Genomic DNA, 225,730 nt, shown 5'->3' with positions numbered 1-225,730 from the left:
CCCAACCAAGCACTCCTCATAGCCAGCGGCGACGCCCGACTCGTGGCAAACCAAGTCGGCTGGGAAGCGCAGAACGCCATGGAACAAAAGGTGATCCAGGCATTCTCACAACAGGGAATCGAGGTCCTCCGCGCCCACCCCTATCGAGAAGACCAAGGGCACGGCTTCATCGACAGCCAGCGCCGAGGCATGGACATCTTCGCCACCATCGACCCCGAGGCCAAACTCATCGTCGCCGAAGCCGTCTGGCAGTTCAGCCACCACGTCCTAGCCGGACTCCGCTCCCACCGAGGTCCCATCCTCACCGTCGCAAACTGGTCCGGCCAGTGGCCCGGGCTCGTCGGACTCCTCAACCTAAACGGCAGCCTCACCAAGATGGGCGTCTGCTACTCCTCCCTCTGGAGCGAGAACTTCGACGACCCCTTCTTCCTCAACGGAATCCGAGAATGGATCACAACGGGCACCATCCAACAAGACCAATCCCACGTCCAGCCCTTCCAACTCACGAACTCAGATGAGCACAACTTAGGCACTGCCCTCGCCCAACATCTCAAGCAACAAAAAGCGATCTTCGGAGTGTTCGATGAAGGTTGCATGGGCATGTACAACGCCATCGTCGACGACGAACTGCTCAACCCAACCGGCATCTACAAAGAGCGCCTCAGCCAATCTGCCCTCCTCGCCGAGATGCAACGCGTGACCGACATCGAAGCCACCGCCTGCTACAAATGGCTCCTCGGCAAAGGCATGAAGTTCGCCCTCGGCCAAGACCCCACCACACAGCTCACCGAAGAACACGTCCTAGAGCAGTGCCGCATGTACATCGCCGCCCTCCGCATCGCGCACAAATTCAACTGCGACGCCATCGGCATCCAATACCAACTCGGCCTAGCCGACATGTGCGCCGCCTCCGACCTCGCCGAAGGCCTCCTCAACAACCCCGACCGTCCCCCCGTCTTCGACGTCGAAACAGGCGAAGAACTCTACAAAGCCCAAGCCTTGCCCCACTTCAACGAAGTCGACGAGTGCGCAGGCATCGACGCATTCGTCACAAACCGTGTCTGGACCGCAATGGGCCTCGACCCCAGCACCACCCTTCACGACCTCCGGTACGGCGAGGACTACCAAGGCCAGTTCGTTTGGGTGTTCCTCATCTCAGGTGCCGCCCCTGCCTCCCACTTCATCGATGGCTACGCAGGAACCATCAGTGAACGACAGCCCTCAATGTACTTCCAACGTGGCGGAGGCGGAATGAAAGGCATCAGCAAACCCGGAAACATCGTATGGAGCCGCGTCTACACAGCAGAAGGAGCGCTCCACGTCGATATCGGACTCGGTGAAGCAGTCCAACTCCCACCCGAAGAAACGGAGCGAAGATGGCAGCTAACCACCCCACAATGGCCCATCATGCACGCCGTCTTGCAGGGAGTCAATCGCGACCAAATGATGTCGCGACACAAAGCAAACCACATCAATGTCGTCTACGCCCCCGACGAAACAACCGCCAGAAAAGGACTCGAAGCAAAAGCCGCCATGCTTCAAAACATGGGAATCCAAGTGCATCTCTGTGGACTCTAATGCAATTTCTTAACAGTTAAATCCGTAACGCCATCGACCTCCGCCCGTCAATGGCTCGATGATCGCATCAATTGCAATAATATTGATAAAGCAATCGGGGTCGTACGACGAAGGTCGCCTCGGCTCCCTTGCCCGCGCATCGGTTGTTGCGGAGGTCTCGCATCAAAAACCTCCCAGCATCCCAATAAAATCCCGCGTCCAACCCGTGTTCGTCACCATCGAAGTCAATGGTGTCATCCGCGGCTGCCGCGGCTCACTCGTCACCCGAACCAAATCTCTCGAAGAAGAGATCACGCGAGCGGCCCGAGCCGCTGCCGGGCACGACCCTCGGTATAGGCCCTTGCAAGCCGCCGAACTGAACTCCTTTAAAGTTACCGTGACCATCGTGGAGTCGAAATCACCGATCCACGATGTCTCGTCACTCACCGCCGCCGATGGGTTAGCACTGGAATGTGGAACCCAGTGGGGCATTGTTCTCCCCTGGGAGGGCAAAGACCCCAAAACAAGACTCGACTGGGCCTACAAAAAGGCCGGAGTCTCGCGCGGCAGCTCCGTAAATCTGTATCGCCTCACGGCAACAAGGTTTCGCAAATGAAGATCTCTGTATTTCTCAGTTTCCTCTTATGGCTCTGCTTAGCTACTTTCGCTCAAGCCCAATCGGAAACTTCCATCAGTGTTTGGGTATCCAAAAACGTAGCTCCAAGCTCAAAAATCCGAGTGGCCATCAACACCCGCAACCTTCCAGTAGTGCGTGTAGCCGCCTATCCAATCGACGGTGAAGCCTGGCTTAGCCACCTCGGAACAGCTATTCCCGATCGCCCCATCGCCAAAGGAAAGGCGGTTGTTCAATGGCACACATCCGTAGCCACCAAAGATCAAAAGCCCAACCCAAACCAAGCTGATACGTTCTACAGCAGGCAAATCAACCTCCCACTTCTCAAACCGGGTGTCTACCTCTTGACGGTCACAAACGGCACAAAGGAGGCATGGGCCGTGGTCAACGTGACCCACCTAGCCGTAGTCGTCAAGCGATCCCCCACCAATCTACTCGTTTGGGTCACGGATAGCATCAAAGGGAACGACGTCCCGTCCGCCCAAGTCAACCTCTACACATCAAAAGGCAAGCTCAAAAAGACCTTGCACACACAAGCCGATGGTGCCGTCCTATGTCCCCTCCCACCCGGCGAAGAAACGCTCGTCGTCAAAAGTGGCTCCGACATGGCAGGTCTCGAAACGAGCGCAACCGACCCCAACGGCAAACTCGTCGCCCACTTCCAAACCGACCGCCCCATCTACCGTCCAGGCCAAACCGTCTACTTCAAATCCATCCTCCGACGCACACTAGGTCAGTCTTACAGCGTCTCCAAAAACGCGGAATGCAAGGTGCAACTACGCGATTCCAAAGACAATCCCATCGACGAACTGAATCTCAAAACCAACGACATGGGCACAGTCAATGGTCGATTTGACATCCCTTCCGAAGGAGTCACAGGCGCCTACTCGCTTGTCCTCACCACCGGCAATGACAGCGCCTACCAGACGGTGACCGTGGCCGCCTTCCGCAAACCAGAATTCAAAGTCGATGTAACCACGCTAGCCAAGCGCTATCTCTCCGGCAACAAGATTCAATTCAAAGTCAATGCAGCCTTCTTCTTCGGCTCCCCAGTTCAGCAAGCCGAAATCCGTTACCAAGTCCGAAGATCAAGCAAGCCATTCTACGACTACGATCCCAATGAGGGCTGGTTCTACGGGGGTGACGGAAACCTCTACGCGCGCGACACCTACAACGAGAACCCCTTTGTCGCCGAAGACAAAGCCTTCACAGACGCCGATGGCAATGCCGTCATCACAGTCCCATCCGACCCCAACGCGCCGGATTCCGACTACTCGATCACCTGCACAGTCACCGATGCGTCAAGGCGGCAAGCAGAAGCTTCCTGCTCTGTTCCCGTATACACCTCATCCATCCGATTAGGCATTCGCACCGACATGTCCTACGCCACTCTGGGCACTCTCATACCCTTCAAAATCCGACTAGTCGATCTAGACGGAAACAGCGTCGCAGGCAAAGTCAATCTCGTCCTCACGCACCGCGAATGGGTCGACAAAGAGAAAAACTGGGTTGAACGAACTCTGTTGAAGACCGTCGTCGTAGTCCCCGCCTCCGGCCGTCTCACTTATAAAATTCCAGCCAAAGTTGAAGGCACACTCACGCTCAAGGCATATGCAAAGGATGCGGAAGGACGTCCCACCCACTCCAGCACCAACATCTGGGTCGCAGGAAACTACATCGAACCGACTGTCGTAAAGCCGCAACCCAAAGTTGAAGTAAGACTCGACCAACGAGTCTATCGACCCGGCGACATCGCCAAAGCCTTTGTGTCAACCAACAATCCCGGCAGACCCATCTTGGTAGTCGTGGAAGGCGGGGATGTCTGGGAGTACCAGGTCCTCACAACATCCAAAGCAGGTCAGGTCTGCAATATCAAAACCGGAACGCGCCTCTCACCCAACGCCTACGTATCAGCCGAACAATGGATCGAGGGTCGTCTCATCTCCGCCAACACCATCCTTCCCATCCCAGACCCAGCCAAAGCGCTCACCATCAAAGTGACGCCCGACAAGAAGGAGTACAGACCCGGTGACAAAGCCCACTATGCAATCTCAACTTACGACCGAAACGGCAAGCCAGTATCGGCAGAAGTAGCCATCTCCGTCGTAGACGAAGCCATCTACGCTCTCAGCCCAGACGTCACCGCCGACATCTATGGCTTCTATTGGGGCGAGAGGCATAACCAAGTGACGATGTTCTCAAGCGCACCCGAAGAGATGTCCGGCGGAGCGTACCAACGCGTCAGTACCGTCGCACCCCTTCGAAAACGCTTCGAGGACACAGCCTACTGGAAAGCAGAGGTCCTCACCGACGCCTCAGGAACTGGGCATGTAGACTTCGAAGTCCCAGGCAACCTCACCTCCTGGCGCACCACCGCCAGAGGCGTCACCGAAGACACATGTGTCGGCATGGCCGTCTCCAACGTGCTCGCAAACCGACCAGTAATGCTCCGCCTCGCCACCCCTCGGCAAATGGTACAAGGGGACAAACTCACGCTCATCGGAACGCTGGACAACCGCTCCGGACTCCATCACGAGTTCGACGTCACCCTCAAAGGGGAAGGGTTCCGAATCACCGGAGACCTTCACCGCCACGTAAAAATGGACGCCAAGAAGCAACTCAAAATCGAGTGGCAAATCGAAGCGACCAATCTCCTCGAAAGCGGCGCAGGCGTTCTGACAGCCGAAGCCGTAGCCACAGACATGTCTGCCGACCTCAAGGCCGACTACTCCGACGCGCTCCAAGTCAGAGTCCCCATCGTCCCAGCAGGCGTCGCCGAGAACATCGTCGTAGGCCAAGTGATCTCGCAAAAAGGCTCCGTCAACCTCGACCTTCCCGGCGATCGTATCGAGCCAGCCACCAAAACAGACCTCCAAATCGCGGGAGGCATAGGTGCCCTAGCTCGAACCGCTGGTGAGGATGTTCTCAAACAATCGCTTTGGGGAACGGTCCACGCCGCCAGCCAGCTTGAGGCCGCAGCCTATCTGGGACGTTCCCGCCACTCCAAAGAGGTGCGAGAATCGCTAGCTCTTCTGGCCAAGAACCAACAGTCAAACGGCTGGGGCTGGTGGGAACAAGGTGCCACGGATGCCGTGATAACCTCCCAAGTCCTCTGGTCGCTAGCGACCGCAGAACGTGCAAAACTGGGGGTCTACGATAACCTAATTAGTCGTGCAAAAAGCGCCGCAACGGAGAAATACAACCAGACCAACCTCTGGGAACACCGTGCACTCCTCGCAGCAGCGCTACTCGCCAGCGGTGACGACAAAGGCAAGGACCTCATCGACGAAGTGCGCAGAAGAGGAGAGAACATCTCCCCCTACGCAAAACTAAGAATGGCCGAAGCCATGGCCATCCAAAACGTTAGCGGAAGCGATGAATTCGTAGAAGACGCCCTCAAAGACGTCTCCAACGGTCCCGCCTCATCATTTCTCCCCGTAGGATATGGCACCGGCTGGACGGCATCAAGCATCGAAACAACCGCCCAGGCAGTGGCAACACTCAGCAGGCTCAATCAGAACCTCCTCCTCCAAAGGAAGTTCGCCCACTGGCTCGCATTCGCCGATAACTCCGGATGGCGCTCGACTCTCGAAAACACGGCCGTCGCTCACGGTCTGTCCCTCTACGCGTCCAAACATCCCGAAGCAACCGAGATCGGCGACGTCGAACTCACTGTAAACGGCTCCGTAGTCCCAACCACCAAAGGCCGCATCGGGGATGTAGTCAAAGCCTCCATCCCGCAATCACTCCTCAAGTCCGGCAACAACCGAATCCTCGTCACCCGCAAAAACGGCGGAGAGCTATTCCTCACCGTTCAAAGCGCGGTCTACCGCCCCAACCTCGTCGAAAGCGTCCGAGGCGTCCGAGTCCTCAGACGATTCGAAGTCCAAAACGACGCCAAGATCTGGGTAGAACTCAAGCGCCAAGTCCACCCAGGCGAACCAGTCCGCTGCACCGTCGTAGCCTGGGGCGATGACGTTCCCGACGGCATGAGAGTTGTAGAACCAATCGCAGCAGGCTTCGAGTTCGTCGAAGGCGAGTACACCTACGACCGCCAAGAAGACGTCCGAGACGGCGCCATCATCCACTCCATGGTCAATCAAGGCCAGCCGCAAACCTACCGCTACTACCTGCGAGCAGAAGCGGAAGGCAAACTCCTCATGCTCCCCGCAACCGCGGAATATGTCCGAAGACCAGCCGACCGGGGCCAAAGCAACGGCGACAAAGTCCAAGTGAAAGTCCAATCAAAGGTGCGCAATTGAGCCTGATCACGAGCCTCCTCCTAGGCTGCGTCATCCACTCCGCACCAGTCATAGGCGACCAACTAAAACCCTTCGACATCGAAACCTCAAAGGGGGTGCCATTCTCCTGGCACCCCAAGCGGGTCACTGTCATCTCCTGCTGCGCATTCTGGTGCGATACCTGGAAAGACCAACTTCCAAGAGTAAAAGAAGCCTCTCAACAACTGAGGGGCCTCCCAGTCGACTTCCTCACCGTCTCAGTAGATGGCAGATGGAGCGAACGAGGAAAAACCGCGGCCGTCGGAAGAAACCTCTCAGACCGAGGCAGCCAATGGACCAGGTCCGTAGGCATCGACCGCGTCCCATACACACTCCTAGTCGATCCCTCCGGAACCATCCGATGGGCATCCTACGGAGTTGTCCGAAGCCAAGACCTCGTAGCAGCCACAAGAGCTGCCCTCCAACCGAACCAAGGCGCAGGCAACGTCTACCTCACCTTCGACGACTTCCCAGCCGAGCACGGCAACGATGAACTCCTCGACGTGCTCCGAGCTGCCCATGTCAAAGCCGCCTTCTTCTGCGTCTGCTCCAGAGCCTCAAAGTTTCCCGCCATCATGAAACGAGCCGTTGCCGAGGGCCACCGCCTAGAAATCCACGCCTGGGACCACGATGAACGCCAAGTAAATCTCAACCGTTGCAGCCAAGCCCTAACACGATTTGGCCCTGCACCAGACCTCTTCCGACCCGCCGGATCAGAAACGATCTTCACCCTAGATCACCGACCCCTGCGCTTCCACGTTGCCGACCCATACGACTTCAAACGCCCTGGCCCAGACGAACTCATCCGAAGAGTCTCACACCTCATCGAAGGAGGCGGAGTGATTCAACTACACGCCGGAGTCAGCGATTCCATCGCAGCCCTCCCATCCATCATCGACAAACTGACGCGAAGGGGGATGCGCTTCCAGTTGTTAAGTCACGAATCAATAAACTAGTAATCCTTAACTGATAACTCGTGTTATTCGTCTGATAATTCGTGTTATCATGAGGTCTGTAGAAACCTCATGAGTGCAACACAACGCGATGTAGCAGAGTTAGCAGGAGTGACACGCGCGGTCGTATCGGCCGTGCTGCACGGGGGCGCAAGCACCATTCGGGTCAGCGAGGAAACAGCAGAGCGCATAAGGAAGTGCGCGGCAGAACTCGGCTACCACCCCAATGCCAACGCTCGCAACCTAAGAAGATCTCAAACAAAACAGATCGGGATCCTTCACGGAGACGGCTTCCCAAGACTCCGGTTCAACGAAGGCTCCCGATACTTCTCAGCCCTCATGGATGGCATCGTTGAAGGCGCCTTCCGACACGGCTACACAGTCGGTCTATGTCCTGAACTCTTCAGCGACACCCCGGAAGACGCAATGGCAGACGGCCGCTTCGATGGCCTCATTTGGTACAGCACCTTCCCAAGCGAATCCAACCTAGCACGCCTCAAAAAGTGCTCCATCCCCATCGTCCTGATCCACTCAAAAGCATCAGACTTCGATGACCGCTACCCAACGGCAATCTGCGACAACGAAGATGGAATCCGCCAAGGACTCACCCATCTCGCAACCCTCGGACACCGAAAAATCGGCTTCGCCTACGACGGCGATTTCCTATTCGGTGAAGCAGGCATACGCCGCGAAGCATTCCTCCAACTCGGAGACGCCATGGGGCTTCAAACCTCACTGATCGATGTCAAATTCGATCGCTCAGGGATCCAAGAGTACATCAGCAACGGACCCAAACAATCCGCAATCCTCGCGCAAAACGACGGGCTAGCCAGCGATCTCATGATCGCCCTACAAGCCGCCGGTCACCGAGTACCAGAAGACATATCCATCGTCGGATTTGACTCCACGTCCTTCTGCGAACTTCAAAAACCGCCCCTGACTTCAATTTCGCAACCGACAACTGCTCTCGGCGAGAAGGCAATCGATCTCCTTATCCAGGTGATCAATGGAAACATGCCCGACCCGCTTGAAATCGTCCTGCCTTGTGGTCTCGATGTTCGAGGCTCAACGGCCATTTTCAATGATGAATTATATGAAACACAAAGCATTCACCTTAATTGAACTCCTCGTCGTGATCGCTATCATTGCGATCCTTGCAGCCATCCTCTTCCCAGTCTTCGCACAAGCCAAAGCGGCCGCAAAAAGCACCGCAGACCTGTCCAACCTCAAACAGACCTCGCTCGCTTTCATCATGTACTCAGGCGACGTGGATGACTACTTCCCACAAGCCTTCGATACGAACTGGAACAACCCCTGGCCACAAACCACCCAGCCGTACACCAAATCCTATGCGGTCTACCGCAGCCCACTCGATGGCGTATCCACACTGAAAGACACTGGCAACGGCGAACCACAATGGGCAGGCGTAGGCATCTCCTACGGTGTCAACTCCTACCTAGATAGCACCACCACCTGGCCCCCAATCCCGTCGGGCCCCATCACCCCAATGCACCTCGGCTGGACAGGTGTCAAATCCACCCTCAGCCAAACCCAAATGACCAACGTCTCAAACACGGTCTTGATGACGGACCGCTTCAACTCCGACCAACAAAAGCTGGGCCGAGCAGGCAACACCTCTGCCTTCACCGGCAGCTTCTTCTGCTGGAGAGACTACGACGCTCCAGAAGCAGGCAGAATCCCCGACGGCAAAAACACCTCAACCACCTATCCCAACGGTGGCAACGGTGGCGTCAGCGTCGCCAACGCCGGTAAAGCGAACTTCGCCTTCACCGACGGCCACGCCAAGTCCATGACCCCAGCACAAACCAACCCAGACGCCATCAACCAGAAGGACAAGAACCTCTGGAACGGGCTGCGCTAAAGGTTGCAAAACAACATGAAGAAACTCAGCATCCTATTCGCCCTCACCGCCCTGATCACCATGATCGGCTGCGGCTCAAGCGAGTCATCCATGTCGAAAAAGGAAGAGCAGGACTTCAAAGGAAAGCCAGTTCCGCCCGATGTCCTAGCAAAGATGAAAGCCGACTCCCAGAAGAACGCCGGCAAGTAGCCTAACTCAAAACAAAGACGCCTCAGAACCAACAGGTCCTGAGGCGTCTTAGTTTCAAGCCAACTTGGCAGCGACAGGGAAGTCGATATCCGTCTGCGCAACGGAATTGAAAAAGTTGGTGTACACGTTCAAAGCAACGTGACCCACGACCTCGGCAATCTCGCCATCACTCAACCCAGCCCCACGAGCCGCAGCCAACTCCGCATCCGAAACGTGACCCTTAGTGGCCAGAACAGCCTTGGCAAACGTAAGCGCTGCCTGAACCTTCGCATCCGAAGAAACACCACGACGAGCCTCCAAAATCGCCTCAGGCGTTAGCTTGACCATCCCGCCAATCGCAGTGTGAGCCGACAGACAGTAAAGACAGTCGTTCTCCTCGGCCACCACAAGCGCCAACTGCTCGCGAACAGGCCCGCTCAACTCGCCAGTTGCAAGCGCCCCAGAAAGCCCGAGATATCCGCTTAAAACAGCCGGCGAGTTAGCCATCGCTCGCGTCAGGTTAGGAACCAGTCCCATCTTTGCCTTAACTGCTGCAAGCAGCTCCTGTGCCTTTCCGGTTGCCGATATAGGGTCGATTTGATTGAAACGTGCCATTTTTATAATCCTTGTGTTCAATGATTGAATAACCATCAAAAAACTTATTGACGGTTATTCCATTTAACGGCATACTTTGTCAACGTTTATGCGAAAATAAATCCAAAGAGCCCGAAAAATCAATTAAGAGATATAACTGTCAAAAGATGGTAAGATGGTTAAAGGAAACACAATGGACTTCTTGCTTCTAGGCAATCACCCATTCTTAGACTTCATCAACACACAGCCAGTTGTGCAGGGAGAACCCATCGAGCAAATCGGTGACGGCGCCTCCTTCCTAAACCTCCTAGGCCGTCTAGAGCTCGAAGAGCTGCCAAGCCTACGGGGCGTCCAAGCCTCACAAATGGATCCCATCGCAGCCCGTGCACGCGAGATGCGAGAAGACTTCCGATCCCTCCTCATTGCGTCACGCCAAAGCCACGGATCGCCCCCCGACCTTGCCGCAGTCAATCAATGGATCGAGCGCCTAGGCGATCCCAGCCTCCGCCTCACCGAAACAGGTTTCTCCCTCAGCCACGTACGCCAACGCAACGACCCCGAGATGCTCTGGCTGGCCCCACTCCTTCTCTCCGGCACGGACCTCCTCACCTCAGATCAATTCAAACGCGTCCGAAAGTGCGCCAACGACCAATGCGTTCTCTGGTTCGTCGACACCACCAAAAGCGGCACCCGTCGCTGGTGCAGCATGTCCATCTGCGGCAATGTCGACAAAGCAAGAACATTCCGAAAACGACACCAGGAACCCTAAACCATGGACACACCCCAGCGCCCTCCACTCCCACCGTTCACCCAAGAAACAGCCATCCAAAAAGTGCGCCTCGCCGAAGACGGCTGGAACTCACGCGATCCAGAAAAAGTCGCCCTCGCCTACACCCCCGACAGCAAATGGCGCAACCGCGCCGAATTCCCCTCAGGCCGCGAAGAGATAGTCAGCTTCCTCACACAAAAGTGGCAGCGAGAAAACGAATACCGCCTCATCAAAGAACTCTGGGCATTCCACAACAACCGCATCGCCGTCCGCTTCGCCTACGAATGGCAAGACGCAGAAGGCAACTGGTTCCGCTCCTACGGCAACGAAAACTGGGAATTCGATGAAAACGGCCTCATGTCCGCAAGGCACGCCAGCATCAACGACCTACCCATCCAAGAATCAGACCGACTCTTCCATTGGCCCCAGGGACGTCGGCCAGACAATCACCCGGGGCTCTCAGAACTAGGGTTGTAAACCTACCAAAGGTACAAGTTATCCATCCCCACATAACCGGGGATGGTGCCATTCCCATAGATCTCAACGCGGTCGTACCCGCCCAACCCGCTCAGATCCCAACCACCCCAAACATATCCAGCAGTCGAAATCGGCAACACAGCCGAACCCAAGAACGTTGCCCCGTTGTAAAAGGCAAACTTAGCCATCGTCGTCCCGGGGCTACCAAACGGAACTCGGTAATACCCACCAAACATCTTGTGAACGGTAGGCAGCTTAATCCGAACATCCACCCCACGCCCAAACATCGAGTTCGGCGCGCTCAAAGGCGGCAAAAGAGCAGCGGCGTTCGTCACCAACATCGCGCCTCCAGCCCCGATGGAAGAGAACGTCCCGGCCCCCGCGAACCCCACAAATCCACCATACGCACCCACCGCCATCGTGTCAAACTTCTCCGAGGTAGGCGTAACAAATGGTCCCACCGGAACCTGGGCATAAGCAGCACCCATCACGCATACAGAAGCGGCAATTGCAGACATACGAAGCAACATCATCGTTTTTCTCCTAGTGCAGAGCGAGTAAAATCACCTGCTGTACCATTATAAAGTACTTTTATAAAAGAAAGGACTTTTATATAGAATATGTTCCAGCCGAACAGCACAGCAACAGGCTCACAGGGTGATAAGATAGGCCAATGATAGTCGCCGCCGCTCTCATGCTCCTCACCACCTCGGTGCAGCAAGACGACATATTTCTGAGCCACTTCGACGCCACTCTGGACTACCTCAAAGACCGTCCCGAAATGGTCGCAAATATCCGCGACACACTCGCAAAACGGTTCGGCCCCAAACTCGCAAAGGGCGAAGCTGTCGCCACCTTCCAAACCGACGTCCTATGGGTAATCGAGTCCGAAACACAGCCCTACGTGGTCTCCGAAGACGGCACACTCCACATGAAACTCACCCAGGTCGAAGCCACCAACCTATGGGGAGGAATGAGCCACCTCAAAAGCGGAGACGGATTCCCATGGCACTACGAAGTAGCCGGCAACCGCCTAGGCGGCGGACTCCTTGAGGTCTACACCAACGACCCTGACAACCTCCGCCAAAATGCCCCCAAAGGAACCCTCGAAGCCAAGGGCGTCCACACCAGCAAGGTCTATTCAGGCGTCACAAGGCACTGGTGGGTCTACACCCCCGCAGGCACCAAACCCGATCAAGAACTCCCCGTCATGGTCTTCCAAGATGGCCAATGGATGAAGGACTACATCGCCACAACCTTCGACAACCTCATCGCCAAAAAACAGATCCCACCCATGGTCGGCATCTTTCTAGAACCTGGAACCAAACCCGACGGCGCCTCCAACCGCTCCATCGAGTACGACACAATGAGCGATCAGTATTCGAAACTACTGCTGAAAGAGATCCTCCCAGAAGTAGAAAAAACGCAAAAACTAACCCAAGATCCCGAGCTCCGTGGAATCTGCGGCATGTCCAGCGGCGGCATCTGTGCGTTCACCGTCGCCTGGCAAAGACCCGATGCCTTCCGAAAAGTCCTCAGCTGGATCGGTAGCTACGTCAACCTCCAAGGCGGACGAACAGGCTTCGAAGGTGGCCATAACTACCCCTCCATGATCCGCAAGTTGGACAAAAAGCCAATCCGAGTATTCCTCCAAGACGGAGCCTACGACCTAGACAACCCCTACGGAAACTGGCCCCTGGCAAACCAAAGCATGGCAAAGGCCCTCGCCTGGAAAGCCTACGACTACAAATTCGTCTTCGGAAAGGGAAGTCACAACGATCGCCATGGTCGAGCAATCCTCCCCGACTCCCTCAGATGGCTGTGGCGCACGACGCCCTAACGGCATAAGCAACAAGGCACGGATGAGGCACCTGCTCGCTAAGAGCAACGACGTGGCTGGATTGAACGCGAAATCCAGCCACCTTTAACTCCTCCAAAACCGCATGCTCTTCAGCATAGAAAGTCATTGGCACTCCCCCCATGTGACTGATCTGAGATGCCGGGTCATATCCCAATCTCTCCCACAACTCCTCAGCAGGATGACCCACCAACGTCCGAACCACAAACACGCCACTCGGACCCAGCAGCGAATGCGCATTCCGCAAATAGATAGATCGCTGCTCGCCAATCATGTAGTGCAAACAGTCGGCGTCAATCACCAAATCTGCCTGACCCAGTAACTCTGTCTCAAGAGAACGACCCAGATCCGCAACATGAAAGGAGGCACCCACGCCAGAGGCATGGGCCTTCTCGCGAGCCCATGAAACCGCCTGGGAAGAAACCTCAAATCCAGTCATCTCCCATCCCTTGGCTGCCAAATAGAGCGACAGATCGCCAGCCCCGCAACCAAGCTCAACGCCAATCCCCGGAGGCGAAAGGATCGAGCCTAAGATCTCATCCCACCAGGAAAGACTCCACGAGAAAGAACTCTCCGGATACCAACCCGGAGAACCAGAACTTCGCAAGTGCCCGTAGCGGCCATCAATGAGATCAAACCGATCCATGACTACCAGAGCGCTACACAAACCCTAAAGGTTCGGAGAAAACTATTTCGGAGCAGCCTGTGGAGGTGCGCCAGCACCAGAGCCACCGTGCTTTTTATTGAACTCAGCTTGGAAATCAGCCAGACCCTTCTTGGCAGCATCAGAGCGAACACCGCCCTTCTCACCACCCTTGAAGGCAGCCTGTTCCTGGTTTGATAGATCGGTGGAAGAACCGCTTCCACAGCCAACGAGCGCAACTGTCACCGCAGCTGCAAGCAAGCAAAACTTGTTTGAGATGATTGTTTTCTGCATGGCTAATCTAAAGGGAGGGTCGGCTCCGAAGAGAAGCCGACCCTGCAACGTAACAAATTATCGAGTGGAGTCCCACATGTTCAGATCAGGCTTGTTCACCGGATCTGGGTTGGTGCTCGCAGGCTTCAGAGTCTTCGCGTGACCGTCGGCCATAACAAAGTTGCTCATGTCACCCTTCGAGAGGCTGACCGCGCCGCTTGGACCCAGGGGATATGCAGCACCAACGGTACCGTTTGGATAACCAAGCGAACTCATCGCATTTGGGTTACCCGTTGGGATCTCGCTAGGTGCACCCCAATCCCACCAGCTCACGCCCGCAAACACGGAACCATAGAAAGCGCTGTACACGCCCATGCTGCCGTACTTCACAGCATCGCCGTTAAACTTGTCCGCAAGCAAAACGGTCTCAGCTGGCTTGGTCACAGCCGTCGCATTTCGAGACTCATTGGCAATCCAGCCCTGAGCCATTGGCGTCATCATGCCGTAAAGCTTAGTGCCCGTCCCATCGTCGCGAATAAAGCCGTTCGCTCCGTAAGACATCGTCACACCTAACGCCCAATCATAAGGGAATACAGTGGCTGGCCATCCAAAATTTGGATCGAGTGGGCTGCGGAACAAGCCGAAACCATTCTTCGGAGCAGTTTGGCTACCGAGGCCCTTGCCGCTCATATCACCCGTCTTTACGTAAGGCTCAATAAGCGCTGGCCAAGCATGCTGCCATGCAGCATCCAATCCGTAAGGCACGACATCGTCATAGTCGCCCTCATACATGGTCACGGCCAGACCAAGTTGCTTCACATTCGAAAGGTCAGACACGTTCTTAGCGGCGGCTTTCGCTTGTGCAAATACAGGGAAAAGAATGGCGGCTAAGATCGCGATAATGGCGATTACTACAAGTAACTCAATAAGAGTGAAACCTCTATGTTTCATACAATAACTACCTACTTTGGTGCGGTCGTGGTGGAACCTCGAATGTCGAGGCGACACGGGAAGATGACTTCGGAAGGAACCAGGCTTTCTCCGGCGATGCTCTGCACAAGCATCTCCACAGCTTGTTCCCCCATGCTGACGAGAGGTTGATAAATCGAAGTAAGGGTAGGTCTCAACTCATTGCAGTAAGAAGTCGAGTCAAAACCAATCACGGATAGCTGGTCAGGTATCGAGATCCCATGCGTGTGAGCCTTTTTAAGAAAGTCGGCGGCAAGCCCGTCATGCTCGCAAATAATCGCTGTATGACGTAAATCAGAGGTCAAATACCGGTCGATTCCTGAGCGATCCCAGTGAGTATCAATCAAGTCGTCCGCGCTCGTCTCCAGCCCCAAGCTCTTCGTGTGTTGCAAAAACGACTTGCCACGGATCGTAGCTTCTTCAAACAAAACCTCTGCTTCCCAGGCAAAACCGATCTTCCGATGCCCAAGAGAAGCAAGATGCTCCACCGCCAATCCGATCCCTTGAGAGTTGTCGCACATCACCGAAGGAAACCGGTGATTGAGCTGCTTGGCAGGGGTGTGAATCACCACCAACGGGACCGAACACTGACTCAGGGCCTCGTAGTTTTCAGTCGAAGGGAAGGTGCTATACCAAACCAAACCATCAAATCGACCGTCACTCATCGAGTCTTCGGAGCTGGCTCCCAACAGCTTGGGGCATAAGGTCACGGAATACCCGTGCTTAAAGGCTCCATCCACAATGCCGTCCATCAGCGAAGCGAAATAGCGCGAGCCCGAGTCGAACTTCATGCGGGCAAATCCAACCCCGTGAAGCACACCGATCATCATCGTCTGCCGCTCGCGGAAGTTGCGAGCCATCACGTTGACTCGGTAACCCAAATCCTTGGCAGCCTGTCTCACTCGCTCCGACGTGGACTCACTCACACGGATCGAAGTCGCACGGTTATGCAAAACCCGCGATACAACCGTTGGGGTGACTCCTGCCAGTTGGGCTACGTCTCGAAGTGTTACTGCCATAGTAAACAATCCTAGCTTTAATTCACGCTAAAGAAACTTGATATATCGTTATACCAAGAGACAATATAGCAAAGGCATTTTGAAAATGCCAACGAATTTCACGAATATTCATGTAATTATCAGGTTAGGAAAACCCGCTCAGGTTCAAATGAAAAGTGAACTCAAGGCGCGATTGGTATAACGATGTATCATCAACTTCTCAAAACTCACCCAGCGAGCTACCATGCTCAGTTCTCCTGTCGGACTTCCTCAATGCTTAACCAACCAAGTTCGGAGGCTACAAGACCGTGAAATTTACCGACGGTAACTGGATGATGCGTCCCGGCGTAAAGGCGAGCTACCCGGCCGAAGCCTACGAGGCACGCATCGAGGGTAACGAGATCGTCGTCGTCGCACCCTGCAACAACATCCGACACCGAGGCGACACCCTCCAAGGGCCGGTCATCACTGTCCGCCTCTCCTCCCCCGCCCCAGATGTCATCCGGGTACGACACGCCCACTTCATCGGTGCCGCCCAAAAGGGACCCCATTTCGCACTGTTTGAGCAAAGCACCAACGTCAGAACACTCGTAACTGAAGACGAGATCAAGCTGACTTCTGGAGAACTAAGCGTCGCCATCGACCGCAAGAAGCAGTGGCATCTCGCCTTCCAAGCGGGCGGAAAAACCATCACCCAAAGCCCACCCAAAGGCACCGGATATGTACAAGTAGAAGGATCCGGCACCTTCATGCACGAGCAGCTCACCCTCAGCGTCGGCGAACTCGTCTACGGTCTCGGAGAGCGGTTCACCGCCTTTGTGAAGAACGGGCAAGTGGTAGACCTCTGGAACAAAGACGGCGGAACCAACAGCGAGCAAGCCTACAAAAACGTTCCGTTCTACATGACCAACCGTGGCTATGGTGTCTTCGTCAACCAACCCGAAGAAGTCTCCTACGAAATCGCCACCGAGAAAGTCTCCAACGTCCAATTCAGCGTCCCAGGTGAGTCCCTCGACTACTTCGTCATCTACGGCCCAACCCCCAAGGAAGTCCTGGAGAAATACACTGCACATACCGGCAAGCCAGCACTCCCACCCGCTTGGTCCTTCGGTCTCTGGCTCTCCACATCGTTCACCACCAGCTACGACGAAGAAACCGTCACCGGCTTCATCCAGGGAATGGCGGATCGTGACATCCCCCTCAGCGTGTTCCACTACGACTGCTTCTGGATGCGTGGCTTCCACTGGTGCGACTTTGAATGGGACCCAGCCGTCTTCCCCGACCCTAAAGCCATGCTCAGCAGGTTGCATGATCGAGGTCTCAAAGTCTGCATCTGGATCAACCCCTACATCGCCCAAGCCTCCAAGCTCTTCGCGGAAGCAGCCGCAAACGGCTACCTCCTCAAGCGAACCAACGGAGATGTCTGGCAGTGGGACATGTGGCAGCCCGGAATGGGAGTCATCGATTTCACCAACCCAGCAGCCAAAGCCTGGTTCCAAGACCAACTCCGAGCACAAATCGACCTAGGCGTAGACGCCATCAAGACCGACTTCGGCGAGCGCATCCCCACAGACGTCGTCTACTTCGACGGCTCCGATCCCATGCGGATGCACAACTACTACACACAGATCTACAACCAAGCCGTGTTCGACGTACTTGAAGAGAAGAAGGGCAAAGGCGAGGCGGTCCTGTTTGCTAGATCCGCAACAGCAGGGGGTCAACAATGCCCCGTCCACTGGGGTGGAGACTGCTGGTCTACCTTCGAAGCCATGGCCGACAGCCTCCGAGGAGGACTCTCCCTCGGCATGTCCGGCTTCGGCTTTTGGAGCCACGATATCGGAGGCTTCGAAGGTCTCCCAGCCCCCGAACTCTACAAGCGCTGGGTTGCTTTCGGACTGCTTTCCAGCCACAGTCGCCTGCACGGAAGCGGCTCCTACCGGGTGCCCTGGGTCTACGACGAAGAGGCGGTTGACGTCCTCCGGTTCTTCACCAAACTGAAGCACCGCCTGATGCCCTACCTCTGGTCCAAAGCCTGCGAGGCGAACGAAAAAGGCATCCCCATGATGCGAGCCATGCACCTGGAGTTCCCCAATGACCCCGCCTGCGATACCCTCGACAGGCAGTACATGCTGGGCGAATCCCTCCTAGTGGCCCCGGTCTTCTCCCCCGACGGCTGGGTGGACTTCTATGTCCCAGAAGGACGCTGGACACACCTCCTCACCAAGGAAGAAATCACCGGCCCCCGCTGGGTCCGGAAACAGTTCGACTACCTCAGCCTCCCCCTCTACGTCCGCCCAGGAACCCTCCTTCCCACCGGCAACCGAGACGACCGCCCGGACTACGCCTATGAGGTCGAAACCCAACTCGAACTCTTCGGTGCAGACTCAGGAGAAGTAGAACTCAGAACCCTCCAAGGTGAAAAAGCAACCGCCAAAGTCACCCAAGGCAAACTAGTCGCCTCAGAGAACCTAACAGCACCTGTGCTGAAAAGCTAGTCCCAGGAAAGTTGGCCGACATCAATCGTCGGCCAACTCCTGTCTGCAAAGACCTGAGGCCAGGATAGAGTTCGTACACAATTGGGTCTCATTTCCCGTTGTTTGAGTTCAAGAAAGCCATAATGTTAAGTGAAGGAGAAATCCCATGGCGATTCCCGAAGAGCTAAAAAACACGATCATAGTCGATGACGAGATTTTAGGAGGGACACCGTGCTTTAAGGGAACAAGGGTGCCCCTGGCTACATTTCTTGATCACATTGAAACGGGATATTCGTTGGATCGCTTCCTGAAAGGCTACTCAAGCGTTCATCGAGAGCAAGCCACTGTCGTCCTTGAATGGCTAGGCAGCCAAGGTCGTCATGCATTTGGCCTTGATCTTGTCTCATGAAAATCCTCATAGATGAGAACATCGATGAGGCATTCCACGAATTTATGCCTAAGCATGATGTCGAACATGTTGTCGGAATGGGGTGGCAAGGTACGCAGAATGGCAAGCTTCTAGCCAAAGCTGAGGAAGCTGGGTTCGAGGTTTTTATTACCGCCGATAAAAACATGCCCTATCAGCAGAGCATGAAAGGCAAGCCTTTCCCACTGATCGTGCTGGACATTCACCCCAACATCTTAGTGAACCAGGTCGCATGTGTCTCGATGATAGAAGAGCAAATCAAGACATCCATGCCTGGACAGGTGTACGTGATAGCGGGACCTCATCCAAAGCGAATTCGACCCTGAATCTCGAGGGCAGGTACTCCTCGTTTGCCACGAGTCTGAGATGGCTGGATGGCAAGAAACAAATCAGTCAACTCCTCAGCTCGAAGTCGAATGTTTGCCAGTAAACAGATCGGTAAACGTCAGTCGATCCATGTTGGACCTCTTCTCCAAGCGGAACACCGAGCCGTCCATGTTGAGGCGGATGATGGGGCCTTTGTCTCCGTACCAGGGGGAGGCGAGGAGGCCGTGTTGGTGGTTGGTTTGGGCGTCTTGCCAGGCTGTGGCGGGTGCCTTGCCAGCTCGGATCCAGTTCACTAGGTAGGAGAAGCTGATTCGGATAGGAGACTTCTCGCGATACTCGGGAAGGGCGGGGTCGATGGGGAAGCTTGTGCCAGACCGGTTGGGATCGTTCTCGGCGAGAAACTCGGCATCATCGCCAAGGTCGCGTCGTACTGCGAGAAGGTCTAGGGGAGGTAGGCCGTCGTTGGTGGACTGGTACATGGAGATCGCCACATAGATGTGTCGCATCTTCCGAATATCGTTCTTCTCCACCCCGCCGTCCAGCGCTACTCGGCCGACTCCGTAGAGGATCCCGGCGAACACAATAAGCACGGCGACGCACACCAGTAGTCCCTGTATGGTGAGTCCCCGCTCGCGCATGGCGAAACCACTTTACCCATGTGGAGTAGACATACTCTGCTAAAAGATGGTGCAGATGTTAGAAAGCAACGGCTTCGTCATGGTGGAGTCAGTTTTGGATGCTCCTGAAGTTGCCAGGCTGATCGACCATATGGGCAGTTCGGCTCTTCCTGGAAGGAGAAACATCCTCACCGATCCTGTCATTAAAGCCCTTGCTTTTTCTGAATCCGTAAGGAACCTAGTTGAGCCGATTTTAGGTTCAGAGGCCTTCCCTGTACGGGGGATCTTCTTCGACAAGACACCCGAAGCCAACTGGATTGTGCCTTGGCACCAGGACCTCAGCATTGCGGTGGAACAGAGGCATGAGATGGACGGATATGGTCCTTGGAGCGTGAAGGAAGGGGTGGTGCATGTACAACCTCCTGCCTCGATTCTTGAGCAAATGGTGACGGTGCGGCTGCACCTGGATGATTGCGGCGAAGACAATGGTCCCGTTCTCGTCATCCCCGGCTCCCATCGCTTCGGCAAGATGCGTGAAGCGGAGATATCGGAGCGTCTGAGCGCGGAAGTGGCTTGCACCGGACCTGCAGGCGGGGCTCTCATCATGCGACCCCTCATCCTCCACGCATCGCGAAAATCAAAACACGTTGCCCATCGTAGAGTGATTCACTTGGAGTTTTCGGCGAAACCTTTACCGTTACCGCTGGCTTTTTGTGGTTTCGTGCCCTGAGTGATACGGATAGAGAAACCGGCTACGGGGATGACGCGGTAGACTCCATGCACCCAATGGGCAACGTTGCTTGTCCATCAAGGTCAAACAAGAAGAACATGGCAGCAGTCGCGACCGAGCAGACCGTAAATATTACAGTCAACGACATCCCAGTAGCCGTCCCCAAAGGCGAGCTTATTGTTGAGGCTGTAAAGCGCGTAGGCCTAGAAATCCCTATTTTCTGTTACCACCCTCGCATGAAGCCGGTGGGCATGTGCCGCATGTGCTTAGTAGAGGTGGGAACGAAGGGACCAGATGGCAGCGTCCGCATGATGCCCAAGCCGCAGGCAGCCTGTTCCTTGCCAGCCAGTGAAGGCCTGGTGATCTACACCGATACCGAGCGACTCCACACAGATCGACGTGGTGTTCTTGAGTTCCTGCTGATCAACCACCCTCTGGACTGCCCGATCTGTGACCGTGGCGGCGAATGCCCCCTCCAGAACAACACCCTCTTCTACGGCCCTACCACCAGCCGCTACGTGGAGATCAAGCGCCATGCACCGAAGGCGTTCCCACTGAGCAAGTACGTCACTCTTGACCTTGAGCGATGTATTCAATGTGGTCGATGTGTGCGATTCACTGAAGAGATTTCCGGCGACAAGCAGCTTGGTTTCCGCTTCCGAGGCGCTCATATGCAGCCGAGCACCTTCGACATGTCGTTGTTCACCAGCAAGTTCTCTGGCAACGTCATTGAGATCTGCCCTGTCGGCGCGCTGACGAACTCGAAGTACCGGTTCCGCGCCAGACCATGGGACCTCCAGACTCGACCAGCCGTCTGTACGGGTTGCGGCAACGGCTGCAACATCCACTTCGACTACCGAGGCGACCAGATGGTGCGCATCAACGGTCGAACCAATGAGGCTGTGAACGAGGAGTGGACTTGCGATAAGGGCAAGTTCGGCCACGATTTCTATAACGCAGAAGATAGGCTCAAATCGGTTCTGATTCGCCGCGACAACAAACTGGTTACCGCAGAGTGGGGCGAGGCTTACAGACAGATTATCGAAGCCTTCAAAGCTGGAAACGGCAGTGATGTCGCCCTGATCGGCGGCCACAAGAACTCGAACGAGGATGTGTACCTCGGCCAGAAACTGTTCCGACAGACCTTCAAGAGCGAGAACATCGACCACCGGTTCACCAGCACCTTGGTGAAGCCAAGCGAGAGTTTTGAGACTCGTCTCGGCGTGGATCGAGTTCAGAGCACCATTGCTAGCTTCGAATTCGCGAAGTCGATTCTGGTATTCGGCACTGACCTGTCCGATGAAGAGCCGATCGTCTACCTCCGAGTCCGTAAGGGCTGGTTCCAGAACGGCACCAAGGTGATCGTCGCCCACCACGCTGAGACCGACGCAGATTCGTTTGCCCACACGGTGCTCCGATATGCACCTGGCACGGCCGATACTTTGGCCAAGGGTCTTCTTGCACTGCTCGCATCGCAGGGCAAAGTACAGGGTTCAGATGAACTCAACGCCTTCACACCGGAGCATGTTGCTTCCGTGACCGGTGTTTCTGTTGAGCGACTTCAGGAAGCTGCAGCGCTTCTCGGCGAAACCACACCGACCATCACAACCCGTGCGCTTCTGAACGAGGTCGGTGGAAAGAATGCACTGGATGCTTTGGCAACCATGTCGAAAGCGACTGGGGCAGCCTTCAACCACTTCGGCCTCTATGCCAACGACGAGGGAGCGACCTTGCTCGGCATGGTCCCTGGGGAAGGTGGCAAGGACACCCACGAGATCCTGCGAGGCTGCATCAACGGCGAGATCCGCGCCCTTTGGATTGTGGGTTGCGACATCTTTGAGAGCCACCCAGACAAGGCGTTTGTTGCCAATGCGCTTGAGAATGTTGACTTCTTGGTAGTCCAAGACTGCAACCACTCGGAAGCTGTGAACTACGCCAGCGTCGTGCTGCCCATGGCTGCTCCTGCGGAGGCTGATGGAAGCTACACCAACGTGGAGCGACGGGTGCAGCGCATGAAGCAGGTACTCCCCACCAAGGGAGACGCGAAGTCGGCTTGGAAGAGCTTTGCTGAACTCGCGATGCGCATTCAGCAGGATCGCCCCTTCTTCAACCCCGGCGAAGTGATGGACAAGATCGCCGCTGAGGTCCCTGCCTTCGCTGGTTGCACTTACAGCGAACTGGAAGGCGAAGGCTTCCTCCTCCGTAGAGGCTAGACGATCACGACCGAGACCCGCGTGATACCCTTATCCGCGCAGATACCGGAGACCCTCGTTGAGATTTCAGCGAGGGTTTGTTCTTTTGCTTGACCCGCTTGGAAGCAGACGAGGTTAGGAACTTGCAGGACGTGTGACACTTGCTCTGGGTGCGGGCCGTTGAGTTCTTTGTAGGCGACGTCGATCGTGATCTGAATCGCCCCTTCCGTTCGGGCAGAGAGTTCTTCGACCATGCTCACCAGATGAGGTTGAAGTTCCTCAAGCGTTGTCGCCGTCGATTCCCCGACATAAAGATTCCCAAACTGGTCCGTAGCTCCCCACTGCATCCCACCATTTTGCGTGAAATCTGATTTTGAAATTTTACGGATATTCGGTTTTCAAAGGTCGTTGAGGTTTTGGCCTTGTGCGTGATGATACGGAACAGCGTTGGGAGGGGTAGGGAATTGGTCTTGTTTTGAACCTGCGTAAGGTGGGTGTTGGGGCCGGTTTGGTGGGTTGAAGGCAGGGATTTTTGGGGAAGGGCGGAGGGCTTTGGGGAGAAAATAAGTACTAAAATTTACCCATTTTTGGGCTTTTTTCAGGTTTTTTGGTGTGTTTTCGGGTGTTTTGATTTCGAGACTTTGAGGTCGCCGAGAAAGGTGTCAAGTGGTTTACTTAGCCGTGTCGACCCACCGGAATGTGCGTTGGGTGCGTCATAGCGGTCTCAGTGAAGTTGATATTTTTGACTGTATCGCACTGTTTGCTGACATGGTAACCTGGGTCCCGATCTGTCCAGAGGATCTCCGGGCTAACCACTATCAGGTTGCCGAATCTGCACCGTCTGACCGGCAAGTTGTTCCAGAGGACAAACAATTTCCTTTGCCCAGCGTATCCACAGAAACTTAGTCCTTCGCATTGGTGCAGGAAATTCTGAATAGTGCTACCGCGCCGATCCCGATCACCCCGGGGATGAGATAGACGACTGAGTAAAACTGCATATTGCGTTGAAGTTGCAACACCACATACGCCCCAACCGTTGTGGTCGCTGCAAAAACAAATCCTTCTTTGTATGCGCTCTGACCAAGGCCTACGGTTTTGGCAAACCCTAAGTAGAAGAGCAGGGTTCCTGCAAAGATCAGAAAAGTTCCAACCTGAATTATTTGATTTAACTTAGCAGCCTCCACATCCATTAGTGCAAAAACCATAAGGCATTCTATACCGTGGTTAAGGGTTCTACCAATGGGCAGGGGCATTCGCAAGACGGGTTGTACTCTCTTGTAGTTCCTTGAACCCACGAAAAGTCTCACTAAGGTCGGTTGATCCACCTTATGGCCTCTTCAACTAGGTTGGACTCAGAATTCAGCACGAAGAGTTGCGCATAAGGCCACCGATCACCACAAACCCGACGCATGTAAGAACACCAACGATCGTCTGGCACACATCTCGCACTCTGCGCCTGAGTAGATCAACTCACCGGAGGCAATACGCCGACGGAGCGTGTCACTTCCGCCTCATAGAGCGTAGGCGATTCGAAAGCCGGCATAAGACAAACCTAAGAAGATGAATACTGCGCACACTTGCATGTCTTTCATTAATCGTATCTAATGACTCCGTTCGCATTCCTCCCAATAATTAGCCCTGCGTTTCGTTTCAGGCTAGGCTGGTTGGCGTGTTCGGACGTTGATTGTGCGGCGCTTTGAATGTGTGTGGGTTGCGTTTGGATTGGAGGTCGGTTGGTGATTGGTCGGTTTTGCCCCCTCACTCCGGCTCTCTCCCCCAAGTTCTGGAGAACTTGGGGGAGAGAGGGTTCCGGAATGGCTTTTGATCCTAGGGCTTGCGCCGTTGGGTTGTTGGTATGCAGGTCCGTTGGGCCTCTCAGAGGGGTTGGGTGTCGTCGAGGGCTGGTGGCTTCTGGCACCCTTTCGGGGTGTGGTTCTTGTGGTGGCTTTCGGTGGGTCTTCGACGCCACCGCTATTTTCTGGCATCCCGTTTGGGATGCTTCGGAGGGGATGGGAGCGTGCTGACAGCACTTGGGGCTGGTGGTGGTTGGATTCCAGGACTTCGTCCTTCGCTCGGACGGAGCGCCCCATTCGGGGCTAGGGTTGTGTTCTGATTTGTGAGTGGGGCATTCTGCGACTCCTCTGGAGTCGGGGGAGTCGGGGGAGTTGGGGGCGGCTATCCAGGGGTCTGCGACGCCCTGGCTATTCTCTGGCATCCCGTATGGGATGCTTCGGAGGGGAAACGGAGCGTGCTGACAGCACTTGGGGTTGGTGGTGGTTTGAGTACCAGGACTGCGTCCTTCGCTCGGACGGAGCGCCCCATCGGGGCTGGGGAGCGTGCGTTGCTGACTTCTTGTTGGATTGGAAATCGGGTGGTGTTTGGTAGGTTTAGCCCCCTCACTCCGGCTCTCTCCCCCAAATTCCGGAGAATTCGGGGGAGAGAGAGGTCCCGGAATGGCTTTTGACATCAGGGTTTGCGCCGTTGGGCTGTTGGTATGCCGGTCCGTTGGACCTCTCGGAGGGGCTGAGTGGAGGTTGACGGTTTTTGGCACCTGTTCCTCGGGCGCATTTTTGTTTTACGGTGAGCTCTTTTGGTGCGCCACTTCAGGGCTACGGGATGTGGCGATCGTTAGTTGAGCTTTATTGTGTTGGCGTCTTCTCGGTCGGTGAGGTTTGTTGTTGCACCTGATATCAGGGCTCTCAGGATCAGTAGGGGGGCGCTGATTTGTAGCGAGATGTGGTCGTGGGGGATGGATCGTGTCAGGCATTCTCCTAGCATGTTGCTGATGGCTTCGCGTTGGTTGCGGTTGAAGCTGGTTGCTTGTGATGCTACTTTGCGCCTTGATTCTGGCGTGGAGAGGCGATGGCGGTAGTTTGTTAGGTTTTGGAAGAGGGCGTTATCGTAGCCGGTGGAGAGTGCGGCGTTGAGGAGGATGGGCAGGATCCATATGACTTGTTCGGTGGACATTGCTGGTAGGGTTTCGCTCCAGGTTTGGGCTGTTTCGAGGTTTATCTCTCCGAATGTGGTTGCTTCTGTTAGCTGGCCGGGGATGTGGGTCGATGTCATTCTTGAAAAGTTGGTGGCGAATTCTGGGTGCATTTTGGTGTGGATTAGATCAGGTAGCGGGTGTTCTCGATGTGCTTGGGTGTGGCGGAGCGCTTGTCTAGGGCGGTCATGCGATTGATCATGAGGAGTGGGCCTGTTGAGGAGCTTTCATAGAGAATTTCATCGGTAACGAACTCAATGATGAGCCGGCTCAGGGCGGCTAGCTGATCTACATTGAGTCTGTGTAGTTGTTTGAATGCCTCTTGGGTGTCGTTGGGGCAACTGAGGTGGAGTGAGTAGAACGAGAGATGGCATGAAGTGTTCTCGCTCTCTGGGAGCCTTAGTGCGGCTGACAGGAGTAGTGGCAGGACGATGATGGCTTGAGTGGGCGACATTTCTTCTACCGACACCGCAATGGTGCTGAGGGTGCGCCAAGGGTAGTCACCTAGCGTGGCGTAGTGGAGGTCGCGGGCAAGGCATGGTTGGCCACAAACCTCGAAGAAGTTGGAGCCGGTTTTGACTTTTGCAAAGTGGGTTTGGAATTCGGGGTGGTGTTGGAAGTTCACTTTCTGGGGCCTTCTGGTCTACATCGTAACTCTATGGTTGGTGGTTAATGTGAAATATGCTGGCCAAAGGTCCCATGTTGGGATTGTTGAGGTGGAGAATGGTCGGTATGGTTACTGCCTTTCTCGCTTACTCTGCTCTGGCTTGCCAAGTGAATCCTGCTAAGCAGGCTCTTCTTGATTCGATTGCGGCTTATCAGAAGATGAAGTCTTTCTCTATGACGATTGAGCATTCGGACTCTTCTGGGTTGTTTCCTGGGCATTTTGTTCAGGAGTTGGTTTGGGCCAAGGGTGGGGTTTTTGAGCTTAAGGTTACGAAGAAGTCGGACTTTAAGGAGAGTGAGGGTGCCCATGGCATGTTGGCGCCGGATTACTTTTCTGATGGGAAGACGGTGACGGTGGTTGGGGGCGGAAGGGAGACGCGCACGGAGAGTGTAGTGCCGCGCGAGAACACGTCACCGGGTTGGGAAGTGAGTGGTGGTTTGCCTATGTCGTTCCTGCAAGACACTGCTCTGGTGAAACTGTTGACGAATCCTCCTAAGGAGTTTACGGGGACTTTCTCCTTTGGTTCGACCACCAAGTGGAAAGGTGAGAGCGTGAAGGATGTGCAGCTTGAGATGGCGGTAGGGGCGGCCAAGCAAGTGGCGCACATCTATTTGTCTGATGACAAGGAAGTGGTGGGTATGGAGACTGATTTTGGAGGGAAGCAGCATGTTGCGCAATACACCAAGCGGAAGAAGGATTTTGTGGTGCCTGCGAAGTTAGGGACGGTAAGTGGCGGTTGATCCTCAGCGCAAGGCGTTGATGGCCATGCCGAATGTGGGGCCAGCCTTTGCGGCTGACCTCATTTTGCTTGGGATCACGGAGGCTTCGATGTTGAAGGGGCAGGACCCTGTTTTGCTTTATGAGAAGCTTTGTACCGTGACTGGGGTTCGGCATGATCCGTGTGTGTTGGACACGTTTCGTGCGGTGGTTCACTTTGTGGAGACGGGTGAGAGTCGGAAGTGGTGGGAGTTTACTTCCTTAAGAAAAGCACGATGATGATCGTGTTGGTTTGATTGACTCCTGTCACTTGCGTGTCTCCGCACGCAAGTGCAACTAAAAGATTAGTGCCCCCTGGAAAATCCAAGGGGTCTTAGTGGAAGCCAATCAAACAATGGACCATAGGCCCGCAACTAGCTTTACTCTCCAGTTGCTCTGACTGGATGGTGTTCCGAAATGTTCCAAAAAGGTTCGAACTTTTTTGGAAATCTTTTTTTGAGTCTAATTTGAGCGTGTTAGGGACGCTTGACACAAAAAAGGGGGCCATTGGCCCCCGGTAATTTGAACAGTGACTGATCAGCTTTTTTCGACTAGTTTCGCTTTGACCGCCTTCATTGCGGCTTCTGTTCGCGAGTTGACTTGGAGCGCTTTCAGAATATTACTTACGTGATTCTTAACGGTCTTTTCTGCGATCGAAAGTCGTGTTGCGATTTCCTTGTTTCTTAGGCCTTGGGCAACTAGGTCGAGGATTTCTTGTTCACGATCGCTGAGGACGTACATCTCTGAGTCGTCGATTTCGTCTTCTTCTTTTACGCGGCGGAAGTCTTCCAAGACCTTGGTGGCGATTCTTGGGGTGATTTTGGCTTCGCCTTTTTCTGCGAGTCGGATCGCTTCGATGACGTCTTGTGGGGTGCTGGTTTTGAGGAGGTAGCCGAGAGCGCCTGCTCGGAAGGCTTCGTAGACGGTGTCGTCATCTTCCTTTACGGTGAGGATAACTACTGCTACGCCTTTCTCTTGTTTGAGGAGTTTGCGGGTGAGTTCGATACCGCTGAGGCGTGGCATGTTGATGTCTGTGAGGAGGACATCGGGTGGATCTGCCAGGCACGCATCGAGGGCCTCTTGTCCGTCTTTGCAAACTGCAATGAGGTCACATTCGGTCATGAGGGTGAGAGTCTTCTCTAGGGCCTTTCTGTAGGAAGGTTCATCGTCTGCGACAACCACGCGAATCTGCTGAGACATGCGCCGATTATACAGTGGTTCGGTTTTTTGGTGCGGTCGAAAGGCCCGAGTTGTTGGGCCTTCGGATTGTATCTGCTAGAATTCCCGTACTCACATGGTTCAAAAGTCTGTTGCGGTTCGACGCTTAGGTCTGTGCTTGGTGTCTTTTGGTGTGGTCTTTGCGATGGCTGGGTGCCGGCACCAAGCGTCGCTTCCGGAATCTCCCTTGATGTTGGCGATTCGGTCAAGGAATGCATCGGAGGTGCAGCGGCTTCTGAAGGAAGGCGCGGATCCCAATGGAGTGGTGACTATCTCCAGTCCGCTAGATATTGCCGCTGACTGCAAGTCGGTCGAAATGACCAAGATTCTTTTGGCCGCTGGCGCTGATCCGAATGGAACACGGAAAGGTGAGGAGGACACTCCGATTGCCAGAGCGGCTGGTAGTGGGAGCATTGAGGTGATGCAGACATTGCTTGATGCGCACGCAGATATTAATCGCCCGTCGCGCGACAATCTGCCGATTATCGCTTTTGCCATCAATCGACCAGTGGCTGAGTTTTTGGTTTCGAAGGGGGCAGTACTCAATCCTCCACCCATCAAAGGTTGGAGTTTGTTGGAACGGCATTTGATGGGTGGTCACGATGACGTTGTGACCTATCTTGTTGAGAAGGGCGTGCGGCCTGGACCCAAAGAACATGTGGTTGCTTTTTCGGTTGGAAGAGTTCCTTTGATGGATATGTTTGTCAAATTGGGGTGTTCCGTTAATCAGAAATATCCTGCAGTTCGTCTAACTGACGGTTACATGTATCCACTTCACGCTGCGGCGATTCACAATGATCCTCCTTCGATTTCGTTCCTATTGAGTCATGGAGCTGACCCTCGCCAGAGGGATTCTAACGGTTTGACTCCACTCATGCAGGCTAGTCGGTACCACCTCGATTTGGCATTGAAGGCGCTTCTTGAGAAAGATCATGATGTCGATGCTCAGGATGAGAAGGGACGCACTGCCCTTCATTTTGCTGTTGAGCGCCAGAAGATTGAGGGGCTTGCTCTTGGGAAAAACAAACGTTATGAGCGTCGGGAATGGCCTGCTAAGGACACATTGAGTTTGCTTTTGGCGGCGAAGGCCAATGTGAACGTTCAGGATAAAAATGGTTGGAGTCCACTTTTCCGTGCCGCTACTCTTGGAGAGTCGGATCTTGTGCAGGTGCTGCTGGCTGCGGGAAGCGATTCGAAGTTGAAGGATAAGGAAGGGAAGACTGCTTTGGATCGTAGTCGAGAGTTTTCGGATACGGAGCAGGTTCAGAAACTGCTTCAAGGTGTGAAATGAAGAGGTTGTTTGTTTGGGGCGTTTGTCTGGTGGTCGCTTGTGTTGGTTGTAAGCGGTCGGAAAATGAGGCTCGCGTTCCTTCTCCTCTGTTTGTTGCCGTTGCGGATCATGACCTTTCAAAGACCATGGAGTTATTGAAGGCGCATCCGAATCTTGAAGAGAGTTTCAGGGGGCAAACTTTGCTGTCACGTGCTGTGCAGGATCAACAGTACGACATCGCGGAGGCACTCTTGAAAGCTGGGGCAAAAACAAAACCTACTCGTGACGGTGAGGGGCCGATGGAGGAGGCTGCACGTAAGGGAGATCTTAGAACTTGTAAGTTGATCTTCCAATACAGTAAGACGTTTGATCGGGTTGGGTGCGGGCCGTTGGCGCTGCAAAATGCGTGTCGGAGTGGCAACACCGAGTTGGTTGGCTACATGTTAGACCATGGGGCGCAGATCAACGCTCGTGAGCCAGAGTGGCACGGGTTAACTCCGTTGGATGTTGCGATTTATTTTGTTAGGCCGGAGGTTGCGCGGTATCTATTGAAGCGTGGGGCGGAACCTGTTCTTACGATCCAGATGCCTGACGAGCGCAATGACGCCACGCCTGCAGAAAAGGCTGAGCTTAAGCGAATTTGTCGCACTGTTGTGGCTAAGAAGTCGGAGGTGTACTTTGATCTTGAGGAGTTCTGCAAGACGCATCCTCAATACAAGTCATTAGGTGCCGGATAGGCTGCATAATCGAATCTTATGGCCGTTCTTGAAGTTCGCGATCTTGAGGTTTGTTTTGGGCCTACTAAGATTTTGCGTGGGGTGAGCTTTGATCTTGAGGCTGGGCAGACCCTGGGTGTGGTGGGTGAGTCTGGGTGTGGTAAGTCTCAGACTGGCTTTGCGATCATGGGGATGTTGCAGTTTCCTGGGAAGATCACGGCTGGCTCTATCAAGTTGGACGGGAAGGAGCTGGTTGGGCTTCCGGAGCGGGAGTTGCAGAAGATTCGGGGCGAGCAGATTGCTCTGGTCATGCAGGATCCTTTTACGAGCTTGAACCCGATGATGCGGGTGGGGCACCAGATTGCTGAGGTGCTTCGGTTGCATCGGGGGATGGGGAAGCGGCAGGCTTGGACCGAGGCTATTAACATGCTGGACAAGGTGGGTGTGCCGACTCCGGAGGCGAGTGCGCTGAAGTATCCGCATCAGATGTCGGGTGGTCAGCGGCAGCGTGTGGTGATTGCAATTGCCTTTGCTTGCGAGCCGAAGGTTTTGATTGCAGATGAGCCGACGACGGCTTTGGACGTGACACTTCAGGCCCAGATTTTACGGTTGCTGAACGATCTTCAGAATACGGTGGGGACGGCGGTTATGTTGGTGTCCCATGACATTGGGGCGATTGCTTCGATTTCTCAGCGGATCGCGGTGTTTTATGCCGGAAAGATTGTGGAGATGGGGCCGGCTGCTAAGGTTTTGAAGACTGCGGCGATGCCTTATACGAGGGCGCTTCTGAACGCTTTGCCTCAGGCTGGGAAGAGTCAGTTGGAGGCGATTAGCGGGTATCCGCCTGACTTTGCGCGGATGCCTCAGGGGTGTGCTTTTGGGCCTCGGTGTCCCCTGTTCTTTGATAAGTGTTCGGAGCAGCCACCTTATGTGACGGTGGAGGAAGATCATATTTCTGCCTGCTGGAAGGCTGAGGAAGTCTCAGCTATTCCAGCGGGCGCGCCGATTGGCGTTGAGGGTTAGTCGGTTAGGCCGGGGAGGGTGTTCTTGCTGAAGTCGCTGCTTTGGAGCGGGCGGGGCATGAACTCTACTGGCTCGACCACTTCGACCACGGCTTTGTTCGATTGAACGCCGTGGTCTTTGAATTTACGGGCTGCGGGGAGGACGCGGGACTCTAGGGAGCCGCCGAATTCGTTGTACTTCTTGGTGGCTGCGGTGAGGGCTTTGCCGAGGTTGGTGTAGTGCTCCATCATTGAGCAGACGGAGTCGTAGAGTCTTGCTGCGTCGTCTTGGACTTTCTTGGCGTTTTGGGCGAGTTTTTCTTGTCGCCAGCCGAAGGCTACTGCTCGGAGAAGAGCTAGGAGGGTGGACGGTGTGGCGATTACCACGTTGTTTTGCATCGCTTCTTCGAGTAGGGCAGGGCGGGCTTCGAGGGCTACTCGGAAGGCCGACTCGCTTGGGATGAACATGACGGTGAAGTCTGGGGCTTCTTCGTGTTTGGAGTAGTCCCTTCTTTTGAGTTCTTTGGAGTGCTCGTAGAGCTTGGCGGCGTGTGTGGCGAACATCACCTGCTTGGTGCGCTCGTCTGGCTCTTCTAGTCCTTCTAAGTAGTGTTTTGCGGGGGACTTGGAGTCGATGATGAGGATTCGATCTCCGGGGAGGCGGACGACTGCGTCTGGTCGTTGGCGTGCTTCGGACTCTCCGGTGGTGACTTGTTGTTCGTAGTCTACGTGTTCGTTGAGGCCTGCCATTTCGATGACGCGCTGGAGCACCATTTCGCCCCAGCTGCCTGCGCTTCCCGGGTCTTGGAGGGCTTTGACTAGGCGTGTGGTTTCTTTGGTTAGGCCGATCTGTTGTTGGCCGAGGTTTTTAATTTGTTCGGCGATTTCATGATAGGCGCCCTTGCGGGAGAGTTCCATGTGGTGGGTTTGTTCGTTGAGCTCTTTGAGGCGGTCCTGCATGGGTTTGAGCAGGGTCTCGATGGCTTTTTGGCGTTGGCTGAGGTCGCCTTCTGCGTTCTCTTTGTAGCGTTTGAGGATCTCTTCGGCGGCTTGGGCGAGTTGTTCGGTGCTGTTTTTGAGCGCGTCTGAGGAGAGGGCTTTGAAGGTGTCGGTGAGGCCTTGCTTGGAGTCTTCGAACTGTTTGCGGAGTTCTAGAAGGGCGTTTTCTTTCTCGGCGACTTTGGATTCTAGTTCGGCTTTTTTCTCGCGGAAGCCTGCGATTTCCTCGCGGAGTTCTTGGAGGAGGTTGGCTTGTTCGGCGAGTTCTGATTTGAGGGTGTCTACTTGGGTGGCGCGCTCTTCGAGTCGGGCTTGTTCCGCTTGGGAGGATGCTAGGTTCGCTGAGGCTTGTTTGAGTTCTGCTTCGGCGTCTGTGGCGCGTTTTTCTAGGGGTTCGAGCTTTGCTTTCGATAGCTGTGATGCGCCGTACCAGCCCGCGGCCAGTCCGATACCGACTCCCAAAAGAGGCCACACAAGTTCCATTACCTATTAGGATACAGGTTCTGGCCTGGTTTCCATTCATCGTGGTAGCCTGCAAGTATGCTGAAACCTCCGCCGAAGGCGCCTGGAGCTCGTTTGCGCGAACTGATGTCGAACGGGACGGTGTTGATGCCTGGTGTATTTAATGCGATCAGCGCTGTGTCGGCTACGAAAGCGGGAGCTTCTGCTCTGTATTTGAGTGGGGCGGGCGTTACGAATGCGAATCTTGGGGTGCCGGATATTGCTTTGGCGACTTTGACTGAGTTTGCGCAGCAGGCTGCTTATGTGACGGGCGTGAGTCCTGTGCCGGTGATTAGTGATGCGGACACGGGGTTTGGATCGGTCCACAACGTGGTTCGGACGGTGATTGAGATGGAGCGAGCGGGGTTGGCGGGGATCCATTTGGAGGATCAGGCCAGTCCGAAGCGGTGCGGGCATTTGGATGGGAAGTCATTGGTGGAGCCGAGTGAGATGGCTTCTAAGATCCGCGCGGCGGTTGAGAGTAAATCCGACTCTAGTTTTATGATCGTGGCTCGGACGGATGCGCGTGGGGTGGAGGGGATTGAGGCTGCTATTGAGCGGGCGAAACTGTACGTAGAAAACGGTGCGGACGCCGTTTTTCCGGAAGGGCTTGCTAGCGAAGCGGAGTTTGAGCAGTTTCGGAAAGCTTTGAAAGTGCCTTTGATGGCGAACATGACGGAGTTTGGGAAGACCCCCATTATTTCGACCGGCCGTTTTGCGGAGTTGGGATATGAGATGGTGATTTTTCCGATGACGGCGTTTCGTTTGATGCTGAAAACGCTTGATGATGGTTATGAGGAGCTACTTTCTAAGGGCACTCAAGCCGATATGTTAGTACGTATGCGAACTCGTGCGGAGTTGTACGAGCGTATCGATTACAGTGAATACGATGCCCAGGACCGTAAATGGGCTCAAAAGGATTAAGTCATTGACCGGATTGTTTAATGTTGAACGATCTTTAAGGATTGCTTCTCGTGTAGGTAGAATCCCTTCACGTTAGGACTCGAAGAGGAACCGAATGAGCGCTACCGCGACCCAGTATCCAAATTACAGCCCCGGCCTCGAAGGTGTGCCAGCTGGCATCACCCATATTAGTGAAATTGATAGCGACCGAAGTAGTTTGCAATATCGTGGATATGATGTCCACGAGTTAGCAGAGCACGGATGCTACGAAGAGACCTCGTTCCTGTTGATCCACGGGCACCTGCCGACCCAGGCAGAGTTAGATGCCTATAAAGGACGATTAGCAGCGGAGCGAGAAGTTCCTGAAGCAGTTAATGACGCTTTGAGGGCGCTTCCCAAGACCGCGCATCCGATGGATTACATCCGCACGGCGTTTAGTGTGATCGCAGCGTTCGATCCCGACTATTCTGCTCCTTCCACCGATAATGCTGCGAACATCCGCAAGGCTGAGCGCATTATTGCGAAGGCTAGCACTTTGGTTGCCAACGGGCACCGAATCCGCAATGGTCAGCCGACTCTGAAGCCTAAGCCGGAGCATGGCATTGCGCAGAGCTTCCTGTATCTTCTCAGCGGAGAGGAGCCAGACGAATACACTCGCAAGATCTTTGACGCATCGCTGACGCTTTATGCGGAGCATTCGTTCAACGCTTCTACCTTTGCTTGCCGTGTGTGTGTGAGTACTCTGAGCGATCTGTACAGTGGCATCGTGACGGGTATTTCTACTCTGCGCGGTCCTTTGCACGGTGGTGCGAACGAAGAGGCGATGCACATGATTCTCGACATCGGCACCCCTGAGAATGCTCAGGCTTGGATTGACGATGCGCTTGAGAACAAGAAGAAAGTGATGGGCTTTGGGCACCGTGAGTACAAGAAGGGCGATTCTCGCGCTATGTACCTCACCAAGTTGGCCAAGGAGATCGGCGTTCACAAGGGGAACACTTCCTATGGACAGATTGCTGACATCCTTGAGAAGACGATGTTGGAGAAGAAAGGGCTGCACCCTAACGTTGACTTCCCAGCTGCGTACTCTTACTACCTGCTTGGTATTCCCATTGAGCTTTACACGCCGATCTTTGTGGTTGCACGTGTTTCGGGCTACACCGCTCATGCGATTGAGCAGCTGGCCAACAACCGGTTGATTCGGCCGAAGTCGATCTACGAAGGGAATTCGAATCTTCCTTACGTTGAGATCGCGAACCGCTAAGATCTGTTCCTGAATTAAGAGCCCGTTTCGAAAGTCCACGACTTTTGGATCGGGCTCTTTTTTTCGTTTGTGCCTTCGAAGGTCACCGTGTATTTGGTGTGGCTTTTGAGGGGTTTGGTTGGGAGGATGAATGCGGCGAAGGTGAGTTCGTCGTCCATGCCTGGGGAGTTGAGCAGGCAGTCCACTTTGTTTCCTGCGGCGTCGGTTAGGGTGAATTGGGTGACGTTGAGGGCTGCGTTGTCTTTGCCAAAGATGGCGAGCATGATGGGGAAGCCGACTGGGGCTTCGATGCCTGGATGGAGTCGGAGGGGGTTGGGGCGCTCTCGGCAGTCCCAGGTTGTGGGTACTCCGGATTCTCCGTCTGCTGGGGAGGCGACGACTGCGGTTTGTGTGGAGCCTTGGAAGAGGGCAGAGGCGCGTGCGGGAGCTGCACCGAAGCCGATTTGGAGTGTGCCTGGCTGGAGAAATGGCAGGCGGTGGTAGGGGGCTGTGTAGAGGTTGGCGACGATGCCTTTGGGTCCTTCGAGCGTGTAGGTGAGTCCTTCCCAGGAGCTGCCGCCCCAGCCGTAGGCTTCGAGGCGGTCGGAGGGGGATCCTCCTGTGAAGCCGGGGTCTGTGGGGCGCTCGCCGTGGCCGGTGACGTGGTTGTTGGCCATGTATTCGGCGTGGCTTTGCGCGGCGGCGTTCATCCTTTTGTCCATGACGAAACTTTCGAGACCTAGCTTTTGGCGTTGGTTGTTGGCTTCGGCTAGGAGTTCGAGTTGTGTGGCGGAGGGCTCGGGGAGTTCGACCATGGCTTTTTCGGCGACGGTGGTTTGCCAGTGTCTTTTGAACTTGAAGAGACCTTTGAAGGTGACTTCGCACTCGACTTGGTGTTTGCCGGTGGTGAGGGGCGTGGGTGGGGTGTAGTGGAGGGAACGGGAGGTGGGGTCGTAGGAGGTTGCGACTGTTTTGCCGTCGACGACCATGGTTGCGGCGCTGACGTCACCTTGTTCGGACCAGACTTCCCAGCGAATGGTGGGTTTTGCGTAGCGAAGCTCGACCTTTGGGCCGTAGAATCCTGTACGGGCCTCGAACGTGGAACCGTTCTGAGTCATGCACATTGCAACGAGTAAAAAAGCACCTAAGATAGCCGGGCGTCTGTAACCCACGTTTTCTCTCCTGCCAAAAAAATATATCGGAATAAAATGATCGGAACTTCTTGAGCAAAAGCCGATGATTTCCATTATAGGCCTTATGGGTAAATGAGAGAAAATTATCCGTATCGTCGCACGTCTTGAGTTTCGCAGTCGTCTCTCTCTAGTAAGTATCAGGACTTCACCCGTCGAATGAGTTCGCTTCCCGCAGCCCTAGGCCAATACCAAATCATTCGCGAGATCGCGCGCTCGAACGACATCGTTTATGAAGCGTACGATCCGCTGATGAACCGTCGTGTTGCCATTAAAGAGCTGGCGATGCCCAATGGCGCGACTCCTCAGCAGAAGGAAGAGCGGATTTCTCGGTTTAAGCGTGAGGCTCAGGCTGCGGGGACTTTGAACCATCCGAACATCATGACGGTGTTCAGTTTCGCTGAGGATGGCGACCGCATCTTCATGGCGATGGAGTATCTCGATGGCAACACGTTGCGTAACGAGATCGATACGAAGGGGCCTTTGTCGCAGGATCGCGCGATTGAGATTACGAAGGCGATTCTTGCTGGCTTAGACCATGCGCACAGCAAGGGTGTTATTCACCGGGACATCAAGCCGGACAACATTCAGATTTTGAGTAATGGTCAGATCAAGATTACTGACTTTGGCATTGCTCGTCTCATTTTTCAGCCGAACCTGACGATGGATGGTCAGGTGTTTGGAACGCCTAGTTATATGTCGCCTGAGCAGGTGGTTGGTCGGGATATTGACCAGCGGAGCGACATTTTTAGCGTGGGCGTGGTGCTGTACGAACTGCTGGCGGGTCGGAAGCCGTTTGGTGGGGATAGCGTGGTGACGATCACCTACGCGATTATGAATAAGGAGCCGGACCACCTTCCGAACGTGGGTTACGCTCTTTGGCAGGTTGTTACGAAGGCGCTGGAGAAGAGCACACCGATGCGGTTTGCTTCGGCGAAAGACATGATCCAGGCGTTGGATGATGCGACGATGGCGGAGCCCGGGATTATGCCGAACGCTCTGCCGAGCGTGTTTAACAATCTTCCCCCGTCTCCTTATCAGCAACCTTATCCCCAGCAACCTAATGCTCAGCAGGGGCCGATCAATACGCCTTATGGGTATGGGCCACCTCCGGGGGCGAATCCTTACGGGAACCAGTACAACCAGCCTCCTACTCCACCTCCTCAGGTGATGCCCGCGTACTCTTATAACCCGTATCAGACGGGTGGTGGCGCAATGCCGCCGCATACGCCTCAGATGGGTATGCCGCTGCCTGGCATGCCGCCTCCTGGGCAGATCCCGGTTTACTATCCGCCTCCGCCACGGCAGCCTCTTTTGAAGCCGGAGACTACTGCTTTTCTGAAGAAGCTAGCGGTGACTTTCTTAGTGTTAGGGACGCTGTTCTTGCTGTTGCTGGTGGGGACGCAGGCGTTGGTTCAGGCTTTCAACCGCATGAGTGCGGAGCAGGAGGCTCAGAAGGCTCGCAACGCTTTGGTAGCGGATAGCACGAGTTCTCCGGAGGAGCAGCTTGAGAAGTGGTTGAAGCTGAAAGAGAAGTCACCGAATGGTCAGGACAGTGCTCAGACGGATGCGGCGATTGCGGCGCTCTACGAGAAGATAGGTAAGAACCGGCGGGAGGAGGGCAAGTTTGAAGAAGCTGAGTCTAACTTCCGGAAAGCTGCGGATGTGGACTCTCACAACCCGGCGCCTTACACGGACCTTGGCGACCTTTACTCCCGACGTGCTTCTGGTGAGAATGACCTATCGGCGCGGGCGGAGTTGTATGGACAGAGCTCTCGGGAGTGGTTGAAGGCTTATACCCAGGAGACGAACACTCAGCAGAAGCAGATGGATTTGGATGCTGCTGCGGAGAGTGCTTTCTTGTACGGCACCAATGCCCGCAACACGGGGAATGCGCAGTTGATGCAGGATTCCCGGACTTTGCTCGAAGAGATTGAGCCTCGATTGTCGCCGGGCGACCGCAAGATTAGGATCGCCCAGTTGATCGAAACGCTACGCTAGGCCTTTGGTTAGGCCGCCGTCTACTAGCATGTTGGTTCCCGTGATGTAGCTGGCTTGTTTGGAGCAGAGGAATACTGCTGCTGCAGCGATCTCTTCCGGTGTGGCCAGGCGTTTCATTGGGACTTCTTCGCCTTGCTTGACCAGGGCTTCCTCCGGGGTGATTCCGTCTCTTTCTGCACGTATGTCTGCTAAGTGGCGTTGGCGGTCCGTGAGGGTGTGGCCGGGTAGGACTCCGTTGACCGTGATGCCTGCTGGAGCGAGCTCGGTGGCTTGTAGTCTGGTGAGGGCCATGATGCCTGCTCGCAGGGTGGAGGAGATGGGGAGCATGCGGGAGGGTTCTTTGGCCACGAGGGATGTGATGTGGACGATTCGGCCCCATCCGCTTTGGGTCATGTCGTCCTCGACCAGGCGTACTAGGCGGACGATGTTCATGAGGGTGCTGTCGAAGCCGAGTTGCCATTGGGCGTCTTCGAGGGTGTTGAGCGCGCCTGCGGGAGGTCCGCCGGTGTTGGTTACGAGGATATCGACTGGGCCGAGGTCTTGTTTGGTTTGGTCGTACCACCAGGCGATGTCTTCTGCGCTGGTGATGTCGACGACGTAGGAGCGTGTTTCGCCGCCGATTTCGGATGCGGCTGCTTCGAGTATCTCTTCGTTTCGGGCGCAGATGGAGACGTTGCAGCCTTCTTCTGTGAGCATTTTGGCGATGGCCAAGCCGATGCCTTTGCTGGCTGCGGCGACCATGGCGACCTTCCCTTGTAGACCCAATTCCATTGTTCGAGTTTACACGTTGGGTCTGTGTGAAGGATAAAGGAATCAATTCGTACGTGATCCCTAGGCATCCTTGGGGCTAAATCGGATATGATTTTAGAGACCTTGGCTGGAGAGATGGCAGAGTGGTCTATTGCACCTGTCTTGAAAACAGGAGTGGCGCAAGTCACCAGGAGTTCGAATCTCCTTCTCTCCTCCAGTTTTACTCCCCTTCTTTGGCTAGTTTGAGGCGTGTTGCCTTGGGCAGCTTCTTTAGCACTTGTTCGTAGGAGTGCTGAATCATTTCCTGTAGATCTTCTGGTGGGACGGTTCCGTCTAGGGCTATTGAGTTCCAGTGTTTCTTGTTGAGGTGCCATCCGGGTGTGACGGCGGGGAACTGTTGCCTTAGGATGATGGCGAGCCTCGGTTCGCATTTGAGGCTGATGAATGGTTTTTCTGCGTCGGCCTTTAGGAGTGCGAAGATCAGGCCTTCTATGCGATAGACATCGGTTTCGATCCCGAACGGGTGATCTTCGGTGGCCTCTGGGAGGCTGAGGGCGAAGGACCTGACCTGTTGGGGTGTCATGGCCTATTTTACGTTGACTTGCACTTTCTAGTCTTCGAGTTTTCCTCTGCTTGTCGGGGTCGTAGATTCGTGTTTATTTTGCTGGGTACCAATGGAATTGTATTAGGTGGGTGTGAATTACACGTGATAGTGCAAGTTTATCGTTTAACGTTATATGAAATTAATCTAATAAGTGACTGTTGTAATAGTTCTTGCGGTGATAAGATGATGGAATTCTGATCAGGTTCCAACGAAGGGACTTGAGGGAGCACAATATGGTGGAAAGAAAGACCGTTCAGACTCACTTGCACTTTGACCTTGGCTTTGTAGCTGAAGGCGTGCCGGTTACCTTACAAGTTGGAAAAGACAGGTTGGTGCTTAATCGGCACACCCCAGAGTCTCGGGCTACGCATCGTTCACTGAATTGCGCTCTCCAGCACATTCCGGATCAGCATCTTACGCACTACGTTGAGAATGTTCATGTTTCCGAGTCGTACGCTCAGCTGTTGTTGGTGACGGCACCTTCTAAGGTCCCGGGGGCGAAGTTGAATACTTTGCTGCTCACTGCGATTCACGTTCCGAAGAAGGCGCGTATTGCTTTACACGAGCGGCATCGGCAGACTGGGGATCCTCGGGCTAATTTTGCTCATCCTAAGTTTGCGAAGCACGGGGTGAAGTTGAGTGCGGCTGATGATCCGAGTCCGATCATTGATGTTCACGACTACAAGACGGCTTTTGATGCTGCGGTTGCGATCTGTTTCCACCATGCGGAGATGGTGAACATTGGCGGGAATACCAGCGCGACGGTCACCAACATCATTGAGTATTCCAATGGCATTAGCGACCTGGCGGAGCAGATCTATTTCCAGGCTTTGCAGCATCAAAAAGATCCGACTAATCAGAACTGGACTTACGAGACGCCTTATTTGGATCCGAACTTTAAGCCGACGGATTCGAACTACTACAACTGGTCGGACATTACGAAGCAGTGGACTGTTGGGCCGATGTCGGACAGTTTGAAGAAGGTGAAGAATGAGCCTTCGTTGGAGTCTACGCAGACCAATGCCGGGACTTACACCGTGCAGGATGGAACCACGCAGGTTACTGCGCCTCAATCGACTTCTTATCATCCGATGACGCGGCGGTTGGCGGAGGATTCGAGCAGTAGTTATTGGACTGTCAACAGTCTTACTCCTCTTCACGGGTTCTCACAGAGCGGCGATATGTCGTTCACCAACAACACGTTTAGCATTGATTACACGAACTCTTGGCTGCGTTGGTTGTCTGGGTATGTGGAGTTCTTGGGGCCGGATGGGTCGCCTGTTGTGCCGGATGGTTGGGTTTCTCAGGTGCCTGCATCTTTGGGTGAGTTTTATGACTCGCCTACCAAGAAATTTGTGCAGATCTTCTCCTCGGTGAATACGATTCTTGCGATTCCTGTGGGGGCGAATCCGGCGACGATTAGCTTCCCTTGGCCTTCGAATGCTAGCTCCGTGATGATTTACGCGGGTGGTATTGGGCGCACGGGTGGTATTCAGGGAGCAGACGGCAAGTATTACGGCAGTTGGGATGCTCAGGTTTGTACTCCTGGCGCGGTGATGACGGGCATCTTTAACTTTGGAATCCCGACGGCTTGTTTGATGTTTGCGGCTGCGGTTGAGATGTCATCTCTGAACGAGATTGCGAAGACGATTTTCTCGACGGTGCTGGACATTGCGGTTGCGATCGTTTCGGGCCCTGTGGTGACGGCGATTGCGGGTGGCGATACCTTGACGCTGATGTCTGCGTTTGCGGATTTGATCCCTCGGCTGTTGTTGGATGCCACGGAGCTGGCGGTTTGGATGTCGGCTGAGATTGCTGAGGGTGCGGCTGAGGAGGCGACTCCGATCTTTGGTTGGATCGCCATGGCGGTTTCGATCATCACGGATGTTGCGCTGTTGGCTCAGACGAGTGTGGAAGTGGCGCTCTCGCCGGCGACTTTCGAGATCCTTGCTACGCGATCTATTGATGCGACTTGGACATTGCTGCCGGATGCTAATCACCAGAACACTTGGCCTTTGGAGGCGAGTTATTACGAGGTGTCGGCGGTTTATACGGACGGTACGACACGCAAGACCACGGGGCAGATGACGAGTTCGCCTCAGACTGGGCCGATCACGGTTTATTTCAACCAAGAGAATGCGAACCGATTGCCTGCGGGTGGGACCGTTCAGTTCCAGGCGAACTTCTATTCCAGCACGGGCTGGCTGTGTGGATCGGCTAAGACGGCGCAGTTGAATGCGGATGTTTCGGGCAATTTGTTGACGGTTCCTCAGATGAACATTACGGAGAACCTGGTGCCGCTTACGTCTACGACGGTGTACCAGTTTGATCAGAAGCTGACGGTTGATCCGACAACCGGCGCACGTGTATGGACGAATGTGGGTGGTGCTCCTACGGCTACAGTGGCTGATTTGAGTAGCAGCAATATTGGGAACAACCTTGCTCAGTTGGTGAACATGACGATTAGCCAGCAGACGAGTGAGATCGGCTATACGTGGGAGGCTTCGGGGCAGAACATTCCGTTGCTGGATCAAGGCTCGGGTAACTACAGCGGGCAGATGTATACATTCCAGGCGATTGATGACCGCACGACGCCGGATGCTGCGCTTAAGTTTGTGCCTGCTGGTTTGACGGCTAAGCCGCTTCTGTTGTTTGATCTGGACGGGCCGAGCTCTGGGATTGGGAACAACTTCTGGGTGGATCCTCGGCAGGGGCTTTATCACATTCGCCAGGTGACCGTTGCTGGAACTGGGGAGTTTAACCTTGCGACGGGCCAGAGTTGGGGTCGGTTTAATGAGCAGATTGACTCTGCGATTGTTCACCCAACTGGTTATGTTGTGGGTGTTAGCACGGCGAACAGCAAGTTGGAAGTGCTTCGGATTGGTGCTGCGGCTGTGGCGGATGCGGATGCTCCTCTGGCCAATATGTACTCGGGGTACGGCACTCGGCCGGGTCTGATTCACATCCCGATTGGTGTGGCTGCGTTGCCTTCTGCCGGTGTGGTGGTGTTGGAGGCGGCTGATTCGAATTTGCCGAACGCGGGTGCTCGGTTGCAGGCGTTTGATCTGTTTGGCAATCCGGCTCCGATCTTTGCCGGTTCGTCTTCTGTGGCTTCGTTGAAGTTGGAGCAGTCTCCGGTGACGCTGTTGGATATTGCGGTGGAGGCGAAGGGCTACATCTATGTTCTGAAGTACATCAACGATGGCTCGCTGCCTACGGAGTACTTCCTCGATATTTATAACCCCGATGGATCTTGGTTGACTCAGACGGCTGGGTTGACGGCTGCGAAGATGAATGTCGATCTGTGGAGGACGATGTATACGCTCAATTTTGAGACGATTGTGAAGCCCGATGGTGGGCGAACGGAGCCTTCTGTGAGCATATGGTTGCCGTCGACTCCGACGATGGGAGCGGATTCGGTGTTCTCGGAGACTTTTGTATCTGTGCACATGTCGCGCAAGTCTGTTTTGTAATTGTCCCAACACGCAAAAAAGAAAAAGGAATCACTATGTCATTACAAGGAATCACCGTTGCAATGTCGCCAAGCGGGCTTCAGTATTTCACGCAGTCTATGTTAGCCAGCACGATTGCTCAAGCGTTGGGCAGTCTTATTCCGCCGGACAATACGATCTCGGTCCCGGATATTTGCATTTCGAGTGGCAAGGGGGGCTCTAGTTGGGATGCCAATATTTCCATCGCACTCTCTGGTGGTGCGATGCATGGATTTGCTCCACAGTTTACGAGTTTGAGTCAGGGGCCGAATGGGCAATTTACGTTGGTCATGACGGCCAGCAATTTCTCAGTTTCGTATAACTGGAACGAGCAGTATGATGCCCAGTTCTGTAGCATTATTGGGTGCCATACAATGTCGCACTACAACAATAACTACGCCTACTCGATTGGCGTGGGGTCGATGGTGATCACCATCGTGTATCAGGTGCAGACTTCGGGGACCAACGTGCAGCTCAACTTTGTGAGTTCCACGCCGGTGATGTCGGGGCTTTCGCCGAACATTCCTTCCAACAGTGTTGTGAATGATGAGGAGTATTCGGGGTGTTTCAGCACTCAGGTGAGTTCATCGACTGCGAATGCGGTGAGTCAGATTCAGTTTGGGCCTGCACTGGCTAACTTGTTGACGCCTCTGTTCAAGACGATCCCTAACTCGGGTGTGATCAATCCCAATATTCAGTTTGGGTTTGCGCTTGGGCCTAGCAGTGTGACATTCTCTAACAACGTGGGAATGGCTGTGGGCGTGACGGGTGTGGCTACGTACAAGGGGACTCAGTATCCGGGGGCGAATCCTCCTCAGCTTGCGCTTCCGTCGGTGCCAACGAATAACCATCTCCACTATTACGCCTCGGACTATACGTTCAACTCGTTGTTCTGGGCTTTCTTCTCGGATGGTGATTTGGTTGCGACGGCGACCCCAGGGAACGTGCCCATTCCCGCGGATATGAACACCTCGTATTACAACAACACCCCTTTGCAGGCGTTGTTTACAGCGTATCCGTACTGTCCGATGACGGCGGATATTACGGCGTTGGTTGCGCCTACGGTTACGTTCCAGCAGGTGTACGATCTCACGGCGACGAACATGGCGCCGTTGCAAAACCAGTTGCCCGCGTCGGCTTGGACGGCACTGCAACTTCTCAAGGGATCGGTGTTCTTGCAGGAGGCTGAGTTTTATTCGGCGCTTCAGAACGTGCTTACGGCTTCTGTGGCGGCTCAGTATAAGACGATCATTGAAGCTGCCGCGCTGATTACGGGTGCGGTGGTGACTCATAGCGAGAACATTGTTTTGAACGTTATCCAGAACGGAAACACGATTCCCGTGATCACCTTCAAGATTCAGGAGACGGATGTTCTTCAGAACTTTGGATTAGGAATAGCAGGGACTACTCAGACGCTTCAGTTTGCGTTCCAGGTGGTGCCGAACCTTACCACGAGCACCTTTATCAGCTCGACGATTCCGGGCATTGATAGTGGTGATTTTGGATATATCTGGAATGGTGTGCTGCAACCTGTTTTCGCCAATCAGTTGTCGAAGATGGGGCAAACGGGTGTGCCGCTTCCTCGTGTTCAGGGATTCAACTTCTTGTTCAGTGGGGCTACGGTTACGCTTAGCCCAGGTTATGCCGAGGTGTTTACGGACGTGGTGAACGTGAATGACACCGGCCAAGTGTTGTATCACATGTCTCAGAACAGGATCGAGCTTGGGGAGCCTATTTCGAGCCATCGAAGGAATGTGAAGAGTCCGAGTTTCCCACTGATCAAGTCGGGACACGAGCTTCTTTAATCTGTTGGTTGCCCCTTCCACGTGACAAGGAGTGGAGGGGGCTTTTCATCTTGTTCTCCTTGAATTGGATTGCTCATGGTTTTTTACGGCAAGTACACGTTCCAGTCCACCAACACGGACGGGCCCAATCTCTACATCACGTCGTCTTCTAACAACGCTGGGCAGACTTATCCGTTTGTTTCTGCTGCTGCGGTTACGGAAATCGAGAAGTTCATTGTCTATCAGAACTCGGATCAGACGTTTACGATTCAGATGGGTAGCTTGTACTACTTATATCCAATTACCGTTGTGGGTTGGCTTGCGGGGACAACGGACATTACGCAGGCGGGGCGGATGGGGATTGTTTCTGAGGGTTCGGGGCTGGTTAAGTTCCAGGTGTATTTGACTGGGCAGAGCAGTCCTTCGGATGTCCGTTATTCGGTGAACGTTCTGCTGCCTTATCTGATTTTTCCGATCCCTGGAGGAGGAGTTGAAGTGGAAGACACGTCAACTTACAACAACTTCACGCAGGTGACGCTTACGCCTTCTTTGGCGACGATTCAGAGTTCTAAGTCGGCTGCTGGGTACGACTTCATCAATGTCGATCTGACGGGTGCGGATCTCACGGGAGTGAACTGCACGGGTGCGAACTTTACGAATGCGACTTTGGACAATGTGGTTTTTAACGGAGCCAATCTGACCGGTGCGACGTTTGTGGGGGCATCGTTTAATGGGACGGACTTTACAGGGGCGACGCTGGATGGGGCTGTGTTTACGGGGACTAATCTCTCTACGGTTAAGTGGGGGCAGGCGATTTCTGCTCAGCGGACGACTTTTGATGAGGTGACGGGAATTGGTTGCACCATTGGATCCTCATCTCTCAAGAAGAGGGCCAATTTTACGGGTGCATCTTTTGTGGGGGCTGATTTTTCTAATTCGGACTTTTCGAATTCGATCATGGTCGGTGCCAATTTGATGCGGTCGGTGTTTGTGGACACGTCGCTGGGAGGCGTGGACTTTACTGCGGCTCAGTTGGGTGGCGTGGATGGGAGTGCGGCGGCTAATTTTTCGTATGCGTACATGCCCAATGTGAAGTTTGATAAGGCGAATCTTTACGGGGTCAGTTTTGTTTCGAGTTCGATTTATGGGGCGCTGACTTCGATGGCGAATGCGGCGACGATGGAGCAGGCGGACTTTTCCAATGCTTATATGGCTGGGATTAACTTGACCAGTGCGACTTTGAAGGGGGCCAAGTTTAGCAACGCTTGCATGATCAATGTGAATCTGACTCAGGCGGATCTTTCGCCGACTCAGTCGGGAAGTATTCGGTCGTCGCTTGTGGGGGCGTGTGTTCAGGGGACGGTGTTTACTGCGGCGAAGCTGCAGAGTGCGGATCTGTCTGGGGCGACGGTGAGCTTTGCGAATTCGACGGTGAATGTTCGGTTTTGCAATCCGGCGTTTGGTGGTCCGTTTCCTCCTCCGCCGCAGTTTGAGCCTTTGAACTGTGTGGCAACGGCGAGTTTGGACTTTACGACTTTGACCGACAGCACGATCTGCCCGAATGGGTTGACGTTGGCGGCCAATCGCTCACAGGGGAATTCGTTGACTCAGATGCTGACGATTCAGTCTCCGGCGACGCAGTGGGTTCCGTTGAGATGTTCGCCCACTGCGGAAGAGTTGGAGTTGATGCAACGGGCTGTGAAGCCTGTTCGTTGGAGTCCGGATGATGTGGTGATTCAGACGGCGCATGCGGTGTTGCCGAAGATGAGTCACCGGCATCTTTACAACCTGAGAGTGCTGGCGGAGGACCCGCTGGTTAGGAAGTACGCCTTTGCCAACCTGGAACTCAGTGCGGAGCGGATGATGGCGATTTTGAAATACAACCGCGTGGTGATGCGGGACCATGGGTGGTCCTTGTGGCCTGTGTATCGGGCGGTGGATCGCAAGTTTATGGGGATTTGTGGGTTCTCCTGGAGCCAGTTGTTTGGTGCGCTGGAGATTCAGACTTCGGTGCTGCCTGAGTTTCGGGGTGATCCGATTGTGAAAGAGGTTCATACGGCGGTGTTGCGGTATGGGTTTGACGTTTTGAAGCTGCCGGTGATCTATGCGACGATTGAAGTGGAGAATGTGGCGGCTCAGCGGTTTGCGGAGCGGGAAGGCTTGAGTGTTTTGCGGAAGGAGTTGCTGGAGGGGATTGTGGAGTGCCTGATCTACTCGATTACTGCGGCGGAGTTTGCGCGCAGGCAGGAAACTGTAGAGTCTGTGTCGGGTGAGAGCATGCGATAGCTGCTAGAATCCTCTGTTGAAGATTGTAAATGACCTGCGGGGTGTGTTGATCACCTGCGATGCGGAATCGGACGGATTGGCCCTTGAGGAGCTGAAGCGTATTCGTGCCGCCAAACTCCCTGGCACCTGGCTGGATACGGGTGATGCCGTGCAGGGGAGCATTCTGCATGTGGACTCTGATGTTGACTTTGAGCAGTTTGCTGCTGAGTTGAATGAGTTTGGGTCTGTGTTTATTCGTCACATTTCGCCTGTTGAGTATCAGATTGAGCTAGCGGGTGCTGAGGTAGATATATCAACTATATGCGGCGTGGTTCCTGAGCTTGCTGCTCGCCTGGATCGCAACAAGAGCTTTTCGGTTCAGTCTCGGATTTTGGGTCAAGGGAAGTTGCCTTACCGGAAGGTGGTTTTGAATGAGACGCTTTCTCAGGCATTAGAGGAAGCAACGGGTGCGCCGATGGACTGTCGGTGGCCGGAGCAGGTTGTTTCGATTTTGTGTACGCCTACTCTGGCTTATGTGGGACTGTCGTTGACGGATCTTAACCGGAGTGGATGGCCTGGTGGGAAGCACCGGTTTAAGCGAGATGATGACCAGGTGAGTCGCGCCGAGTTTAAGTTGCTTGAGGCGTTTAGTGTGTTTGATCTGGAGCTTCCGAGTACGGGGAGGGCGCTGGATATTGGTGCTTCGCCGGGCGGTTGGAGTCGGGTTTTGGCGGAGCGTGGGTTGCAGGTGGATGCGGTGGATCCGGGTGATTTGGACAATCGGCTGCGCGGAAATAAGCGGATTACTCACGTGCGGCGTCGGATTCAGGATTATCCGGTGGGGTCCAAGGTGTTCAGCGTGATTGTGAACGACATGAAGATGGACGCTCGGGATTCGATTGAGATCATGTTGAACTTCTCTAAGAAGCTGACGCCTGATGGGGTTGGGATTATGACTCTGAAGCTGCCTAAGACGGATGGGTCGCCGAGTGCTTCTAAGCGGCTGATCGACATGGTGCGGGACGATTTGAACCGGTTATCGAGTGGGTATGAGGTGATTGGCGCGCGGCAGCTTTATCACAACCGGAGCGAAGTCACAGTTGCGATGCGGTCACTGGGGTCTAGCCTTTGATCGGGTCCAGAATGATTGAGTCTAATCCTGCGTTGTAACCGGATGACGCCGAGGACTTGCCAATGACTTTTAAGGTGAGTTTGTGGGTGCCCTTCTTAAGATGGAGTTTGCCGAGGAGGATGGGAGAGGTGCGTAGGACTCCTGGGCCGACACCATCGATGGGTGCAAACGGGTGGCCATCGAGGCTTGGTTGGAAGGTGCCGTAATCGGCTGCCCTGGTGATGTTGAGCATCACGGCGTACTCGTTGTCTGAGGGAACTGCAAAGGAGAACTTGGCCCAATCCCCGGGCTTATGGGCTTGGAAAAAGGATTGTTTATTTCCGGTCCAACCGCTGCCAAAGGGCTTCATGTCTTGAATCGTCACCCCGCCGATTGAAGCGGTTGTGAGGCGTGTTGCGGGTAGGAGAATGGATTTTTCGGAGACTGGCTGAGCGGCTGGGACGTGTCGGATTGCTACTAGGTCGTTGGCGAATTTCTTGAAATACGCGTAGGGCATCCAGGCGTATCCGTGGTCTGCCCAGTTTGCTCCCCATGAGTTGCGGAAGAGAAATGCGCCTCCGCCGGGCAGGTTGTTGTCGTCTTGGAAGCCGATGAGGGCTACGCAGTGGCCGTCGAAGACCTCGGTGTCTGCGGGCACGTTCATGACAAAGCTGTTGGGGGCGAAGGTTAGTTTGTTTGGCCAGCGCATGCCGATGGCTACGGGGTGTCCGGCGGCGATGTGGTCTTTGACTGATTGAAACTCGGTGCGTGTGACTTGCTTGGATGTATCCCAGAAGCGGATCCAATCGACATCGAAGCACCGGTTTTGGAGGGCTGCCTTTTGTACATCGGGCTTGGCTTCTGCACCAACGCCTGCTGGGCTGGGATCGCCGCCTAGGGCTAATGGGGCTGCTCCGTATCGGTTGAGTGCTCGGTAAGCCCGACCAAAATTGGATCCTTCGGAACCTTCTTTATCGGTCATTCGGGAGGACCATTCGAGGTAGCCGACGGAGAATCGGGTGGTTGGGTTTTGAGCTTGGGCGGCTTCAAATTCGACGATGGAGTTGATGGTGTAGGCCCAGCAGAGTGGGCCGTTTTGGCTGTAGATAGGGAGGCCAGCCGCTTCGTACTTGGCTTTCAGGCTGACTGAATGCTCGCCCAGGGTTGGGCGAGCGAGCAGCATTGCTACGGTGACAAAGAGGCTGACCATGGTGAATCACTTATCGGTTCGGAATGGGAAGGCTGGCAGGCCATCGCTGTTTTGGAGGTTGAGGTCGGTGAACGATGCCCACGCGTATCGGACGGCGGTTGGGTTCGGGACCTTGCTGCTGGAGACGATGATCGAGTTGCCATCGATCTTTGCCTCTGCCCACTGCCACTTGCGGTCTGCGCCGCAGATGGAGAAGCCCCTGGGGGCTTGGCCGTCGAAGGTTTTGAGGCCTTTTGCGTGGGTGAAAGTCAGGCGGGCTGTTGATCCTTCGACTTTCATGCTCTTGAAGGTAGGGCCAGCGAACTCGATCTTCTTGCCGTAGACCTTGGCTTCGGCGACGAGTGCGAGTCTCTTGCCTACGTCTTGCTTGTTCTTGGGGTGGATGTCGGCTTGTTCCCCGATATCGATGGCGGTGGCGATGCCTGCGTTGCGGCTGGTGATGCTTGCGATTTCCTGGGCTTCTCGGAGCTCTGCCCAGCCGTCTTCGCCTGGTTCTTGCTTAGGCTGCATGAAGCCTGCGAGCTGGACGATGAAGAAGGGGAAATCTCCGTGTCCGAAGGTATCTCTCCATGATTGGATCATCGTGGGGAGAAGCGTGGCGTACTGTTTGGCTCTGCCGACGTTGGATTCGCCTTGGTACCAGATGGCACCTTTGACTCCGAAGGGAGCCAATGGGTAGATCATGCCGTTGTAGAGGACTGTGACCTGGTTTGGATTGCTGCGGTAGTCGTAGGGGAGGTAGTTGCTGGCGTCGATCTTGGTTCCGAGTTTGACTTTCCAGTCTCCGGCCAGAGAGATTTTACCGCTGGGAAGTTCCAGTGAGACGGTGTCGTCGCCGCCAGAGAATCCGCCTGGCTGTCCGGTGTCGGTTACTCGGACTGCAATTAGGTTTTTGCCCGGCTTTAGGACGCCAGCTGGCAGCTTGTAGGATCGGAGATCCATTGGGCTATTGGTTGCTCCTACGAGAGTTCCGTTGATCCATGTTGCGTCGTTGTCATCCACGATGAAGTGGAGGACGGCGTTGGAGAGATCGGCGTCAGCTGGGAGTTCGATCGCTTTGCGATACCACACCACGCTGGCGTTGTTGACTAGCTCTGGGAATCCGGATTTTTGGAAGTAGCCTGGGACGTGGGTTGTGTGCCAGTCGGAGTCTGAAGCGGTTGGATCGGACCACTTGGGGCTGGAGTTGGAACCTGGGTCGTTTTTGGCATACCAGGCATCGAGCTGTTGACTGTAGGTGCCGGTGCTGCTTGAAGCGTCTTTCAGTTGTTTGAGCTGAGGGATGAATTCTGGCTGTCGCTGTTCGAGGAACTTTTCTGATGCCCAGGCTTCGGCGATGGTGCCGCCCCATGAGGTGTGGATGAGTCCGATGGGGACGTTGAGGTCTTGGTGGAGTTGTCGACCGAAGAAGTAGCCTACTGCGCTAAACCCACCCCAATCGCCGTCGGTGGCGATGCTTTCTGGGGTGCAGACCTGCCAGCTGGATTCGATGTGTGGAACTGGGGTTGCAGAGATGAGTTTGGGCACTCGGTAGAGGCGGATGTTGGGGTATTTGGCTGCCGCAATTTCTTGCGTGGCATTGGCAATACCAGCGATGCCCATCTCCATGTTGGATTGTCCTGAGCAGATCCATACGTCGCCGAAAGTGACGTTTGAGAACGTTGCGGAGGAGGGGCCAGCTACTGAGAGTGTGTAGGAGCCGCCTGCTGAGAACTTTGGAAGTTTGGTAATCCACTTGCCGGTGGAGTCTGCGGTGGCCTCCACGGTTTTTCCATCGATGGATACTTTGATTTTGGAACCTGGGGTGGTCCAGCCCCAGATGGGGTCGGACATGTCCCTTTGCAAAATCATGTTGTCGCTAAATAGCGGATCGACGAAAGGGTGCGTGCTCGATTGCAGGGTGAGGGCGAATGCCACGACAGCGATAGGCATAGCGCCATGTTACACCTGTTCCCCGCAATATTGAAGGGTCAACTTGCGATCTGGAAGCCGTAGCCTAGTCCTCTTCTGGTTTCCAGTAGGGAGGCGGCGTGTGGAGGCAGTTTGGAGCGGAGTCTGCAGATGTGAATATCGACGGTGCGATCTCCGCCTGCGAACTCGATTCCCCACACGAGGGAAAGGAGTCGGTCGCGATCGAAGAACTTTCCGCGATGGGTGCATAGGAAGCGGAGCAGTTCGAATTCACGCCGAGTGAGGATCATTTCGGCACCGTTGACATCGAAGGCTTTTCCACCTGCCAGATCCAGTGTCAGGTCTGCGAAGGTCAGCATGTCGTTGTCGCGCGATTGGCGAATTTTGAAGAGTTGAAGCGAGACTCGGACGGCGATTTCGGTTGTGTCGTAGGGTGGAAGTAGGAAGTCTTCGAGGTAGGCAGGGAGCTCGGGGAGGGTGAGGTGGTGGGTTGTGATGAGTCCGAGGCACGGGAGTCTGGTTTTTTCTCCCCAGATTTCTTTGAGAATCCACTGGGTGTGTCGGAGAGGAAGGAAGTCGTTTGCTTGGGTGAGATCCGCGATGATCACATCGGGTGGGCGACCTTCGAAGGAGACCCGGATGGCGTCGACTAAGTCGTAGCTGTCTTCATCATAAGAGATGGCAGCGAGATTGTGCCCGGCTAGTCGAAGCGCTTCGCGCAGGGGTGTTTCGGATGACTCAAGAAGAAGGACTCTGGGCATGGCGTGGCGCTCGTAATAAACATTCAAGAAAGCGCCGCGTCTCTGCGGGGAATGGTGTTTGCTCCTTTGCCACACCGGGCCTATGGAAGACTGTTTCGGGAGGTCTTTAACAAAGAGCCTCTTCGATTCCCCCTCATTGTCCAACACTTCGTTAAAAAAGTCGATACCTATTTGCAACTATTTTTCTATGGTTGACAGGGCGGGAGGAGTAGTGGTTGGTACACGAACTTTACAGGTCTTCTGGGTACTCGATGATGCCTGCATCGACCACGATGCTGCCGGTGAGTGCACGTGGTGCCGCGAACTCTATTGCGAGGACGGTGCCGGCAGGGTGTGATTCTGTAATCACGAGTGGGATGTGGAAATCGCTTTTGGGCCCGACGGGGAAGTATCGGATGGGCTTTCCGTTTGCGGATACCGTGAGGTAGAGCAGGTCATCGGATTGATTGCCACAGCGGAAATAGACCAGTTCGGCGCGGTGTTTTTGCGGCACTTCGTAGGAGAGGCTCTCGTTGAGGGGGTGTGTTGAGAAGAACCCTCGACCGGCGAAGGGAAACGCTCCTTGGAGGAAGATCGGTTTGGCTGTTCCGGTTCTTATGAGGCGTTGTAGGCTGGACTCGGCTGGATGGGTGACGGTGTTGGGTTCAAGGTCGTTGGGCGGCATTGTGGGACTCTCGCTCGAAAGAAATCGACTGTGGCAACCATGCCGCGACATCGTCCACAACGACGATCCGTACTGGGACGCAGTTTAGAGGTTTATTGTTTCGAAACGGTTTCGTCTTTAACGATTCTCAAGAACTGTAACGAGCTATTGGGTGATGTGGAACTGGTCTTTTAACTCAGCTGGGGTGGGACCCTTGTATTGAGCTGCCGCTGATCCTTTGGCTTCGATGAAGGCGTGTCCGTGTGTATCGAGCTTCACGAGTTCGAGTTTTGGCTTGTCTGTTCCTTGCTGCCATAGGAACCAGCGGGCTTCCATCCATCCGACTTTCGCGATGGGGCCGGTGAGGGGCTGAGTGTCGGTTTTGAGTTCCGTGGCGCGACGTGACTGGTACTCGGTGAGTGTCATGTAGGGCGGTTTGTTGACGATGTATTGGAGAGTGAGGAGGCCGACGACGACCGCGAGTCCTCCAGCGAGGATGTACGGCATTCGGACGCGCTTTTCGGTGGTGACTTGCTGGACGGTTGGGAGGAAGATTTGGAGTACGCCGAGCGAGATGAGGTAGAGGCTTCCCGCCATGATGAAGGGCAGGGTGTAGGAACTGGTGAGTTGGACCGAGCGGCCTACGACGAACTGCATGGCGGTTGGGCCGAGCATCCCGACGCCGTTGATTGCGCCGACGGCCATGGCGACCGAGCCGCTTGGGACCGTATCGGAGATCATGGTGAAGAGGTTGCTGCTCCAGCCTTGGTGTGCTCCTGCGGCGATGGCTACGATGGCGACTGCCCAGAAGACGCAGGGGATTCCTAGGAGAGCGGGTTGATCGACGAGGAGTCCGACGGTCATGACGGGCAGCACCATGAGGGCGCAGGCGAGCATGGTGAGTTTGCGGGCGGTGCCTACGGACTTGCCACGTTTGATGAAGTTGGATGAGAGCCAGCCACCCCACACGGAACCGACATCGGCAACGATGTAGACCACGGGGATTGCGAGTGCCATGAACTGCTTGCTCACGTGGAACTGGTCTGATAGGAACTTGGGCATCCAGGTGAGATAGAACCACCAGGGGGCGTCGGAGAGGGCCTTGGCGATCATCAGGCCGTAGATCGGTTTTAGGGCGAACAGTTGGCTGAAGCTGATGGGCTTTTCGCTGGGTTCGTTATCGCTACGGATGTGGGCGAGTTCTTCTTTGGAGACCTTGGGATGAACTTCGGGGTTTTTGTAGAGGGGCAACCAGAAGAAGATCCAGATGAGTCCTACTAGGCCGGTGAACATGAAGCATGCTCGCCAGCCGTAGGCGGTGGCGATGGCTACTCCGAGGACGGGTGCGAGGATGGCTCCGAGGTTCGCGCCTGCGTTGAAGAATCCTGTGGCGAGGGCGCGTTCTTTTCGGGGGAACCAGTCGGTGATGGTTTTGACGCCTGCGGGGAACATGCCGGACTCTCCGAGTCCGAGGAGGAAGCGGATGCCAATGAAGCCGCTGAGACTTGTTACTAGCGCGTGACCGATTGAGGCGATGTTCCAGAGGAGAAAGCCGGTGCCGAGTCCGCGTTTGATGCCTACTTGGTCGATGAGGCGACCGATGAAGATCATGGCGAAGCCGTAGGGGAGGACAAAGCCGACGTTGATGAGGGCTAGGTCGGTTGGGCCTAGTTTGAGGTCGTTTTCAAAGAATGGAACCAGCAGCGAGAAGAGCTGGCGATCCATGTAGTTGATGGTGGTGGCGAAGAAAACCAACGCGCATATGGTCCACCGGAAGCCGCTCGTGGCTTTCACTGCTTTCAGGTCTTTGATGTTCATCTTTAGCCACTTCGCTCTAGACGAACACGATCCTACCCTCATCGTTGCAGTTGTTTGATGACGGTTTGAGTCAGTTAATAGTTAAAGAGATTTATCCTGCCATTGGAAAACAAAAAATATTACAATTACTTTCAATGCCTAGTGTCATATTAGATTGCGGTCCGTTTTAGCGGAATCGGAAGTTTGTTGTTTTTACTAAAGGTTCGAGGGAGTGTTCTTACGAAATTTGAATCTCGCACTCAACGAACGATTGCGTTCTTAGGTCTGTTTGCATCTTGTGTTGCCGTTGTTTCGGTGCTCGGTTGGCTATTGGATAAGCAACTGATGAGGTCCGTTGTTCCCGGCTTCGCACCTATGAAGATTAATACGGCGATCAGCTTGATCTTCTTAGCTATTTCCAGTGTGTGTCTGTCTCCACGTGTTCCGAGTCGGTTGTCGATTCAGGTTGGGCGAATTGTAGCTGGGTTGGTAGTGATCTTGGTAGGTATTACCTTGATTGAGTATTGTGTTGGGCGCGACGTTGGGATTGATAATTTCTTAGTGTATGATCGGTCGCCTGCCATGCCATTTCGGTATCCAGGCCGGATGTCGATCATGACTGCCTCGTGTCTGATGTTCCTGTCTGTTGGGCTTCTTCTGCTGGACTACCGCATTACTTGGAAGAGCTATTTTTCTCAGATTTTGTTTGGGCTGGCTTTTATTGGGTCGATTTTGGGAGCGATTGGCTACACATACAATGTGGACGCGCTTTACCAGGTTCGGGGCTACGCTTCGATGGCGCTGCATACGGCCCTGCTGATGATGAGCTTCTCGGTTGCGTTTATGTTTCTGCGGCCCCAGCAGAATTTGATCGCTCGGCTTTTGATTGACCGGAACTCGGCGGGCATTGTTACGCGGCGGATGTTTCCTGTTGCGATCTTCCTTCCGCTGGTTTTTGGTGCGCTTATTTTGGCTGGGCAGAAGACCAAGCAGTTTGGGTTTAGTGTGGGGCTGTCGCTTTACACGTTGATGATGATCCTTGTTTTCTCGGCGGTCATTGCGTGGATAGGTGTGTCGGTCCAGCGGTCTGAGTCTTCGATTGTTCGGCTGACTCGGTTGTATAGGGTGTTGAGCGAGATTAACCACAGTGTGGTGCGGGAGAGGAGTTCGCAAACCTTATTTGAACGTGCGGTGGCGGTTGCGACGACGCTGGGTGGTTTTGAGCGCGCATGCATTGTTACGTTGGTGAACGTTGGCACTGTGTCTCCTGTTGTTCGGTCTTATGAGCCCCGTGAGGAGTCGGAGGATCTGTTGGAGATTTTTCGGTCCCAGGTTTTGGAGACGCAGCAGCATTGCCTTTGGAACCATGTCGAGTCGCACGACTCTTTCAGGGCGATCAAGTCTCAGTTTGAGGCGTTTGGTTGGCACTCTTTTGGGGCTTTCCCAATTTTTAAGAATGCGGAACTGGTTGCGATCTTCTGCCTTTTTTCTTGTGAGCGGAATTTCTTTACTGCGGAGGAGACGGAACTGCTTGACGAGGTGGTGACGGACCTTGGTTTTGCGCTGGAGAAGTTTGAGACGGAGATACAGCGGGTAGCTGCGGAGGCGAGGATTCAGTCGCTTAACTTGGAGCTGGAGGAGCGGGTTGATGAGCGCACTCATGAGCTTCAGTTGCTGAACGAGGATTTGGCTTCCTTTAGTTACACGGTGTCTCACGATCTTCGAGCGCCTCTGCGCAGTATTGATGGATTTACAGCACTGATTCTTGAGGAGAAGGGGGCTTTATTGGATGAGGAGGGCAGAGGTTTTCTCACGCGAATCCTCTCGACCACGCAGAAAATGGCTTCGCTGATCGACTCGATGTTGCGATTGGCGGGCGTCTCGCAGACACCTCTTGAGCGTGGCGAGGTTGACTTGAGCGAGATGGCGCGAGCGATCGCTACCGAGATTGAGGATCGTGAGCCTGCGAGGCGGGTTAAGTTCCAGATTGAGCCAGATTTGAAAGCGTACGCGGACCACGGACTGGTGTGTGTTGCGTTGGAGAACCTAATGAGCAACGCGTACAAGTTCAGCTCGAAGAGAGAGGGTGCCGTGATTTCGATTGGGCGGGATTTGTCTGATCCGCGAGAGCCTTTCTTTGTGAGGGATAACGGGGTGGGGTTTGATCCGGAGCTTTCGGAGAGGTTGTTCTCTCCTTTCCAGCGGCTTCATTCTAGTGACGAGTTTCCGGGGACTGGGGTGGGGCTTGCTACGGTGAGCCGGATTGTGAAGCGGCATGGTGGCTCCATTTGGAGCCAGAGCAAGCCGGGTGAAGGAGCGACGTTCTTCTTCACCCTGGCATGAGATGCGCTTAGTGGGCGTCCACTGCGGGGGCAGCACCTCGGGGCTTTGGTTTTCTTAGCAGGAGGATCGCCGGAGAAGAGATCACGAAGGCTAGAAGAATGAGGAGCCATGAGTCGTTGTAGGCGAGCATGGCTGCTTGGCGTTGGACAGTGCTGTTGAGGATCGCCTGGGCCGTTTTCGTGGCGGCGTCGGTACTCAGGCCGTGAACTTCCATTCCCTTTGAGAGCATTCCCAGTCTTTCGTTGACGAGAACGCTGCCGTTTGCAACGTGCTCCATGACTGCGACTCGGTGGAGTTGAGTTCGGTTTGTGAGGAAGGTGCCGAGGAAGGCGATTCCGAAGGAGCCTCCCAGCTGCCGGGCGAGGTTGATCAGGCCGGATGCCTGTTGCGCTTCTTTGGGGTTGATATTGCCGTAGGCGACGCTGTTGATGGGTGCGAACAGGAAGCCGAGCGAGAGGCCTCGCAGGATCAGCGGGTTCTTGACGTCTTCAAAACCGGCCGTTACGGAGAGGTGAGAGAGATCCCACATGGCGAAGCCGAACAGTCCTACTCCGATGAAGATGAGAACTCTTGGGTCGAGTTTTCCGAGGGCTAGGAAGCGACCGCAGATGATGGATGACACCGCTGTGGCGATTCCGCCGGGGAGGAGAGCCAGACCTGTGGTGGTGGGGTTGAAACCTAGGATGCCTTGGCTGAAGAGCGGGAAGAGGTAGACGCCTCCGTAGAGTCCAAATCCGAGCGCGACGAACAGGAAGATGGCGCAGGCTAGGTCTCGGTTTTTCAGAACTCGGAAGTCGACGACTGGTTGTTTGTTGCGTGGTGAAAGCTCCCACCAGAGCATGGCTGCGATGGCGATGGCGGAAGTGATGGCTAGGCGCAGGATCATGGGGTCTTGGAACCAGTCGTCTTGGTTTCCTTCTTCCAACACGTATTGGAGTGAGCCTAGACCGACCGCGAGGAGGCCAATTCCGAGCCAGTCTGCCTTTCGGGTGGTGTCGCGCGATCCCTCGGGATCCTTGAGGAAGTTGGCTACGAGGAACCAGGAGAGGAGGCCGAATGGAACGTTGATGAAGAAGCACCAGTTCCACGTGTAGTTGTCCGTGATCCATCCGCCCAGGGTTGGGCCGAGGGTGGGGGCAACGATGATGCCGAGCAGGAAGACCGTTTGGACGAGAGCCTGTTGGTTTCTGGGGAAGATTTGGCGAATGGTGGCTTGGGCTGTTGAGAGAAGCGCCGCGCCGCCTGCGCCTTGGATGATTCGCCAGATGACTAACTCGATGAGTGAGTGGCTGATGCCGCACAAGAATGAGGCGACGATGAAGATTACAATGGAGGCCGAGAGGTAGTTTCGCCTTCCGAAGAGGCCTGTGAGGTAGGCGGTCATCGGCAAGACGATGACGTTGGAAAGGATGTAGCCTGTGGAGACCCAGGCAACCTCGGTGATGGTGGCGCCCAGGTTTCCGGCCATGGTCGGGAGGGCGACGTTGATGATGGTGGTGTCGAGCACCTCCATGATGGCCGCGGCCATCAGGCCAAAGAGGATCAGCCACCTGTATTTGTGGTTGATATCCAGAGGTTCGGTTTGAAATGGTTTCGAATCAGCCAAGAGTTTCTCGCTTTGCGTTTTGTGATCGAGGGTCTGGGAGACCGGCTTCGAGTTGCCTCAGCGCTTCTTTGAGCAATGGCAGGTACGGCGTGGGTGGGTCGATTTGGAGCCAGTGCTCCATGACGACCTGGGTGGCGGTGGTGAGTGTGGCGGCCAGGAGGCGTGGGTAGAGGTCTTTGGTTACGTCTAGTCCCAGGCGGTCTGCTATGGCGGCTGCAAATTCGTTGTCTTCTGCTGCGGCGGCAATGAGTGCCTCACTGCGGAGGGCAGGGACGCTGATGATGAGCCTTAGCTCGGCAAGGATTTCTGGAGGTGGAACGCGTCTGGCTTTGCCTGATGACTCCCATTGAGCCGTGATGGCGTGGGTGATGGATTCCCAAACGGGTTCATCGAGAGGGCGCTCGCGCAGTGCTCGGGCGGCGAAGTTCATTCGCGCGAGGAATCGAGCGGTGAGTGCCTCTTGCTTGCTGGAGAAGTAGTTATTGAAGGTGCGCGGAGAGATGCCGACTTCCGCTGCGATGTCTTCTACTCGCACGTTTTCCCAGCCGTGTTTGATGGCTAGGTTCATCGTGGCGGAGGCTAGGGCCTCGCGGGTTGCACGCTTCTTTCTTTCTCGCAGTCCCGGTTCAAGTTGTTCGGGAGCCATGTGGGAAGGTTACCCAATTATTGCGTGACACGCAAAATTTCTTAACAAGTAATTTCGCAATCAGTGTAAATTGACAGGGGCGGAGTGACCTTTGACTGAACCTCTAGGCTGTTTCTGGCATCTCCGCGTATGCTAGGAGTGCGGTTCACAAAGTTGCGATGAGACCATCTAGGCAGACCGGGATATCGTTGAGCATTGCCGTTGTTGGCGTTGCGCTGGGGAGTTCGGCCCGACAGGCTCCTCCTACTACGCAGGTGAGCCCGGAACAAGCGGCTTTCTTTGAGACGAAGATTCGGCCGGTGCTTGTAGAGAACTGTGTCTCATGCCATGGGAAGGACACTCAGTTGGCCCATCTGCGTTTGGACACGATGGCTGGATTTAAGAAGGGTGGCGATTCCGGGGCTTTAGTGGTTCCTGGCGATCCTGATAAGAGCCTGTTGGTGAAGGCGATTCGGCAGACTGGGTCGCTGAAGATGCCTCAGGGGAAGAAGCTCTCCGCCAGTGAGATCGCGAATATTGAGGCTTGGGTCAAGATGGGCGCGCCTTGGTCCGCTACCGAGAGCAAGACTGTTACTGCCACGTTGTGGTCTTTGAAGCCTGTTGTGAAGCCGGTGCTTCCGGTGGTGAAGAACAAGGCTTGGGTGAAGAACCCCATTGATGCTTTTGTTCTGGCGAAGCTGGAATCTTTGAAGCAGTCTCCTGCTGCGCCTGCTGACCGGCGGACGCTTTTGCGGCGGGTGACTTATGATTTGATTGGTCTGCCCCCGACGGCTGATGAGGTGGATGCGTTCCTTGCGGATAAGTCGCCGGGTGCCTATGAGAAGGTGGTGGATCGGCTTTTGAGTTCGCCTCACTATGGCGAGCGGTGGGCGCGGAACTGGCTGGATGTGGCGCGGTATGCGGACACGAAGGGGTACGTTTTCAATGAGGATCGGAACTACTACAACGCTTATACGTATCGCGATTGGGTCATCAAGGCGTTCAATCAGGATCTCCCTTACGACCAGTTTGTGACGCAGCAGCTTGCGGCTGACCGCCTGCCTGAGGTTCAGAATAGTGATGACAAGCGGTCATTGGCGGCGCTGGGGTTTTTGACGATTGGGCGGCGGTTTTTGAACTCGCAGCCGGACATTATTGATGACCGGATCGATGTGACGATGCGGGGGCTGCAAGGGTTTACGGTGGCTTGTGCGCGGTGCCACGATCACAAGTTTGATCCGATTCCGACGCAGGACTACTATTCGCTTTACTCAGTGTTCGCGTCTTCGGAGGAGGTCACGGCGCCTATCTCCGACAAGGCGATTCGTGACCCTTGGACGGAGCATAACCAGCACGTGGAAACTGTTCAGAACGGGATTCGCGATTTGGTTGTTTCGCAGATGAAGATTCTGCGGAAGGTTAACCGCAGTTCGCTTAGCAATGAGGTGATCCAGCTGTTGCAGTCGATTGGAGAGGGGGCGGTTCCTGAGGGGGATCAGCTGACGAAGCTGATGAAGGCTTTTGAGCCGGAAGCTCGGGAGCGGCTGACTCGGTTCGGCGCTTATTTGGATGAGCTGAAGAAGAAGGCTCCGCCAACTCCTGAGTTTGCGATGGCGATGAAGGATGGTCCGCATCCGAGTGATGGGGTGGTGTTTAAGCGGGGGAATCCGGGGAACCCGGGTCCGCAGGCTCCGCGGCGTTTCTTGTTGGCGCTTTCTAAACCTGGCGCTGAGCGGGAGCATTGGGACAAGGGGAGTGGGCGGCTGGAGCTTGCGAAGGCGATTGCTTCGAAGTCGAACCCTTTGACTGCGCGAGTTTTTGTGAACCGTGTTTGGCAGGGCCACTTTGGGGCGGGGATTGTGCGGACTCCTTCGGACTTTGGGCGCCAGGGGGATAAGCCGACTCATCCGGAGCTGTTGGACTATTTGGCTTCCAGCTTTATGGACAGCGGTTGGTCGATTAAGAAGCTTCACCGGATGATTGTCACTTCGGCCACTTATCGGCAGTCTTCGAGTGTGTCGGTGGCGACGTATAACGCGGACCCCGACAACCGTTACCTGAGCCGGATGAATCGGCGTCGGTTGGATTTGGAAGAGATGCGGGATGCGGTGATGGCGGCGACTGGGCGGCTGGATCTGAAAGGGATTGGCGGGAAGTCGGTCGATATTTGGGGGCAGCCGTTTAGTGCTCGGCGCGCGGTTTATGGGACGATTGAGCGTCAGAATCTGCCTGGGATCTTCCGGACGTTTGATTTTGCGAGTCCGGATAGCACCAGCGCGCGGCGGTTTACAACGACCGTGCCGCAGCAGGCTTTGTTCTTCTTGAACTCGCCGTTTGTGGTGGAAGAGGCACGGCTACTGGCGAACCGGGCGGAGATTCAGAACGCGAAGGATGATGGGCAGCGGGTGCGGCGGTTGTATCGCACGTTGTTTGGGAGGTTGCCGAATGCTACCGAGACAGCCATTGCGCTGGACTATCTGAAGGATGACAGCCTGAAGCCAGTGGAGGCACCTGCGGGGAACTGGCAGTATGGGTTTGGTTTGCTGGATGCGGCTTCTCAACGGGTGACTCAGTTTGAACAGATGAGGAACTACACCGAGCAGGGGTACCACCCTGCCGCGCAATTTCCTGATCCTAAATGGAGCTACTTGCTGTTGAATAAGGTTGGCGGTCATCCGGGGCGGGATGGTGCTCACTGTGCGATTCGGCGCTGGATTGCTCCGGCGGATATGGTGGTGCAGGTTCGGGGTGAGCTGCATCATGGCAGTCCTGAGGGGGACGGCGTTCGGGCTTCGATTGTGGCCAGTGGGTCTGGGATTAAGGCCCAGAAGGTGGCTCACAACTCGCATGTTGGGCTGAACGTGCCTTCTTTCAGCGTGAAGAAGGGCGAGACGATCGACTTTGTGGTTGACCCGATGAGCAGTGATGGGTTTGATAGTTTCCAGTGGGTGCCGATTGTGCGGACCCCGAACGGGAAGACGGTTTGGGATGCTTCTATTGAGTTTTCCCCGCCTGCGGCGCAGGCTTTGCAACGGTTGGCGTTGTACGCGCAGGCGTTGATGATGTCGAACGAGTTTATGTTTGTTGACTGAAGAGGAACACCGCATGTCGGAATTTGATCACCACGATTCACTTACAGATCTGTTTCTTAGCCGCCGTGAGCTGTTGGGGCGGATGGGGAATGGGTTTGCTGCCATGGGGCTTTTGGGGCTGCTGAGCGAGTCCTCTTTTGCGGACCAGACCTCCAGCTCTTACAACCCACTTGCGCCTAAGAAGCCGCCTTTGCCTGCGAAAGCGAAGCGGGTGATCTTCCTGTTTATGAACGGCGGGCCTTCGCAGGTGGACACGTTTGATCCGAAGCCGGCTTTGCAGAAATACGCGGGTCAGGCGATTCCGCTGCATCTGCCTACGGAGCGCAAGACGGGGGCGGCGATGCCCTCACCGTATACGTTTAAGAAGTACGGGCAGTCGGGGATTGAGGTGAGCGAGATCTTCCCTCATGTGGCGCAGCATGTGGACGACATGGTGGTGATCCGGTCGATGCATGCGGATGTGCCCAACCATGAGCCTTCGCTGTTGTTGATGAACTGCGGCGATGCGCGGATGGTGCGGCCTTCCATGGGGTCTTGGGCGTTGTATGGGCTGGGGACGGAGAACCAGAATCTGCCTGGTTACATTGCGATGTGTCCGGGTGGGTTCCCCATTCAGGAGACTCAAAACTGGCAGTCGGGGTTCTTGCCGGGGGTGCTGGCGGGGACTTACATTGACCCTGCGCAGATGGAGATCGACAAGATTGTTGAGAACATCAAGAACCACTATGTGTTGCCGCATGAGCAGCGGGAGCAGCTGAACCTGGTGCAGCGCTTGAACAAGGAGCACTTGGCGAAGCGGGATAAGGACCCGGCTTTGGAGGCTCGGATTCAGTCGTTTGAGCTGGCGTACCGGATGCAGACGGAGGCGACCGATGCGTTTGACGTGATGCAGGAGTCTCAGGCGACGCGGGACATGTATGGGCCTGGCAACTTTGCTCGGCAGTGCCTCATGGCGCGGCGGTTGGCGGAGCGGGGCGTGCGGTTTATTCAGCTGTACCATGGCGCGGGTCAGCCTTGGGACAGTCACGACGACATCGGCGTGCAGCACCGGAACTTGGCGCGCGAGTCGGACCAGGCGATTGGGGCCTTGCTGACTGACTTGAAGCAGCGGGGCATGTTAGACGAGACCCTCGTGATCTGGGGCGGCGAGTTCGGCCGGACGCCTACCGTAGAGCTCCCAACGCCTGGTTCGAACGCCGGAAAGATGAACGGCCGCGACCACAACCACTACGGCTTTACCTACTGGATGGCAGGCGGCGGCGTGAAGCGGGGAACAGTGTATGGCGCGACCGACGAGTTCGGCTTCAAAGCCGAGCAGAACCCGGTCCACGTCCACGACCTACACGCGACGATCTTGCACCTGCTGGGGTTTGACCATACGAAGCTGACTTATCGTCACGCGGGCCGGGACTTCCGGTTGACGGATGTTTATGGTCAGGTGATTCACGAGATTGTGGCGTAGGAGGGGGTGGACAGGTTTGCTCGTATATATATGAAGCGGAGCCCATCTATCGGCGAGGAACTTGTTAAACAAGAAATTGTATGTTAGAGTCTCATGAGCAGGGTTGTCAGAATGTCAACGTGTCTGACCCAGATATCTCATGTGCCATGCGAACTTCACGATGTATAAGTATCAATTTCATCCTGAAGTTCGCATGTCAACTGGTTGAGTCAGTAGCAATAGCAACGTGAAAGCATCTAATATCATCTTGTGGTAGCCGTCATGTGCTATTGTAGGTCTTCAGGTAATGAGTATTTTTGATGCTAGCGAGTCTGCTCTGGGGTTTGCGTATCAAGAGCGCCAAGCGCTTCTCATTGCCATACGCAGAGCAGACGAATCGCCGTCGCATGAACTAACAATCGAAACGCTTGATGATGTCGGAATCACCTCTGTTGAAGGTGCAACAGTCTGGCAAATCAAAAATACTCAAGCTCCGATAACTAATGCGGCACCAGATCTATGGAAAACAATCAGAGTTTGGTGCACAAATGTGCAATCTGGACATTTAGCTGCGGAAGACACCACGTTTTTCTTGCTTGCTGCAAGTTCAGTCTCGAATAATTCGGCAGCTTGGTTTCTCCGCGATGACAAAAATCGTGATATCGCCAAGGCACTAGAACTACTTAGTGAAACTGCGAACATATCTAAGAATCTTGAATTGAAAGCTTCGTTTGACTCTTTTAAGGCTCTTACAGATGCCAAAAAAACACAACTATTCTCAAACGTTTACATCCTAGATGGCAGCCCAGATATTGTTGAAGTGAGGCAGGAAATTGAACACGAAGTGCGGTGGGCGACACTTCCGGAGCGCAGAAAGGCTTTCGTTGACCGCCTCGAAGGCTGGTGGCACGACGCAGTCATAAAGCTACAGTCGAAGAGCGGTACAAAGTCAATGTCTCTCGGACTAGTCGGTTCACAGTTACAAACACTGAGACGGGAGATGGACGAGTCGAACCTTCCAATTGATTTTGGGGATGCGTCGCCGAACGATGAGCAGACTGCCAGTTTTCAAAATAAGACGTTTGTTTTTCAAATGCGACTTATAGGCCTGAATCGAGGTGTCATTCATGCTATACGCGACTATTACCGTGCTGGCCTTCAACGCAATAAGTGGATAGGCGATTCTCTTTTATATACAGAGCAACTTGACGCCTACGCACTGCGTTTGGAAGAGGAATGGCAACGCCACTACGATTCTGTCCTTGACGAAATGGGAGAGGAAGCTGGGGAGGAAGAGATGCGACGTTTAGGGCGTGAGCTATTTAATTGGATGCAGGATAAGGCTGATCTACGCATCGTGCCAGAGTGTGATGCTCCATTTATACGTAGAGGGTCCTATCACATTCTTGCAGACAGCTTGAAAGTAGGGTGGCATCCAATGTTTGAACAACGACTTAAATCAGTTGTCACTGGAGCAGTAGCTTGAGAGCTTGGAACGAACGCAGCACAGAGATAGCTGCTATGTTAAATCCGTGGTTTTGCGCGTTAATTATCGATGCCGCTGCACGTGGCTACGAGGAGAAGTTAAAGCGCCCCATGCCACTTTCACTGGTTTTTCTAATTCTTCCAATTATCTTGCACGGCGAAACAGCCCAAGTTATGCCTGCCACTTCCAGTGCGAAATTTGCAAATTGGATAAACGATAACCGAAGACCTTTAGCTGCTTTCCCATCTCGTGCCAAAGAGATGGTGATTTTTACACGTGAGGCTCTAGTTCTAGGTGCATCTGCGGGAACAATCAGAGTCCAGGGATCAGAGATTTCTTCAATAAAGAATCTAAAGTCTGCCGCCATTAAGACTAACAATTCGGTTGGTAAGGTTGTAACCTTGGCTCGAAGACTTGGTGCAATGCTTGCTCAGGCTGGTCCGCCTGCTACGATCTATGCACTACTTGGGGTAGCTCCATAGTGCAAATTAAGCGCATTGTAATTTATGGTAGGAAGGGCGGTGTCCGAACTGTAGAATTTCGCCTTGGTTGTCTAAACGTAATCACCGGCGATTCGAAAACAGGAAAGTCTGCGATCTTGGAGATAGTTGACTATTGCCTAGGAGCTAAAAAATGCAAAATTCCAGATGGAGTTGTTCGAAATGGTTGCTCTCATTATGCCATTGTTCTCACTGATGACCACGGCGATTTATTTATTTGTAGACAAGATCCACCAGGAAATCAACAGTACTCTGATAGTATCTGGGTGATTGTCGGTGAAGACATTGAAGTTCCTGAAATTAAGGATTTCGAATCTAATTTCAATCGTGAAGCATTAAGAGATTTTCTAACCTTGCGTATCGGCATAGGCGAAAATGTCAGTGAGCCTTCAGAAGGTCAGACACGACCGCCGATAGCAGCAACTTTTCGCCACGCGCTGGTGTTTTGTTTACAGGACCAAAACGAAGTAGAGCAGAAAAGCTTCCTCTTTCATGACTCATCAAATAACTTTGAAGCGCAAGCATTACAGGACACTCTTCCTTACTTCCTTGGCGCCGTCGATGCGGAGCGACCGAAAATGCGTGCATTGTTGCGAGAAGCATTCCGACAGCAAAGAATTGCTGAGAGAAGACTTGAAGAACAGGTGGCAATAGGTGGCCTAGGATTAAGTAAGGCTCAGGCGCTGGTGGCAGAGGCTGTCCAGGCGGGTTTGCTTGTTAGGGGAACTCATTCCAATGATGCTGAAGAACTAGGGAAATTATTATCTGATGCTGTAGCACGTTACAAATCAGGAGATTTACCTGATGTGCCCTCTGAAGTCCTTGGTGATCTAGATCAGCGTCAAGATGCAGCTTATGCACGTCTTGAAGAACTTGATCGCCAACTACGGGCGGTTGAAGAAACTGATAAGGCTGGTGACGATTACGCTGTTGAAGTGAGAGAGCAGAGGGCCCGACTTCAATCAATGGGCTTGTTTTCTTCGCCAGCGGGCGAACCGATTTGCCCGACATGCGGCACAGTGATCGATGCTTCGATGAATTATGGGGCAGCTCAGAGTTTGTTGCGACAAATCGAACTTGAATTGGCAGGAGCAGAAGGCTCCAGGCCCAGATTAGAAGCTGTTCGGGACGCACTTAGAAAAGAGAAGAATGAAATCACCATTTTACTAAGGCGAATTAGGGATGAGAGGACTGCTCTAATGGCACAGCAGGAAGAACTTCGCCGCCTAATGGATTTACGTCAGGTACAAGCGCATTTTACTGGCCGAGCCACCTTATATCTGGAAAGTGGTGCCTTAAATCTATCCGATGACAGGACTCCACTGGAGCACGCCGTAAACGCCGCCAAGGCAAAAGTCGAGGCGTTACGCAGTCAGCTTGCATCGCTTGGAGGAGACCGCTTTGATTCGGCAGTAAGCATCGTTAGTCGTGACATGACGGCTATGGCCAGCCAACTTGAATTAGAGTATAGAGACTTCCTCCGATTCGACCCTCAGTCACTTACTGTAGTTGCGGATACTCGCAATGGACCGGTTCCCATGGACCGAATGGGTAGCGGTGAGAACTGGATGGGTTGTCACCTCCTCGCTCACCTTGCCCTACACAGGTGGTTTGTCTTTGAGGATCGTCCTGTCCCTCGATTCATGATATTTGATCAACTCTCGCAGGTTTATTTCCCGACTCAAGGTGACCAGACGGGAGGCGACTGGGATGCAGTCTCAAGGGTGTATCAGCTAATCGCTGAACAGATCTCCCAGCTTGACGGCAAGCTCCAATTTATTGCCCTAGAGCATGTCGGATTAGAAAACAACTTATTCAAAGATGCAACGGTCGAGAATTGGCATGGAGGTCTAAAGTTTGTTCCAGATAACTGGGAATAGACACGAGCGCGAAATCTATCGAGAGAAGACGGAGCCCCTTAGGGAGTTGTATACGACTCGGATGCCAAGTGAGATGAGGCATGCAACTCCCTGTTTCCCAAACCTCCTGGCAATCGGGTTTGAAATGAAATGCTTTTCTCTTGTAGCCCATGATAGGTGTGACCTTGCCTAGTTATATCCTCGGAGTTCAACCGTCTTTTTGGGGCAATAGGCATCAGAATTGGTCTGGGCTAGGCCTGAAGGGCCAGGGTACGTTCGGTTTACAATAGTTTGATGCCTCAGAGTCTTTCGAACGTACTGGTCCATGTTGCGTTTAGCACGAAGGATCGTGCTCCGGTGTTGAGCAAGGGGGTTCGTGAGGAGTTGTTTCCTTACGTGGGGGCGGTGCTTGGGCAAGAAGGGGCGCCTTGTGTTTTGGCTGGTGGGCACGACGATCATTTGCACCTGCTGTTTCAGCTTTCCCGGTCGAAGAGCCTTGCGGCGACGGTTGGGTCTGTGAAGGCGAACTCTTCTCGTTGGCTTAAGACGAAAGGCGGATTGTTGGAGGGTTTCAGTTGGCAGGGCGGGTATTCGGCGTTCTCGGTGAATGCGGCGGATTCTCGGGGAGTTGAGAGTTATATCCGGAATCAGGAAGAGCACCATCGTTCTCGGACGTTTCAGGAAGAGATGCGTGAGTTGTATCGGGAGTTTAAGATCGACTTTGACGAGAGGTACGTGTGGGATTAGGAGAGTTGGGTTCGAGTTGTTAATTTGTCTATGCCGTCCTTTCAGGACTCGGATCTGTTGGGAGCTTTCCCAGGTCTTGCGACCTGGGCTAAGCTATGCCGGCCCTAGTGGGCCTCTCGGAGGGTTGGGGGCGGTAGTGTCTCTTTGAACTCAGGTCTTGGGGCATGGGCTTGGTTTCGCCAGCGCTAGCAGGACTATCGGATGATCTTCAGGGTGCCGGGTTTTGTGACGATTGTTGCTTTGTTTATGCCGTCCTTTCAGGACTCGGACATGTTGGGAGCTTTCCCAGGTCTTGCGACCTGGGCTAGGTTATGCCGGCCCTAGTGGGCCTCTCGGAGTATCTTCGGGGTGTGTTGTAGGTGCCGGGTTTTGCGGCGATTGTTATTTTGTCTATGCCGTCCTTTCAGGACTCGGACCTGTTGGGAGCTTTCCCAGGTCTTGCGACCTGGGCTAGGCTATGCCGGCCCTAGTGGGCCTCTCGGAGGTGAGTGGGCTCGGGTTTGTGGGTGCCGGGCGGTTGGGGCTAGTATGGGGCCGCGATGGGTTTGAACTTCATGTTGTTGAAGTCGTAAAGTTCTTTGACTTCTCCGAGGTCAACTTTGGTTGGGGTTGTGGCGAAGAGTTTGCCTTGGGTTGCCCACAGTAGGCGTTTGCCGTCGGTGTCGGCCCATTCCCAGTGTTTGCCACAAATCGTCTTTCCAGAGGTGCGATGAACTAGTTCGTGTTCATCGTCGTGCGCTGCTTTACCTTCAGGGTGATTGGCGGCGGAGATTACAAATTTACGGAGCATCCAACCTTCCTGGACAGGTTTCTCGAATGTGTATTTGCGCGGGTCGTTGGAAACGAGTGACCAGCCGCTGCGCTTCAGCCGGTTGTAGTAAAGACCTTCGACGTTGGTCAAGGGTAGAAGCTGAGGGATGCAAAGCTTTGTCCAACGAACGACGGTGCTTTCGCGTGTTGGCGGATGGCCCGAGTGGCCGTGAATCCAAAATTTCTTATTGCTTAGCCACAACCCTCCTCCTCCATTGGTTGACCCTTGCGGATAGAGGCTGATGGCTTTTAGGTAAGGCGCATACGAGACTGCTGTCCAGCATCCCTGCGTCTCGTCCTGCCACCTTCCGTTCATCGCGAAATACAGGAACATCTTGCCGTCTGGCGAAAGATCGCACTGCCGTTCGTAAATCCGCCCCTTGAACCACTGACCCAGCCGAAACGTATCATCCCGGAGATCCCACAGAAGGGTAGCAACCTGCTTGGCTGGACCACGTCGAATCACTAGCCCGACAGGTGCGTCGCGGGCTAGGAGAACGTGGATGCGGGCGGGGATTGGGTTCATAAGTTTGTTGCTCATAGCCTGACCTAGTAGGGGGCAATGAGGGGTTCGAATATCATGTTGTTGAAGTCGTGGAGCTCTTTGATCTCTCCGAGTCCTTTGGTGGTTGGGGTTGTGGCGAAGAGTTTGCCCTCGGTTGCCCAGAGTAGGCGTTTGCTGTCGTAGTCGGCCCATTCCCAGGATTTGGCGTCTAGGGTTGTGTTTGATCCTGGGTGGATGAGTTCGTGTTGTTCGGCAACGGGTGGGACTTTGCGGGGCTGGACGTATTTACGGAGGATCCAGCCGTACTTTACTGCCTTGTCGAACGTGTATTTGTTGTTCTCGGTGTTCACAAGGGACCATCCGGCGCGCAGAAGGCGGCTGAAGTGGATGACGTCGTAATGAGTTCCGGGAGTGGACGCGGGGGTGTGCTGCACTACACGTTGGACCTGTTTGCTTTCGCGGAGTGGCTCGTGACCGATGTGACCGTGTATCCAGAATTGGCTGTTGTCGAGCCAGAGTCCGCCACCTCCGTAGGTTGCACCTTGTGGGTAGAGGCTGATGGCCTTTAGGTAGGGCGCTTGAGATACGGCCGTCCAGCAGCCTGTGGCCTCGTTGTTCCATTCTCCCTTTAACGCGAAGTACAGGAAGAGCTTGCCATTCGGAGATAAGTCGCAGCGCCGTTCGTAGATTCTGCCCTTGAGCCATTGGCCGAGGGTGAATGTGTCTTTGTTTCGATCCCACAGGATGGTTGCGACTTGCCGCGCTGGGCCTCTACGGATGACTAGCCCGACGTTTGCGTCGCGGGCTAGCAGAACGTAGAGGCGGGCGGGGATTGAGTTCATGGGGAGATTTCCTGGGGGCGAAGGTTACCGTGATTGGACCCACGTCCCCCTACCGTTTGACCTACAGCTCAGGCCAGGAAGCTGGCGCGATGTTGGGTCCAGTTTTCTTTGGTGAGGCGCCAGCGGATGCTGTTGAAATCTCCACCTATAAAGGAAATCTGCTCTGTACCGATGATCTCTGCTCCCGCGCGCAGCTTGAGCAGGTGTGAGGCGGTGTTTGGCTCGGCGTTGTTGAGCAGCAAGTAGCTCATTTGAAGCTGGTCGAAGGCGAAGTCGTTGACTGCACCTACTGCTTCCTTCATGAGGCCTTGGCCCCAATAGGGTTCGCCTAGCCAGAAGCCTCGGTGGTCGTGCTCGGATGTCGGGGTTAGCCCGATAACACCGACAAGCCCGAGTTCCGGCGAGTCCTTTAGCGTAATTGCCCAGTTGTACTCCAGTTGCTCTTCCTGTCTAGGCAAGACTCTGGCCAGGTGCTCTTCGGCACCATTGGATGGGTAGGGCCATGGGATGGCGCTGAATAGGTACTTCAGCACGTTGAAGTTGTCGAACAGTTCTTGGATTCGGGGTGCGTGCTCTTGGGAAAGCGGACGTAGGATAAGTCGCTTGGTTTCGAGGGGCGTGTGGGGGGCTTTGGTGTACTCGGCCATTGCTTAGTGTACTGAGGGTTGGATGGGGCGGTAGTTCAAACGTCCGCCACGCGGAAGGGGTAGATGTCGTATCGCTCCCAAACTCGCTGCTGGATGTAGGGTTCGCGGTCGATCCACTCTTGGAGTTGTTGGTCGGTTTCGAACTGGACAATCATAGTGCTGCCAATCATGTGGCCTTCGTCGTTTAGCATGGCGCCGCCTAGGACAAAGTTGCCGTTTGCCTTCAGTTCTTGCGCGCCTTTCAGGTGGTAGGGACGGACCTCGAGTCTGCGGTTTCGTGCCGCTTCATCCGAGCCATCCCATGCGTGAATCACCCACTGTTTCATCAACGGAGTTTACTATGCGGTGCTGGCTGCTGCGTGTAGGTGGGGCCGTTGACGGTTGGGCCGCCGGGTGTCCAGGTTAGGCGGTCTATTCGGAGGGTTCGGCCGGTGTGGTTGTCGGAGTAGAGCGGTTCGGCGGAGGCGTCCCAGGCGTGGTAGGTGATCCACCACTCTCCGGACGGGAGTTGGAAGATGGATTGGTGGCCTGGAGAGTAGACGTGGTCTTGCACCGTGGTGAGTAGCGGCTTTTCGGGCTTGGGGTAGGGGCCATTTAGGCTGCTGGAGTGGGCTGCCCAGACTTGGTAGCAGGCGTCTCGTTTGTAGGATTGGAACCAGCCGCTGGAGTAGAAGAGCCAGTATTGGCCGTCGTGCTTTACGAGAGTGGGGGCCTCGGTGACGCCTTTTTCGAGGGGGCGATCGGGGTGGATGAGAGTGGTGACTTCGCCGACGGTTTTGGAGAGGTCGGGGCTGAGTTCGACGATGTCGATGCTGCGCGGCTCTTCTTGGGTGTACAGGAGGTAGGGGGTATTTCCTTCGAAGTAGAGGGTCGCGTCGATGGCTCCTTCGGGGTTCTTGTTTGGGTTTTTGGTGACGCCTCGTATGAGCTTGCCGAGGTCTTTGAAAGGGCCTTTCGGGGAGGGGCCGACGGCGATGGCGACGTCGCGCTTCTTGGTGGTTCGGTCTTGGGCGGAGTACACGAAATACCATTTCTGGTTGAAGTGGTGGACTTCGGGTGCCCAGTATTGGGTGTCTGCCCAGGTGGGTTTGAAGACGGCTTGTTCTTGTTTCCAATGGACCAGATCGTTAGATGTGAGGAGCTGGAAGCCGGTGTTGTCTTTGTGGGTGGCGTAGGCGTAGAAGGTGCCGTTATCGAAGGTGATGAACGGATCTGGGAAGTCGTGGTTCCACACAGGGTTTGTGAATTTCGTGGCTTGTTCGTCCATCTTTTTCGGTGCTGATGTTGGGGCAGGTGGTGCGCAGGCGATCAGCGCGAGGGTGAGTGAGAGGAGTGAGAGTGTTTTCATTTCATCCCGGTGAGGGCGATGCCCTGGGTGATGTGTTTTTGGAAGATGGCGAACACAATGATCATGGGGATGGTGGCGACTGCGGCAGAGGCCATGGAGAGACCGTACTCGTTGGTGTAGCGGCCTTGGAAAATGGAGAGACCGACCGGCAGGGTTCGGTAGGCAAGCGAGTTGGTGGCGATGAGGGGCCAGCCGAAGTCGTTCCAGGAGCCGATGAACGTGAAGATGGCGAGCGTAGCTAGGGCCGGTCTGGAGAGAGGGATGATCACCCGGCTATAGACGGTCCAGGTGCTGGCTCCTTCTAGGTAGGCGCACTCTTCTAGCTCTAGGGGGATCTGGAGCATGAACTGTCGGAGGAGGAACACACCGAAGGCTCCGCTGAGTGCCGGCAGGATGAGGGCGGCGTAGGTGTCGAACAGATGCAGCCGAACGATGACTAGGAACACCGGCACCAGCAGGACTGGCGCTGGCACGAACATGGTGCTGATGATGGTGAGGGCGACTCGGTCTCGACCTGCGAATTTGAGACGTGCTAAAGCGAAAGCGGCCATGCTGCTGATGAGTAGCACGAGGGCTGTGGTGGCTCCGCTGACGAAGATGGAGTTGAAGAACCAGCGTGCGACGGGGAAGTCGGATGCTTGGTTGAACAGCTTGAAGAAGTGCTCAAGGGTTGGATGGTATGGGAGCCATTCGGGAGGAAGTTTGAGTACGTCCTCCTCGTGTTTTAGGCTTGTGGTGAGCATCCAAAAGATCGGCAGCAGGAGGATCACGACGGCCGAGATCATGCATCCGTGATAGGCCAGCGGTTTCACTCTTTGCGCCATGGTTGGTTGCTACTTGTTGGGAGGAGCCGATGGTGGGGTGCCACCTTTGCTGAGTTGGCCCATCTCGTCCGCCTGTTTCTTGCGGATGGACTGCATCTTTTCGGGCGTGACGGGGTTGTCTTCGGTGCTGCATCCGATGAGGCTGGCGCTGCAGCACGCGACGAGAGAGATTAACACGAGGATCTGTTTAGGCTTCATGAGAGTGAGGTTTTGGGGCGACGCGGTCGCCCCAGTTTGTTGGTTTAGTTGGTGACCTGGGCTGGGTCGCAGTTACCCCAGTTGCCCCAGTTGTTGATGTTCTTGGTAGGGTCGGAGGTCATGGTCGGCTTGTTGTCTGGGTTGATCCAGGTGCCGTTGATGTTGACCCACTCCCAGAAGCCGTACTCTTTGAAGGTCACGCCGTTTCGTTTTTTGAACTTGGCGTGGCCGTCGGCGTAGGCATAGTTGTCTCCTAAGTCGTGGGTGAAGCCGATCCAGGAGTCATCGATGTCGTTCGCTTTGGTGGTGCCATCGGAGAACGCGTTCATGCGTGGGTTGACGATGGCCTCTCGTACGGTGGTAGCACGGCCGGAGTACAGCACAAGGTTTGCTGGCTGGCTTGGGGCGGTCATGGACTTGTTGCTTTGGCAGCCGTTCATGACGAAGCTGGTTTTGCCGGAGCCTGCGTTTTTGGTGGGCACGAGGGCTTGATCGACGTCGTTGGAGGCCGAGATACAGACGTACATGTCCATGCTCTTAACGTAGGGGAAGACGCTACGGCCCCAGTTTTGGGATGCGCCTGGATCCATGAATCCGAGAGGGGCGTTGGCTCCACCACCGAAGCCGAAGTCGGCGCCTGCCACGGTTCCGTTGAGTCCGGTCCAAGGCTCCATGGGGACCCATATCCCGGAAACGGGTTGGACCACGAGACCTTCGCCGTTTGCGGGTGCGACATCGTCGGAATCGCCTGAGTACATGAGGGTTGCTGTCATCAGCTGCTTCACGTTTGAAAGGCAGCTTGTTTTCTTAGCGGCTTTCTTGGCCTGTGCGAAGACTGGGAAGAGGATGGCAGCTAGGATAGCGATGATCGCGATAACAACGAGAAGTTCAATGAGCGTGAAAGCTCGAGATTTATTTTGCATATGGATAACCTTCATTGGTTTTCAAAAATGGTTTTCGACATCGACGTCGGGGCGACCAAGCACTGTGTTGGGCACCGCCTCAGGAGTTTCGAGTTAGGATGTGGGCAAGGGTGAGATTCATGAAGTCATTCGTGAACCTCCCTTTTGTCGGTTGCGCCTAGAGTTCGTCGCGAGGGGCTACGTGAGGTGTAGTGCAGTCGCATGACGAGGTCTTGGGGATAGTTGCCAAATCCTGAGCCGAACAAGTTGAATCCGCCTTGGTTGACGGCATCGGGTTTGACCCCAATTCGAACTGTTACGGGCTGTTGCGGGACCAGCATGAGCTTGCTGAGGTCCACGTTGGAGACGAGGTTTCCGTCTACATAGGAGCCAGTGGAGTCCACGGACCAGATCTTGAGGAGTCCGTGCTGGGTCATGTGGTCCACCCACCAGTCGGGGTTGAGTGCGCCACGGGTTCCACCGTAGTCTCCGGGGGATGTCCAGGTTCCTACCTCGACTCCGTTGATCCAGACGGTGATGTCGGAGGGCCAATCGGGGTTGTAGTTGGGAGCTTCGGAGCAGACTTCGAGCGAGAGTTCGATTCTGTCGACGTCTACGGTGGTGGGCAAATCGTTGGGGAAGGTGTATTCCACGAAACCGGAGGCCATCCATAGGAGTTGGGCGGTGGCGCGTTCGGGGTCGAAGAAGGATTGTGGTTTGTCGAGGAAGCCGATGAACTTGGTTCGGCTGGCGAGGCCGCAGGTGCCGGTTGGGTAGGCGAGGGTGTAAAGGCCGATTGGCATCGAGATGGTTTCGACAGGGCGGGTTGAGGATCGGCCATCGACAAGGTCAAATTCAAGTAGGGATGTGACGAGAGCGCAGCGCTTTTGAAGTCCTTGTTGGCCGGATGCGTACTCGCTGATGACCAGGCCGACGGATTCTAGGGCTTGGATGTGGCGGGTTACGGTGGGCTGCGACATATCCAGAGCCGTTCCGATCTCGCTTACATTGCTGTCACCTTCGGAAAGGAGTCGAAGGATCGCGATCCGGGCGTCGGATGCCAGGACTTTGAAGAGTTCGACGGAGTCCTTCGAGGACAGATCGAGGCGACGGATACTGTTCTTCATCTTGAATGTGAACCTGCATCTCGTATCATACATGAAACAACATGAGGATGCAAGAAACTGTATGTTATTTTAGATAGCTACATACGCATGCTTTTGTGCGTTGAACCTAACTGGTTCGAGGGTGGCTCTGAAAATCCCAAAGAAAGTCATGGGAATCTGAGGATTCGATTGCATAATGTCGGTTGTGACATACGCATTAGAAGAAACGCATACATTCAAGATCTCCGACCAACGGCGTGTGACGGAGGAGTTATTCCCCGACCCGTTCGTGTGGCGAGCTGGAGATGCGTGGTATGCGATTGCGACTGGACCTTCTTCTGATGGGCGGATATTCCCGCTGATGATGTCGCGCGACTTCTCGAATTGGGTGTCATTGCCGGGTGCTGTTGAGCCTTTGATTGGGCTTGGCGATGACTATTGGGCACCGGAAGTGATCGAGTTTGAGGGTGAGTGGCTGCTGTTCTTTAGCGTGGGGAGCGGGGATCATGGGCACCAGTTACGCTTGGCGCGGGCAGAGAAACCTGAGGGGCCTTACGTTCACGTTGAGAGTCCTGTACTGGATCCTTCTTTGTGTAGTTTTGCTATTGATGCCCACCCTTATTTGGATGCAGAGGGTCGGTTGTGGCTGTTTTATGCTCGCGATTTGTTGGATGGAGATCGTCCGGGTACGAGCTTGGTGGTTGCGCCTCTAGGTGCTGATTTCAAGCTGGGTGCGGACTTTACAGTGGTGGCGCGAGCAAATTCGGATTGGCAGATCTATATGCGAGACCGTGAGATTTATGGCGGCCGGTACGACTGGCACACGCTGGAGGGGCCTTCGGTGGTGGAGCATGGCGGGAAGCTGGTTTTGTTCTACTCGGGCGGCAACTGGACCAACTCGACTTATGGGGTGGATTGGCTTAGCTCTACCAGCGTTGAGGGGCCGTGGGTTTCGGATATGCCTGAGGCGCCACGATTCTTGAGGACTTCGCAGGGGCTGGTGGGGCCAGGGCATAACTCGTTTGTGGTTGGTCCGGATTCGAAGTTGTGGACCGCCTTTCATGCGTGGGATCCGACCCACACCAAGCGGCAAATGTGGTTGGCGAGGGTGGATTGGGACTGAAGTGGGTTGGACTCGCGGCGATCGTGTTGCTGATCGGCGGCTGCGGCCGAAGCGAGTCTGTAAGTCGATCGGACAAGATCACCCTGCAGTTTTGGAACGGATTCTCCGGCCCTGATGGGGCGACGATGGAGAAGATCGTTAAGAGTTTTAATGCATCTCAGGACGGGATTCAGGTGGAGATGCAGATCATCCCTTGGGCGACCTATTACGACAAGGTGACGCTCGGATTGGCCTTTGGTGGTGCGCCGGATGTGTTCATTTTGCATGCTCACCGGATTCCCGAGTACGCATCTCACCATGCTTTGCTTCAGTTGGATTCCTTTGTGCGGGCCGGGCAGTTTGAGGCCAAAGACTACGCGGAGCGGCCCTGGCATGCGGCCCAATACCAAGGACAACAGATGGGGATTCCGCTGGACTGCCATCCCTTGGGGATGTATTACAACTTGGATCGTTTTGCTGAGGCGGGGATCACGGAGGTCCCGACGAACTACGACGAGTTTGTGGAGGTTTGCAGGAAGCTCGAGGTGAGCTCTAAGAAGCTTGGGAGAACTCGGGATTGGCCTTTTGCGTTTACGTGGCTGCACTCGAACGGGCTAACTTTTCTTAATCAGTTCGGCACTTCGTTCTTGTCTGCGGATCTTTCGCATGGGGGAATGAGCGGAGCTGAAGGGCAACAGGCTCTTGGCCGGATGGTCCAGTTGTGGAAGGACGACAAGATTGCTCCGCAGCCAGCGGGTCAGGATGCGTGGCTGGGTTTCTTGAACGGCACGGTAGCGATTGCGTTTGAAGGGGTTTACATGAAGTCGGGTTTGGACAACCAGAAAGGGCTTCGGTATGCGGCGGCTCCTGTTCCCCAGTTCGGACCGGTTAAGGCCGTGTGGGCCGGGTCGCATGTGCTGTGTGTTCCTGCTTCGATTGATGTTGCCAAGCGGGATGCAGCGTTGAAGTTTATGAGCTACGTGTCGGATCACTCGCTGGATTGGGCTGCTGGGGGACAGATTCCGGTTCGGAAGAGTCTGCTGGATACGGAGCGTTTTCGGGCGATGCGTGTGCAGTACAACTTGTCCCAAGAGTTGGACTATGTGGTGTACGAGCCTTGCTCGCCTCGGATCAATCAGGTGGGGACGTTTGGCGATGCGGCCATTGAGTCGGCGCTGAACGAGAACTCTACGATTGCTGAGGCGACTGCCCAGGCGGACCGCCGTTCGAATGCCGTTTTGTCACGTGGGGCCAGGCAGAGATGAAGCCGAATGGACGAGTTGCGGCGCTCTTCTTGGCTCCTTATGTGATCTGCTTTTGCTTGTTTCTCGTAGTGCCGATTGTTTATGGTTTGTGGCTGAGCTTGCACGATTGGCATATGTTGTCTAAGCAGTCGGAGTTCGTGGGCATCGGGAATTATCGGAGCATTTTGGGTGACGATCTCTTCCGGATTGCGCTGAATCGTACGGCGTTGTTTGTGCTCATTGTCGTTCCCTTTGGCAACCTTGTGTCGTTTCTGTTGGCGATGGGGTTGAGTCAGAACGTTCGTGGGAATGCGATTTACCGGGTTGCCTTGTACCTGCCGACGCTATTGAGTGTGACGGTAGTTGCGCTGGTTTGGCGTTGGGTGTTGGCTCCGGAGTTTGGACTGAGCAACTATCTCCTCAGCTCGGCGGCGGGTAAGAGAGTGAATCTGCCTTGGCTGGGTTCGCCTACGTGGGTGATGCCCTCGATTGCTATGCTCTCGATCTGGTGGGGTTACGGCGGAAACATGCTGGTGTATCTGGCTGGGCTTAAGTCTGTGCCGAGTGAAATAGTTGAGGCGGCCTCGTTGGATGGGGCGACTGGGTACCGGAAGTACCGCCTGATTGTGTTGCCTATTCTCAAGCCGATTGTGGTGTTTTGTTTGGTGACCAGCCTGATTGCTTCTTCGCAGGTGTTTGGTCAATCGCTCTTGCTGACTCAGGGCGGTCCGTCTTACGGGAGCTTGAGTGTGGTGCTCTATATGTATCAAACCGGCTTCAGTCAATATCAGCTTGGGTATGCGTCGGCGGTGGGTTACATCCTGTTCGTGATCTTAATGGTGGTTTCCGCGCCCCTGACTCGGAACTTGTGGAAGAGCGCTGCCTAGGGCTTAAAGTAAGAATAAGTGGGCATATGGATATGTCGTGATATAAACTATTGGTTGCGGCTCTCTTTTTTGACGTAATCACCCCATGAAATTCTTACTTCATCCCAAAGTTTCCCTTGCGGCGCTTCTTGTCGCTTCCACTTCATGCCTCGCCATCGCCGAGGATCACTATCTGAACATTGGTGACGCGGCACCTGCGTTGAAGCCTGCAAAGTGGCTTAAGGGTACGCCCGTTAAGCAGTTTGAGAAGGGCAAGATCTATGTGGTTGAGTTCTGGGCGACCTGGTGCGGACCTTGCAAGGCGAACATCCCTCACTTGACCGAACTCGCAAAGAAGTACAAGGGGCAGGTCTCCATTACAGGCGTAAGCGTGTGGGAAACTCAAGACCACACCAGCACGGCCTACATTGCGAAGGTCGCTGACTTCGTAAAGAAGCAGGGAAGCGCCATGGATTACAACGTCGCCGTGGATGGCATGAACGACGAGGTTGCCAACAAGTGGATGAAGGCTGCTGGAGAGGGCGGGATTCCTGCTTCTTTCATCATCGGGCGAGATGGGAAGGTTGCTTGGATCGGCTACCCGCTGGAACTTGGCAAGGTTCTTGACCAGGTCATTGCGAACAAGTTTGATATTGTAGCCGCTCGAAATGCTCGCGCGCTGAGCGTGGAGGGTATTCGACCCGTTACGGAAGCGCTTGAGAAGAAGGAGTATAAGAAGGCACTTGAGCAGATTGAGATCGCTGTCAAGAAGCGTCCTAATTTGGAGCGGTACCACATGTACAGCAAGCTGGTCGCCCAGCTTCATGTCGAGCCTCAGGTAGGTATCGATTCCTGCAAGAAGATCATCTCGGAGTCTGCGGGAGATATTGGCGCGTATCGCATGGTTTGCTCGATCTTTGCCACCTACTCAGACCTCTCCCCTGAGGCGTACAAGTACGGAAAGGTGGCTCTCAGCGAAGCCGTTGAGAAGAACGAGATGAAGTACATGTTCATGGCGATGTCTTCTGAGGTGTACAACTTCACGGGCGACAAGGCAGAGGCCATCAAGTTCCAAGAGCAGTCCATTGCATTGGCGGAGAAGGATTCTCATGCTCCTGCTGAGTTCGTTGAGATGCTTCGAAAGAAGCTTGCTAAGCTGAAAGCGAGCAAGTAGGCTTCGTTTCGTCCCCTCATCCTAGTTGTACATGGGTGAGGGGCTTCCCGAACTTCTTCTGCTCACTCTTCTGTGGGGCGTGTAAAGCGCTGGGAAGACGTGTCGCTTATCCTGCGAGGTAAGGTGCTGGAATATGGACGGCCAGTTCTTGCCTTCGGAATGGAGTTTTGAGGGGATTTCTGTCCGCGATGTACGATTCGATGAAGTGTCGATTGTAGCGGAACTGCATGGGTCTCGGGCCGCGGTTGGGGACTTGGATTCTGCGTTCAATCCGGTAGAGCTAGAGGAATACGCGGGACTGGTTCAGGCATCAAATGAAGGTGTTTTAGAAGGAAAAGCGTTTCGGTTGCAGTTGATCCTTTATGGCGGTGAGCCGTGCGGGTATTTCCATGCGACCAGCGGAATTCCTCATGCGGGAAGTCTGTTTATCGGGATCTTCTTTGTCACTCCTGATCTCGCGGGACAAGGAGTTGGGAAGCGGGTCGTTTCCGGGTTGGCTGAGGTGGCGTCGGGGCTCGGGTTCTCCCGGATGCTGTGCAACGTGTACCTGAAGAACCTGCGGGCGCTGAGGTTCTGGGTTGGGCAGGGTTTTGATCACATTGACAAGGTCGTGATCATGGAGGATTCGGGTGAGCCGGATCGAATGGTGCTTGAGCGGAGGTTGTGAACGGCTACACTCTGCAAGCGCAATGGTTGACCTACTGATTTTCTACGGTGCAATGCTCTTGGTGGCGGTGATATGGCCGCTTTCCATGATCCAGCGGGGCCTGCCTAAGTTTGCTCCCGACGGTGGGTTTCTCGAGTTTGATGTTCTTCAGGCTAAGTACGAACTTGCCTATCGCAAACGGATTGTTTTGACGATTTGTTGTCCGTTGCTGTTGGCTTACTTTTTGTATCGATCATTTCAACCGGTGGATGTATTGGCCGCGAGAATGGTGCCCGGTACGGGGCCAATGTTGATCATGTTTGGGACGACGTTCTTGGTATCGGTGACGGCAGCCGTGGTGCTGCGTTATCAAAGCGAGAAGGTGATTATCGCTCGATTCCCTGTTTTTTCTGATTCACTTCAGCCGTTGAGCACTCGTCTGTTCAATCTTTTGGGAGTTGGAATCCCACTTGCTCTGTTCGCTGCATCCTATGCTTACAATTCGGACGAGATTGTGTCTCTTGCGTTAGTGGCAGGAGCTTTGATCGTGCTGATTGTACGGATTAAGCTGGCACCTCGACTTATGAAGCGAGGGCAAATCCACGTCCCTATGGACTCTTCATTGGGACAGGCAACTTCCCAAACGATGAGTCGGTTCGGGTTCACGCCAAATGAGCTTGTGTTTGTGCCGCAAATGACGACGAATGCTTTTGCAATGCCGAACGGAACTGTTTTGGTCTTTACGGGTTTAAAGAACATCCTCACTGAGAACGAACTGCAAGCGGTGATTGCCCATGAGCTTTCCCATGCTCGCGATGGGGATGGACGAAAAATTCAGATGCGGATGTTCGTTTGCAGGTTCGGAGCTCTTATGCTATGTGCTCTGGCTGGTTACCTTCTGGCCCAAACTGAAGCAGGTAGGGCATACGTGTTGCCCGTTGTTGTTTTTGCTGCTGCGTCTCTTTTAAACGTTTCTTCCATGATCGTAGGGCGGTTTACAAGATCGCTGGAATTCAAATGCGATCGCGATGCGGCTAGTTTCGGCTTCGGACCGGATTTGTCATCTGCCCTCATCAAGTTGCACCGATGCATGGGGCAGCCGATTCGGTATATCGGATTGGATCGAGTGCGGCTTACGCACCCTTCCTTAGAGGATCGTCTTGTTGCACTTAAAGCCTTGACTCCGCCCTAGTTAGGCTTACCAGGCGCTCTTGAGTTCCCAGACGTCGAGCCTGCCGGTCCAGGTTCCGGTTTTCTCCACCAGGACTCCGGCGAAGGAGTTGGGCTTGGGGAGCATGAATAGCGGCATCGAAACCAGACCGTTTTGTGCGTAGATTTCTAGGGTCGTTTTGTCGGCTAAGACACGGAGCTGGAGCGTGCCACTGCTGGTGTCAATCGAGGTCGTTTTATCGAGTGCGGAGAGCGTGTGCTTTTCGGCATCGAAGGTGACGACGACGCCATTGAGGGTTAGTTTGAGGATGCCGGTGGTTGGGACTTTCCAGGTGCCAGAGAGATCGAAGAGTCCGGTTGAGACTTGGAATTGGTTGTCTTTGAGGGCGACCTTGTGAGCTCTCAGTGATCGGACTTCATTGATCGGATTGATGGTAAGCCGGGGACCGTCGGAAGTGGATTTTAGGGCGAGTGTGGTGGGGAAGCCCATTTGCTGATTCCACGTGCAGCCTGGGAACTCGGAGTTCTGAAACCACGCGATCTGTACTCGACGGCCCTTGGGATCGTTATAGTAGGTTTGGGCGGCGTAGCTGGTGTTGCCGAAGTTGGATCGGATGGGAGCGGTGGTGGGCGTGAACTTTATGCCGTCGAATGTGCCTAGACGGTAGTTGCCGTTAGCGCCCCAGAAGACCCACTGTTTCTTTTGGGTGTCGCCGTCCACGGGGAGTTCGAAGAAGTCAGGGCACTCGGAGGTGCCGGGCATGGAGACGTCGCAGATTTTGGTCCAGGCTTTGAGATCGCTGGAGTTGAAGATCGCGTAGCGGTCCCCGTCGAGATAAAGAGCGAGCACCCATTTCTTGCTTGGTGCGTGCCAGATGACTTTCGGGTCTCGGTTGCCGTTGGCCAGGTTGGGGAGGATTGGATTGCCGGTGAATTTGGTGAAGTTTCGACCATCCAGTGACCATGCGAGGCACTGGGTGTAGGGCTTGCCTTTCGACTGCTCGTTTTCTCCGCCTGCTGCGGTGTAGATGCAAACGAGAGCGTTTTTGCCAAAGCCGGCGGTGTTGTTTTTGTCGATGACTGCCGAGCCGGAGTACATCGTCCCAAGTTCGTCGGGCGTGATGGCGTTCTCTAGCTGCTTCCAGTGGATCAGGTCCTTGCTGACAGCATGTCCCCAAGTCATATTGCCCCACTGGGTTCCAAAGGGGTTGTGTTGGAAGAACAGGTGATACTCTCCGCCTGAGTACACGAGGCCGTTCGGGTCGTTCAGCCAGCCGGTTTGGGCGGTGAAGTGAAACTGAGGGCGGAGCGGCTCCATATACACCTGCGTAATGGGTATCAACACGACATAACTATAGCCTGATTGATTGGTGGGAATCCTCTAGAACTGATGCGAACCATCATGCTTGCATGCGCTTGGGTAGCCCCGTATCTCAGTATCCGGAATCCGTGTAGAGCACTCGCGGAAAGATTGGCTTAAACGTACATGTTGATGTTACACTTGTAATGGTAATTAGTCGCGTTCCATCAGACGGTCGGCGACGGAAGTATTTCGGTCAGTATCGCGTCTGGTCCACACCGTTTTTCTGTAGCAAATTAAGCCAGAGCGTGAGCTGACTCCCCATTCATTTCCTATGAAACTACTCGCTCAACTCGCCATTATTGGACTCAGCGTCTATCTAGGTGCGGTAGCGCTTGCTACCGCACAGTGGATGTTTTTGCGTTCGAGTGGAGCTTGGGGTGGATTTGTGGAGCCATCTAGGGCGTTCCTTCTTTACACCTTCGGCGATTCCGCGGGGAAGGTTTGGGGGACATGCGCGACGTGGGCTGGGATTTGTGCAACACCACTTATCGCTTACTCCTTTGGCGCGAAGTATAGGGTCGCAAAGGTCGCGGCATGCCTCCTTCCGATGGTGGTCTTGACCTTTGTCTGGTACGCGGTCTGCAGCGGCGGGCGGCCTCAATTTTCCTTCGGATTTTTCAAATCATTCCTGGTGATCCCTGTTGCCCTGGTGTGTCTGATGGGGTTTGGTGTGTCCTATTTGATTCGTCTGGCTGATACATCTTTGAGTCAGATCAAGCCAAAGGACGCAGCCCCACCGAGTCGTCGGCCTCATGGCCCATACAATCTGGGGGGATTTACCTTGATTGAGATACTCGTGGTGGTTGCGATCATCGCGATACTAGCCGCCCTCTTGTTCCCTGTATTTGCCAAGTCGACGCAAGGGGCTCGTCAGACATCGGATGTGAGCAAGCTTCGGCAGGTCTTTTTGGCCATTAATCTCTACGAGTCGGATCATGATCAGGCCACGCCTCGGTATCTCGAAACTCTGGTTCCGACGTATGCTCCCAAGGAGATCATGGCCTCCGACCTCGACGAGCGAATGCATAGCTCGCAAACCAGTTTTCCAAGTGCGGTCTGGATGATACGGAACGTGGACGATCCCGCCGATGTCGACCCCAAGGTGTCGTATCCCATAAGCTGGGCATTTCTTCCGACCTTCTCGGCGCGTTTTCAGAAGGGTGTTACCTTGGAGTCTTTGCGGGCTAAACCAGAAGTAGGACTTATTGCGGACGTCACCACGGGACCCTGCTCTGGGAGATGCGTCAGTGAGATGAATCCCAGCGATGTGGCGTGTCCCCGACCCGGGTGTTTTACGGTGAGGAATGATGGGTCTCTTGTGAAGCGGATCAATTCCAAACCCGAAGTTTTGGGATGCTTCAACTATGAACAGATGTTTCTGTTCTTTCCCATGTGACAGGCGCAGCCACTTTAAGACTGCGCCCGCCCCATGTTTAGTAGAGGATACGGCCGGACTGGATGAGTCGCTGGCGGTTGGTGTCGCAGGGGACTGCGATGTGAGTTGCGGGGTCGAACTCCTTGCCGATGCACTTGCTACCTGGCTCCACATAGATCTCTAGGTGGGTGTTGGAGTAGCCGCTAGGCATGTATCGGACATAGTAGCCATCTGGGTGCAGGGACCATCGACCGCGAGGAGCTTCTCGGCTGCCTTTGCCTTTCTCAATGTCGCCGGTGAGCACGGCAATCTTCTCGAGATCCTCGAATTTTGCGGTGGGGAGGGTGAGCTGTTGTCGCAGTTGGTTTTCCGCTTGCATCACCTGCTGAACAAAAGGAGGCTCCTTGACGAGGCCTCTCTGCATCAGTTCATCGGAGATGAATCCCATCGCGCCACCGTTCATGTCGAGAATCTGTTGAGGGGTTAGCAGTTGAGTGGAGATTTCCCGAAGGTCTGGCTGTAGGTCCGAGAACTTCGTTCGGGCGATCATTGCCCAAAGAAGCAGCTGGATCTTTCGCTGTGGGATGTCCGTGTGCTTCACGGAGTTCTGACAAACCGCGATGACCGCCTTCTCATAGGGGCCTTTGGGTGGAGCGTAGAGGTAGCAGTCGCCTCCTCCAGGGCCGTGAGTGCCCGCATGGAGACAATAGGATTCAAGGTTGGCGCCATACGCGCCTTCCTTCAGGATGAACCCGCCGTTTGGACCGCGTTCAAGGTCCTTGAGGCTCTTCTCCTCTGGGTTGAAATCGTCTTTGTTGGGTGCTTCCCACTTCGCATCTTTGAGAGAAGTAGTGATAGCCGGTCCTTTCTTAAATAAGTTTTCGACTCCAGGGATGCCCGGGAGCTTATTTCCGCCTAAACCAGGAATCTGGGCTATGGCAATCCCACAGCCTAGAAGCAACGTTATGATCACACTTGATTGTTTCATTGCACGGACAAGCATACATGGATTGCCAATTGAAAATTGATTGACACGAGGTGTGCAACTTTTGGCAAACCTGTTACCATGGCGAAACTATGCTATTGCTTGCCGCTCTCCGCATGGCCTCGCTTGCGTTCACACCGTCCGTGACGCCCATCCCAATTGGGTGGCAGGGTCACGGAGGGAACGGACAGCACATCGCTCAATCCGTGATCGGGGCTCAACATCTGTCCCGTATTGTGTGGTCCACACCCGTCGATTTGAACCCACGATACTCAGGGAATGACCTTTTGAGTCACTACGGGACCCCGTGCGTTACGATGCGCAACAACGTTGTGGTGCCTTTGAAGCTCAATGTCGATTCTGGCTTCCAAGTGAAGACGCTGAGCGGTGCCTCCGGGGCGCCGCTGTGGACGGCCGCAAGTGACTATGTGATGCCGCCTCACGGCTGGACGCCTTCCTTTGGACCCTGTCTTGTTTCTGCTCCAGCGACGACGGGAAGTCCAAGTGTTCAGCTCGCTGCGTGGCCCATGGCTGGTGGGCGCGTGGCATTTCGATCTGCGGATGCCGCGAGTGCGAGCGTCAGCGTGGTCACGTTCTATGGGGATGTTACTTATCAGGCAAACGCCAGCGCCTATAACGATGCAGTGAGGATTTGCACGCCGCTCACGCCGGGGGCGGATGGCTCGGTCTACTTTGGCTTTAAGGTGCTTTCGGATACGCCTGCTCATCTCAAATCCGGAGTCGCGAAGATTTCTGCGGCCGGGGTTTGTAGTTGGGTCGCTGCTACGGATGCAGCCAACGATGCAGGGATCACTCAGGTTAAGATGAACGGGGCACCTGCCATCACCCGCACAGGCGATGCGATCTATGTGCCTCTTTCAAACGGTGATTTCGGAAGAGGGGTGTTGGCAAAGATCGATGCCGCCACCATGACACCTATCACAAGAGTTGCCTTGAAGGATCCCAAGTCAGGACTCGACGCGTTGATAGACGATTCTGGAACAGCCTGCCCACTGGTCGCACCAGACGGAGACGTTTACTACGGTGTCCTTGAGAACTCTTTTGGATCGAATCACCTTCGAGGTTGGATGCTCCATTTCTCAGGTGACCTGAAGACCACCAAGATCCCGGGTGCGTTTGGGTGGGACGATACGGCATCCGTCGTGCCTTCCAAACTTGTTGCATCCTATCACGGGACATCCGCCTATTTGTTGGTCACTAAGTATAACAACTACGTAGAAGGTGGAGGTTCGGGGGCCAACAAGATTGGCCTACTTGATCCTTTTGCCTCTTCGGTTGAAAGCGTTTCGGGCATTTCAACTATGGCCGAAGTTGCGACGATTACCGGGCCAACTCCGGACGCAGAGTTTGTCGCCGACCATCCATCTGCTGTTCGCGAGTGGTGCGTGAACTCCGCCGCGGTGGACATCCCGAACAAATGCGTGATCCTGAACTGTGAGGACGGCGTGCTGTATCGTTGGAGCCTTACGAGCTTGACACTCACGGAGAGCATTCGGCTCACGGACGGGATTGGGGAGGCTTATACCCCTACGCTCATAGGAACGGATGGCAAGGCATATGGGATCAGCAATGCTCGACTTTACGCTGTAGGTAACTCCGTTACACCGTGATCACCGCGCTGATTGCTGCATGTTTGGTAGGCCGCTCGTCGGCCTACATTCCCCGTCTCGACCTAACTGCTTGGCGACAGGCCGACAAGAACGGGCGATCGTGTGCCTCATGCCACTCTCCAGATGGAATCGAACTGGCCGTGTTCGGATATGGTCGTCAAGATTTGCTTCGGCGTGCGGGAAATCATCTCCCGATGTCTGGTCAAGAAGCTGTCTTGAAGATGATTCTCAACCGTCGAAAGACGTTGTCGGTGGCAAATCTCAACCCGCTGGCAAGCCGCCCACTTCAACCAGGGGCGGTGACTCTTCCTGGAAAGACCGCCGAGGCTCGCGATGCTGAGTTTGTAAGTTCGTTGAGGAAGCTTGCTCCTAAGCTGATGGGACCGAAGGTTTCCTCGCTCAAAGATGCACAAGCAGTTCGTGAGGAGATCTTGGGGATCGATCTCTCAAGGTTACCGGTGGGGATCACAATGAACCGGCTGAGTGAAGACGGGTTCCACGGATCTGAGCATGCTTCGCTTGCGCACTGGATCCCAGACGTACCCATCCCGACATCGCCTAAGTTCTGGGAGGCCGAAGACAAGTACTTGGCCTCGCCGTCCTATGCCACGTTGCAAGAGCTGGATAATGTCGTCCGAGAGCAGTTCAAACCGAAGACTCCCATCGAAGAGTTGGCTCTAGCTAAGTATCGATCTCTTTTACAGCTACAACATCAGTTACGCATTGAACAGAAGCAGGCACTGGCGGAGCCTCTCCCGAGACCTCTTTTTGGTGATAACCCTATGTGGCAGATTGCTGAAATCGGGAGGGTGTATGCCATGTCCGATGGAACCGTTCTCGGACTTCCCGCAGACGTGGCAGCAGCCAAAACAAAAGGAGTAAGCCTGGAACAGCAGATGCGGGAACTGCGACTTCCTTGGTATTGGCTAGGCTGGATTGCTGACCCATCGTTAACGCATAGTGGTCCTCAGCGAGAAACACTACGCGCTGACTACTTTTCACAAACTCTTTTGCACGAGGGGCCTTATCCTGCTCACGCAACGTTTATGTTGCTGAGAAAACTCTGCGAGCAATCGAGAAATGAAAATACTCGAACCCGACCGTGGGAAATCCAGTTCTCGTTCCTGCTTCTCGATCGACAGTTCGTCGAGTGGGAGCCTAAGAACCCATCTGATAAGGCGAACTTTAGGCGTATGTGTATGAACGCTTTCTTAAGCTGTTTGTACTTATTGCAAGCGGACCTTGCTGAGAAACATGCCGCGGTATTCCCAGAATCTCAGCAGCTGCAAGTTAAGCGAATCTCAGAGTATCTTGCTGCAATTCAGCAATCCGAACCTGCGTTAGTAAGCAATGTCCTCCAATCGCTCAAAGCAGCACGTCGCTATAGGTAGGTGAAGCCGCCCAAGTTGTGAGTGTTACAATTGCTGGAAAAGTAGTCGCGGTCCCCTCCTATTCTAAGAGTAATCCTATACTGAAATGGCATGCTAGGATTTTTCCTAGCATAGGAGGAGACAATGAAGTTGAATTTTAGATGGGTTGCCATGAGTGCTTGTGCCGCAACCCTATGCGTTCCCGCAATGGCCAGTTACGATATTTACGTAGGTTATGCCGATGGCATTCGCGGTGGTGGGTTCTTCCCTAATCCGTGGGATGGATCGAGCGGAGTAACGTTCCTAGGTGGTTCCGGAAGCGGAGTATATGACGCTGGCGCCATTATGTTTGTCAATACGGGTGCTACAAACATGACGCTGGATCCAGGTGTCTTAGTTGATAACTTCAACTCGGGTGGCACCTCGTTCCAACTATGGGATGGCATGATCGGTACCGGTATTGTTGTTGCCCCTGGAGATAAGGTGATTCTCACTCAAACTTCGGACTACGACTTCGACACCAGTGACTACTCGAACGCCTCTCAGGCCACGCCTTCCACTTATACACCCAAGGTGCATTTCAGCATTGATGGAAACTCATCGGTGGCAGTCGATACCGCTCAGGTTCTCAACACGCTTGGATACGATCTGGCGAGCGTGAGAAACGAGTCTTTTAGTTGGAGACTGATTGGTACCCACGGTCAGCCTGCGCCGGAGCCTGGCACGATGGCTGCGCTGGGTCTCGGCTGTGCGGCTATGCTCCGACGAAGACGCAAGAAGGCCTAGAGGCTCATCATCTCGAAAGCCCCGGACCGTCGGTTCGGGGCTTACTTACTAACGAGGTCTTCGTAACCGGCGATGTCGTAGATGCGAATCATCGGTGGCTCGGCAAGCATGTCGGGAATGGTCTGGCTGTACTCGACGAAATGAGGTTGCTGGAAATGCGCCTCAAGAGCCTCTCTGCTTGCCCACTCCTCCACGAAAACGAAGAAGTTGTGGTCGGTCGGGCTCTCGTAAAAGTCGTACTGATTGCATCCCTCTTCCTGCTGAGAAGGAGTCCGAATCTTTGCAAACGCAGCTAAGGCATCTTCACGCCGGGAATCTTTGATGCGAGCGTATGCTACCAGAGTGACCATGGGCCGAATTATACAGTAGGCATCCTGGTAAACATGCTCAGGTACGGCTATTGCCTCGAAATCAACATGGTTACATCGAAGGTCTGTAGGTCATCTCTAGATGCAGACTTTGCTGACCTACCACCACAAAACCAAGTTTCGTGTAGAGCCGAAGGGCAGGGTTGTTCGGATCTACGCTCAGGTGGATGGGTTTGCCATATGAGATCAAGTCACGGAGAACCCTCGTGCCGACACCCTTGTTCTGATACTCCGGCAGAATCACTATGTTGACCAACTGGATCTCCTCGTCTCCATGGGTGAGAACGGTTCCAACGGGGGTTCCTTCTACTAAGATGAGGCGAGAGTTTGCATGAGGGTAAGTCGCTGCATACTGCTGAGTCTGTGCCCGGTACTGCATATCGAGCAGTGATTCCAGCTGTTCCGGGGCGAGTGGCAGCGCTGAGAATTGGAGCGCCTTCTCTCTCATAAATAGACCTCGGAGGAACGGTTCGTCCTCCGAAGTTGCCGGCTGATAACTGAGGTGAGTCAACTCGTTCATGATATTGTTCGGACTTTGATCATCATGTACGAATCGCACATCGACTTGCCCGCATGGACGTGACACCGGTGATGAAGTGAACTGTCTTGCTTGGTTGGCTGTTTTCCGGTAAGTCTATGCGGCGGCGTTGTTTTCGGGTACCCAGTCACAGATCATTCTAAAGAGCAGCTCTTGCTTCAGCGGCTTCGTCAGATAGTCGCTCATTCCTGCTTCAATACAGACCTCTCGGTCGCCTTGCATCGCGCTCGCTGTGAGGGCAATGATGGGTGTTTGGACGCCCAGTTTGCGTATGGCGCGTGTTGCTTCATAGCCGTCCATTACGGGCATTTGGCAGTCCATAAGTATCAAATCAAAAGGTTGTTGCGAGACGAATTGGAGCGCTTCCTCTCCATTATTTGCGATGGTGATGTGGCAGCCCTGCTGACTGAGGAATCGAGTGACGACTTTTTGGTTGACCAGGTTGTCCTCAGTGAGAAGCACTCGGATTCCGCTGGGTAAGGAAGGTCCAGAGACTAACGTTGGGGGAGGGGAACTCTCGCGATCTGTTTCTTGACTACAGACCTGAAGCCGTAACCGCGTGTGGAAAGTAGAGCCCTTCCCAACTTCACTTTCAAACCAAATGTCGCCATTCAGCATCTCTGCAAGCTGTTTGCAAATGGCAAGCCCAAGGCCCGTCCCTCCGAAACGTCGCGTGGTAGAGGAATCTGCTTGGGTGAAGCTTGAGAACAATGTGGCACGTGATTCGAGGGGAATGCCGATGCCTGTATCTGCAACGTTGATCTGAACTTCCACTGCTTCGGCATCCGAGTTGAGGATCTCCAGACTCATATTCACCTCTCCAGATTCCGTGAATTTGATCGCATTGGACAGTAAGTTCAATACGATCTGCTTCAATCGTGTGGGATCGGACAATACAGTCGGGACAGATGCTGGGAACGTGCAGTGGATTGGCAGTCCTTTCTCCTGTGCTTTCGTCGTGACCAGATTTACCGCTTCGGTCATGAGCGTCGCCAGGTTTACGGGCATGCGCTCCAGCTCCATCTTATTGGCTACGATCTTGGAGTAGTCCAACACCTCATTGACAATGCTCAACAGGTGCTCCGCGCAGAGGCGAATGGATGACACGCAGTCTTCTTGATCGTCTGTGAGCCTAGTCTTGAGCAGGACCTCCGACATGCCCATGACGCCATTGATAGGCGTTCGGACTTCGTGACTGATGTTCGCCAGGAATTCGGACTTGGCCTTGTTGGCGGCCTCGGCTGCTGCGGCAAGTTTTTCAGCTGCAATGAGGGACTCTTGAAGCTGCTGATTCACGGCGCTGAGCTCTTGTTCTGATTTTTGAGAAAGCTCCTCACGTGCTAAGGCAACATCCCTCATTGCCAGATGGTGTCTTGATCGCTCAAGGAGCCCGATCATGGCGAGGAACCCAATGGTCAGGCCGATCACAATCCCACTCCAGAGAGTGCGCTCCTTCTGGGCTGCCTCCACTTCGGGACTTCCGTAGAACTCTTGATTATCTCGGCTTGCCCAGTAGAACCAGGGGGCAGAAGCATCATGGGTGGTGACTGGGATGGCTTCGGAGTAGAGAAGTGCTGGATTAGGAATACCCTGTCGCGCTGCTGCTAGGTCGTCCGCTCTGAGCTTGCTGTCTTTCTGTGTGACCACGTAGTTGTTCTTAGGACAACTGAGCGCCGCCCGATGGTGTCCTAGCGCTTCTGCCAACTCTAAGGAAAGGATGACGGCCGAGACTCCTCCCTTGAAACTGCCATCGAGAGCGTAAAACGGAACCGTGATTACGACGCCCCACCGATCCTTTTCGTTAGGTTGTGATGGTGAGTAGTGTGTGTTATCGCAGGTCCGTAACTCGGGGCTGACAACACTGGGGTACTCGAGGCCGTGGATGTAGGCCTCAGTGGGAGCGATCTTGGCGAACCACTTCATGTGGTCACTCATCGCCCGAAACTCGTAGATCTCTGTCTCAGGTTCTTGGATGGCACCTTCGACCGCACTGTCTTTGGTTCTGCCCGTGATCAGTTCGTCAAATGTTGTGATCGGCTCTTGAAGCTTTCCTGTAACAGGGTCTATCTTGTCGGGTTCGAGCGATTTGGGGACGATGTAGACCTCAGACACATTGACCGTTGTTCTGAGGTTGTTGAACACTTCTTGGGTGGTCAGGCGAGCATTGGCGTCGAACCTTTTTCCGTAACGATCAATCGCCCGAACGGCTGGTAGCCGGGCCATGATTCGCAGGTTACGATAGATGCGGCCTGTTATGCCTTCAACATCTCTGACCTGCGCAGTCGAATCGATATGCGCTGCTAATCTGAAATTCTTGAGGGCCACTTTCATGGTGGCAGCGTGGCGCTTCTGGATTGCCACGAGCCCGATAATGCCCACGCTGAAAATGAGAGCACAAATGAGCACAATAACGGGGCGTACCGTTTTTCTATACACACTCATCTGATCCCCTCACTAATAAATCCTTGGCAGATCAGTCTCTAAACGTAGGGTTAGGTAGCAACTGGGGCGAGGTAAATGAATGGTCCCTCAAATATATCACTCCTCATTTACGCGATTTAGTGAAACGTTCTCTTAAAAGCTTGCGAAGAGATTAACGAAAAATCATTGTCAGATCTTCATTTCTGTTGTAACATTTGACCCAAGATTTGATTTATGGGTAAATCAAATCGTCTGTGCAACGATGCCAGTTACCATACGCGATGTAGCCGAAGCGGCAGGGGTGTCCGCAATGTCTGTCTCAAAAGTCCTTCATGGAAAAGGGCAGAATGTTCGCGTGAGCGAAGCCAAGGCGCAACTGATTCACAAGGTTGCGGCCGAGTTGGATTACCGCCCGAATACAGTCGCACGGCATCTAAGAGCACGACGCACTCATACGATTGGTTTGCTGTTCGAGGCTCATCCTTCTATCACCCGATATCAGTACTACGGGTATCTGATTGACGGGGTCGTGGGTTCCGCATTTGACCAGGGGTACACCGTCGCACTCTGTCCCACGCTTGTCGCAAGCGAAAAATCCGATCCCCTATCGGATGGGAGATTCGATGGTTTCATTTGGTTCCAACTAGCGGAGAACGCAGAGCGTCAAGAGTCGGTCCGCCGAACTCATGTTCCTGTGATCGTAATTCACGGAGGGAAAGCCTCTCACATGTCGCACATATCCTGCGACAATGTCCAAGGTGTGGAGATCGCATTAAAGCATCTTTGGCAGCTGGGACATAGACGAATCGCTTTTGTAGTTGACGACGACTGCGAAACCAATATGGAACTGATCGCTCGCAAGCGCGCTTTTCTCAATTGGATGCACATCAATGAAGTGCCGCTCACTGAGAGCAGCATATTACATTGGACGACCGATGCCGTTGAAGCCGCTTCTTGGTGGGCCACGCGGCCCCAGGAGACGGCGCTTCTGTTCTGGAGCGACGCACTCGCGGGAAAGTTTCTGAGAATGGCACCCGAATTGGGGATCTCGGTTCCCAATCGCCTCTCCGTTGTCGGCTTCGACTCCACCATCGAATGCGAGGTAACTCGACCACGGCTCACATCCGTGCGACAGCCGCTCGCCGAGATGGCGTCACAAGCGACACAACTTCTTATTCAGTCAATCGAAGCACCGGATTCTCCGGTGCGACATATCATTCATCGCTGTACTCTCGACGTCCGGGAATCTACAGCGCGAGCACTCAAAGTCGAGGAATATCATGAGACGAGCATTTACACTTATTGAATTACTTGTTGTTATAGCGATCATCGCTATACTAGCCGCGATCCTCTTTCCTGTTTTCGCACAAGCTAAACTAGCTGCAAAGAAAACGGCTGACCTATCGAATACTAAGAACCATTCCACGGGAGTCACTATGTATGCAGGTGACTTCGATGATACGTTCCCAAGAATGGTGTACAAAACCGTGGGAGCTGCCGTCTATGGATGGAATACCCCAACCACTTGGCGAGAGGCGATCATGCCTTACGTTAAGAACGGTCAAAAGGTGTACACCGACGGCACCAACAGCGTAAAACTCGCAGATGGTGGCATCTTCGACTCACCTGCTAAGCCAGGTGTGCGAGGCTCCTACGCAGGCAACGCAAACCTCATGCCAGGCAACTGCATGTGGGACAACGCTGCCAGCGTCACCAAGTGTGATCAAAACGATGATGGAACACCGATCCCAGGGAACTCCCCCTTCCCGTCCGTCAGCATGACGGCAGTCGACGCCCCTGCCAATGTCTCCATGACATGGACCATCGGTATCAACCCGAGCTGGGGTGCTTCTGGAGACGCTCCAGATGCGTCGTGGTGGTGGTGGGGCGGAGCCCAGTGGCCACCCGTGTTCGATGGTGCGAAATCGGGTGCCAAATTCGATGCGGATACGACCGATTGGCCAACGTGGGCGATGCCTCGCTATCGCTACACAGAGGGTCTCAACAGCGCCTTCGCAGACTCACACGCTCGCTATGTGAAGAAGGGTGCGTTCAACTGGTGTAAGTACGTTTACATCAAGGGCCACACCACCAACTTCAACGACAACTGGGACTGGCTGTTCGATCCAGGTCAGTTCTGCGCAGCCTACGCACGATGAAACACACATACTTGTTAGCCGGCTTGATGCTTCTTCCCCTTTGCGGATGCTCTGGGGATGATGCAGGCAATGTGGACGCCGCAAAGGCTGCTGTAAAAGCAGCCCCCAAGACGTCCGCAGATCTTCCCAAAGACATGCCTCCAGAGGCTCGTGCCGCTGCAGAATCCGCTATGAATCGCGGAAAAGCGCAGCAGGAATACATGGATAAGCAGGCAGAGGCCATGAAAAAGGCGAGGGCCGCCGGCGGCAGCTAGATTGCATGAGAGACAGGGATCTCGCTCGCGAGGTCCCTGTTTTGTGTTGTTAATACATGATGAAAAATCGAAACTTATTTCTCGTTTCTAGTTTGCTGTTTGCAGTAACGTTCGGGTGCAAGAACTCGACCGAAGAAGTGATCGACACCTCGTCGAAGCCATCCGTTGCCTTCGACGGTAAGCCCGATGAGAAGCTTGCTGCGAAATGGAAAACTCAGGACGGTGCCACTACCTACACACTTAATGCTGATGGCAACTACCAGCTGGAAGGCACAGTCTCTACTCCCGGTGGCAAGATGGTGAACAAGTCCTCCGGCCAATGGAGCGTTAAAGACGACCAGGTCCTAATCAAAGGTCCGGCCGGCACGGTCGTGCCGTACAAGTACGAGTTGGAAGGGAAGAAGCTGACCTTAACCTCAACCGGCAAACTCCAGAGCAAGACCGTTCTGCTTAAGCAGTAAGTCCTGCGTGCTAGGAATATGCAAGCCAAGTTGGTAACTTTGTTGGGCTATGCCATTCCGCAGAGAACCCCGCAATGCAGGAGGTTACGTCCTAAGCAAAGGACGATTTAAAGCTCGCATCCAACTTGGTCTAAACTCTACATTCCCGGTCACCATCGCCTACTACAAATACTTGGGCGAAAAACCGTCTTTCAGGATTACGCCCATAGACCATATGCTTGTTCAATATAGCGGCCGAACAAGTGCTCCGAACCTGGCAGAAGGGAAACTCGTTGCAAGAGCAGTCCTGGAAGAGCTAGATAGCCGCACACTTGAACCCGATTTAGTGCCGATTGAACCTCAAGTCAAACCAATCGTTATAAAAGACATTGAGCACCCCGACAAAATGCTCCAGGCTAGGATCGTGCAATGGCCAGATCGATACGAGATTTTTCTACTGGCCTATGTGCCCAATGGTTACCTGATCCCAGTATCGACCCCGTCGTTTTCAACTGACTTAAACTACGAGTGGGGTCGTTTCTTTTTTGATGAACAGCTTATCGCCGACACATTGGAAGAAGCGGAACAGGCCGCGCTTGCTGAGATGGATGAACTCAGTAGCACGGATTCAAACATCCAGAGCCGATCCAAATGATAAGCGAATGTTAAGGAATGGCGTTTCCCATTCTCACTTGAATTGTTAAGAAGTGGGGCATGGGATACTTTTCCTTACACCCTTATGATTCTCCTTTCCGCGCTTGCCCTGGTCGCTGGGCCGACCTTTCGCTCCCTCAACCCTAAGACTCTCCCACCATCCACCACGAAGTTCGATTTCGTAGTGGTAGGTGACAACCGACCCGTCGGTGCTGGCATGCCAGCCACCGCCGTGTTCAAGGGGCTTCTTAAAGATATCGCCTGGGTAAATCCCGCATTTGTGATCTCCTCAGGAGACTTGGTGTATGGGAACGAAGAGTCGTTGGCCCAGTACAAAGACGAGTGTAAAGAGATCAAGGGGCTCCTGAACCAGCTCCCATGCCCCTTCTTCAACGCCCCTGGCAACCACGAAATCAACGGCCGTCCTGAGTTCTACAACGAATACGTCAAGCAGTTCGGCGCGACCTACGGCGAGTTCAAGTTCGGAGGCTGGCAGTTCCTGGGAGTGAGCACCGAGGAGATCGGTTACACACCTGGCTTCAGCCCTCAGGAGATGACTTGGCTCAAATCCGAACTCGCCAAGCCAGGCAATAAAATCACCTTCCAGCACCACCCTGTGTACGGTCGAAAAGACAATGCCGAGGAAGGCGCCATCGTCAAAGGTGCAGAGGCTGTTGCGGCCATGTATAAAGAGGGCGGAGTTAAGTTCGCGTTCGAAGGACACGACCACGTCTACAACCACCAGAGTCACGATGGCGTGGAGTACTACATCTCGGGTGGCGGCGGCGCTCCTATGGATGCATCACCCGAGGAGGGCGGCTTCTTCCACTTCGTGATCGTGCACGTAGACGGCGACAAAGTGACCACCGACACGATCGTAGCAGGTGCGCTGCAGGTCGAACAGACTCCCGACCAGGTCACTTTCGGAAACTACGCAGGCTCCGACATCCACATTCGAAACCTCCAGGTGGTGCTGAAGGCGAAGCCCACCTCGGTCAGCGCCAGCTCCTTCAGAAAGAAGAAGACCAAAGAGGTCGAGATCAAGATGGTCGGATTGAAGAAGGTCGCGGGTGGCTACTCCGTGCAGCTCGACTTTGAGGCTGCAAAACACCGCGCGACGGTCATCAAGTTCAAGTACTGAGCATCAGGACAGGGGCAGAATTCTGGCCCCTGTCTCTATTTCAAACCAGTGGTTGAAATCCCCTCAATAAACAGCCGCTGAGCAAAGAAGAACACGAGGATGATGGGAAGGATGACGACCACTGAGGCGGCCATCAGCAGGTTCCACGGCGTCCCCGTATGCTGGCTCTGGAACGCCTGCAAGCCGAGCGACAGGGTGAAAGTCTTCTGATCCACCAGATAGATCAGCGGCCCCATAAAGTCGTTCCAAGATCCCATAAACGTGAACAGCGCAACCACGGCCAAGACCGGCTTAGAAAGTGGAAGCACCACGTCCGTGAAGATGCGCACTTCGCTGCAACCGTCAATGCGAGCCGCTTCACTGAGCTCGTTGGGAATGGTGCGGAAGAACTGGCGGCATAGGAAGATGGAGAACGCGCTTCCAAAGAAAGCCGGCACCCACAGAGGCCGGAACGTGCCCACCCACCCGAGGTTCTTGAACAGCGTGAACAAGGGCACCATCAGAACAGGGAACGGAATCATCATGGTCGCCAGCGTGAGGCTGAAAAAAAGGTCCCTTCCGGGCCACTTCAACTTAGAGAATGAGTAGCCAACGACCGAGTTGGAGAACACAGACCCGATCACGCAAAGCACTGTGACTGACAACGTGTTCCGCGCATAGACCAAGAACGGGATATACCCTAGCTCCTTGCTGTTGTGCGAAATCGCATCCCAAAAGTTGTTCCACTGGGGAGATTTCGGAATCCACTGAGGCGGGTTCACCGAGGTCTCTTGGATCGGCTTGATCGCTGTGGAGAGCATCCACAAGAACGGAAGCACAAACACGATCGAAAGGGTCACCAAGACGATATGGGTAAAAGCGGTTCGAAGCACCTTGTTGTCTTTCATGGCTAGCCTCCTTCGTAGTGGACATGTCTGTCCGAGAGTTTCAGAGCAAGGCCGGTAAGAGCCAAGGTGATGACGAACATAATCCAGCTCATTGCGCTGGCATATCCCATGCGTTGGTATAGGAAGGCGTTGTCGTACAGGTACATCGCCACCAGATAAGTGGACCGTGCCGGCTGCCCACCTGGGAACATCACGTAGGGAAGTCCGAAGGTCTGAAGCGAGCCAATCATGCCCATGATCACGTTGAACAGAATCACCGGCGAGATCATGGGGATCGTCACGTGGCGTAACTTGCCAAGGTTCTTCGCACCATCCAACTCGGCGGCTTCATACAAAGAAACAGGAACATCCTGCAGCCCCGCCAGATAGATGACCACCGCGTTCCCGCAGCCCCACATGGCGATCACCACCATTGTCCACTTGGCCCAAAGCGGATCGCCTAGCCAGTTGGGTGGAGACGCAATACCCATACTCCTCAACCCGGAGTTGAGAAGCCCGTACTCACTGTTGAACACCCACAGCCAAAGCACGCCGAGGGCCACCATCGGCACCAGCGACGGTAGGTAGAACAGCGTCCGATACAGAGCCATCCCTTTGACCTTGGTGTTCAAAAGAAACGCCAAACTGATGGCCATGACTGTACTGAGTGGCACGGAACCGACGAGGAAAACCAGCGAGTTCCCGAGAGCTTTCCGGAAAACCTGATCGTGATACAGCTCGATATAGTTGTCAAACCCCACCATCCGGGGGCTTCTCAGCACCGAGAAATCCGTGAAGCTGTAGTAGAACGAGGCAAACACGGGATAGGCCAGGAAGCACAAGAATCCAAGGATCCAGGGCAGCGCAAACAGCACGCCAAACTTAAGATTGCGTTGCTTCATGGTTGAGCCAAGACCTGCTTCTGATATTTGGCCCAAGTAGAGAGCATCCGAGACTGAGCCTCGTCGAGCGCTTCCTGAGGAGTCTTCTGACCCAGATTGACCACCTGCGTGGCGTTGTCCATCTCTTTCGAGATCTGAGCGGCAATGCCTAGCTTCAACGAGCTTACGGCATTGGGTGATCGGGCCACTTTGTCGAAAAGCCAAACATACTTGTTCGGGTGAGTCGTGAAGAAGTCTGGGCTGTGACGCGAAAGCGGGGTGTTGCAGCGTTGAAGCCTGCACAACTTCTCCATCTGCTCCTGCTTCTGCACAAACCGAATGAACTCGAAAGCCTCTTTCGGATGCTTCGCCCCCTTGGGAATCATGAGAGCGTTCAAAGCAAGCACAGTAGTTCCGGCCTTGTTTGGGAGGTCAGCTGGAGGAGGCATAGGCGCCGCGTACCAATCGATCTTGGGGTTGTAAAGCCGGATGAAGTTGCTCATCCAAGGTCCCTCCGAGTATATGGCGACCTTGCTGCTCATAAAGGGGTGCAGTGGGGAAGCGATGTCTCCAAATCCGCTCTGAAACGCCTGCATCTCGCGGTTTCCAAACTTCTTTCCGTAGCTCGCCACCCAGGTGTAGGCGCGTACATTCTCAGGTGAGTTCAGCGCTAGCTGACCGTCCTTAAGATATCCGCCGCCAAACAAGAAGATCCAACTGCTCCCTCCGAAGCCTTGCGAGGGGAGAAACCCAGCGAGTGCAACACGCCCATCCGCAGTCTTCTTCGAGATCTTGTCGACCAAGGCATCCATCTCTTCCAGCGTCTTAGGGAAGTTCTTCTCGTCCTTGTATTCCGGCGGCATCAGGTCGCGGTTGATGTGAAGCACACTCGAACCAGGAGTGCTAGGAAGGGCATACAGGCGATCTTTGTAAGTCAGCATGTCCCAGTAGCCAGGAATGTAATCCGACTGCCGAACGCCGTTCTCTTTTGCCAACTCGGTAAGGTCCGTCAGCGCATTCGCATCGGCGAACTGCACCACCTGTCCCGCCCACATTCCCGACACATCGGGAGGGGTTCCTCCAGATGTCGCGAGCAGGGTCTTATCTGCGATGTTGGAGATGCTCAGGTACTTTACGCGAATGCGATCTTGGGATGCGTTGAAGGCATTGACAATGGATTGCATGGCAGCTCCCTCGTCGCCATTCCACTTCTCCCAATAGGTGACCGTGATGCGTTTGTCACCCTCGTCTCTCGATACGGACCGCTCGCTACTCACGAAAGCCAGCCCCGCAGCACCGAGCACTCCGCCCGTAATCAAGGCTTTGCGCCAGCTCAACATCTTTGTTCTCTTTGCATGTGCTTGCTCATTCTAAGGCCCAAGTGAGCAAATTGGGATGGGAGATTTGTGTTCTCTTACCGGAGATGGATCAAATGAATTGTCCCTGGTAAATATCCGAAGAACGGACATCAAGAATGGGAGAGGGAGGCAATGTTGCCTCCCTTCAGGTTGTTACTTCGGAGCTCCTGGAGGCTTGCTGCTGCTGCCTGGTCCGGGAGGAGTCGCCGACACTCCTGATGGAGGTGCGGGAGGGGCTGGCTCTTTGGGGATGTTGTAGCCGGCCGGCGCAAAAATCTTGGTGCCCGGAGGTGCCTTCGGGTCGTAGTCTGGAGGCAGCGGACTGCCGCCGCCGCTCTTCATAAAGATCACAACTGCAATAGCAATCGCGACACATGCCGATGCGATGATGGCCCAAAGGGGGACTTTGTTCTTCATTCCTGAGTTACTCATGGTAGTGCTCCATCCTCAAGCCGAGGCAAAAGGATGGAGCAGGTAGGGCCAATTACTGGCGCTTGTCCCACATGCCGTATGGCCAGCAGTAGGAGGTCTTCGAGTCTGTGTTCTGAGCATCGGCCAAGGTGGTTGGCTGGTTGCCCTGTGGCTTTCGAGTCGCGTCCACATTGTTCTGAGGATTGTTCGCATCCCAAGTGGCTGTCTTCATCGCCTTAGCGTGTCCGTCGCAGAACACATAGTTCGGGACGTTGTTGATGTAAGGCAGAGTCTGGAAGCGGAACTCATCGTTCAAGAACGAATTCTCCTTGCCCCAGCCATTCTTGTTTCCGGAATAGTCGTTAAACCGTGGCGAAAGAAGGATGGTGGTCGCAGGCTGAGAAACCGATGTGGTCGGTGAGTTTGTAGGAAGCATCGACATCATGTGATCCCAGTCCCAGCTCACGCATCCGCCTGGCCAGCCCCACCAGAAGAGTGTCATTGCATAGCTGACCGGCTTCTCAGTTGGGATCCAAGTTGGGTCCTTTCGGAATGGGAATGGGTTGAGTGGATCCTTATAGATGTCCGTATTCTTTACATATGGGTCCAAAACGGAGACCCAAGAGATACCCACGCCGTAGTCGGTGGAGTTGACTCTCTCGGTAGTATCGCCCAGCCACAAGTAAGGGTAGGTGTCTTCGGAGTCTCCTGCGTACATGATCTGGCTGAGGCCAAGCTGCTTCACGTTGCTAAGAGAAGCGGTCTTCTTCGCTGCTGTTTTAGCCTGTGCAAACACGGGGAACAAGATAGCGGCAAGAATCGCAATGATGGCAATTACAACGAGCAGTTCAATAAGGGTGAATGCTCGATCAGTTCGAGTGCTTTTGTTTGAATACTTCATCGTTTTCTCCGGAAGTTCATTCTTCTGGTGCGGGACCAAGCGTGGTCCCTGGGTCGAATGTCACGGGAAGAACCAATTGCTTGGTTTCCTCTTCGTGACCATTAATGTAAGAGTTCAATAGGGCCACTGCCTGGTCGGCAAGAGCCTGTAGATTGATGTGGACCGAAGCAGCGACATGACTCGTTGCTGCGGGCCAATGTAGACCGTCATAGCCGACGATCGACAATTCTTGAGGCACGCTTACGCCTAACTCATGGCAGGCTTCAAGCATGCGATAAGCCAACCAGTCACGCCAGCAAAAGATCGCTGTCGGTGGCTTGTCTTGGCTCAAAATCTTTCGGAGTGTTTCCACTCGCGTGCTGTCCGTCACAAAGACCTGATCCGTCGGAAGATCAACTCCAAGCTCGGAAAGTGCGGTGCGAAGATAGAGAGTTCTCTCTTCCGCATCGCGAACGTCGTCGCCGCGCTCTTGGATGACCGCAATGCGCTTATGTCCTTGGCTCACAAGTGCCTGAGCTACCTGTTGCATGCCCGATCGAACATCGTCCTTCACAGAAGAAAGCTGTCCAACAGAGTCTGTAGCGCCGACTAGCACCACAGGCAGTCGCGACTTTCGCAACCAGGGAAGAAGCGGATCACTCTCGCGTGGAGCAAAGAGCAAAAGCCCATCTGCCCGGCCACCGTTGAGGAATCGATACATCTCCTCAGCCGACTTCGAGAAGTCGCAGTGGACCAAAACGTCGTAACTAATCGCCCCGCAAGAGTTCTCGATGGCCGTGGAAAGACGGTCCATGTAGATGTCATCCAGCAAGCGATGGCGGAACGCGTTGTAGAAAGAGATGACCTGCGTCTTGCCATCCTGGATGGATTTGACGAGCAGGTTAGGGGAGTAATCAAACTCCTTGGCGACTTCACGAACTCTTCGATCCGTCTCCTCAGAAATGCGAAGTTGACGAGTCATCCCACGAAGCACCAGTGATGCCGTGCTCGGAGAAACTCCTGCTTTCTTAGCAACCTCCGCGAGTGTTACGCGGCCTCGTTTTTTTGTCGTGGATGCTTGCATGCGTCGTTGCCCAAGCTATAAAGCTGTTCGCTCAAATACTTTAGCAAATTATATGCCAAGTTTGCAGAAATATTTATTCAATTTGAAAACCTGTCTGTATAACTGAGACTGAATGATTATTTTAGTATCTAAAATAACCGATTTTTGGGGTGAAAGCTAGGTGAAGGCTCAGATTTCAGCGAGTCAACGTACCGATTACTGTGCTCAATCGTTGGTATCACAGAGGGCGCAGCGACTGGATCTTGCTCTGACTGAACAATTTTGAGATAGGGAGATAGGGGCTGCACGTCGGTCGCGGACAGTCAGCATGAGCTGTATGCGGACCATTTGGGTTTGCTGATGTCAACGGCTCGGGCGTAAAAACGTCCGACTGGACATGCATTAACGGCTGGCCAGAACTTATCTCGATGAGAAGGACTTCTAAACCAACTCCATTTTTAGCTGAATAATAAGGAGGCGGCTGTAATCGAAAATCTAGTTGTCAAGAGCAGGGTGAGGGATTCAAAATCCCTCACCGATTCCACTAGCTCTTCGTAAACTTCAATGGCCCAATGTTGCCGACACTGTTCGTCTCACCATTGGTGTCCATCCTGATCTTCAAGACATGCTTGCCGACTGGCAACTGAATCCTCTTCTTCTGGATAGGCTTCCAGTTGGACCAGCCACCGGTGTTCGGCATGTGGATCGGTCCAGTCACGTCCTTGCCATCCAGTTCAAAGTGAAGTGTCCCGCCGTTACCCTCGCTTGCTTCCATCAATTCAAGATCATAAGATCCCGCTTCCGTAACATCCACGGCGTACGCAAGCCACTCGCCCGCCTTGGTCCAGCCCACCGAATACTTGAAGCCCGAAGTATTGGATGCTCCGATATCGACTCCCTCGGTCGGACGGTAAGCCCCACCTTGGTTCTGCGGGTCAACATCGTGATACCCAACGCCCTCTCCGCCTTCCATAAAGTCGACCGACTGAACAGTCCCTGGCAGCGAAACGGTCTTCGCTCCCTTAAACTCGCGGTTCTTGACCATCCGTTCAGCGGTGTTCTTCTTGATGAGCGCCTCATCAATCTTCAGATTCTCATCCCGATAAACCCGAACATAGGCGATCTCAAACTTCTGTGGGAAGGTTGTCGTGTCATCCGGGTAGCCAGGCCAGCCACCACCCACGGCGAGGTTCAAAATGACATAGAAAGGATGATTAAACACCCATTCAGACACGCCGATCTCATTTGGTGTGACCGTGTGGTAGAGCTTCCCATCCACAAACCACTGGATCCGCTCCGGCTCCCAGTCGACGGAATAGACGTGGAACCCATCCCTGCTAGCAGGCAGGGACTTCAAGTCAAGTGTCGAAGACTTCCCGTTAGAAGCGGAATACCCCGGCCCGTGAAGCGTGCCATGCACCAGCGTCGGCTCATGCCCCAACTGCTCCATGATGTCGATCTCACCACAAGCGGGCCATCCTCTCGGCCCATCGCCCAGCATCCAAATTGCAGGCCAAATCCCTTTCCCAAAAGGCAGCTTCGCCTTGACCTCAAACCGACCATAAGCCTGTGAGAACTTCCCCTTAGTAAGCAGCCGGGCAGAGGTGTAAGAGGCCTTCCCACCCTCCATGCTCTTTTTTGCCTCAATGATGAGATTGCCTTTCCCGTCCAGATAGGCGTTCGAGGTCCCGTCCGTATACTCCTCAAGCTCGTTATTGCCCCATCCGCTCTTGCCCAGGTCCCGCCCCCACTTGGAGGTATCGGGCGCCTGACCCTTCGGTCCGCTAAACTCGTCGCTGAACGTGAGCACCCACTTGTGGGGTTCCTCGGTTTTCATGGACGCAGAGCAACTAAGGCTCAACAGGATAAGAACGGGTGTAAGCATGATCTTCTTAGGAAAGCGGTTTGCGTGGTGGCGCGGTAGAGCCGCGAACAACAAGTTCGCAGCGGAAGGTCTCATTCGTAATGGCGCAGTCGCCTTGAATTAAATCGTACAACTTTTGCGAAGCAGCTGCTGAAATTGCTTCAATCGGATGTCTCACCGTGGTCAGCCCAGGGCGAAGGAATCGTCCCGGCGGTGCATCGTCAAACCCGACAATGCTGATGTCTCCTGGCACCGACAACCCCCGCTCCGCTGCGGCGCGCATGGCACCAATCGCCATCTCGTCATTTGCGCAGAACACTGCCGTCGGAAGAGGTGCTTCCGCTAGGATTCGATGCATCGCCTCCGCACCCGCCTCTGCTTCAAGCTCCCCATCCTGAATCCAGTGATCCGGCAAATCCCCCGCTTCTTCAATGAATGTCTGTGTGCGAATCCGCGAGGCTGCCAAAGCAGGCTGCCCAGAAATGTGAGCAATCTGCCGATGCCCGAGATCCTGTAGATGCTGCATCGCAAGCTTCACGCCGCTCACGTTATCCACCCCAAAAGAGCAGACGGTAGGATCCGGCTCACTGTCTACCACCACAAAAGGAAAACGCTCTTGTTGCAACAACTGCACCAGCTGAGACCCCGAGCGAGGCGAAACCAGAATCGCCCCATCAATGCGGCCATCCAAGATCACATCCAAGATGGCGTTCGCGTCCGACGGGTCGGTGCGGGTGATCAGCAGCAAGTCGTAATGCACACTGCGGAATGTGTTGGCAGTTGAGTTCAGAATCAACTGAAGATGGGGTCCCAAAAGGATGTTCTCGTGAACCGCCGTAGGGATCAGCCCAACCGTATGAGTCCGCCCATCTTGCAGAGTCCGCGCAATCCGATTCGGTCGGTATCCCATGCGCTTAGCGGCATCAATCAAAACCCCACGCGTCTTCTCAGAGATATGAGAGCCCGAACTGCTGCCGTTCAAAACCACCGACGCCGTACAAATAGAAACCCCAACCTCACGAGCAACCTCCCGAAGAGTCACCCGTCGAACCGGCTCTCGAACTTGCGGCAGTGGCATAGATGTCTTTTACAATAAATAAACGTTTATTCCCAACAGCAAAAGAGAAATTTAGACAAAAATGGCGTGGTAGGTCTCTTGCCTCATTGTTTCGGCTGGGTACTTAACTGATGTCTCAGCAGAAGCATGCTAAAAGAACTCATGAAGGGATGGCGAATGCTCGCGTTGATCGGTACCGCTATATGGCTCAACGGTCACACGTTGGCGGCGGGAGAATATTCTACGGCTCAAGAATATCCGAGACTGATCCACGCTTTACGGTCCGCTGATCGATCATATGTCAAAGCTGCCCTCACAGTGTTAGTGGAACCCGGCGACCCAAATGCAGAGGTCGGCCCGGCTCTTTTCGAAGTATTCACGAAGGCAGCTCGACTGCACGACTTTGAAGTCATGGATGCTTCGGCAAGCGCTCTCTCGATACATGGACCAACTCCTCCACAGGCCCTCAAGCCACTCTTCCAAGCATATCAACAGGCGCGTGAACACAAGCCAATGCGAGAATGGCGTTCGTATATTTATGCCATTGGCGGAATCGAATCCTCCAACAAAGACCGTTTGAGCACGCTAGAAAAGCTACTGCATGATTCAGACGAGCACGTGGTGCTCTGTGCAGTCAAAGCGCTTTCCTGTCCGAGGCTTATGGACAGATACGGTCCAGTCGCTCTCAAGTTAACAACGAGCCACGATCCAGAATTAGCCTGTGAAGCACTCAGAATGATCGGTCGATCCGAATACATGGATTCAAATGTGATCCCAACGCTCACGGCAAATTTATTCAACAGCAACCGCGATGTTCGTTGTGAAAGCTTATATGCCTTAGCAAACGAAGGTTCCGCAGCCAAGCCCGCAGTTCCAACTCTGGCTACACTTCTCAAAAGCAAGGACTCCAGTACTGTAAGCGTCACGTTAGCGGCTTTGGAAAAGCTCGGTCCCTACGCGAAAGAAGCGATCCCTGCAATCGAGCAGCATTTGCTCCATCCCTCCAAAGATGAACCAGAGCGTAGAAAGGACGCTGCGCATGCCTTAGGTTCATGCGGACTTGGACCTGCCAGGCAGATTCTCATCGAGGCGATTAAGGGGGCGGACCCTGTCTTAGCGGTAGCGTGCGCGGATGCGGTGAGCAAGTATCCAACATCCGATCTAGCCACCACAGATGCACTGATTTTCGCACTGACTCAACGCGACGCACGTCTTCGAGAAACTGCATGTATAGCTTTGGGGAAAATCGGTCATCCAGCATCCAGTGCTTTACAACCTTTAACGGCACTTTTGAAAGATGGTTCGTCTGATGTGCGGGAGGGCGCAACCAGAGGAATCCTCCGTATTAGTCAGGCCCTCGAACAGTCCGACGCCCTAGACAGCAGGAAACTTCGGCGGCTCCCCCCAGTCTTGGAGTCCGTAGAGCGAGAGCTGACCCGCGTAAGCAAGAACCCAAACCTGAGAAATGAAACGACCCCTCTCGCCATTCAGCAAGTCCATAGAACAAGGTCCATCATTCGCCAGGACATAAACAAACGCACTTGGCTCGTGTATTACGTGATGGCGAGTATGGGTCTTGTCGTGGTACTTTCAGCGATGAGCACCCTTCTGTGGGTGCGCTTCAAGAGAGCTTCGCGCGCTAGGAAGGAGGTTGGATGAGGAAAGCCTCACGTACCGAATTCGAATATCGCTCCAGCGATCTTCTCGAATGACAAACTCGGCCTCACCATCAGACCGAATCTGAAGAGTCTTGTCATCCACCCATCGAATGCTCTCAAGGCCCTCAGCGGCAACCTCCGCGATCCGATGTCGCCCCAGTAAGTTCAACCTGTCCCAAGTAGGATGGATTGTGACCATGCCATACCCATAGGCAAGCCCATCTAAATAGACGAGATCAGCACGATATCTACCGGTTGGAGAAACCTTCTCCGTGGATTCACTCACGCGCATTTGGAAGGGTGCCAGAGGAACCACAAACACAAGTGAGATCAAAGCGATCCCACAAAGTCCGATGTAGGGAAGTCCCAGTGCCTTCTTGACCAACGCTCCCACTGCAAAGCCAACGAAGAACGGTGGAATCTTGAAGCTCAGGACAGACGGGGACGTCGGATCGCTCCGCCTGCACACCCAAACAGAAGCCAGAATCAGCAGCGCACCAACGACTCTCTGAACGGCCCGTGCCTTGCTACCTTGGCGGAAATAATAGACAGCGCGCCCCAAGGTAAGTCCCCCGAGCAGGCCCAGCAGTGCGGGAGTGATCCAAAAGAGCCAGATGCCGAGCCATGACATTCCATCACTCTTGCACAAAACAAAAACTCCCTGGGACTTTCGCAAGCACCAGGGAGCAAAGGAGTTTAATGTGTGGAGTTAGGCCTTCTTGCGTCGGCGAAGCATTGCAGCAACACCCAACCCGAGGGCAGCCATCGAAGCTGGTTCTGGAACAGCGGTAACGCGCCCCTCAACTCGAAGACCCATTCGGTCATCATTCACTCGAAGTCCCCAAGGGAACCCGCTGGTGCGACCGGCAGTGTTTCCTTTGTCGCCGGTATCGTTGAAATTCCAATCGCCATCAAACAGTCCCTTGCCGTCGGCGATGACCCAGTAAGTGGTATTTGGCTGGAGAGCAATTGGAGCAAAACCACGAGTCACAAGCTGATCACCATAGGTGGTGACAGATCCAGTAGAAGTTCCTAGCGTTGCACCTGGCAAGCCAGCTGCGTCCGACGCGAGAAGAATATCAAGAGGGCCTCGACCATCGAATGGAAGGGGGCCGGTAACTCCAATGGAGATCGTGATCGAAGTCAGCAAGTAGCTCTTGTTATCTGTCGTGAAAGAAACACTCTGGTCAACGTCGCCAATGTTGTGGACATCGGGACCCTGAATCAGGCGTCCGCCATTGGCAAATGCATTTCCTGGACCGAGGTTGTTGAAAATGATGGATGCATCAGCGGAAGATGCGACAGCGATTAAGGCGATTGCACCCATGCAAAAGCGTAAATTATTGAGTTTCATAATCTTCTCCGGACGAGCGATTCAACACAAACCGCTCTAAGCTTAAAGTTCTTTAAGCGAAGTCAGTATAGGCTAACCCACTCCAGAGAGTGCAAGTGCGATTACAATGTTTCGCGATTATTTAACGAAGCTGCATGACATGAATTCTTTGTGATCTTAGGTGATACATAAGTGATCAAAGATGGTTCCAGTATCAGTTAAGCCCGAGATCATTCGTTTTCTGTCGGCTCGTTCTGAGAGGCTATTCACTTGAAAGGGGATCGTCTTGGCTAGAACGCGCATCGGGCTTAGATGGTTGGTCTGGTGAGCATGTGGGAGGTGGTTTGAACCTGAATTATCACGGATCAATCGAATATTAGTCGCAAGTACACTATTTTTTTAATTGCATTCTGTGCCGGTTGAGGCTGCGGTTTCACTGTAATTCTAGATTGAAAACGGATCATTGAAATGGATTGTCTTCATCAGAGTATCGAGAAATGGAGGGAGCATGGAAACCGCGACTAAATAGAGAAATTGAGTGTCTAAGTGTAGGCGTTACAAATCGAGCAGCAATTTGTCACGATTAAGCAACGCATTTGTAACGCCAGGAATTGCAATCGGCGACGTGTTTCTGAATCCACTAATCGGCAAGTATAAATAGCAGGTGCCGCTTCGCTGAGAGTTCGGGTTTGACTTACGCTGCTCCCCACATAAACCATTACGGCCCAGCGCTGGTCTCAACAGCCGTGAAATACCATGTCAGCCAGCAGCGAGAGCGCAACCATCCGAGACCTGTACAGACTCCACTTGAATAGTGGAATGGGCAATACCAAACTTGTGCACCATCTCGTGTTGAACTTCCGAAAGAAACCCTCCGGCGAATCCATTGGGAACTACCAGATGTGCAGTAAGAGCAGTCTCCGTCGTGCTGATCGCCCATATGTGAAGGTCCGTGACATTCTCAACCCCCGGAAGCGCCAATAAAAATTCGCGAACTGAGTTGGCATCAATCCCATCCGGTACCGCGTCCAGAGCTAGATCAACCGATCGACGAAGGAGACGCCAAGACGAGATGGCCACGAGGGCCGAGATCACGATGCCACACGCGGCATCCACCCAAGACCATCCCGTCAGCTTCAACACCAAACCAACGCCTACAACTCCCGCGGACACAACCGCGTCCATCAGCATATGGGCATAAGCTGCCTCGCGGTTAATGTCGTCTTTGCGGCCGCGCAAGAACATCAATGCGGTTCCACCGTTCACCAAGATGCCGATCGTCGCAACCGTCATCACAATGTTCCCAGGCACTAACACAGGTTCGGAAAGTCGCTGGATAGCTTCCCACGCAACAGCCCCCACACCCGCCATGAGCAAAAACGAGTTCCCCAGGGCAGCGAGAATAGAACTTCGCCGGTAGCCGTAAGTGTGACGAGAGGTCGCTGGCCGTGAGGCGAGCATCACAGCCGCCCAACCCATTGCCAAGCCAAGAACATCGCCTAAGTTGTGCCCCGCATCGGCCAGCAGCGAAAGCGAACGATTCGAAATACCAAAGATGACCTCGGCAATCACAAAGCTGGCATTCAGCGCGATACCTACCGCAAATGCGCCGCCATAATGGGCCGGTTTATGGTGGTCACAATTGGAGTGGTCGTGCATAGCTCTAACCTAATATACGTTTTGCAAACCAGCAAATGAGAGGTTTCGCCCCGAACAGAACAAGGATGGAGACACATTAACCAAAACCGGGTGCGCGCAGAATGGGACCGGATACGGGGTAGGGGTTGGCATTTACTCGCAATTTAAGCGGGAAATGAGGACCCTAAAAGTGAGCGTAACAACCTAGTAAATATATTGTCACGATGAATGCATCCGTTTGTAACGCCCAAACCTAGCTACTGTTGCGCGATACCTTCATTCTCTTATCAACCGGTCAAGTGGACTGGAAAGGAGAGATTTAATGTTTAAAACAATTTCAGTAGGTTTCGCATTCGCAGCGTTGGTAGGTTCAGTGAGTGCAGCTCAGTACGTCACCAATGGCGGCTTCGAAGTCAACGGTCTGTCATCCTGGAGCCAAGTCGGTTCTTATGTCTACAGCCCAGGATCAGGAACGACCACGAACACCAATCTGATCTTCCCCGACGCCACTAAGTCCCATTCAGGTGGCCATAGCGCCCACTTCGCCATCGAGAACTGGACCTGGTCCACCTACCACGCTTCGCTCTCGCAAACCATCAGCCCGGTTGCCACCGCAAATGTCTCGAATGCCAGTCTCTGGGCATACAGCTTCCAGCAGACTCTTAAAGTGACAATTCGCTACTCGGACAACACCACGAGCACAGCCACCAAGACTTTTGGAAATGGAGTAAACGCGCCAACTTGGACACAGTGGGATTTCAAGAGCATCCTTACTCCAGGCAAAGTCATCAACGCCATTAAGCTCGAGTCCGAGTCGGGCCAGTTCTCCAGCGGAAACGGTATTTGGGTCGACGACATCTCGATCGCCACACCCCGCATCGTCCTTCCTTAAGGCTTCCAGGACCGATACTTGAACAGCGTCCAAAACGCATCCGGAGCATCGGTCCAACGAATCTTCTTGCCCGCGTCCTTCGTGCGAGGGACGTAAGAAATAGGGATCTCCAGAATATTCTCTTTCAATCGAAGGGCCTTAGCGGTGACTTCGGGACAAAACTCGAACCGCTTACACTGGAGATCCATCTTCTGGATCAACTCCGTCCGAAACGCCTTGTAACAAGTCGCTTCATCCGTAATGCGGAACCCAAATAGCACCCGCACGGATAGCGCCAAAAGAACATTCACGATCTTATTCGGCAGCGCCATCCCCTTCGGAAGCCCATGCGCAAACCGACTTCCAAACGTTACGGCCGTCTTGTTATCCAAAATCGGCTGGATCAACTGAGGAATCTCTTCCGGCGAATACTCCAAGTCCGCATCCTGAACAATCACAGTCTTGCCCGTCGCATAGGGAAGGGCTTTCCGGATGGCATTCCCCTTGCCCCCCGCCTGCTCATTGGTAATCACCCGAATCCGATCCTTGTAATCCAACAGAATCTCTTTCGTCCGATCGGTGCTGCCATCGTCAATCACAATGACTTCAACACGGAGTGGAAGAGCCAGGACACGCTCAATAACCTCAGCAATCGTCGCCTGCTCATTCAGAGCCGGAACGAGAACCGTTACATCAGGGCGATCCACTTCGGACATGTTTCGGAAAGGATACATAGTTGCAGCCTCAAGTTGCGTGACTACGCTATGTTTCTAGCAACGTTTATGCCGTTCCATTCCTTCCCAATATCTTCATTAATTTCTGGTGCAACCAAGAAAAACACAAAAAGGAGGGCGATCTTCGGCAGATCACTCGAGTCATGTCCTCTACTCCCAAGCCCCCGGTCAGAGATGGTTGGGAATTGGGCGCTTTGAATGTGTATGACTTCCCTTTAAATTGGAAGGCGAGTCGGTATTTGATAGGTTTTCCCCCCTCACTCCAGCTCTCTCCCCCAAGTTCCGGAGAGCTTGGGAGAGAGGGCTTCGGGTTCTATGCGCAGACGGTGAGCATTCTTTGGAGGGAGAGGGAGGCGAAGTGCTTGACCTTTGGGGGGACGGTGATTTCGTTTACTATGTTTCCTGCTACCAGGTTTTCTAGGGTCCAGCAAAGGAAGCTGGGGTGGATTCGGTACATGGTGGAGCAGGGGCAGATTTGGGGGTCTAGGCAGAAGATGGTTTTGTCTGGGTGCTCGGTGGCTAGGCGGTTGACTAGGTTGATCTCGGTGCCGACTGCCCAGGTGGTGCCGGGTTGGGCTGCTTCGATGGTTTTGATGATGAATTCGGTGGAGCCGTTTAGGTCGGAGGCTTTGACGACTTCTAGGGCGCACTCGGGGTGGACTAGGACTTGGACTTCGGGGTGTTCACGGCGGGCTTTTTCGATCTGTTCGATGCTGAATCTGGCGTGGACTGAGCAGTGGCCTTTCCAGAGGATGAACTTTGCTCTTTTGAGAGTTTCTTCGTCGTTGCCACCCATGGGTTTGAAGGGGTCCCAGACGCACATTTCGGTTTCGGGGTCGTAGCCTAGGCGGGCTCCGGTGTTGCGTCCTAGGTGTTGGTCTGGGAAGAAGAGGACTTTGTCGCCTTGCTCCAGGGCCCATTTGACGGCGGTTGGGGCGTTGGTGGAGGTGCAGACGGTGCCGTCTTTTTCGCCTACGAAGGCTTTGAGGTTGGCGGCGGAGTTGATGTAGGTGACTGGGATGATGGTGGTGGCGGTACCTAGAACTTGCTCGAGTTGCTTCCAGCAGTTTCGGACTTGGAAGAGGTTTGCCATGTCGGCCATGGAGCATCCTGCGGCTAGGTTGGGGAGGATCACTTTTTGGTGATCTTGGGTTAGGATGTCGGCGCTTTCGGCCATGAAGTGGACGCCGCAGAAGACGATGAAGTCGGCATCGGGGACTAGGGCTGCATCTTTGGCCAGTTTGTAGCTGTCGCCACGGTAGTCGGCGTGTTTGATGATTTCGTCGCGCTGGTAGTGGTGGCCTAGGATGACGAGTCGTTTTCCTAGTTGTTGCTTGGCTGCAACGATCCGCGCGTCGGCCTCTTCTGGGGTGAGGTCGGCGTACTCCTTGGGGAGAGGTGCCTGATACATATTTCTCTTAACTCCAACTCTTGCAGCGTGTGATCGCTTTGGGCGTGGACTCTGCAGGTGCAGGGCCACTCAGACGTATACAGTCGGTTTTTGCCGACGGGGATGTTGTCTACGTCTTCCCTTTATTATACGCTTCGCGGTGTATGTTCGGCTCACCCGGCGACGGATAGGGCGAACTCGCGTCCTTGTCTCACGCACTCGGCGATGCTGATTCCGCGGTAGGAGGCTCCTGCCAGGTGGATCGAAAACGGTTTGAGTTCTGCTTCGATGGCGTCGATTTTTTCGATGTGACCTAGTTCGTATTGAGGGAGGGCGTCGTGCCAGCGTTGGACGGTTTGGCTGGTTGGGCGGGGGAGTTCGGGATAGAACTCTTGCACTTTTCTATAGGCAAAGTTGGCGAGTTGGTCGTCGTCGAACTCTTTGACCGAGAGGCCGCCATCTCTTCCGAGTACGGAGCGGATGATGGTGTGGCCGTGTGCGGATCGTCCGGGCCACTTTTGGGTGCTCCAGCTGGCGTCAACAACGAGATCGTCAGGGTTATAGGGGACAAGGATGCCGGTTCCTTGCAACATGCCTTCCGGCACGTTTTCGAAGGTCATATTGATGACGGCGGAGGAGCAGTGTCGGACGGAGCGCAGGAGCTTGGAGGCTTCTGGGTTGAAGGCTTGGAGCAGTCGGGCGGAGATGGGGGCTGGGACTGCGAGGAGAGTTTGATCGAAGGTGCGTCCGTTGACCTTGACACCTTCGTCGAAGTAGACGGTGTCGATGCTGGTGTCGAGGAGGACTTCGGTGGTGGTGAGCGCTGTTGAGAGGGCTGTGGTGAGCTGCTCCATGCCGAGCTTGAAGCTTGCGTAGGCGGAGCGGATTTCTTTGTGATCGTGTGGTTGGTGCATGCCTGCTGTGAGGCTGCCGAATTCTTGCTCCAGTGCCCAGTAGCGTGGGTAGAGCGCTCTCATGCTGAGGCGCATGGGGTCGCCGGCATGGGTACCTGCTAGGAGGGGTTCGGCGATGTATCTGGAGAACTCGCGTCCTAGTCGGCGTCGGAAGAAGGAGGCTAGGGATTCATCGGGTTCGGTTGTTTTAGGGACGGTGGGTTCTGCTTGGACGGCGGCCAGGCCTTCTGGGCTAAGGAATTTGAGGGAGGGTAGTTCTTCTGGGTGGAGGTAGGTGAGGGTGACCAGACCTCCGGGGACTGTGTAGAGCTTGCCGTCTCGCAGGACTGAGGATTGCCGGGTGAGGGGTTGGACGATCTGCTCTTTGAGACCGAGTTCGTTGGCTAGTTCCACGGTCCAGGGTTTTCGGGTGAAGAAGGAGTCTGCACCGAACTCTAGGAGATCGCCGTCCGCCTCGATGGTGTGGATTTTTCCGCCGAGACGGGACGAAGCCTCGATAAGAGTGACTTCACAGTCGTCTCGTTTTTGAAGGTAGTAGGCAGCAGTTAATCCGGTGATGCCACCGCCAATAATTGCAATTCTTCGTTTCATGATTGGCCGACTACCTCTAACAGTTTCTTTCCTTTTCGATTCATGGTGTTGGCCAGAGTTGAACGTGATAATTACGTTGAAGTTTCACGCAACGATTCTTCAAAAGCTGCGCAAGTGTTTTTGATGTCTGATGAAGTGTGTGATGTAGTGATAAACCACGCCTCCAACGCGCTTGGGGGCAAGTAAAACCCTTTATCGAGCATTGCGTGAAATAGCTTGGCGTACCGTGCTTTATCGGTGGTTTGGGCTTCGTCGAAGTTTCTAATAGGGGTGGGGCTGAAGTAGATGCCTAGCATTCCGCCACAAGACAGGGCTTGGCCAGGAGTTCCTGTCCTCTCGAAGGCCTGCTTGATACCGGCAGTGAGTTGCTCAGAGAGCATGTTGAGCGTATTGTAAGCACTTTCATCAAGTTTTTGAAGTGCTTTCAATCCGGCGGCCATCGCGAGCGGATTTCCGGAGAGCGTTCCAGCTTGATAGACGGTACCCATGGGGGCTATATGATTCATTAAATCTTTTCGTCCGCCGTATGCACCCACAGGTAAACCGCCACCAATCACCTTGCCGAGGCAGACCAGATCCGGCTTTACGGCCGAGGTTCCGGATACGCCTGCGGGTCCTACTCGGAAGCCTGTCATGACTTCATCAAATATGAGGAGAGCGCCGTATTGGGTTGCGATTTCTCTCAGGGCTTGGAGGAAGGGCTGGCCGGGGTCGATGTAGCCCATGTTTCCTGCGATGGGTTCTACGAGGATGGCTGCGATGGAAGTTGGGTTTTGTTGGAACGCTTGTTCGACGCTCTCGATACTCCCGTAAGTGGCGAGAACCGTGTCTTGAGTAACTTCTTGGTTGACGCCTGCGCTGTCGGGGATTCCAAGCGTTGCGACTCCTGAGCCTGCTTTGGCGAGGAGGCTATCGACTGCGCCGTGGTAGCAACCTTCGAATTTGAGGATCTTTTTGCGGTTGGTGGCTGCGCGGGCGAGGCGGATGACGCTGAGGGTTGCTTCGGTGCCGGAGTTTACGAAGCGGACTAGGTCCAGTTGCATTCGCTGGCAGACTTCGCGGGCGAGGGCGACTTCTCCGGCGTGAGGTGCACCGTAGCTGGTGCCGTGGGAGGCGGCATCTAGGATGGCCGTTTGGATGCTGGGGTCGGCGTGGCCGTGGATGATGGCTCCCCATGAGCAGACGTAGTCGACATACTTGTTGCCATCGACGTCGGTTAGGTAAGCGCCTTGGGCATTCTCGAAGAAGACTGGAGTTCCGCCGACGCCTTTAAAGGCACGAACCGGGCTGTTGACGCCGCCAGGGATGAGGAGGCAGGCTTCTTCATACAGCTTTTCAGAGTTTGCTCGGATCACGAGACAGTTCCCTCTTGGAGCCACTTTGTGACTTCCGGTGCATAGTACGTAATGATAAGATCTGCTCCGGCTCGTTTGATGGATGTGAGCGTTTCCATAACAATTTTCTTTTCGTCGAGCCAGCCTTTCTCGGCGGCGGCTTTGATCATTGAGTATTCGCCGCTGACGGAGTAGGCGGCGATGGGGAGGTCGCTGATGTTGCGGGCGGTCTGGATGATGTCGAGGTAGGCGAGTGCTGGCTTGACCATGAGGATGTCGGCACCTTCATCGATGTCGGCTTCCAGTTCGCGGGCGGCGTGGCGGGATTGGGCGTAGTCGTGTTGGTAGCTGGCTCGGTCTCCGAAGGAGGGTGCGGAGTCTGCTGCTTCTCGGAAGGGGCCGTAGAATCCGGAGGAGAATTTGGCGCTGTAGGCCATGACTGCGGTTTCGACGAAGCCTTCGGCGTCTAGTGCTTGCCGGATCGCGCCGACCTGGCCATCCATCATAGAGCTCGGAGCTACGATGTCGGCGCCTGCTTGGGCGTGGGAGAGGGCTACTTTGGCAAGGAGGGGGAGGGTTTTCTCTTGATTGAGACTTTGTCCTTCGATGACGCCGCAGTGACCGTGATTGGTGTAGGCGCATAGGCAGACGTCGGTAATGACGACTGTTTCTGGCGTGGCTGATTTGATTTCTTGGATGGCCCGCTGTACTACCCCGTTGGGGGCGTAGGCTTGGGAGGCGTTTTCGTCTTTGGTGGTTGGGAGTCCGAAAAGGAGGACCCCGCCGATGCCTGACTCGGTGATTGACTTGACGAAGGTTGGGAGTTTGGCGAGTGGGTAGCGGAACTGGCCAGGCATGGAGGAGATCGGCTCCAGGTCATTTCCTTCCGTGACGAAGATCGGATAGATCAGGTTTTCAGGTCGGATGTGAACGTCACGCACGAGTCGCCTGAGGGATGGCGTGGTTCGGAGTCGTCTGAGTCGGTTATGCATGGCTTGGTTCTCCGGTTGCCCTTTCGATGAGGCAGTTTACGAGGCCGGGGATGGTTGCTTCTGTTGCTTCGGCGGCTTCTTTAAAACCTAGTTCTCTTATGGTTTCGGTGGTGATCGGGCCGATTGAGATGAGTTGAGATTCTGTGAACCAGTGGGCCAATCCGAGGCGCTTGAGGTTGTTCAGCGTGTAGGTGGTGACGGCCGAGCTGGTGAGTGTGATGAAGTCGGGCGTTGGAGTGTTTGCGGGGATGTCGAACTGGTTTTCGATGATTTGGTACGTGGAGAGTTCCGTTGTGTTGGCCCCTAACTTTTGGAGGTTCTCCACGATCTCTTTTCTTGCCATGTTGGCTCTGGGGAGGAGGATGTTCTTCCCTGCCACTTCACCTAGGACTTGTACGATGGCGTCCGAGTTGTAGGCGTTGGGGATGGCGTCGGGTTGTCTGAGTCTTGCAGTGAGGGTTCGGGCGGTGGCTGATCCGACTACCGCTATTTTTCGTTGGCTCAGGTGTTCTTGTGGGATACCGAGGGCGTTCATGCGGTCGAGCATTGAATCGACACCGTTTACGCTGGTGAGAACGACCCAATCGAAGGTGGGGAGGTTCTTCAGTGCCTCGTCGATATCTTTGAAGTCTTCGGGGGCTTGGATCTCGATTGCGGGGGTGAGAAGTGTGGTTCCGCCTAGCGCTTGGATGCGGTCGATCAGCTCTTTCGACTGCCGTTCTGGGCGGGTGATCATGACGGTTCTTCCTCGCAATACTGCGGTCATGCGCGCCTCCTTGCGGATGGAATCGGCGGTGATGTTTGCACTCGGAACATGCTTGTAACGTACCAGTTTGCCGAGAATTCAAATAGTTGACTGCTCGACTAGATTATTAGGTTGCACCACTGGGATGGCGCTTGTTTATACCGATTTGACGAATCTTGTTCCTGTCTGATCCAACTACAAAAAGTTCATGTTGCGGCCTGGTTGAACCCAAGACGGACTCATGTTTTGCTCTGATGTTGCGCGTTCTGGCTTAACGAAACGGGCGTTACCGGTGGCTGCGTATAACAATATTAGGTGTAGTTGATAAACTATATTAGTTGATCTTCTTTATTCTCTTTTACAGGGGTACATTAAATGCGGATCAAGATTTTAGGCCGTCGGCCCTCAAGACGTGCCGCTTGGTCCAGAGAAACCCATGCCCTACGTTGTGACTGAGCCATGTATTGGAGTGAAAGATAAGGCGTGCATGCAGGTGTGCCCTGTGGACTGCATTTACGAGTCGGATGAGATGGTGGTCATCAATCCCGACGAGTGCATTGACTGCGGTCTTTGCGAGCCGGAGTGTCCGGTGAACGCCATTTTTATTCAGGAAGAGGTGCCGGAGAACTGGAAGCACTTCATTGCCAAGAACATTGAGCTGAGTGCGAGTCTCAGCTAAGGCTTATGTCTATTTCTGAAATCAATTCTTCTCACCCTCTCTCGCCGGAGGAGTTGGGTCCGCTTAACAATCGGTTTCGTGAGAGCTCAGTTCTGGAGCTTTTGCAATGGGCTGCGGGTCGGTTTGGGTCGGGGCTTCGGTATGCGTGCAGCTTTGGCGCGGAGGATGTGGCACTTCTCGATTTGATTGTGAAGGCCGATATCGGTGCGCGTGTTTTTGTGCTGGACACAGGTCGGCTGCACGAGGAGACCTATGAGGTTTTGGATCGGCTGCGAACTCGGTATGGGGTTGTGTTTGAGACTTATCACCCAGATGGGAAGCCGCTGAGTGAGTTGATTGCTGCTAAAGGGACTCATTCGTTTTATGAGTCGATTGAGAACCGGAAGGAGTGTTGTTTTATTCGGAAAGTGGAGCCGTTGCAGCGTGCTTTGCAGGGCGCAGCGGGCTGGATTACGGGGTTAAGACGCGAGCAGTCGGTGACCCGCGTGAGTTTGGAGAAGATCGAGATCGACGCGAGCAGCGGGGGGATTTTGAAGTTGAACCCGTTGGCGGATTGGTCGCAGGAGCAGGTTTGGGAATACATCCGAGCGAACGATGTGCCTTACAACTCCCTGCACGACCGTGGATTCCCGAGCATCGGATGTGCTCCGTGTACTCGGGCGGTAAAGGAAGGCGAGGACCTTCGCGCGGGGCGTTGGTGGTGGGAGTCTGCTGACCATAAGGAGTGCGGTTTGCACGCACGCAAATCTTGAGGAGAGAATCATGAACGAAGTAGAGAGAATCAAAAAAGAGAAGGACGGTTTGGATGTTTATGACGACCTCCTCCAGTATGCGAAGACCGGGTTTGACAGTATCGATCCCGATGATATGGTGCGGTTCCGCTGGTCGGGGCTGTATCAGCAGAAGCCGAATGTCGGTCACTTTATGCTTCGGGTGAAGATCCCGGGCGGTGAGTTGACGAGTGCTCAGGCTCGTGTGATTGGTGAGATTACGGAGCGGTTTGCGCGTGGCATTACGGACATCACGACACGCCAGAATTTTCAGTTCCACTGGCTGACGATTGAGGACATCCCCGAGGTGTTTCGGTTGTTGGACTCGGTGGGGATTACGACCTCGGGCGCTTGTGGTGACATCCCGCGCAACGTGACTGGGTGCGGTGTTTCGGGGATCAATCCTCACGAGCTGTTTGATGCTCAACCGTATGTGGATGCGGTGCATGAGTATTTCTTGAACAACAAGGAGTTCTCGGATCTTCCGCGCAAGTACAAGCTGGCGGTTACGGCTTGCCCTCTACACTGTGCTCAGCCAGAGATTAATGACATCGCGGCGACGGGGGTTCAGAAGACGTTGCCAAGTGGTGAGGTCATCAACGGGTTCCATGTTCGGGTGGGTGGTGGGCTTTCGGCTCGGCCTCACTTTGCGAAGCAGATGAACATGTTTGTGCCTGCTGAGAAGTTGGTGGATGTGTTCCGTGCGGTGACCGAGGTGTACCGAGACCATGGTTATCGGGACAACCGGAAGCGGGCACGCATCAAGTTCTTGGTTGCGGACTGGGGAATTGAGAAGTTCGAGCAGGAAGTGCGGGCGCTGTTGGACTGGAGTCCGGAGCCTGCGCTGGATGTATTGGATCCGGTGAAGAACTTCAATGACCACCTGGGCATCAATGCTCAGAAGCAACCTGGGCTGTTCTGGGTGGGTGTGACGGTCATCACGGGTCGCATGACTGGCAAGCAGGTTTTGGCTGCGGCTGATCTTTCCGAGGAGTATGGCGATGGGACGCTTCGTACGACTAACCAGCAGAACTTGATCTTCCCCGGCGTTGCTGAAGCGCGGCTGGATGAGTTTGTTTCTAAGCTGCGCGAGGCTGGGTTCAACCCTCACGCGACTCCGATTCGGCGGGCGGCGGTTTCGTGCACGGGCAGTGAGTTCTGCAACTTAGCGCTTACTGAGACTAAGAAGCTGCTGATCGACATCGTGGATTATCTGGATGACAAGGTCAGCATCAACGAGCCGATTCGCATCAACTTGAATGGATGCCCCAACTCTTGCGGTCAGCACCACATTGGGGACATTGGGCTTCAGGGGTGCATTGTAAAGCAGGGCACGGACAAGGTGGATGGTTACGACATTTCACTGGGTGGTCGCCTGGGGCGGGATGCCAAGTTTGTACGGCCGATTCAGCGGAAGGTGCCTGCGACTGAGGTGAAGTTCATGATTGAGAACTTGCTGAACGGTTACCAGGAGAAGAAGGATCCGGAAGAGGATTTCAGCGACTTTGTGGACCGCAGCTCGGACAGCGAACTGGCTCAGCTCATGGGGGTTGCGTTCGCGCAGGGAGCCGATTGAGATGGCTTACACCACCTACTACCCCGTGTTTCTGAACCTTGCTCACAAGCTGTGTCTTGTGGTGGGTGGTGGGAAAATCGCGGCAGAAAAGGTGAATGGATTGCTGAAAGGTGAGGCGACGATTCGGGTTGTGTCGCCTGCCTTGAACCATGAGATGCAGGAGCTTTATGAGAAGGGTGCCTTCGAGTGGATTCAGCGTGAATTTTTAGTGAGCGATGTGGATGAGGCGTTCCTGGTGATTGGGGCGACTGATGACCGTGCGGTGAACCGGGAGATCTTTGCGGTGGGGGACGACATGAAGAAGTTGTCCAACGCGGTGGATGACCCGGCGAACTGCAACTTTATTTTGGCGGCGACCACTCGGTCTGGGCCTTTGCAGATTGCTGTGTCTTCCGCGGGTTGTAGCCCTGCTCTTGCTCAGCGCATTCGGGACCGAATCACGCATGAGATGTTGGGGCCGGAAGTGGCGGAGTTGACCGAGTATCTGGGCGATTGGCGGCCCGCGGTGAAACAGAAGATTGATGGTTTTGCAGTTCGCAAGGCGTTTTGGGAAGGTGTTTTGGACTCAGACGTTGTGCCTCATCTCGCTGCTGGTCGGCGACACGAGGCGGATATGGAGATGAATCGTTTGCTGGATCAGGCTGCTGAGAAACAGACACAGAGGGCTTCATGAAGCAGGTTGGAAAGGTTTTCTTGGTAGGTGCTGGGCCTGGTGATCCTGATTTGATCACGGTGGGCGCGGTGAATGCGTTGCGGCAGGCGGATGTTGTTTTGTACGACCGGCTGGTGAATCCGCTGTTTCTGACTTACGCACCGCTTCATGCGGTCTGTGAGTACCACGGCCGGAAGCCTGGGGATGAAGGCGGCGGACGGCAGCTGAACATACATGAGCGGCTGATTGAAGAGGCCAAGCTTGGGAAGACCGTAGTGCGGTTGAAGGGCGGGGATCCGTTCGTGTTTGGGCGCGGGGGCGAGGAAGCTTTGGCTCTTGCGGAGGCCGGGGTGCCTTATCAGGTGATCTCGGGTGTGAGCTCTTCGATCTCGGTTCCTGCTGCGGCGGGGATTCCGGTGACTCACCGAGGGCTTTCGACGGCATTTGCGGTATTTACCGGCCATGAGAAAGAGCTGGGCGGGTTGGACGAGAACCATTGGAAGGCGGCGGCGGCTATTTCGACGGCGGTGTTTCTGATGGGGGTTGAGCGGCTTCCGACGATTGTGAGCAAGCTAGTGCAGTTTGGAAAGGCTGAGGACACGCCGATTGCGATTGTTTCGCGCGGAACCTTGCCTACGCAGGAAGTGGTGGTTGCTACTTTGGCCGATATCGTCTCGAAGTCGGTTGGAGTGGAGTCTCCTTCGGTGATTGTGGTGGGTGATTGCGTGCGGGTTCGGACAGAATTGTTGAGTTACGCTCAGGCTCTGCAGGAGGTGCCGGCTTAATGCCTCTTCAATCTTTAAGACTGGTCGGCATGAGCCACCAGACGGCTCCTCTTGAACTGCGCGGAAAGTTTGCTTTGGATCCTTCGGCTGTAGAGGCGGTCTATGGTTCTTTGCGTTCCAACGGGGTTGAGGAGGCGATTGCCATCTCGACCTGTAACCGGACGGAGTTTTACGTGGTGGCGGAGAGTGAGTCGGCTGTATTTCAGGCGATCAACCTTCACCGGAAGGAGGTCGATTCCTCGTTCTTTAGCCACTTATATCGGAAGAGTGACGCAGACGCGGCTTTGCACCTGTTTCGTGTGACCAGCGGGCTTGATTCCAAGGTGCTGGGCGAGAACGAGATTCAGGGGCAGATTCGGCGGGCTTGGAAACATGCGAAGCAGTGCGGAATGGTGGGTCCCAAGCTTGATCGCCTTTTGAATGAGGCGATCCGGACGGGGAAGCACGTGCGCACCCACACGCAGTTGGGGCAGCACGTGGTTTCGGTTGGGTCTCTTGCCGTTCGCGAGGCGCTGGGCGGGGAGCCCGACTTTTCTGATAAGACGGTCGCCATTGTTGGCTCTGGCGATATGGCCCAACGGGTTCTCAAGGAGTTGAAGAGGCTCCCGGTGGGACGGCTCGTCATCTATAGTCGCGATCCTCAACGTGTTCGCCATCTCGCTAAGGAGTATCACGCCGATGCCATCCACACATCCGAACTCCGATCCCAACTTGCAGGACTCGAAGTCATTTTTCTGGCAACCCATGCTCAAAATCCTCTCATCAGCTCTGAAGCAGTTCTGGACCGCGATTCTCGAAAACCCTTACGTATAATCGATCTCTCGGTTCCTTCGGCAGTTGATCCTGCTGTGGTGAAGCTTGAGGGAGTATCCGTGGTGAACGTTGACCAGTTGGCGGAGCAGGCTTATGGGAATCATAAGTTGCGTTTGGCGCAGGTTGCTCAGGCGGATGAGCTGGTGGAGAACGATTTTAGGAGCTATTTGCGTTCTGTGGGAGAGCGGCCTGCTATTCAGGTGATTTCGGCGCTTCATCAGCGGGCGGATAGTATTAAGCGAGAGCAGCTGGATTGGGCTCTCTCCAAACTTGGTCATCTTGATGACTCTCAACAGAAGGCTTTAGAAATATTCGCATCGAGGCTAGTGGATCGAATCCTTCATCAACCTGTGACAGAGATGCGGTCGCTTGCGGGAGATGCCGAGGCGCTCTCGACGGCTGCGCGACTGTTTGGGGTGAGTGCCTCTTAAAGAATAAGATGTTAAAGCAACTTCAGATGATTGAACTCGATGCGGGCCTGAAGGCTCTTGAATCCGAAGCGATCTATGTGATTCGGGAAGCGTTTGGGCAGTTTGAGCGGCCCGCCATTCTGTTTTCGGGTGGCAAGGACTCGATTGTTTTGACGCATTTGGCCGCGCGGGCTTTTGCGCCGGCTCGGATTCCGTTTCCTTTGATCCACATTGACACCGGACACAACTTCCCGGAGACGTTGGAGTTTCGCGACCGGATGGTGGCGGAGTTGAATGCGGATCTGGTGGTGCGGAAGGTGCAGGATCTGATTGATGCTGGGAAGCTGGTGGAGGAGTCTGGGCCACATCCTAGCCGGAACGGTTTGCAAACACCGACACTGTTGGGTGCATTGAGCGAGTTGAAGGTGGATGCGGCGCTGGGTGGTGCGCGGCGGGATGAGGAGAAAGCTCGGGCGAAGGAGCGGTTCTTTTCGCACCGGGATCGGTTTGGGCAGTGGGATCCGAAGAATCAGCGACCTGAGATTTGGAACCTGTTTGACGGTCGTAAGAACTTGGGGGAGCACTTCCGTATCTTCCCATTGAGCAACTGGACCGAGTTAGATATTTGGCGTTACATTGGCGCGCGGAACATCGACTTGCCTGACATCTACTACAGCCACAAGCGGGACGTGATTTTGCGGGACGGCGTTCTTTATGCGGACACGCCACACACCTACGCCTTGCCAGGTGAGAAGGTTGAGCAGCGGGTGGTTAGGTTCCGAACGATTGGGGACGCAACCTGTACGGGTGCGGTGGAGTCGACGGCTTCGAATATTGAGGAAGTGATTGAGGAGCTGAAACTTTCTCGCGTGACGGAGCGGAATACTCGCGGGGATGACAAGCGATCTGAGGCTGCGATGGAAGATCGAAAGAAGCAGGGGTATTTCTGATGAGCGCTACTGAATTGCGGCCTGTGGACGCGGATGGTTTGTTGGACGTGCTTCGCATCTCTACTGCGGGAAGCGTGGACGACGGGAAGAGCACGCTGATTGGTCGTCTGCTTTATGACTCGCGGGCGATCCCGGATGATCAGTTGGAGGCGGTTCAGCGGGCCAGCACGACGGATGACGGCGAGATCAACCTTGCCTTGCTGACGGATGGCTTGCGAGCAGAGCGGGAGCAGCAGATCACCATTGACGTGGCTTACCGTTACTTCGGGACGTCGCGTCGGCGGTTTATCATTGCCGACACGCCGGGGCATGCGCAGTACACCCGCAACATGGTGACCGGCGCTTCGACTGCGGACATTGCGATTATCTTGGTGGATGCTCGGAAGGGGCTTTTGAGTCAGTCTCGGCGGCATACGGCGATTGCCTCGCTGCTGAGGGTGCCTCGGGTTTTGTTGGCTGTCAATAAGATTGACTTGGTGGATTACTCCGAGGAGGTATTCAAGAAGATTGAGGCTGACTTTAAGGAGTTGGCCCGTCGGTTGGACGTTCAGGTTTACGACACGATTCCCATTTCTGCCTTGAATGGCGATAACGTGGTGACGAGGAGTGAGCATACGCCTTGGTATAGCGGGCCTGCGTTGCTTGATTATCTAGAGACGGTTCCTCATGCTCGCGAGGCGGTTTCTGAGGCGTTTCGGTTCCCTGTTCAGTGTGTGATTCGACCGAACCAGAACTTCCGTGGGTTTGCCGGGCGAATCGCCTCGGGCGAGGTCCGTGCGGGGGATGAGTTGGTTGTGTTACCCCGTGGCCAGCGAAGCAAGGTGAAAGAGGTTTTGGATGCCGACGGAGCTCTACCGGTGGCGGGTCCTGGCGATTCGGTTGTGATTACGCTAGACGACGAGATCGATATCAGCCGAGGGGATTTGTTGGTGAGCGCCTCGGATGAGGTGACGGTCAGCAGTCATTTTGATGCTCTGGTTTGTTGGATGAGCGAGGAGCCTCTTGGTTTGGATCGCAACTATGTGGTGCGGTCGACGACTCGAGAGGTGAATGCGTTTGTGCAGTCGGTTGGGTCTCGATTGAACATTGAGACGCTTGATCGGGAGTCTGTTGAGACGCTGCAGTTGAATGAGATTGGGGATATTGAGATTTCGACGGCGAAGCCTTTGGTGTTGGACTCCTATGGCGAGAACCGTGTGACCGGCAGCTTTGTGCTGATCGACCCGGTGACGAACGTGCCGGTTGCGGCCGGGATGGTTCGGACGCCGTTGCTATCGAAGTCGAGTAAGCGAGCGGCGCGGAAGGGCCACTTGGTGAATACGTCTCGTGCGACGGCACCTGAGATTCAGAGTGCGTTGGAGTTTCAGGGGGCTAGGACCGCTCGGATTGATGCGGACGCTTTGGTGGCGGCCGGTTTTAGTTTGGATCAGGTGAAGCATGTCGGGCAGTTGTTTGCTCAGAACGGGATCACGGTGATTGCGGAGTCGGACGGTCCGTTGTCTGGGTGGATTTGGTTAGCGGATGCTAGCGGGGTTGTTGAGTAGTTAGGGGCTTTCCCAGGTCTTACGCCACTGGGCTGTTGATATGCCGGTCTGTTGGACCTTTCGGAGGGGTTGGGTTTCGTTGAGGGTTGGTGGCTTCTGGCACCCTTTCGGGGTGCGGTTCTTGGTGGGCTTTCAACGGGTCTAGCGACCCGTTGCTACTTTCTGGCATCCCATTCGGGATGCTTGGGAGGGGATGGGGAGCGTGCTTGCAGCGCTTGGGGTTGGTGGCTGGTTCGATACCAGGACTGCGTCCTTCGCTCGCACGGAGCACCCCATTCGGGGCTGGGGAGAGGGCGGTTCTAGATGCGGCCCAAATCTTGAGACAATCGTCTTGGACCTGCGCAGCATCAAGATGAGTGTCTGACGAAATAGGCTCAGTGCACAGATTGATAAGTTGTCCACCCTCACCCGCCCTCGTCCCTCACGGATGAGGGAGAGGGTTCTGACGTTGGTGGTGTTGCCTCTTTGGGGATCGAAAGGAAAGACTCAGAGCGAGGAGTTCGTGGATTTTGCTAAGCAGCCGGACTCTCCTATCCCCGCCTTTCCTCTCGGGGACGAAAGGAAAGGGGCCGGAAGGTGTTTTTTTATTCGCCGAAGTGGTTTACCGAGGCGATTTCGTGGGCTATTTTGGCTAGTTCTAGGCCAATGTTTGCTCTTTCGGCTTCGGTGAGGTTGGGGTCGGAGAGTTGGGTGGCTAGATGTTGCAGGGTTTCTCGGGATGGGGTGGTGGTGGCTAGGGCTGTTTCATGAGGGGCTTCTGCTTTGGGTTCTGGGGGTTTAGGTGGCTCGGGGGTCGACTGAGGGGGCTGTGGGGGTGTGGGTTTGGGGCGGTTGCGGATGATTTCGCTTAGGGTTCGGCTGTCTAGGAATGGGGCTAGAGCTGGGAGGAGGCCCTCGGCGATGCTGTTTCCTTCTGCCAGTTTCTCTTGCACTAGCACGGCTAGGTCTTGAGACTGTAGGAATGGGGCGAGCGCTATGATGTTGCTAAACGCGTTTCCGTTGCTTTCTGAGTCGTTTTCAAAGTCGAATCTGCGACCTTTTCGCTTGTCCTTGTCTCCTGGGAGGTAGGCCATGAGCATGCGGGCGTCGACACCGATCTCGCCGTACTCGACTGTTTGTGGGTCGAGGTGCTTGAATAGGCCGGCTGGGATGGCTTCTTGTGAGGTGAGTTCATCCACGATGGCGTTGTAGTGTTCTGCGAGTCTTGGGCTTCCTGATCGGAGGCTGCCGGTGAGAGAGGCCTGCTCTGCAAGTTCTCCCATCTCTCTTAAAACGCGTCGAATGGGTTCGTAGGAGTCTTTCATTTAGGGTTCCTGGTAGTTCAGTTTGTTGCGCAGCATGGCCCTTGCTGCATGGAGTTGCCACTTGATCGTGGTGGCTGGGAGTGACAGAAAGGTGGCGATTTCGGCGATGGACATGCCGTCGCAATAGTAGAGTCGTACGAGTTCTCTTGTCGCCTTGGGGAGCTGCTGGAGTGCGAGCTGAAGCTCGATCTCCGGGAGTTCTGGCGGCGGGGCGATGAGGGCGGCGGTCCATGGCGCCGCAAGTTGGTACTCGTGGATGTCGTCCAGCGAGGCCATCTTTGGGTTTTGTCGAGCGAGGCGGAGGCATCGGTTGCGAATGACAGCCGCAAACCAGGGTGCGAAGCGTTCGGGGGATTCCAGTTGGCCGATGGCGTTGAACGCGATGAGCATGGAATCTTGGACCGCATCTTCGGCTGCGTCTCGGTTCAGCAGTCGCTGAGCGAGGGCAAGCGCGAGGGGTCTGTAGCGCCGAGCGAGACCATCAAAAGCGAGGCGATCCCCCGCCTGTGCGGCTAGGATCAGCTCTTGATGGTTCCTGGTTTGACTGGTAACACTCGCTGGCATTTCGACCTCTGTTTAAGTAGAGTCCGTTGGTTTCGATGTGGATAGGTGATTTTTGAAAAAGGTTGTGCGGTTTGGGAAGGTGGCGGACACTTCCACTATATGTTGCTGATTGCCACCATGCTAAGTGTTGCGAAGGTGCTCACGTTCGACTTTAAAGATCCCAAGGAGATTAGCGCCGTGAGTCTCAAGCTGGATTCACCGCTGGAGCCTATTGTTGGATACGCCAAAGGGATTTCGGGGAGTGTTTCGTTTGATCCGGAAAAGCCGATGACTGCGTCTGGGACGATTTCGGTGGATGCGGAGAGCGTGGTGTTTTCCAATGAGGGGTACACGGCGACAGCCCGGGGGTTTGCGCTGAATGCGAAGAAGTTTCCCAAGCTGACTTTGAAGATCGTAAAGATCGTCAAGGTAACGCGCGTGTCTTCGACGGTGTTTAAGGGCGACGTGCTGGCTGACTTCACTTGCCGGGGGATCACTCGTAAGAAGCGGCTGAGCTTGAGTGCGACCTACCTCCCAGGCCGGGCGGAGGAGCGGACCAACGGGAAGTTTAAGGGTGACCTGCTGGTGGTTCGCACTCAGTTTGATGTGAGCCGGAAGGAGCATGGGATTAGTGATGGGATCCCTGATGAGATGGTGGGCGATACGGTTCAGGTTGGCGTTTCGGTGGTAGGGATTCACTACGCGGAGAAGGCTCCAGATGCGCTTTATGGCCTGGAGATCGAGGATCGGGACAACCCTTGCTATGTCACCCTGAAGGTTCATGACAAGGAAGTGGTGATGTCTGATGGTCAGCATTCTACGGATGGGGTGGATGTCAAATTCGATGCAGAGAAGGCATCTTTTAAGGTTGCGGGCAACTCGACTTTTGGAGCGGGGACTTGGGATCTTGGGTTCTCTGGGGGGAAGGTCTCCGGGGTGTGGCGCGGTCCAGACGGAACGCGGGAGGTGCATGGGCGGTCCCTTTCGGCTTCGTCTCTTTCGGTTATGCCCCCAACTACATCGAAGATGGGGGAGCTCGACTATTCCGATCTGATGCGTACGCATCATGTGCCTGGGATGGCTCTGGCTCGTCTCGCTGGTGGCAAGGTGATCGAGAACCGCTACTATGGGGTGAAGAGCGGTCAGACTTCAGTGCCTGTTGATGCGACAACCCTGTTTCAGACCGGGACGATGGGTTCCGTTGTGTTGGATTTTGCGATTTTGCGATTGGTTGATCTGGGATTGCTGAGTCTTGAAAAACCCATTCATGCGTTTCTTCCTCGTCAGACTGTCGTGGCTAAAAGTGCCACTGTGCGCGATTTGCTTCAGGGGACCTCGGGCGCGTCGGGTTACAAGTTTGCTGGGTATCGACCTGACGTTAAGCCTGAGAGTGTGGCTTCTTTGGTGTGTTCGCCTCGGTTCAGGAACCCTTCCAATGTGGGAGAGCCGACGAATTCTGCGCTGAATTCGGCTGTACTTGAAGTTGTGCTGGAGAAGACGACTCACAAACCTGCTCCCGCGGCGATTCGAGACTTGATCTTTACTCCGCTTCGGTTGCGTCACTCGGTTTATCTCGCAAATCCAAAGGGACGCGCGGCTGGGCATTACGACAATGGGGTTGAGGTGCTGGACGGGTTTCACGTTTACTCTCCGGTGACCGACTCTGGTTTGTGGACGACTGCGGAAGATTTCGGGAGTTTCTTGGTGGAAGCGTGTCGGGCCATCGCGGGTCGGCCGAATCGACTTTTATCGGATCCGTCTTTGCTGAGTAGGATTGGGACGGATCTTTCGATTGCGGGATTTATGAAAGACGGGAAAGACAGATTGTATCGAGGCGGAGCGCCTTACGGATTCTTCTGCCAGTTTTGGGTTGAGCCTTCGACTGGAAGTGGGTTGGTCCTTTTGCAAAACCGCAATCTGAGTTGGAAATTTGCCAATGTGGTTCGGGCAGCCATTCTTGGAAGGAGACAGACGCTGTGATTGGTTTGTTCTTGCTTTGGGCTCAGGTTCCCATGATGGGCAAGGTGGATTTGCACTTTAGCTTAAAGAAGATTGGGGCGGCTGGCGAGTTTGACTTGAGCAGCAAGGTTGGGAAGAAGGGCACGGTTCTGTTCTTTTTGAATGAGCAGTGCGGGGTGACTTACTACTACCGGTCGCGGGTTGCGAAGATTCAGAAGGAGTTTGAGCCCCAGGGGTTTGTGTTTACGGGGGTGCGAACGGGGAAGAAGCTGCATCCGATGGATCCGGTGGAGTTGCCGGAAGTGAAGACGCTGCGCATGACGTTTGTGGATGATGAGAAGGGACGGCTGCGACGGATGTTTAAGGTTGAGCAGTCGATGGTGTTTGCGGTGTTGGATAGTCAGATGCGGTTGCGGTTTTTGGGTGGGTTGGATGACAAGGTGACGGAGACGCAGGTTCAACATAGGTATTTGAGGGATGCGCTGGTTGCGCTCTCTGCTGGCAAGCCTGTGAAGGTGGCCACTGCTCCCGCGATTGGGTGTGCGATCCTGCCAGAGGATGGTCCCTAGACGCATGGAGAGTCAGAGCGATGCGGAACTACTCCGGCGGTATTTGGTTGGAGACAACTCTGCGTTTGAGGTGTTGCAGAAGCGGTACGCGAACCTCGTGTTTTCGATTTGCTTGCGCGAGTGTCGGGATCGTGGCTTAGCTGAGGACGCAGCTCAGTCGACGTTTTTGCTCCTGATTCAGAAGGCGGGTGGTCTGGTTCGTCATCGTTCGCTTGCTGGTTGGTTTTTCCAGTCGGCCCGACTTGTCACGAGGAACTTGATGCGAACAGAACAACGGATGCGTGCCCGTGAGAGGGCTGCACTTTCGGTGCCTGCCGAGACTGAAGCATGGTCGGATTTGGAGCCACACTTGAATGAGACCCTTGCTGATTTGCCGTCTCAAGACCGCGAGGTGTTGTTGCTGCGGTTCTTTAATGAGTTCAGCCTGGCCGAGGTGGGATCTTCTCTGGGGGTTTCTGAGAACTCGGCGCGGATGCGGGTGAATCGTGCCCTTGAGCGGATGCGGAAACAGCTTTCTAAACGAGGCGTTGTTGTCTCGGCTCTGATGTTGTTGGTGTTGATGGAACAACATGCAGCTGAGGCGGCACCAGTGGGAGTGTTACAGCTTCCCGAAGTCGGGTTGCAAGTTCCTGCGGGTTCTTTTGCATTGCTTTCGAAACCGCTTCTGCTGGGTGGGATTGTGTTTGGGGGGCTGGTCGCGAGCTGGTTTGTGGGGTTGGAGGTTCAGCGGTCCACGGAGCTTGCGAAGGTTCGTTCGGCTTTCCAATCTGTTGTTGGGACTTGGCGGGGGGACCTGGAGTACGCAGACGATTCCTCGAAGAAGCGCATCAAGTTTCCGACGACGGTGACGGTCGAAACGGATTCGGCTGCGTTCCAGTGGACGGCTCGGTATGGCGGGACAGATCGGGTTGATGTGACGCGGTTTGAGGGTCGCCGCGATGGCAGTTTCGCGATTAGTAACGGCGGTGAGAAGTCCTCTCATCGACTGGATGGTGCCTATCGCGTTCGATCGGCAGACGGTGGGAAGGTTGTTTTCGAGGGAGTTTCTGTGGCTGTTGCGGGTGAGGTTCGCCTAACGCTCGATTCATCCGGTGGTTCGATCATTCTGCGGGAGGAAGTGCGCCGCGCGGGTTCGAACTCCTTCGCGTTTCGGAACCAGTTTTCGTTAAGCCGCTAGCTGAGGTAACGCCGGGCGGTGGAGTTGCGGATGATGAGGGGGGCGTCTAGGAGGACTTGCCGTGCGACGGCCGGGGCTTGGCCTGCGAGACGGTCGAGCAGGAGCTCGGCAGCGTGGAGTCCGAAGCCCTCGAAGTCTTGGGATGCGGTGGTGAGCTCGTCCGCGTCGCTCTCCCATCTCCCAAGCCAGTCGAACCCTACGATGGACATGTCTTCTGGGACGCAAAGTCCTTCGTGGTTGAGCCAGAGGCTGATCCTTTTGGCGAGATGGTCGCAGCCTGCAAAGATGGCCGTGGGGCGTGGCTGCATGGCCATGATGTTCTTCACGACGGACTTGGCGAGGATGTCGTACCAGGCTGTTGGGGTGGCTTCTCGCGGCGAATCTTCCGAACTTGAATTAGGTTCGATCAGGTTGGTTGCAATGAGTTCGCAACTGAAAGCCTCTAAACCAGCTGCCCGGAGCGCACGCCAGTACCCTTCGCGTCGTTGCCTGAGCGTCCCGGGGACTTCGCTGTCGATGGCGCAGACGATGCGACGATGGCCCTGTTCGATGAGGAATTTGACACAGCGCACAGCGGCGGCTGTGTTTGCTGTGCCGACAAAGTCGACCACGTTTCCGGATACGGGAGTCACATCGACGAAGACGAGGGGCTTCCCGCTGGCGAGCACTTGTTTGACGAGGTCATCGTCGTCGGCGAATGGGTCTCTCTGGAGGATCGCTCCTGCGATGGCATCGTTTTTGAGAACCTCTTCGAGGAATCGGCGCTGGTCGTTCTTGATGTGCTCGCTGAAGTAGTGGCTTGGCTCTCGGACGATCATTTGGTAGGGAGCACCTAGGAGTCCTTCGGAGATGCCCTTAACGATGGAGAGGGTTTCGCGATTGGCGATGGCTTGGGTGATCCAGACGTGTACCTGGGTGCCGCCTTTGTGTTGAGCTTTCGGTTTGGGTGCGACGATGGGGCGTGAGTATTGGCGGCGAATCAGCTCTTCCGTCTCGACCAATCTTTCAATGGCGACGCGAACCGTGCCTCGACTGACACCGAGTTCGTTGGCTAGCTGCAGCTCCGCTGGGAAGAATTCGCCTGGCTCGTAGGTGCCATCGGCGATCCGAGCGCGCACGCGTTGGAGCACCATGTCGACGGATGGCGAGACTTTCTTACGCATTCGGGTTCCTGCTGCTATGGCTCAATTCCTGCCCAATGAAGTGGCTCGCGGCACAATGCACCGCGTCAGTATAGTGCAGCGCAATTTCGTTTACGAAAGAAGTGCATGGAAGTAGGCAAAATGGCATAGCTGCAAGAGAAAACATGGGATCTAGCCGTGAATATCCTTGAGGATGGAGTTCGCTACGACTTCGATTTGGACCCGGATATCTGGAACCGCAGTGGTTTCCCAGCGGCATCCTCTAAGGGGCGGACCTAGGGTGTAAAGCCTGTCGCCTGCTCGCCCACATTGATCTGCTTCTATGCCCAGGTGGAGTGGGTTGAGTCGCACCCGGCCCGTGGTGACGAGGTCCCGAATGAGTGGATCGTTCGCGGACTCCCAGCTCGTTGAGTGGCCGGTGCAGTTGATCGTGAGATCTGCATCGGTTTCGTGGTGTAATGAGCTTCCTTTTTGGATGGACAGAGCCCCCGAAGCGAGGAATGGTCGGAGGAAGTGCGCTGTGCTGGGTGGCATTCGGTGGCGGTATCGGTCGAAGTGTCTTTGCACGTGGTTGACATATCGACATCGCTCCCTTTGTGGAAGTTTGCTCCAGATTTGGTCCCAGTGAGGTCTCATGGCGTCGAATATGGACGCCCAGGTGAAGCCCTTCGTTTCGGCGCACGCGATTTCTTGGCGGAGCCACCTCATTAGTCCACGAACGGTGGTGGGAGCGTCGGATGGGTCCAGTGGGTAGGGCTTGGCGTTTAGGTCGTAGGTTTCAGGCAGGAATCCGTGTCTAGAGATGCACGTAATACGCGCATTTGGATAGCGAGCGAAGATCGATGCTGCTGCATCCATGGCCGAAAGACCGGAGCCATAGAGGGTGGCTTTTTTGATTTCTTGTTCAGGCCAGGGGAGTTGGTGAAGCGGCGTGGTGGAGTTTTTGAGGTGGCCAGTAGCTAGGACTACTATGTCTGCTTCGAACTCCTTCTCACTGCTGGTTATTAGCCTATTGCCATCGAGTTGGATAACCTCTTCCGTGACTACCTGGAACTCCGAGATGGTTGCGAGCGAAACGTTGTGAAGGATGTCTTGGAGGTAGCGGCGGTAGATGCTGCGCTCGACAAAACCGTCTCCTACGTCGATTCCGCTGCTGAGGAGCCAGTCCACGAAGTGGTTTGGCCTGCTGTGAAAAGCACTCATCTTTGCGGCTGGGACATTGAGAAGGTGCTGGGGTTCGTTCGTGGCGTAGGCTACACCTGCACCGAGGACGCCGGTGCGCTCGAAGAGCAGGACTCTGAAAGGCTCATTGCGTTGGAGAAGAAGGTTCGCTGCGAGCATCGAACCGCTGAATCCGCCTCCGATGATGGCAACCGTCTTCACCGCGGACCGTCTTGCGTGATGAATTGGATGAGCTGATTGATGCAGCTCTCTCGGTCGTTGGCTTGGGTGTCGAGTGTAAGTTGAGGGCTGCTCGGAACTTCGTAGGGGGAGCCTACTCCGGTGAAGGACGGGATTGTGCCAGCCTGCGCCTTAGCGTAGAGCCCTTTCGGGTCACGACGTATGCACTCTTCAAGTTCACAACGCACATAGACATCCACAAAGCTCTCTTGAAGAATGGACCTGGCTTGTTCGCGGTGAGCTTCGAGTGGAGTGATGAGGGAGCAGATCGTGACATTGCCCTGCTGGGTCATGAGTTTGGCCACCTCTGCTGCGCGTCGGACATTTTCGAGACGATCTTCTGCGGAGAAGCCGAGGCCGCGACAGAGTCCGGATCGCAAGACGTCGCCATCTAGGTGCGAAACATTGATTTGGGCGGCCCTCAGTCTCTCGACGACGGCGGTGGCGATGGTCGTTTTCCCCGCGCCGCTGAGGCCGAACAGCCAGAACACCTTGGGGTCGCGATGGGAGCGCTGCTTAAAGGCTTGAAGACGCCGGAATTGGTCTTCATGGGCAATGGCATCGGGCCACTCCTCCATGGCCAAATGAGATCCGTTTATTAAGGTCTGGCAGCTATTTCGCATTGTCCATTCTGAAGACATTATAGGGTGGGTTTCTGCAATTGGGCGAGTTTATTGCATCTGCAGACCTGTTCTTGGTTCAAAGAACTTCAATTTATTGTCTATTATCAAGTTTGATTGTTCATTTTTACAGAGAAATCATTCTCACTGCTTTGTTAATTGTTTATTTCGCTGTACAGTGTTTTCCATGGAGCTATCCCTTGGTGCGTCGACGTTGACGGACCAAACGACCTTTGGGTTTTGAAGCCCGGAAATGTCATGAAAGCCAAACATATATCTCGTGCCTTTACTCTTATTGAGCTACTTGTTGTTATTGCAATCATTGCGATTCTCGCAGCGATTCTCTTCCCAGTCTTCGCGCAGGCGAAGGCGGCCGCTAAGAAGACGGCCTGCTTGTCGAACAACAAGCAGGTTTCACTTGGTGCCGTCATGTACGCTGGCGACAGCGACGACATGTTCCCATTCGATCGGGGTGGAAGCCCTGGAATGACCTACTACGGTCAGCCTTACGTGAACGGTGCGATGGACCCAACCGCTTCGACCAACTGGGTACGCGGCGTATTCCCATACACCAAGAGCTATGGCATCTACCTTTGCCCAGTGGCTACAGATCAGGATGGCAACAACGGTTGGGGTTGTTTCAACAACGACGGTAAGCCCACCACCTTCTGCGGCAGCGCTGGTATGAACGCGATTGTGGCGGCGAAGTCTACAACTGCGATGCCTGAGCCTGCGAATACGGTTCTGATGAGCGAGCTTTCGGCAAAGCAGAAGGTGTCGCCTACGGTTCCATCCTGGCAGGGTTACTCGCCTGGCACGTGTCCGGGTGTGATTGGTAAGCCTTGGGATAGTGCCTGTCCAGACGGCACAGATGGCCCGACGACTGCCGTGAACCACGGTGGAGGCAACTACGGATTTGCAGATGGTCACACCAAGTTTGCGAAGAAGTCTGCGATGACTTACAGCCAGTTTGGTTGGACCGGTGCCTGTAAGATGGCCGCTGGCGCGCCTGCACAGCCGAACATTACGGGTGCCGATGCAACGGTGACGCACCTACTGGACAACAACCCCAAGAAGTCTGACGGCTCTTGGACTTACCACTCGTGGGATGCGCTCTGCTACGGCAGCGCATTCTAAGATCGTCGATTCGTTAGTGATGGGAGCAGAGCGATCTGCTCCCATTTTTTCAGTATGGAGATAAGTAGCTAGTGAAGTATTCAAAAGCATTTGCGGCGTTTTTCTTGGGCGCGACCTGCGTGTACTTAGTCGGATGTGGGGAAAGTGTGCCGGAGAATTCGAAGCCCGCAAACGGAGCCAACGCCCGTGTCGAAGGTTCTGCAGAGGATCGGATTAAGAAGATCGAGGCGGATCCGATTTTGACGGCCGACGAAAAAGCGAAGCGGATTGCAGTGGTTAAAGAGCGAAACCACATTCAGTGATTTCCGTCAGGGCTGTCTCGTTGTTTGATGGCATGGTGTTTTAGAGGAAGGAACGGTTAGGGTTCTTTGCTTACGCCGTGCCGTCAGGCTCTCCCAAGGCCTACATTGCTGAAGGCACGCTCCCGATCCCTCCTAAGCATCCGAAACGGGATGCCAGAAAGTAGCGGTGCCGTCAAAGCCTCACCGAAAGCCACCACCAAGAACCGCACCCCAAAAAGGTGCCAAAGGCCCCCATTCCCACAAGACGGTGCAAAGCAGCCAACCCCACAACCCACGTTCAAAAGCCTCAACCGGCATGACTCAAATCAGCCCGGGCCGGAGCAAAGCGCTGACCCAGAAAAGCGCTGGGGCGGGGTGCTGCGAATGCAGCACCTGGGCGAGAACCATCACCGTCCCTTCTTCATCAAGACAACCCGCTAACCCAACCGACACAACACATATCAGCCCAAGTCGCAGGAAAACGCGGCCCTCAAACAAAAGTCAGGCGGGAACGAAACCACCCCGTCCTCACAAAGGCGACCGAGTAACAACAACCCGGTGCTCCCCAGCCAACGACCGAGCCACCAACTTCCGAGGCGTGTAATGAACCCGTAGCTCAAAAACACACGGCTCCGAGAGGGTCACAAAGTTGTCCACCAAGTTCGCCACCGAACCCTCGTCCGTAAGGAAAAGATCCACCAAAGGAGTCTCCGTCTTCACCACAATCAGACCCTCTTCACAAACAGACACCGTAAGGGGCGCAGGCGCACCAAACCGAGTCAGCTTCGGCTCGCTCACCAACTGCCAAGTCTCATCATCCGCCCACGACGCCACCAATAACACATCCGGCGCCGCCAAACCGCTAATCGAACCCGACAAAACAGCCCGGCGCTCACCAGGCTCCAAGCTCGCCTCACCCGTGAACTCGCGCAAAACCTCACCGGTCTGCACATGCACCGCCTTTAGCGAAACGTCGCTCTCAACCGCGTACTCACCATCGTTGATAGCCCAAACGGTCACCAGGTCGTTCTCCCGAACAATAGAGCAGGTCGCGTCAGCATAAAGCCGCCGCAACTCATAACCCAGAGCCTTATAGTTCCCCTCGCAGTCCAAAATCGCCCAACTTTGAACAGGCCAGCAGTCGTTAACCTGCCAAATCAGTGAGCCCTTGCAGAACTCCGACCGGCGATAATGCTCCACTCCATACCGAAGCGCATCACGCTGATTGAGCTGTGAGTAATACACCCAATCTTCCAACGTAACCGACTCCGGATAGTGGAGCTTCACAAACCCTTGCCAAGTCTCGTGCCCCTTGCCAGTCTTGTCGTGCCAGCGAGCAACAATCGACCCCTTATCCCAATCCTCAGCCGCAAGCACCGTCTCCCAAACCGACGTGTGACAGGAAGAACCAAACCCATACTCACTGCTGAACCGCCCAGTGGAATCCGTGTAGTGACGCCAGTCGCCGCGACCGTGCCACACATCCCAGTTATGCTGGTCACCAAAACCACCTCGATTGGCAATGTCTTCTTCGGTGTCCGTGGTAGCCCCAATACCCGAGCTAGGGATGTAAGACCGCGTCGGATCAAGCTTCGCCAAAACCCCAGGCAACGTGTCCCGATAAAGCGGCAGCCCGTAATAACGTGGAGGCGCAAACTCCGCACCACCCCACTTGTCGTTCCACAGCTGATGATTCTCGTTGTTACCGCACCACAAGGCGAGACAAGGCCGGTTGCGAAGCCGTTTAATGTTGACCTCAGCCTCACGAGCAATAACCCCTTGCCACTCCGCATTATCAGGGTAGTAAGCACAAGCAAACGGAAAATCTTGCCAAACCAAAATCCCTAGCTCATCGCAAATGTCGTAAAAGTCGTCGGTCTCATACAGACCACCGCCCCAAACGCGAAGCATGTTAAAGCCCATATCAAGGCACTTCTCAAGCTGTTCACGGTACCGCTCGCGGGTGACGATGCTGGGGAAAGAGTGATCAGGAATCCAGTTAGCGCCGCGAATCCACAGCTTGCGACCGTTCACCTCAAACTCAAACGACTCGCCAAACTCGTCCTTCTCACGCAGCAACTTGATCTCAGAAACACCCAACTGCTGGTGCTCTTCGTCAAACAGCCGCCCCTCAAGATCAAACTCTTCGATGTCCGTAAGATCATCGTCGTCATCATCCAAAAGCTCATCCGCGAGGTCTTTCGACACCACGTACGTATGGAGTGTAAAGAGCGGCTCTTCTTCCAAGTCGTCGTTCAAAGAGTGCCGTGGCACCCACTTAGTCGGGTTAGGAAGCACCACCAAACCATCTCGGAAGAACGAAGGAGCATTGGAATCCACTCCCGAAATACTGTGTACAGCAATGCCCTCGCCATCAATCTGCGAGACGATATTCAGCGTGACAGACCCATCCTCATGGTGCTCCTGAGCTACATGAACTTCCGTAAGCCGGGCCGCATACTCCACCAACCGCACCGGCCGATACACACCGCACGAAACCAGACGTGGACCCCAGTCCCACCCATACATGTACTGGGCTTTTCGCACAAACGACTTCTCATCCAGCCCGTAAGTCGTCTCCGGCAGACCCTCCGCTTTGAAGTACTCCGCCCGTCGCTCATTGCCTACCCGCACGGCAGATTGAAAGTCGATGCGCAGGTCGTTATTACCCTCTTGAAGCAGCGAAGTAACGTCCAATTCTAAAGGCACAAACATGTTGTCGTGCTCCGCTACCTTGTCGCCATTAAGGTAAATGGTACACACAGTATCCAGTCCCTCAAAGCAGAGAACCCTCTTGGGTAGTCCTGCATGAGGTTGCCAGATGAAAGAGGTTTTGTAAGACCAGTCTTTCTCGTCTACCCACTGGCATCCAAGTTCGTTCATGCGAACAAATGGGTCGCCGATGACACCATTAGCCATCAAATCGAGGTGGACATGACCAGGAACAGAAGCAGGCAACCACTCAGTGCGAGAGATGCCGACTTTCTTGCCTTCTAAGTCGGTTTGGATGAACTGCCATCCTGAATGCAAGGTCGTCGTGCGCAGCATACGTGCCTATTATGCTCGTGCCAGTGCGTTCAAGAGAGGTGCTGGGGCAAGATATACGAACAACTCATGTTAGATCTCTCCCCAGCAAAATGGATTTGGCTCCCCTCCCAGCGAACACTGCCGAACACCTTCGTTCTTTTTCGGAAAGTGATCACGCTAAACGAGGTGCCAAAGACAGCGACGGGGTGGATCTTGGCGGATAGTCGGTACCGCTTATTTGTCAACGGCCAGCGAGTCCAATGGGGCCCCGCCCCCTGCGACCCAAGACACGCCGAAGCAGATCCGCTAGACCTCACACCCTATCTGAAAGCCGGCGAAAACGTAATCGGCGTAGAAGTCCTTTTCTACGGACACGGCGACGGCTCATGGCCCTTCGGCAAACCCGGCCTCATCGTCCAACTGGACCTAGATGGAACCCCAGTCAGCACGGATAGTTCGTGGAGCTGCTGGGTAGATCGAGCACACGCCCCCGGCCTGCCAAAGCGCTCGTTCCTAAGAGCGCTTCAAGAGCAGTTCGACGCCCGCCTACACCCATTCGGCTGGTCCTCCACCGGATTCAGCGCCGAAGGTTGGCTGCCCTGCATGGAGCTAGATCTAGCAAGCGACAAGCCTGCATTTGCAAGCTACTACCACGACTACCTATACGACTCCTGGGGCACCCAAAACCAACCCTGCGACATCATCAAACGCTCCATCCCGATGATGCACGAGACTCAGGTCTCTGCCGGAAACGCCGCCTACGCGCATCAAATCCACTGGAACCGCGACCCAGCCGACTGGTTCGACTTTCGCGTGAAAGACTCCTTCGTAGCGTCACCAGTAGAACCACAAATGAGCTTCGAACTCGCAAAAGGCGAAGCCATAGCCCTCACCTTCGACCTAGGAGACGAAGCCATCGGCTGGCCCTTCTTCACCATCCAAGCCCCCGCAGGAACCATCGTGGAGCTCATGGTCCACGAGTCCCACATCCCCGAGGATCAGCCCTGGCTAGACACCCAGTTCTACGCCTGGAGCCGCTTCACCTGCCGCGAGGGCCTCAACGAGTTCGAGACCTTCGACTTCGAAGCCGTCAAGTGGATCCAACTGCACATCCACGCCGCAGAAGGAACGGTCGAGGTTTCCAACGTCGGCCTACGCCAACGCCAACTCCCCTTCGCCCAACCTGCACAAATCTCCACGAGCGAGCCAGAACTATCAAAGCTCATCGAAGCCAGCCTAAACACCCTCCGAAATAGCTGCCAGGAAACCATCGTCGACGGCATGGGCCGCGAGAGGCAGCAGTACTCGGGCGACTGCGGACACCAACTCCACGCCCTCTACCTAGCTCACGGCGAAACCAAACTCCCCGCCCGCTACCTCCGCACCTACGCCCAAGGACAACTTCACGACGGCGTCTTCGCCGACTCCTGGCCCGGCACCGACCGCCTTATGAGGCTCTGGCAAAAGAACATCGGAGCCACCGAATGGGGTCCCCTCATCGACCACAGCGTAGGCTTCTGTTTCGACCACTACCACTATTGGATGCACACAGCAGACCTCGAACCAGTCCGCGCCAACTGGCCCAAACTCCTGCGCTTCGTCGACTTCCTAGAAGGAAGCCTCAGGTTCGATGGCATGCTTCCAGTAGAAGACCTCGGCCTAAACGCCCTCTGGATGGACCACGACGCCTACCAAAAACAGAGCCATAAACGCCTAGCCTTCAACCTCTACGCCGCAGCCGCACTCCGCTTCGCCCTAGCTCCCCTAGCCCAAGAAATCGACCCCACATCCCACGAACGCCTCGACGCCCTCGGCGAACTCATCCAAGCCGCCACCATCGAAATGTTCTGGGACCCAACCCTCCGAACCCTGGTCAACAACCGCTTCGAAGGAGAAGAACCCCGCATGTGCGACCGATCCCTAGCCACAGCGATCATGTACGACATGCTAGAAGACCCCACCCCCAGCATCAACCTCCTAGCCAACCCCACCCCACAACTAGGACTCAGCTACCCAGCCAACGCAATCTGGCGCTACTGGGCCCTAGCAAAAGCCGGCCGAATCCAACCCGTAATCGACGACCTCAGCACCAAATGGTACGGCCTGAGGTCAGTAAAAGAAAACAACACCCTACAAGAAGCCTGGACCGCAACCCCCGACACCTGCTCCCTAATGAGCCACTGCCCCCAGGCCCCGCTAGTCATGCTCTACCAAGGCATCCTAGGCCTAAAACCCCTAACACCCGGCTACAAAACCTACGAAATCCAACCCCAACTAGGCAACATCCAATCCCTAACCCTCCAAGCCCACACCCCCCGAGGCCCAATCCACCTTTCAGTCCACCCAGACTCATTCACAATAAGCGGCCCATCAGGAGTCCTCGTCTGGCAAGGCCAGCGCTACGAAATCGGCGAAAAGGCAAAGTACAACCGCTAACCCTCCGCCAACGCCGAGCGTACCAATAATCTGCAACGCCCCCCAGGCAGCAACTCGACTAGCATAATCCCGATCATCCCTCAACTCCCCAGCCCCGAATGGGGCGCTCCCTTCGAGCGAAGGGCAAGCGAATGCGCCGCCCTGGTACCTAGTACCATCACAACACAAAGCACTGAAAGTGCGCTCCATCACTCCCACAACAACCTCTCAAACGCAACTCCGAAGCATCCCAAACGGGATGCCAGAAAATAGCCAGGGTGTCAAAGACCCCTGGATAGCCCACCCGACAAATCCCACGACTCCAAAGGAGTCGCAGATAGCCCTACCTGCGGATCCAAACTCCCTCAGCCCCGAACGGAGCGTTACCTTCGAGCGAAGGACGAGCCAAAGCGCCGCCCTGGTACCCAACCCCCACGTAACCCCATGCACTGAAAGTGCGCTCCATCACTCCCACGACAACCAATCAAACCCCTCCGAAGCATCCCAAACGGGATGCCAGAAAATAGCCAGGGCGTCGAAGACCCCTGGAAAGCCCACCCCCATATCCCACGACTCCAAAGGAGTCGCAGAACGCCCCCACTCACAAACCAAAACTCCCCCAGCCCCGAACGGGGCGCTCCCTTCGAGCGAAGGGCAAGCAAACGCGCCGCCCTGGTACCCAACACACAGCAACACCAAGCGCTGAAAGTGCGCTCCATCACCTCCACGACAACCAATCAAACTCACTTCCAAAGCATCCCAAACGGGATGCCAGAAAATAGCCAGTGCGTCGAAGACCCCTGGATAGCTCACCCGACAAATCCCACAACTCCAAAGGAGTCGCAGAACGCCCCAACTCACAAACCAAACTCCCCCAGCCCCGAATGGGGCGCTCCGTCCCAGCGAAGGGCAAGCAAAGCGTCGCCCTGGTACCCAATCCACAGCGCCCCCAAGCACTGAAAGTGCGGTCCATCACTCCCACAACAACCTCCCAAACTCAACTCGGAAGCATCCCCAACGGGATGCCAGAGATTAGCCGTGGGGCGCCATACCCTCGGACAATTCACGTAACTCGCCGATGTCGAAGGTATCGACGACCCAGCAACCTCTCAAATCACGGGTCTCAAAAATGAGCCATACCGCCAATACACCAAAACTCCCGCAGCCCCGAACGGGGCGCTCCGTCCCAGCGAAGGGCAAGCAACGCGCCGCCCTGGTACCCAACCCACAGCAACCCCCAAGCGCTGAAAGTGCGCTCCATCACTCCCACGACAACCAATCAAACCCCTCCGAAGCATCCCAAACGGGATGCCAGAAAATAGCCAGTGCGTCGAAGACCCCTGGAAAGCCCACCCGACAAATCCCACGACTCCAAAGGAGTCGCAGAACGCCCCCACTCACAAACCAAAACTCCCCCAGCCCCGAACGGGGCGCGCCGCCCTGGTACTCAACCCACAGCACCCCCAAGCACTGAAAGTGCGCTCCATAGCTCCCCTCCGAAGCATCCCAAATGGGATGCCAGAAAATAGATGCTGTCTTGACTTGTCAAGTGGTTAGGGCTGGTTTCACTCCGTAATAGGGTGTTTTGCCCTGTCTAAGTGCCTTAAGAACTCCGTAGCAGATCATGAGTAGTTTGCGCATGCAAGCGATGAGAGCTTGCATCTTGGTCTTTCCAGATTGAAGTAGTCGCTGTCTAAAAGCCTTGATAACCTCGTGGTGCCTCCCAGCAGCGGCGGCGCTAAAGTAAAGACCTTTCCTAAGACGCGCATTGCCCTTCTTAGAGAGCCTTGTCTTACCTCTCATGAGTCCAGACTCTTTGCGGCATGGATTAAGTCCTGCAGCAGCTGCGTAGCTTTGTGCATCAGTGTAGTTCTCCACATCTCCCGCTTCAGAAAGGACGAGAAGAGCGGTGGTGGTCGCAACGCCACAGATGGCTGTCAGAGCCTGCATATCCTGCTTCAAAGACTCACTATTCTCAACGAGATCAAGCTGAGCTTGTTCAAGCTCTTTGAGCTGTATGTTCAGCAAAGCGACCTGCTCTTCTAGCTGCCGAACAGCGATGTCTGGGAAGCGCTCTTTGTGTAACAAACGGCTACTGCACCTTTGGAGATCTTCCAGGAGAAAGTCTCGCTGCCGGTTCAAAACGCATAGATGTCGAACCTTGACATCCGCCAGGTGCCACTTGGAACCTCCAACCCGTATCAGGTACTCCGCAATCGCCTTAGCATCAGCTCTGTCTGTCTTGTTGAGCTTTCCCATCGCTCTTGCAAAGTCTCTAATGCGGCGGGGATTCTCAACACTGACCTTAAACTCTGCCTCATGAACTGCGCATGCAAGGTTGAACTCATATCCACCTGTTGATTCCATGCCAACACACGTAACCTGCTTCAAGGCTCTTATGAATTTGAGAATCTGTTCAATGCCGCCAGGATTGTTGTCAAAACGCCGCTCTTTAATCTCTCCTTCAACGCTTAAAGCACATACATCTAACCAACCTTTGGAAACATCAACTCCTACAACCCAATCTTGATTCATGTTCTTTCTCCGCTAAACTGGAAAGCAGGGTCCACCCCGTCGCCTCAAGCTTGTGAAATCGAGCAAGGATATCAAGATGCTGTACGAGGACCGGGGGAGGCCCGAACGAACGCGATCTAACGAACGAGGACAATGCCTCTAGCCAGGGCATGCGTATCAACCGTTCGGGACCTGCCAACCAACTCTAACTTACAAGCCAGGGCGTCGAAGACCCCTGGAAAGCCCACCCCCATATCCCACGACTCCAAAGGAGTCGCAGAACGCCCCCACTCACAAACCAAAACTCCCCCAGCCCCGAACGGGGCGCGCCGCCCTGGTACCCAATCCCCTCCATAACACGAACCCCATTGGCATCTTCGGTACTCATCCCGCATACTAAGTCCCAGCAATGAGTAACCCCGTCCGAGTCTTTATTAGCTACGCACACAACGACTCGGGCGTCGATTACCGAGTTCGGGTCCGAGAACTTGCCGACAGACTTCGCGAAGAAGGCGTCGAATGCGTCATCGACCAGGACTTCGAGTCCGTTCCACCTACCAAGGGCTGGCCACGCTGGATGCTAGACGTGGTAGAGCAAAGCCGATACGTGCTCGTCGTCTGCACCGACACCTACCACCGAAGGTTCCGAGCCAACGAAGCCCCAGGCAAAGGCCTAGGCGTCACCTGGGAAGGCGGCTGCATCGCCAACGAACTCTATGCCTCCCAAGGAAACCAGGACAAATTCATCCCCATCGGTTTCGCAACTCATTCAGACGCGGGCCCACATATCCCCTCGCCCCTACGCGGCTACGCTTACTACAACCTCGAAGGCAACGCAGACTACGATAAGCTGTACTTCAGACTCACAGGGCACAATCTCAGCGCCCCCAGGCCGCTCGGCAACCTCCGACTCCCCCCGCTCGACCCCAACGCCAAACCCACCCCGCGCACACCTAAAATCAACCAAATGCGCCCCGCACTCCCCGGCTTCGTAGGGCGAGAAAACGAAATCAAGACCCTAGTGGCAAACCTCAAAGGCGGAGGGCAGGTCTGCATCAGCGGCGTCCACGGCATGGGCGGAATCGGCAAAACCGACCTGGCCCTGCAAGTGGCAAAGGAACTGTACGAGGAGTACCCCGACGCCCATCTGCTCATCGACATGCAAGGCGTAAGCGACACCCCCAAATCAGCCGAAGCCGCCATGATAGAGTGCATCACCTCACTCCACCCAGGCCATGTCCTCAAACTCCCCGAGGATCCGGACAAACTCAAGCAGGAATACATCACCACCCTCAGCAAGAACCGAACCCTGATCCTATTGGACAACGCAAAGGATGAAAAACAGGTCCAGGGCCTCCTACCGCCCCCAGGCTCGGCGGTGATCGTGACGTCGCGAGAGCATCTCGCAGGGCTGAACTCCTTCGAGCTACGGGTCTTAAGCCAGGAACAGGCGGTCGAACTGTTAACCAATCTCGCCAAAAGAAAACAGTTCCCCAGCGAGACAGCCGCCCAAATCTGCAAACTATGCGGCCATTTGCCACTCGCAGTCAGAGCAGCCGGAAGCCACCTGGAAGTCACCAAGAGCCTGACCCCAGAAGCCTATAAAGCCCAACTCCAAGACGAAACCCGTCGTTTAGAACTGCTCAAAAGAGGCGTCCCCATCGGCATCGCCGCAACCCTAAACCTCAGCTACCAGGGCCTCGATGAGCCCCACCAACTCCTCTTCCGAAAACTCTCAGTCTTCCCAGGAACCTTCGCCGGCAATGCCGAAGCGGCCATCTGCGAAGACCCAAACAACCAACTCCTCCAAGAACTCGAACGCCGCAGCCTGGTGCTTTTCGATGAAGACACCCACCGATACCGCCTCCACGACCTAGTCCGAGTATTCAGCAAGAGCCTGGACGAACCATCAAGATTTCAAACCCACCACCGTCATGCAGAGCACTATGTTGCCGTGTTAGAACTCGCGGGGCAACTCTACAATCAAGGACATGAAAAGATCTTTGCAGGAATTGAGCTGTTCCGGCAAGAACAACACAACATCACCGCAGCTCAATCTTGGAGTGCTGAACACCAGCTTTCGCATGACAAAATCGCACTCTTGATCGTCAAATTCGCGCTAATGGCAAGTCACCTTCTCCACTTGTTACTCCACGCTCGGGAACAAATCCTGTGGCTCGGTCCAGCTCTCGCCGCTACGCACCGACACAACGACTTGGCAAACGAGGCGAGCGTTCTAAACAACCTAGGAGGTGCTTATTCCGATCTGGGGGAAGTGCACAAGGCCATTGACTTCTATGAGCAAGCACTTGTTATCAATAGACAGTCAGGAGATGTCAGGGGAGAAGGACAAACCTTGAACAACCTGGGAAGTGCTTTTTCCCACCTTGGGGACGTGCGCAAAGCTATTGGATTCTACGAGCAAGCACTCGCTATCAATAGACAGACAGGAGACATTAAGGGGGAGGGGAATACCTTGGGCAACCTAGGAAATGCCTATTCCGACCTTGGGGAGGTGCACAAGGCCATTGAATTCTATGAGCAAGCACTTGTTATCAATAGACAGACAGGAGACGTCAGGACAGAGGGGAATACGCTGACCAACCTGGGAAGTGCTTACAGAGACCTTGTGGAGGTGGACAACGCTATTGACTTCTACGAGCAAGCTCTAGCTATTTTTAGACAGACAGGAGATGGCAGGGGACAAGGACAAACCTTGAACAACCTAGGCACTGCTTTTTCCAACCTCGGAGAAGTGCACAAGGCCATTGAATTCTATGAGCAAGCACTTGTTATCAATAGACAGACAGGAGATGGCAGGGGAGAAGGACAAACCTTGAACAACCTAGGCACTGCTTTTTCCAACCTCGGAGAAGTGCACAAGGCCATTGAACTCTACGAGCAATCACTATTGACCAAAAGGCAGACAGGAGACATCAGGGGAGAAGCTTATACCCTATTCAATATCTCCAGCACCGAGTATCAGCGGGGACAGATCCAGCAGGCAATTACCCGAGCCGAACAGTCCCACACAATCCTTACCCAGATCGAAGACCCCAACGCACCAAAGGTCCTGTCCCAGATCAACCAATGGCGCGCCATGCTCTAGCCGACCTCACATCCTTAGCCCAACCCCACCCCGCCGACACCGAAAATACGTCCCCACCCGCCATCCACCTTCACGATCCACAGCGTTTTAGCCGCGTTTATGCCGACCTGAGTACACTTTCTGGCATGAACGCAAGTCTGCAATCGTTCCTTGAGTCTCAGATTCAGGTGCTCAAAGATCAGAACCTGTACAAGGTGCCCAAGATTCTGGAAACCCCAGCCGGTGGCCGGGTCCACATGAACGGCAAAGAGGTAGTAAACCTCTCCAGCAACAACTACCTTGGGCTTGCAAACCATCCGAAGGTGAAAGAAGCGGCCCTCAAAGCAGTCGAAGAGTGGGGCGTAGGCGCCGGAGCAGTCCGCTGGATCGGCGGAACCATGGCCATCCACGAAGAGCTAGAGCAGCGGCTTGCAAAGTTCAAAAAGACCGAATCCGTACTCGTTTTCACCGGCGGATTCACAGCCAACTCTGGAACCATCCCAGCCGTCGTCACCGATAAAGACGTCATCATCAGCGACGAACTGAACCACGCCAGCATCATCGACGGCGTCCGACTCAGCCCCGCCAAATACAAGAAGTCCGAAGGCTACGTGTTCCCCCACAAAGACATGGAAGCGCTGGAGAAGATCCTCCAAAACACCCAGTCCTTCGAGAAGCGCATGATCATCACCGACGGCGTCTTCAGCATGGACGGCGACATCGCTCCCCTCGTAGACATCGTCGAACTAGCCGAGAAGTACAACGCCTTCGTCATGGTCGACGACGCCCACGCCAGCGGCGTCCTAGGTAAAAACGGCGCAGGCACCGCCTCCCACTTCGGACTCTACGGCCGAGTCGATATCCAACTAGGCACCCTCAGCAAGGCACTCGGAGTCATCGGCGGCTACATCGCCGGCTCCTCCGCCCTCAAAGACTGGCTGATCAACCGAGGCCGCCCCTACCTCTTCAGCACCGCCCACCCCCCAATGGTCGCCGCAGCACTCATCGCCTCCCTAGACGTGATGGAGAACGACCCAGAACCCATGCAGCGACTCTGGGACAACACCAAGTGGTGGAAAAACGCCCTAGCCGAAGCCGGCTTCGACACCATGGGCAGCGAAACCCCCATCACCCCCGTCTACGTAGGCGACGAAGGCGAAGCCCAAGCCATGGAGCGCGCACTCTGGGACGAAGGCGTCTACGCCCTAGCCATCGTCTTCCCAACAGTAGGCCGAGGCAAAGCCCGAATCCGCACCATGCCCAGCGCCGCCCACACCCAAGAAGACCTAGACTTCGCCCTCAAAGCCTTCATCAAAGTCCGAGACAAACTAGGCCTCAAACTCACCGTCTAGCCAACCAAGGGTGGGTTACCCAAACCCACCCCAATCCACTTACTGAGACTTACGTCGTCGTCGAAGAGCACCCAAAGCGCCAAGACCTACCAACGCCATAGTCGCAGGCTCGGGCACAGCGGCCGGAGATGCACCCGCCATGTCCAACCAAACCTGTCCACCCGTGTTCCCAACGAGCGTCTGTGCACCGGTCGTGATGTCCAGCTTGTAAACTTCACCCTTGTCACCCAACGACCAATAGTCCGAGCCCACATAGTCAATCGCAGCCGTAAACTTGTTCAAATGACCGATCAGAGTCGAGTTTCCGTACGAATCCATCGACCAAAGCGACTGGTAGTTAGGAAAGTCACCCACCAACAGAGCTCTAGACACATCAGCGTTGAAACACATAGCCCGTACCGAACCAAAACTTGCTGATGTCGTGGTGAACAAGATGTTTGATGCGTTGCTCGGATCAATCAAATGAAAGCCAGTCTTCGTGTGATAATCCGTTCCGTACAGGAGTCCACCAGGGCCGGTGTAGTCCAAACCTTCAATATTTCCGAGCCCAGTCGAGCCAATCGAAGTCGCTGCGCCCGTCGATGGGTTGATGGAAAACAAAACACCATTGATGTCGGTGCCAACAAGCTTCTGACCTAAGCTGTCATATGCCAGGCCTTCTAGAAACTGACCCGTGTGTCCAATCAAGGTAGCCGTTGCAGTAGGAAGATCAATCGAATAGAGATCTTTGTTAACATCAACTGCAAACGCGGTCTGAGCACTTGCATAACCGGAAAGCATCAATAAAGATCCCGCAGAAAATACGTGAATGAGCTTAATATTCATAAGAACCACTCCAAGAAAAATCCTGAAAGCACATGCCTATGTTAAGCGGATAACAACAGCATCTAGTCTGGTAGTAGTGTTAGGATTGAGTTCAATTCATCACAAATACCTGGGTACATCTCCTATCTTGTGTCCCCTGGTAATCTAGGCGAAATGTTTGCACTCCTACCCTTCATATTCCCAGCACAAAATCAGCCCATTCACTTGAAGGTCAATCCGGCACACGTCCTGAGAACCTTCGACCCAGAACTGGCATTCGGAGCAGGAATAGACGGTCACGAATACGGGCAGTGCATGGAGATGCTGAACAAAAAAGCAGCCCAAGCCATGATCTCAGTCGGCCTCAAACCCCTCACTTACCGACTGAGAACAGAACTCGCCGGGGAAGTTTGGCACTGGAACCCCAAAGGCACCTGGAGCGACCCAACCAAATCCCAGGGCTACTGGACCTCCTCCTCAAAAGTCGACCGACCCATCAACCTCAGCTACGGCTACCGACTCCCGCGAAGAGGGAACACCTTCGACCAAGCAAACCGAGACGACTACTCCCGCCTGGTAGACGGCGATGACAAAAGCTTCTGGAAGAGCAACCCCTACCTCTCCCCATCCTACACTCACGACAGTTACGAAACCCACCCCGAGTGGGTCGTCCTCCGGCTAGACGACCGCGCCGAGATCAACCAAATCAACATCACTTGGGCAACCCCCTACGCCACCCAATACCGAGTCGAATACTGGAGCGGCGGCGCAGATGCCATGGAAAACAACGGCCAGTGGCTCCCCTTCGAAGGCGGCATCCGAAAGAACACCAAAGGAGGGCGGGAACAAATCCACGTAACCCCGGCCTCCACCCAATACATCCGAATCCTCCTCCAAACCAGCTCCAACACAGCCCCCAACGGCTCCAAAGACCCGCGCGACAAAATGGGCTTCGCCATCGCAGAAATCTCGGCCGGAACAGTCGATGCAAACGGCGTCTTCCAAGACAAAATCCGCCACAAGAAAGTCGCAACCAAGCAAACCCAAGCCTTCGTCTCCTCCACCGATCCCTGGCACCGCAAGTCAGACATCGACCTCAAAATCGAACAACCCGGCTTCGACCTCATCCTCAAGCGAGGCTTCGACCAAAACCTCCCCATCCTCATGCCAGTCGGCGGACTCTACGACACCCCCGACAATGTCGAAGCTGAAATGCGCTGGCTCAAAGCCCGCGGCGTGCGCCTAGCAGGCATCGAAATCGGAGAAGAGCCCGATGGCCAGTGGACCGACGGAGACAAATACGCCGCCCTCTACATCCAGATGGCAAAGCGTGTCCGAAAAATAGACCCCAAAGTCCCCATCGGCGGCCCATCCTTCCAAACCGTCCAATACGACTTCCGCGAATTCCCAAGAGTGGAGAAGCCCTGGCTCACCATCTTCCGCGACTACCTCAAGAAACGAAACAGCAACCACCTGCTCCAGTTCGCCTCCTTCGAGTGGTACCCATTCGACGACGTCCTCGCCGACCCGAAAGACCTCCTCCCAAGAGCGCCCGAAATGATGGCCGAATGCGTAGAACGTCTCAACGCCGCAGGCATGAAAGGCCTCCCATGGATGATCACGGAATACGGTTGGTCAGCCTTCGGAGCCAAAGCCGAGGTCGATCTCCCAGGTGCCGTCTTCAACTTCGACTGCTGCCTCAAAGCCCTCGAACTCGGCTGCAAAACCTCCTACCTCTACGGCTACGAACCCAACGAACTCATCGAAGAGATCAAAGGCGGCTGGGGCAACAACATGATCTTCCTCAAAACAGAAGACTCCTTCATTCGCCTCCCAACCTTCTACAGCGCCCGACTCATGGCCCGCGCGTTCTGCTCACTCAAGGGCAAACACGCCCTCCTGGAAGTCCAAGGAAAAGACCGCCTCATCGGCTCCTACGCCGTCCGAAGACCCAACGGATCCCTCGCCGTCGCCCTACTCAACCGCTCCCCACAGCCCAAAACCATCGCCCTAGAAGGTCTCGGCTCCAAACTAACGGGCTGGATCTACGACCGCCAATCCTACGTTTGGAAGGAAAACGGTTCCGAAGGAAGACCGCTCATCAACAAGCCCCCAAGAAAACTCAACGCAAAGCCGGGAGCGATCACACTCCCCCCTTACGCCATCGTCGTCCTAACTAAAGCCTCTTAAACCGATTGGGCGAAACCCCAACCCGGGCCTTGAACGTCTTCGAAAAATGATGCTCGTCCGAAAACCCAAGCGACTCCGCAATCTCGCGGTTCGTAAGGGTTTCGGAGTAGCTCAACATCTCCTTCGCCACCGCTATCCGCTGCTCCAATCGATACTGCATAGGCGAAACCCCAGCTCGCCGCTTGAACTGCTTCCGAAAAGACTCGTACCCAAGCCCCAAACTGGCACTCAACTCAGCACCATCCAAAGGAACATCCAATGCCGTCGAGAGACGCGCAACAGCATGATCGAACCAGTCTTCCGCATCCGGTAACGGCTCACGTCCCGCATGAGTCAACGCATCCAACAAAAGCCCCTGAAACCGATGCATCAACACGATCTCTGACGCGGACAAATTCGGCTTCCCAAGCTCCTCAATACACCGAAGCAGCTCACTCGTCCACCCCTTCCAATCGGACCCCAAACGACGCACCGGACACGCAGGCGATAACAGACCGCTGCTCAACCACAAATCAAAAACAGGACCACTAAAAGCAGCATAAGCCTCGTCCCAACTCCCACTCGGCCGCCCCTTACCATCCACCGGCCCATACCAATGAGCCAAGTGGGGAAAAACAAACACAAGATCCCCAACCTCAAGACGGGAACTAAACCCCTGCGAATCCCGATACAACCCTGTCCCACGTGTCACGCACATCACCGCGAAACTCCCATAAGTCCGCCAAGCGCCACGGGAATCCACGCCAATCCCATGCGTGTGCCTGCCCGCCAGAACAATCTGCCCAAGCGGAGTCGAGGCCACCTTATTCAGTAGCTGTTCGTGAAGATGAATACCAAATACTACAAGAAACATTCCCATTTATGATCTGGCTTGCATGGGAATTGCACCGTAACATACATGAAATGAGCACTTCATCCGTCGAGCAATATCCCTCCCTAGACTCCCACTACCGACTAGAGACCCAAGAAATCCAAAACTTCCAGCAAGATGGTCACGTCCTCCTACGCGGAGTCACCACACCCATGGAAACCGCAATCTATCGAGATCGAATCACCGAGATCACCGATGAATTTGCCAAAACCCACTACAAACCACTCAGCGAACGCGACACGTACGGCAAAGCATTCATCCAACTCCCCAACCTCTGGCGACTCGACGAAGCCATCGCCCGCTTCTCCCTCGCCAAGCGATTTGGCAGAATCGCAGCAGAACTCATGGGCGTCGATGGCGTGCGTCTCTACCACGATCAAGCACTCTACAAAGAGCCAGGCGGAGGACCCACGCCCTGGCACCAAGACCAACAGTATTGGCCCCTCGACGGCGTCAAATGCGTCACCATGTGGATGCCCCTCGTCAACGCCACAGCCGAAATGGGCACCCTCCTCTTCGCATCCGGCTCCCAAGAACTGGGCTACCTAGGCCCACAAAACATCTCCGATGAATCCGACAAACGCTGGGGAGACCTCATCCGAGAAAGAGGCTTCAAAGTGGTCGGAGCAGGCGACATGCACGCCGGAGACGCAACCTTCCACGGCGGCTGGGTCCTCCACTCCGCCCCAGGCAACGCCTCCCCCTGGAACTGCCGAGAAGTCATGACCCTCATCTTCTTCGAAGACGGAGCCATCATCTCCACCCCCGACAGCGAAAGCCGCCAAAACGACCTAGCCAACTGGTTCCCAGGCTGCACCCCCGGCTCCCCAGCCGCCAGCCCCCTCAACCCAATCGTGTACCGCAAAGAGAAGTAAAGCTACTCCTCAAACCCCAACGGAACCGCAACCCGAAGCGCCCGACCCGCAATCGAGAAGTTAATCGGCGTAGACAGATTAACTTCTCCGTCCACCGTAACCTTCCGCACCGGCTCGGTCTCGAGCCGGCCGCTCTTCGCACTGAAATGCTGGACCTCATGAAGCTCAACGTGCCGACCGCTATGCAGCAACAGAGCCAACTTCAAAAACGAGAACTTGCGCGTCGTCGCCAAGGCATAAATCGAGAGATTGCCGCCCGTAATACTCGCATCCGGCGCAATCAAAAACGGCCCCGCATGCATGCGGCCATTCCCAATCACCACCTGAAGTGACTCAAACTCGTGCAAAACCCCGTCCACCGTCAGCTTCACATGAAACGGCTGCACCTTCACCAGCGCCTGAATAAGTGAAACCGCATAAACAGCCTTCCCCAACTTCTTCTTCAGACCAGGCTGCAAACCCAAAGCAATCCGCGTGCTCAGCCCCACCGTCGTGACATTCACAAACCGCTCGTTCTCAACGATTCCCATGTCAATATGCGCCACCTTCCCATTCAAAATGGCGTCGCAAGCAGCAGCCACATCCACCGGAATACTCAAGTCCCGAGCAAACGCATTGCCCGTCCCCAAAGGAAGAACACCCAACACAGTCGGCTTGTGAGCAAAGAACCGCGCCACGGCGCTAAACGTGCCATCCCCGCCGCCAATAATCACCATCTCCTCACCCTCAGCAACAGCCTGCTTGGCCGCCTCAATCAGCTTCTTAGGGTGCTTAAACGCCGTGGCCCGCTTCAGGACAATGCCTTCCGCAGTGAGAGTAGCCCTGGCTTTTTCAAACCACTCAGCCCCTCGCCTCGACTTAGTGTTAACGAGCAAAACCGCGCTCTTCGGAGGCTCTTCGTGCTGATGCATGAGTAGTTCGTACGTGCATCTCTAGTCTATCGCACCAAAACGGGAGAATTACTTACGAGACGCATGTACTTGCAAATCCACAGCACAAGCCTGAGGCAATGACCCACCCACGCAAGCCTCCATCAAATGCCAATACTTAGGCACACGCTGCCACTCAAAATAACTACAAGAAAGCCCCACAGCCATATTCGACGTGTAATGAGGAACCAACTCAGACAACGCACACCCATGGTACAGACCCTCATGAATCTGTGCATCACTCAAATGCAACACCTCGTGCTCCACAATCTCTGGCCGCACCGAGCCAGAAAACCGCTCGTGATAGCTGGCCCATTCACGCCCCCGCAACACCGACCGCAACTTCAATAGTGAACTGGGAATCGTCCCCAACTGCCGCTCAGTATCCGCAAACGTAAATAACTGCCCCAACACATTACAGAACAAAACCGCATGGTCGGGATGCTTAGAAATCAGACTCTCCAGCCCCGTCAGATCAATCCCAGAAGCTCGAAAAGGAAAACAGTTCGCGTCGCTCCAACTCACTGGAAGCGCCCCATGGTTCATTCGAAAGAAGTGCTTCGCCAAAGGATCAATGTCAATGGCCCGAATGCTCTCAAACCGCTGCAACCAACGGGTCGGCAGGCTGTAACCCCCACTGGGCCCAACCAGAATCAGCTTCTGAGACTCCAACCCCCAACCATCAAGCCACCGAGAAGTCGCGTCCAAATAACTCGGCCACAACTTCGACCGATACCGAAGCGTCCGCAAGTGATAGTAAAGCCCCCCGGCAGGATTGATCCAACTCATCGACACCTACATCATCGGTTCGCTGGATCAGAACTTCAGACGCCCGCCTCTTCCACCGCCAAAGCCGACCGAAAGATCGCAGCCAACTGCTCCTGCTCGCTCGGCTTCAAAGCGTCCAGCAACTGCTTCTTCATCCCAGCCACCTCAGCCTCACTCAACTTGCTCATCCCAAAAGCGTTGTTCAGCATAATCCCATCCCCAACCAACATGATCAGCCGAGCAACTGAACAACTCACCCCAGAAGCCACCAAGTTCGAGTGCCACTCCTCAGTCTTCTGGCTGGCAATCTGCACAATGCTAGGATCTACAAAAGCCCCCGCAATCAACGATGCCACCACGCTGCAACTGGAAGAATAGTCGTCAAAAGTAGCCAAGATATAAGCCTCAGGCAAACTCGCCCCAGCCTCAATGTGCTTGCTCAAGTTCTGATCGAAATTCTCCATCAGACTCAGCACAAGCGCTTCAACTAACGCCTCTTTGTTGGGGAAGTGATAAAGCAACCCGCCCTTACTCACCTCCGCATGCGCCGCCACCCGATCCAAAGTAAGCGCAAGCACCCCCTCATTCGAAGCAATCTCGGCAGCAGAAGCCAGAATCTTCTCTTTCACCGTCATACTTCGTACTGTACCGTCTGGACGGTTTATTCCGTTGGGTCTTTCGGGTTCTCAATCTCATCCAGATCCCGATGCCAACGCTCACGAACCGACTCAAAAGGAATCTTGTCAGCAACACTTCGAAGAGTCGCCAAATCTGGAATCCCACGGGTTTCAAAGGCTAGTACAAGCGTCCAAAATTCTTCATTGTTGAGCGGATTATCGCTAACGACGTTCTCGATGCCGTCAGTAAGTTGCCGCATAGTTGCTTCTGGAGCAAGCCTGAACCACTCTTCTTGCATCTCAGTAAACCTGTCTAGCTCAGCCATCACCTCTTTCGAACCATGTACCAGCGTCAGAATCATCTCCGGAGGTTGTTGCTTCCAAAACTCTTCAACACTCATTTCAGGTGTGAAAACAGCACGCGTATAGTCGAACGGAGAACCTCCACCTGGTTCAGATGGTGTCCAGATGACTACACCACCACCTGCGCGGTCATAAACTACCGATCCTTCCTTGACTTCAACCCATTTCCCGTCAGGCCAGAATCTGTTTGCAATCCAATTGCATAGGCCATAGTTGATAGCCACAACGATAGCCAACAAACCGATTACTACCCACTTCGGAACTACTTGACCTCTGAAGACCGTTTCAACAATTTCTACTCCGTCGACGATGCGACGACGCGGCGGAGGCGCGTTAAAGATGACAGGGAGTGTCAAGAGAAAACTTGCAAACAAGATGAGCCTATCCCGTTTGTTGAGAAATACGAAGAATGGGAAGACAAACCCACCTTCACGGCGATGCGGACGTCGAGGCATCCAAACATTGTGACGAACCCCAACCACAAGCGCCCGACAACAGCCCCAGGCTTAACACTCTTTCTTCTGATCCAAAAAGCCCTGCAACTGAGAAGGCGTCAAGATCAGCACATTCGGACTAGCCAACCGGACAAACTCCTCAAAGTTCACATCCTCCAACTCGCCCGTCTCATGAAACTCGTCGTACATGGCTCGCAAAACAGCCAATTCCGTAGGCATCTGCTCAAAAACATCCACCCAAAGCCCAGGCTTGGAATCCGCACTGTTATAAGCAATCGCCGCAATATGAGACTCAGCCAGCGAAGCTCCAGCCAACTCAATATCGCCGTCCATCGACCAAACACCATCAAAAACTTCGATTCCCTCAGAAATGAGCTTCTCACGGGTGAGAGAAAGAGGTAAATCCGATACTGAGACCAACAAGTTGCTATGTCCGGCGTTGCACGCAGTAACAAGGGTTCCCGAAGGATGTCTCGTCACATAGGCCTCCTTCGAACCAAGCACGCGCCCGGCGGCTTTAGCAAACTGGTCGAAGGGAACTTGAAGAGTCATACAAGGCAGTTTAGCTCGGAACTCCACGGAGAATTGAATCGGATGTAACGTTTAAGTTACATAGACCTGCTAAAATGCCAGACCTTTTACAGATCCTGTGGGTAATGCTATGTCAGAAACGATTGATACGCTTTTGAGTGAAGACCGAATCTTCGCACCGTCCGCGAGCTTTGTTGCTCAAGCCAATATAAACGATCCGGCCATCTACCAGGAAGCTTCGGCAGATCCACTCGCATGGTGGGACAGTTGGGCCAAGAAACTCGACTGGTTCGAACCCTACCAAACCATCTGTGAGTTCAAAGCCCCCAACGCGAAGTGGTTCACAGAAGGCAAGCTAAACGCGGCCCACAATTGCGTGGACCGACACGCAGCAGCCACCCCCAACAAACGAGCCATCGTATGGGAAGGCGAGCCAGGCGACACCCTCACCCTCACCTACGCCGAACTCAAAGACGAAGTCTCCAAAACCGCAAACGCCCTCAAAGCCCTAGGCGTCGGCAAAGGCGACCGAGTCTGCATCTACATGCCCATGGTCCCAGAGCTGGTCATCTCCATGCTCGCCTGCGCCCGAATCGGTGCCGCACACACCGTCGTCTTTGGTGGCTTCAGCGCCGACTCCCTCTCCGAAAGAGCCAACGACGCCCAGGCCAAAGTCATCCTCACAGCAGATGGCGGCTGGCGACGCGGTGGAGTAGTCCCCCTCAAAGCCATCGTCGATGAAGCCATGGGCCACGGCTGCCCAAGCATCGAAAAGATCCTCGTCCTCAAGCGCATTGGCGACCCAGCCAAAGCACCCGGCGAATGGGTCGAAGGCCGCGACATCTGGTGGCACGATCTCGTCGACCAACAGTCCACCGACTGCCCCTGCGAAAGCATGGAGAGCGAAGACCTCCTCTTCATCCTCTACACCAGCGGCTCCACCGGCAAACCTAAAGGCATCACCCACACCACCGGCGGCTACCTCACCGGCGTCCTCGCCACCAGCAAACTCATCTTCGACCTCAAAGACGAAGACCTATTCTTCTGCACCGCCGACTGCGGATGGATCACCGGCCACAGCTACGTCGCCTACGGCCCACTCGCCAATGGCGCCACCGTCCTCATGTACGAGGGTGCCCCTGACTCACCAGACAAAGACCGCTTCTGGCGAATCGTAGAAAAGCACAAAGCCACCATCCTCTACACGGCTCCCACAGCCATCCGAGCCTTCATGAAGTGGGGCATCGAATACCCCAACCGATGCGACCTCTCCTCGCTCCGCCTCCTCGGCAGCGTCGGCGAGCCCATCAACCCCGAAGCCTGGATCTGGTACCACACCTACATCGGCAGAGGGAACTGCCCCATCGTCGATACCTGGTGGCAAACCGAAACCGGCTCCATCATGATCACCGCACTCCCAGGCATCACCCACACCAAGCCCGGCAGCGCAACCCACCCCTTCCCAGGAATCAAGGTCAGCATTCTGGATGAAGAAGGCAACGGCTACACCGTAGACGGCCCCAACCACACAGGACACGCCAAAGGCGGATTCCTAGTCCTGGAGCACCCCTGGCCCTCCATGACAAGAGGCATCTTCAACGACCCAGAGCGCTATCACAAAACCTACTGGAGCCGCTTCGAAGGCAAGTACTTCGCAGGCGATGGCGTCAAACTGGACGAAGACGGCTACCTCTGGCTGCTAGGCCGAGTGGACGACATCATGCTCGTTGCAGGCCACAACATCAGCACCATGGAAGTCGAAAGCGCCCTGGTTAGCCACCCAGCCATCGCGGAAGCAGCCGTCATCGGCAAAACCCACGAACTCAAAGGCCAAGCCATCAGCGCATTCGTCATCCTCCGCCACGAAGTGGACTACGGCACCCACGAAAGCCTCATCGATGAACTGAAGAAGCATGTCGCACACAAAATCGGAGCACTCGCTCGACCAGACGACATCTTCATCACCGCCGAACTCCCCAAAACCAGAAGCGGCAAAATCATGCGCCGCCTCCTCCGAGACGTAGCCGAAGGCCGAGCTCTAGGAGACACCACAACCCTAGCCGACCCAGGCATCGTCAACGCCCTCAAGTCACAATACGAAGACAAAGAAGGCTAACCAAATCCAAACCTCCCATATCCCACGCTTTAACGGATCTCCATCAAAGCGTGGGACCTATCACTCTCACCCAGAACCGTGCTTGGATAACTATGCCAACCGATCCAATTGTTTACGACAAAGCCAAATATCACATGGAAACCGTGGAGAGCTTCGGCCTCGATGAAGACCAAGCATTCGTCCACACCGCGTTCTACTTACGCTGGATTCTAGAGAACAAGCTCTATAGCGAAGAGTTTCAGAAAGAAACGCAAGGCCCGCTAGAGCAATTTGAAACCGGCAAACTCACTGCCCTAGATATCTACCAATGGTGGGATGGATGTCTAGTGGATGACATGCTCAACGAAGAAGGCAACGCCTTCTCGCAAACCTATTTCAACTTTGAAAAAGGTCGGTATCTAAAAGACTACCGCCTCCTAGAAAAAGGCTACCCCTCAACCTACCACGTCCCTTTCACAGACGAAAACTACGCAAAACTCAAACCTCTAATAGACACCGCCTACCAATCCTGGAAAACCCCCAAACCCTGGTGGAAGTTCTGATCATAATCCCAAGCCAACGCCTCCGCCCCCTTTCCTTTCGTCCCCGAGAGGAAAGGCGGGGATAGGAGAGTCCGGCTACCATCCAACGACGTCAGAGCCCTCGCCTTCGTCCGCGAGGGAGAGGGTTGGGTGAGGGTGAACAACCTACCAAACCACCCGAACCGAACGCAAAAGCCAACGCCTCCGGCCCCTTTCCTTTCGTCCCCGAGAGGAAAGGTTGGGATAGGAGAGTCCGGCTACTCACCAACGACGTCAGAGCCCTCGCCTTCGTCCGCGAGGGAGAGGGTTGGGTGAGGGTGAACAACCTACCAAACCACCCGAACCGAACGCAAAAGTCAACGCCTCCGGCTCCTTTCCTTTCGTCCTCGAGAGGAAAGGCGGGGATAGGAGAGTCCGGCTACTCACCAACGACGTCAGAGCCCTCGCCTTCGTCCGCGAGGGAGAGGGTTGGGTGAGGGTGGCCAACCTACCCAATCACCCGAACCCGAGCTGCTGAAGAGCAGTGGCTGAGACTGGAGAGTCCCTCAACCCTTCACAGAGATCGTCCCACCCAAAGCATCCCGAATGGGGTGCCAGACTCAGCGGCTCCGAACTGTCTGAAAGACCGACATAGACCACTGCAGCGGGAAAGACCCAAATCAAAACGAGTGCTGAATACACACTGCAACAAAAGAATGCCCAAACAAAGAAATGGTCGGGATGACAGGATTCGAACCTGCGGCCTCTGCGTTCCGAACACAGCGCTCTACCAAGCTGAGCCACATCCCGACGTTGGGCCTCTAATTTTACCAGAGCATTTCAAAACTGCCTAGGGCCTAATCCGGTACGCAGCGCCACCGCGCGTACATACCAGCAACCCACGAGGAGAACTCACCATCCCCGTCACAGAGGTTCCGAACGCCCGAGACTGGCCCAATATCTTCCCATCCCGGCGCATCAAATAGACCACGTCTGCCGCCGCAACATACAGGTTCCCACCACGATCCGGCACAACATCCAAAACGTCCCGAAGCCGCGCCACCCCAACGATGCGGCGTGACTTCAATTCGAGCAATCTCACGCCCTCACGATGAACCAGCCCCACCGTCGCCTTATCAAGAATCCGACAAGCCCGAATATCAGAGTCCCGTAGCGCAATCGGCTGACCGTTCAAAAGAACCGAGCCCAAGCGACTAACCACAACATCGCCATCCACCGATGAAGCAAGCAGTTCACCTTTGACCTGTCCCACCGTCAAATGCCGAAACTGCCCGGTGCTCACAAAGAACCGCTGAACCGAATCCGCCACTTGAACAACGAGATTGTGGTCAGCATCGCAGGAGATAATCTTCGACCGATTAGAACTAAAAACAGATTCAAAATGAGGATTCATCCCCATCACCCGCCCCGTCAACATATACACGCCAACAGTCTCACCCTGTTGCACAGCAAAGAAGTTGTTACGTAGCGGATAGAACCCACCCAAATGTCGCATCGCCCGTATCGGATGGCCGTTCTTACCGTCGAACACAAAAGCCCGCCCGTCCCCACCCACACCAAATGTGTTCCCACTGAAGTCACGAGAAATGCCAAACAAGGCCACCCGTGTCTCAAAAAGAAACTCATCTTGAAGGTGTGACAGAAACGGTAAGAACAGCATAACTAACTACCTAGCCAGCCCAACACCGCTTGCCCCACCTGCGCAAACCCGTCCAAATCCCCCAGCGACCCAGCCTCCAACTGCTTCCCAATCTTCACAAACGGCACGTACTCCCGCGAATGGTCGGTAGAGGCAGAAGTCGGATCATTCCCATGGTCCGCCGTCAAAATCAACAAATCCTCATCCCCAAGCTGCGCCATCAAGCCTGCCAGAGTCACATCGAAACTCTCCAAACACTTGGCAAACCCCACCGGATCGTTGCGGTGGCCGAAAAGCATGTCAAAGTCCTCAAAGTTCGCCCAAATAAACCGCGCATCACTCGCCAAAGCCGTCTCCAGCATCGCCGCGTGCTCCGGGTTACTCTGAGTTCGCCGAACCTCCCGAAATCCCCGACCCCCAAATAGCTCCGGAATCACCCCAATCCCAAACACATCCCCAATCTCATCGCAAATGTTATGAGGCGGCTCCAACGGGAAATCCTTCCGACGCTCCGTCCGCTTAAAGCCCCCAGATGCGCTCCCCTCAAAAGGACGAGCAATCACGCGCTGAACATCAAAAGGCTCCCGACAAAGCTCCCGCCCAATCCGGCAAATCTCATAAAGCCGCTCAATCGGAATCACCGACTCATGCGCCGCCACCTGAAAAACACTATCAGCGCTGGTGTACAAAATCGGATTCCCCGTGCGCACATGCTCCTCGCCCAGTTCATCAATAATCTGAGTCCCGCTGGCAGGTCTGTTCCCTAAAACCTTCGCACCAATCGCTTGCTCAAACTGAGAAATCAACTCAGCAGGAAACCCATCAGGAAAAGTCGGGAACCGCCGGTCAAACACAACCCCCATCATCTCCCAATGCCCCGTCACCGAGTCCTTCCCACCCTGGCTCAATGGCCGCAACCGCCCATACTGACCCCGACTCCCACCTCCGGCACTCTCAATCCCACAAGCCCTCAAAAACCCAACCGCATCCAGAGTAGGCGCCGCAAACCCACCCACACGATCCCAAACGTGCCGAATCGTCGAAGGATGATCACTGTCCCCAAAAGCAACCGTATCCGGAGCCTCCCCAGCCCCACACCCATCCATCACAACCACAATCGCCCGCTTCATCCCTGTAATAGTAGCTTGAGATCGCTTCTTCACGCAGCAACGTAATAGCCCTAATCCGGAGCGCTATCGTCAACCAAACGCGTAGAATACGCGCATGTCCAAATGGCTTCTTACGGGCGCGATCCTTGCGCTCTCGACCATGAGCGTCTTAGGGTTTTCACAGGCAAAGAACGTTACGATTCAGCCAGGCCCGGGCAACGAGACCTCAAACGCCCTACTGTCAAACCTCCGCGAGATGAAAGCAAGCGGACAACTCACCGACGAGAAAGCTGCGAAGCAGATGATGGACCATCCTTCAGGTAAGAAATTCCGACTGCCTGCACCTCATCGCACGCCTCTAGAACCCAAAGAGGTCTACCGTGAGGCGGTGAGTTCCCACGTACGTGTCGGGTGGTACTACCTGTGCACTCACTGTTCCAACTGGCACGTTAACCTAGCAGGCGGATACGCCATTGCCGAAGGAGCCGTGGCTACCTGTGAGCATGTCGTGAAAAAGCCAGACAATTTCAAAGAAGGTTGTTTGATAGCCGTTACGAGCGATGATAAGGTTCTCAAGATCAGATCAATCACAGCACTGAATGCAGCCATGGACGTCGCTATCCTAGAAACAGAAGGGGAAAAACTACAAGCGCTTCCGCTGAACTTAGATGCCTCACCTGGAGACCAAGCCTATCTATACAGCTCACCACTACACGCTGTTGGCTACTTCAGCGCCGGAATGGTTAACCGCTTCTTCTGGAGCACAGGCAAAGGAGATCTCGATTCCCTCGATGGGATGAAGTCACTCAGAGTGAATGTCTCCACCGACTGGGCACCAGGTAGCAGCGGTGCGCCGGTCTTAGACAAGTTCGGAAACGTCATCGGTCACGTTTCCACGATCTTTACAGGCAATACAGAAGACAACAAAGGAACCATGATCGTCTTTCACAACGCCGTACCAGCCCGCCTAGTGAAGGCTCTTGCAGAAGGAAAATAGAACAGAAAGTGACGCTATCACCTAGAATCGGGTGATAGCGTCACATAGCCTCACAAATAAGACTCGGTCTCCACAGGCCGTTCCCAACCCGTGTAGAACCGCGTCTGTGCCGCCAATGCCTGCTTAACCAACTCCTCCGTAGACTGACCCTCGGAGATCACGTTCAAGTGCCCCATCTTCCGACCGGGGCGAGACTCAGTCTTCTCATACCAGTGCGCATGAACAGCAGGGTCAATAAGAGCGTCCCGAAGGCCGTTTCGGTGGTCATAAACTGCAGGCTGACCCAACAGGTTTACCATACACACATCAAGCCCCTTCGGCTCGCCCACCATCATGCCCATCACAAGCCGGATGTGCTGCTCAAACTGGCTGGTGCCACCCCAATCAAGCGTGTAGTGACCCGTGTTGTGAGGACGTGGAGCGAGCTCGTTAACTTGGAAGGTGCCGTCTTCCAACTCAAACAACTCAACACCAAACAAACCGACCCCCTCAACCGCCTGAACGGCAGAAATCGCGATGTCCGACGCATCCACTCCAGATGGGAAAACGAGATTGCACACATGGTCGTGCTGAACGGTCTCCATCGTAGGAAAACTGCCAGCACCCATCGCGCTGGTGTAAACCATCACGGCCAGCTCGCGCTTGAATGGCACAAACTCCTCAGCCATCCAGTCGTTGCCTTCCCAAAGCACGCGGTGCAACTCCATCTCTTCGCGAGTCCGCGCGTACCGAGTGCCCTTTCCGTCATAGCCCCCAAATCGCGCCTTAAGCACCATAGGGAAGCCGATCTCTTCAATTGCGGTCTCACCACCATCCGCAAGAGAAACGGCCTTGGGAGAAGGGACACCCGCAGCAACAAGAGTCTCACGCTGGCGGAGCTTGTCCTGAATCGTCTCCAGCGCGTCAATATTGGGGATCAAGGCATCCAGAGAACGACCAGCAAGACGCGCACCCTCTCGGATCGCTTCACCCGGAATGAACTCGTTCTCCAAGGTGATAAATTCACAAGCCCCGAAGATCTCGGATATCGAGTAAGGGTCCTGCAAACTTCCTACGCCCGCAGGTGCAATGAGAGAAGCAGGAGTCTCGTCCATGGGATCCATGGACATACACTTGAGTCCCATTCGTTGCGCGGCCTGTATCGACATGCGCGCAAGTTGGCCCCCACCAAGAAAACCTATGTCAAAAGGATAAGTCGGCACGCGTACATCCTACCGACTTATCAGCATTTGTGCTACACAGTGACGATACTGTAGCCAGAATCGACAAAAATTATTTGTCCAGTGACACCTTTGGAGAGGTCGCTAAGCAAATACATGGCCGCACCGCCCGCTTCCTGCTGCCCATAAGGACGCTTCAAAGGAGCCGACTCGTGTACCTGCTGAATGTAGCTACTCAGTCCCTTAACACCTCTTCCAGAAACCGTATTAACCGGTCCAGGAGAAACAGTGTTCACGCGAATACCTCGTCCGCCAAGGTCTAAGGCCAAGTATCGAACCGCAGATTCCAATGCGGCTTTGCACATACCCATAACGTTGTAGTTCGCCATCGCACGAGTGCTGCCTAGGTAGCTCAGTGTGATGATGCTAGCATCGTCATTCATCAACGGCTCCAGCTCCTTACAAAGCCGAACCATCGAGTAAGCCGAAGCGTTCATCGCAATCTGGAAATCCGCAAGCGTCGTGTCGATAAATCGACCGTTGAGGGCTTCACGTGGTGCAAAACCTACGCTATGTACCAAGAAGTCCAGCTTGCCGTACTTCTCAGCAACCTGCTGAGCCAGAAGCCCATACTGTTCCTCAAACATGAAGTCGATGGTGAAGGTGTCAAACCTCTCACGTCCTTCCACGAGGCTGAGAACGCCGTCGAGTAATCGCTCGTTCTGAGCGCCCACACCCACGGTCGCTCCTTGTTGGTTGGCCTGGTCTGCAATGGCCCAACCAATCGAGTTCTTGTTGGTTACATTGAGCACGAGCCCTTTCTTGCCTTCAAGTAGCATGGGCAAGTTTTACCCGGGATCAGCTCCTTTCGGTGTGGGTCCCTCCAAAGTCAAAGAGCGACCCGACTTTTACAAACCAAGGAAAAACAGTCTCCGAACCTACAGAAAATGCCGAAGTCGGCACGAATCTGCGCGTAGGGACCTCAACACGAGTATTCTCTAGGGGATCTTGAGGCGTGCTGTCTCTGCGAAAGCCCGTTCTGGGCCGCAGAAAGCAGGTGCCGAAGGTAAATCAGCGTCGAGGAGTATGTATTAGTGCCATATGTCGTTACTGAACCGTGCGTCGGAGTAAAGGACAAGTCCTGTATGACGGTATGCCCAGTGGATTGTATCTACGAGGGCGATGATCAGGTTTATATCCACCCTGATGAGTGCATCGATTGCGGTCTCTGCGAAGCAGAGTGCCCCGTGAACGCGATTTTTGTGGACACCGACGTACCCGAGAATTGGAAGAGCTTCATCCAACTAAATGCCGAGAAGGCAGCCGAAATTTCCGGCAGCTAAGCCGCATCTAACTCGAAGAGCAGTTTCCAGCGGGCTTTCTCAACCCGCCCAAGCTCTTCGAGTAATACCCCTGTTCGATATGCTCCCTGCGCTTCAGGATCCTCGCGGGAATATTTGATCTCGCCGCTACAGGTAATCTCTCCAACCGGAGTCTGGAACGACATCGTCACCACCTTCTTGATCGGAAGTGCAGTGGCGCTCAGAAGTCCCACACCTTGTCGAGAAATGTCCTGCACCTCAACATCAATGGGCATGCCGTCCAACACCACTTGGCCCGCAAAACCACTCACCGCAATGCGAGCATTGCCATCGGGATTCGGACGATGCGCAAGCGGGGCAAACACCGTAAAGCTGGCGTCGTCCTCACACACAATCGCAAGAGACGCTCGGAAACTGACGATCTTTTCGAGGCCGAAAACCTCGATCATAAACATATCGCCAATAATCACATTACGCCCACCACAGATGCGAACGCGAAGCTCCGAAGTTGTAAGTTCCATGACCCATCCGCTAAAGAACCGCGCATCGGAGAGCCGTTGCATTCGACACCGTTTGTTGGAAAAGGTCGAAAGACTTGGGATCATACATTTATAACATTGACAAGTTTGTGCTGTTTCAGCACGGGTATTAGTGCGGGCGTCATCGCAAGCACTGGTAGAGTGAAAGGATAGAAAGCATGGAACCGAACGTGGATTTGGAAGATGATTCGCTCGTGACCGAGGCAAGTTCGCCTCGCGAACCTAATTCGAACCTGGAAAAAGCCCAGGAGCAGTTCATCTTGGAATGGGGCCGCATGAGCAGCAGTTGGGGAATCAACCGCACCATGGCGCAAATCCATGCGCTGCTCTTCGTCAGCGGCGAACCCATCGAAGTCAACGACATCATGGAACGCCTGCAAATCAGCCGCGGTAACGCCAGCATGAACCTGCGGGAACTCATGGACTGGGGAATCGTGCGCCGCTTCCGACAACCGGGCGACCGTAAAGACGTCTACATCAGCGACACCGATCCCTACCAAATGTTCCTCCGCGTCGTTCGAGAGAGAAAGCGCAGAGAACTGGACCCCACCGCAGACGCAATCCGTGACGTTTTAGCCATGCTCCCCATGGAAGACGAAGAGCCCGGGGTCAAAACCCTGCGCCACCGACTCGAAGCGCTCCTCGAGATTTTTGGCTTGATTGATGTGGCGTTTAAGCATATTCTGAAGAGCGATACCACTCTTGACGAGCTGAAAGACATGCTCCACATGAAGCTGTAAGGCTTGCGGTAGTTTTGGCACGGGAATTGCGGTACACCTCAATCGGTAGCTCGTCCCATGCCAAACCTATGCGTGAACTCATCCCAGTCCTAGCAGTGCGCGATACGGTCCATTTCCCGGGCCTCATCAATACGCTCCACGTCGTGCGCGAACCCTCCTTGAAGGCCCTCCGCAAAGCGAACCAGGGCGATAAGCGCGTGGTGGTGCTCAGCCAAAAGGACATGGGGCTGGAAGAGCCCAAAGTCACCGACCTCTACGAAATCGGAACCCTCAGCGAAGAGCTTCAGTCCATCCCACTCCCCGATTCCAGCCTCCGCGTTGCCCTTCGAGGCATTCAACGAGTCCGAGCACGCAAGATCGTCGAACGCAACGGAAGCTTCTTCTGCGAGATTGATCTCCTAGACGAAACCCATACCGACTCCCTTGAGCAAGAAGCCATCGGACGCGCCGCCATCGAGTCGTTCACCAGGGTCGTCGAACTCAACAAAGAGATCCCCCCCGAAGCGCTCCACGGCGTCCTCTACACCGAAGACAAAGGCCTCCTCGCCGACACCATCCTCCACCACCTGCCCCTCAGATCCAACGAAAAGCAGGCGATGCTGGAGATGCTAGACCAAGACCAGCGCCTCATGAAGACCCTGGAACTGCTGAAGCGCGAAGAGCAGATCCTCAACCTCAACTCGCAGATCCACGCCCGAGTCGAGCGAGAATTAGGCGACACCCAGCGCGAGTACTACCTACGCGAACAGCTTCGGATCATCCAAAATGAACTCCATCTGCGCGAAGATCGCATCGGAGAAACCGACGAGTACCGCGCCCGAATCACCCAGGTCTCGATGCCTCCCTTTGCCGAGCAAAAGGCTCTGGAGGAGCTACGCAGGCTCGACCGCTCCCCAGCATCTTCCCCCGAAGGCATGGTTTTGCGGAACTACCTTGACACCCTCACCTCGCTCCCCTGGAACAGTCTCACAGAAGATCGAATCGATGTAAACAGCGCCGCCAAACTGCTCGATAGCCACCACTTTGGCCTCGAAAAGATCAAGGACCGAGTCCTGGATTACCTCGCCGTGAGGCAGTTGAAGTCCTCCCTCAAAGGGCCCATTCTCTGCTTCGTCGGCCCCCCAGGTGTAGGAAAAACCTCCCTAGGCCGAAGCATCGCAGAGGCCATGGGCCGCAAGTTCATCCGAATCGCACTCGGTGGCGTGCGAGATGAAGCCGAGATTCGGGGCCATCGCCGCACCTATGTAGGCAGCATGCCAGGCCGCATCATTCAAGGCCTCATCGAATGCGGAAGCCGCAACCCCGTGATCGTCCTAGACGAGATCGACAAGCTAGCCCACGGCGCCCACGGCGATCCCATGAGCGCCCTCCTAGAAGCCCTCGACCCCGAGCAGAACACTCGATTCAGCGACCACTACGTGGAGGTCCCCTTCGATCTCAGCGAGGCCATGTTCATCACAACCGCCAACTCGCTCGACGAGATCCCGTCTCCCCTCCGAGACCGAATGGAGATCATCGCCTTCTCTGGCTACACCGAGGAGGAGCGATTCGAGATCGCTCGTCGGTATCTCCTGCCTAAGAACATCTCTCAAAACGGCCTCAGTCAGGACAACATCGTCGTCCCCGACGAGACCCTCATCGAAGTCGTTCGCAGCTACACTCGCGAAGCGGGTGTCCGCTCCCTCGACCGGCAACTCGGCACCCTGTGCCGAAAGGTTGCCCGCCAGATTGCAGAAGGTAACGTAAAGTCCGTCTGCGCAGACATCGAGTTCGTCCAACAGCACCTGGGCAACCCGCCCTATTCACGCATGCACACCGAGCGCGATAACAAGCCCGGCGTGGCCTGGGGACTCGTGGTGAGTTCGGTCGGCGGTGAGGTGGTTGCCGTCGAGGTCGCCGTCCTCCCCAAGATGGGCGCTGAGCCAACCATCAAGCTCACAGGGAACCTGGGAGACGTGATGAAGGAGTCTGCCATGGCCGCCCTAACGGTAGCCCAGACCCTCCTCAACAGCCCTCTCTTAGGCGATGTCCACGTCCACGTCCCCCAAGGCGGAGTCCCCAAAGACGGCCCCAGCGCAGGCATCACCATCCTCGCCGCCGCCATCAGCATGATCCGAGGCATCCCCCTCCAATCCGGCTTCGCCATGACAGGAGAGATCTCCCTCCGAGGCCGAGTCCTACCGGTAGGCGGCATCCGAGACAAAATCCTAGCCGCCATCGCCTCGGGCACCACCGACGTCATCATCCCCGCTGAAAACGAAAACGACCTAGACGACCTCCCCCCCTCCGCCCGCGACAAAATCAAGATCCACCTAGTCAACGAAGCCAGCGAAGTGATTCGTTTGTTGCTCCCATAAATTCCGGAAAATTAAGGAACGGACAGCGACGGTCCCCGCCCAAGTGCTGCATTCGCCGCACCCACCCCCGTTTATAAAGCTGAGCTTTCCTAGCCCTACGCTTCGCTTCGAACTAGGCTGATATGAGTCGCGCCGGTTGGCGCTTTCGGACGTGGATTGGGTCACTCATTCCGTAGCGACACACCGCCAAGGCAATGCTTGCTACTGCCTCGATCTCCCTCAACACCATGAAGTACCCGTCGGCTGATGTGTGGTGATTTCCTTACCGTATGATGGTGAGTTCTTCCAGTCTTTCAATCTTTTCCAGACTTTCAAGAGGGGACCAGTCTGATACTGGGGTGTTTTCGAGGTTCAGGTACGTGAGATGGATTAAGTTCGCGAGGGGTGTTATGTCAGAAACCTGCGTACCGCCGAGATAGAGTCCTGTTAATCCAGTTAACTGCGCAAGGCAGGCGATGTCTGACACACGAGTATTGGTCAGATTGAGTTCTGCCATCTCGGTCAACCCGGCAAGTGATGATAGATCCGAGACTTGGGTTTCGCTTAGATCGAGGTATTTCAAATTGTCGAGTGCCGCAAGAGGCGATAGGTCTGAGACAGGAGACCCGGAGAGATAAAGTTGTGTGAGCTGTGTCAGTCTGGAGAGCGGTGACACATCGGATACTCGGGTGCTCTCAAGATTGAGCTGGTGCAGGCTGGTTAGCCTCGCAAGCGGAGAAGCATCGGACAACAAGGGAGCACTCGCATGTAGGTAAATCAGAGCTGTCAATTCTGCGAGCGGAGAGGCGTCAGAGACTTGCGTGCCGCTGATATTGAGGATTGCTAATTTTGTCAGCGCAGCAAGAGGTGACACATCGGACACATGGGTGTTCTGGAGATTGATCATTGTCAAGTTCGTCAGAGCCGCCGCCCAAGACACATCCGAAACTCGGGAGCTGCAAAGCACAAGTGAATTGAGTTGGGTGAGTCCAGCTAGAGGGGAGGCATCGGAGACCTTGGTGTATCCAACGTCGAGAACCATCAGCCGAGATAGATTCGCCAATGGGGTGAGATCTGACACTTGAGTTAATGAGAGTGAAAGGTGCGTCAAGTTGGTCAGATATGCCAAAGGAGACACATCCGTCACTTGGGTGTCGATGAGGGCAAGCGTTTGTAACTGGGATAGTCCTGCAAGCGATGACACGTCCGATACCTGGTTGCCTCCGAGCTGGAGTGATGTCAACTGGGTTAGTGCTGCAAGTGGAGAGATGTCAGAAATCGGCAATCTCCGGAGATCCAGCGACCGGATGTCGGCCAGTCTCTCAGGATCGATGTTGTTTGGATCATCTACTTCCAGTACATCCGCGATTGCTCGCCAAATAGGGTTGTCTGGTTCGTTCCGGAGCGGTTGTGCGGTTAGCTCGTCTTTTTTCGATTCAAGATTCCAGGGGGTGCCTGCTCCCAGGCGGATGAGGTCTTGCAGGGTCTGGGGGCCGGCCAGATGGAGGAACTCTTGGAAGACGTCTTCTTTTAGGAGATCTGTGAGTTGCTTTGAATACTCACGTTCGGCGGGGCGGTCTGGCGCCTTGAATTCCGCAATCTTGTTACGTGTCAGGACGGCTTCCCCCTCAGAGTCCATGAGGTTTCGCCATTGGACTGTGAAGGCTTCGAAGTTGTGGTCGCCAAGCCACTGCCCTTTATCTTTTGAGCGCAAGTAGGTCTGCAGCAGGTAAGTGCTGGCTCCCATGAAAAACCTCTGAGGGCTGTCTTCGCAGGAGGTGGCGGTTTCCATCGCGCAGACTCCTCCAGCGAGCATCTGGTTGACCAGACGTTTGGCTTGACGTGGATTACGGCCTGCCATTGCGTACACCACGGCGACCAGGCGTTTGAAAGAGTCGTTGTGCGCTTCGTCACTCATCCCTGGAAGAGACTTTCCTACCTCGAGGATCATATCGGAAACGTATTTGCGCATGTGGGTTGTTGGCCGGACGAGTTCTACTTCGTGGTTGAACAGTTTTTTAAAGTAGTCGTCGGCTTTGCGTTCCACTTCTTTTGCTTCGCCTTTAGCAGACTGACGTTTCTCCACGCTGAGATCACTCTGGACAGTCCGGTCAGCTTCTGCAGTTGGGGCTTGGTCGACGCCCAAGTCGATGTAGCGCTTGCGGATGTGGCCCCGAAGCACCTCTTCGTCTACTCCAAACACGAAGGCGATGCCGTGAATGTTTAGGTAGAGCTTGACGGCCTCCAGCATTTGGTAGGCCACGTCGGGTTCGCAGCGGTCGAGGTCGTCTACGAACACCACGAGTCGTCGGTTGTTTTTGAGTGCTTCATTAACAAACTTCTTCAGTTCTTCTTCGAACAGGTTGAGGTGCTTGTCCTCTGGATGGAGATTGGTGAGGAAGGTATCGAGGAACTCCTGCGGGCTGAACTCCACGTCGGCTTTCGCTCCGAATTTGAACATGGAGCGTTTCGGTTCACCAGGCTCCAGCTTTGCCTCTGCCCCGAGTTTCAGCTTGGCCGCTTTGATGAATCCCTTGCCCAGAGCAGGTGCAATTCTTTTCAGGCTTTCGCGAACTTCTTTCCATTTTGGGAGATCCGCCTTGGAGTCTTCTAAAATCGCAAGGATGACCTCTGCCAAGATCCCGCGCCAGAGTTCCTCAGGCGTTTTGTATTTCCAGGGGTAGAAGTTGGCGGTGATGATCCTTGGGTGGGTGGTGTCCTTTTGGGCCTTGATGTGGGCGGACCAGCTGATCAGGTTCGTTCTAAGCCACCCCATCGCCGACGACTTTCCCATTCCCCATTTGCCGTAGATGGCGAGCGAAAGCGGGGTCTCCGTTGCTGGGTGTCGCAGGATGTGATAGTAGGCGGCGAGCTGGCTTTCCAATCCAAAAGCGTCGGATTTATCCGGATCCATGCCCAGGGGAAGGTCGGCAAGCCCCGGGATGAGCGGCGGCTTGAGAGCTCTTTCCTCCCAAGTCCTCATCGTCGTTTGCGCCAGCTCATTCTCCACTTTGCGGAGCATACACTGGTAAGGGGACTTTTGGACAGGGTGGTAGCAGAAGCCGCTTTTGTTGCTCAGTCAGACTCAACCCTTTGGAAGGAGATGCCTCAGAAGCTGTAAAGTGAGGTGTGGCGATGATTGGGTTGCAGCGGGCGCGCGAGTTGTTTGGCCTAGGGGCTTTGGGTGGGGTAGTTGAGGAGTTACAGCGGGTTCCCGAGGGCCAGCGGAATGATCCAGAGTATCTGTTGCTATACGGCGCGGCTCTGGCTCGCTTGAAACGGTGGGAAGAGGCCCGGGCAGCCTTCGAGACTCTCCTGACTATCGACCCCGACTGCGTTGACGCGCTGACCTGGATGGCGGTGATGAAGAAGAACCGCCTGGAGATCGAAGACGCCATCGCGTGCGCTCAGCGGGCCATTGCCTTACAACCAGAACTAGCCGCAGGCCACAGCGTCCTCGGAACCTGTTACCTTTACAAACGAATGGCCTCCGAGGCAGTAGCCGCCTTCACACGAGCACGAGAACTTTCCCCAGGAGTAGCCGAGCACGAACACAACTTAGCGCTGGGCTACCTGATGGGCCACCAACACGGAGAAGCGATTAAGCACCTCCGAAAAGCCATCGAACTAGCCCCGCGAAGCGCCCAGAACTACCTCGTCCTCGCCTCGACCTACTCACTGTTCGGCATGGCAGGCCAGGCAATCGACTGCCTGAAAGACGGCCTGAAGCAACTGCCAGACTCCGCCCCTCTTCACGCCTCCATCGCCGAGGCGTTCGCCAGCATCCGCAACGACGTCGCCGCCGAGTCCCACTACCGACGCGCCCTCGAACTGTCCCCCGATTCGCGCGGGATGTTTGCCACCTGGCTCCTCAATCAGGGTCGATTCGAAGAGTCCAATGCCCTCTACGACTCCATGCTCAAAGACGGCTCCGACCCCGCCATGGCCTACTACGGCCTGATGCAGTCCAAAAAACTGAAACCCGGCGACGAAGCATTCATCACCGAGATGCAAGCCTTCCTAGAGTCCGGACCACTAGGCTCTGGCAGCGAGATGTTCATGCACTACGCCCTGGGCAAAGCAAACGAGCAGCTCAAGAACTACGAAGCGGCCATGTCCCACTTCAACGCCGCCAACGACCTCGCCTACTCCATCCACCACGCAGGCCACCCTCTGGAACCCTCTCATTTTCGAGAAGAAAACGAAGGCGTCCAAGCGACCTACGAAGAGATGCGAGACCTAGCCAAAGAAGGGAACCCCACAACCAAACCGATCTTCATCGTGGGCATGATCCGGTCCGGTACCACCCTCCTGGATCAGATCATCTCCAGCCACCCCAAGGTAGCCTCCGCAGGCGAACTACGGTTTTGGATCGAGGAGTCGCTGCGACTCGTTGCGCAGGACACAGTCCCCACAGCCAAGCAACTCCAGCGGCTATCCAAGGAGTACGTCAACTACGCAACGCTGCTCGCCGGGTCTGCCGAGCACGTCACCGACAAGATGCCGCTCAACTTCGCCTATGTCGGCATCATGAACGTCGCAATGCCCAACGCCCGCTTCGTTCACATCCGCCGAAACCCGATCGACACCTGCCTCTCCATCTACACAACCTACTTCGGCAAGGGCGCTCAGTTCGGCTACAACAAAGCCAACATCGTGGCGTACTACCGAGAGTATCTGCGGATGATGGACTACTGGCGAGAAACCGTGCCCGCAGATCGACTCCTAGAGATCGAATACGAGGACCTGATCTCAGACGCCGCCACCGTGATCCCACGCGTCATCGAGTTCTGTGGACTGCCCTGGGATGAGGCATGCCTGCACCACGACCAGAACCAGAGCGCCATCAACACCCCCAGCCGCTGGCAGGCCCGACAGCCGATCTACCGGACGTCCGTCGAGCGCTGGCGAGGTTACGAGCCGTGGCTCGGCGAGTTCGCCGAGCTGCTAGACCTTAGTGGTGGTGGAGCCGGAAGTCGTGCATAAACTCAACCAGCTTCTCAACAGCAGGTAACTGAAGCCCGTTGTAAAGCGAAGCACGAATTCCGCCGACACTGCGGTGCCCATTCAACCCCGAGAATCCTAAAGCGGTGGAGTCGGTGATGAACTTTCTTTCCAACTCCTCGGTCGGGAGCCGGAAAGCGACGTTCATCTTAGACCGATCAGCCGGTGCCACGCTGCCCCGATAGAACCCATCGCTCTGATCCAGCTCTTCGTACAACAAGTTGGCCTTGGCCGTATTGATCTGGTCCATATTCTCGAGTCCGCCGATCTCGTCGCGGAGCCAGCGCGTGACCAACAGCACGGTATAAATCGCAAACACCGGCGGGGTGTTATAAATCGAATTGGCCTCAATCTGCGTTCGATAGTCCAGGAATCCCGGCATGTAGGTGGGTGCGTCCTTCAGCACCTCATCCTTCACCAAAACAATGGTCACCCCCGAGGGTCCCATGTTCTTCTGCGCGTGCGCATAGATGATGGAGAACTTCTCAAACTCGCCGGGAGCCGACAGGAAGTCCGAAGACATATCGCAAACACGCGGCACCTCGTCCAGGCCAAGCACTCGCTTGAACTGCAAGCCCTCCACCGTCTCGTTAGACACGTAGTGCAGGTAAGGCGCGTCCGGCGAGTAGGGAAGCTCTTCGTCCTTAGGAAGTCGGCTAAATCGGCAGTTCTCGCCACTCCAAAGCACCCGAATCGGACCCTCGCGCTTGGCTTCAGGAAGTGATTTCCCACTCCAATACCCGGTCTCAATGTAGTCCGCCGCGTGCTGTTTCCCTTTCAAAAGCGTCATCGGCACCATCGAGAACTGCTGAGTCGCCCCGCCTTGGAGGAACAGCACATGGTAGTTCCGCGGAAGACCCATCAGCGCCCGGATGTTCGACTCCAGTTCCTTCACAACCGACAAGAACCAGTCCGATCGGTGGCTGATACCCAGGATCGACAACCCGACCCCTGGCACAGCAAGGATCGATTCTTGCACTTGCCGAAGCACGCATTCGGGCAGCACACCAGGGCCGCCAGAGAAGTTAAGCTGGTTCAGCTCATGGGCGGTCAGAGCGTGGGTCGGGAGAACGCGATCAAGAGCGATGGGTGATATGGTTTTCATGTGCAGAACACGGGGTCAAAGGTCGGACAGGGTTGGCCATCTGGTTGAGAAGGAGGTTCTGGAAAGCGTCGCGCACCTTCAGCATCGGGCCTTGTTTGTAAGGGAAGAGATCAACTGGGTCCATCGCATGGACAACCATAGCGTGATCCACTTCAAAAATGAGCAACTGGCCGTCCCTGGTCTCGGCGCAGTCGATGCAGATATAGTCGAGTCCAAACCGACGGGCCACAGCGTTGAGAGCCACCTCATGTCGCTTGGCAAACTCGTCAAAGCCCGCCATGAACGCCGCTTCTTCTTGGCACTTAAGCTGGTCTTGATACATGCCCGCATTGACGTAGTGGATCATCCAGTGTGATGAGATCGCCATATGAACAGCAAACGGTTCACCCGCGACGAGGGCAATGCGAAACTTGCGGAACTGACCATCGCCGCCGCTATAGTCAACGAATCGAGACAGGTAATACTCCTCGCCAGGAACCTTGTCGAGGTAGGGCAGAATCGCTTCCGGGCCATCGATCTTCTCCAAATCCCGCCCCGCATGCGAGCCCAGCGAACGCAAGATGATCGGGAAGTGGCAGTCGTTCTTCAGCTCATTCAGAGTAATCGAACCCTGTGCCACCTGGACGAGACTCTCACGAGAGACCTGGTGAGTGAGCGGCATGTCCAACCCCTGAACATCTTGCAGCAACTCGCTCGCCGTTTTGCGTTCGACGTTCGGGATGCACTGCGGGAGGTTGATCACCGGTCGGTCCCATTCAGCCAAAAGGAATTCGAGAGTCTTCAGGATGGGGCGGTTCTTTTCGGTGTCAGACAGACCCACAAGCAGAACGTCATGAGGCGGAATCTCCACCGGCAAAGCCGCCGCCGGGGTGGCGAAGAACAGCGTGATCTCGACATGGCTCGTCTCGAGGAGACAGTCGAGCGGAGTGTTCTCGGCGAGGTCACCCGCAGCCGCAATCATCAGAACGCGGCACTTGGTGGGCTGCAGCGCCGCCGGGAGGTGAAACTGTTGCCGAATGAACAAGGCTTGCTCTTGAATGGCCAGCCCGACCTCTCTTTCGGTAATTGAAAAGAACGCCGTGGCCAGGTTCATCCAAAGAATGGAATTGTCCTGGTCTTCCGTCGCTCGCTTCAAAAGCTCTTGCGCGACATGTCGAAGGTCGCCGCTGCCGACGCTCAGACGAAGAAACGGGGCCAGCCCAAGGTACTCCGAGGTCGCGCGTTCAATAATGTTGTTACCAAGCTGAGCGGCTTCCGCATGCTGTTCTCTTCGAGGGAACACAGCAGGTGGCTCCGCGATAAAGTTCTCAAAGAACTCGGCCTTTTCCTTGCTAGCAGGCTTGTGCCAGAAGCAGCCGTAAGTCGCCATCAGCTGCCCAGCATGGTAAATCTGGACCTCAAATGGCTTGTTCAGCAGCACGGTGTGGATGTACGTTGCATAAGACTCCGCAAAGTCCTCATGCAAATTGGTAGCCGCATACAGCGTCGGGAAACTGGTGTTGCTCAGCCCCTGGTAGGTTGAGGGGATCTGGTTGGCCTGCAACTGCGGGATCGAATAGAGCGCAATTTGAGATCGCTGAGGGAAGTCTTGTCCCTCCTTGGGCTTTCCAGTGGCGGGTTCCCAACTCAAAGGAGGAAAGCTGTAGTTGCCGCTCTGGTCCTGCTCCCACCAATTGGGCATCACCTTGCTGATGCACGCCATCACGTGTCCCAGCTCATGAAGCAGCAGATATTGCAGGGCCGACTTCCGCGTATCGTCCTCTTCTGAAGCGATACGCACACTGAGATGGATCTGATGGCCCGGGTTAAAGGCGGTGTTCTCGCGCCAAGTAATCCACTCATTGGCAGTTCGGTTCGCAAAGACCTCGGCGTCAAGAGCGATGACGGCGCCGAGCGGGTCACCATTGTTGTAGGCGATCAAGTCGGTGATAGCAGACGATCCAAGCCCAGTTACAAAGAAGACGCCAAGAAGTCTCGGCTCTAATTGATCCTTAATGGCCTGAGGAAGCTCCTCCAAGGCAGCCTGCACATCCCGTAGGAAATCCACATCGGGAAGGAACGCTTGCGGAACAGCCGGGTTCCCAGTCGCAGCGTTGAACTGGGCCACAAACTTCACCAGTTCCTCGGGGGCTTCGTCCAAACGGTGCGAGAGCGGCCGCACCAACATCTGCTCCCATCGAGTGGGTGAACTGGTCAAAATCATAAAAATCGATTCCCGATACCAAGCAACACCCGCATTTATACGGAGATGTAGCCCTTCCTCTATAGAGTTGGTCGGGACTCGATTTTTTTTACCGTGAATGAAGAATTAGGTTGAAAACGCCCTACTTTTGAAGCGCTTCCCAGCGGCGTTTGACCTCTGGATCTTTGCTTGAGAGCACGTAACCGACCTGAGAAGCGTGAGACTGGATGTAATCCTTGCGGGTTTCAGCAGGCTGCGCTTCCACCACATCCAGGAAGTCCGTGGCTTGGTCGGTTGCCTTGTCGGCGACTTGGGTCGTCTTAGCTTCCTCTTTACTGCAACCCGAGGCTACAAAGAGGGCAAAAAAGGGGACGAATAGACAGAGAACGATTCGATTCATGTGGAGTTATGAGGAGCCTGGGAACTTGGATCTTGTTTGTGTTCCGGCCCACCCGAACGGACCTTTGGCTCGGCATCATGAGGTGAGAGTTGCCTAGCCGGTTGCTGCGGCTCTTTCAGCGAGTCTTGGGAGGAGGGCTTCTCAGCGTCGAGATGGTCTTCCATGAGTCTGTGGGCAGCCCATAGAGGCTGCCCCGAGAGTTCGATCCTAGAGTCCGGCACCCTTCTGGATGTCGTAGTAGTACGTGTTATGTGGGTCCGCAGGGTTGGCGAACGGATCGCCAGTGAGCGGGTACTTGAGGATCCAACCGATGTGATTCTGCTCCTGGTAAGCAGCAGTCATCTTGGCGTAGTTGGGCATGTTCTTGCCAGATGGAGTGACCTTGATGCTCTTAGAGTGACCGTCCAACCAGCCTACGTTGCAGAAACCACCATGCCGTCCGTGCGCAAGATTAGGGGTCTGGCCGCGGTCAACGTAGTCGCCATAAGCAAGTGTCGGGTTAGTCGAGGCGCCACGGATGTAAACGCCATCGGCAATCAACATCGTCTCAGCAACGCTATCAACCTGCGTGTAGCTGGTTGGCTGGGTGTAGATGCCAGGTCCAGATGGATCGAATACCGTCTTCGCCAGGCCGCTGTTGAGGCCAATGCCGGTCTTGTTGTTACCAGGATAGAGGTAGTAGCCTGCTGCGGAAGGGCACTCGTTAATCTGCTGATTCTTCATGTATGGCTGAATCAGACCCTGATCATAGTGGTAAGTAGTGCCGTCGTAGTAGTAGTTCCAGCTGTGGTTTTGACCAGTGATGAAGTTCAGATACACGGCTTGGCACATTACGTCGTCCGAATCGCCGGCATACATCATCCAAGCAACCGAGATCTGTTTGGTGTTGCTAAGGCAGGAAGTCTTTTTGGCAGCCTCTTTGGCTTGGGCGAAAACAGGGAACAGGATGGCAGCTAAGATCGCAATGATTGCAATCACAACGAGAAGCTCAATGAGCGTAAATCCTCGTCTAGAAGAACGAGCTGTCAGAGAAGTATTCATGTTAATTATCCCTCCGATCACTCCGTCGTGATAATTGATGTTCGGGGTCACATCATGATAGGAGTATAACTGAATTGCGGAATAGTCTATCAAGTTCTAGACTATTATGATTAGACAATAGGGCTTGGAATTGTCTAATCATTCTCGTGTTTCTTCAAAACCGTTTGTTAGAATTAACCTTGTGGAAAAGAAACACGTGTTTGAGGAGATGGATTTCGCCACCATCGGGCGGCGAGTCAAGCAGCGGCGACTGCTTTTTCGCCTCAGCGCGGAAGAGCTAGCGGCTCAGGCGGGCATCGCTCGTTATACAGTCGTTCGGTTAGAGAATGGGCATCCTTGCACAAAGAAGACGTTGGATCGCATCCGAAGCGTTCTCCACTTATTTACAGATCAGATGGTGCGCCCGTTTCCTACTCAAGACAAGTATGTCGTTCACCGAGTAGCAGACACCCGGTGGAACGTCAGCATCCCCAAAGAGGCCTATCAGAAACGCATCGACGACGACGACCCGATCCACGTGAACGACCCAGCAGAGCGCAAACGCCTCGGCCAGGTTGGGTTCCAGCCCTTCTTCACCGCCGTTCTCGATACCCAATTGCCAGGTGGCGGAATGGAGCAGGCCATGATGGAACTCCACAAACCGAGCTGGGTAGCAACGCACCATGGCGAGGAGTTCATCTATTGTCTGCGTGGTCGGGTCATGGTCACGGTCGATGGCGAAGAGTGCACCCTGGAACAGGGCGATTCCATGTGCTTCCAGGCCGAACTTCCACACCAGTACTCACCCGCAGACATGGTCGGCCCAGAAGATGAGCCGCCCTTGATCCTGCTAGTAGTAACCCTCAAGAGCAAGCGCCCTAAGGCAACTTGATCGGCTGACCCTTCACCAGCGCACTCAGCCACTCCTCCGTGCGAGAGGTGATGGGTCTCTGCTGTTCTGGCGTCGCCAAGTTGTTGTGGGGAGAGTCGAACATAGGCGCTGCCTCCTTGGGACCTCTCATCAAATTAAAGGCTGTCCAGATTCCCGCTGGAGGTGCCGCCGTATCGATGAAGCCAATGCCCACGAGCGATTTCGCCCGGATGTTCGGCGCAAAGTTGATCGCATCCACATACCGTGCAGCTTCCATCACCTTGGGATTGTTAGTAGGGAAGAAAGGGTAGCCCTGCTGTCGTCCATTCAAACCAGCATTCAAGTCACAGCCTGCCGGCTCATTCACAATCATATGAGTGATTTTCGGGTGCAGCCCCGCCACGCAAATACTCTGCTGACCACCCATGCTAGTCCCCATCACCACCAGCGTTTTCCCATCCCAATCAGGGCACTTGGTGAGGTAGTCCACAGCCCGGTAGTCACGCAAATACATCTCCACAAAGTAGCTCGTTTCCCGATCTTCGTAGCCAATAGATGCGTAGTTCTTGATGGCCTGAGGAAGCGCGTCATAGAACGACTGAGGCGCATTGGTAGGCACGTCGTGCGGCTCAATGTTGAACGTAAGCCACCCCTGCGCAGCCCGCTCAATCACCCAAGACTTATCCAGCGGATAAGGAGGGCTCGCCCACTGAAGAATCAGCAGTGCCGGATGCTTCCCCGGCGTCTTGGGCCGCGCCAACTGGCCATAAACATGGGTGTGATTCACATGGTCCATCCGGACCGTCGAGTACTCAACCTCCGGCTTATAGCTGGTGCCCGGAGTGACAACGGGGTTCTCAGGAACGGCCTTCAGATCACCAATCTTGCGTTTCCAAAAGGCATGGAAGTCCTTAGGTTTAGGGACCACAGGAGCCAGCTTAGTAGGCTCAATCGCCGCCCCAAAAGCCAGCGGCCGTCCCCCCGAAGGCGGCGTGAGCTCCAAATACAACATGGTAGGAGTACTCGAACTGGCGTCGATGGTCGCCTTCCCAGACCCAAGGTCCAACTCGCCCTGTCCAATAATCTCCTGATTGTTTTTCTTCAGGACATAGCCGTACTTCCCACTCGGCCCAGTAACAGTCCACCCCGCCTTCTCACCCAACGAGTAAATCCCGTTGGCCTTAAAAGGCACCACCTTTGGCCCAGCCTGAACCAAACCAATCCCCGGCAAAGCAACCGAGGCAAGAACCAGCCCAATAAGCTTCGAATGAATCGCAACGCTGCTAATCTTCATAATATCGACTTCGCTAACTCCATATTAGTCCTTGTCACCGCAGGTGTCGAGCAGCGACTTCGAATTTTGGAACCCGGTAAGAACTAAAGAGGTCCCGTACCCGCTCATTAAAAAAGCCTATGTTAGCGGCACTTCTCTTCACAGCGATCCATCAGGGTGGACCTACCGACTTGGTAGCGCCTCCAAATTACTGGGCAACCGCGCAGGGATTTGACATCGCTTCAATACGAACCAACGATGTGATCGCTCTGGTCAAGCTAACGGGCCACCACGCCGAGACGCGAGGCGATTGGCGCTTCGCAGTGGATGAGTTCTCGGTCGTGGATGGCGGCGGTACGCTAAACGTTCCAACCATCTCTGTGCTGACCTTGGCAACACCGGTTTTTCAGCAGCCTGGAACATGGCGGGTCCCTGCAGCACCAAGCGGATCAGCGACGTACCTCCTCATCGGAAAGAAGCCGTCCAACACCAAGCTTCAGTTTTGTCGTTACTATCTGGGTGCGCGCAACCCTGTTCAGTACACCGAGTGCGCTTCGGTGAGTTCCAGCGAGGTAGCGGGTGCTGCACTCCTCCCAACAACCATCACATCGCTTCCAAAGTCCGGTGAGTACGGCTCCCAAGTGCTCCATGCAGTGCTAGCGAGCTTGAAGAGTCATGACGATGCATCGACCATCGCAGCAGTAAGGTTCTTCATGGGCCTGAACTTCGCGTTTCCCCCAAGCTCCCACAAGGTGGATGGCTTGGAATACCTAGATTGGGTGAACCACTCCTTAATTCCCTCGCTCAATACCACCGCTCCAGGCCGAACCGCGCGGGTGAGGATGTGGCTCTACGCCTACATCCCCCGCTGGGCTCGCGGTACGACCACGGCAACCAGGGACGCCGCAGACAAGGAGTTCCTCAAGGTGCTTTCAGGGCTGAGCAAATCCGGCTATGCGTTCACAAAAGAGGACGAGGCCGCAGTCCTATACTCCCTACACGGCATCTGTCCTGAGATGGCATTCCAGATCGCAGAGTCCTGCTCATCCCCAGAGCTTCGTCGATACATGTTGAGCCAAATAGGCTTGCCCCAGGATGAACCCACCCTCAGGCGCTTCCTCAAGTTCCTAAACGATCCCTCTCCATCTGTGGTCGATCACGCGATGAACAGCCTCGCCCGCTGGGCGGGCCGAACAGATTTCACAAGTTCCGACAGCCCAGTAGCCAGCCTCAAAGTGGCATGGGAACAGAGGAAAGCCAAACTCATCCCCCAACTTAGCAAGATCCACCTACCCGACCTCCAAAACCACTGCCCCTCCGTCAAGCTCGGTAGAATGGCACCCAATGCACTCCCGACACACGCTGATCAAGGCACGCTTCACAGCAGTGCGAAACGACCTTGAAGAAAACCTAGCGCGGATGTCCCCAGAGATGATGGGCTGGGCACCCGCAGAAGGGATGCGTACCATTGCAGGACAATTGGTTGAGATCATCGGAACAGAGATTCAGCTGATCGCCCTGCTGCGAGATGCCTACCGAATCTCCGACCCCGACGCACGAGAGTTCATCGGAGACTGCAACAACTTTTCCAACCTGAAGCGTGCGCTGAACGAGGTCCGAGCCGAGACGTTGGCCTACCTAGACTCACTCACCGAGGCCGATTTGGCAGAGGAAGTCGAGTTTGAAGGCGGTTGGTTGGCTCACTAGGGCTACCCACCATCCCCCGCGCAGAGGTCTTCGTAAGCATCGCAGACCACGAGTGGTACCACGTCGGCCAGCTAACCAGCTATCTCTGGACCCGCGGCACCAACCCCTATGGGCGCTAGCGACCTGCCACTGGAGTGATCAGCCACCCCGACTTTTCTGCCTCACGAACAAATATCTTGCCAGTGCCACGAAGCGCAGCAATAGATGGAGTGAAAAGATCTATGACCGGGAGTGTCGCGAGGATCTTTGTTTTCATTTTTGAGGGATCTATGCTGAGCAGATCGCACTTGTCCCATAGGTTGCCTTTTGTAGGATGGGGCCGCAAAATAACCACATTGCCCTGGTCATCAAAGTCGATCGAAGGAAGGAAGTTAATACCTTTGCCTCTCACCCACTTCGATTCCTTGTAAGGCGATCGCATGATGCATAGGCTTAGCGAGTTCACAGATGCATCAGATAGGAGCAATGCTAATGTTTGGTGGGCTGGGTCGAAGGCAGCACACGCATAAACATAGTCTTTCGGGAAGGGGAATACGTGCTTGATAACGGATCTTTCGGTGATCGTGATCTCGTTAGGCGCGACACGTGAGATGATAGTGTTCCCCCACATTCCGAGGGGCGCATAGACAGGGTCTGCCGTGGATTTGCCGTTCGAAGCGAAGAGCTCACCACGCCGACCGAAGACGGCATTGTCGTCTGGATCTATGCCCATGATCTGGCATTGCTTCGGAATAGCTAACAGTTGGATTGGCTTGCCCTTCTGGTCTACCACCGATAGCTGGTCGCCATCAAGCGACACGATATGGGAGCTTCCTCGCGCGATGATGGAGCCGAGCGGAACCTGAGATTGGAACCGTTCAATCCCTACTTGCTGTTGGAGGGCAAGGCAGAGCGCAATGAGCATCACCTCTTAGACTAACCAATCACAGCCCGAAGTTCTTCATTCCCCTTCTTATTCACCCGCCAAATATAAGCGTCCAACACATAGTGCGTCAGTTGCGGCATCGTCAATAGCGGGACCAACAGCATCAAAACAGTCGTCGAAGCCGGAATATAAACCGGCCCGAACAGATTCGCGTGTTCCTGCCAAACAAACCAGTCCCAAATCCCTTCCTCAAAGTAAGAGAAGGCAAAAAGCGCCAACACATACAGCGGCACATACTTAAGCTGGAAGAACCGTAGAAACCCGTTCGGTGTCTGCCGCTTATCCTTGATCTTCCGATACTGGTAAATCCACACCAAGGCGATATAAGGCACGCCATGCGAGATGATGTTGACCAGCGTAAAAGTAAGGTCCCCGTTAAAAAGAATAATCCCAGTCGCCCAAGCGGCCGCAGTAGCCATCAGCAGCAGACACTTGCCTAAATTCAGCGTCCCGGTAGACCGCCAGCGTAGCAACTCCTTGACCAAAAACGCCCCCAAGCAGAGCACATAAACAACCCGGCACACATGCTCAGGCCAAGTCCAAGGGATGTGAACCACATCAAACTCGCTGAACCACTGAAACTGCCTTGGGTAGGTGTGCCAATACACCAGCGGGTACACAGTCGCCATATAGATAGCCAACTGATCAATCCGATACCCAACCCCCTGCGCAGGTTCACCCCGGCGGTAAAGCATCAAGAACCCATACTGCTGCCGCACAAAGTGATAGATGGCAAGATAAGCCACCACCGACCAGAAAAACTGCGGTCCCTTCAGAGCGTAAAGCGCAACCCCACCCAGCCAACAAGCACTCGGCACAATGTAATAAAGCGTCCGCCGCCGCTTGAACTCGTCTTTGTCAAAGTAAGTCCGAAACAGCGAACTATAAACGTGCCCCACATCAACGCCCAACACCAACAGCACCCAAAGCCAAGTAGGCGTTTGAGAGATCTGAGAAATCCTCCCACCCCAAATAAGCACCACAGCCGTAATCAGGACAGGCGGCCCAATGATGGCGCTGAGGTCAAACTTCGGCGAGTAGATCCAGGGTGTTGAGACTTTCATTTAGACAATGGGCATGTAAAGTTCTGTAATCAGCTGATCCGGCGGAGTGTCACTAGCGTCGTTCACATACACCTCAAAAGCCGGATTCTCGCTAATCTCCTGCTTCAAGTTCCGCTCCACATACCGAGTCAGCTCAGACCAAGCCGGAGCAAGGTCCTCATAAGGACCCGTAAAAGTGGCCGTAACATACTGCCCCCCAGCCAACGTGTCCATCTCCAGCGGCAGCCCACCAGTGTCGCCAAGCGTAAAACTAGACGGAACCTCAACACAAGCAGCCGACCTCAGAAGATTGGCCGTCACATAGTCCGGATTGTCCCAATAGATCCCAATCGTCCGCTTGGCCGGCACCTTCTGAGCAGTCACCCACTCAAACAACCGATCAAACACACCCGAAATCTCATCATAAGGCCCCCGATGCCGGAGCATAACAATGCGGACAGGCGCAAGCTGAATCACCTGCGTGTTCATCGTAACCGGCCCGCTGAACCGTTTTTGGATTTTAGAAAAGAAGCTCATAAGAAGTAGTGGGGAACAAACCGCGCCAGGTCCTCAGTAATCGGGCCATTCGATTCACGAATCCCGATGCCTCGGGCCTCGCCATCAATGACCCAAGATCCGATGACCGGGTGGTTACCGTCGAAATTAGGAATAGGCGCATACGCCTGATAAACAAATCGGTCGTTCTCATAAGGCCCCGGGTTCTCAATGACGTTGCCATTCAAGTTGATCGTCACATTAGCCCCCTCCCGCCCCAAAAACGGCTTGCGCACGAACTCAGCCAGATCTCGCGGACCATCCAAGTAAGCGGGCAACAAGTTAGGATGGCCCGGATACATCTCCCAAAGAACCGCCAGAATCGCCTTGTTAGAAAGCACCATCTTCCAAATCGGCTCGATCCACTGAACCTTCCGATAGGTCTCCAGCGCCAGCGGCCCAAACTCGTCCCTCAGAACCCACTCCCAAGGATAAAGCTTAAAAAGAGTATGAATCGGCTTGTGTTCCTGGTCCACAAAACACCGGCGCAACTGATCCCAACCAATATGGGAAATGTTCAGGTAGTTCACCGCCAGCCCAGCCTCCTGAGCCGTATCCATCAGCACCGCCGTGGTCATAAAATCCTCAGGCGAGTCCACGCTGGTGAACTGCAAAATGCCCTTTTCCAGCAGCCCTTCCTCTTTCAGAGCGACCCACTTGCCAACCAACCCCTCCCAAATCGAGTTGAACTGGTCAGCCTCAGGCTCCTCATCCTGCAACCAATGCCACTGAACCACCGCCGCCTCCAACAAAGACGTAGGCGTGTCCGCGTTGTATTCCAATAACTTAGGTGGATGGTTACCGTCAAAGGCCAGATCAAACCGCCCATAAATCGCAGGCGGATCGTCCTCCCAAGCCTGACTAATCACCGCATGGGCCGACTTCGGAATGCCCAGCCGGGCGAAATCCTGCCGAGCAATCACCTGCTCCACAGCCGCCAAACACATCTCGTGAAGCTCGTTAGTGACACTCTCCAGCACCGCAATCTGCTGCGCATCAAACCGGTAAGCAGCAGATTCGTTCCAATAAGGCTGGTCGTCTACAGTATGGAAACTAAGGCCAAGGTGCTCAACCTTCTTCTGAAAGTCCGGACGCGGGGTGCGGATTTCTCGTTCCATCACCCACCGAACGAGCCACCAGAACTGCCGCCACCAAACCCACCCACGTGAACCCAGTGGGTGCCAGAAACCCCCGAGCTACAGTAAGACGCAGGCATCACACGCCCCTGCGCGTCGCGGCACTCGTTATATCCGGCGTCTTCCTCATCGGAGGAACAGCCCACAAGGCTCACACTCGCCGCCAGGGCGATAATAAGCGTTGCAGGCACTTGGTGAGACTTCTTCATCTGCTCACCGGAATCTACCTAAAAACCGACCAGTGGGTTGCAGAGATTTTCTATTTACCGCCAGCCGCTTCTCGTTCTTCCTTATCAAACTGCTGAATCGTCTTACAGTCGCTCGTAATCACCCAATCAGCAATCGACTTACCCTTCAGGTTCTGCGCCTTAAACGTGAGGCGGTTCTTCTGCTGGCTTGGCGCAGTAGGGAACTTGTAAACCAGCGTCCCCTTGGGCAGCGACTTCAGCCGAGTGATCGTCGCCTTGCTTCCAATCTCAGTAGAAGCCAGCCTCTTCGGAACCCGGCTCTTAGCCGCAACCCCCTCGCCCTCGTCATAAGTGACATTCAGAGTCACCGAACCAATGCTCCCAGCCCAGTTAGAGCCCGTGCTCAAAGCAAAAGCATACTGGCGTGCCACGTCCTGATCATCTCGAACAAAGCTAAACGGGTTCGTATACCGAATCCTCAAAGTCCGCGTCTGATGAGCATTAAGATGAACCTTCTGCAAATGCCAAGCACTCATCGGCAGCTTAGGGTTGTGGTCTGGAACAAGCTCACTGCGAGTCTCCGTGCCATCGAGGAATGACTTAAACTCTTGAAGCCCATCAAAAGGAAGAACACGCTCTTTCCGGGCAACGGCTTCCTTAAGAGTCTGAGCATAAACCGTCTCCATAAACCCCTTAAACCGGTCTGGGTACCCAACCGTAATATCACAACCCGCCCCCAGGTTCTGAATCACAAACGTCCCCTCAAACTCCGCCTTGACCGGCAGGATCTTCACGTCAACCGTCTCGCGAACCATCCGCACGCGCCCACCCCCACCCATAACCCGAGGACTCCCCCCAAACACCACAAGCGAGTCCCCATCTTTTCCAAGGAGCAAAGCAGTAAGAGCGATAACGATCATCTTGCCATTCATATCGGCATTTCAAGTTCGTTTACTTCACCTGATCAGGAATCCATGCCACCCATTGTCTGCACATGGAACTGTCTTCGGGTCGCAGACATGACTGACTTTGCGCCCGAGGAAAGGTCATGTAGGATAGAGCATGCCCCCTAGATGCCTGATAGCAATTAGACTAGCGCTCCTCGCACTAGTAGCTATCATGCTGTGGATCCTGAGGACCTTCATGTACGTCCTCCCATTCCTTCTGGGCACCGGAATGGACAAACCCGATCCAAACCGCCCAGGTCACATGACCTCCACCTACGCCCTCCAGTTCCTAGCCCTCATTCTCTGTGGAGCGGGTGTCTTTGCATTACTAAGGGCTATGAAAAGTGGCAGGTATCCCGCGAAACCAGGTGCCGTGACGTAGCTGCGGTGTGAGGGCGCTTAATCGAAAGGCCAATGAGTCCAGAAACGAAGCCGCTTACAACCTTGTGCCGAATCATGTCCTTCAGTGGATCTCAGCAACACAGAGATCATCCGAGTCAAGTTGCCCTGGTAATCCCCACCGCCCCGACCAGGTACCCGAGCCGGCCATTCCCTTCTTGTATTTGTGAATTGCACAAAATATAGCAATTTGAAAAAGTATTAATATCCTCGACACGTAAATGTCAAGCCCACCAAAAAGAAATGCCGACTATTCAATAAGTCATCCATAAGTCCTGGTGGATCTGGAAGTGTACGATGAAAAAGTGGTTCGCAAATCTGTCCCTCGCCTCGAAGCTTGCAACAGGCTTCGGGCTTACTCTCCTGTTGACCCTCACCGTAGGAGTGGCCGCTCTAAACGGTGTTCAGGGGTTGCGCGGCAACATTCACTCGCTAAGTGAAGACGCCCTGGCAGCGCAAACAAGTCTCGGTCAATTTAACCAGCAAGTTGCGCTGGCTCGTCTGCGTCAATATCGAACAGCCATCAACGAAGGCAAGAGAGCAGAAGACTGCGCGCGTCAAGTTGATGAGCACATGTCCAATGCAGATAAGGCTCTCAAAGAGTTTTCATCTCGTGTGACGGCAAATGATGCGAAGCTGCTGTTAGCAGAGGTAACAACGAGTTGGACCGAATATAAGCAGATTTGGGGAACCATTAGGGCTCACGTCATCGCATCCGATACCAAGACGGGCGCCCTAGAGGTCGAAACAAAAACAACGCCGACGTATGTAAACAAGCTTCAGCCCGCAGTCCAGAAGCTCTCCGATTGGAATACCGCCTTCGGAAAGAAAACCGCAACTGACGCCGATGCTGCTGCGAGCAAAACTTTTTCCAACGTCATAACCATGGTCGCAGTCGCCGTCCTCATCGGCCTTTGCTTCGCGGTCATCATCACCAAAAGCGTTGTCCGTCCAGTCCTTGCCGTATCAGAGAAGCTTCTGTCTCTCCGGGGGCACTGCGTTGCAGAACTTCAACAGGGCCTGGTTGCCTTTAAGAATGGAGATCTAACCATCCCTGCCAAGGCCAAGACGGATCCTATTGAAACACCTTCCGACGACGAAGTGGGTCGAATGGCTAAAACCTTCAACGAAACACTCGAGATGGTCGTGATCGCCATCGAGTCGTACAACGAGGCAAGAATGTCTCTCACAGAAATCGTTGGCACACTGTCGCAGAGTGCTCGGTCGGTCTCCTCAACAAGCCACGAGCTTGCGTCATCATCCCAACAAACAGGCTCAGCCTCTTCCGAAATCGCTATGGGAAGCGAGAAACTTGCTGAGAACGCTTCCAGCGTGTCCGCAGCGGCGCATGGAATGCGAACAGCAGCTCAAGAAGGCGGAGAATCAGTGAAGGAGACCATAGCTTCTATGGCCCGCCTAAAAGATGAAGTGATGGCCTCGGCAACAAACGTTCGCGAGCTGGATGAACAGGGTCGACAAATTGGCCGGATTGTCATGAGCATAGAAGACATCGCAAGCCAAACCAACCTCCTAGCTCTAAACGCAGCCATCGAAGCTGCACGAGCAGGTGAGCATGGCCGCGGCTTTGCAGTGGTGGCAGACGAAGTCAGGAAGCTGGCCGAAAAGGCATCGCATTCCACCCAAGAAATCTCGACCCTGGTGGCCGGAATTACGGAAACGGTCGCAAAGACCGTGGCGTCCATCGAGCGCACAACCATCGAAGCAGAAGCAGGAGCTGAGCGCAGCGTGATGGCCGGAGAAATCCTGAACGTCATCTTGCGAACAGCTGAAGACGTCGCCGATGCCATCAGCGACGTGGCCGCCATCAGTGAAGAATCAGCCGCAGGCGCAGAAGAACTCTCGGCAACCGTCGAAGAAGTAGGAGCTTCCGCGACCGAACTAAGCAGAATGAGCGCTGACCTTCAAGACATCGTCTCTAGGTTCAAGGTACAAGAAGCCCAAATGGGCCTCAAACTCGCCGCCTAGCTTAAAGCCAGGACTAACCTCGTTTTGCCCGCATCGTAGGAGATCCACCTACCATGCGGGCAAAACTATTTCTCACCGAGGAGCAAAGTAGTCAGCAGGAGTTACGAGTCTTGTAGACCTACATTGCCCGACCAGCGTCCTTTGGAACCGCAGCACACACCATCAGATCCCCGACTTCTCCAAGCCTCCTTTCATCCGGTGTGAGCGTACTGGAAGAAGTCGGCATGACGCCACTTGCGATCTACCGTGTCATGAACACTGCAACCCTCAATGGGAACTCCACCCTCGTAGTCCACAAACAGAACAAGAGCGTCCCCACACATCTCAACGCCACTCAAAACAAAAGTAGAACGAAGGCCAAGAGCTAGCCTGAAAGCGTCAGATGCATCCACACACTAAGATTAGCCAATTCCACTGTAAACAGCGAGGAGCCGTGGAGACACTGTAGACCGCATCACTTCCCACGCGCTCAAGGATGTAAGTATCAGTATTTGAAATGATCTAAGGATAAAATTTCGGCACTAAGTCACCGCAATCTCCTTTACTCATGCCTTGTGTCAGGTAGAAAAAGAAGAGTAGAATTGCATCTGATTTGCTTATTGTGATCACATGAAAAGGACGAAGGAATTACATGGCAACTGTTGACCCTCGTGCATTTGTTAGTTTTGACTACGACCATGACGCGAATTGGCGCATCTTGTTTTGCGGACAGGCCGTGAAGGAATCGCCTACTCCATTTTCGTTGCAGGATTGGTCCTCAAAGTCTGCATTGCCTGAAAAGGAATGGGAGGCCTCTATAAAGGACAAAATAGGCAGAACAAACATGTTGATCGTCCTCGTAGGTAAGTCTATGGGGTCAGCCACTGGGGTCGTGAAGGAAATTCAGTTTGCAAAAGACCTACGTGTCCCAATATTTGGAGTGTATGTGGATGGAGCAGGTGAGAACAGCACTTTACCCACGGGCCTAGCCCGTAATCGCGTTATTGCATGGAAGTGGTCCACTATTGCTGATGCTGTGAAACAGATGATGGGCGAAGGCAAAAACGCAAAGTAATGAGAAAAGCTCTTGTCGTCGGCATTGATGCTTATATAAGTAGTCCGCTAACCGGATGTGTGAATGACGCCGTTGCAATAGCAAACACACTTGAAAAGAACGGAGACGGATCGCCCAACTTCTCTGTCAAGCTTCTAACGAGTAATGACGGCGAAGTTTCGACATCAGTTCTTAGTGATGCAATTGTGGAGCTATTCAAGGGAGATGCAGAAACAGTTCTTTTGTTCTTTGCTGGGCATGGCATTATCGATCCAGCGACTAACGCGGGCTATATCGTCTCCCAGGACGGCAAAAAGGCTTCGTGGGGAATATCTCTTTCGGAGATACTAAACATTGCGAACAGTGCTTATCCACGTATAAAGTCGTCAGTCATTATTTTGGATAGTTGTCATTCTGGATATGCTGGCGAGGTTGCAGGTTTGAATAGTCAGCACCTCGCAAATATTGGTTCTGGCGTAACTATTTTAACTGCTTGTAATCGAAGTGAAAGTGCATCAGACGACGATGGAGATGGTCATGGTCTTTTTACCGGAATTCTCCTTGATGGTCTAAGTGGCGGCTGTGCAGACGTCTGCGGTCGCATTACACCCGCCTCGCTATATTCACACGTAGATCAGACGCTCGGTCCGTGGGAGCAACGTCCGATGTACAAAGCGAACGTACAAACATTTATCACGCTACGCGAAGTTACACCGAAAATTCCATTGGATGTCCTTCGAAGGCTGCCATCATATTTCCCCGACGCGACCACAATATTTGCTCTCGACCCTTCTTATGAACCTGATCGAGAGAATATTCCTGAAGAGTTAAGAAACCTTCCAGTTAATGAAGATCATGTACGGGTCTTTAAAGAACTTCAAATGTGCAACCGTCACGGACTGATAAGTCCAGTTAGTGCCGAGCATATGTACTATGCGGCAATTAATTCGACCGGATGTAAGTTGACCGCCTTAGGCGCTCATTATCGGAAACTTGCGGAAACTAAACGCATCTAACTATTCGCAGTAACAAGAGCCTGTCAATGAAAATATTTGTATCGCACAAAAAAGAAGACGCCCGCCTAGCTACTGTAGTCGCAACTACTTTAGAAGCGAAAGGGCATGATGTCTATATTGACTTAATCGATGATAATATCGGAAAGAATGGAGACGACCTGGGGGACTATTTGCGAGCTCGCCTTGGAGAATGTGATTCACTAATTGCTGTCGTATCCCAAAGCACTAAAGATTCATGGTGGGTCCCCTGGGAGATCGGTGTGGCTACCGAGAAAAACTATCCGTTAAGTACGTATCTAAGCGACGGTACATTGCCTCCTGATTACCTTAAAAAGTGGCCAATACTGAGAACTATTGATCACCTTGCCTTATTTGCAGCTAAAGTGAAAGAGCTTCAAACTAAAATGACACAATCGCGGAAAATTCAGCTTTCGGAAAAAGCCTATACTGACTCCGTAAAGTCTAATGTTGCCGAATTTCATCGAACTCTTAAGCAATCTATAGGACAATAGATATGAAGAATGTCGAAGATTTCGATCTGTTGCTTCAATTAGTAACCACTGAGATGTGGAACGATCTGCACCCGCCCGCTCCTCGCAATCGGGATATTGTCCATTTTTCGTCTGATGGAGATGGGCCTACTTTGCTGGATGATCCAGTCCTTGCAAAGAAATTAATGGAAATGCTACTGGAGGGAAATCCGAACAGCATGTGGCCTATACCGGCGAGCCCACAGGAGCCAGACAATCCAAAGCGCTTGAAGTTTGGAGAATGCATTGTTTGGTATATCAGGGAAGCACTTTGTACCGATGAAAGAACTTTCAAATGGGACAAACAGGCATTGAAAAAGCATCTAGAAAAAATGATCGCTGCTGCTGTTGTGTACATTGCTGCTAGTTACAGTGTGGCCGCAGCGGTAGTAACTGATATATTCGTCCAAGCCCTAAAGTTCGCGAGTCGAATTACTGCCAAGGCTTTTTGCGCGTGGGTAACAAATCATCTGCAGGTCGAAGGTATCGCCATGCCACCAAAGCTTGCTTGAAACAGGCAAGTCTTTGCTGTATTGATCAAAGGACACTTTTTGTTTGCTGAGTGATCCCGTATTATGAATAATCTTTTAGAGTTATTTAAATATAGTGAATAATCATTTGGCTGGTTCCCCGTAAAATGACCGTCGTGGAGTATTAGTTTTCCCGTCTCCACTTAAGGAGACGAACATGAGCAGAGGAAAACGCTACACAGAAGAACAGATCATCAAGGTGCTGAAGGAAATCGACGCTGGGGCGAGTATCGCTTCGGTGGCCAGAACCCACTGCGTCACGGACCAGACCATTTACCGCTGGCGCGAAAAGTACGCTGGCATGACCGTCAGCGAACTTGCGCAGATGAAGGCTTTGCAGGATGAGAACCGACGGCTCAGGCATTTGGTAAGCGAGCTCAGTCTAGACAACGCTGCCTTGAAGGAGCTTCAGAAGGGAAAATGGTGAGCTCCGAGGGTAGGCGGCGTGCTGTGGGCTTCTTGCTCGCTCGGGGCTTTACAAGGACGTGTTCTTGTCGTGTGGTCCAGCTATCTCGCCCTGCAAGCAGGCACCTGCCTATAGAGCGAAGTCCTGGTCTCAAACAGAAGGTATTGGAACTTGCCAAAGCCAACCCTCGCTACGGCTTTAGAAGGGTACATGCTCTTTTGCCAGGTCTGAACCTCAAGGCAGTCTACCGAATCTGGAAGCAGGAAGGTTTGAGCCTGAAATACCGCAAGCGCAGAAAGCTAGTCGTTCCCAAAGTGGAAGGTCCTGTGTTGACAGGTCCCAACCAAGCTTGGTGCCTTGACTTTTATCATGAACGACTTGAGAACGGTCGTAGCACCCGCATCTTGGACTGGGTGGATTAACACCATCGGATTTCAAGCTTGTGTTGCAAACAAAACAAGAGGAGGCTCAGAAACTATATTCTTAGATTGGAAAGAAAATGGGGACCGGTCACTTGCATTGTGAACACGCTACAGCAATTGGATGCGAGACCCGGTAAAGATACATCGCGCGAGGCTATGTTAGAGAGCCAACTCATTCAAACCAAGGGGAGATGCGAAGAGCATCTTGCAGCCTTACGTCAAGGATTTCTAACGAATTTCAACCCTTTGGAGCGTTCGGTTGGCGCGGCTCTTGAATGGACTTACCATTCAACGGAAGGTCATAGCGACGAACAATAACGCCTTCGCACGCTGAACTAGAAATGACACTCCGGGCAATAACGTCCTTGCGTTGCGCTTTCGTTCGAATATACGAATGAGACTCAGAAAGCTTTGCCATGCACCTGATTTACCGTGCCTGCCACATGAGCCAGCGGCAAATCTACCAGTAAAGATGGAGCTTGAAACTAACGAGACAAATTGATCTTTTACCAATCAGCCCCAGAGAAAAAGAATGGAGCCCTCAACGAGAATCGAACCCGTGACCTCTTCTTTACCAAAGAAGTGCTCTGCCGCTGAGCTATGAGGGCATATATGCGATGGTGGGGAGTGTAGGATTCGAACCTACGAAGGCATCGCCGACAGATTTACAGTCTGTTCCCATTGGCCACTCGGGCAACTCCCCAGATCGATCAAGAAGATACCCGAAAAACCAAGAAAGTGTATAGCTGGGAACGTACAATAGAAGAATGCCATCGACGTTGTTCGACAAGGTTTGGGATTCTCACGTTGTGGCAGACCTGCCAGACGGTGGAGCTCTGCTGTATATCGACCGCCATCTCGTCCACGAAGTAACCTCTCCACAAGCCTTCGACGGCCTCAGAGAAATGGGCCGAAAAGTGCGGCGCCCAGACCTTACATTCGCAACTGCCGATCATAACGTCCCCACTGACGGACGCGCGATCGATGAATCAAGCCTCAGCGGAAAGCAGCTCGCTGCCCTCACCCGCAACTGCCAAGAGTTCGGCGTGCCCGTCTACGGCTACGGAGCCGACCGACAAGGCATCGTCCACGTCATCGGCCCCCAACTAGGCATCACACTCCCAGGACTCACCATCGTCTGCGGTGACAGCCACACCTCAACGCACGGCGCATTCGGCGCACTCGCGTTCGGCATCGGTACCACCGAAGTAGAGCACGTGCTGGCAACTCAAACCCTGAGAACCCCCAGCAAGTCCAAGAGCCTAGGCATCCAAATCGACGGAGACGCCCCCTACGGAATCACCGCAAAAGACATCATCCTCGCCGTGATCCGCAAACTAGGCGCCGGCGGAGGAACCTCCCACGTCGTGGAGTATTTCGGAAAAGCAATCGAAAAACTGCCCATGAGCGGACGACTCACCATCTGCAACATGTCCATCGAAATGGGCGCCCGCGCAGGAATGATCGCCCCCGACGACATCACCCTGGAATACATAGCCGCCGAAGACCGCCCCTTCGCACCCAAAGGCGCAGACTTCAATAAACTAGTAGATCAGGTCGCAAAGCTCCAAACAGACTCATCAGACTGTTTCGACCGACACGAACACCTAGACATCTCCAACCTAAAGCCTCAAGTCACCTGGGGAACCACCCCAGCCATGACCGTAGACGTGGACCAAGCGCTCCCAGAGCCGCGCGACGCCGCCGAAGAGCGGGCCATGCGCTACATGGGCCTCAAAGCAGGAATGAGCATGTCGGAGCTAGACGTAAACACCGTCTTCATCGGCTCCTGCACCAACTCCCGAATCGAAGACCTCCGCGAAGCCGCCGCAGTCGTAAAAGGCCGCAAAATCGCTTCAGGAGTCCGAGGGCTAGTAGTCCCCGGCAGCGCCCAAGTCAAGCTCCAAGCCGAACAAGAAGGACTCAACACCGTCTTCGTAGATGCTGGCTTCGAATGGCACCGCGCAGGCTGCTCCATGTGCCTCGGCATGAACGGCGACATCCTCAAACCCAACGAGCGCAGCGCCTCCACCTCCAACAGGCCCTACGAGGGACGTCAAGGCCCAGGATCCCGCACCCACCTCGTCTCCCCCGCTACAGCCGCCGCAACGGCCATAGCAGGCCACTTCGCCGACCCAAGGGAGTTCGCTCAATGAGACAAATTCTCGCGGTGCTGTTCATGCTCTGCGCTTTCATAGCGCAAGCACAAACCCCCGCGCCGCGGGAAAACACCTGGCAGTCCGCCCTCCGCGTGATCAAGACCGGCTGGAACCGAGTCGTTCACGAAGGCCGACCCGCCGCAGAACGCCTCGTAAAAGCCGCACCGGAGAAATACAAAGACATCCAGTCCCAAGTAACCCGGTTCACCGAAAAACTGGCACATATGCCAGAAGCGAAGGTGATCGAGGAGAAACGAGCACTCCTAGTCGAGCTCTGGCGCATCCGTGCCAGCCTCGACCTACTCTCCCTCCTAGCCCCCGAAAACCTGCACGCAATCACAGGTATCGAACCCGAAAAATTCAACACCCTCCGTGCCAACTACATGGCCGTATTCCAGCGCTGGACTCAGAAGAAGACCCTCGCAGAAAAGGTGTCGAAAAATTAAGGGTATAATTCGAGGCTCAATTTGACATCGTCTAGGCATTGACAGATGAAGCGTACATTCCAACCCAATAACCGAAAAAGAAGCAAGACGCACGGCTTCCGAATCCGCATGCGCACGACCGACGGGCGAAACGTTCTTAAGCGACGCCGAAACAGAGGCAGAGCTCGAATTTCAGCCTAAAAGGACCCAGTAAACAGCAGTTCGAGACTATTTTCTCGGAAGGGCTAAGAGTTTCCGGGGAATATGCCCGCCTCTGCGCTCGTCCGGGATCTGGTCTTCTAGGAATTGCAACCTCCAAGAAGCTAGGAAACCGCCCCTCTAGAAATAGAGCAAAACGACGTTTCAGAGAAGCTGTAAGAACTCAGCCAGAACTAGTCGATCCAAAATTTGATTACGTTCTGATTGTTTCAAAAGATTCTGTGGAAATTTCTTTTGAGCAAATTCAGCGAGATGTTCGTATTCTCTTTGAGAAGGTGCGAAAACGATGGGCAAGCGAATAGGAGTTTTTCTAATCCGCGCGTATCAGATTGGCTTTGCGTGGTTACCTCCTACTTGTAGGTTTACTCCTAGTTGCTCTCAATACACCCTCGTAGCTATAGAACGCTATGGCCTCATACGCGGAAGCTGGATGGGAGCGAAAAGAATCTGTCGCTGTAATCCGTTTCACCCAGGTGGACACGACCCGGTCCCATAACTATGTAGACTGGGGACAAGGGCCTGAATTCGCAAGAATTCGCCTCCGAAATTCTACACACGACGCATATATCCTATGGCTCGCCCAGCTCCGAATCCTAAATCAAACTTTATCCAGACCGCGCTCATCATGATGACGGCCTTTCTGGCCTTCCAATTGTTCTTCGGTCCCAAGAACAATGGTGGGACGGCTTATGAAAATAAGCCCATCACAAACCGGAAGGAGGCTTTGGAAGCGCTCCGCGACGCCAACGCCAAGGGTCGAGACTTCACCATAGCGCAGACGCTCTTCCCAACCTACAAAAACCTGCTGGAAGAGGAAGTCAAAAAGAAGACCCTCACCGAAAAGGAAAAAGAAGAGCTTGAGATCGAGGGATCCATTCTCGTCGCAGACACCCAGCTAAAGGGCGGTCTCATGAAGAACGAGAGCACCCGCATCCGAACGGCCTACCAAACCCTGGCACCGCTGGAGCGAAAACTCTCGAAAGACCCCATCTGGAACAAACCGTTCCCGGTAACACCCGACCAGAAACTCGACCTCAAAGAAGTCAGCGGCCACACACTCCACGAGAAAATCGTCGAGACCCTGTCCGAGCGCAACCAGCACGACCTAGTCTGGGGAGCAATACCCAACGGCTACCAGTTCATCGACTTCCTGGTCCACCTCACAGGCGCAAAGCCCGGCTTCAGCTACGCCTTCGCAGCGTTCCTGCTCGCGCTCTGCGTACGTGCCATCGTCTTCCCCCTCTCGCAAAAACAGCTGATGTTTGGCCGCCAAATGTCCCAGCTGGTCCCGAGAGTCAACGAGATCAAAGAGCGATACAAAGCCGACCCACAGGAGCAAAACCTGAAGGTCATGGAGCTGTATCGGGAATACGGAATCAACCCCATGGCCGGCTGTCTGCCCGCAATGGTCCAGATGCCCCTGTTCCTCACGGTCTACCAGTGCATGCTGCTGTACCAATTCACGTTCCAAAAAGGAACGTTCCTCTGGATCAACCCAGACACCAGCGCAGCAACCAACGGATTCATCGGTCGCAACCTGGGCCAGAACGACTACATCCTGGTCGTCATCTACGGCATCTCCATGGTGGTATCGACCCTGCTCACACCCGTCTCCGACCCCACCCAAGCAAAGCAACAGCGAATGCTCGGCGTCGGTGTCGCCCTGGTGTTCACCGTGATGATGCTCCTAGGCCCCATCCCCGTGGTCTCCGGCTTCGTCCTCTACTGGACATTCACCAACCTCCTCGCCACGGCCCAGTCGCTCAGAGCCTACAGAATGCCAATGCCTCCCCTGGAGAAAGTAAACGCCCCAGGCGGCGGCGTGTACCCATCTTCAGGCAAGCCACAAGGCCGATGGGCCAAGATGATGGACGACATGCAGAAGATGCAAGAGCAATCTATGCGCGAACAACAAGAGCGCGCTAAGAAGCTCAAAGAAGATCTGAAGCAAAATGACGGTGGCGACCAAAAGCCCCAGCTGAATGGCAAGGTTTCCGACACAAATAAGGAAACGAACCCCGACAATCCAGCAAAACATAAGCCAAAGAAGAGAAAATAACTCGTTGTGTGTTCCCGTGCGAGTTTTTGAGACTTGTGCGGCTGAAGAGTGAGTAAAGTGCTAGAAAATATGCAAATCGTTGAGATCACTGCCAAGTCGCTACCGGAAGCTACCCAGGTTGCTGCCGAAAAGCTCGGGGTATCCCCAGAGCAAGTAAAGGTAACCGTCCTCGAAGAGACCAAGGGGCTTTTCGGCAAGAGTAGCCTTCGTGTTCGTGCCGAGGTAGTCCAGGCCGAAGCAAAGGCTCCCGCTGCCGAGCCCAAGGCGAAAGCTGCCCCTAAGAAGGCTGCAAAGGCCGCTAAGCCAGAACCAGAGCCAACCCCAGCGCCTGTCACTGCTGTGGTAGAGGCACCGGCTGCTGCCAAGCCACGTCGTGGCGCTAAGAAGGCCGTGGAAGAAGCCGCACCAGCTCCTGTCGTCGAGGCAGAAGCAGAGGCCGAAGGCGGATCAGACGAGCCAGAAGTCGAACTCGCTGCCACAGAAGCCGACGCAGAGAACCTGTCAGCACTTCTCAAGGAACTGCTTGAGAGCGCAGGCTTAACCGTAAGCGTCACAATCGGCGGCCTCAACGGTCGCTACGTAAACCTCCAGCTAGACGGCAAAGACGTCGCGTTCTTGGTGGGCAAGCAGGGCGAAGTTCTCAACGCCATGCAGTACCTGGTCAACATCATCGCAGGTCGCCGCTTCAACAACGGCATCCGAGCAACCCTCGATGGTAACGACTTCCGCCGCCGCCGAGAGAGCCAGATCACGCAACTCGCCACAAACATCGCTGACCAAGTCAAGCAGCGAGGTGAGGAAGCAGTGCTCGACGCACTCCCAGCATTCGAGCGACGCATCGTCCACAAGGCCCTGTCCGTCATCGAAGGCATCACCACCTACAGCGAAGGCGAAGAGCCAAATCGCCGAGTGGTCATCGCCCCAATCGACTGATCTAACCGATCTTCATCTGACCATAAAACACCGTCGTGACGTAATCGAACACGACGGTGTCTTCTTTTTGATGCCGATCGTAAATCTCGCGTAGCTGAGTCACAAACTCAGGATCATCCTCAGGCACATAAGAAGAAGACATCACGCGACCGTGGAAACTCTCCCAGTCAAAGATCTGCTTATAAGGCGTAGCAAACTTCTTCACAACCCCCGGCTCAAAGAACTCTTCAATCTGCTTCACCGGAAGATCCGAGTGGTTCACCAAAGCGTATTCAGGGGTCGTCCTCAGCAGCTTCTCATACTCAATAAGGAACTCGCTCGTATCTGTGCAACGGTCGTTCCAAATAAGCGCCGTATAACCGCCCGGCTTCAAAATACGCAGGAACTCTTCTTTGGCAACCTTCTGGTTGAACCAATGAAACGCCTGACTAGCCGTGATGAGATCAATGCTCTCCGGTTCCAGCTTCGTATGCTCCGCAGTCCCGTTGATGCTAATGTAGTTCTCGTAACCACCAATCAAAAACTCGCCCGCACTCCGCATCTCACGGTTGGGCTCCACCGCATAGACCTTCTTGGCAATGGGCAGCAAAAGCCTGGTGAGGTTCCCCGGACCCGCGCCAATATCGGCAACGGAAGACTCCGTGCCTAGGCCGCATTCTTCTTTGAGCAAATTGATCACTTCGGCCGGGTAGCTGGGGCGAAACCGGACGTAGTTCTCCGCTCGGGTAGAAAATCGCTCTGTTGGCGCTTTCATAGCTTCGATCTTAGCGCATGAGTCCATACTTTGGTGTGATTGCACGTCATCTTCGCCCGCTCAGCAAGGGCGACTCTATCGCGATTGTTTCCCCTGCCTCTCCTATCTCGGCAGAAAAACTTGTAAAAGTAACTGAGATTCTTGCGAAAGAAGGCTACGGAGTGAAGATTTCCCCCCATGCCCTAGCCTCAGGAGACTATCTGGCAGGCAGCGACGAAGAACGTGCCGCCGACCTCCAGTCCGCTTTTGCCGATCCCGAAGTAGCAGCCGTGCTCTGCTCAAGGGGTGGCTACGGCTGCTCCCGCCTCCTAGAGCACCTCGACCTAGACGCCATCGCCGCCTCCGGCAAGGCCCTATTCGGATTCAGCGACATCACAACGCTCCACCTGGCCCTGAACCGCCGAGGCATCCCCACCATCCACAGCCCCATGGCCCTCACCCTCCACTACGACCGCGGAGACTGGGTCTACGAATCCTTCAAACGAGTCCTTAAAGGCAACATCTCGATCCCCGAGACAGCGCCCACCGGAACCACAGTCGTCGGCGGAGAAGCGGAAGGAATCATCGTCGGTGGCTGCCTCTGCCTCATCACAGACAGCATCGGCACTCCCGACCAGATACAAACCGAAGGGCGCATTCTATTGATCGAAGATGTGGACGAAGCTCCCCACCGAGTGGACGCAATGCTGACCCATCTCAGAAATTCCGGACTTATTCAGCGCGCAGCAGGCATCCTCATGGGCGAAATGACGCGTACTGACGAGAAAGTGGATCCAACCATCGGAGGAACCTCGTGGCGAGAAATCGTCAAGGACCGACTGGGCAATTTGGGAATCCCATTCGTGATCGACTACCCGATGGGCCACGCCAAAAATATGCTCACACTGCCTCTCGGAGTTCGCGCGAAGCTAAATGCCGACGCTGGAACAATTACTTATCTCGAATCACCATTTCAGTTGTAGGATAATTCTAAAGACGGAATCGTGTCCGATTTTATCAATTGGGTGATCGAAGTTCTCACCCAATTACCCGGGGTGAGATTCGGACATGTTTGTGTCACTTTCAGACATCTTGCCGAATCGATCAACCTATTTAAGTGCGGTTCGGCCAAAGTTGAATGACACCATACGCGTTTGGTAGAGGTTTCCTCCGAATGGCCCGAGTGATTCGACTACGTACATATTTTCATACTGCAATTTTCGCTGCAAGTTGTTCGGTGCTGGGTTACAGCATCGTCTCAACCCAGCCAGTGGTTCATCCCAAGCCCGTCAAGGACAAGGTCGATTTCAATCGAGATATCCGCCCCATCCTTGCCGGTAAGTGTCTGACCTGCCACGGCAACGACAAAAAGGCAATCCAAGCCGGCCTCAAGCTAGACAGCTTCGCCGGTGCCACAGCCTTGCTAGAAAGTGGCAACCACGCAATCGTCCCGCACCATCCAGAAAAGAGCAACCTGATCAAGCGGATCAACGATAAGCGCGAGGGCTACACCATGCCCCCCGCAAGTAGCAACAAGGTTCTCACTGCCGAAGAAAAGGCTCTGCTCAAGCAGTGGATTCAAGAAGGCGCAGAATACAAGAAGCACTGGGCATTCGTAACGCCCGTTCGTTCGGCATTGCCAAAGGTCAAGCTCACCTCCTGGCCCAAGAACGCCATCGACTACTTCGTCTTGGAAGAGCTAGAAAAGCGCGGCCTCAAGCCTTCGCCTCAAGCAGACCGAACCACCCTGATTCGAAGAGTCAGCTTGGACCTCACCGGTCTTCCGCCAACGCCTGCCGAAGTCGATGCCTTCCTAGCAGACAAGTCGCCCAACGCGTATGAGAAGGTAGTAGACCGACTCCTAGCCTCCCCTCGCTATGGCGAACGAATGGCCATGGACTGGATGGACTACTCTCGATACGCAGACAGCAATGGCTACCAGGGAGACTGGGAGCGGTTCCAATGGCGATGGCGAGACTGGGTGCTCGATGCGTTCAACAAGAACATGCCGTTCGACAAGTTCACGATCGACCAGATCGCAGGCGACATGATCCCCAACCACACATTGGATCAGGTCATCGCAACCGGCTTCAACCGCAACCACCGCATCAACACAGAAGGAGGCGTCATCGCCGAAGAGTGGCGAGTTGAAAACGTCATCGACCGCGTCGAAACCACCTCGGCAGTCTGGATGGGAATGACATCAGGATGTGCCCGATGTCACGACCACAAGTACGACCCAATCTCCCAGAAAGAGTTCTACGGCCTGTACGCCTACTTCAACAACGTCCCCGAGAGTGGAACAGGTGTGGAGCAGCCGGTAAACCACCCGCCGTTCATCAAGGCACCCTACCCCTCGCAAGTAGCGACCTATAACTCACTCAAGTCCGACGTCGCGCGCCTGGATAAAAAACTCAGCGCCATGCTTCTAGCAAACCAGAGCCGCGTAAAGGACTGGAACGTCGCAGGCCCAGCGCCAATGGCGAGTCTGAACGACAACCTACTGGCCAAGTACGTCTTGAGTCCCAAGCCCGTCGTGTCCAGCGGTACAGCTCCCGAGCCAACAGTCACCGGCAAAGTCCGATACGAACTGGGCCGTTCCACAGGCGCAGCAGTCACGGACATGAACAGCTTCGTAGACCTCGGCAAGGTAGGCAACTTCGAGTGGAACAAACCATTCTCCTACGCCCTCTGGGTCCAGTCCGGCGAGATGACAGGTTCACCGCTCTCCAAGATGGACAGCGCACGAGCCTATCGAGGCTGGGACCTCTACCTTCAAGGCAAGCCAGCAGTCCACATCATCAACGATTGGCCCGGCAACGCTATCAAGGTCATGGGCAAAGAGATGTTGCCTCGCACCGACTGGTGCCACATCGCCGTCACCTACGACGGTTCCGCCAAGGCTAGCGGCGTAAAGATCTACGTGAACGGCAAGGAGCAAGAGACCACCGTCGAAGCGGATTCCCTCAAGGGACCCATCGACAACATGGTCAGTGCCAAAATCGGACGACGAACCAACGGAGACACCTTCAACGGAAAAGTCGACGACGTGTCCCTCTACTCCCGCAAGCTAGAGCCCGCCGAAGTGGCAAACCTAGCAAGCGTGAGCCCTGCCAAGACACTCCTCAAAATTCCAGCCGCCAAGCGCACCAAAGAACAGTCGCAGACCCTGGCTCGACTCTGGTCGGTCGATAACGATCCAGAGTTCCGTAAGGTCAGCTTGGAGCGAGACACCAAGACAGAAGCGTATCAGAAGCTGGATGCATCCATCCCCACCGTCATGGTGATGGAAGAGATGAAGAAGCCTCGCGATGCCTTCGTCCTCATTCGAGGCGTCTACGATAAGCACGGACCCAAGGTTCCTCCCACAGTCCCCGCCGCACTTCCACCGTTGCCAAAGGGCGCCCCCAACAACCGCCTAGGTTTGGCCAAGTGGTTGGTGGCACCCGAGAATCCTCTGACAGCCCGAGTCACCGTCAACCGGTACTGGGAGCGATTCTTCGGACAAGGCATCGTAGCCACCATCGAAGACTTCGGAACCCGTGCAGACTTCCCATCCCATCCAAAACTGTTGGATTGGTTGGCAACAGAGTTCAGCCAGAAGGGCTGGAACATCAAGCACATCATGAAGACCATCGCGATGAGCGCCACTTATCGACAGTCTTCAGCAGTTTCCGAGAGGCTATTGGCAATCGACCCAGTGAATAAGCTGCTGGCCCGCGGCCCCCGCGTCCGGCTCAATGGTGAAGTCATTCGAGACCAGGCCATGTTCGCAGGCGGAATGCTGGTCGAGAAACTAGGCGGCCCTTCGGTTCGTCCCTATCAGCCAGATGGCGTTTGGGATGAAGTGAGCTTCTACGGCAACCTTCACAACTACAAGCACGACAAAGACTCTGGTCTGCGTCGGCGAAGCCTCTACACAATCTGGCGACGTACAGCCGCTCCACCCAACATGCTCCTGTTCGACGTCCCGTCGCGTGAGTACTGCCGAGTGAAGCGCTCCCGCACGAACACACCTCTACAAGCCCTCACGTTGATGAACGATGAGACCTATGTTGAGGCGGCACGTGCAGTCGCTCAGAATGCCATCGCGAAGGCAGGCACAACTCCGAAAGCGCGAATCGAGTTCGTCTACCGAGCGCTGCTCTGCAGACGCCCTTCCCAGTCCGAGCTAGACATTCTCTTGCCAGGCTTGGAGAAGAAGATTGGCAAGTTTAAAGCCGATCCAGACTCGGCGACGAAGCTGGTAAGCGTAGGCGACTTAGCCCGACCCAAGGATATGGACGTCGCCGAACTCGCGGCGTACACCCTCCTAGCGAGCACGATCTTGAACCTCGATGAGGCGATTACAAAGGAATAACATGGACGATCTGTACGATTTACAAGACGCATTTAACCGTCGCATCTTTCTGAAGCGGACCGGCCTTGGTATTGCCGCACTCTCGGGACTTCTCGGGACGGACGCCTTCGGCTCAACCGGGGACGACGGTTCTCACCACCATGTAGGTGGCCTCAAGAGCCTGCCTCACTTTGCTCCCAAAGCAAAGCGAGTCATCTACCTGTTCCAATCCGGCGGCCCGTCTCACCTAGACCTGTTCGACCACAAGCCAAAGCTCCTCGACCGACGTGGGGAAGATCTTCCCGCCTCAATCCGTAAGGGCCAGCGACTTACGGGAATGACTAGCGGCCAAGCCCATTTCCCCGTGGCTCCCTCCATGTTCAAGTTCCAGCAACATGGAAAGTCGGGCGTCTGGATGAGCGAACTTCTCCCACACCTTGGGAAGGTCGCGGACGACATCTGCGTGATCAACTCCATGCAGACCGAGGCCATCAACCACGACCCCGCCGTGACGTTCTTCCAGACCGGTTCACAGCTTGCAGGCCGCCCCAGCATGGGTTCTTGGCTGTCCTACGGCTTGGGCACCGACTGCGACAACCTCCCCGCGTTCGTGGTTCTCACTTCAAACGGTTCCGGACGAAGCGACGACCAGCCTCTCTACGATCGTCTGTGGGGCTCCGGCTTCCTACCGACCCAACACCAGGGCGTCAAGTTCCGAAACACCGGAGAAGCCGTCCTCTATCTAACAGATCCAAAGGGTGTAGACCGCAACACCCGCCGAGAGATGCTCGATGAGTTGATGAGCCTCAACAAGGTTCGCCACAGTCTGGTCGGCGACCCGGAGATCACTTCTCGTATCTCGCAGTACGAGCTGGCCTTCCGAATGCAGGCTTCCGTCCCTGATCTCTTGGACATCTCAAAGGAACCCAAGAGCGTCCTAGAGATGTACGGCCCAGACGTAACTCGCTCGGGTTCGTTTGCCTACAACTGTCTCATGGCCCGACGCTTGGCAGAGCGCGGCGTACGCTTCAGTCAGCTCTACCACATGGGTTGGGACCACCACGGCGATCTCCCAAGAGCAGTTCGAGGGCAGTGTAAAGACGTCGATCAGGCTTCCGCAGCACTCATCATGGACCTCAAGCAGCGCGGCATGTTGGACGACACGCTCGTCATTTGGGGTGGAGAGTTCGGCCGAACGGTCTACTCCCAAGGCGATCTCTCAGCAACCAACTACGGTCGCGACCACCATCCAAAGTGCTTCACCATGTGGCTCGCCGGTGGCGGCATCAAGCGGGGAATGGTCTACGGCAAGACCGACGACTACGGTTACAACGTAGTAGAGAATCCTGTTGATGTCCACGACCTACACGCAACCATCATGCACCTGTTGGGTATCGACCACACCCGACTGACCTACAAGTACCAAGGTCGGGACTTTAGACTTACCGATGTGTTCGGTAACGTCGTTCAAGACCTATTGGCCTAAAGTTGATGTAAGATCCGTTTCAAATGAAGAAACGGATCTTATTGTTTGTGGTCGTAGGCTTATCCGTGCTGGCAGGCGCCGCACATGCAGAGATCGAAAAGCACGCGACAGTCGGAGACCAGGGCTTAGAGCTTCACTGGTGGCCAAAGCTTGCCGTACCTCAAGGCTGGGTGCACCTCACGGACGCCAGCGAGAAGATGCAAGCCAATGTCCTGGTTCCCAAAGGGAAGACATTCGCAAACGCCGACACAGTCTTCTACGGTCGCGCCTTCTACCACGACCCCAAAGAGAAGGGGCGAGAGACCTTAGCCGCCTTTATCAAGAACGATCTCAAAGAGTCTAAAGAGCACTATGAAAACGCAGAGATCGTGAAAGTGGAGCCCTTGGTGATCGCAGGGGGCAAGAAGCTCGAATGCTACGAACTAAGAGCACCAGGCAAAGCGTTCGAGAGGTTCGCCTACGGACGCGAGGGCAACTTTGACACGATCTTTGTAGCCAGTTCTCAGACAGAGTCTGGCTTAAAGAAGAGCCTGCCCGCATTCCAAGCGATGTTGGCGAAATACAAATAAGCGCCTGAATGCCGACCGCTAAGCACCCTCCCAGGACGCTTAGCGGTCCAGGAACAGAAGAGCGCCAAAACATCCCAAAAACGCGAAAAAACGCCCAAAAAACACCAAATTTTAGTACTATTTTTGGGCCCGCAAGCCACTCTCCATCCCCCAAAGCACCCCTCGCTCCACCCATCCCAAAACCAAAAAAACACCTCATCCCAGGTTCAAAGCCAGCCCAAAGCCCTACCCCTCCAAAACCTGTCCCGTAACATCACACACAAGGCAAACCCCCAACAGAACGCTGAAAACTGAATATCCGAAAAAATTTCCAGAATAAACAAAAAATCCCCCTCCGAAAAATGCACAGAGTGCAAATTCTCGGAGGGGGAGAGAGGTTCTATTTCTGAGGCCGGTTAGGCATCAGGATGAGGTGCGTAATGAAGTACTCCAGCATCCGGTTATGGTTCATCCCCGAGTGGCCCATGTCGGTACCCACTTGCAGGTCGTACCGCTTGTTGGCTCTCTCAATGGCCTGAGTCAGCTGGTAGGTGTTCGATGGGTGGACATTGTTGTCCGCAGACCCGAAGAACAGCATCAGCTTGCCAGTCAGGTTCTTGGCGTATTTCATAGCCGACCCATCTTCATAACCCGCCTTGTTCTCGTTATCCCAAGGCAACCCCATGAACCGCTCGGTGTAGATGGAGTCATAGTTCCGCCAGTCGGTCACGCTGGAACTTGCGCAGCTGACAGCGAAGAGTTCAGGGTGTCGAAGGATCAGCATGGTGCTGGAGTACCCACCGTAAGAAGTGCCAAAAACTCCAACCCGCTTGAGGTCAACATAAGGACGTGAGCCCAGGGACGCAATGCCCGCAGCCTGGTCATCCATCTCAACAATGCCCAGCTTGCCATACACCGCATCACGGAACGCCTTCCCCCGGCTCTGAGTGCCTCGACCAGCAAGGTTCACCATCAGGAACCCGAGCTCCGTCATGGAACTTGGAGTTGAGAATCCAGCATCGATACCCCCCGATTCCGGACCGCCGTACACGCTGAGGAGCACCGGGTATTTCTGAGTTGGATCGAAGTCAGAAGGGAACTGGATGGTGCCGTAAAGGGTGGTCTTGCCGTCAGCGGCAAGGTACGTAAACACCTCGGTTTTCTTGAGTCCGAGCTGGTTGAACTTGGTGAGATCGCTCTTAGCAAGAACCGTCTCGATCTTGCCATTAGCATCCAAAACCCGAGTTTCAGGAGCATCCACACTGCTCTGTGCAATGTCCACCACGTGCTGCCCATCGGGTGAAAGGCTGGTGTAGTGATCCAACTCAGGAGCCGTGATCAAGGTGTCGTTCTTACCGTCAAGCCCCACTCGGTGCAACTGTCGGTGGTAAGGGTTCAGGGGGCCGCTGCTGGTGTAGAACAGGAGACCCGCTTTCTCATCAACCCGAACAATGCGAGTGGCATCCACGGTGTTGTTGGTCAGTTGCTTCAGCAGCTTTCCACTAATATCGCAGAGCTGGTAGTTCTTATATCCGTTAGCCTCAGTCGACCAAATGAACCGCTTACCATCAGCCAAAAACTGCTCATCAGGATGGTTCTCCGCCCAGCTTTGAAGCTGCTTCTCTTCAAAGATCATGCGGCAGTTGCCGGTATCAGGGTCTGCGGCGCAGAACTGCATGATGTTCTGCTTCCGGTTCGTTCGGTTGAACAAAAGCTCTTTCCCGTTGGGAGACCAGCGGATGTCATAGACATACTCACCCAATGCAGCATCGCCAAAGTGGGGGTCTACTTTGGTGGTCTTTTTAGACTCAAGATCGTAGATGTAAACCTCAACCACCGGGTTCGGTGCACCGGCTTTCGGATACGCTTCGGTGTCCAAAGTGTCCTGGACTTTCCCTTGGTCCATGGCCAAGTAGTAGTCCTTCACCTTGCTCTCATCAAACCGGTAATAGGCCAGTTTCTTGCTATTCGGAGAGAACCACATGGCCTCCCGAACCTCAAGCTCTTCACCATAAACCCAGCTGGCAACACCATTCTTGATTCGCTTTTCGACACTCCCGTCAGTGGTGATTTGGAGTTCGTTCTTGCCGTCAGTGTCGCTCAGAAAGACGTTGCGGTCTTTGACGAAAGCCTTGTGCTTCTCATCCGCAGAGTACGCCGTATCGAACTGTCTCCCGCGTTCAGGCGCGCGTCGGATCTGCTTGCTGACCTTGGAGTTATTGGAGCTGGATTCCGTAGCTTCAACCGGTGCAGCAGTGCCGAGGGTGTACTTGTAGGTCTTACCATTCCACCGGTACGTAAAGCTCTTGGAGTCGTCCGCCCAGCGGACACTGATCACCGTTCCAGGAACGACGGAGGAGCGGATGGTGGAGGTGAGTTCTGCATACCGCTTGTAGCGGGGCATGTCCTCTAAACGCTCTTGGGCTTGGGCAGCAGTGCAGAGAGACAGTGCGAAGACGGGGGCGATCCAACGAACCATGTCGTACTTTACCGGCATCTTCACTCTGTGTTAAAGGTTTCTTATTGAATTATTTTTGCAGTTCGTTAGTTGCTGTTACAGCTGGTACCGGTGGTTTGATCGGGCTGAGGAAGATCACGTCATGAACGTCCTTGAGGCGGAGCGATTCTTGGAGGAGTTGGTGCCTCATGTGGTTCTCCTGATCAGCGGTGGTGACTTCAAAGAAGCACTGGATCAGCACTCCAATGGAGGTTTCCAGAGGGTCGTTGAGTTCGGCGATGGACTTGCCTTGAACCACGTTCTCTTGGGACTCCAGGTACTTGACGATGTCTGTGCAGAACCCATCAATCGCCTCGGGTTTGGTGTCGTAGCTGATGCGCAGCCAGAGCTTTTGTCGGCGCGACCGACGTGCCCCGTAGTTCTCAACGGCAGCCCGGATGAGGTTCGCGTTGGGGAGGGTGATGAGGGTGTCTTCGAAGGTTCGAACCCGCGTGGAGCGGAGGTTGATCTCTTCGACCACTCCTTCAACCTTGTCGATCTTGACCCAGTCGCCAAGAGCAAAGGGCATGTCGAAAAGGATGGTGAACGAGCCGAAGAGGTTCTCAACCGAGTCCTTCGCAGCAAGGGCCACGACCAAGCCGCCGACACCCAGACCTGCGATGAGTCCGGTGATGGTCTTGGGGCCGAAGAAGACAGCAAGGGCGACAAGGGCTCCGCCAATGACGATGAGCGCCTGCACGAACTTGCGCGTCATAGGAACGAGGAGCCGTTCGGCTCTCTCGTGACCTGCAGTTCTGGACATAAGCGAGTCGCAGAATGCATCCCATCCGGCATAGATGACGATCACCACCGAGGTGATGACCAGTGCTTGCATCAAAAGATCGAGCGTGGTTCCGATGTTGCCTTGGAGCTTGAGATCGGGCAGCAACATGAGAGCCATGAGGGAAGCGGCTAGGAAAGAGAAGCCTCGCGCAACGCCATCTCGGGTGGTCTGTTGCATGGGTTGAGGGGAGAACCGGTCCCTCAACTTGGCTAGGTTCTTACCAATACGCTTTCCGACATACCCGGCAAGCATCGAAATGCCGCCGATGGCCAGGAGGCCGATCCACTGCCAGATGGCGATGTGGACGAACTGCTTCTGAAACTCGACTGGCAAGCCCTCTGCCCAGTTGGCGACGACCTCCAGTTCTGCCGAAGCCATGATGACCAGAGCAGTGGCTCCGATGAGGAGAAGGGCGCGTTTCATGGGTTTTTTCTGGCCTCAAGCTTTTGGGTTAGGTTAGCGAAGATGGGGGCGAACACCAGTGCTGGGAGATAGATTTCCATTCTGATCTTTTTGAGGTCAAGCAGTCCAAGGGCGATTCCCAGCATCAAGGCGCCACCGACGGCGGTGGCTTCCGCGATGAGGGCTTCGTTCTTGGCCAGCTTCTGAAGAGGCCGCGCCGCGAGGGTGATGGCTCCTTGGAAAATTAAGACGACCAGCGCAGTCACAAGGACTCCAGGTCCCAAGCTTGCGGCGAAGAAGAAGGCAGCGATGCCGTCGAGTGTGGACTTGACGGCGAGGAGTTCGATCTTGCCTTCGAGTCCGTCTTGCAGGCAGCCGAGGAGTGTCATTGGGCCGACGCAGAACAGGACGCTGGTGGTGATGAGGGCCTCGTTGAAGGTGTCGCCGCCGCCGAGTTTCTGCCTGAAGAACTCTGAGATTGAGTCGAGGATGTGGGGGATGCCGAGCATCATGCCCAAGATGCCGCCAAGGGCGATGGCTGCTACGACGATGACGGCGTTCTTGGACTGGAAGAACATCTTAACGCCGATGAGGGCTGTGACCAGGCCAAGTCCGCTGAGTGCCACGCCGGTGTACACCTCGCGGGTGGAGGGTGGGATGAGGTTGCTGGCTGCGAGGCCCGCGGTGGCACCTATCGCGACGGTTGCAGTGTTAAGAAGTGTGCCTCGCATCTGAGATCAAGATGTTACCGAAGGGTGCTTGCGAGATGAGATGTGGAGCAGCAACAAACTCCAGGCTGCTTGGGCGCAGAGGAAGAGTGGGAACTGGAGATCCGAGGGCATGGAGTACACGGCGGCCAGGACCGGGATCCAGTAGAACCAGCACGTCAGGAGGATGGGGATGTACCGTTGGGCGAACACACCGCCAGCAATGGCTCGGCGAGTTCTGCTAAAGCTGAAGCCGTGGTCTTGCCACAAGAAGGCGAGCGCGCTGTAGGGGATGCTGAGGAAAGGGGTGAAGATCAGCATATCCAGCGTCACCTTTTGGAGGACGACGGTGAAGCTGGCTTCGGTGCCTAGGAGCATGCCGAGGTAGGTGTACAGGCGGTCGACGATGAGCCCCATGGAGCCGAAGAAGGCGACTTGGAAGAGTAGCTTTTTGAATGGGGTGAGTTGGTTGAGGAACAGTTTGCGGGCTAGCTCCGGGATGGCGCAGCTGGCGAAGGCGGTGGTGAGAATGGCAAAGGGAAGTCCACCGGCGGTCTTGACGGCTTGGATCGATTTGCTGGCTTCTTTGGCACCTGGGACGGTGTAGTAGGCCAGGACCAGGAGGGCCGCGCAGGCTTGGAGTGCCACGAAGGGCCGCCAGTTTTCTTGGACGGAATGCCATCCGACCGCCAAGGCAGACCGGAGTGGCGCTTTGCCTTGAGGGTCGGGTTGATTCATGTAGGTTGAGTTAGGCGTTCTTGGCGGCGAAGTCTTTCATGACCTGTGCGAGAACTTCGCAACCTTCGAGTGGGAAGGCGTTGTAGATGCTCGCTCGGCATCCGCCCACGGAGCGGTGACCTTTGAGACCGTCGAGGGCGTTCTTCTCGGCTTCTTTGATGAAGGCTGAGGTGAGTTCGTCGCTGCCGAGCGTGAAGGTGACGTTCATGCTGGAGCGGCAAGCGACATCCGCATGGCCTTTGAAGAACCCACCTGAGTTGTCGATGGCATCGTAGAGGACTTTTGCCTTGGCCGCGTTGCGTTGCTGGGAAGCTTCGAGTCCACCGTTTTTGAGGAGGAACTTGTAAACGAGGCCGCAGACGTAGATGCTCCAGCAAGGAGGGGTGTTGTACATCGACTGGTTGTCGGCGTGGATTTTGTAGTCCATCATCGGCAGCAGATCTGGAGCGGCGGTGGCTAGGAAATCGTCTTTGATGATGACGACGGTTGCACCTGCTGGGCCCATGTTCTTTTGTGCACCTGCATAGATGAGGTCGTACTTAGAGATGTCTACAGGGCGCGAAAGGATGTCGGAGGACATGTCGCAGACATGGGGGGCGTTGAAGCTGAGGTCGCTTTGGAACTGGACGCCTTGGATGGTCTCGTTGCTGGTGGTATGCACATAGGCTACGTTGCCTGTGGCGGGTGTGAGTTCTTCCTTGCTCGGGACTCGCTTGTAGTTGTCGGCTTTGTTATCGAATGAGACGTGTGTGGAGCCGAGCATCTTGGCGGATTCGAGTGCCTTTTTGCCCCAGGCGCCGGTGATGATGTAGTCGGCGACTTGGTCTTTGCCGAGGAAGGAGGTTGCCACCATGGCGAACTGAGTGCTTGCTCCGCCTTGCAGGAACAGGACCTTATAGTTTTCGGGAACGCCGAGGAGGGTTCGAAGATCTTGTTCTGCCGTTTGAATGATTGCCTCGAATGGTTTGGAGCGGTGGCTCATTTCCATTACACTCATTCCCGTGCCTTGATAATTCAGCAAATCTTCGCGACATTGCTCAAGAACTTCTACTGGGAGCGTGCATGGTCCGGCAGAGAAGTTGTAGATGCGATTGTAAGGCTGGCTCATAGATTCAAGTTGTACCTCTCTTTAATCATGTTGATCCGAACTGAACGTCTGGAAATTCGACCTTTACGAGTGGGTGAGGGCGGTGCGATTGCAGATTACTTTCTGAGGAATCGGGCGTTTTTGCAGCCTTGGTATCCGTTGTTTGCTGAGGAAGACATGCTGGCGGAAACCTGGGAGGAGTGCATCCCGACGATCCGCCAGGAGTATGAGGCGCGGAAGGCTTTGCGGCTATGCCTATGGCGTGAGAAGCGGGTGATTGGGGTGGTGAACATCACGCACGTGCTTGCCTCGCCCAGATGGTCTGGGACTTTGGGCTATAGCCTATGTGAGGAGTGCCAGGGACAGGGTTTGATGATTGAAGCGCTGAGGTCGATCGTCCCCGAGGCGCTTCGCGTGTTTGGGATTCGGCGTCTGGAGGCGTTTTACATGCCCCGCAACGAGCGAAGCGCGCGGATCCTAGCATCCCTCGGCTTCGAGCGCGAGGGGTTGGCTCGGGAGTACTTGAAGATCAACGGGGTCTGGGAAGACCACGTGATGGTGTCCCGGGTGGAGCGGGAAGATTAGAGCTAATCAACTCGCTAGCCGAGATCATCAATGGTGAGCAGATCGTCCGGGAGGTCGAAGATTTTTCGTAATGCTTCTCGTTGCCCATCTTTGACACCTTCCAATTTTATGGAGGCTAGTTTGTGATCTGCTGCCCACTTCTTGACTGTCTTTTTTGAGTCTTGTATCTCTGCTTCTGTCATGTTTTCGACGCCGCAGTCGGTGAATATTAGAATGTCAACCTTTGACTCCGTTTTGAGGATCCGCTTGTTCATCTCAGTAAGGAGCTTGCACATGTTGGTCCCGTTTGTGGTTGACGTGTGATTTAAGGATTCGCGCACTATGCGCGTAGCCTTCTCTAGACTTTCAGGGGGTGTTTCATCATAAACTTCAGCCGGGGATGAGTCAAAGCGAAACAGGGTGATCTTGGAGTTTTGTGGCCTGTCCATCATTTCCTGAGAGGCTGCTTTGAAGAACTTACCCTCCATCGACTTTGCAGACCCACTTGTATCGATGGCCATTAGCAGTCTCGTCGGAGTACTTTGAGTTTGACTTGAGCAACCGACAATGAAGCCGCAAATTAGGCTGACTATGAGTAGTGCTCTAGAAGAGATTTGCACGCTTGTATCCTCTGGAGATTTGTTCGTTGTTGAGTTTCTTTTCAACTTCTTCAATACGTACTTGTATGGTCTCTACGATTGACATGTACTTCAACATTGCTTGAAAGTCGGGGAGGCGCTGGAGAGAATTGAATTCTTCTTTGCGTGAGGTTCTGTCGTTCAGAGCATCGGTATGGTGTTCGAGAGATTTTGAGCTTCTTTCTAGCCAGGTATCGATGACCTGCGTGTAAGCGCTATGTCGCCTACTTAGAAGCTCTAATGTGTGTTGGTTTGTCAAGTCGTTGATGGCATCGAATTTCTTTTTATCACTCTCGTATTCAGCCATGTCTTTCTCGTATTCGGAAAGAGCCTGTTCGTGGAGATTGTGTCTGTGCTCAAGTTCCACATCGTCAGCATCAACAAACCTCAATCCCTTCCTGTATCCAGTTGCTGCAGAATAAAGGAGGGTCGGAGTTGTCACTGCGAACGAGATCAGAGCAGCAATAAAGAGTGGAGTTGCGTCACTGGAATTGAAGGAAGTTTTGAGGGAAAACTGACGTATTGCGTTGGCCCCTAATGTGGCCTCAGCAAGCAGTGCAATGATTGAAATCACGATTAGTGTCGCTGTGGTGACGGTGCTTGTTTTCTGCAGCGACTTTGAGCGACCAATGATATACCAAAGACTCTCGAGGAGAAGCTTAATAACCAATATGGCTGCAATTCCGATTAGCATGAAAAGGTAGAAAAATGAAGAGCCTTCACTTGTCTTCTTAGAGATGCCGGTCAGCGAGAATAGACTAATTCCTACGAAAAGGCCGATGGCACCGCTCGCAACCCACGTGACTATACTAGGTGCCAGTTTCTTGCGATCTCCTGATGCATCGCTTGCAGTGGCCACCAATGGGGTTGGTGGTATCGGCAGAGTAGGACGGATGGGTCGATTGTTGGAGCTTCGCTCGGAGTTCGTTTGATCGAGTGTTTGTGGAGTTATGTCTTCTGCAATTGCAGCTTGAGAATCGCTTTCGGATTCCTCATTGTTGACTGGCTTGTCTTGATATTCAGTTTGAGTAACTTCTGTGTCTGGTGCATTGAAATACGCTGTCGGTGGAATCTCTGGAATAGGCGGTAGTTCATCAATGATCACGACCCTGGCAAACGTATTTTCCTTTGCATGATAGACGAGCCCAATGTTCCCCGCGTGCTCCGCTGCCTTTACCATCGCATGGAACTTTTCGGATTGAAGTCTACTAATCTCCTCTCTCAGGCTCTGGCGGATATTTTCGGTGTCTTGATCATATGACCTTCTTTGGTCAATCTTATTTACAAAGTCTCTATTAGTTGACTCCAGTGAGTTGTTTTTAGGCGAGTGGTTTAACGTTTCATCGCGGTCCATAAGTGAATCCTGACAATGGAGTGATTGCGGAGAGTACATTATGTATGTGACCGGAGATGACTGCCCTAGGTGTTTTTGCCTATTTGTTGAGCATTTTCTGCGAGTCGTATATATAACTCGAAACACTCATGTGTTAGAAGGGAAATGGCGCAGCGCATTAGATCGCTGGAGGAGGCTTCATAATCTCTTTTGATGGCCTCTGTGCGTTATGAATTGATTGCTACTTGTCCTTATACGAAGGCGAGGCGGGGGCGGTTGTATACCGGGCATGGGGTTGTGGAGACTCCTTTCTTTATGCCGGTTGGGACTCAGGGGACTGTTAAGACGGTTGGGTCTGAGGATTTGGAGTTTTTGGGGTTTCAGCAGGTTTTATCCAATACCTATCACCTGTCTTTGCGGCCTGGATCGGATTTGATTGAGCGGATGGGTGGGTTGCACCACTTTATGTCTTGGAAGGGTGCGATCTTGACGGACTCGGGTGGGTATCAGGTGATGAGTCTGAGCAAGCATCGCACGATTGATGACGAGGGTGTGCGGTTTAAGTCTCATTTGGATGGGAGCATGATATTCCTGACCCCGGAAAAAAGCTGGGAGCCCTTCTTTTCTGGACAGAAATTTCTTAATTGGGTGCAACCCGTACTGGGGTACAAACGTCGGTCATGGTGATGTTGTTTACTCGCTCATTCACCATGCGTCGCTTTGGTTCAGCCCTGGCACTTGCCACCATGTGCTTGACCTTGACTCACGCCTCCATTTACTATGCCTCACCGGGCGCTTCCGGTACCGGTAGCTCAACTGACCCATGTTCGATCACTAAGGCGACCTCGCTTGCGCCAGGCGACACCCTGTATCTGAAGGAGGGTACGTACTACCTGGATGCCCCTCTCTATCCTCACGCCGGAACTTCAGCCGCATGGGTGACGATCAAGAACTATGGGGATCAGGTGGCGGTTATCGACGGAAGCAGGATTTCAACGAGCCGGCCCGACACGAATACGGTTGGCCTCGCCAACTACACCGAATTCAACGGGATCACGGTGCAGAACGGCGTAAACGCGAATGTGGCCGTATGGGGCGCTCACCACGTTTTGATTAAAAAAGTCACCTCCACTGGGGCTCAAAATGCCGGCATCCTACTTGGTTCCAGCACGCGTGGTGGAACACCAGGAACACCGTCGGCTGACCTTCCGGGCACCACCAGCTATGTGACCGTCGAAGATTGCACGATTTACAATTGCTGCCGCGTCAACGCAAACCGCGATGTCACGCGATGGACTCCGGCGCTTCAGACTTACCAAGCGAATAACCTCACGATCAATCACTGCAACGTCTACCAGAATTACGGGGAAGGCATTGGCTTACGGACGACTTCACAGTCTACGATTACGAACTGCACGGCCACAGATAATTACAGTGTCGAAATCTATATGGATAACTCGGCGTACATTACGATCACGGGAAGTATGACGGACGCAACGCTGCCGGCCTACTATCGGAATGGGCATCCCGCTATCGGGCTTCTCCTAGCCTGTGAGCCACTGCCCGCTGGCGAAGCCGCACTAGGAGTTACCCACATTACAGACTCAGGTGGTGTCTATAAAGGAGGCCCAGGGCGTCAGTTCTACCGGTACACATACGACACATGGAGCGACTGCGACTGGCCAACAAGTACCTATACTGGTACCTCGACTTGTAGCTTCACCTCAACCTACACGGGCATTGGTGGCTATCCGAATGTGCTAAACATCAACCAGTAGTGGCTTTCAGGGGTGGGGGCTCAAATGAACACCCCTACCCTTTCTCATATTTGTTAGGCTCAGGGTGAAGCTCTTCAAGCTGGCTGCCGCCCATCCCCGGTACTTTTACGCCAGCGATAGATTGTTTGGTCCATAATTCCGTGAACCCTGGCGACCCTAGCCACCGTAGATCTGCCTTCGATCTCCTTTAGGACCTTGAGGATCTCGTCTTCCGTATTGCTCGAAGGCTTCATAATCTCTTTTAATGGCCTCTGTGCGTTATGAATTGATTGCTACTTGTCCTTATACGAAGGCGAGGCGGGGGCGGTTGTATACCGGGCATGGGGTTGTGGAGACTCCTTTCTTTATGCCGGTGGGGACTCAGGGGACTGTTAAGACGGTCGGGTCTGAGGATTTGGAGTTTTTGGGGTTTCAGCAGGTTTTATCCAATACCTATCACCTGTCTTTGCGGCCTGGTTCGGATTTAATTGAGCGGATGGGTGGGTTGCACCACTTTATGTCTTGGAAGGGTGCGATCTTGACGGATTCGGGTGGGTATCAGGTGATGAGTCTGAGCAAGCACCGCACGATTGATGACCAGGGTGTGCGATTTAAGTCTCATTTGGACGGGAGCATGATGTTTCTGACCCCGGAGCGGAGCATTGAGATTCAGGGTGAGTTGGGTGTGGACATCAGCATGTCGCTGGACGAGTGTCCGCCGTATCCTTGCACTCGGGATGAGGCTGCGGATGCGATGCGTCGGACGCACTTGTGGGCTCCTCGGAATTTGGCTGCTCGGCGTGAGGGGCAGGCGGTGTTTGGGATTGTCCAGGGCGGCGTGCATCAGGATTTGCGGACGGAGAGTGCTCAGTTCCTTCAGGAGTTGCCGTTTGACGGGTTTGCGGTGGGCGGGGTGAGTGTGGGTGAGCCGACCGAGATGCAGTACCCGGTGGTGGAGCACACGGCGCCTTTACTTCCAAAGGACAAGGCTCGGTATCTGATGGGGGTTGGGCATCCGAAGGACATTATTCATGCGGTTGCGTGTGGGATTGATATGTTCGACTGCGTTTTGCCGACGCGGATGGCTCGGCACCACGCGTTGTATACGTTGAATGGTCGTGCGAACGCGATGGGCATGAAGTGGGCGGAGCACAACGGGCTTCATGATGAGGGGAGTGTTTTTCCTTTGACTGAGCGGTACAGCGCGGCTTACTTGCGGCATTTGTTTAAGGCTCAGGAGCCGTTGGGCGGTCGGATTGCGACGTTGCACAACTTGGCTTTTTATGCTCGTTTGATGGAGGAGATTCGCGATGCTATTGAGCACGGGACGTGGCCTCAGCTTGTGGAAAGGTATGCAAACGCGTGATGTTTTTGCATGTTCGTTGGTCGTGAGGGTTTAAAGCAAGCGTTAAGCGCTTCAGAAAGCCTAAAATATCTTCATGCCCGTCGGCCGTTTCCTGCTGTGTCTCCACTCCCACATGCCATACGTTTTAAGTCATGGCAAGAGTCCGCATGGTACAGACTGGATTAACGAGTCGACTGCCGAGTGTTATCTGCCGCTTCTTCATGCGCTTGATCGGTTGAAGAATGAGGGGATTCGGCCTCGGTGGACGGTGAATATGACGCCGATCTTGTCGGAGCAGTTGGAGGACCCAAGTTTCAAGGATGGGTTTGAGATTTACTGCCAGGAGAAGATTGATGCTGCGCTTGAGGATCAACGGCGTTTTGAGTTAGAGGGTGATTTGTGGATGCAGGGGCTGGCCAATCATTGGCAGCGCGTTTACACCCGGGCTCTTACTCAGTTTAAGCATCAGTGGGGGCGGAGCGTGGTTCAGGCGTTTCGGTACTTCCAAGATCATGGTTCGATTGAGATCATTACGAGCGGTGCTACTCATGGATACCAACCGCTGCTGGGTACCGATGAGTCGGCTCGGGCTCAGGTTCGTTTAGGTGTTTTGAATTACGAGAAGCATTACGGGAAGAAGCCTCGTGGGATTTGGCTTCCTGAGTGTGCTTACCGTCCGCGTTATGATTGGAAGTCTCCTGTGGATGAGAACGCTGCGGCTTGGTCTCGGATGGGGACTGAGGAGATTCTGAAGCAGGAAGGGATTGAGTTCTTCTTTACGGACTCTCATATGATCCGGGGCGGGACGCCTTTGGGGACTTATGCGGCTAACTTCCCTCAGTTGGCGGAGATGTTCGCTCGGAGTTCGAAATATTTCACTCCTTCGGAAGAGTATCGGAGTGAGTATGAGCACTACATTTTGCCGAACGGTGTGACGGTGTTTGCTCGCGACCCTCAGACGACGGTTAAGGTTTGGTCGGGCGATGCTGGGTATCCGGGTGACGAGCATTATTTAGAGTTTCATAAGCAGTTGTATCCGGGCAGGCTTCGGTATTGGCGGATTTCTCAGAACAAGAGTGATTTGGGGCAGAAGCAGCCTTATGACCCTTGGTCGGCGTTTGAGAAGATCCAGGCTCATGCTGAGGATATGGTGCTTACGCTGAAGGATACGTTGGCTCGTTACAAGGGGCAGGCGGAGCGGGTGGGCACCTTGGTGGCGATGTACGACACGGAGTTGTTTGGTCACTGGTGGTGGGAGGGGCCTGAGTTTCTTTATGAGCTTGGGAAGGCCCTTCATGCCGATGGCGACATTGAGATGGTCAGTGCGAGTGATGTGCTTGACTCTGATCCTGCTCGGCATATGATTACCTTGCCTGAAGGTTCTTGGGGTGAGGGTGGTTACCACTCGATTTGGCTGAACAAGGAGAACGCTTGGACTTGGAAGAAGCTGTATTCGATTGAGTACAAGCTGCGGGACATGGCTCGGGAGTATGCGGGTGGTCCGGCGCATGAGTTTGTGGTTCAGGCTGCTCGGGAGATGTTGTTGGCTGAGGCGAGCGACTGGCAGTTCTTGATTAGTACGTTGAGTGCCAAGGATTACGCGGAGATTCGGTTTGACGACCACGTGGCTCGGTTTGAGAAGTTGGCTGAGATTGCCGAGCGGGTTCATCGAGCTGCTTCGATTCATCCTGATGAGGCTGCGTTCCTGTTGGAGTGTCAACAAAAGGATGCTCCTTTTGAAGAACTAGACCTAGAGATGTGGGCTGCGAAGGCGTATGAGGCCGTAAAATAGCGTGGTGAAGCTCTATTCTGTGGCAGGCGCATGTGTTCTTTGTGCGGCTGCTTTTTCCGGTCAGGGCAAGACCCTGCCATCGAGTGGTTGGTCTCCGTCGAAGGTTTCTGCGCTGAGCGTTGCGAAGCTGGCTGATGACAGTATTCGGAATCTGAGTCATACGAACTGCGAGTATGGGTTTGTTGTGAAGGACACGAAGTATGTCAAATCGGGTTCGTTCCGTGGCACTTGGGCTGTGAAGACACCTCGGAAGTTTGAGGTTCATGCGACGATCTTTGGATCTAGCGAGCGGTCGGCGATGACCGAAGGGATTCTGCGCGCTGACGGGACATCGTTTAGTCTGTTGAATGGTAGTTGGAGTCCAGCGAAGCCGCTGGCCGCGAAGAAGATTGTTCTGGGCAACATCGTTGAGAAGTGGCCAACTGTGGCTACCATGGCGATGACGGCCCCTCTTGGCTCCAAGGAGTCGCCTTTTCAGACGTTGGTGAAGCAGGCTCAGTTAGATCCGAGTTTGGTTGTGGCTACTGCGGAGCGTTCTATGTTGTCGAAGGGCGTTAAGTGGATGAACCGGCGCATCACGATTAGTCGCAAGAAGAGCTTTCTGAAGAAGAAGGGCGATCTGTTTTATGAGATCGTTTTTAGCAACAAGTCGAATCTTCCTGTTTCGATGACGATGACTATCAAGAAGCCCAGTGCTTATCAAGGCGAGTATGCGTGGGCTGGTCGTTGGAATCAGAACAAAAACCAGCCGTTTCCTGACAAGCAGTTTGCGATGCCTGCGGATTCTCTAGTTAAGAAGAAGGGATCGAAGCGCTAGCCTGGGGGCCAGGTGAGCTTTCGGCCACCGAGTAAGTGTGCGTGAAGGTGGGGGACTGATTGGCCTCCATCTTCGCCTTGGTTGATGACGAGGCGGTATCCGTTTTCCAGGCCTTGTTGTTCAGCGATGGTTTTGGCGGCGTTGAGGATGGCTAGGTGGTCGCCTTGGTCGGGCAGGGTGGCTAGGCCTGTGATTTCTTGTCTTGGGACGATCACGATGTGGACGGGGGCTTGTGGGGCTATGTCCCTGAACGCTACGACTTGTTCGTTTTCGAAAACGATGTCGGCTGGGATCTCTCGGTTGATGATCTTGGTAAACAGCGTGGACATGGGACGATAAGCATACCGGCAGTCATAATCACAAGATGCACGTGAGCGAGCTTTGGACTTCTAAGAAGGTGGGTGCTCGCTTGGCTCGACTTGGTTTGATGCCCTTGTCTTGGCTGTATGCCGGGGGGTGGCAGGTTTATCTTGGTGTTTACCGAGTTGGCTTGAAGAAGGCGCAGTCTCCTCATCAGCCGGTTGTGTGTATAGGCAATCTTCAGACGGGCGGGAGTGGCAAGAGTCCGCTGGTTCGGCATGTGGCTGGGGTGTTGCGGGAGCTTGGGTTTGAGGTGGTGATCGGGTGCAGCGGGTATGGCTCGCCTCGGGCTGAAGCGGCTACGGTTGCTCCCTCTGGTGAGCTGGATCCGGCGGTTTGGGGCGATGAGCCGGCGATGTTTCGGTGGTTGGAGCCTGAGATTCCTTTAGTGGTTGGGCGGCGGCGGGTGTTGGCTGCTGAGCTTGTGCATGAGGCTTATCCGAATGCGGTGCTGCTGATGGATGATGGGTTTCAGCATTTGCCTTTGAAGAAGCAGATCAATATCCTTTTGGATCCTGTGCGGCCTGCGAATTCCCATTGTTTGCCTGCTGGGCCTTATCGTGAGCCTCGGTTTAACAGAAGGCGGGCGGATTTGGTGATTCCTGGGGAGTTTGAGGTGGTTGCCGAGCCGATGAGGTTGGTGGATGGTGCGGGTAACGAGCACCGTCCGGGTGCTTACTCTGTGTTGTGTGCGCTTGGGAATCCCGGTTTGTTTTTGGCGAGTTTGAGTGAGCAGTTTCCGAATGGGGCGTCGGGGGAACCTTGTTTGTTCCCGGATCATGATCCTTTGGACGGGGGTACCCTGCTTGAAGGAATTCCGAAAGAATTGCCCATTGTGGTGACGGCGAAGGACTGGGTGAAGCTGCGGAAGCGGGCTGATGTTGGATCGAGGAGTTTCTTGGTTGCGACGCACTCGGTGAGGATTGAGCCTGCTGCGGCGTTTCGGGATTGGCTGAGGAAGAAATTGGATGAGTAGCCGAAAAGAGTGGTTCAACTCCCTCAGTGTTCGTTTGTTTGACAGGCTGGAACGGTCTTTTTGCAAGAAGAGCGCTTTGCAGGCTGAGCGGTCTGGGATTCGGCTGGGCACGACGCTTTATAAGTTAGACCGGAAGCATCGTGAGCGGACGTACGCTAATCTTTTGATGGCTTTTCCCGAGTGGAGTGAGGAGAAACGGCATGAGGTCGCGCTGAACGTTTTTCGGCACTTTGGGATTGTGGCGGGCGACTTTATGCGCACCAAGGTTCGGAACGACGACGAAGTGTTTACGAACATGGAGGTCGAGGGGTTTGAGCATTTTGAGGCGGCTGAGGCTCAGGGGAAGGGTGTGCTGGTTGTTACAGGTCACTTTGGGAACTGGGAGCGGTTTGCTCAATGGGTTCGGGCTGGTGGAAGGCATATCAGTGTCGTTGCTCGGGATGCGAATCAGCAGGGTGTTCAGGAGCGGGTGAGCAAGATTCGGGAGGCGACGGGAATTTCGTTGCTGTCTCGTGGGAATTCGGCTCGTGAGATTTTGGTTCGGCTGCGGAGGAAGGAGATTGTGGGTCTCTTGCCGGATCAGAATACGGATGAGGTGTTTGTGCCTTTCTTTGGGAAGCTGTGTGGGACGGTTTTGGGGCCGGCAGTGCTTCATAAGCGGACGGGTGCTCCGTTGTTGCCTGCATTTTGTGTGCGGACTGGTCCTGCTACGTACAAGGTGATTGTGTATCCGGCGATTGACTTGGATAACACGGAGTCGGATCAGCTGAAGATCACTTCGGAGATGAATGCGGTTTTGGAGTCGATGATTCGGCGGTACCCGGAGCAGTGGTTGTGGATGCATGACCGGTGGAAGGACGCGCGGAATGCGGGGCTGCTGGATTCCGATGTTGAGACGGCGAATGCGGCTCGGCTTGCCAAGATTGAGGCGTCTCGTGCCTGAGCGGTTTCTGATCAGCCGGCTTTCTGCGTTGGGGGATACGGTTTGTACGTTGCCGGTTGCTGTTGCTTTGAAGAAGGCGTATCCGGAGAGTCACATTGTTTGGGCGGTTGATCCACGGTTTGCTGGGGTGGTGGAGTGCTGCGATGCAGTGGATGAGGTTTGCAAGTTGAAGCCTAAGTTAGGATCGCTTCCGATGTGGGAGGGTGAGTTCGACGTGGCTTTTGACATGCAGGGGCTTTTGAAGAGCGCGTCTTGTATTGCGGGGGCTAAGGCGAAGCGGAAGCTTGGTTACCATTGGCAGCGCGAGGGGTCTTCTCTGTTTAGCCAGGCGGTGCTTCCTGATCCGAGTTCTTTTCATGTTGTCGATCAGTACGTGGATGTGGTTCGGGCCATTGGGGTTGAGGTTGATCGGGCTGAGTTTGGTTTGACTCCCAAGGAAGAGGACATTTTGAGCGTGCGGGCTAAGTTGAAGGCGAAGAACTTGGCTGGGCGGTTTGTGGTTTTGAATGCGGGAGCTGGCTGGGCTACGAAGCGGTGGGCTGCGGAGTCATTTGCTGCTGTTGCGGATGAGCTGGCTGCTGCGGGGATTGGATCGGTTTTGGTTGGTGGGAAGGCGGATGCGGATCAGGCGGCGGCGCAGGAGGTTTTGAGCGCGGCGAAGTCTTCTCCGGTTAGTTTGTTGGGGGAGACGTCTGTGCGGGAGTTGATTGCACTGATCCGTTTAGCGTCGGCTCATGTGGGTGGGGATACGGGGAGTACGCATATTGCTGCGGCTCTTAACACGCCTGCTGTGGGGTTGTATAGCATTACTCGGCCTCAGCGATCTTGTCCTTATGGGCAGATTGATCACTGCCATTACGACCCTAATCGTCTCAATAACATCCAACCTAGTGGTGTGTTGAGTACATTAAGGGCGATTCTAGAACTATAAGAAGCAACTCATGACTGTTGAAGAAGCACTGTCTTTACGAAGTGGTAAGCGATTGGTATTTACCAATGGGGTTTTTGATATCTTGCATGCGGGGCATGTGCGGTACCTGAAGCAGGCGGCCGAGCTGGGTGACATCCTCATTGTGGGAGTTAATTCGGACGAGAGCGTTCGCCGACTTGGGAAGGGGCCGACTCGTCCTATTAATCCTTTGGAAGATCGTGTTTCCGTATTGGAGGCTCTTCGGTGTGTGGCTGCTGCGGTTGAGTTTGGTGAGGACACTCCTGAGGCGCTGATTGCGATCCTCAAGCCAGATGTTCATGTGAAGGGCGGTGACTATACGCCTGAGCAGTTGCCAGAGGCGAAGATTGTATATGGGTATGGCGGGGAAGTGGTGATTTTGCCTTTCTTGGAGGGGCGGTCTACTACGAACACCCTGAAGAAACTGGGTGTCGAGTGAGCCTATTTGACCTTGATCCGAACCAGACGTGGTTGTTCTGTCCGACCCATCCAGATGATGAGATTACGATCTGTGCCTGGATTCGGCGGTTGGTGAGGAACGGGAACAAGGTCTACATTAGCTGGACGCACAACATTCCGGTGCGTGAGGCGGAGGCTCGGCAGGTAGCTCGTCTGTTGGGTGTGCCTCAGGAGAATTTGTTCTTTCACGGTGCCACGGACGGGGCGGCTTGTGATGAGATACCTGCTTTGTTGCCTAAGTTTAGGGCGATGATGGAAGTGGTTCAGCCTGATCGGGTGGTTTGTGGGGCTTTTGAACAGGGGCATTTGGACCATGATGCGACGAACTATTTGGTTTGCAAGACTTCGCCTTGCATGGTTTTAGAAGTTCCGTTTTATCACACTTACACCACGCGCTTGCAGACGTTGAATCGGTTCTCGTCTTCAGAAGGTGAGCAGGTTGTTACTTTGGATGAGTCTGATCGGCAGTTGAAGTTGCAGGTTGCCAAGATGTATCCGAGTCAGAACATTTGGAAGGTGTTGTTCTACTACGAGCTGTGGCAGAAGTTGAAGTTCACGCCTGCGCGTTTGTGGCAGACGGAGCGGATGCGCAGGCACGCGCATCGCGGGTTTTATCAGCCGAACCATCCGGGTGAGATGGCTGAGAAGGTTCAGGCTTGTGCTAG

210 protein-coding genes, 4 tRNA genes and 2 pseudogenes (2 of these 216 only partly in view) are annotated in these 225,730 nt (G+C 54.5%); 114 read left to right on the top strand and 102 right to left on the bottom strand.

What is annotated here, in order from left to right; genetic code table 11:
- From ACZ51B_RS07245 to ACZ51B_RS07215, 7 genes are all read left to right on the top strand, one after another.
- Positions 1–1,578, top strand: partial view of a fucose isomerase gene (locus ACZ51B_RS07245; protein WP_464296568.1) — the 3' portion only. Its footprint begins 48 nt before the window's first position; only the last 1,578 of its 1,626 coding nucleotides appear in the window; its start codon lies off the left edge, out of view; its stop codon occupies positions 1,576–1,578.
- A gap of 82 nt (positions 1,579–1,660) precedes the next feature.
- Positions 1,661–2,173: an AMMECR1 domain-containing protein gene (locus tag ACZ51B_RS07240; RefSeq protein ID WP_464296567.1), complete on the top strand. Its 513-nt coding sequence runs from the start codon at positions 1,661–1,663 to the stop codon at positions 2,171–2,173.
- Positions 2,170–6,453 carry an alpha-2-macroglobulin family protein gene (locus tag ACZ51B_RS07235; RefSeq protein WP_464296566.1) on the top strand — a complete coding sequence of 1,428 codons (4,284 nt, stop codon included), beginning with the start codon at positions 2,170–2,172 and terminating at the stop codon, positions 6,451–6,453. The genes ACZ51B_RS07240 and ACZ51B_RS07235 overlap by 4 nt, the downstream gene beginning before the upstream one ends.
- Positions 6,450–7,427, top strand: a complete 978-nt coding sequence (locus ACZ51B_RS07230; protein WP_464296565.1) for a polysaccharide deacetylase family protein — start codon at positions 6,450–6,452, stop codon at positions 7,425–7,427. Before ACZ51B_RS07235 ends, ACZ51B_RS07230 begins: the two co-directional genes overlap by 4 nt.
- 69 nt (positions 7,428–7,496) lie before the next feature.
- On the top strand, positions 7,497–8,546 hold the full coding sequence (locus ACZ51B_RS07225) for a LacI family DNA-binding transcriptional regulator (RefSeq protein ID WP_464296564.1): 1,050 nt from the start codon (positions 7,497–7,499) through the stop codon (positions 8,544–8,546).
- A complete protein-coding gene (locus ACZ51B_RS07220) occupies positions 8,518–9,306 on the top strand; it encodes a prepilin-type N-terminal cleavage/methylation domain-containing protein (protein ID WP_464296563.1) in 789 nt (262 codons plus the stop codon). The genes ACZ51B_RS07225 and ACZ51B_RS07220 overlap by 29 nt, the downstream gene beginning before the upstream one ends.
- A 15-nt stretch (positions 9,307–9,321) precedes the next feature.
- On the top strand, positions 9,322–9,495 hold the full coding sequence (locus ACZ51B_RS07215; protein ID WP_464296562.1) for a hypothetical protein: 174 nt from the start codon (positions 9,322–9,324) through the stop codon (positions 9,493–9,495).
- Positions 9,496–9,549: 54 nt separating this feature from the next.
- Here ACZ51B_RS07215 and ACZ51B_RS07210 read toward each other — a convergent pair whose 3' ends face one another.
- The gene (locus ACZ51B_RS07210) at positions 9,550–10,089 is read right to left on the bottom strand and encodes a carboxymuconolactone decarboxylase family protein (RefSeq protein ID WP_464296561.1); all 540 of its coding nucleotides are present in this window, start codon (positions 10,087–10,089) and stop codon (positions 9,550–9,552) included.
- Positions 10,090–10,261: 172 nt separating this feature from the next.
- Between ACZ51B_RS07210 and ACZ51B_RS07205 the strand changes: the two genes are divergently transcribed.
- Positions 10,262–10,837, top strand: coding sequence for a CGNR zinc finger domain-containing protein (locus ACZ51B_RS07205; protein WP_464296560.1), 576 nt, complete (start codon positions 10,262–10,264; stop codon positions 10,835–10,837).
- Positions 10,838–10,840: 3 nt separating this feature from the next.
- Positions 10,841–11,314, top strand: coding sequence for a nuclear transport factor 2 family protein (locus tag ACZ51B_RS07200; RefSeq protein ID WP_464296559.1), 474 nt, complete (start codon positions 10,841–10,843; stop codon positions 11,312–11,314).
- A gap of 2 nt (positions 11,315–11,316) precedes the next feature.
- Here ACZ51B_RS07200 and ACZ51B_RS07195 read toward each other — a convergent pair whose 3' ends face one another.
- Positions 11,317–11,847, bottom strand: coding sequence for a hypothetical protein (locus ACZ51B_RS07195; RefSeq protein WP_464296558.1), 531 nt, complete (start codon positions 11,845–11,847; stop codon positions 11,317–11,319).
- Positions 11,848–11,987: 140 nt separating this feature from the next.
- Between ACZ51B_RS07195 and ACZ51B_RS07190 the strand changes: the two genes are divergently transcribed.
- Complete coding sequence (locus tag ACZ51B_RS07190; protein WP_464296557.1) at positions 11,988–13,154, top strand: alpha/beta hydrolase; 1,167 nt, start codon at positions 11,988–11,990, stop codon at positions 13,152–13,154.
- On the opposite strand, the gene ACZ51B_RS07185 is transcribed toward ACZ51B_RS07190, so the two are convergent.
- The 4 genes from ACZ51B_RS07185 to ACZ51B_RS07170 are packed head-to-tail and all read right to left on the bottom strand — an operon-like array spanning position 13,126 to position 16,076.
- The gene (locus ACZ51B_RS07185; protein ID WP_464296556.1) at positions 13,126–13,818 is read right to left on the bottom strand and encodes a class I SAM-dependent methyltransferase; all 693 of its coding nucleotides are present in this window, start codon (positions 13,816–13,818) and stop codon (positions 13,126–13,128) included. The two genes, ACZ51B_RS07190 and ACZ51B_RS07185, sit on opposite strands and share 29 nt — an antisense overlap.
- Positions 13,819–13,860: 42 nt before the next feature.
- Positions 13,861–14,109 (bottom strand): hypothetical protein, encoded by a 249-nt coding sequence (locus ACZ51B_RS07180; RefSeq protein WP_464296555.1) that lies wholly within the window; start codon positions 14,107–14,109, stop codon positions 13,861–13,863.
- A 57-nt stretch (positions 14,110–14,166) separates the two neighbouring features.
- Complete coding sequence (locus ACZ51B_RS07175; RefSeq protein WP_464296554.1) at positions 14,167–15,039, bottom strand: prepilin-type N-terminal cleavage/methylation domain-containing protein; 873 nt, start codon at positions 15,037–15,039, stop codon at positions 14,167–14,169.
- Between the two features lie 11 nt (positions 15,040–15,050).
- On the bottom strand, positions 15,051–16,076 hold the full coding sequence (locus tag ACZ51B_RS07170) for a LacI family DNA-binding transcriptional regulator (protein ID WP_464296553.1): 1,026 nt from the start codon (positions 16,074–16,076) through the stop codon (positions 15,051–15,053).
- 287 nt (positions 16,077–16,363) lie between these two features.
- Between ACZ51B_RS07170 and yicI the strand changes: the two genes are divergently transcribed.
- The 3 genes from yicI to ACZ51B_RS07155 all read left to right on the top strand — a co-directional run bounded on the left by yicI (position 16,364) and on the right by ACZ51B_RS07155 (position 19,282).
- The gene (yicI, locus tag ACZ51B_RS07165; protein ID WP_464296552.1) at positions 16,364–18,550 is read left to right on the top strand and encodes an alpha-xylosidase; all 2,187 of its coding nucleotides are present in this window, start codon (positions 16,364–16,366) and stop codon (positions 18,548–18,550) included.
- Positions 18,551–18,695: 145 nt separating this feature from the next.
- Positions 18,696–18,938, top strand: coding sequence for a DUF433 domain-containing protein (locus ACZ51B_RS07160; RefSeq protein WP_464296551.1), 243 nt, complete (start codon positions 18,696–18,698; stop codon positions 18,936–18,938).
- Positions 18,935–19,282 (top strand): DUF5615 family PIN-like protein, encoded by a 348-nt coding sequence (locus ACZ51B_RS07155; RefSeq protein WP_464296550.1) that lies wholly within the window; start codon positions 18,935–18,937, stop codon positions 19,280–19,282. The genes ACZ51B_RS07160 and ACZ51B_RS07155 overlap by 4 nt, the downstream gene beginning before the upstream one ends.
- Positions 19,283–19,357: 75 nt before the next feature.
- Here the strand turns inward: ACZ51B_RS07155 and ACZ51B_RS07150 are convergent, their stop codons facing one another.
- A complete protein-coding gene (locus ACZ51B_RS07150) occupies positions 19,358–19,921 on the bottom strand; it encodes a hypothetical protein (RefSeq protein WP_464296549.1) in 564 nt (187 codons plus the stop codon).
- Between the two features lie 55 nt (positions 19,922–19,976).
- Between ACZ51B_RS07150 and ACZ51B_RS07145 the strand changes: the two genes are divergently transcribed.
- Together ACZ51B_RS07145 and nuoG are read left to right on the top strand one after the other, a co-directional pair.
- Positions 19,977–20,630 carry a phytanoyl-CoA dioxygenase family protein gene (locus ACZ51B_RS07145; protein WP_464296548.1) on the top strand — a complete coding sequence of 218 codons (654 nt, stop codon included), beginning with the start codon at positions 19,977–19,979 and terminating at the stop codon, positions 20,628–20,630.
- Between the two features lie 98 nt (positions 20,631–20,728).
- Positions 20,729–22,843, top strand: coding sequence for an NADH-quinone oxidoreductase subunit NuoG (gene nuoG / locus ACZ51B_RS07140; protein ID WP_464296547.1), 2,115 nt, complete (start codon positions 20,729–20,731; stop codon positions 22,841–22,843).
- Here nuoG and ACZ51B_RS07135 read toward each other — a convergent pair.
- The 5 genes from ACZ51B_RS07135 to ACZ51B_RS07115 form a co-directional block, all read right to left on the bottom strand.
- Entirely contained in the window at positions 22,840–23,169 is a 330-nt protein-coding gene (locus ACZ51B_RS07135; protein WP_464296546.1) for a hypothetical protein, read from the bottom strand. The genes nuoG and ACZ51B_RS07135 overlap by 4 nt on opposite strands.
- A gap of 555 nt (positions 23,170–23,724) precedes the next feature.
- Positions 23,725–24,027, bottom strand: coding sequence for a hypothetical protein (locus tag ACZ51B_RS07130; RefSeq protein WP_464296545.1), 303 nt, complete (start codon positions 24,025–24,027; stop codon positions 23,725–23,727).
- Positions 24,028–24,413: 386 nt separating this feature from the next.
- Positions 24,414–25,037, bottom strand: a complete 624-nt coding sequence (locus ACZ51B_RS07125) for a hypothetical protein (RefSeq protein WP_464296544.1) — start codon at positions 25,035–25,037, stop codon at positions 24,414–24,416.
- Positions 25,038–25,450: 413 nt separating this feature from the next.
- Positions 25,451–25,888: a hypothetical protein gene (locus ACZ51B_RS07120; RefSeq protein WP_464296543.1), complete on the bottom strand. Its 438-nt coding sequence runs from the start codon at positions 25,886–25,888 to the stop codon at positions 25,451–25,453.
- Between the two features lie 44 nt (positions 25,889–25,932).
- Complete coding sequence (locus tag ACZ51B_RS07115) at positions 25,933–26,433, bottom strand: hypothetical protein (protein WP_464296542.1); 501 nt, start codon at positions 26,431–26,433, stop codon at positions 25,933–25,935.
- Positions 26,434–26,540: 107 nt separating this feature from the next.
- Here ACZ51B_RS07115 and ACZ51B_RS07110 point away from each other — a divergent pair, with 107 nt between their 5' ends.
- Complete coding sequence (locus tag ACZ51B_RS07110) at positions 26,541–27,215, top strand: hypothetical protein (protein WP_464296541.1); 675 nt, start codon at positions 26,541–26,543, stop codon at positions 27,213–27,215.
- Positions 27,205–27,471, top strand: a complete 267-nt coding sequence (locus tag ACZ51B_RS07105) for a helix-hairpin-helix domain-containing protein (RefSeq protein WP_464296540.1) — start codon at positions 27,205–27,207, stop codon at positions 27,469–27,471. Before ACZ51B_RS07110 ends, ACZ51B_RS07105 begins: the two co-directional genes overlap by 11 nt.
- 297 nt (positions 27,472–27,768) lie before the next feature.
- Here ACZ51B_RS07105 and ACZ51B_RS07100 read toward each other — a convergent pair whose 3' ends face one another.
- Complete coding sequence (locus tag ACZ51B_RS07100; RefSeq protein ID WP_464296539.1) at positions 27,769–28,431, bottom strand: response regulator; 663 nt, start codon at positions 28,429–28,431, stop codon at positions 27,769–27,771.
- A 94-nt stretch (positions 28,432–28,525) separates the two neighbouring features.
- Between ACZ51B_RS07100 and ACZ51B_RS07095 the strand changes: the two genes are divergently transcribed.
- Genes ACZ51B_RS07095 through ACZ51B_RS07085 form a run of 3 tightly spaced genes read left to right on the top strand, consistent with a single transcriptional unit; the run spans position 28,526 to position 31,458 of the window.
- On the top strand, positions 28,526–29,740 hold the full coding sequence (locus ACZ51B_RS07095; protein ID WP_464296538.1) for an ankyrin repeat domain-containing protein: 1,215 nt from the start codon (positions 28,526–28,528) through the stop codon (positions 29,738–29,740).
- A complete protein-coding gene (locus ACZ51B_RS07090; protein WP_464296537.1) occupies positions 29,737–30,456 on the top strand; it encodes an ankyrin repeat domain-containing protein in 720 nt (239 codons plus the stop codon). Before ACZ51B_RS07095 ends, ACZ51B_RS07090 begins: the two co-directional genes overlap by 4 nt.
- Before the next feature lie 18 nt (positions 30,457–30,474).
- Positions 30,475–31,458 (top strand): ABC transporter ATP-binding protein, encoded by a 984-nt coding sequence (locus ACZ51B_RS07085; protein ID WP_464296536.1) that lies wholly within the window; start codon positions 30,475–30,477, stop codon positions 31,456–31,458.
- Here ACZ51B_RS07085 and ACZ51B_RS07080 read toward each other — a convergent pair.
- A complete protein-coding gene (locus ACZ51B_RS07080; RefSeq protein ID WP_464296535.1) occupies positions 31,455–32,918 on the bottom strand; it encodes a DNA recombination protein RmuC in 1,464 nt (487 codons plus the stop codon). The two genes, ACZ51B_RS07085 and ACZ51B_RS07080, sit on opposite strands and share 4 nt — an antisense overlap.
- A 57-nt stretch (positions 32,919–32,975) precedes the next feature.
- Here ACZ51B_RS07080 and prpB point away from each other — a divergent pair, with 57 nt between their 5' ends.
- Together prpB and ACZ51B_RS07070 are read left to right on the top strand one after the other, a co-directional pair.
- Positions 32,976–33,860 (top strand): methylisocitrate lyase, encoded by an 885-nt coding sequence (prpB, locus tag ACZ51B_RS07075; protein ID WP_464296534.1) that lies wholly within the window; start codon positions 32,976–32,978, stop codon positions 33,858–33,860.
- Positions 33,861–33,954: 94 nt separating this feature from the next.
- The gene (locus ACZ51B_RS07070) at positions 33,955–35,103 is read left to right on the top strand and encodes a citrate/2-methylcitrate synthase (protein ID WP_464296533.1); all 1,149 of its coding nucleotides are present in this window, start codon (positions 33,955–33,957) and stop codon (positions 35,101–35,103) included.
- Positions 35,104–35,117: 14 nt separating this feature from the next.
- Here the strand turns inward: ACZ51B_RS07070 and ACZ51B_RS07065 are convergent, their stop codons facing one another.
- Positions 35,118–36,200 carry a CAP domain-containing protein gene (locus ACZ51B_RS07065; RefSeq protein ID WP_464296532.1) on the bottom strand — a complete coding sequence of 361 codons (1,083 nt, stop codon included), beginning with the start codon at positions 36,198–36,200 and terminating at the stop codon, positions 35,118–35,120.
- A gap of 231 nt (positions 36,201–36,431) precedes the next feature.
- Between ACZ51B_RS07065 and ACZ51B_RS07060 the strand changes: the two genes are divergently transcribed.
- Entirely contained in the window at positions 36,432–38,273 is a 1,842-nt protein-coding gene (locus tag ACZ51B_RS07060; protein ID WP_464296531.1) for a protein kinase domain-containing protein, read from the top strand.
- Here ACZ51B_RS07060 and ACZ51B_RS07055 read toward each other — a convergent pair.
- The gene (locus ACZ51B_RS07055) at positions 38,265–39,044 is read right to left on the bottom strand and encodes an SDR family oxidoreductase (protein ID WP_464296530.1); all 780 of its coding nucleotides are present in this window, start codon (positions 39,042–39,044) and stop codon (positions 38,265–38,267) included. The genes ACZ51B_RS07060 and ACZ51B_RS07055 overlap by 9 nt on opposite strands.
- A gap of 108 nt (positions 39,045–39,152) precedes the next feature.
- Here ACZ51B_RS07055 and ACZ51B_RS07050 point away from each other — a divergent pair.
- Positions 39,153–39,240: transfer RNA gene (locus ACZ51B_RS07050), tRNA-Ser, on the top strand.
- Between the two features lie 3 nt (positions 39,241–39,243).
- Here the strand turns inward: ACZ51B_RS07050 and ACZ51B_RS07045 are convergent.
- The gene (locus ACZ51B_RS07045; protein ID WP_464296529.1) at positions 39,244–39,606 is read right to left on the bottom strand and encodes an MmcQ/YjbR family DNA-binding protein; all 363 of its coding nucleotides are present in this window, start codon (positions 39,604–39,606) and stop codon (positions 39,244–39,246) included.
- A gap of 254 nt (positions 39,607–39,860) precedes the next feature.
- Here ACZ51B_RS07045 and ACZ51B_RS07040 point away from each other — a divergent pair, with 254 nt between their 5' ends.
- The 4 genes from ACZ51B_RS07040 to ACZ51B_RS07025 all read left to right on the top strand — a co-directional run bounded on the left by ACZ51B_RS07040 (position 39,861) and on the right by ACZ51B_RS07025 (position 48,299).
- Positions 39,861–43,100, top strand: coding sequence for a hypothetical protein (locus tag ACZ51B_RS07040; protein WP_464296528.1), 3,240 nt, complete (start codon positions 39,861–39,863; stop codon positions 43,098–43,100).
- Positions 43,101–43,135: 35 nt separating this feature from the next.
- Positions 43,136–44,923, top strand: a complete 1,788-nt coding sequence (locus ACZ51B_RS07035) for an LBP/BPI/CETP family protein (RefSeq protein WP_464296527.1) — start codon at positions 43,136–43,138, stop codon at positions 44,921–44,923.
- 75 nt (positions 44,924–44,998) lie between these two features.
- Positions 44,999–47,188 (top strand): GNAT family N-acetyltransferase, encoded by a 2,190-nt coding sequence (locus ACZ51B_RS07030; RefSeq protein ID WP_464296526.1) that lies wholly within the window; start codon positions 44,999–45,001, stop codon positions 47,186–47,188.
- A 16-nt stretch (positions 47,189–47,204) separates the two neighbouring features.
- The gene (locus ACZ51B_RS07025; protein ID WP_464296525.1) at positions 47,205–48,299 is read left to right on the top strand and encodes an SAM-dependent methyltransferase; all 1,095 of its coding nucleotides are present in this window, start codon (positions 47,205–47,207) and stop codon (positions 48,297–48,299) included.
- On the opposite strand, the gene ACZ51B_RS07020 is transcribed toward ACZ51B_RS07025, so the two are convergent.
- The 5 genes from ACZ51B_RS07020 to ACZ51B_RS07000 form a co-directional block, all read right to left on the bottom strand.
- Complete coding sequence (locus ACZ51B_RS07020) at positions 48,289–49,488, bottom strand: C1 family peptidase (protein ID WP_464296524.1); 1,200 nt, start codon at positions 49,486–49,488, stop codon at positions 48,289–48,291. The two genes, ACZ51B_RS07025 and ACZ51B_RS07020, sit on opposite strands and share 11 nt — an antisense overlap.
- Positions 49,489–49,494: 6 nt before the next feature.
- Complete coding sequence (locus ACZ51B_RS07015; protein ID WP_464296523.1) at positions 49,495–51,420, bottom strand: sialate O-acetylesterase; 1,926 nt, start codon at positions 51,418–51,420, stop codon at positions 49,495–49,497.
- 38 nt (positions 51,421–51,458) lie between these two features.
- On the bottom strand, positions 51,459–52,160 hold the full coding sequence (locus tag ACZ51B_RS07010; RefSeq protein ID WP_464296522.1) for a winged helix-turn-helix transcriptional regulator: 702 nt from the start codon (positions 52,158–52,160) through the stop codon (positions 51,459–51,461).
- A gap of 229 nt (positions 52,161–52,389) precedes the next feature.
- Positions 52,390–52,824: a molybdopterin oxidoreductase gene (locus ACZ51B_RS07005; protein ID WP_464296521.1), complete on the bottom strand. Its 435-nt coding sequence runs from the start codon at positions 52,822–52,824 to the stop codon at positions 52,390–52,392.
- A gap of 144 nt (positions 52,825–52,968) precedes the next feature.
- Entirely contained in the window at positions 52,969–54,621 is a 1,653-nt protein-coding gene (locus ACZ51B_RS07000; protein WP_464296520.1) for an MFS transporter, read from the bottom strand.
- 354 nt (positions 54,622–54,975) lie between these two features.
- Here ACZ51B_RS07000 and ACZ51B_RS06995 point away from each other — a divergent pair, with 354 nt between their 5' ends.
- On the top strand, positions 54,976–56,943 hold the full coding sequence (locus tag ACZ51B_RS06995) for a sensor histidine kinase (RefSeq protein ID WP_464296519.1): 1,968 nt from the start codon (positions 54,976–54,978) through the stop codon (positions 56,941–56,943).
- 7 nt (positions 56,944–56,950) lie between these two features.
- On the opposite strand, the gene ACZ51B_RS06990 is transcribed toward ACZ51B_RS06995, so the two are convergent.
- On the bottom strand, positions 56,951–58,549 hold the full coding sequence (locus ACZ51B_RS06990; RefSeq protein WP_464296518.1) for a DHA2 family efflux MFS transporter permease subunit: 1,599 nt from the start codon (positions 58,547–58,549) through the stop codon (positions 56,951–56,953).
- Positions 58,542–59,195: a TetR/AcrR family transcriptional regulator gene (locus ACZ51B_RS06985; protein WP_464296517.1), complete on the bottom strand. Its 654-nt coding sequence runs from the start codon at positions 59,193–59,195 to the stop codon at positions 58,542–58,544. The genes ACZ51B_RS06990 and ACZ51B_RS06985 overlap by 8 nt, the downstream gene beginning before the upstream one ends.
- A 188-nt stretch (positions 59,196–59,383) precedes the next feature.
- On the opposite strand from ACZ51B_RS06985, the gene ACZ51B_RS06980 reads away from it, so the two are divergent.
- The 6 genes from ACZ51B_RS06980 (at position 59,384) to ACZ51B_RS06955 (ending at position 68,299) form a co-directional block, all read left to right on the top strand.
- A complete protein-coding gene (locus ACZ51B_RS06980) occupies positions 59,384–62,266 on the top strand; it encodes a PSD1 and planctomycete cytochrome C domain-containing protein (protein WP_464296516.1) in 2,883 nt (960 codons plus the stop codon).
- A 13-nt stretch (positions 62,267–62,279) separates the two neighbouring features.
- Positions 62,280–63,728, top strand: coding sequence for a DUF1501 domain-containing protein (locus ACZ51B_RS06975; protein ID WP_464296515.1), 1,449 nt, complete (start codon positions 62,280–62,282; stop codon positions 63,726–63,728).
- A gap of 286 nt (positions 63,729–64,014) precedes the next feature.
- On the top strand, positions 64,015–65,193 hold the full coding sequence (locus tag ACZ51B_RS06970; protein WP_464296514.1) for an ABC-three component system protein: 1,179 nt from the start codon (positions 64,015–64,017) through the stop codon (positions 65,191–65,193).
- Entirely contained in the window at positions 65,190–65,675 is a 486-nt protein-coding gene (locus ACZ51B_RS06965) for a three component ABC system middle component (protein ID WP_464296513.1), read from the top strand. The genes ACZ51B_RS06970 and ACZ51B_RS06965 overlap by 4 nt, the downstream gene beginning before the upstream one ends.
- On the top strand, positions 65,675–67,573 hold the full coding sequence (locus ACZ51B_RS06960; RefSeq protein WP_464296512.1) for a DUF3732 domain-containing protein: 1,899 nt from the start codon (positions 65,675–65,677) through the stop codon (positions 67,571–67,573). Before ACZ51B_RS06965 ends, ACZ51B_RS06960 begins: the two co-directional genes overlap by 1 nt.
- Positions 67,574–67,846: 273 nt before the next feature.
- Entirely contained in the window at positions 67,847–68,299 is a 453-nt protein-coding gene (locus tag ACZ51B_RS06955) for a transposase (protein ID WP_464296511.1), read from the top strand.
- 523 nt (positions 68,300–68,822) lie between these two features.
- Here the strand turns inward: ACZ51B_RS06955 and ACZ51B_RS06950 are convergent.
- The 9 genes from ACZ51B_RS06950 to ACZ51B_RS06910 all read right to left on the bottom strand — a co-directional run bounded on the left by ACZ51B_RS06950 (position 68,823) and on the right by ACZ51B_RS06910 (position 75,502).
- A complete protein-coding gene (locus ACZ51B_RS06950) occupies positions 68,823–69,650 on the bottom strand; it encodes a hypothetical protein (protein ID WP_464296510.1) in 828 nt (275 codons plus the stop codon).
- An 8-nt stretch (positions 69,651–69,658) separates the two neighbouring features.
- Positions 69,659–70,456 carry a hypothetical protein gene (locus ACZ51B_RS06945; protein WP_464296509.1) on the bottom strand — a complete coding sequence of 266 codons (798 nt, stop codon included), beginning with the start codon at positions 70,454–70,456 and terminating at the stop codon, positions 69,659–69,661.
- A gap of 68 nt (positions 70,457–70,524) precedes the next feature.
- Positions 70,525–71,103, bottom strand: coding sequence for a GNAT family N-acetyltransferase (locus ACZ51B_RS06940; RefSeq protein WP_464296508.1), 579 nt, complete (start codon positions 71,101–71,103; stop codon positions 70,525–70,527).
- A 35-nt stretch (positions 71,104–71,138) separates the two neighbouring features.
- Positions 71,139–71,429: a YciI family protein gene (locus ACZ51B_RS06935; RefSeq protein WP_464296507.1), complete on the bottom strand. Its 291-nt coding sequence runs from the start codon at positions 71,427–71,429 to the stop codon at positions 71,139–71,141.
- On the bottom strand, positions 71,429–72,451 hold the full coding sequence (locus tag ACZ51B_RS06930; RefSeq protein WP_464296506.1) for a glycoside hydrolase family 43 protein: 1,023 nt from the start codon (positions 72,449–72,451) through the stop codon (positions 71,429–71,431). Before ACZ51B_RS06930 ends, ACZ51B_RS06935 begins: the two co-directional genes overlap by 1 nt.
- The gene (locus tag ACZ51B_RS06925) at positions 72,448–73,275 is read right to left on the bottom strand and encodes a carbohydrate ABC transporter permease (RefSeq protein ID WP_464296505.1); all 828 of its coding nucleotides are present in this window, start codon (positions 73,273–73,275) and stop codon (positions 72,448–72,450) included. The genes ACZ51B_RS06930 and ACZ51B_RS06925 overlap by 4 nt, the downstream gene beginning before the upstream one ends.
- A gap of 9 nt (positions 73,276–73,284) precedes the next feature.
- Positions 73,285–73,473 carry a hypothetical protein gene (locus ACZ51B_RS06920; protein WP_464296504.1) on the bottom strand — a complete coding sequence of 63 codons (189 nt, stop codon included), beginning with the start codon at positions 73,471–73,473 and terminating at the stop codon, positions 73,285–73,287.
- 44 nt (positions 73,474–73,517) lie between these two features.
- Positions 73,518–74,396 (bottom strand): prepilin-type N-terminal cleavage/methylation domain-containing protein, encoded by an 879-nt coding sequence (locus tag ACZ51B_RS06915; protein ID WP_464296503.1) that lies wholly within the window; start codon positions 74,394–74,396, stop codon positions 73,518–73,520.
- A 125-nt stretch (positions 74,397–74,521) separates the two neighbouring features.
- Entirely contained in the window at positions 74,522–75,502 is a 981-nt protein-coding gene (locus ACZ51B_RS06910; protein ID WP_464296502.1) for an ArsR/SmtB family transcription factor, read from the bottom strand.
- 175 nt (positions 75,503–75,677) lie between these two features.
- Here ACZ51B_RS06910 and ACZ51B_RS06905 point away from each other — a divergent pair, with 175 nt between their 5' ends.
- The 6 genes from ACZ51B_RS06905 (at position 75,678) to ACZ51B_RS06880 (ending at position 81,705) form a co-directional block, all read left to right on the top strand.
- Entirely contained in the window at positions 75,678–76,604 is a 927-nt protein-coding gene (locus ACZ51B_RS06905) for a glycoside hydrolase family 43 protein (RefSeq protein ID WP_464296501.1), read from the top strand.
- On the top strand, positions 76,547–77,848 hold the full coding sequence (locus ACZ51B_RS06900; RefSeq protein WP_464296500.1) for an ABC transporter substrate-binding protein: 1,302 nt from the start codon (positions 76,547–76,549) through the stop codon (positions 77,846–77,848). Before ACZ51B_RS06905 ends, ACZ51B_RS06900 begins: the two co-directional genes overlap by 58 nt.
- Positions 77,845–78,714: a carbohydrate ABC transporter permease gene (locus ACZ51B_RS06895; protein ID WP_464296499.1), complete on the top strand. Its 870-nt coding sequence runs from the start codon at positions 77,845–77,847 to the stop codon at positions 78,712–78,714. The genes ACZ51B_RS06900 and ACZ51B_RS06895 overlap by 4 nt, the downstream gene beginning before the upstream one ends.
- An 85-nt stretch (positions 78,715–78,799) precedes the next feature.
- Positions 78,800–79,867 carry a redoxin domain-containing protein gene (locus ACZ51B_RS06890; protein ID WP_464296498.1) on the top strand — a complete coding sequence of 356 codons (1,068 nt, stop codon included), beginning with the start codon at positions 78,800–78,802 and terminating at the stop codon, positions 79,865–79,867.
- Positions 79,868–80,000: 133 nt separating this feature from the next.
- Entirely contained in the window at positions 80,001–80,534 is a 534-nt protein-coding gene (locus ACZ51B_RS06885; protein WP_464296497.1) for an N-acetyltransferase family protein, read from the top strand.
- A gap of 22 nt (positions 80,535–80,556) precedes the next feature.
- A complete protein-coding gene (locus ACZ51B_RS06880; protein WP_464296496.1) occupies positions 80,557–81,705 on the top strand; it encodes a M48 family metallopeptidase in 1,149 nt (382 codons plus the stop codon).
- Positions 81,706–81,711: 6 nt separating this feature from the next.
- Here ACZ51B_RS06880 and ACZ51B_RS06875 read toward each other — a convergent pair whose 3' ends face one another.
- Positions 81,712–83,028, bottom strand: coding sequence for a glycoside hydrolase family 32 protein (locus ACZ51B_RS06875; protein ID WP_464296495.1), 1,317 nt, complete (start codon positions 83,026–83,028; stop codon positions 81,712–81,714).
- A 289-nt stretch (positions 83,029–83,317) separates the two neighbouring features.
- Between ACZ51B_RS06875 and ACZ51B_RS06870 the strand changes: the two genes are divergently transcribed.
- Positions 83,318–84,442 carry a prepilin-type N-terminal cleavage/methylation domain-containing protein gene (locus ACZ51B_RS06870; RefSeq protein ID WP_464296494.1) on the top strand — a complete coding sequence of 375 codons (1,125 nt, stop codon included), beginning with the start codon at positions 83,318–83,320 and terminating at the stop codon, positions 84,440–84,442.
- Positions 84,443–84,479: 37 nt separating this feature from the next.
- Here ACZ51B_RS06870 and ACZ51B_RS06865 read toward each other — a convergent pair whose 3' ends face one another.
- The gene (locus ACZ51B_RS06865) at positions 84,480–85,394 is read right to left on the bottom strand and encodes a hypothetical protein (protein WP_464296493.1); all 915 of its coding nucleotides are present in this window, start codon (positions 85,392–85,394) and stop codon (positions 84,480–84,482) included.
- Positions 85,395–85,498: 104 nt separating this feature from the next.
- On the opposite strand from ACZ51B_RS06865, the gene ACZ51B_RS06860 reads away from it, so the two are divergent.
- The 3 genes from ACZ51B_RS06860 to ACZ51B_RS06850 all read left to right on the top strand — a co-directional run bounded on the left by ACZ51B_RS06860 (position 85,499) and on the right by ACZ51B_RS06850 (position 89,193).
- A complete protein-coding gene (locus ACZ51B_RS06860; protein ID WP_464296492.1) occupies positions 85,499–87,037 on the top strand; it encodes a hypothetical protein in 1,539 nt (512 codons plus the stop codon).
- On the top strand, positions 87,034–88,428 hold the full coding sequence (locus ACZ51B_RS06855) for a hypothetical protein (protein ID WP_464296491.1): 1,395 nt from the start codon (positions 87,034–87,036) through the stop codon (positions 88,426–88,428). The genes ACZ51B_RS06860 and ACZ51B_RS06855 overlap by 4 nt, the downstream gene beginning before the upstream one ends.
- Before the next feature lie 123 nt (positions 88,429–88,551).
- Positions 88,552–89,193, top strand: a complete 642-nt coding sequence (locus ACZ51B_RS06850) for a PEP-CTERM sorting domain-containing protein (protein ID WP_464296490.1) — start codon at positions 88,552–88,554, stop codon at positions 89,191–89,193.
- 41 nt (positions 89,194–89,234) lie between these two features.
- Here ACZ51B_RS06850 and ACZ51B_RS06845 read toward each other — a convergent pair whose 3' ends face one another.
- The 3 genes from ACZ51B_RS06845 to ACZ51B_RS06835 form a co-directional block, all read right to left on the bottom strand.
- Complete coding sequence (locus ACZ51B_RS06845) at positions 89,235–89,543, bottom strand: putative quinol monooxygenase (protein ID WP_464296489.1); 309 nt, start codon at positions 89,541–89,543, stop codon at positions 89,235–89,237.
- Between the two features lie 70 nt (positions 89,544–89,613).
- A complete protein-coding gene (locus ACZ51B_RS06840) occupies positions 89,614–90,081 on the bottom strand; it encodes a GNAT family N-acetyltransferase (protein WP_464296488.1) in 468 nt (155 codons plus the stop codon).
- A 114-nt stretch (positions 90,082–90,195) separates the two neighbouring features.
- Positions 90,196–92,460 carry an ATP-binding protein gene (locus ACZ51B_RS06835; RefSeq protein WP_464296487.1) on the bottom strand — a complete coding sequence of 755 codons (2,265 nt, stop codon included), beginning with the start codon at positions 92,458–92,460 and terminating at the stop codon, positions 90,196–90,198.
- Between the two features lie 322 nt (positions 92,461–92,782).
- Here ACZ51B_RS06835 and ACZ51B_RS06830 point away from each other — a divergent pair, with 322 nt between their 5' ends.
- From ACZ51B_RS06830 to ACZ51B_RS06805, 6 genes are all read left to right on the top strand, one after another.
- A complete protein-coding gene (locus ACZ51B_RS06830) occupies positions 92,783–93,826 on the top strand; it encodes a LacI family DNA-binding transcriptional regulator (RefSeq protein ID WP_464296486.1) in 1,044 nt (347 codons plus the stop codon).
- Entirely contained in the window at positions 93,801–94,679 is an 879-nt protein-coding gene (locus ACZ51B_RS06825; RefSeq protein WP_464296485.1) for a prepilin-type N-terminal cleavage/methylation domain-containing protein, read from the top strand. The genes ACZ51B_RS06830 and ACZ51B_RS06825 overlap by 26 nt, the downstream gene beginning before the upstream one ends.
- Positions 94,676–94,933: a hypothetical protein gene (locus ACZ51B_RS06820; RefSeq protein ID WP_464296484.1), complete on the top strand. Its 258-nt coding sequence runs from the start codon at positions 94,676–94,678 to the stop codon at positions 94,931–94,933. The genes ACZ51B_RS06825 and ACZ51B_RS06820 overlap by 4 nt, the downstream gene beginning before the upstream one ends.
- 56 nt (positions 94,934–94,989) lie before the next feature.
- Positions 94,990–95,394, top strand: a complete 405-nt coding sequence (locus ACZ51B_RS06815) for a hypothetical protein (protein ID WP_464296483.1) — start codon at positions 94,990–94,992, stop codon at positions 95,392–95,394.
- A gap of 172 nt (positions 95,395–95,566) precedes the next feature.
- Positions 95,567–96,028, top strand: a complete 462-nt coding sequence (locus tag ACZ51B_RS06810) for a hypothetical protein (protein WP_464296482.1) — start codon at positions 95,567–95,569, stop codon at positions 96,026–96,028.
- Between the two features lie 84 nt (positions 96,029–96,112).
- The gene (locus tag ACZ51B_RS06805) at positions 96,113–97,168 is read left to right on the top strand and encodes a metallophosphoesterase family protein (RefSeq protein ID WP_464296481.1); all 1,056 of its coding nucleotides are present in this window, start codon (positions 96,113–96,115) and stop codon (positions 97,166–97,168) included.
- A 35-nt stretch (positions 97,169–97,203) separates the two neighbouring features.
- On the opposite strand, the gene ACZ51B_RS06800 is transcribed toward ACZ51B_RS06805, so the two are convergent.
- From ACZ51B_RS06800 to ACZ51B_RS06765, 8 genes are all read right to left on the bottom strand, one after another.
- Complete coding sequence (locus ACZ51B_RS06800; RefSeq protein WP_464296480.1) at positions 97,204–98,055, bottom strand: carbohydrate ABC transporter permease; 852 nt, start codon at positions 98,053–98,055, stop codon at positions 97,204–97,206.
- Between the two features lie 2 nt (positions 98,056–98,057).
- On the bottom strand, positions 98,058–98,936 hold the full coding sequence (locus tag ACZ51B_RS06795; RefSeq protein WP_464296479.1) for a carbohydrate ABC transporter permease: 879 nt from the start codon (positions 98,934–98,936) through the stop codon (positions 98,058–98,060).
- On the bottom strand, positions 98,933–100,255 hold the full coding sequence (locus tag ACZ51B_RS06790; protein WP_464296478.1) for an ABC transporter substrate-binding protein: 1,323 nt from the start codon (positions 100,253–100,255) through the stop codon (positions 98,933–98,935). The genes ACZ51B_RS06795 and ACZ51B_RS06790 overlap by 4 nt, the downstream gene beginning before the upstream one ends.
- Positions 100,256–100,426: 171 nt before the next feature.
- Entirely contained in the window at positions 100,427–100,705 is a 279-nt protein-coding gene (locus tag ACZ51B_RS06785) for a hypothetical protein (protein WP_464296477.1), read from the bottom strand.
- Between the two features lie 52 nt (positions 100,706–100,757).
- Positions 100,758–101,585: a prepilin-type N-terminal cleavage/methylation domain-containing protein gene (locus ACZ51B_RS06780; RefSeq protein WP_464296476.1), complete on the bottom strand. Its 828-nt coding sequence runs from the start codon at positions 101,583–101,585 to the stop codon at positions 100,758–100,760.
- Positions 101,586–101,601: 16 nt separating this feature from the next.
- Positions 101,602–102,648 carry a LacI family DNA-binding transcriptional regulator gene (locus tag ACZ51B_RS06775; protein ID WP_464296475.1) on the bottom strand — a complete coding sequence of 349 codons (1,047 nt, stop codon included), beginning with the start codon at positions 102,646–102,648 and terminating at the stop codon, positions 101,602–101,604.
- A 523-nt stretch (positions 102,649–103,171) separates the two neighbouring features.
- Positions 103,172–104,464 (bottom strand): family 16 glycosylhydrolase, encoded by a 1,293-nt coding sequence (locus ACZ51B_RS06770; protein WP_464296474.1) that lies wholly within the window; start codon positions 104,462–104,464, stop codon positions 103,172–103,174.
- 55 nt (positions 104,465–104,519) lie between these two features.
- Positions 104,520–105,569: a LacI family DNA-binding transcriptional regulator gene (locus tag ACZ51B_RS06765; RefSeq protein ID WP_464296473.1), complete on the bottom strand. Its 1,050-nt coding sequence runs from the start codon at positions 105,567–105,569 to the stop codon at positions 104,520–104,522.
- A 126-nt stretch (positions 105,570–105,695) separates the two neighbouring features.
- Between ACZ51B_RS06765 and ACZ51B_RS06760 the strand changes: the two genes are divergently transcribed.
- Complete coding sequence (locus tag ACZ51B_RS06760) at positions 105,696–107,207, top strand: HEAT repeat domain-containing protein (RefSeq protein ID WP_464296472.1); 1,512 nt, start codon at positions 105,696–105,698, stop codon at positions 107,205–107,207.
- Here the strand turns inward: ACZ51B_RS06760 and ACZ51B_RS06755 are convergent.
- The 3 genes from ACZ51B_RS06755 to ACZ51B_RS06745 all read right to left on the bottom strand — a co-directional run bounded on the left by ACZ51B_RS06755 (position 107,139) and on the right by ACZ51B_RS06745 (position 110,198).
- A complete protein-coding gene (locus ACZ51B_RS06755; RefSeq protein ID WP_464296471.1) occupies positions 107,139–107,837 on the bottom strand; it encodes a hypothetical protein in 699 nt (232 codons plus the stop codon). The genes ACZ51B_RS06760 and ACZ51B_RS06755 overlap by 69 nt on opposite strands.
- A 78-nt stretch (positions 107,838–107,915) precedes the next feature.
- Entirely contained in the window at positions 107,916–108,560 is a 645-nt protein-coding gene (locus ACZ51B_RS06750; RefSeq protein WP_464296470.1) for a choice-of-anchor R domain-containing protein, read from the bottom strand.
- A gap of 738 nt (positions 108,561–109,298) precedes the next feature.
- The gene (locus ACZ51B_RS06745; RefSeq protein WP_464296469.1) at positions 109,299–110,198 is read right to left on the bottom strand and encodes a cation diffusion facilitator family transporter; all 900 of its coding nucleotides are present in this window, start codon (positions 110,196–110,198) and stop codon (positions 109,299–109,301) included.
- A 301-nt stretch (positions 110,199–110,499) separates the two neighbouring features.
- On the opposite strand from ACZ51B_RS06745, the gene ACZ51B_RS06740 reads away from it, so the two are divergent.
- Positions 110,500–111,069 (top strand): hypothetical protein, encoded by a 570-nt coding sequence (locus ACZ51B_RS06740; protein ID WP_464296468.1) that lies wholly within the window; start codon positions 110,500–110,502, stop codon positions 111,067–111,069.
- Here the strand turns inward: ACZ51B_RS06740 and ACZ51B_RS06735 are convergent.
- From ACZ51B_RS06735 to ACZ51B_RS06710, 6 genes are all read right to left on the bottom strand, one after another.
- Complete coding sequence (locus tag ACZ51B_RS06735) at positions 111,066–111,782, bottom strand: glycosyltransferase family 2 protein (protein ID WP_464296467.1); 717 nt, start codon at positions 111,780–111,782, stop codon at positions 111,066–111,068. The genes ACZ51B_RS06740 and ACZ51B_RS06735 overlap by 4 nt on opposite strands.
- Positions 111,783–112,095: 313 nt before the next feature.
- Positions 112,096–113,193, bottom strand: coding sequence for a quinolinate synthase NadA (gene nadA / locus ACZ51B_RS06730; RefSeq protein WP_464296466.1), 1,098 nt, complete (start codon positions 113,191–113,193; stop codon positions 112,096–112,098).
- Positions 113,194–113,345: 152 nt separating this feature from the next.
- Complete coding sequence (gene hemG / locus ACZ51B_RS06725; RefSeq protein ID WP_464297174.1) at positions 113,346–114,680, bottom strand: protoporphyrinogen oxidase; 1,335 nt, start codon at positions 114,678–114,680, stop codon at positions 113,346–113,348.
- A gap of 68 nt (positions 114,681–114,748) precedes the next feature.
- A complete protein-coding gene (gene hemL / locus ACZ51B_RS06720; RefSeq protein ID WP_464296465.1) occupies positions 114,749–116,032 on the bottom strand; it encodes a glutamate-1-semialdehyde 2,1-aminomutase in 1,284 nt (427 codons plus the stop codon).
- A complete protein-coding gene (gene hemB / locus ACZ51B_RS06715; protein ID WP_464296464.1) occupies positions 116,029–117,003 on the bottom strand; it encodes a porphobilinogen synthase in 975 nt (324 codons plus the stop codon). Before hemB ends, hemL begins: the two co-directional genes overlap by 4 nt.
- Positions 116,996–117,769, bottom strand: coding sequence for a uroporphyrinogen-III synthase (locus tag ACZ51B_RS06710; RefSeq protein ID WP_464296463.1), 774 nt, complete (start codon positions 117,767–117,769; stop codon positions 116,996–116,998). Before ACZ51B_RS06710 ends, hemB begins: the two co-directional genes overlap by 8 nt.
- Positions 117,770–118,184: 415 nt before the next feature.
- On the opposite strand from ACZ51B_RS06710, the gene ACZ51B_RS06705 reads away from it, so the two are divergent.
- Genes ACZ51B_RS06705 through ACZ51B_RS06670 form a run of 8 tightly spaced genes read left to right on the top strand, consistent with a single transcriptional unit; the run spans position 118,185 to position 125,927 of the window.
- Positions 118,185–118,427, top strand: a complete 243-nt coding sequence (locus ACZ51B_RS06705; protein WP_464296462.1) for an indolepyruvate ferredoxin oxidoreductase subunit alpha — start codon at positions 118,185–118,187, stop codon at positions 118,425–118,427.
- A gap of 5 nt (positions 118,428–118,432) precedes the next feature.
- Positions 118,433–119,179 (top strand): phosphoadenylyl-sulfate reductase, encoded by a 747-nt coding sequence (locus ACZ51B_RS06700; protein WP_464296461.1) that lies wholly within the window; start codon positions 118,433–118,435, stop codon positions 119,177–119,179.
- 10 nt (positions 119,180–119,189) lie between these two features.
- Positions 119,190–120,773, top strand: coding sequence for a nitrite/sulfite reductase (locus ACZ51B_RS06695; protein WP_464296460.1), 1,584 nt, complete (start codon positions 119,190–119,192; stop codon positions 120,771–120,773).
- A 1-nt stretch (position 120,774) separates the two neighbouring features.
- On the top strand, positions 120,775–121,446 hold the full coding sequence (locus ACZ51B_RS06690; RefSeq protein ID WP_464296459.1) for a precorrin-2 dehydrogenase/sirohydrochlorin ferrochelatase family protein: 672 nt from the start codon (positions 120,775–120,777) through the stop codon (positions 121,444–121,446).
- Positions 121,443–122,210 (top strand): uroporphyrinogen-III C-methyltransferase, encoded by a 768-nt coding sequence (gene cobA / locus ACZ51B_RS06685; RefSeq protein WP_464296458.1) that lies wholly within the window; start codon positions 121,443–121,445, stop codon positions 122,208–122,210. The genes ACZ51B_RS06690 and cobA overlap by 4 nt, the downstream gene beginning before the upstream one ends.
- Positions 122,210–123,454 carry a glutamyl-tRNA reductase gene (gene hemA, locus ACZ51B_RS06680; protein ID WP_464296457.1) on the top strand — a complete coding sequence of 415 codons (1,245 nt, stop codon included), beginning with the start codon at positions 122,210–122,212 and terminating at the stop codon, positions 123,452–123,454. The genes cobA and hemA overlap by 1 nt, the downstream gene beginning before the upstream one ends.
- Positions 123,455–123,462: 8 nt before the next feature.
- Positions 123,463–124,383: a sulfate adenylyltransferase subunit CysD gene (gene cysD, locus ACZ51B_RS06675; RefSeq protein ID WP_464296456.1), complete on the top strand. Its 921-nt coding sequence runs from the start codon at positions 123,463–123,465 to the stop codon at positions 124,381–124,383.
- Positions 124,383–125,927, top strand: coding sequence for a sulfate adenylyltransferase subunit 1 (locus ACZ51B_RS06670; RefSeq protein WP_464296455.1), 1,545 nt, complete (start codon positions 124,383–124,385; stop codon positions 125,925–125,927). The genes cysD and ACZ51B_RS06670 overlap by 1 nt, the downstream gene beginning before the upstream one ends.
- 19 nt (positions 125,928–125,946) lie before the next feature.
- Here ACZ51B_RS06670 and ACZ51B_RS06665 read toward each other — a convergent pair whose 3' ends face one another.
- The 3 genes from ACZ51B_RS06665 to ACZ51B_RS06655 form a co-directional block, all read right to left on the bottom strand.
- The gene (locus ACZ51B_RS06665; protein WP_464296454.1) at positions 125,947–126,096 is read right to left on the bottom strand and encodes a hypothetical protein; all 150 of its coding nucleotides are present in this window, start codon (positions 126,094–126,096) and stop codon (positions 125,947–125,949) included.
- Between the two features lie 415 nt (positions 126,097–126,511).
- Complete coding sequence (locus tag ACZ51B_RS06660) at positions 126,512–127,231, bottom strand: hypothetical protein (protein WP_464296453.1); 720 nt, start codon at positions 127,229–127,231, stop codon at positions 126,512–126,514.
- The gene (locus ACZ51B_RS06655) at positions 127,232–127,795 is read right to left on the bottom strand and encodes an RNA polymerase sigma factor (protein ID WP_464296452.1); all 564 of its coding nucleotides are present in this window, start codon (positions 127,793–127,795) and stop codon (positions 127,232–127,234) included.
- 45 nt (positions 127,796–127,840) lie between these two features.
- On the opposite strand from ACZ51B_RS06655, the gene ACZ51B_RS06650 reads away from it, so the two are divergent.
- From ACZ51B_RS06650 to ACZ51B_RS06640, 3 genes are read left to right on the top strand one after another with little or no spacing between them, the layout of a single operon-like run.
- Positions 127,841–129,754, top strand: a complete 1,914-nt coding sequence (locus tag ACZ51B_RS06650; protein WP_464296451.1) for a serine hydrolase — start codon at positions 127,841–127,843, stop codon at positions 129,752–129,754.
- The gene (locus ACZ51B_RS06645; protein WP_464296450.1) at positions 129,751–130,302 is read left to right on the top strand and encodes a thioredoxin domain-containing protein; all 552 of its coding nucleotides are present in this window, start codon (positions 129,751–129,753) and stop codon (positions 130,300–130,302) included. The genes ACZ51B_RS06650 and ACZ51B_RS06645 overlap by 4 nt, the downstream gene beginning before the upstream one ends.
- Before the next feature lie 4 nt (positions 130,303–130,306).
- On the top strand, positions 130,307–131,479 hold the full coding sequence (locus ACZ51B_RS06640; protein ID WP_464296449.1) for an RNA polymerase sigma factor: 1,173 nt from the start codon (positions 130,307–130,309) through the stop codon (positions 131,477–131,479).
- Here ACZ51B_RS06640 and ACZ51B_RS06635 read toward each other — a convergent pair.
- The 3 genes from ACZ51B_RS06635 to cysC form a co-directional block, all read right to left on the bottom strand.
- Complete coding sequence (locus ACZ51B_RS06635; RefSeq protein WP_464296448.1) at positions 131,476–132,642, bottom strand: LacI family DNA-binding transcriptional regulator; 1,167 nt, start codon at positions 132,640–132,642, stop codon at positions 131,476–131,478. The two genes, ACZ51B_RS06640 and ACZ51B_RS06635, sit on opposite strands and share 4 nt — an antisense overlap.
- Positions 132,643–132,792: 150 nt before the next feature.
- Positions 132,793–134,004 (bottom strand): FAD/NAD(P)-binding protein, encoded by a 1,212-nt coding sequence (locus ACZ51B_RS06630; protein WP_464296447.1) that lies wholly within the window; start codon positions 134,002–134,004, stop codon positions 132,793–132,795.
- The gene (gene cysC / locus ACZ51B_RS06625; protein ID WP_464296446.1) at positions 134,001–134,645 is read right to left on the bottom strand and encodes an adenylyl-sulfate kinase; all 645 of its coding nucleotides are present in this window, start codon (positions 134,643–134,645) and stop codon (positions 134,001–134,003) included. Before cysC ends, ACZ51B_RS06630 begins: the two co-directional genes overlap by 4 nt.
- Positions 134,646–134,900: 255 nt before the next feature.
- On the opposite strand from cysC, the gene ACZ51B_RS06620 reads away from it, so the two are divergent.
- The 3 genes from ACZ51B_RS06620 to ACZ51B_RS06610 all read left to right on the top strand — a co-directional run bounded on the left by ACZ51B_RS06620 (position 134,901) and on the right by ACZ51B_RS06610 (position 136,501).
- Positions 134,901–135,779 carry a prepilin-type N-terminal cleavage/methylation domain-containing protein gene (locus ACZ51B_RS06620; RefSeq protein ID WP_464296445.1) on the top strand — a complete coding sequence of 293 codons (879 nt, stop codon included), beginning with the start codon at positions 134,901–134,903 and terminating at the stop codon, positions 135,777–135,779.
- A 71-nt stretch (positions 135,780–135,850) separates the two neighbouring features.
- The gene (locus ACZ51B_RS06615; RefSeq protein WP_464296444.1) at positions 135,851–136,081 is read left to right on the top strand and encodes a hypothetical protein; all 231 of its coding nucleotides are present in this window, start codon (positions 135,851–135,853) and stop codon (positions 136,079–136,081) included.
- 150 nt (positions 136,082–136,231) lie between these two features.
- Entirely contained in the window at positions 136,232–136,501 is a 270-nt protein-coding gene (locus ACZ51B_RS06610; protein WP_464296443.1) for a hypothetical protein, read from the top strand.
- Between the two features lie 87 nt (positions 136,502–136,588).
- On the opposite strand, the gene ACZ51B_RS06605 is transcribed toward ACZ51B_RS06610, so the two are convergent.
- Positions 136,589–139,108, bottom strand: a complete 2,520-nt coding sequence (locus ACZ51B_RS06605; RefSeq protein ID WP_464296442.1) for a glycoside hydrolase family 2 protein — start codon at positions 139,106–139,108, stop codon at positions 136,589–136,591.
- A 66-nt stretch (positions 139,109–139,174) separates the two neighbouring features.
- Here ACZ51B_RS06605 and ACZ51B_RS06600 point away from each other — a divergent pair, with 66 nt between their 5' ends.
- The 3 genes from ACZ51B_RS06600 to ACZ51B_RS06590 all read left to right on the top strand — a co-directional run bounded on the left by ACZ51B_RS06600 (position 139,175) and on the right by ACZ51B_RS06590 (position 142,462).
- Entirely contained in the window at positions 139,175–141,523 is a 2,349-nt protein-coding gene (locus tag ACZ51B_RS06600) for an alpha-L-rhamnosidase-related protein (RefSeq protein WP_464296441.1), read from the top strand.
- A 238-nt stretch (positions 141,524–141,761) separates the two neighbouring features.
- Positions 141,762–142,208 carry a hypothetical protein gene (locus tag ACZ51B_RS06595; protein ID WP_464296440.1) on the top strand — a complete coding sequence of 149 codons (447 nt, stop codon included), beginning with the start codon at positions 141,762–141,764 and terminating at the stop codon, positions 142,206–142,208.
- 62 nt (positions 142,209–142,270) lie between these two features.
- Positions 142,271–142,462: a hypothetical protein gene (locus ACZ51B_RS06590; protein WP_464296439.1), complete on the top strand. Its 192-nt coding sequence runs from the start codon at positions 142,271–142,273 to the stop codon at positions 142,460–142,462.
- A gap of 585 nt (positions 142,463–143,047) precedes the next feature.
- Here the strand turns inward: ACZ51B_RS06590 and ACZ51B_RS06585 are convergent.
- Positions 143,048–144,037, bottom strand: coding sequence for an IS110 family RNA-guided transposase (locus tag ACZ51B_RS06585; RefSeq protein WP_464293997.1), 990 nt, complete (start codon positions 144,035–144,037; stop codon positions 143,048–143,050).
- A gap of 388 nt (positions 144,038–144,425) precedes the next feature.
- On the opposite strand from ACZ51B_RS06585, the gene ACZ51B_RS06580 reads away from it, so the two are divergent.
- Positions 144,426–147,125 (top strand): tetratricopeptide repeat protein, encoded by a 2,700-nt coding sequence (locus tag ACZ51B_RS06580; RefSeq protein ID WP_464296438.1) that lies wholly within the window; start codon positions 144,426–144,428, stop codon positions 147,123–147,125.
- A gap of 125 nt (positions 147,126–147,250) precedes the next feature.
- Positions 147,251–148,456, top strand: a complete 1,206-nt coding sequence (locus ACZ51B_RS06575) for a glycine C-acetyltransferase (RefSeq protein WP_464297173.1) — start codon at positions 147,251–147,253, stop codon at positions 148,454–148,456.
- Positions 148,457–148,495: 39 nt separating this feature from the next.
- Here the strand turns inward: ACZ51B_RS06575 and ACZ51B_RS06570 are convergent, their stop codons facing one another.
- A complete protein-coding gene (locus tag ACZ51B_RS06570) occupies positions 148,496–149,281 on the bottom strand; it encodes a PEP-CTERM sorting domain-containing protein (protein WP_464296437.1) in 786 nt (261 codons plus the stop codon).
- A gap of 153 nt (positions 149,282–149,434) precedes the next feature.
- Between ACZ51B_RS06570 and ACZ51B_RS06565 the strand changes: the two genes are divergently transcribed.
- Positions 149,435–151,450 (top strand): discoidin domain-containing protein, encoded by a 2,016-nt coding sequence (locus tag ACZ51B_RS06565; protein WP_464296436.1) that lies wholly within the window; start codon positions 149,435–149,437, stop codon positions 151,448–151,450.
- Here ACZ51B_RS06565 and ACZ51B_RS06560 read toward each other — a convergent pair.
- Positions 151,437–152,303: a helix-turn-helix domain-containing protein gene (locus ACZ51B_RS06560; RefSeq protein WP_464296435.1), complete on the bottom strand. Its 867-nt coding sequence runs from the start codon at positions 152,301–152,303 to the stop codon at positions 151,437–151,439. The two genes, ACZ51B_RS06565 and ACZ51B_RS06560, sit on opposite strands and share 14 nt — an antisense overlap.
- 50 nt (positions 152,304–152,353) lie before the next feature.
- On the opposite strand from ACZ51B_RS06560, the gene ACZ51B_RS06555 reads away from it, so the two are divergent.
- Entirely contained in the window at positions 152,354–153,196 is an 843-nt protein-coding gene (locus ACZ51B_RS06555) for a phytanoyl-CoA dioxygenase family protein (RefSeq protein ID WP_464296434.1), read from the top strand.
- Positions 153,197–153,198: 2 nt separating this feature from the next.
- Here ACZ51B_RS06555 and ACZ51B_RS06550 read toward each other — a convergent pair whose 3' ends face one another.
- The 5 genes from ACZ51B_RS06550 to ACZ51B_RS06530 all read right to left on the bottom strand — a co-directional run bounded on the left by ACZ51B_RS06550 (position 153,199) and on the right by ACZ51B_RS06530 (position 156,880).
- Positions 153,199–154,107: a diacylglycerol/lipid kinase family protein gene (locus ACZ51B_RS06550; protein ID WP_464296433.1), complete on the bottom strand. Its 909-nt coding sequence runs from the start codon at positions 154,105–154,107 to the stop codon at positions 153,199–153,201.
- A 48-nt stretch (positions 154,108–154,155) separates the two neighbouring features.
- The gene (locus ACZ51B_RS06545) at positions 154,156–154,914 is read right to left on the bottom strand and encodes a hypothetical protein (protein WP_464296432.1); all 759 of its coding nucleotides are present in this window, start codon (positions 154,912–154,914) and stop codon (positions 154,156–154,158) included.
- A 35-nt stretch (positions 154,915–154,949) separates the two neighbouring features.
- Positions 154,950–155,528 carry a TetR/AcrR family transcriptional regulator gene (locus ACZ51B_RS06540; protein WP_464296431.1) on the bottom strand — a complete coding sequence of 193 codons (579 nt, stop codon included), beginning with the start codon at positions 155,526–155,528 and terminating at the stop codon, positions 154,950–154,952.
- A gap of 26 nt (positions 155,529–155,554) precedes the next feature.
- Positions 155,555–156,247 (bottom strand): hypothetical protein, encoded by a 693-nt coding sequence (locus ACZ51B_RS06535; RefSeq protein WP_464296430.1) that lies wholly within the window; start codon positions 156,245–156,247, stop codon positions 155,555–155,557.
- Between the two features lie 132 nt (positions 156,248–156,379).
- A complete protein-coding gene (locus ACZ51B_RS06530) occupies positions 156,380–156,880 on the bottom strand; it encodes a hypothetical protein (RefSeq protein WP_464296429.1) in 501 nt (166 codons plus the stop codon).
- A gap of 109 nt (positions 156,881–156,989) precedes the next feature.
- Between ACZ51B_RS06530 and acs the strand changes: the two genes are divergently transcribed.
- Together acs and ACZ51B_RS06520 are read left to right on the top strand one after the other, a co-directional pair.
- Positions 156,990–158,975: an acetate--CoA ligase gene (gene acs / locus ACZ51B_RS06525; RefSeq protein WP_464296428.1), complete on the top strand. Its 1,986-nt coding sequence runs from the start codon at positions 156,990–156,992 to the stop codon at positions 158,973–158,975.
- 92 nt (positions 158,976–159,067) lie between these two features.
- Positions 159,068–159,517, top strand: a complete 450-nt coding sequence (locus tag ACZ51B_RS06520) for a DUF7832 domain-containing protein (RefSeq protein WP_464296427.1) — start codon at positions 159,068–159,070, stop codon at positions 159,515–159,517.
- A 691-nt stretch (positions 159,518–160,208) separates the two neighbouring features.
- Here ACZ51B_RS06520 and ACZ51B_RS06515 read toward each other — a convergent pair.
- The 3 genes from ACZ51B_RS06515 to ACZ51B_RS06505 form a co-directional block, all read right to left on the bottom strand.
- Positions 160,209–160,285: transfer RNA gene (locus tag ACZ51B_RS06515), tRNA-Pro, on the bottom strand.
- Between the two features lie 40 nt (positions 160,286–160,325).
- Positions 160,326–161,156 (bottom strand): hypothetical protein, encoded by an 831-nt coding sequence (locus ACZ51B_RS06510; protein ID WP_464296426.1) that lies wholly within the window; start codon positions 161,154–161,156, stop codon positions 160,326–160,328.
- Positions 161,157–161,158: 2 nt separating this feature from the next.
- Entirely contained in the window at positions 161,159–162,298 is a 1,140-nt protein-coding gene (locus ACZ51B_RS06505; RefSeq protein WP_464296425.1) for a phosphopentomutase, read from the bottom strand.
- A gap of 61 nt (positions 162,299–162,359) precedes the next feature.
- On the opposite strand from ACZ51B_RS06505, the gene ACZ51B_RS06500 reads away from it, so the two are divergent.
- Positions 162,360–163,241 (top strand): S1 family peptidase, encoded by an 882-nt coding sequence (locus ACZ51B_RS06500; protein ID WP_464296424.1) that lies wholly within the window; start codon positions 162,360–162,362, stop codon positions 163,239–163,241.
- Positions 163,242–163,291: 50 nt separating this feature from the next.
- Here ACZ51B_RS06500 and ACZ51B_RS06495 read toward each other — a convergent pair whose 3' ends face one another.
- The gene (locus tag ACZ51B_RS06495; RefSeq protein ID WP_464296423.1) at positions 163,292–164,443 is read right to left on the bottom strand and encodes a 5-(carboxyamino)imidazole ribonucleotide synthase; all 1,152 of its coding nucleotides are present in this window, start codon (positions 164,441–164,443) and stop codon (positions 163,292–163,294) included.
- Positions 164,444–164,475: 32 nt separating this feature from the next.
- On the bottom strand, positions 164,476–165,240 hold the full coding sequence (locus ACZ51B_RS06490; protein WP_464296422.1) for an enoyl-ACP reductase FabI: 765 nt from the start codon (positions 165,238–165,240) through the stop codon (positions 164,476–164,478).
- 255 nt (positions 165,241–165,495) lie between these two features.
- Between ACZ51B_RS06490 and ACZ51B_RS06485 the strand changes: the two genes are divergently transcribed.
- A complete protein-coding gene (locus ACZ51B_RS06485; RefSeq protein ID WP_464296421.1) occupies positions 165,496–165,744 on the top strand; it encodes an indolepyruvate ferredoxin oxidoreductase subunit alpha in 249 nt (82 codons plus the stop codon).
- On the opposite strand, the gene ACZ51B_RS06480 is transcribed toward ACZ51B_RS06485, so the two are convergent.
- Positions 165,741–166,286, bottom strand: a complete 546-nt coding sequence (locus tag ACZ51B_RS06480) for a PilZ domain-containing protein (protein WP_464296420.1) — start codon at positions 166,284–166,286, stop codon at positions 165,741–165,743. The two genes, ACZ51B_RS06485 and ACZ51B_RS06480, sit on opposite strands and share 4 nt — an antisense overlap.
- A 134-nt stretch (positions 166,287–166,420) precedes the next feature.
- Here ACZ51B_RS06480 and ACZ51B_RS06475 point away from each other — a divergent pair, with 134 nt between their 5' ends.
- Both ACZ51B_RS06475 and lon read left to right on the top strand, forming a co-directional pair.
- Positions 166,421–167,002 carry a GbsR/MarR family transcriptional regulator gene (locus ACZ51B_RS06475; RefSeq protein ID WP_464296419.1) on the top strand — a complete coding sequence of 194 codons (582 nt, stop codon included), beginning with the start codon at positions 166,421–166,423 and terminating at the stop codon, positions 167,000–167,002.
- Between the two features lie 68 nt (positions 167,003–167,070).
- The gene (gene lon, locus ACZ51B_RS06470) at positions 167,071–169,359 is read left to right on the top strand and encodes an endopeptidase La (RefSeq protein WP_464296418.1); all 2,289 of its coding nucleotides are present in this window, start codon (positions 167,071–167,073) and stop codon (positions 169,357–169,359) included.
- A 262-nt stretch (positions 169,360–169,621) separates the two neighbouring features.
- Here the strand turns inward: lon and ACZ51B_RS06465 are convergent, their stop codons facing one another.
- Positions 169,622–172,321 (bottom strand): leucine-rich repeat domain-containing protein, encoded by a 2,700-nt coding sequence (locus ACZ51B_RS06465; protein ID WP_464296417.1) that lies wholly within the window; start codon positions 172,319–172,321, stop codon positions 169,622–169,624.
- Positions 172,322–172,473: 152 nt separating this feature from the next.
- Here ACZ51B_RS06465 and ACZ51B_RS06460 point away from each other — a divergent pair, with 152 nt between their 5' ends.
- Positions 172,474–174,324: a tetratricopeptide repeat-containing sulfotransferase family protein gene (locus tag ACZ51B_RS06460; RefSeq protein WP_464296416.1), complete on the top strand. Its 1,851-nt coding sequence runs from the start codon at positions 172,474–172,476 to the stop codon at positions 174,322–174,324.
- Here the strand turns inward: ACZ51B_RS06460 and ACZ51B_RS06455 are convergent.
- From ACZ51B_RS06455 to ACZ51B_RS06435, 5 genes are all read right to left on the bottom strand, one after another.
- Complete coding sequence (locus ACZ51B_RS06455) at positions 174,293–175,447, bottom strand: phosphoserine transaminase (protein ID WP_464296415.1); 1,155 nt, start codon at positions 175,445–175,447, stop codon at positions 174,293–174,295. The two genes, ACZ51B_RS06460 and ACZ51B_RS06455, sit on opposite strands and share 32 nt — an antisense overlap.
- Complete coding sequence (locus ACZ51B_RS06450) at positions 175,419–177,650, bottom strand: ATP-grasp domain-containing protein (RefSeq protein WP_464296414.1); 2,232 nt, start codon at positions 177,648–177,650, stop codon at positions 175,419–175,421. The genes ACZ51B_RS06455 and ACZ51B_RS06450 overlap by 29 nt, the downstream gene beginning before the upstream one ends.
- A 121-nt stretch (positions 177,651–177,771) precedes the next feature.
- Positions 177,772–178,029, bottom strand: coding sequence for a hypothetical protein (locus tag ACZ51B_RS06445; RefSeq protein ID WP_464296413.1), 258 nt, complete (start codon positions 178,027–178,029; stop codon positions 177,772–177,774).
- Positions 178,026–178,250 carry a hypothetical protein gene (locus ACZ51B_RS06440; protein WP_464296412.1) on the bottom strand — a complete coding sequence of 75 codons (225 nt, stop codon included), beginning with the start codon at positions 178,248–178,250 and terminating at the stop codon, positions 178,026–178,028. The genes ACZ51B_RS06445 and ACZ51B_RS06440 overlap by 4 nt, the downstream gene beginning before the upstream one ends.
- The gene (locus ACZ51B_RS06435) at positions 178,237–179,070 is read right to left on the bottom strand and encodes a prepilin-type N-terminal cleavage/methylation domain-containing protein (RefSeq protein WP_464296411.1); all 834 of its coding nucleotides are present in this window, start codon (positions 179,068–179,070) and stop codon (positions 178,237–178,239) included. Before ACZ51B_RS06435 ends, ACZ51B_RS06440 begins: the two co-directional genes overlap by 14 nt.
- Before the next feature lie 181 nt (positions 179,071–179,251).
- Between ACZ51B_RS06435 and ACZ51B_RS06430 the strand changes: the two genes are divergently transcribed.
- Positions 179,252–179,941 (top strand): helix-turn-helix domain-containing protein, encoded by a 690-nt coding sequence (locus ACZ51B_RS06430; protein ID WP_464296410.1) that lies wholly within the window; start codon positions 179,252–179,254, stop codon positions 179,939–179,941.
- Here ACZ51B_RS06430 and ACZ51B_RS06425 read toward each other — a convergent pair.
- The gene (locus tag ACZ51B_RS06425) at positions 179,928–181,214 is read right to left on the bottom strand and encodes an acetylxylan esterase (protein ID WP_464296409.1); all 1,287 of its coding nucleotides are present in this window, start codon (positions 181,212–181,214) and stop codon (positions 179,928–179,930) included. The two genes, ACZ51B_RS06430 and ACZ51B_RS06425, sit on opposite strands and share 14 nt — an antisense overlap.
- A 119-nt stretch (positions 181,215–181,333) precedes the next feature.
- Here ACZ51B_RS06425 and ACZ51B_RS06420 point away from each other — a divergent pair, with 119 nt between their 5' ends.
- Together ACZ51B_RS06420 and ACZ51B_RS06415 are read left to right on the top strand one after the other, a co-directional pair.
- Positions 181,334–182,596 (top strand): hypothetical protein, encoded by a 1,263-nt coding sequence (locus tag ACZ51B_RS06420; protein ID WP_464296408.1) that lies wholly within the window; start codon positions 181,334–181,336, stop codon positions 182,594–182,596.
- On the top strand, positions 182,580–182,900 hold the full coding sequence (locus tag ACZ51B_RS06415; protein ID WP_464296407.1) for a DinB family protein: 321 nt from the start codon (positions 182,580–182,582) through the stop codon (positions 182,898–182,900). The genes ACZ51B_RS06420 and ACZ51B_RS06415 overlap by 17 nt, the downstream gene beginning before the upstream one ends.
- Positions 182,901–183,015: 115 nt before the next feature.
- On the opposite strand, the gene ACZ51B_RS06410 is transcribed toward ACZ51B_RS06415, so the two are convergent.
- From ACZ51B_RS06410 to ACZ51B_RS06385, 6 genes are read right to left on the bottom strand one after another with little or no spacing between them, the layout of a single operon-like run.
- Positions 183,016–183,804 (bottom strand): hypothetical protein, encoded by a 789-nt coding sequence (locus ACZ51B_RS06410; protein ID WP_464296406.1) that lies wholly within the window; start codon positions 183,802–183,804, stop codon positions 183,016–183,018.
- A gap of 11 nt (positions 183,805–183,815) precedes the next feature.
- Positions 183,816–184,889: a hypothetical protein gene (locus ACZ51B_RS06405; protein WP_464296405.1), complete on the bottom strand. Its 1,074-nt coding sequence runs from the start codon at positions 184,887–184,889 to the stop codon at positions 183,816–183,818.
- Positions 184,890–185,405, bottom strand: a complete 516-nt coding sequence (locus tag ACZ51B_RS06400; protein ID WP_464296404.1) for an AraC family transcriptional regulator — start codon at positions 185,403–185,405, stop codon at positions 184,890–184,892.
- Positions 185,402–186,541: a glutathionylspermidine synthase family protein gene (locus ACZ51B_RS06395; protein WP_464296403.1), complete on the bottom strand. Its 1,140-nt coding sequence runs from the start codon at positions 186,539–186,541 to the stop codon at positions 185,402–185,404. Before ACZ51B_RS06395 ends, ACZ51B_RS06400 begins: the two co-directional genes overlap by 4 nt.
- Positions 186,541–186,768 (bottom strand): hypothetical protein, encoded by a 228-nt coding sequence (locus ACZ51B_RS06390; RefSeq protein ID WP_464296402.1) that lies wholly within the window; start codon positions 186,766–186,768, stop codon positions 186,541–186,543. The genes ACZ51B_RS06395 and ACZ51B_RS06390 overlap by 1 nt, the downstream gene beginning before the upstream one ends.
- A 50-nt stretch (positions 186,769–186,818) precedes the next feature.
- A complete protein-coding gene (locus tag ACZ51B_RS06385; RefSeq protein WP_464296401.1) occupies positions 186,819–187,667 on the bottom strand; it encodes a hypothetical protein in 849 nt (282 codons plus the stop codon).
- A gap of 199 nt (positions 187,668–187,866) precedes the next feature.
- Here ACZ51B_RS06385 and ACZ51B_RS06380 point away from each other — a divergent pair, with 199 nt between their 5' ends.
- Both ACZ51B_RS06380 and ACZ51B_RS06375 read left to right on the top strand, forming a co-directional pair.
- A complete protein-coding gene (locus tag ACZ51B_RS06380; protein WP_464296400.1) occupies positions 187,867–188,076 on the top strand; it encodes a hypothetical protein in 210 nt (69 codons plus the stop codon).
- A gap of 314 nt (positions 188,077–188,390) precedes the next feature.
- Complete coding sequence (locus ACZ51B_RS06375; RefSeq protein WP_464296399.1) at positions 188,391–190,079, top strand: methyl-accepting chemotaxis protein; 1,689 nt, start codon at positions 188,391–188,393, stop codon at positions 190,077–190,079.
- Positions 190,080–190,270: 191 nt separating this feature from the next.
- Here ACZ51B_RS06375 and ACZ51B_RS06370 read toward each other — a convergent pair whose 3' ends face one another.
- Positions 190,271–190,471 (bottom strand): hypothetical protein, encoded by a 201-nt coding sequence (locus tag ACZ51B_RS06370; protein WP_464296398.1) that lies wholly within the window; start codon positions 190,469–190,471, stop codon positions 190,271–190,273.
- Positions 190,472–190,710: 239 nt separating this feature from the next.
- Here ACZ51B_RS06370 and ACZ51B_RS06365 point away from each other — a divergent pair, with 239 nt between their 5' ends.
- From ACZ51B_RS06365 to ACZ51B_RS06340, 6 genes are all read left to right on the top strand, one after another.
- On the top strand, positions 190,711–191,133 hold the full coding sequence (locus tag ACZ51B_RS06365) for a TIR domain-containing protein (RefSeq protein WP_464296397.1): 423 nt from the start codon (positions 190,711–190,713) through the stop codon (positions 191,131–191,133).
- Positions 191,133–192,128, top strand: a complete 996-nt coding sequence (locus ACZ51B_RS06360; protein WP_464296396.1) for a caspase family protein — start codon at positions 191,133–191,135, stop codon at positions 192,126–192,128. The genes ACZ51B_RS06365 and ACZ51B_RS06360 overlap by 1 nt, the downstream gene beginning before the upstream one ends.
- Before the next feature lie 26 nt (positions 192,129–192,154).
- On the top strand, positions 192,155–192,640 hold the full coding sequence (locus ACZ51B_RS06355) for a toll/interleukin-1 receptor domain-containing protein (RefSeq protein WP_464296395.1): 486 nt from the start codon (positions 192,155–192,157) through the stop codon (positions 192,638–192,640).
- Positions 192,641–192,642: 2 nt separating this feature from the next.
- A complete protein-coding gene (locus ACZ51B_RS06350; RefSeq protein WP_464296394.1) occupies positions 192,643–193,170 on the top strand; it encodes a hypothetical protein in 528 nt (175 codons plus the stop codon).
- Positions 193,171–193,345: 175 nt separating this feature from the next.
- Positions 193,346–193,615 carry a transposase gene (locus ACZ51B_RS06345; protein WP_464296393.1) on the top strand — a complete coding sequence of 90 codons (270 nt, stop codon included), beginning with the start codon at positions 193,346–193,348 and terminating at the stop codon, positions 193,613–193,615.
- Entirely contained in the window at positions 193,609–194,016 is a 408-nt protein-coding gene (locus ACZ51B_RS06340; protein ID WP_464296392.1) for an IS3 family transposase, read from the top strand. Before ACZ51B_RS06345 ends, ACZ51B_RS06340 begins: the two co-directional genes overlap by 7 nt.
- Before the next feature lie 533 nt (positions 194,017–194,549).
- On the opposite strand, the gene ACZ51B_RS06335 is transcribed toward ACZ51B_RS06340, so the two are convergent.
- Positions 194,550–194,624 (bottom strand) — tRNA-Thr (locus ACZ51B_RS06335).
- A gap of 10 nt (positions 194,625–194,634) precedes the next feature.
- Positions 194,635–194,719: transfer RNA gene (locus ACZ51B_RS06330), tRNA-Tyr, on the bottom strand.
- A 64-nt stretch (positions 194,720–194,783) separates the two neighbouring features.
- On the opposite strand from ACZ51B_RS06330, the gene leuC reads away from it, so the two are divergent.
- From leuC to jag, 7 genes and pseudogenes are all read left to right on the top strand, one after another.
- Positions 194,784–196,172 carry a 3-isopropylmalate dehydratase large subunit gene (gene leuC / locus ACZ51B_RS06325; protein WP_464296391.1) on the top strand — a complete coding sequence of 463 codons (1,389 nt, stop codon included), beginning with the start codon at positions 194,784–194,786 and terminating at the stop codon, positions 196,170–196,172.
- Positions 196,169–196,621 carry a hypothetical protein gene (locus ACZ51B_RS06320; protein ID WP_464296390.1) on the top strand — a complete coding sequence of 151 codons (453 nt, stop codon included), beginning with the start codon at positions 196,169–196,171 and terminating at the stop codon, positions 196,619–196,621. Before leuC ends, ACZ51B_RS06320 begins: the two co-directional genes overlap by 4 nt.
- A gap of 45 nt (positions 196,622–196,666) precedes the next feature.
- Entirely contained in the window at positions 196,667–196,801 is a 135-nt protein-coding gene (gene rpmH, locus ACZ51B_RS06315) for a 50S ribosomal protein L34 (RefSeq protein WP_464296389.1), read from the top strand.
- 20 nt (positions 196,802–196,821) lie between these two features.
- Positions 196,822–197,121, top strand: a pseudogene (gene rnpA, locus ACZ51B_RS06310) (ribonuclease P protein component); the annotation flags it as partial.
- Positions 197,106–197,315: a membrane protein insertion efficiency factor YidD gene (gene yidD / locus ACZ51B_RS06305; RefSeq protein WP_464296388.1), complete on the top strand. Its 210-nt coding sequence runs from the start codon at positions 197,106–197,108 to the stop codon at positions 197,313–197,315. The pseudogene rnpA and the gene yidD, both read left to right, overlap by 16 nt.
- 75 nt (positions 197,316–197,390) lie before the next feature.
- A complete protein-coding gene (locus tag ACZ51B_RS06300; protein ID WP_464296387.1) occupies positions 197,391–198,878 on the top strand; it encodes a YidC/Oxa1 family membrane protein insertase in 1,488 nt (495 codons plus the stop codon).
- Positions 198,879–198,947: 69 nt separating this feature from the next.
- Positions 198,948–199,811: an RNA-binding cell elongation regulator Jag/EloR gene (jag, locus tag ACZ51B_RS06295; RefSeq protein WP_464296386.1), complete on the top strand. Its 864-nt coding sequence runs from the start codon at positions 198,948–198,950 to the stop codon at positions 199,809–199,811.
- A gap of 1 nt (position 199,812) precedes the next feature.
- On the opposite strand, the gene ACZ51B_RS06290 is transcribed toward jag, so the two are convergent.
- On the bottom strand, positions 199,813–200,565 hold the full coding sequence (locus ACZ51B_RS06290) for a class I SAM-dependent methyltransferase (RefSeq protein WP_464296385.1): 753 nt from the start codon (positions 200,563–200,565) through the stop codon (positions 199,813–199,815).
- 17 nt (positions 200,566–200,582) lie between these two features.
- On the opposite strand from ACZ51B_RS06290, the gene ACZ51B_RS06285 reads away from it, so the two are divergent.
- From ACZ51B_RS06285 to ACZ51B_RS06270, 4 genes are all read left to right on the top strand, one after another.
- Positions 200,583–201,527, top strand: a complete 945-nt coding sequence (locus ACZ51B_RS06285; protein WP_464296384.1) for a S66 peptidase family protein — start codon at positions 200,583–200,585, stop codon at positions 201,525–201,527.
- A 191-nt stretch (positions 201,528–201,718) separates the two neighbouring features.
- Positions 201,719–204,904 carry a DUF1553 domain-containing protein gene (locus ACZ51B_RS06280; RefSeq protein ID WP_464296383.1) on the top strand — a complete coding sequence of 1,062 codons (3,186 nt, stop codon included), beginning with the start codon at positions 201,719–201,721 and terminating at the stop codon, positions 204,902–204,904.
- A 1-nt stretch (position 204,905) separates the two neighbouring features.
- A complete protein-coding gene (locus ACZ51B_RS06275; protein WP_464296382.1) occupies positions 204,906–206,369 on the top strand; it encodes a DUF1501 domain-containing protein in 1,464 nt (487 codons plus the stop codon).
- A 23-nt stretch (positions 206,370–206,392) separates the two neighbouring features.
- Positions 206,393–206,938, top strand: a complete 546-nt coding sequence (locus ACZ51B_RS06270) for a hypothetical protein (protein ID WP_464296381.1) — start codon at positions 206,393–206,395, stop codon at positions 206,936–206,938.
- Positions 206,939–207,317: 379 nt separating this feature from the next.
- Here ACZ51B_RS06270 and ACZ51B_RS06265 read toward each other — a convergent pair whose 3' ends face one another.
- From ACZ51B_RS06265 to serC, 5 genes are read right to left on the bottom strand one after another with little or no spacing between them, the layout of a single operon-like run.
- Complete coding sequence (locus ACZ51B_RS06265) at positions 207,318–209,414, bottom strand: S9 family peptidase (RefSeq protein ID WP_464296380.1); 2,097 nt, start codon at positions 209,412–209,414, stop codon at positions 207,318–207,320.
- Between the two features lie 31 nt (positions 209,415–209,445).
- Positions 209,446–210,621, bottom strand: coding sequence for a mechanosensitive ion channel family protein (locus tag ACZ51B_RS06260; RefSeq protein ID WP_464296379.1), 1,176 nt, complete (start codon positions 210,619–210,621; stop codon positions 209,446–209,448).
- A complete protein-coding gene (locus tag ACZ51B_RS06255) occupies positions 210,618–211,331 on the bottom strand; it encodes a DUF554 domain-containing protein (protein ID WP_464296378.1) in 714 nt (237 codons plus the stop codon). Before ACZ51B_RS06255 ends, ACZ51B_RS06260 begins: the two co-directional genes overlap by 4 nt.
- A gap of 6 nt (positions 211,332–211,337) precedes the next feature.
- A complete protein-coding gene (locus ACZ51B_RS06250; RefSeq protein WP_464296377.1) occupies positions 211,338–212,045 on the bottom strand; it encodes a hypothetical protein in 708 nt (235 codons plus the stop codon).
- A 10-nt stretch (positions 212,046–212,055) separates the two neighbouring features.
- Positions 212,056–213,153 carry a phosphoserine transaminase gene (serC, locus tag ACZ51B_RS06245; protein WP_464296376.1) on the bottom strand — a complete coding sequence of 366 codons (1,098 nt, stop codon included), beginning with the start codon at positions 213,151–213,153 and terminating at the stop codon, positions 212,056–212,058.
- A 27-nt stretch (positions 213,154–213,180) separates the two neighbouring features.
- On the opposite strand from serC, the gene ACZ51B_RS06240 reads away from it, so the two are divergent.
- The gene (locus ACZ51B_RS06240; protein ID WP_464296375.1) at positions 213,181–213,717 is read left to right on the top strand and encodes a GNAT family N-acetyltransferase; all 537 of its coding nucleotides are present in this window, start codon (positions 213,181–213,183) and stop codon (positions 213,715–213,717) included.
- Positions 213,718–213,731: 14 nt separating this feature from the next.
- Here ACZ51B_RS06240 and ACZ51B_RS06235 read toward each other — a convergent pair whose 3' ends face one another.
- Together ACZ51B_RS06235 and ACZ51B_RS06230 are read right to left on the bottom strand one after the other, a co-directional pair.
- Positions 213,732–214,217, bottom strand: a complete 486-nt coding sequence (locus ACZ51B_RS06235) for a vWA domain-containing protein (RefSeq protein ID WP_464296374.1) — start codon at positions 214,215–214,217, stop codon at positions 213,732–213,734.
- Between the two features lie 82 nt (positions 214,218–214,299).
- Positions 214,300–215,688: a hypothetical protein gene (locus ACZ51B_RS06230; protein WP_464296373.1), complete on the bottom strand. Its 1,389-nt coding sequence runs from the start codon at positions 215,686–215,688 to the stop codon at positions 214,300–214,302.
- 192 nt (positions 215,689–215,880) lie between these two features.
- Between ACZ51B_RS06230 and ACZ51B_RS06225 the strand changes: the two are divergent.
- Both ACZ51B_RS06225 and ACZ51B_RS06220 read left to right on the top strand, forming a co-directional pair.
- Positions 215,881–216,282: pseudogene (locus ACZ51B_RS06225) on the top strand (tRNA-guanine transglycosylase); the annotation flags it as partial.
- A gap of 65 nt (positions 216,283–216,347) precedes the next feature.
- Positions 216,348–217,445, top strand: coding sequence for a right-handed parallel beta-helix repeat-containing protein (locus ACZ51B_RS06220; RefSeq protein ID WP_464296372.1), 1,098 nt, complete (start codon positions 216,348–216,350; stop codon positions 217,443–217,445).
- Between the two features lie 74 nt (positions 217,446–217,519).
- Here ACZ51B_RS06220 and ACZ51B_RS06215 read toward each other — a convergent pair whose 3' ends face one another.
- Complete coding sequence (locus tag ACZ51B_RS06215) at positions 217,520–217,678, bottom strand: transposase (RefSeq protein WP_464296371.1); 159 nt, start codon at positions 217,676–217,678, stop codon at positions 217,520–217,522.
- 11 nt (positions 217,679–217,689) lie between these two features.
- On the opposite strand from ACZ51B_RS06215, the gene tgt reads away from it, so the two are divergent.
- The 3 genes from tgt to ACZ51B_RS06200 all read left to right on the top strand — a co-directional run bounded on the left by tgt (position 217,690) and on the right by ACZ51B_RS06200 (position 221,378).
- Positions 217,690–218,790 (top strand): tRNA guanosine(34) transglycosylase Tgt, encoded by a 1,101-nt coding sequence (gene tgt, locus ACZ51B_RS06210; protein ID WP_464296370.1) that lies wholly within the window; start codon positions 217,690–217,692, stop codon positions 218,788–218,790.
- A 73-nt stretch (positions 218,791–218,863) separates the two neighbouring features.
- Positions 218,864–220,561 carry a glycoside hydrolase family 57 protein gene (locus ACZ51B_RS06205; RefSeq protein WP_464296369.1) on the top strand — a complete coding sequence of 566 codons (1,698 nt, stop codon included), beginning with the start codon at positions 218,864–218,866 and terminating at the stop codon, positions 220,559–220,561.
- A 4-nt stretch (positions 220,562–220,565) separates the two neighbouring features.
- Positions 220,566–221,378, top strand: a complete 813-nt coding sequence (locus ACZ51B_RS06200) for a hypothetical protein (RefSeq protein ID WP_464296368.1) — start codon at positions 220,566–220,568, stop codon at positions 221,376–221,378.
- Here ACZ51B_RS06200 and ACZ51B_RS06195 read toward each other — a convergent pair.
- Entirely contained in the window at positions 221,375–221,707 is a 333-nt protein-coding gene (locus ACZ51B_RS06195) for a histidine triad nucleotide-binding protein (RefSeq protein WP_464296367.1), read from the bottom strand. The genes ACZ51B_RS06200 and ACZ51B_RS06195 overlap by 4 nt on opposite strands.
- A gap of 35 nt (positions 221,708–221,742) precedes the next feature.
- On the opposite strand from ACZ51B_RS06195, the gene lpxK reads away from it, so the two are divergent.
- The 5 genes in view from lpxK to ACZ51B_RS06170 are tightly spaced (at most 10 nt apart) and all read left to right on the top strand, a layout consistent with a single transcriptional unit that may run on beyond the window.
- On the top strand, positions 221,743–222,714 hold the full coding sequence (gene lpxK / locus ACZ51B_RS06190; RefSeq protein WP_464296366.1) for a tetraacyldisaccharide 4'-kinase: 972 nt from the start codon (positions 221,743–221,745) through the stop codon (positions 222,712–222,714).
- Entirely contained in the window at positions 222,707–223,657 is a 951-nt protein-coding gene (locus tag ACZ51B_RS06185) for a lysophospholipid acyltransferase family protein (protein WP_464296365.1), read from the top strand. Before lpxK ends, ACZ51B_RS06185 begins: the two co-directional genes overlap by 8 nt.
- Complete coding sequence (locus tag ACZ51B_RS06180; RefSeq protein WP_464296364.1) at positions 223,650–224,588, top strand: glycosyltransferase family 9 protein; 939 nt, start codon at positions 223,650–223,652, stop codon at positions 224,586–224,588. The genes ACZ51B_RS06185 and ACZ51B_RS06180 overlap by 8 nt, the downstream gene beginning before the upstream one ends.
- A gap of 10 nt (positions 224,589–224,598) precedes the next feature.
- Entirely contained in the window at positions 224,599–225,045 is a 447-nt protein-coding gene (rfaE2, locus tag ACZ51B_RS06175) for a D-glycero-beta-D-manno-heptose 1-phosphate adenylyltransferase (protein WP_464296363.1), read from the top strand.
- A protein-coding gene (locus tag ACZ51B_RS06170) for a PIG-L family deacetylase (protein WP_464296362.1) crosses the window boundary here: on the top strand, positions 225,042–225,730 show its 5' portion. It continues 82 nt past the right edge of the window; the window shows 689 of its 771 coding nt (coding positions 1–689); its start codon is at positions 225,042–225,044; the stop codon falls past the right edge of the window. The genes rfaE2 and ACZ51B_RS06170 overlap by 4 nt, the downstream gene beginning before the upstream one ends.

The sequence above is a fragment of the Fimbriimonas sp. LA-C6 genome (assembly GCF_055398105.1).
The sequence above is the reverse complement of the archived record's forward strand: the minus strand, read 5'-3'. Positions and strand labels throughout refer to the sequence as shown.

Excerpts from the sequence above, each read along its gene's own strand:
- ACZ51B_RS06215 (WP_464296371.1), bottom strand. The coding sequence starts at position 217,678 with ATGAAGCCTTCGAGCAATACGGAAGACGAGATCCTCAAGGTCCTAAAG.
- lon (WP_464296418.1), top strand. The coding sequence starts at position 167,071 with ATGCGTGAACTCATCCCAGTCCTAGCAGTGCGCGATACGGTCCATTTC.
- ACZ51B_RS06250 (WP_464296377.1), bottom strand. The coding sequence starts at position 212,045 with ATGAATCAACCCGACCCTCAAGGCAAAGCGCCACTCCGGTCTGCCTTG.
- ACZ51B_RS07180 (WP_464296555.1), bottom strand. The coding sequence starts at position 14,109 with ATGCAGAAAACAATCATCTCAAACAAGTTTTGCTTGCTTGCAGCTGCG.
- ACZ51B_RS06760 (WP_464296472.1), top strand. The coding sequence starts at position 105,696 with ATGCTAAAAGAACTCATGAAGGGATGGCGAATGCTCGCGTTGATCGGT.
- ACZ51B_RS06530 (WP_464296429.1), bottom strand. The coding sequence starts at position 156,880 with ATGACTCTTCAAGTTCCCTTCGACCAGTTTGCTAAAGCCGCCGGGCGC.
- ACZ51B_RS07160 (WP_464296551.1), top strand. The coding sequence starts at position 18,696 with ATGGCGATTCCCGAAGAGCTAAAAAACACGATCATAGTCGATGACGAG.
- ACZ51B_RS06465 (WP_464296417.1), bottom strand. The coding sequence starts at position 172,321 with ATGAGGACTTGGGAGGAAAGAGCTCTCAAGCCGCCGCTCATCCCGGGG.
- ACZ51B_RS06885 (WP_464296497.1), top strand. The coding sequence starts at position 80,001 with ATGGACGGCCAGTTCTTGCCTTCGGAATGGAGTTTTGAGGGGATTTCT.
- ACZ51B_RS06740 (WP_464296468.1), top strand. The coding sequence starts at position 110,500 with ATGTTTAAAACAATTTCAGTAGGTTTCGCATTCGCAGCGTTGGTAGGT.
- ACZ51B_RS06260 (WP_464296379.1), bottom strand. The coding sequence starts at position 210,621 with ATGAAACGCGCCCTTCTCCTCATCGGAGCCACTGCTCTGGTCATCATG.
- ACZ51B_RS07095 (WP_464296538.1), top strand. The coding sequence starts at position 28,526 with ATGGTTCAAAAGTCTGTTGCGGTTCGACGCTTAGGTCTGTGCTTGGTG.
- ACZ51B_RS06785 (WP_464296477.1), bottom strand. The coding sequence starts at position 100,705 with ATGAGTAACTCAGGAATGAAGAACAAAGTCCCCCTTTGGGCCATCATC.
- ACZ51B_RS06360 (WP_464296396.1), top strand. The coding sequence starts at position 191,133 with ATGAGAAAAGCTCTTGTCGTCGGCATTGATGCTTATATAAGTAGTCCG.
- ACZ51B_RS06790 (WP_464296478.1), bottom strand. The coding sequence starts at position 100,255 with ATGTTGAGCTGGCGCAAAGCCTTGATTACGGGCGGAGTGCTCGGTGCT.
- ACZ51B_RS06425 (WP_464296409.1), bottom strand. The coding sequence starts at position 181,214 with ATGAAGATTAGCAGCGTTGCGATTCATTCGAAGCTTATTGGGCTGGTT.
- ACZ51B_RS06755 (WP_464296471.1), bottom strand. The coding sequence starts at position 107,837 with ATGTCATGGCTCGGCATCTGGCTCTTTTGGATCACTCCCGCACTGCTG.
- ACZ51B_RS06820 (WP_464296484.1), top strand. The coding sequence starts at position 94,676 with ATGAAACACACATACTTGTTAGCCGGCTTGATGCTTCTTCCCCTTTGC.
- prpB (WP_464296534.1), top strand. The coding sequence starts at position 32,976 with ATGCTGAAACCTCCGCCGAAGGCGCCTGGAGCTCGTTTGCGCGAACTG.
- ACZ51B_RS07080 (WP_464296535.1), bottom strand. The coding sequence starts at position 32,918 with ATGGAACTTGTGTGGCCTCTTTTGGGAGTCGGTATCGGACTGGCCGCG.
- ACZ51B_RS07010 (WP_464296522.1), bottom strand. The coding sequence starts at position 52,160 with ATGCCCAGAGTCCTTCTTCTTGAGTCATCCGAAACACCCCTGCGCGAA.
- ACZ51B_RS06520 (WP_464296427.1), top strand. The coding sequence starts at position 159,068 with ATGCCAACCGATCCAATTGTTTACGACAAAGCCAAATATCACATGGAA.
- ACZ51B_RS07065 (WP_464296532.1), bottom strand. The coding sequence starts at position 36,200 with ATGACTCAGAACGGTTCCACGTTCGAGGCCCGTACAGGATTCTACGGC.
- ACZ51B_RS06420 (WP_464296408.1), top strand. The coding sequence starts at position 181,334 with ATGTTAGCGGCACTTCTCTTCACAGCGATCCATCAGGGTGGACCTACC.
- ACZ51B_RS07145 (WP_464296548.1), top strand. The coding sequence starts at position 19,977 with ATGTTAGAAAGCAACGGCTTCGTCATGGTGGAGTCAGTTTTGGATGCT.
- ACZ51B_RS06705 (WP_464296462.1), top strand. The coding sequence starts at position 118,185 with ATGCCCTACGTTGTGACTGAGCCATGTATTGGAGTGAAAGATAAGGCG.
- ACZ51B_RS06490 (WP_464296422.1), bottom strand. The coding sequence starts at position 165,240 with ATGCTACTTGAAGGCAAGAAAGGGCTCGTGCTCAATGTAACCAACAAG.
- nuoG (WP_464296547.1), top strand. The coding sequence starts at position 20,729 with ATGGCAGCAGTCGCGACCGAGCAGACCGTAAATATTACAGTCAACGAC.
- ACZ51B_RS06840 (WP_464296488.1), bottom strand. The coding sequence starts at position 90,081 with ATGAACGAGTTGACTCACCTCAGTTATCAGCCGGCAACTTCGGAGGAC.
- ACZ51B_RS07155 (WP_464296550.1), top strand. The coding sequence starts at position 18,935 with ATGAAAATCCTCATAGATGAGAACATCGATGAGGCATTCCACGAATTT.
- ACZ51B_RS07035 (WP_464296527.1), top strand. The coding sequence starts at position 43,136 with ATGTCATTACAAGGAATCACCGTTGCAATGTCGCCAAGCGGGCTTCAG.
- ACZ51B_RS06700 (WP_464296461.1), top strand. The coding sequence starts at position 118,433 with ATGTCTATTTCTGAAATCAATTCTTCTCACCCTCTCTCGCCGGAGGAG.
- ACZ51B_RS06950 (WP_464296510.1), bottom strand. The coding sequence starts at position 69,650 with ATGAGCAACAAACTTATGAACCCAATCCCCGCCCGCATCCACGTTCTC.
- ACZ51B_RS07185 (WP_464296556.1), bottom strand. The coding sequence starts at position 13,818 with ATGGATCGGTTTGATCTCATTGATGGCCGCTACGGGCACTTGCGAAGT.
- ACZ51B_RS06590 (WP_464296439.1), top strand. The coding sequence starts at position 142,271 with ATGCCAGAAAATAGCCAGTGCGTCGAAGACCCCTGGATAGCTCACCCG.
- ACZ51B_RS06640 (WP_464296449.1), top strand. The coding sequence starts at position 130,307 with ATGGAGAGTCAGAGCGATGCGGAACTACTCCGGCGGTATTTGGTTGGA.
- ACZ51B_RS07045 (WP_464296529.1), bottom strand. The coding sequence starts at position 39,606 with ATGACACCCCAACAGGTCAGGTCCTTCGCCCTCAGCCTCCCAGAGGCC.
- ACZ51B_RS07110 (WP_464296541.1), top strand. The coding sequence starts at position 26,541 with ATGGTTACTGCCTTTCTCGCTTACTCTGCTCTGGCTTGCCAAGTGAAT.
- ACZ51B_RS06915 (WP_464296503.1), bottom strand. The coding sequence starts at position 74,396 with ATGCAAAATAAATCTCGAGCTTTCACGCTCATTGAACTTCTCGTTGTT.
- ACZ51B_RS06565 (WP_464296436.1), top strand. The coding sequence starts at position 149,435 with ATGTTTGCACTCCTACCCTTCATATTCCCAGCACAAAATCAGCCCATT.
- ACZ51B_RS07020 (WP_464296524.1), bottom strand. The coding sequence starts at position 49,488 with ATGGTCAGCCTCTTTGTCACCGTAGCAATGCTGCTCGCTCGCCCAACC.
- ACZ51B_RS07030 (WP_464296526.1), top strand. The coding sequence starts at position 44,999 with ATGGTTTTTTACGGCAAGTACACGTTCCAGTCCACCAACACGGACGGG.
- ACZ51B_RS06285 (WP_464296384.1), top strand. The coding sequence starts at position 200,583 with ATGAGTCCATACTTTGGTGTGATTGCACGTCATCTTCGCCCGCTCAGC.
- ACZ51B_RS06320 (WP_464296390.1), top strand. The coding sequence starts at position 196,169 with ATGAGACAAATTCTCGCGGTGCTGTTCATGCTCTGCGCTTTCATAGCG.
- ACZ51B_RS07015 (WP_464296523.1), bottom strand. The coding sequence starts at position 51,420 with ATGCCTATCGCTGTCGTGGCATTCGCCCTCACCCTGCAATCGAGCACG.
- ACZ51B_RS06710 (WP_464296463.1), bottom strand. The coding sequence starts at position 117,769 with ATGACCGCAGTATTGCGAGGAAGAACCGTCATGATCACCCGCCCAGAA.
- ACZ51B_RS06910 (WP_464296502.1), bottom strand. The coding sequence starts at position 75,502 with ATGAAGAACAGTATCCGTCGCCTCGATCTGTCCTCGAAGGACTCCGTC.
- ACZ51B_RS07225 (WP_464296564.1), top strand. The coding sequence starts at position 7,497 with ATGAGTGCAACACAACGCGATGTAGCAGAGTTAGCAGGAGTGACACGC.
- ACZ51B_RS06400 (WP_464296404.1), bottom strand. The coding sequence starts at position 185,405 with ATGAGCTTCTTTTCTAAAATCCAAAAACGGTTCAGCGGGCCGGTTACG.
- ACZ51B_RS06600 (WP_464296441.1), top strand. The coding sequence starts at position 139,175 with ATGTTAGATCTCTCCCCAGCAAAATGGATTTGGCTCCCCTCCCAGCGA.
- tgt (WP_464296370.1), top strand. The coding sequence starts at position 217,690 with ATGGCCTCTGTGCGTTATGAATTGATTGCTACTTGTCCTTATACGAAG.
- ACZ51B_RS06905 (WP_464296501.1), top strand. The coding sequence starts at position 75,678 with ATGTCGGTTGTGACATACGCATTAGAAGAAACGCATACATTCAAGATC.
- cobA (WP_464296458.1), top strand. The coding sequence starts at position 121,443 with ATGAAGCAGGTTGGAAAGGTTTTCTTGGTAGGTGCTGGGCCTGGTGAT.
- ACZ51B_RS06595 (WP_464296440.1), top strand. The coding sequence starts at position 141,762 with ATGCCAGAAAATAGCCAGGGTGTCAAAGACCCCTGGATAGCCCACCCG.
- ACZ51B_RS07005 (WP_464296521.1), bottom strand. The coding sequence starts at position 52,824 with ATGCCGCCCAACGACCTTGAACCCAACACCGTCACCCATCCAGCCGAG.
- ACZ51B_RS06830 (WP_464296486.1), top strand. The coding sequence starts at position 92,783 with ATGCCAGTTACCATACGCGATGTAGCCGAAGCGGCAGGGGTGTCCGCA.
- ACZ51B_RS07200 (WP_464296559.1), top strand. The coding sequence starts at position 10,841 with ATGGACACACCCCAGCGCCCTCCACTCCCACCGTTCACCCAAGAAACA.
- ACZ51B_RS06920 (WP_464296504.1), bottom strand. The coding sequence starts at position 73,473 with ATGAAGCCTAAACAGATCCTCGTGTTAATCTCTCTCGTCGCGTGCTGC.
- ACZ51B_RS07090 (WP_464296537.1), top strand. The coding sequence starts at position 29,737 with ATGAAGAGGTTGTTTGTTTGGGGCGTTTGTCTGGTGGTCGCTTGTGTT.
- ACZ51B_RS06220 (WP_464296372.1), top strand. The coding sequence starts at position 216,348 with ATGGTGATGTTGTTTACTCGCTCATTCACCATGCGTCGCTTTGGTTCA.
- ACZ51B_RS06455 (WP_464296415.1), bottom strand. The coding sequence starts at position 175,447 with ATGAAAACCATATCACCCATCGCTCTTGATCGCGTTCTCCCGACCCAC.
- ACZ51B_RS07215 (WP_464296562.1), top strand. The coding sequence starts at position 9,322 with ATGAAGAAACTCAGCATCCTATTCGCCCTCACCGCCCTGATCACCATG.
- ACZ51B_RS06580 (WP_464296438.1), top strand. The coding sequence starts at position 144,426 with ATGAGTAACCCCGTCCGAGTCTTTATTAGCTACGCACACAACGACTCG.
- acs (WP_464296428.1), top strand. The coding sequence starts at position 156,990 with ATGTCAGAAACGATTGATACGCTTTTGAGTGAAGACCGAATCTTCGCA.
- ACZ51B_RS07150 (WP_464296549.1), bottom strand. The coding sequence starts at position 19,921 with ATGCGCGAGCGGGGACTCACCATACAGGGACTACTGGTGTGCGTCGCC.
- ACZ51B_RS06805 (WP_464296481.1), top strand. The coding sequence starts at position 96,113 with ATGATTCTCCTTTCCGCGCTTGCCCTGGTCGCTGGGCCGACCTTTCGC.
- ACZ51B_RS06460 (WP_464296416.1), top strand. The coding sequence starts at position 172,474 with ATGATTGGGTTGCAGCGGGCGCGCGAGTTGTTTGGCCTAGGGGCTTTG.
- ACZ51B_RS06585 (WP_464293997.1), bottom strand. The coding sequence starts at position 144,037 with ATGAATCAAGATTGGGTTGTAGGAGTTGATGTTTCCAAAGGTTGGTTA.
- ACZ51B_RS07130 (WP_464296545.1), bottom strand. The coding sequence starts at position 24,027 with ATGGTTTTTGCACTAATGGATGTGGAGGCTGCTAAGTTAAATCAAATA.
- ACZ51B_RS07100 (WP_464296539.1), bottom strand. The coding sequence starts at position 28,431 with ATGTCTCAGCAGATTCGCGTGGTTGTCGCAGACGATGAACCTTCCTAC.
- ACZ51B_RS06450 (WP_464296414.1), bottom strand. The coding sequence starts at position 177,650 with ATGATTTTGACCAGTTCACCCACTCGATGGGAGCAGATGTTGGTGCGG.
- ACZ51B_RS06300 (WP_464296387.1), top strand. The coding sequence starts at position 197,391 with ATGGCTCGCCCAGCTCCGAATCCTAAATCAAACTTTATCCAGACCGCG.
- rpmH (WP_464296389.1), top strand. The coding sequence starts at position 196,667 with ATGAAGCGTACATTCCAACCCAATAACCGAAAAAGAAGCAAGACGCAC.
- ACZ51B_RS06660 (WP_464296453.1), bottom strand. The coding sequence starts at position 127,231 with ATGAAAGACTCCTACGAACCCATTCGACGCGTTTTAAGAGAGATGGGA.
- jag (WP_464296386.1), top strand. The coding sequence starts at position 198,948 with ATGCAAATCGTTGAGATCACTGCCAAGTCGCTACCGGAAGCTACCCAG.
- ACZ51B_RS06800 (WP_464296480.1), bottom strand. The coding sequence starts at position 98,055 with ATGAAAGACAACAAGGTGCTTCGAACCGCTTTTACCCATATCGTCTTG.
- ACZ51B_RS06410 (WP_464296406.1), bottom strand. The coding sequence starts at position 183,804 with ATGCTCATTGCGCTCTGCCTTGCCCTCCAACAGCAAGTAGGGATTGAA.
- ACZ51B_RS07235 (WP_464296566.1), top strand. The coding sequence starts at position 2,170 with ATGAAGATCTCTGTATTTCTCAGTTTCCTCTTATGGCTCTGCTTAGCT.
- hemB (WP_464296464.1), bottom strand. The coding sequence starts at position 117,003 with ATGCATAACCGACTCAGACGACTCCGAACCACGCCATCCCTCAGGCGA.
- yidD (WP_464296388.1), top strand. The coding sequence starts at position 197,106 with ATGGGCAAGCGAATAGGAGTTTTTCTAATCCGCGCGTATCAGATTGGC.
- ACZ51B_RS06230 (WP_464296373.1), bottom strand. The coding sequence starts at position 215,688 with ATGGACCGCGATGAAACGTTAAACCACTCGCCTAAAAACAACTCACTG.
- ACZ51B_RS06845 (WP_464296489.1), bottom strand. The coding sequence starts at position 89,543 with ATGGTCACTCTGGTAGCATACGCTCGCATCAAAGATTCCCGGCGTGAA.
- lpxK (WP_464296366.1), top strand. The coding sequence starts at position 221,743 with ATGCACGTGAGCGAGCTTTGGACTTCTAAGAAGGTGGGTGCTCGCTTG.
- rfaE2 (WP_464296363.1), top strand. The coding sequence starts at position 224,599 with ATGACTGTTGAAGAAGCACTGTCTTTACGAAGTGGTAAGCGATTGGTA.
- ACZ51B_RS06665 (WP_464296454.1), bottom strand. The coding sequence starts at position 126,096 with ATGCCAGAAAGTAGCAACGGGTCGCTAGACCCGTTGAAAGCCCACCAA.
- ACZ51B_RS06955 (WP_464296511.1), top strand. The coding sequence starts at position 67,847 with ATGCCTCAGAGTCTTTCGAACGTACTGGTCCATGTTGCGTTTAGCACG.
- ACZ51B_RS06570 (WP_464296437.1), bottom strand. The coding sequence starts at position 149,281 with ATGAATATTAAGCTCATTCACGTATTTTCTGCGGGATCTTTATTGATG.
- ACZ51B_RS06655 (WP_464296452.1), bottom strand. The coding sequence starts at position 127,795 with ATGCCAGCGAGTGTTACCAGTCAAACCAGGAACCATCAAGAGCTGATC.
- ACZ51B_RS06205 (WP_464296369.1), top strand. The coding sequence starts at position 218,864 with ATGCCCGTCGGCCGTTTCCTGCTGTGTCTCCACTCCCACATGCCATAC.
- ACZ51B_RS06940 (WP_464296508.1), bottom strand. The coding sequence starts at position 71,103 with ATGGCCGAGTACACCAAAGCCCCCCACACGCCCCTCGAAACCAAGCGA.
- ACZ51B_RS06750 (WP_464296470.1), bottom strand. The coding sequence starts at position 108,560 with ATGAAACTCAATAATTTACGCTTTTGCATGGGTGCAATCGCCTTAATC.
- ACZ51B_RS06510 (WP_464296426.1), bottom strand. The coding sequence starts at position 161,156 with ATGCTGTTCTTACCGTTTCTGTCACACCTTCAAGATGAGTTTCTTTTT.
- ACZ51B_RS06795 (WP_464296479.1), bottom strand. The coding sequence starts at position 98,936 with ATGAAGCAACGCAATCTTAAGTTTGGCGTGCTGTTTGCGCTGCCCTGG.
- ACZ51B_RS06405 (WP_464296405.1), bottom strand. The coding sequence starts at position 184,889 with ATGAAAGTCTCAACACCCTGGATCTACTCGCCGAAGTTTGACCTCAGC.
- ACZ51B_RS06275 (WP_464296382.1), top strand. The coding sequence starts at position 204,906 with ATGGACGATCTGTACGATTTACAAGACGCATTTAACCGTCGCATCTTT.
- nadA (WP_464296466.1), bottom strand. The coding sequence starts at position 113,193 with ATGTATCAGGCACCTCTCCCCAAGGAGTACGCCGACCTCACCCCAGAA.
- ACZ51B_RS06345 (WP_464296393.1), top strand. The coding sequence starts at position 193,346 with ATGAGCAGAGGAAAACGCTACACAGAAGAACAGATCATCAAGGTGCTG.
- ACZ51B_RS06540 (WP_464296431.1), bottom strand. The coding sequence starts at position 155,528 with ATGACGGTGAAAGAGAAGATTCTGGCTTCTGCTGCCGAGATTGCTTCG.
- ACZ51B_RS06690 (WP_464296459.1), top strand. The coding sequence starts at position 120,775 with ATGGCTTACACCACCTACTACCCCGTGTTTCTGAACCTTGCTCACAAG.
- ACZ51B_RS06880 (WP_464296496.1), top strand. The coding sequence starts at position 80,557 with ATGGTTGACCTACTGATTTTCTACGGTGCAATGCTCTTGGTGGCGGTG.
- ACZ51B_RS06635 (WP_464296448.1), bottom strand. The coding sequence starts at position 132,642 with ATGCGTAAGAAAGTCTCGCCATCCGTCGACATGGTGCTCCAACGCGTG.
- ACZ51B_RS06395 (WP_464296403.1), bottom strand. The coding sequence starts at position 186,541 with ATGGAACGAGAAATCCGCACCCCGCGTCCGGACTTTCAGAAGAAGGTT.
- ACZ51B_RS06355 (WP_464296395.1), top strand. The coding sequence starts at position 192,155 with ATGAAAATATTTGTATCGCACAAAAAAGAAGACGCCCGCCTAGCTACT.
- ACZ51B_RS06765 (WP_464296473.1), bottom strand. The coding sequence starts at position 105,569 with ATGCCACTGCCGCAAGTTCGAGAGCCGGTTCGACGGGTGACTCTTCGG.
- ACZ51B_RS06290 (WP_464296385.1), bottom strand. The coding sequence starts at position 200,565 with ATGAAAGCGCCAACAGAGCGATTTTCTACCCGAGCGGAGAACTACGTC.
- ACZ51B_RS06185 (WP_464296365.1), top strand. The coding sequence starts at position 222,707 with ATGAGTAGCCGAAAAGAGTGGTTCAACTCCCTCAGTGTTCGTTTGTTT.
- ACZ51B_RS06735 (WP_464296467.1), bottom strand. The coding sequence starts at position 111,782 with ATGTATCCTTTCCGAAACATGTCCGAAGTGGATCGCCCTGATGTAACG.
- ACZ51B_RS06890 (WP_464296498.1), top strand. The coding sequence starts at position 78,800 with ATGAAATTCTTACTTCATCCCAAAGTTTCCCTTGCGGCGCTTCTTGTC.
- ACZ51B_RS06435 (WP_464296411.1), bottom strand. The coding sequence starts at position 179,070 with ATGAATACTTCTCTGACAGCTCGTTCTTCTAGACGAGGATTTACGCTC.
- ACZ51B_RS07000 (WP_464296520.1), bottom strand. The coding sequence starts at position 54,621 with ATGAACATCAAAGACCTGAAAGCAGTGAAAGCCACGAGCGGCTTCCGG.
- ACZ51B_RS06870 (WP_464296494.1), top strand. The coding sequence starts at position 83,318 with ATGAAACTACTCGCTCAACTCGCCATTATTGGACTCAGCGTCTATCTA.
- ACZ51B_RS06380 (WP_464296400.1), top strand. The coding sequence starts at position 187,867 with ATGCTGTGGATCCTGAGGACCTTCATGTACGTCCTCCCATTCCTTCTG.
- ACZ51B_RS06610 (WP_464296443.1), top strand. The coding sequence starts at position 136,232 with ATGCCAGAAAGTAGCGGTGCCGTCAAAGCCTCACCGAAAGCCACCACC.
- ACZ51B_RS06745 (WP_464296469.1), bottom strand. The coding sequence starts at position 110,198 with ATGCACGACCACTCCAATTGTGACCACCATAAACCGGCCCATTATGGC.
- ACZ51B_RS06560 (WP_464296435.1), bottom strand. The coding sequence starts at position 152,303 with ATGTTTCTTGTAGTATTTGGTATTCATCTTCACGAACAGCTACTGAAT.
- ACZ51B_RS07060 (WP_464296531.1), top strand. The coding sequence starts at position 36,432 with ATGAGTTCGCTTCCCGCAGCCCTAGGCCAATACCAAATCATTCGCGAG.
- ACZ51B_RS06575 (WP_464297173.1), top strand. The coding sequence starts at position 147,251 with ATGAACGCAAGTCTGCAATCGTTCCTTGAGTCTCAGATTCAGGTGCTC.
- ACZ51B_RS07205 (WP_464296560.1), top strand. The coding sequence starts at position 10,262 with ATGGACTTCTTGCTTCTAGGCAATCACCCATTCTTAGACTTCATCAAC.
- ACZ51B_RS06925 (WP_464296505.1), bottom strand. The coding sequence starts at position 73,275 with ATGGCGCAAAGAGTGAAACCGCTGGCCTATCACGGATGCATGATCTCG.
- ACZ51B_RS06255 (WP_464296378.1), bottom strand. The coding sequence starts at position 211,331 with ATGCGAGGCACACTTCTTAACACTGCAACCGTCGCGATAGGTGCCACC.
- ACZ51B_RS06280 (WP_464296383.1), top strand. The coding sequence starts at position 201,719 with ATGGCCCGAGTGATTCGACTACGTACATATTTTCATACTGCAATTTTC.
- ACZ51B_RS06825 (WP_464296485.1), top strand. The coding sequence starts at position 93,801 with ATGAGACGAGCATTTACACTTATTGAATTACTTGTTGTTATAGCGATC.
- ACZ51B_RS06475 (WP_464296419.1), top strand. The coding sequence starts at position 166,421 with ATGGAACCGAACGTGGATTTGGAAGATGATTCGCTCGTGACCGAGGCA.
- ACZ51B_RS06605 (WP_464296442.1), bottom strand. The coding sequence starts at position 139,108 with ATGCTGCGCACGACGACCTTGCATTCAGGATGGCAGTTCATCCAAACC.
- ACZ51B_RS06670 (WP_464296455.1), top strand. The coding sequence starts at position 124,383 with ATGAGCGCTACTGAATTGCGGCCTGTGGACGCGGATGGTTTGTTGGAC.
- ACZ51B_RS06775 (WP_464296475.1), bottom strand. The coding sequence starts at position 102,648 with ATGCAAGCATCCACGACAAAAAAACGAGGCCGCGTAACACTCGCGGAG.
- ACZ51B_RS06390 (WP_464296402.1), bottom strand. The coding sequence starts at position 186,768 with ATGAAGAAGTCTCACCAAGTGCCTGCAACGCTTATTATCGCCCTGGCG.
- ACZ51B_RS06375 (WP_464296399.1), top strand. The coding sequence starts at position 188,391 with ATGAAAAAGTGGTTCGCAAATCTGTCCCTCGCCTCGAAGCTTGCAACA.
- ACZ51B_RS06500 (WP_464296424.1), top strand. The coding sequence starts at position 162,360 with ATGTCCAAATGGCTTCTTACGGGCGCGATCCTTGCGCTCTCGACCATG.
- ACZ51B_RS07190 (WP_464296557.1), top strand. The coding sequence starts at position 11,988 with ATGATAGTCGCCGCCGCTCTCATGCTCCTCACCACCTCGGTGCAGCAA.
- ACZ51B_RS06695 (WP_464296460.1), top strand. The coding sequence starts at position 119,190 with ATGAACGAAGTAGAGAGAATCAAAAAAGAGAAGGACGGTTTGGATGTT.
- ACZ51B_RS07175 (WP_464296554.1), bottom strand. The coding sequence starts at position 15,039 with ATGAAACATAGAGGTTTCACTCTTATTGAGTTACTTGTAGTAATCGCC.
- ACZ51B_RS06385 (WP_464296401.1), bottom strand. The coding sequence starts at position 187,667 with ATGATCGTTATCGCTCTTACTGCTTTGCTCCTTGGAAAAGATGGGGAC.
- cysD (WP_464296456.1), top strand. The coding sequence starts at position 123,463 with ATGTTAAAGCAACTTCAGATGATTGAACTCGATGCGGGCCTGAAGGCT.
- ACZ51B_RS07055 (WP_464296530.1), bottom strand. The coding sequence starts at position 39,044 with ATGGAATTGGGTCTACAAGGGAAGGTCGCCATGGTCGCCGCAGCCAGC.
- ACZ51B_RS07125 (WP_464296544.1), bottom strand. The coding sequence starts at position 25,037 with ATGCCAGAGAATAGCCAGGGCGTCGCAGACCCCTGGATAGCCGCCCCC.
- ACZ51B_RS07170 (WP_464296553.1), bottom strand. The coding sequence starts at position 16,076 with ATGGCAGTAACACTTCGAGACGTAGCCCAACTGGCAGGAGTCACCCCA.
- ACZ51B_RS07210 (WP_464296561.1), bottom strand. The coding sequence starts at position 10,089 with ATGGCACGTTTCAATCAAATCGACCCTATATCGGCAACCGGAAAGGCA.
- ACZ51B_RS06265 (WP_464296380.1), bottom strand. The coding sequence starts at position 209,414 with ATGCCGGTAAAGTACGACATGGTTCGTTGGATCGCCCCCGTCTTCGCA.
- ACZ51B_RS06350 (WP_464296394.1), top strand. The coding sequence starts at position 192,643 with ATGAAGAATGTCGAAGATTTCGATCTGTTGCTTCAATTAGTAACCACT.
- ACZ51B_RS06860 (WP_464296492.1), top strand. The coding sequence starts at position 85,499 with ATGCTATTGCTTGCCGCTCTCCGCATGGCCTCGCTTGCGTTCACACCG.
- ACZ51B_RS07085 (WP_464296536.1), top strand. The coding sequence starts at position 30,475 with ATGGCCGTTCTTGAAGTTCGCGATCTTGAGGTTTGTTTTGGGCCTACT.
- ACZ51B_RS06365 (WP_464296397.1), top strand. The coding sequence starts at position 190,711 with ATGGCAACTGTTGACCCTCGTGCATTTGTTAGTTTTGACTACGACCAT.
- ACZ51B_RS06985 (WP_464296517.1), bottom strand. The coding sequence starts at position 59,195 with ATGGCTCCCGAACAACTTGAACCGGGACTGCGAGAAAGAAAGAAGCGT.
- ACZ51B_RS06895 (WP_464296499.1), top strand. The coding sequence starts at position 77,845 with ATGAAGCCGAATGGACGAGTTGCGGCGCTCTTCTTGGCTCCTTATGTG.
- ACZ51B_RS06815 (WP_464296483.1), top strand. The coding sequence starts at position 94,990 with ATGATGAAAAATCGAAACTTATTTCTCGTTTCTAGTTTGCTGTTTGCA.
- ACZ51B_RS06975 (WP_464296515.1), top strand. The coding sequence starts at position 62,280 with ATGTCGGAATTTGATCACCACGATTCACTTACAGATCTGTTTCTTAGC.
- ACZ51B_RS06555 (WP_464296434.1), top strand. The coding sequence starts at position 152,354 with ATGAGCACTTCATCCGTCGAGCAATATCCCTCCCTAGACTCCCACTAC.
- ACZ51B_RS07195 (WP_464296558.1), bottom strand. The coding sequence starts at position 11,847 with ATGATGTTGCTTCGTATGTCTGCAATTGCCGCTTCTGTATGCGTGATG.
- cysC (WP_464296446.1), bottom strand. The coding sequence starts at position 134,645 with ATGCGAAATAGCTGCCAGACCTTAATAAACGGATCTCATTTGGCCATG.
- ACZ51B_RS06550 (WP_464296433.1), bottom strand. The coding sequence starts at position 154,107 with ATGCATCAGCACGAAGAGCCTCCGAAGAGCGCGGTTTTGCTCGTTAAC.
- ACZ51B_RS07220 (WP_464296563.1), top strand. The coding sequence starts at position 8,518 with ATGAAACACAAAGCATTCACCTTAATTGAACTCCTCGTCGTGATCGCT.
- serC (WP_464296376.1), bottom strand. The coding sequence starts at position 213,153 with ATGAGCCAGCCTTACAATCGCATCTACAACTTCTCTGCCGGACCATGC.
- ACZ51B_RS06770 (WP_464296474.1), bottom strand. The coding sequence starts at position 104,464 with ATGAAAACCGAGGAACCCCACAAGTGGGTGCTCACGTTCAGCGACGAG.
- ACZ51B_RS06195 (WP_464296367.1), bottom strand. The coding sequence starts at position 221,707 with ATGTCCACGCTGTTTACCAAGATCATCAACCGAGAGATCCCAGCCGAC.
- ACZ51B_RS06240 (WP_464296375.1), top strand. The coding sequence starts at position 213,181 with ATGTTGATCCGAACTGAACGTCTGGAAATTCGACCTTTACGAGTGGGT.
- ACZ51B_RS06340 (WP_464296392.1), top strand. The coding sequence starts at position 193,609 with ATGGTGAGCTCCGAGGGTAGGCGGCGTGCTGTGGGCTTCTTGCTCGCT.
- ACZ51B_RS06970 (WP_464296514.1), top strand. The coding sequence starts at position 64,015 with ATGAGTATTTTTGATGCTAGCGAGTCTGCTCTGGGGTTTGCGTATCAA.
- leuC (WP_464296391.1), top strand. The coding sequence starts at position 194,784 with ATGCCATCGACGTTGTTCGACAAGGTTTGGGATTCTCACGTTGTGGCA.
- ACZ51B_RS06930 (WP_464296506.1), bottom strand. The coding sequence starts at position 72,451 with ATGAAAACACTCTCACTCCTCTCACTCACCCTCGCGCTGATCGCCTGC.
- ACZ51B_RS07070 (WP_464296533.1), top strand. The coding sequence starts at position 33,955 with ATGAGCGCTACCGCGACCCAGTATCCAAATTACAGCCCCGGCCTCGAA.
- ACZ51B_RS06935 (WP_464296507.1), bottom strand. The coding sequence starts at position 71,429 with ATGAAACAGTGGGTGATTCACGCATGGGATGGCTCGGATGAAGCGGCA.
- ACZ51B_RS06545 (WP_464296432.1), bottom strand. The coding sequence starts at position 154,914 with ATGAGTTGGATCAATCCTGCCGGGGGGCTTTACTATCACTTGCGGACG.
- ACZ51B_RS06235 (WP_464296374.1), bottom strand. The coding sequence starts at position 214,217 with ATGGCCATCGATACAAGTGGGTCTGCAAAGTCGATGGAGGGTAAGTTC.
- ACZ51B_RS06480 (WP_464296420.1), bottom strand. The coding sequence starts at position 166,286 with ATGCAACGGCTCTCCGATGCGCGGTTCTTTAGCGGATGGGTCATGGAA.
- ACZ51B_RS06445 (WP_464296413.1), bottom strand. The coding sequence starts at position 178,029 with ATGAATCGAATCGTTCTCTGTCTATTCGTCCCCTTTTTTGCCCTCTTT.
- ACZ51B_RS06850 (WP_464296490.1), top strand. The coding sequence starts at position 88,552 with ATGAAGTTGAATTTTAGATGGGTTGCCATGAGTGCTTGTGCCGCAACC.
- ACZ51B_RS07135 (WP_464296546.1), bottom strand. The coding sequence starts at position 23,169 with ATGCAGTGGGGAGCTACGGACCAGTTTGGGAATCTTTATGTCGGGGAA.
- ACZ51B_RS07040 (WP_464296528.1), top strand. The coding sequence starts at position 39,861 with ATGGTGGAAAGAAAGACCGTTCAGACTCACTTGCACTTTGACCTTGGC.
- ACZ51B_RS07120 (WP_464296543.1), bottom strand. The coding sequence starts at position 25,888 with ATGACATCGACCCACATCCCCGGCCAGCTAACAGAAGCAACCACATTC.
- ACZ51B_RS06620 (WP_464296445.1), top strand. The coding sequence starts at position 134,901 with ATGAAAGCCAAACATATATCTCGTGCCTTTACTCTTATTGAGCTACTT.
- ACZ51B_RS06270 (WP_464296381.1), top strand. The coding sequence starts at position 206,393 with ATGAAGAAACGGATCTTATTGTTTGTGGTCGTAGGCTTATCCGTGCTG.
- ACZ51B_RS06945 (WP_464296509.1), bottom strand. The coding sequence starts at position 70,456 with ATGAACTCAATCCCCGCCCGCCTCTACGTTCTGCTAGCCCGCGACGCA.
- hemA (WP_464296457.1), top strand. The coding sequence starts at position 122,210 with ATGCCTCTTCAATCTTTAAGACTGGTCGGCATGAGCCACCAGACGGCT.
- ACZ51B_RS06780 (WP_464296476.1), bottom strand. The coding sequence starts at position 101,585 with ATGAAGTATTCAAACAAAAGCACTCGAACTGATCGAGCATTCACCCTT.
- ACZ51B_RS06995 (WP_464296519.1), top strand. The coding sequence starts at position 54,976 with ATGAAGATTAATACGGCGATCAGCTTGATCTTCTTAGCTATTTCCAGT.